Below are 230,686 nucleotides of genomic sequence, written 5' to 3' on the forward strand. Positions count from 1 at the left end.
GGGCAAAGGTAAAAGACGCCAGCGATTTTATTGCCGATGCAAATGTCAAATCATTTGCTATTGCTTTAGATGCTAAAGGCAAACTGGCTTGGAAAGACAACAACATCGATGGTGACCATATAGTAGAGGTGCTAACTGAACAGGTTTCACAATCGTATCTGGACTATCTGAAGGATTTAGGCATCTCCTATATTTTTGCCGGTAAAAACGAAGTAGATCTTGAGCTTGCTTTAAATAAGATCGCGGCTCGTTTCCCAATTAAAACACTGATGCTGGAAGGCGGAGGCAACCTGAACGGCGCTATGATAAAAGCCGGACTGGTAGATGAACTAAGTCTGTTGATACTGCCGCTGGCTGACGGTACAACCGCGACCAGCGTATTTGAAACGGGTGCTGTTACAGAAATGAAATTAAACAAGGTAAAAGAATTGGCAGGTGGCGTGATCTGGCTAAATTATAAAATCAAAAAGGCCAAATAAACACTTCTTATTTTATTTGAATGCCTTTTTGATCTCGTTTAAATAGTCTTCACGGTTTGATCTTGTAAAGCTGATATCCCGGCATCGGTTAAATAAAATGAATGCTTTAAGCGTTTCAATTATTTCTGATATCATTGCTTCGCTGAGTTCTACATCTTCAAAATGGAGGTTGTGTACTATCAGTACTTTTTGTTTTCTATCAGCCTTGGCATCCATCCTGGCAACAAAGGTATCGCCAACCAGTACGGGTAGCGAAAAATAGCCGTACTTGCGTTTAGGTGCAGGTACAAAGCACTCTATCTGGTAATCAAAATTGAAAAAATCCTTTAACCGGTGGCGGAATACGTTTAGGATATCAAATGGAGATAGTATAAAAGCCTCGCCCGATAGTTCAATATCCCGCTGCTGGGTAGGTAGCATGTAAAGCTGCGCGGTTTTAAGTCCTTCTACTTGTACACTTAATAATTCTCCTTCGGCTATCATTTTTACAAGCTCCTGTTTTACAAGATTGCCTTTTACCCGGCGTGCGCGCCAGGCTATTTCTTTTACAGATGAAATGCCTAAAGCGCCCAATGTACGCCTGATAACAAAACGGGCGTATTCATCGGGTGTTGGCGGGGTAAGGTCGGTATCAACAGGAGTGAGGTTCATCGGCAGATCGTACACCTTATGAAAAGCTTTGGTGCGGGTGATCATCAGTTTGCCTTCAAAATACAAACGTTCGAGAGCCATTTTAGATGGCCGCCAATCCCACCAACCTGTGCTTGCTTCGGGGCGGTCGTTTTCAAAATCACCTACCATTAGCGGGCCTTCGCGCTCTATACGGTCTAACACCTGGTTCATTAACCTGCTTTCGGCAGTGGTTTTAGGCTTTCCGTTTATTTCAAAGGCGTCTTTAACAGGCATGGAAAACCGAAACTCGTGCATGGGCATAAAGCCGGCATCGGAGGTGAAATATTCAAAGATCCGGCCTTCGTCGGTTAGTTCGCCTAACCATGCCGGTTCGTAATCTGGAATACGCGCAGCCATTACATGATGGTGCGCCCTTTCAACTACATAGTTGGTATCAAGTTGCACAAAACCAAGATGGTCTATCAACCGGTAAACCGCCTCGATCCCTGTGCCGAATTGTGCTTTTTTGCTCAATCCGGCTGCATTCAGAATAATTTTACGGGCTTCAGTAGGCGAAAGCTGTATAGGTTCCATATCGCCAAAGTAATAAATATCCGTTTAACTGAGGGCTATAGGAGTAATTCATTACCTAATACCTCGCCCAAAATATGTTCCCGGCTCCACTCGGATAACATTGTTAGAATAGGCCTCAGCGTATCGCCTTTAGGGCTTAGCGAATATTCAACCCTTGGTGGCACCTCGGGATAGGCCTTGCGTGTAACGATACCATCAGCTTCCAGTTCTTTTAATGTTCTGGATAATACTTTCAAAGCCATGCCGGGCATAGTTTTATTTAATTCACCAAAGCGTAAGGGGCCTTTCATTAGCAACCACAGCAGGGGTGGTTTCCACTTGCCGCCAATCACATCAATGGTTGCGGTTACCGGGCACTCATCAGCACTGTGATAATTTTTTAATTTATTTTCTGCCATAGCGCTCTAAATACGCAATTACTACTTTTTTGTCATTACTTGACAAAATGGTAACTACTTGACAAAAGTAAAGTATTGGGATAACTTCGTAAAAAATAACAGATAAAAATATGAAGATCATTATTATCGGTGCCTCTGGCACCATTGGTAAACATGTAGTAAAAGCGTTGGAAAACAACAACGAGATCATAAAAATTGGCTCAAAAAGTGGCGACTTCCAGGTAGACATTTCTAACCCTGAATCGATCAAAGAGCTATTTGAACAAACAGGCCCCTTCGACGCATTGATCAGCACCACAGGCGACGCGCATTTTGGCCCGTTGACTTCAATGACTGATGCAGATTTCCGTGTTGGCTTAAATAGTAAATTAATGGGGCAGGTTAACCTGGTACTCATTGGTCAGCAATATATCAACCCAAAAGGTTCATTCACCCTCACATCGGGAAGTTTAGCCGCAGATCCTGTTGTATACGGTGCATCGGTAAGCGCAATTAACGGTGCCCTGGATTCCTTTGTAAACGCTGCCGCTATTGAGTTGGAAAACGGTGTGCGCATTAACGCTGTAGGGCCGGGTGTAGTTGAAGAATCACCTGCGTATTTCCCGTATTTTCCAGGACATATCCCGGTATCAATGCACCGCGTTGCACAGGCTTATGTGAAAAGCGTACTTGGTGCTCAAACCGGTCAGGCATATAAAGTGGTTTAAACAATTGTAGCGCTTTGCTTCGTTTGGTTGAGTATTAGCTGACCGGAGGTTATATTTGCGCCGATGGAAATTTCAAAATTTGAAAAACTTACTGAACGAAGTAAGGGCTACAAAGCTTTTTTATATGATTGCGATGGCACACTGGCCGATAACATGGGGGCACACAAAGAAACGTATATAAAAGTAGCAGCGGATAAAGGCTATGTGATTGAAGGGGACATAATCGACGAGTTGGCAGGCTGGCCGGTAATAAACGTTATTGAAGAGATCAATAAAAAATACGGATCGAATTTTGATCCGCAGGAATTTAAAGATCTGAAATATAAACTATTTCTTGATGAATACATCGTCCACACACTACCGATAGCTCACGTGGTTGATCACCTTAAGGCGCATGTTGGAAAAGTACGCATTGGCGTGGTATCCGGCAGCGGCAGAGTAGCAGTTGAAAAAACGCTCGATGTGTTGGGCATAGCCCATTTAGTTGAGGTGATGGTTTGCGCTGGCGAAACTGAACGCGGCAAACCCTTTGCCGATCCATTTTTAAAAGCTGCCGAATTATTGGGTGTAGCCCCCGCCGATTGCCTGGTTTTTGAAGATGGTGAAGCCGGTACTATTGCCGCTACTGCGGCGGGTATGGATTGGGTGAGGATTGATCAATTGTAGATATAACGATTAAGCAGTTAAGACTTACGAAGTTTTCAAAACTTCGTAAGTCTGGCTATTTAGGTATGCAACTGGTAACTACGGATGCTGCTTATTACTTGCTCAGCATTCCCGTCTGCACCACCTTCTGTATCGATCCATCAGCATTAAAATGCAACTCATCAACACAAATTGAGCGTAGATTACCACGGCCAGTTAGCACATCGTTGTGGTAAAAGGCATACCATTTACCTTTATATTCCACTACCGAACCATGACTTGTATCGCAACCCGTTGGGTCGAGGTAAACACCGCCGTAAGTCCACGGGCCGAGGGGACTGCTGCTTGTGGCATAGTTTAGCCTGTTTGCTCCGTTTTTGTTTTCGGTATGGTTATCAGCGTAGGTTAGGTAATAAATGTTATTTCGTTTAAACACCCAGGTCGCTTCGTGAAAATCTTTGAGGCCTTCCATTGGTCGTAATGGTTCGGCTATTTCGGTCATGCTGGGTTTTAGTTTAGTGCCAACGCAACGGCCACCACCTCCATAGTAAAAATAGGCCTGGCCGTCTTCGTCAACAAATACGCACGGATCTATCATTGATCGACTGTCTTTACCCAGATCAAGGTAACCTTGTACCTTAAAATTAGCCGCCGGTTGTTTGCTTGTAGCTATGCCTACCTTCCAGGTAGTATCCCAGTTACTGCCGCTTGGGTGCGGAAAATAGAAGTAATATTTACCGTTTTTATAAGCACAATCCGGTGCCCACATAAAGCCGCCTTCTTTGCGTCCCCATGGCACCTGGCTGGCGTTCAGGATCTCGCCGTGATCTTTCCAGTGTACCATGTCATCGGTAGAGTACACGTGGTATTTATCCATCAGATCGCAGCCGCGGGGCGGGTCTACATCATGAGATGGGTAAACATACAAGCGACCGTCTTTCCATACATGGGCGGAGGGATCGGCAGTGTAAATGTCCCTTATAATTGGGTTTTGGGCGTAAGTTTCTGTTGAGAGAAACAGGATGGTTAGTAGATAGAAAAGCTTTGAAAATGTTTTTTTCATATTGTAGCCGTATTATTTGGTTTAGCTGCAAATAACATCCGGCTAATTAAAAAAACGTTAATAATCCCTTAATGCAGGAAATTGATCATTAAACAGGCTTTAAATTTTAATGTAGATCTTCTGTTTGTACATCCAGTAAAGTATCAGCCATAATAAAAACAATGTTAAAGCGCCGCTTATTAATGTGGCGTAAGCGATGCCGAAAAGCTGATCGTAGTGGCTACCGAGGTGTACATAGAGGTTATCAAGAATATATTGCCGAAGCCCGCCGTCGGACATTACATACGCTACGATAGAGTTCATGCCGATAACGCTCAGAAAGAAAAACGGTTTTCTGTACTGTTTCAGATCAACCAACCAGTAAAACAGCGCCAGAAAACCAAAACAGATGTCACCACTAAATAACACCCAGGCCGACGTCCAGATTCTTTTTACTATTGGATTGATGTTAGTGATTTGCAATAGAACGCCCAAAATGCTAAGGCAGATCGCTGCTATGATGAAGCATTTTAGCTTCTCGTTGGTTTTTCGTTCACCTTTTAAAACCCCACCTGCCAAAAGCCCGAGTATCATGGTACCCAGCGTAGGGATAAAACTTAGTGTAGCGTAACCTCCTTCGTTAAACAGAAAAGGTTTGCTTCGCGGAAATAGGTTCAGAAACCAGCGATCAAAGGCCCAGGCCAGGTTGGTATTTTTGTTCCAATGAGCAGCGAAACCATGCAGATTGTGTTCCCAGTTTGCACTTACGCCTGCAGATGCATAATCAAAGCCGGGGCCTGGTAAAGGATATAAGGCAAAGGCCAGCCAATAGCCAAACAGGATAGTGGCTAACGCGATAATTTGGATCCGTGGGTTGCAAAAGCCAAGCAATACAAGAAAAGTATAACCAAGGCCGATCTGTTGAAGTGTATCTTCGAAAGTAAAATAGGTTTGATCTTTTCCTATTGATCTTAAAAAGAAACCAAGAAATACCAGGATCAACGAACGAAATAAAGCATGGCGTAAAATAAAACCAGTTGTAGCACCTTTATTTTTCCGGGAGGCCAACGAAAACGGGAGCACCGAGCCAACCAAAAAACTAAAAGAGGGCTGGATCATATCGTGCAGACTGAGCCAGGTCCAGGGCACGTGCGATTGATTAAAAGCCAATAACTGCCAAAACTTGCTACCAGGCAATGCCTTCGATACACTCTCGAAAGATAGTACCTCCGCCATCATTAATAGCATCACAAAACCGCGATAAACATCTACCGAAGCAACCCTTGCGTTTGGGTTGGCAAGATTTAATGGCTGACTTAAATTATCGGCAGAAGGGATCGCGCTTTTTTCCATTAGTGTAAGAAATTCCTATTAAGATATTACTCTTTTGAGATACTTACAAATGGTATAAGTTTTTACGGCAGCTTCTGGGAGTTTATCAAAATATGTTTTAGGTAGAGACGCATAATTGCGTCTCCCGCATGCAATTCCGATGGAGGTATAGATTTTAAATCGGTTGCACACTGGAAAACGCAATTCTGCGTGTCTATAAACAGGCTTAAGCCTGTTTCAAATCATCATGATCCGTCCCTACAACTACATCATACCACTGTTCAATTTCCTTTTCAAAAGCGGCAGTTTTTTCACGGAAACGATGCAGGGTATCACTACCTAATGGCAGGTGTACCGGAGGGTTTTCAGACGTGGCCAGTTTAATGAAAGCCTGAGCCAGTTTTTCAGGATCGCCGGGTTGTTTGTAGTTTAGTTCGGTAGCCAGGTTACGCATGTTGCCAACGGTTTCGTGGTAATCGGCAATTTCGTTTGATGTGCGTGTAAGCGAAGTTTCATCAAGGAAATTGGTGCGGAAAAAGCCGGGAGCAACAACTGTAGCGTGGATACCAAGAGGCGCAAGTTCAAGAGCCATAGCCTCGGTAAGGCCTTCAACTGCGAATTTGGTAGATCCATAAACGCCCCAGCCAAAGTATGCAGCTAAACCACCAACTGACGATACGTTGATCACGTGGCCGCTACGCTCTTTGCGCATATAAGGCAAAATGGCACGGGTTACATTTAACAGGCCAAATACGTTGGTTTCATAATTGCGTTTCACCTCTTCGGCGGTGGCTTCTTCAACCGCTGATAGCAAACCATAACCGGCATTGTTCACCAATACGTCTATGCGGCCAAAATGTTCAACTGCTTTTGCAGCAGCTTCGTGTGATTGTTCTTCGCTGGTTACATCAAGCGCGACAACCAGGAGGTTGGGGCTATTATTAAATTCGGTAGTCAGTGCTTCAGGGTTTTTGCGAACGGTTGCTACCAGTTTATCACCGCTTGCTAAAACGGCTTTCGAAATTTCTAATCCAAAACCTCTGGAGGCCCCGGTTATAAACCATACTTTTTGAGTTTTCATTTTATTATGCTTTAAGTTTTTTGTTTTTGTTTACACCACAAAGTTGGCAACAAATACAGGGGGAGCTTATAGCAAAAGCAAAGAGCTTATTATGAAAATCAAAGAAGGTAGTATTTTTAAATGTAGAGACGCATCACATGCGTCTCTCACAGGACAAGCCACTTGCAAGGCACCGTTTTATTTGCATACGGGAGACGCATGTGATGCGTCTACATAAAATTCCTAAATTAATTGGCGTTTTGATAAGATCGCCTGAATTCCGCAGGTGTTAAACCGGTATTCTTCTTGAAAAACAGGCTGAAGTTTGGCTGCTCGGCAAAGCCTATGCTATAACCTATATCTTGTAAAGTCCAATCGGTTTGCACCAATAGGGCTTTGGTTTCCTCGAGCAGGCGGTTACGGATGTGGGTGCTCACATTTTGCCCGGTATGTTTTTTTAGTACGGCGTTAAGGTGGTTGGGATGTACCGATAGGTTTGCTGCAAACTCCTTGGCAGTTTTCATTTTTATGGGCGAGGTATAATTGATCCCCGATGTTTCCCTCTCCAATAAATGAAAAAACTGGTGGATGTAATGAAACTCATCGCTCACATTATCCGGTTTCGGATAGTTGGCTATCCGCATGCTTTCAACCATTAGCAGTTGCAGGTAAGCTTGTAAAGCATCATGTTTTAGCTGATTGTTTGATAGTTCCTCCTGATGCATCCGTTCAAAAAAGCTGTTCAATATTGGCAAGTCCGAGTTTTTTAAGCGGATCACACTCTTTTCCTTTTCGGTAAACAGCCCATACTTATCAATAGTGGCTTTTAATTGCGGATGGTTATTGATAAAATCGCGTTTAAAAAGCACATAATGACCGCCCGAAATATCTGATAGATTTTTCCAGGAAATGATATCGTTGGGATGGATGAACAGGATGGTTGGCTCTTCGATGTAATAGGTATTAAGGCCCATAGTAAAAACGCCAACACCTTCGGTTACCATTAAAACCTTATAAAAATCTCGGCGATTAGGAGAGAGGTAATTGCGGCACTCATGATGCTTGCGGTCAAAAACCTTGATACTCCACGCTTCAAAAGAATCGCGCAATACCGGGATCATATCCGGCAGATCGCGGAGGGTATCTATCGTTTTAACGTCGAGGGTGGGTTTCATGGCAGATAAGTTTATAACAAAGATATATCGAAACGGGATTTGATTTACCGATGGCGTTTTTTTTAATGATGGTATGATGACCCGTTTTATTGATCAGGCCAAATGCATTACCGCGTATAAAGCCACGGCAGATATGGCTATCCAAAGAGTTACACCCTGCAAAAGTGGTTTCACACCAACAGATGCCAATACTTTACGTGATAACCCTGCGCCAATTAAAAATAAGGTAAGTGTTAACCCGGTTTTGGCGATATTAACCACGTAGGGGCTGATCAGCTTAACTACAGGTACGTAGGTGTTTATGATCATGGCCAACACAAACAGACCGATAAAGTAGGGGATACTTACTTTTTTTGATTTGTTTTTAAAAATGAAAGTAGACATAAAAGCTACCGGGATGATCCACAAGGCACGCGCCAGTTTAACGGTTGTTGCCACTTCCAAAGCGTGCGCGCCATATTTACTGGCCGCCCCAACTACAGAGCTGGTATCATGTATAGCGATAGCACACCATAAACCGAATTGTGTTTGAGATAAATTGAAGTAATGACCAATAAGCGGGAATGCGAAAAGCGCAATAGAATTAAGAATAAACACACAGCCCAATGCTACGGAGATCTGCTTCTCTTCGGCCTTAATAACCGGTGATATTGCAGCGATGGCGCTCCCCCCGCAAATAGCCGTGCCTGATGCGATGAGGTAAGATGTTTTCTTTTCGATATTTAACCATTTGCCCATCAACGTACCAAACAAAAGCGTTCCGGTAATTGAGGCGATGGTAAATAGAACACCCTCTTTACCCGCCTGCAAGGCGCTATGAACATTCATCCCGAAGCCAAGCCCAACAACCGAAACCTGCAATAGTATATGCGTAGCCTTGTGGTTAAGATGCAAATAAGGGTGGCCAGAAAATTGCGCTACTATCAAACCTAACAACAAGGCCACAGCCGGGCTCATAAATGGCATCAGGCAAACCACCAGGCAAATAGCGAAAATTATTTTGCGGGCATCTTGATTAAGGTTTAGAAGCAACCCGCCGGTATTGGTTATTTGATGTTGAGTATTCATTTTTCCTTTGTTTTGATGATACAAAGGTGAATGAAATTACCATCGCGTTTTTATCATAAAACGCAATGTTCAATAACCAAAAGTAATGACTTGTTAGTAGTTTAAAGTCCCGAACACACCGTTATGGTAATCGATAATAGCCTGCTCTGTTTCTTGCGCGGTGTTCATTACAAAATTGTCTTTCGCTGCAACGGGTTCTTCAATAGGCTCTGCTGATAGAAAAAGGATCTGCGCATCTTCGCTGGCTACAACCGTAATATCCTCATTCTCTTTATCAAATATTACAAGGTTGTATTGAGTGATCGTTTCATCGTTTACAACAACCGTTCCGCGGATAATATAAAGTAATGTCCAATAGCCTGGTTTAGCCTTTAAATTTACCTGCTTACCATTGGCAATGGTGCCAACTATTGAGATCACTGGCGTGAAATTTTTTATCGGGCCGGTTTGGCCATCATAGTCGCCGCTGGCCAGTTTAAAATTAAGTCCTTCGCCTTGTAGTACGGCAGGTATTTGATCGGCAGTGGCGGCTTGGTAAAATGGCTCATCCCATTTTTTACTTGCAGGCGCGTTGATCCATAGTTGGATCAGTTCCATTACGCCGCCATCTTTTAATAGTTGTTCTGTTGGCCCTTCGCTGTGCATAATGCCTTTGCCTGCAAACATCCATTGCACACCGCCTGCTTTAATAATTTCATCGTTGCCTGCATTATCTTTATGGTAACCTTCGCCCTGTAACATAATGGTGTACGGACTAAAGCCACGGTGCGGGTGCGGATGGATCCGAAGCGTTTGCCCCGGTTCGATCACCTCTGGCCCCATATGGTGCAGCACAATAAACGGATTGGCAAATCGGAAATCTTTATGAGGCAAGGGCTGACGAACAGTTTCTTCGGCAGTGATCTTCTTTTCGCGACCGGCGAGGATATGGGTGATGGCTTTTTTCATGGTTAGATACTATGTGATATAAAAATAACGGAACGTTTTAAAGAATCAGAATGAAGTTGTCAAATTCGTATATTGATATCCATCATGTCATTGCGAGTAAGTAAAAGCCGAGGCATCTGAAGGATTATATGATATCAGGTGGGGCAGCCTGTCACCCTGAGTAAGGTTTATTTGCGCGCAAATAATAGCATTGCAGATGACATTTTTGCGTATCTGATTATCAATGCGTTATAGACTTGTCAATGGCAGCTTGTCGAAGGGTCGCGCGCAGAGGCCCCACCCACCATGCTTCGACAGGCTCAGCATGACACCCAATTTAAACTTGTTATGGGTAGGCACGAAGTAATCGCCAACTATACAAGGCGGATCTGCCTCCGTGCGATTGCGTCGTACCTCGCAATGACGATCAGTTTATTTACGCAACCGTCAACCTAACCAAATATTGTTTAAACTCATCTTCTAACAAAACTTCCATATCAAATCCAGCCTCCTGCACAATCGGTTCAAGCGTTTTTTCATCAACATAAAGCCAATTGAACCAATCTGTTTTTTGACCGCTGTATTGATACTGATATGAAAGTTCGCCGTAATACCCCTTTTCCGGAAGCCCACTTTCCTCATATAAATAAGCGATATCTGATGAGTCGAAAAGGATCTGTCCGCCGGGATTAAGCAGCGATTTAATGTGCTGAAGAAAAACCTTCAAATTTTCGAGCGTTCCTGTCAGGCCGATACCATTCATCAGCAATAACAGCGTATCGAACTTTTGCTCACTATATTTGAATATATCTCCTTTAACCACTTTTTGCACACCACGGGCCGTCATCACATCGCCAGCCATCGGTGAGATATCCAATGCAGTAACATCAAAGCCACGTTCCTGCAAAACCAATGCATGGCTGCCTGCACCGGCACCGATATCCAGTATAGTTCCACGGCATTCGTTCATGGCCAGCCACTCAATATCCGGCATATCATCCTCATCCCTGAAATAAATATCGATAGGCATTTCTTCCTTCGGGCCATATTGGTTATTGATCCACAGCTTATGGCTGGCTAATTGGTGGTAATGATCATGTATGGCCTGGCCAAGTATATCTTTCATGTGCCCAAAAGTATGAATTGAAAGTTTAATTTAGTGCCTTTGTTAAGTCGGTAGTCTTTAGTCATAAGTTCAAAGTCAAAAGTTTCATGCCTTTTTATTTCCCACTTTGAACTTATGACTGAAGACTATCGACTAAATTTTAAGAAAAAATGTGGTTAAGTTACCTGATATTGGCTATCGTTTTATTTGCTGGCGTTACCTATAGTATTGCAGCCCGCAAGCTTACCGTTATTGCCGCTTTAACAGGGGCGGCCGTTGCCTGCGCTGTTTTTGCGGGAGGTGGCTTTACGGGTTTGGCCACGATGACCGTATTTTTCATTTTAGGCTCGGCTGCTACTTCCTGGCAGCTTAAAACCAAACAAATAATTAATGCCGAAGAGAAGAGCAGCCGCACTGCCGGGCAGGTTTTGGCCAACGCGGGAACGGCAGGCATTTGCGGCGTATTGGTTTTGTTGCTTCCGCAGCATTCGGTTTTATTTCAGTTAATGATGGCGGCAAGTTTGGCTTCGGCAACGGCGGATACACTGTCATCGGAGTTGGGTATGGTTTACGGTCGCCGGTTTTTTAATATCATTACTTTTAAAGCTGATGTTAAGGGACTTGATGGCGTTGTTAGTATTGAAGGAACTTTGATAGGTTCGGCTGGAGCGGCAGTGATCGCACTCATTTATTTCATAGGGCATTGTTGGAGTGTTGATCTGCTTTGGATAGTTACAGCAGGTACTTTGGGCAATATCATCGATTCGGTTTTAGGCGCGGTATTGGAGCGTAAAGGTATCATCGGCAACAATATGGTCAACTTTTTAAACACCTTTGCCGCCGCGCTGTTTATGCTATTGTTTTATTTAATTTTTTAAAGAGATGCTTCCGTTAATTGTAGTTATAGTTCTGATTATCATTGGTTTTTATTTCTTTAGTAAGAAAAAGAAAACAGCTGTCCAGCCGTTGCTATCTATCGATTTCAAACAACAATTAAGTGCCCATATCCCTTACTACCAAAAACTTGATGAAGGGAATAAGATCATCTTTGAACAGAAAGTTGAAGCATTTTTAACCGGAATTACCATTGAAGGTGTAGGCACAACAGTTGATGATATTGATAGAATAATGATTGCCGCCAGCGCGGTGATCCCGATATTTGGTTTTAGCGATTGGAAATACCGTAACCTTACCAACGTAATTTTGTATCCCGACACCTTCGATGGCGAATTTCAGTTTGAAGGAGAGAACCGGAGTATTTTAGGCATGGTTGGAACTGGCTATATGAACGGACAGATGATCCTTTCGCGGGCCGCTCTGTTAAAAGGGTTCAGTAAATCGGCAGGGAAGGAGAATACCGCCATTCATGAGTTTGTACACCTGCTGGATAAAGCCGATGGCGCTACCGATGGCGTGCCGGAAAACCTCCTGGCGCATGAGTACGTATTGCCATGGATAAAAATGATCCACCAGGAGATCAACAAAATTGAGCATGGCAAATCGGATATCAACCCGTATGCCATTACCAACGAGGCCGAGTTTTTGGCCGTAGTGTCAGAATACTTTTTTCAAAAGCCCGATCAGCTTAAACATAAACATCCGGAATTGTATGAGATGCTGAGCCGTATTTTCTCACAGGATCCGGCTGAGAGTCTAAGTTAATATCATGGTTGAGTTGAACCCCTCTGGGGTTCTATTCCGTTTTTATTTGTTTTCTACAAAGCTTTATCCCTCTGGGGATATTTTACAAGGTGACTAAGAAAATCGAAAAAATCCCCAGAGGGGAAAAGCTTTGTAACACTAAAGCCAACAGAATTTTATTGCCCCAGAGGGCAAAACTTCAGCAAGAGATATATCGCAGGGATTTCTTTAATTGAAACCCAGGTCCAATTGCCCTAAAGGCTCGTGCTGAATTACGGCAGCGCTAATGTAATAAACCGGTGTTTCCTCATGGCGTGATGCAATAATAATATCTACCCCATCGGCACAGGCTTTAAACAAATCTTCTACCAATTGAGGATCGTTATTGTTTTTTGAGAGATGGGAGAGCAACAAGTGTGTCATGTGCGCAGGCTTGTGTGTGGTAAATAAGCTTAACGCCTGTTTATTTGATAAATGGCCTTTACCTCCACGAATGCGACGTTTTAAATGATATGGATAACCGCCATTATCCAACATATCATCATCGTAATTAGCCTCTAAAAACGCTGCATGGCACTGACTGAAATAACGGATCAGCTGATCGCATACTATCCCCAGATCGGTAAATACGCCCACTTTTACATCGTTACATTGTACTATAAAGCTGTGTGGCTCGGTAGCATCATGCATTTTGGGGAAGGAAGTGACTTCCAGCGCGCCGATATGAACAGTTTGAAACGCGCTCAAATGATGGACCTTAAAATAATCTGTGCCGCTTAAGTGTAGCAAAGTCCCCGGTGTTATGTACACCGGCAGGTTATACTTTTTCGCCAAAATTGGAATGCCGCGGATATGGTCCGAATGTTCGTGCGATACAAAAATGGCTTTAACCTTTTGCATAGATAAGCCCAGCCGGGCCATACGTTTTTCAGTTTCACGGCACGAGATGCCTACATCAACCAATACCGCCTCCTGATCGTTCCCCACGTAATAGCAATTGCCATTACTTCCCGAATTTAATGATGTAATGAATAGCCCCATTTAAATACAAAGTAAACAAATATTTAAAATCCTAACGATTTTAGCATTTAAAAAAGTGCTCATTTTTTTTGACGGTATAAAAACCTGCTTATATTTAGCCATGGATTCACCACAAACTTTACCCGTACTTGATGCTGAAGAATTACGTGTGCTTGGCACCCTGATGGAAAAAGCCAAAACCACGCCCGATTATTACCCCATGACGCTTAACAGCCTCGTAGCTGCCTGTAATCAAAAAACATCGCGCAAGCCGGTAGTTAATTATGATGATGATACGGTGATCAACGCCCTTAATTCATTAAAAAAACGTGGACTGATCTCTACTGCTACCGGTGGATCCATCCGGGCGGTAAAATATAAGCACAATTTCGCCATTGTTTACCCGGTTATCCCATCCGAAGTGGCGATTATTTGCTTGCTGATATTACGTGGTCCGCAAACTCCAGGTGAGCTGAATACCAACAGTGGGCGTATGTACGAGTTTGATTCGATAGAAGAAGTGCAGGAGGTGTTGGATAAACTGGCAGGCGAAGATGTGCCTTACCTGGTACAATTACCAAAGCGTCCCGGACAAAAAGAGGTACGTTATGCGCATTTATTGGGCGGCACACCTGAATATAATGAGGATGAACCGGAAGTTGAGGCTTCATCAGGTCGTTCATCATCAGCACTTGAAGCAAGGCTCGCCGTTGTTGAGCAGGAATTGGCCGGGTTGAAAGAGACGGTAGCTAAATTGATGCGGGAATTGGGAGTAGAGTAAGTTTTATGATCAGACGAAACCCCAATTTTCGGATTCTCGATGAAACAGATGCATTGATCCTGGGTAATGAATTTGAATATATTTATCTCGTAGATAAAAAGAAAAACACCAACCTAATTTTAGGAGTTACTTATGGCGACCCTGAATTTGGGTTGATCAGTAAGAACAACGATTGGTGTTTGGCTGGTGGGAGTTGGCTCTTTTTATGGCGAAAAGGCGGTAAAGTAATTGAAATAGAGGAATCCGATATCGCATGGGTTGTTAAGGCGCGACAAGTAACTGATACAGAAGTGGAGCTGCTAATAGATCCATGGTCTGAAAATGGCGCGATATGGTTATTAGATGTTATTTCCCTGCAAAGGAAAAAGATCCGAGATTTCAGAAAAGAAGATGCTTTTGAGGAGGATTTTGATTGGTAACAAACGGGAATCGAAATACCATGAACTCTCTGTCACAGTTCCTTAAAACATACTAACCTGCTCAACACCGCCACCTTGCGATGCCTGCTTATAAGCCCTGATCATTCCAATCAATTCCGCCCCATATAAAGTAGCCTTCTGCGGGCCAACACCTTTGATACCGCCAAGATTTTTTAGCGTATCCGGCAGTTTAGCGGCAATAGCTTCGATGGTTTGTTCGGATAATACCATGTTGGGCATTATCTTTTGATTAAGGGCGGCTTGTTCGCGCCAGCTTAACATCTGTTCATACAACTCCTCGTTTGCTTTAGCATTTAGTGCTTTAAGGTACGATTGCGCGTTAGTATTTGCTTTGTTTCTTGAAAGTTCGAGATAGTTTTCTGTGGAGAAAGGATGCTGTGCAAAGTATTCGAGCATGGCAATACGGTGCATTAACCAATTGATCAATTTATCCGCCTTGCCCGCTTTTTCTTTCGATTCGCCGATAATGCCCGGCAATTGCTTGTGCAGGTTTTCGACTGAGGTCTTCAATTTATCCAGAAAATAACCGGCTGCCTGCTGGCTGCGTTCGGCTTTCAATTGACGGTTAAATTTCTCGCCAACTTCAATGATCTCAGCGTCGAGGTTAGGAATCATTGCTTCAAAACCTTTGGCAATTACTTTTAGCGGATTGAAATTGAACAGACTACTTAGTAAAAATATCCTGTACAATTCTATATCCCGCTCCAATGTTTCGCGGTTTGGTTTGATAGCTTCTGCCTGCACGTTAAAACGGGTCACCGCCGGATCGCCAATAATATTATGAGCGGCAATAGGGTTGCGCATGATCATGCCCGCCAGGCTTCGGCAGCGACTTAAAGCCACATAAGCCTGCCCGTGCGCAAATGCCTCACTTACATCAATTATCGCCTTATCAAATGTTAATCCCTGGCTTTTATGAATGGTGATGGCCCAGGCCAGCTTTAAAGGATGCTGCGCGAAACTTCCTGCATTTGTCTCGCTCATTTCGCCTTCGGCCATCTGGTATTTAATGTTAGTCCACTCCACAGGTTCAACGGCCAATTCTTTATCAGTGCCGGTAGTAACAAATACGGTGTTGCCATCAATCCGGCTTACCGAACCTATTTTGCCGTTGTAATACAGCTTTTCGGCCGAGCCATCGTTTTTCACAAACATTACCTGTGCGCCGACTTTCAACTTTAGACTTGTCTCGGTAGGGTAGGCATCCTTTGGGAACTCGCCCCTGATGCTGGCTGTAAATTCAAACTCTGCACCGGATAGCGCTTCAAGATATTCGGCATTAATTTGTTGGGCAATATTGTTGTGCGTAGTGAGTGTTATGTAAGGGTCAGCAGCGGTTGGTTTAAAATCGGGCGTGTAGCGTTCGTTTAACAACTCCAGACTTTCCGGGCTGATGGCTTGGTTACGCACCTCGTTCAAAATATCAACAAAAGCCTGCTCTTTTTGTCGGTACACATGATCAAGCTCAATGCGTACAAAGGGCGCTTTTTGCATCACCTGGCTACTAAAAAAGTAAGGTGTAGCATAGTAAGGTCGCAATATTCCCCATTCATCATCACGGATAATAGGACTCAGCTGCGATAGGTCTCCGATTAATAAAAGCTGCGTACCACCAAAGGGGTAAGACGACTTTTTAATATTGCGAAGGATGAGGTCTAACTGGTCCAGCACATCGGGGCGCACCATACTGATCTCATCAATAATAAGCAACTCCAGCGCGATTAATAGTTCTTTTTTTTCGTCGTTATAACTTGCTTCGGGATGAGTGTTACCACCAGGCACCACCGGGCCAAAAGGAATCTGAAACAGCGAGTGAATAGTCATCCCACCCGCGTTAATGGCCGCTACGCCTGTAGGTGCCACTACCGCCAACTTCTTTTTGGAGGTTTGCCGTAGGTTTTGCAGAAAGGTGGTTTTACCGGTGCCGGCTTTACCTGTTAAAAAAACAACGGTATTAGTGCTCTCCAGGTAATCGGAAGCCAATTGCATGGCGGGGTTCAGTTCACTCATCTTAACTGCAATAATACAAGGATACGTTTAAAGTTTTGGCTTTGTTGAAAATCTCTGGTTTAGATGGCGTCACGAGGCGTTAACGGTATTTCGTAAAAACCCGATATTTCAAAAGCTCCGTATCTGAAAGCATATTGCAAATATTTGACCATTAATAGCTTAACAATTGGCCTGCTTTTGGTGTTATCTTTATACAAAACATAAACATCTAACATAAAAACACCCCGAAAAACATGTCGAAAAAAGTAGCCGAACAATTGGTTGATATGCTGCTGCAGGCAGGTATAAAGCGCGTTTACGCCATTACCGGCGATAGCTTGAACGAATTGAACGATGCCGTACGCCGCACTCCTGAACTTAAATGGATCCATGTACGCAACGAGGAAGCCGGAGCATTCGCAGCCTCGGCCGATGCGCAGATGAGTGGTTTAGCCTGTTGCGCGGGCAGTAGCGGCCCCGGTCATGTGCACTTAGTTAACGGTTTGTACGATGCCCACCGCTCGGGTGCACCCGTATTAGCCATTGCTTCAACCTGCGCTACCAAGGAGTTTGGCAGCAATTACTTCCAGGAAACCAACACCATTAAGCTTTTTGATGATTGCAGCTACTACAACCAGGTGGCAGCCACAGCTACACAAGTACCCCGGATGACGCAGGCTGCCATACAAACAGCTATCCAACGCAAAGGGGTAGGGGTTTTAGGTTTTCCGGGAGATGTAGCTGGTGAGGACGCCGTTGAAATTGAATCATCAGTAAATAACTTTTTTTGCAAGGCGAATATCACCCCGGTTCAGGAACAACTTCAACAACTGGCCGATCTGATTAATCGCCACAATAAAGTTTGCATTTTCGGCGGGATTGGTTGTGCCGATGCTCATGATGAAGTTGTAGAACTTGCCGCTTTATTAAAAGCTCCGGTCGGCTATTCTTTCCGCGGTAAAATGTTTTTGGAGTATGATAATCCTTACGAAGTTGGTATGACAGGTTTGCTCGGCTTACCAGCCGCCTACCATGCCATGCACGAGAGCGACCTGGTGATATTGCTTGGTACCGATTTTCCATACACGCAGTTTTATCCGCAGGATAAAAAAATAGTACAGATAGATATCAAACCCGAAAACTTGGGCAGAAGGGCAAAGCTACATATGGGCCTTTATGGCGATATCAAATCGACCGTGAAAGCGCTGCTGCCTCTCCTTATTGAAAAATCAGATCGTACTTTCCTCGATGCGCAACTGCACGTGCATGCCAAAGTAAAAGATCAGCAGGAAGCCTATATTAAAGATCTCGGAACGCACAATGCCATCCACCCCGAAGCACTGGCTTCGTTTATTGATAGGCACGCTTCGGAAGATGCTATTTTTACCTGCGATACCGGGATGTGTAACGTATGGGCTGCAAGGCATATAACAGCAAATGGTAAACGCTCGATGATCGGTTCCTTTGTTCACGGTTCAATGGCTAATGCAATGCCGCATGCTATCGGCGCGGCGCTGGCTTGCCCAGATAGGCAGGTTGTGGCCATGTGTGGCGATGGCGGGATCTCCATGCTATTGGGCGATCTGGCAACTATCAAACAATACAATCTTCCGATAAAAATTATTGTATTCAATAACCGCGCCCTTGGCATGGTGAAACTGGAAATGGAAGTAATGGGTCTGCCCGATTTTGAAGTAGATATGCAAAATCCAAATTTTACGCTTGTTGCCGAAGCGATGGGAATAAATGCCATTACTATTAACGATCCCGATTACCTTGAACAGGGCATCAGCGAGGCATTTGCCTACAACGGCCCGGTATTGGTAAATGTATTAACCGACGGCACCGCCCTGGCCATGCCACCACACATTGAACTTAAAATGGTGAAAGGCATGGCAGTATCCATGACTAAAATGATGCTGGGCGGTAAATTTGATGAGGTGCTGGCTACAGTTAAAGGAAACTATAAGCACTTGCCGGAGATTTTCGATTAGAGAGTTATTGAATAAGCAGATAAACCGATCGTCATTGCGAGTAACGAAGCAATCCCAATAAGCAGAGAAGCTATGGAAGTCCGCCTTGTAAAGTTGGGGATTGCTTCGTTACTCGCAATGACGGCTTTATGAGGGCGTGAAAAAGGCATTCGCATTCAATACCATAAATGCAATATATTTACAGTACGATTTATACCCCTCATGAAAAAAGTTGTACTGCTCGTTCTCTCGTTATTCCCGCTATTAGCAGCCGCTCAAAACTCCGATTCCACCTGGTTTGTAAATAACTTTACTAAGAAAGAAGTTAGCATCCCCATGCGTGATGGTGCTAAGCTTTTTACATCGGTTTATATCCCGAACGATAAGTCGGAAAAGCACCCTATACTCATTACCCGCACCCCATATTCGGTAGCGCCTTATGGTAAGGATTACCGCGCTTTCTGGCGCAATTTTACGATCAATTATTGCAAAGAAGGCTATATTATGGTTATCCAGGATATTCGCGGCCGTTGGATGAGTGAAGGCACGTTTGAGGTAGTACGTCCGTTCAATCCTAATAAAAAAACAAAAAAAGATATTGATGAAGCCAGTGATACCTACGATACTATTGATTGGCTGGTGAAAAACATCGACAATAATAATGGCAAGGTAGGGGTTACGGGCATTTCATTTCCGGGCTTTTATGCTACTATGGCTGCTTTGAGCGGTCACCCGGCCTTGAAAGCTGTTAGTCCGCAGGCCCCGGTTACGGATAGGTTTTTTGGGGATGACGACCACCACAACGGGGTGCTGTTTTTGATGGATGCTTTTGATTTTCATGCAGGCTTCGGCTTTAGTCAGCCGCGACCGGTGCCAACTACCAAACCGGCTAAAACATACAATATCCCCAATTACGATAATTACGCCTGGTACCTGAACATGGGCGCGTTGGCCAATTTCACCAAAGCTACCGGCGATAGTTTGAAGTTTTGGAGCGATATGATGAACCATCCCAACCTTGATGCCTGGTGGAAAGCACGCGATGCCCGCACCGGGATAAAAAACGTGAAACCCGCCATGCTGGTAGTTGGAGGGTTGTTTGATGCCGAAGATGGTTACGGTACCTGGAATACTTACCAGGCGCTGGTTAAGCAAAGTCCTTCAACCAAAAGCAATTTGGTTATCGGCCCATGGTACCATGGGCAGTGGGCCAGCCGGGATGGTACACATCTGGGTAATATTTACTTCGGTAGTAAAACTAACGATTGGTACACCAGCCACATCGAGATCCCTTTCTTTAATTACTACCTGAAGGGAAAAGGCAATATCGATACACTGAGCAAAGCCACCATATTTTTCTCGGGCGAGAACAAATGGAAAACATTTAAGCGATGGCCTCCGGCGGAAGTTACCGAAACCCCGGTTTACCTTGAGCCGAACGGCAAATTATCCTTCCAGGATATGCCGAGTTTCCAAGCCTCCATGGATACCTATATCAGCGATCCGGCCAAGCCCGTGCCTTATGCCGAAAAGGTGCACTATTATCGCACCCGCGAGTATATGACAGATGATCAGCGTTTCGCTTCACGCCGCACCGATGTGCTGAGTTACAGTACAGATACATTAACCAATGATCTGACCTTAGCCGGCCCTGTTATTGCCGACCTGCTGGTGAGTATTTCCAATACTGATGCCGATTTTGTGGTAAAGTTGATCGATGTATTCCCCGAAAACGCAGATACCGATCCGGTTACCAAATACCCGATGGGAGGTTACCAGATGTTGGTGCGTGCCGAAATTATGCGTGGACGCTATCGCAATAGTTTTTCCAACCCGGAGGCTTTTGTGCCAAACAAACCATCGCAGTTAAAATTTACATTGCCCGATGTTGCACATACCTTTAAAAAAGGCGACAAATTAATGATCCAGGTACAAAGCAGCTGGTTCCCGCTGGCCGATCGGAACCCGCAGCAGTTTATCGATATCTATCACGCCAAAGATGAAGACTTTGTGAAAGAAACCATCAATATTTATCACAATAGTTCGAAGATTATTTTGCCGGTGATAAAGTGAGCCTTTTGATGATGCCAGTTATTAGGTTTGCTATAAAAAGCAACTGGGCAAATAGCAGAGCGATTATGTTATAAACGAACAAGTATTCAGTTTGCCTTTGTTGTTCAAATTCGGATAAGGCGTAATACCTTCGCGGCGAACCTGATAAACCTATGAAGGTTGACATCTTAATAATAAAAATCAACAAAGTTAAAATGGTGATTGATACATGAAGCCAGTTTAACGATTTTAAGGGCAATAATTTATTAGCCGCTATATAAATCATCCAAAGAACGAGTAACACAACAGCGATAGCTCGAAATAACAATGAATATGCTATCACAAAATAGGTATCGTGTAAATTGATGTCTATTGATGTATCTGCTACAAATAGTGAAGCCGCAAAAAGCGGTAAGGCTATTAGGATCAGCAGATGCTGCGGATTAGTTTTTATATTGAAAAAGGAATAGGTTTTTGAAGCTTGCTGCATCTATCTATAATTTCAGGTGCTCGAGAATATTATTGTCCCTAAACTGAATGAAATTAATAGTTTCATCTGCCGGGTTATAATCAATACTCATCACAATATCGCCTATTTTATAATGATCAATTAAAAAAGGCTTGTCCAACAATAACGATTCGCCATGTTTGGTTTGTGTTGGTTCGCCAGTTTTCTCAAATACAGTTTCCCGACTATCGCTAAACAAAACATCAAATGGCAAAACGTAATCTTCGTTTGTTTTTGGATAGATGTTGATATGCGAAAAAACCGGGCGACCGGGTTCAAGTACAATTAACTCGTCCTCGTCAATCACGGCATCATCGTTGGTGAAACCCAATTCAAGGCCAAGCAAATCTGAACTGATATAATCACTCTCTAAAATATTGTATCGGGTGATATCAGTGAAAGTTTCGGCTAAGAATGCCTTGAAGGCATCATCATAAAGATACGAGCCGAATTTTGAACTGAAGTGTAGGTAGTTGAACATGTTAAGTAATTGCTGCTATTAAAGCTACAATAAATTTATTACACGCTTTGTTTATATATAACCTTGCCCAAAATTCCATATTTTTAAACCCGCAATGGAAGCAAAAAACAACAAGAAAACCATTTGGGCCTGGTGCATGTTTGATTGGGCCAATCAATCGTACAACCTCGTTATCACTTCAACTATATTTCCTGCTTATTTTGTCGAGGTTACAAAATTTAATGCGCACGGTAAGGATACCGTGACCTTTTTTGGGCATACTTTCGTTAACACCGTTTTATCAAATTATATCCTCGGGCTATCATACCTCATTGTGGCGGCTATATTGCCTATCCTCACTTCGATAGCCGATTACCGGGGCAACAAAAAATCGTACCTGCAACTGTTTACCTGGTTGGGTAGTTTGGCTTGTTTCGCGCTTTTCTTTTTTAAACCAGGTGTAGGGTTGGAGATACCGATGATCTGCTTCGGACTGGCCTCGATAGGTTATTGCGGTGGATTTGTATTTTACAACTCATACCTGCCTCAAATAGCCACCCCCGATCAGCAGGATGCCGTGAGTGCCAAAGGTTTTATTTATGGTTACGTTGGCAGTATAATAGTACAGGTTTTATGTTTTGTAGTGGTGCTGGCCCCGCAGTTATTCGGCATTACTGATGAATGGTTGCCCGCACGAATCTCATTTATCATGGTGTTTTTATGGTGGATAGGATTCTCTGTTATCCCGTTCAGGTTGTTGCCTAAAGGGCAGCCTAATGCAAGTTCGCATCAATACAATGTATTAACCGGTGGGTTTAAAGAGCTGGCAAAGGTTTATGGAAAAGTAAAAACCATGCCTTTGTTAAAGCGATTCCTGGCTTCATTCTTTTTTTACTCGGTAGGTGTGCAAACCATTATGCTGGTTGCCGGTAATTTTGCCGCTAAGGAATTGCATATGTCCGAAGAGTCGCTGATCTCGATAGTTTTGATTATCCAGGTAGTGGCAGTTCCGGGGGCGATACTTGCTTCTAAATCGTCGGAGAAATATGGCAATGTGCGTACATTAGTCTGGTTGGTGGCCGTATGGTCGGTGGTGTGTTTTTGTGCTTATTTAATTACCAATTCGGCTCAGTTTTATATAGCGGCAGTTGTTATTGGTATAGCGATGGGAGGGGTACAGTCGCTCTCGAGGTCAACCTATTCTAAATATTTACCCGAAAATATCCCGGATACCGCTTCATTCTTCAGTTTTTATGATGTTACCGAGAAGCTCTCGATTGTGGTGGGGTTGTTCTGTTTCGGGCTGGTTGAATCCCTTACCAGCGAAATGCGCAACTCTACTTTAGCGCTCGATGGTTTTTTTATACTCGGATTGATCATGATGATAGTGCTTGCAGTTGCCGAAAAACGCACGGCCAAACAAGCCAACGCGAAATCGGCTTAAACAATTTGTATCTCAACTTGTACTAAATACAGATAAAAGTATAAGTTATGATCCATACCGTAAACCACAGCGTAACCAACAATAACGGCAGCCAACAAAATATTATCATTGAGCCGGTGCTGCACCAATCGGCAAGTCATGAGCTGAACAGCACCGGTCTTTATAAACTTTACAAAGCCGGGGATAAAGGTGAAGCCATACTTTTTGAAATTCAGCCGATAGCCCCCGAGATCGGTGAAAGCGCACCTTTAGTTGATGACAAAAAGAATCCGGTTTACCTAGGGCAAATCAGCTTTAAAGGCGATAAACATTCAGAATGGCACTATTCGGAAGGTGGGTTATCGGTTGATGAACAGCAACAACTGGTAGATTTTATTCAAAATACAAATAATTGATTTTTGTTTTTTCCTGCTGACATAGGGCTGTCACCAGCCCGCGGTTTCTTTGTATTGTAAATCACAAACAAAAAATTACTGCAATGGAAAACAACATCAATCAACAACAAACCGTAGCGCCTGCCGCTTATGTGTATAGTCCAGATCAACTTTTGCAAAGCTGGCTTGGCCACCGCCGCATAACCCGCAGGCTTATTGAAGCTTTCCCGGAAGATAAATTATTCAGTTACTCAGTAGGAGGAATGCGCCCTTTTGCCGAGATGGTAAAAGAGATCATCAGCATGGGAGGCCCGGGCGTTCGCGGCGTAGTGACTAATAATTGGACACCAATTGCCGGCCTTGATCATCATACAGGTAAAATAGCAGCCTCAACCAAAGCCGAGCTACTGCAACTATGGGACGATGCCACCAATGAGATCATCACCTACTGGCCTCAAATTTCGTTAGAACGTTTCCAGGAAAATGTGTTGGCATTTGGTCAGTACGAAGGCGTGGCAAACTCTATTCTGCAATACATTATTGATAACGAGATCCATCATCGTGCCCAGGGATATGTTTACCTTCGCTCGTTAGGTATTGAGCCGCCTGCATTTTACGACAGGAGCTAAAAGCCTGAAAATTATTGAGCGTGTAAGAAGAAAAAGCCTTATCCGTGCTTTTTCTTCTTATTCATTTTAGCCTTGGTGCTGGCGCTAAAATTATAGTCTTTAGCGTTTGATGCTTTCTTTTCATGAAAAGCTTCGCCAACGCCAGCCGGTTTTTTATCTTCTTTGGTTTCTGACTTTTTAGGCTTTGATTCCGTTACTACAACCAGTTCTTCTGGCAGATCAGTAGTCGGGATTTTTTTGCCGATTGCCTGTTCGATCTTTTTCAAGGCACTCATTTCGATATCCGTAGCGAAGGTGATGGCCATAGTTTCGTCCGAATCTGAAAAATTGTTTTTGTTGATGCGAGCGATGAATTGTTCAATATCCTCAGGAATATCAAATTGGATGAGGAACGGGATCCCACTCAGGTCGATCTCATCCTTATTCTCATTAGTTACAATGAGGATACGGGCTGAATCATCAGCTTTAAAATCATCAATGTTTTTAAAACCTTTGGTATCAAAAAACTTAGGATTGAAATATGCTACACCAGTGCGCAGGCGGCTTTTAAGGCTTTGAAAAATCTTTTCGGCCGTGATTTGAGCGTTTACAAACACAACGGTTTTGGTAAACAACTCCTCATCGTACATAAATAAATTAAGCAGGTTAAGCTTAGTGCCAAAGTTGGGCACATTGTACAAAAGCTGCTCGTGGGTTTCTATAACCGTTTCGCTAAACTCATCAATCTCGATTAAGGCTGGTTGCCTCATAAAAGGATCGATCATTTTTTCGAGTTTGGCATGCAGCACTTCAGTAAAAACAAGGTGCTGGCCTTTGTCAATGCTGTTAGCCAGTTCAACCACAGGTAATTGCAAGCCTTTTGCTACTATCTGGTCAGCATTGTCAACCACCAGCAAATCTACTTTGTTTAGATTGAGCGCTAATTTAAGGTAAATCGCTCTGGCCCTGTCGGGAGTAGCTACTACTATATCCGCACCTTCGGCCAGGTCATCCATCTGGGCTTCGGTGCCCGGTGTTACGTATAACGGAACTATCCTGATGGATTGGTTTTTATTCAATTTATTAAACTGATCGATCACTTCAAACACCTGTTCTTTATCAGGTACCAGGATCAAAACCTTCGGCACACCTTCGGGGGCGTAATTAAAGCGATTTAAAACAGTTAAAACATAGGTAGTGGTTTTGCCGCTGCCTTCGGGGGCAACTATCAAAACATCCTGCCCGCCAATAATGCGGTTAATACATTTAAGCTGAACCTCGGTAGGGTTTGCAAAACCGGCTTCATTTACCGAACGAACCAGTTGCTTATTTAGCTTCAATTTATCAGACCACGCCATCAGAGGATATTATTAAATTTTAAAACGAGGGTGCAAAATTACCAATTAAATACCAATTAGACACTAATTTCCCTAATTGATACGAATGATACGAATTTGATTTGCTGGATGACTTAATAATTAGTGAATAAACCGATATAAAATTCGTGTAATTCGTCTTAAATCATATACACCCGATATGCGTTCGTGTACAATTTTATAACTGACGCCATTCGCTCTGCCCAAGCAATGAAAAAGCCGAACGTGGCTCGATATCCAGGTAACGATAAGTTACTTTTGATAGATATAAACCATCTGGTTTTGCAGGGATAATTATTTTAGGAGTTTGTTTATTAGCGATGTAATGTTCAAACTCATCTACACTCATCTGTCCGCGGCCAATTTCCAAAAGTCGGCCGACCGTGATCCTTATCATCCGGTTTAAAAAACGATTGGCGGTGATATTAAACCTCAACTTATAACCCTGTTCATCTATATATAACCCGGCCGACATTACATTACAGCGGGTGTTATCAACCCTATCGGGCATTTTACATAGGGCGCGGTAATCATTATATTTTGGCATGATGGATACCGCTTTAGCCATGGCATCCAGGTCAAGTTCCTGATCGGGGTAAAAGGAACTGAATTTACTCAGGAATGGGTCTTTATAGTTATGGATAAAATAATCGTAACTGCGTTTTACACCATCAAAGCGTGCATGTGGGTCGCCCTGCATCGGGATGATATCGAATACGGCAATATCATCGGGTAATACTTTGTTGAGACGGAACAGCAGATCGAAATCAGGTTCCTCGGCAATTTCGGTATGAAAAAAGAACTGGCTGGCATGCACGCCCGCATCGGTACGGCCGCAACCAACAATATTTACCTGGTATTTAAAAATGCGCGTTAGCGCGGTTTCAATAGCTTCCTGAACAGTTAGCGCGCTTGATAGCTTTTGCCAACCGGCATATCTTGTACCATGAAAACCGATATGAAAAAAGTAGCGCATAATGTATCCGGAGTGTAAACGCCAAAAATGCAGATTATTTTATAAAACAAAAGCCCGGCATAATTAAACACCAGGCTTTGTATATATAACAATTGTTTACGCTTTTTTAGGGGGCAGATCAAACGCGATAGCGTTGTGCTCAAAATGACCTTTGTGCGATCCATCACAAAATGGTTTGTTTTTTGAAAGCCCGCAACGGCAAATAGAAACTACAGTACGACCTTGTAAGTTGTATGCATTGCCCTGCATATCTACAATTTCAAAATCGCCTTCAATTTTTACCGAACCGTTATTATTAATGGTGAGTTTAGTTTTTTCCATGTATCAGATTTTGGGCGAAATTACAGATTGAAACCACGCCAAAATTGATTATTTGCTATTTAGAAGTGTTCCTGATTGGACAAAACCGGCGAGTGGGTTATACAAAGGATTGATCAAACGCAACCAGGATCTGTAAGAAAACATCCCTATCGAGTGCGATGGAAGCAGGAGGCTCTGGTTTTAATAACTTTTCGTTTTTGAATTTAACCGGGAACAGGGCAACAAAATCGGGCAGGTTGATCTGGTATTTCAGCACAGGATCGCGGTGGTAAATTTCCTCGAGCCTCATTTCGAACAAAGAAACGCTAATTGGGTCGGCATTCATTATTCAAAACTAATACATCTGTATTTTAAAGTATAGTAGAAATGGACACAAATGACATTTTTATGATCTGCAAAATTGGGCTGCCCGCAGCCTATAGCTTTACATTTGCTAAGCAGGCATCAAAGCCTGCACATCAAAAATACAAACTATGGAATACAGACAATTAGGAGCATCAGGCCTACGCGTGCCCGTATTAAGTTTTGGAACCGCGACCTTTGGCGGTGGTAACGAATTTTTTAAAGCTTGGGGCAACACCCAGGTTGACGAAGCCAAAAAGCTGATTAATATTTGCCTGGATGCAGGTGTTAATTTGTTCGATACAGCCAACGTTTACTCGCATGGCACTTCCGAAGAGATCCTGGGTAAAGCCCTCGAAGGCATCCGTAACCAGGTCCTGATCTCTACCAAAGCAACTTTTACCATGGGCGATGGTGTTAATGATTTTGGATCATCACGCTACCATCTTGTTAAATCGGCCGAAGAAAGTCTTAAACGCCTAAATACCGACCGCATTGATATTTACCACATGCACGGTTTTGATGCCAACACACCTGTTGAAGAAACCCTGCGCGCCCTTGATGACCTGGTTACCAGCGGCAAAGTGCGTTACATTGCCTGTTCAAACTTTTCGGGCTGGCATTTGATGAAATCATTATCGGTATCTGAAAGATATGGCTGGAGCCGTTACATAGCGCACCAGGCTTACTACTCTTTATTAAACCGTGAGTTTGAGTGGGAGCTGATGCCGTTGGGTATCGATCAAAAAGTAAGCACCATTGTTTGGAGTCCGCTTTCATCTGGTCAGCTGAGCGGTAAATTCAGAAGAGGACAACCTATTCCCGATAATTCGAGGACAGTGCAAGGCGGTAGCCACGGCCCGGCAACCAACTTTGATCATCTATATAACATCGTTGATGCACTTGATGAAGTTGCTGAAGAAACCGGCAAATCTGTAGCACAGGTAGCCCTTAACTGGCTGTTACAGCGCCCAACCATTGCCAATATCGTTATCGGTGCCCGAAATGAAGAGCAGTTAAAACAAAACCTTGGCGCAATAGGCTGGAATTTAACCACCGATCAGGTTAAAAAACTTGATGCCGCCAGCGAAGTTGACCCGATATATCCGTACTGGCACCAACGCCAAAACCTGAAATTGGTTCCTTTGCCTATACAATATTAATAATACTGGCAGCTAAGACTTACGAAGTTTTTAAAACTTCGTAAGTCTGGATTTAATCGCTTACCTTTTGAAGTTCCTGTCGTATCAATTTTTCTCTTCCTCCCCTTCAAATACGTAAAACTACGTATTCCTAATAGCTCTTTTAACGTACCATTACGCTTTCGGCATTGAATGCAGGGAACTACATTTGCCTTATAGGTAATGGATTATAAATTTTAACATTCAATATCTTATCACCACTAAACCACCCTTTCATGATCAAAAAGCAATACCTTAAAGAGATAGCCATAGCTTCAACCCAACAAAGGCACGGTAACTCCAACACCACAAAAGATGTAAATAAAATACAAAGCTGGCTTAACCTGTATGCAATTACGCACCCCTCGGCTGGCACTGCTACAGGTATTGATGGCGACTTTGGCCCGGCTACCGAAACCGCGGTTGAAAATTTCCAGATAGCTAAAAACCTGCCACAAACAGGCGTGGTTGACAATAATGTTTTCGCCAAGCTATGCGAGCCAATGGTAAACGCCTTTACAACCCCGGTTCAGGGTAATGGCTTACGTGAGCTTATTGTAAATACCGCATTACAACACCTAAGCAACGCGCCCTTCGAGTTGGTAATAAAAGGACAAAGCAATAGCGGCCCCTGGGTACGGGCTTACATGGATAATAACGAGGGCACGCCATGGTTTTGGTGTATGGGCTTTGTGCAAACTATTATTGATCAAGCTGCTTCGCAACTTGGTAAAGATTTCCGCACGCTAATGCCTTTAACTTACAGTTGCGATACAGTAGGCACCACCGGCATCAATAAAGGTCTGCTAACACGATATGCGCAGGTACGTACAAACCCCGGCATTGTAAAACCCGGCGATATTTTCCTGCTGCAAAAAACACCTAACGATTGGGTGCACACCGGCCTCATCACCGGCGTACATGGCGAGTTGTTTGAAACCGTAGAAGGCAACACCAATACCGATGGCAGCAGCAATGGAAACGGTGTTTATAAGCGTGTTCGTAACTTTCAAAGTTCCAAACTTGATGTGTTTTCGATACAGCCGTTGGTATAAAGATCTTCCCTGATGAGATACCCCCTTAAGCCCCGGTAAACCGGGGCTTTTTGTTTTTTAGGGATTATCAGGTGTTCTTAGTTTTTTTAAGTAACAGTTAAATTACAATTACACTTAAAAAAATCCACTGCATTTTTTCAACCCTTTATAAAACTTAGCTAATTTGCGGTCGCCCGCCAGGCTATCCTATAAACCAATTAACCTGTGCCTATCTATGGATAGAAGAAAATTTATTCAATCAACAGCTGTAGCCGGTACAAGCTTTTTGCTTGCACCTCAGTTATCAAACGCATCCGGTATTTTTAAAGGTTCGCCTAACGAGAAGGTGGTTTTGGGTATGATGGGTACCAACAGCCGCGGATTGTATCTTGCCCAAAGTTTTGCCAAAATACCTAATGTAGAGATCGGTTACATATGCGATGTTGATGCTAATGTGGTTGCTAAAACGATTGAAGCCATCTACAAACAAACCGGTAAAAAGCCACAAGGTATTACCGATATCCGCAAGATGCTGGAGATAAAAGATATCGACGCGGTGGTAGTAGCAGCACCCGATCATTGGCACGCGCCCGCCACTGTTATGGCCTGCCAGGCCGGTAAACATGTTTATGTAGAAAAACCTTGCGCCCATAACCCGTACGAAGGGGAACTGGCCATAGCCGCATCAAAAAAATATAACCGATTGGTGCAGATGGGTAGCCAGCGTCGCTCATTCTTAAACGTGCAGGCCATGGTAAAAGAATTGCACGATGGCGTTATCGGTCGTACTTATTATGCTAAAGGTTGGTACACCAACCATCGCGCAAGCATAGGTAAAGGCAAACAAGTACCAGTGCCCGCAAATTTAAATTACGAATTATGGCAAGGGCCGGCACCGCGCAAACCCTACCAGGATAACCTGATCCACTATAACTGGCATTGGTTCTGGAACTGGGGAACAGGCGAGGCGTTGAACAATGGAACCCACGAGCTGGACGTGGTCCGCTGGGGACTTGATGTTGACTATCCTAATAAAGTAGTATCAACCGGTGGCCGTTTTCATTTTGATGATGATTGGCAAACGCCGGATACGCAGAATATCCTTTTCAATTTCCCCAATAACACCGCAGCCGAATGGGAGAGCCGCAGCTGCAACGGTTATAATATTGAAGGACTGGGCAGGGGCGTAATATTTTATGGCGATAAAGGCACGCTGTTTTATGATGGCGGCAACGGTTATAAAGTTTATGATGGCGATAACAAGTTTGTAAAAGAAGTTAAAGACGATACCAAAGTTGACGCCACCAACAAAGTAAGCCCGACTGAAGCACTTGACGGTTTCCACATGAAAAACTTTGCTGATTCGGTTAGGGGGACGGATAAATTAAGCTGCCCTATAGAAACCGGCTTTAAATCGACCTTGCTGCCGCAACTGGGCAATATCTCGTACAGGGTTGATCGCGTACTGCACATCGATCCAAACAATGGCCATATTTTAAACGATGCTGAGGCGCAAAAGCTTTGGAGTAGGGAGTATGAAAAAGGGTGGGAGGTGAAGGTTTAATACTATAAAATAAGTTAAAACACCACGTCATTGCGAGGAACGAAGCAATCCCAAACTATACAGGGAAACTCGCAAGGTCGCTCTGCATGTCGGGGATTGCTTCGTTCCTCGCAATGACGTTTTTTAATTAACAAGCAACTATGAAAAAATTACTATACCCTGCAATCGCGATCTTAGCCTCGGCGGCGTTTATGCCCGCGCAGGCGCAAACTAAATTATTTGATGGTAAAACCCTTAACGGCTGGAAACGCCTTGCCGGTACTGCCGATTACAAAGTAGAAGATGGTGCCATTGTTGGGACTACCGTACTTAACTCGGGCAACACATTTTTAGTTACCGAAAAGGAATACGGCGATTTTATCCTGGAGCTGGATACCAAAATTGAAAGTGAACTTAGTAATTCGGGCGTACAAACCCGTAGCCATTATGACCCTGAAGGCAATAAAGGTAAAGGCAAAGTTTACGGTCGCCAGTTCGAAATTGACCCGTCAAGCCGCAAATGGGCCGGTGGTATTTATGATGAAGGTCGCCGCGACTGGCTTTACCCGCTGGATCTGAACCCAAAAGCGAAAGAAGCTTTTAAAGTTGGCGAATACAATCACATTAAAATAGAGTGCATCGGCAACGAAATGAAAACCTGGGTAAACGGCGTACCAACCGCCGATGTGGTTGACACGGTGGATAGCAAAGGTTTTATAGCATTACAGGTTCATGCCGTGAGCGAAGAAAAACAGGCCAACAAAAAGGTTTACTTCAAAAACCTGGTGTTAAAAACCACCAATTTAAAATCGACACCGTTCCCTAAAGATGTGTACGTAGTAAACCTGACACCCAATAGCATCACAGCGGCCGAAAAAGCTGCCGGATGGAAATTGCTGTATGATGGTAAAACCAATGCAGGCTGGAGAGGCGCAACGTTAAAAGGGTTCCCGGATAAAGGTTGGGAATATGCAAATGGCACAATGCACGTACTGCCTTCTGCCGGCCAGGAAGAGTCGGGTGGTGGCGATATCGTAACCAACGATAATTACGCGGCTTTCGATCTCTCGTTCGAGTTTAAGCTTACTCCGGGTGCTAACAGCGGTGTTAAATATTTTGTTACATTATCCGAAGTTACCAAAGGTTCGGCTATCGGTCTGGAATACCAGGTGCTTGACGATAAACTGCACCCCGATGCTAAATTAGGCCGTGATGGCGACCGCACACTTGCATCGCTGTATGATTTGATCAAAGCAAATAAACAAGACCGCTTTGTACACCCGATAGGTGCATGGAACATAGGCAGGGTAGTAGTTTACCCTAACAATCATGTTGAGCATTACCTGAATGGCATTAAAGTACTGGAATACGATCGTGGCTCACAAGCTTACCGCGACCTGGTAGCCATCAGCAAATACAAGATCTGGAAAAACTTTGGCGAAGCAGCTGAAGGTCACTTGTTGTTACAAGACCATGGTAATGAAGTGTTTTTCAGGAATATTAAGGTGAGGAATTTGAAGTAATCGAGTTAAACAAACTCACAAACCACGTCATTGCGAGGTACGAAACAATCGCACGGAAGCTGAGGGGCCATGTAAAGCTGCTCTGTAAAGTTCGCGATTGCTTCGTACCTCAATGACGTTTTTAAATCAGGTCAATTCCCAATTTATATCGATCTCCTCAACCTCACCGTAAACGGCACAGCAAAATGCTCATGGCAGCTACTCAATGCAAACTCCGCCGTTTTAACACCCATCAACTTAAAATCGGTTGATATGGTGGTAATACCATCCAGAATTATCTCTTTAAGCGCTGTTTCATTGTAGGATATTACCCCAACATCCTGCGCTACTTTTAAATCGGCAGCGATGACCTTTTTGATCAATTCAACAAGGTCGTCTTCGGTAAGGCTGATGTAAACGGTGTTTTTATGGATAGTTTCGGCGGCAAGGGTTTCTACTACATCATATTCAAAAGCATATTGCCTGCAAAAGTTTACAAAGCCTTTCATGATCTCTTTGGAGTGATAGGTTTTGCCCGGGAAGATCAACTTAAGCGTATGATATTTACTCAGGCTTTCCAGCATGCTTTTTAGGGCCTCGTAAACATCAGATGCAAAATCCTCATAGATGGCCGCGAATTTACCCGTAACGCCGGGAACCAGGTTATCCAGTAATATCAATTTATCTTTAGGGATGGTATTGATGATCTCATGCGCTTTAGTTTCGTTATCCAAAAAATGAGGGATCACAATATACTTGGCATAATCGGCCTGGATACCCTCGGCAATGATCTTCTTAAAAAAATAAAAATCGTTGTTATAGATATAAAAATCTATGGCCGCCTGCTCGCCGATGGTGGCTACAAAAGCATCGTAAATGATCTTTTTGTGAGCGCTTAACTTATTGAACAGCAGGAAGATCTTGAGCGGTTTCTGAAAATCGGTGTTCGAAATAAAGAACCCTTTTCCTGGAACGGAACTTACAATCCCCTTGTCTTTCAGTTCTTTATAAACACGTTCTATAGTGTTACGTGAAGTATCCAGTGCATAGCTCAAATCGTTGATAGATGGGAGCATATCATCTTTAACTATCTGGCCACTTTCGATGGCCCGGATAATGGCGTTGGAGAGTTGCAGGTACTTCGGGGTGATGGAGTACTCATCGATAGATAATATTTTCAGGTAGTTCTTCACATCACAAATGTAGTATTTGGCGGCACATTCTCATTGTGTAAAAAAGACAGATAGAGATAGTTAGCCTACGGTTTAGTATTATCTTGCTTTAACCAATTATCTGCTCCTCTCACCGGAGTTTAAACTCAATTAAACCCAAATGGCATTAAACCGTAACCAAACTAAAATTTGTTTTTTATTAGCTGCTTGCGCCGTCCTTTTTACTACGAATGTAAAAGCCCAGGATCTCTACGCGCAATACCGCCAAAGCTGGCTCAAAAAGGCCGAAGACTTTAAGCCCAAACTTACCGAAACTATCAAACAGCCCATCGGGCTGGTAAAAATGGAAAAGGATGCCTCAGCTTTTCAGGGTTGGAAAGCGGTTAAGGGCAATAGCATCGATTCGCTTTATAATAACTCATTTAAAAAACAAAGCGGTGTAATTGCCGACTTTGGCGAGCATTTAACGGGCTATTGCACTTTTACTATCAATACCTTAAAAGGTACTCAAGACGCACCAGTGCGACTGAAATTCACTTTCGGTGAAGTGCCAGCCGAACTTTCAGTACCGTTTGATCCTTATCCCGGCGGTTTGAGCCGGGCCTGGCTACAGGACGAGATATTTACCATAACTGAAATGCCGGCAACCATTACCATACCGCGTAGGTTGGCCTACCGTTATGTGAAGATCGAGTTGTTGGGAGCTTCATCATATTTCGATTTTCATATCACTAACATCCAATTTAAAGCAACAACATCGGTTACAAGCACACCGGATGGCTTGGCTACAGGCACATCACAAATGATCAATGATATTGACAGGATAGGGCTTACAACATTAAAAGAGTGCATGCAAACCGTGTATGAAGATGGGCCAAAACGAGATCGACGCCTATGGATAGGGGATCTCTATCTTGAATCGCTCGCCAACATGTACTCATTTAAAAATTACGATCTTACCCGTCGTTGCTTTTACCTATTGGCAGGTTTATCCGGCGATGACGGCATCCTGATTTCCAACGTTTTTGAAACACCCGAACCACATGCGCAGGTGGGTAACCGCCTGCTGGATTATTGTTTTCTGTATAACGTAGCTTTAAAAGAATACGTAGCTGCTACCAATGATAAGCAAACCGGTCTGGATTTATGGCCCGTAGCAAAAAAACAATTGGATATTGCCCGTAAATACGCCGGTGCGGATGGCATGATGGATTACGTAAAAGCAGGAAAAGAATGGTGGGTGTTTTTTGACTGGAAAGATGGCTTGGATAAACAAGGTCCGCTGCAAGGTTTAACTGTTTACACCCTCAACCAAACCTATGAGCTTGCAAAACTATTAGGTAAAGAAAGCGAAGTAGCGGATATCCCCGCGTTGGCCAAAAAACTAAAAGATGCGGCGCATAAAAACCTGTACAATAAAAAGCAAGGCCTGTTTGTAAGCGGTACTGATAAACAGATCTCATACGGTACACAAGCCTGGATGGTACTAAGCGGCATTGCCTCAAAAGCTGAAGCACAAAAAACATTAAAAGCGCTACCTAACGTAGCTAACGCGGTACATCCCGGAGCGCCCTACATGTTTCATTACTACGTTGCAGCGCTAATTGAAAGCGGACTGAAAGCCGAAGCTAAAGATGCCCTCCAAACCTATTGGGGCGGTATGGTTAAAAAAGGAGCTGACACATTCTGGGAGGTTTACGATCCGAATGACGAATTAAAATCACCCTATAACTTTTACCCGGTGAATAGCTACTGTCATGCGTGGAGCTGTACGCCGGTTTATTTTATCAGGAAGTATCCGGAGATTTTTCAAAACTGAACCGTGATTCGCTTGATTTTAGGATTTCTTGATGCATCGAAACATCAGACTCATCCTAAAATCAAGTGAATCATGGTTATGCCTTTTTCTTAAACGCGTAATACAAGTATCCCAGCGCCGGTAAAATAAACAAACTACCAACCAGCAACCCTATCCCCAAATCATCAATACTATTACTATTGGCGTGTTCTGTTAACAGCGACATCGAGCTTCCATCTTTAAAAATAACAAACCTCGGGAATCGGGAAAAACCTACCGATATCAATATCATACAAACCTGGAAGGCGGCCAAAAGCCTGATCCATTGCCTATTGCGCTTGTGTGATATAATTAAATAAAGCACTCCTAATGAAATAGTTGCAGCGATCACCGCAACTAAGCTTACCGGGTTACCGAAGATCCAGTTAGCCAAATGAACTTTCTCAATATCTGATGCTACGAATACCAATGCGCCACAAATTACTGCTGCTATGTTCATGATCTTTGCTTTACGGATGTAGCGTTTGATCTCGTCCACATCCTCTGTTTCGCCAACTATGTAAATTGCCGCAAGGAAGCCGCAAAGCGCCACGGTAAAAAAGCCTACTGATACCGAAAACCAGTTGAACCAGCTAAAAATATAGGCATGGGCAAAATCGGTAGCCTTAGGATTGATCTGGCCGGAAAGAGCACTCCCGGCTATTATTCCTAAAAACAACGGTGTAACAAAGCTTGAGTAAACAAAAATGTGGGTATAGAAAGCCTGCGTTTTTTCATCTTTCACCGCATCATAGTTGCGAAATGAAAAAGCCGTCCCTCGTGCTATAACGCCTAATAACATTACCAGCAATGGAATATGCAGATAAATGCACATCTCGCTATAGATTGTTGGAAAACCTACAAACAAGATCACCACAGTAATAATAAGCCACATGTGATTCGCCTCCCAAATGGGGCCAATGGCTTGGTACATGATCTTGCGGGTGCGGTGTTTATTATCTGTTGAGGTAAAAAGCTCGATAATGCCGGCACCAAAATCGGCCCCGCCCAGTAAAAAGTAGAGGGTGATGGCGGCAAAGAGAAATAGGATAACGATGTAAAGCATGATCTCAGAGTTTTAACGGTCGTACAATTCAGGCACCATTTGGATCTGCCTTTTTAGTAGAAATATAACGGCAATACTCAGCGTAAAATAAATGAAGCTGAACAGGTAAAACGAATATTGGATCCCCGGCATTGGCGTTACAGCTTCACTGGTACGCATTACACCTTGGATGATCCATGGCTGGCGACCAACTTCCGTTACCGTCCACCCGGCCTCGAGCGCTATAAAACCGAGCGGTGTTGCCCAGATAAACAGCTTGAGGAACCATGGTTTACTTAACATATCCTTCTTTTTCCATAATTCATAAAAGTAAACAAGGCCTATCAGCATCATTAGTACACCTATGCCCACCATAATTTGAAAAGCATAATGCGTAACGGCCACAGGAGGCTGGTTTTTCACCGGGATCTTATCTAAACCGTTTACAGGTGTTTTAAAATTATCGTGTACCAAAAAGCTAAGTAATCCGGGAATCTCGATGCCATAATTAACTTTTTTAGCTGCTGTGTCGGGGATACCGCCAATAACCAGCGGGGCATATTCCTGCGTGTGAAAATAGGCCTCCATGGCGGCCAGTTTTGCGGGTTGGCGTTTAGCGGCGTTTTTGGCAGAAAGATCGCCGCTCAATGGCTGAATAATTGCCGCTGCCGCGCCAAATATGATGGCTATTTTAAATGATTTTGTATGAAACTCGATGTTCTTTTTGCGGTAGATCATCAGCGCGTGGATGCCTGCTACCGCGAAACCTGTTGCCGAAAACGCCGCGATGATCATATGTAATGATTCGGAAAACCAGGCCGCGTTAAACATGGCTTTCACCGGATCGATATTGATGTATTGCCCATTTACAAAATCAAACCCAGAAGGGCTATTCATCCATGAATTGGCGGCTACTACAAGTATGCCCGATGCTACACCACTTACGCCAACGATGATCCCGGCCGTCCAGTGCACCCAATTATTGAGACGGTTCCAGCCGTAAAGAAACAAGCCCAAAGCTATTGCTTCGATAAAGAAAGCTACTCCTTCCAACGAAAATGGCATGCCAAATATTGGCCCGGCATGTTTCATAAAGCCCGGCCAAAGCAGGCCTAACTCAAAGGAAAGCATAGTGCCCGATACCGCACCCGTTGCAAAGAAAATAGCAACGCCCTTGCTCCAGGCCACGGTAATGTTTTTGTAAACCGGGTTTTGTGTTTTGATCCATTTAAAGTGTGATATGGCCATAAAAACCGGCATCACCATCCCAATGCAGGAGTATATGATATGAAACCCTAACGATAAGGCCATTTGGGATCTGGCCGCTAAAAAATCATCCATAGGAGTATACTTAAATAATGGCTGAAATTAAAGCATAATGTAACAAATTTGTAACTAATTGCTTATCGATATTGAATTTAAAATAAAATTTTATGTTGGATGTAATTGGATTAGTGGGGATTATTTAGTATCGACTTGTGTTTTGTTTTTTTGCGGGAAGACGTTGATATGCAAAGTGTTCTTTGTGGTAAGTTCCATAGTTTAGGCACGCAAAGGCGCTAAGACGCAAAGTATTTTTAAGTATGCAAAGTTTTTTGAATGATAAAGACGCTAAAACTTTGCGTCTTAGCGTCTTTGCGTGCTTTAAATCTGCAATGTTTAGTTCTTATTGACTCTTTGCGTATTTTGAATCTGCAATATGTAGATCTATGCCTTCTTAGCCGTTGATCCTCTGATGATCAGCTCAGGCTTGATACTAATAATCTTCGGTTTCACGGCAACATCGCTGTTAGCCACTTCCTGGAAAAACAGGTTGCCAATGGTATTGCCCATATAAACACTGAACTGATCGATAGTAGTGATGGATGGACTGGTGATCTGCGTAAAGGCTTCGTTCGAATATCCGCAGATACCCAATTCCGACGGAACCTTGATATTCATCGCGTTAGCAACCTCTAAAACACCCAAAGCCGAAAAATCGGATGTGGAAGCAAATATCGCATCGGGAGGCTGGGGGAGGTTGAGGAGTTTGCGGGTGGCTTCGGCGCCTAATTCTTTTGTCCAGGCGTTTTCAATTACCAGTTCATTGATGATAGGGATCTTGCGCTCGGCGAATGCTCGTAAGTAACCGTTTTTACGTTGGCGGAAAATGTTGAGGTTTTGAGGCCCTTCTAACAGGGCGATACGTTTGTAGCCGTTATCTATCATGTGTGATACCGCCTCGAAAGATGCCTGCTCGTTGTCGTTAATTACCTTCAGGGTTTCCAGCTCTTCGGCCACACGGTCAAACTGGATCAACTGGATGCCGTGGTCAATTACATTTTGCAAGTGCTGATAATCATAACTATCTGCTGCAACGGAGATCACAACGCAATCAACGTGTTGGTTAATAAGCGTATTAACGCATTGAATTTCCTTATCATGCACCTCGCCCGATTGGCAGATAATGAGGTTGTAGCCTTTTTGATAAGTAGTTTCTTCAATGCCCGCGATCACATTGCTGAAAAAGTTTTGATTAATGCGCGGCACCACCACACCAATGGTTTTTGAATGCCCTTTGCGCAGGTTGGAGGCCAGCGTGTTGCGCTTATAGTTTAGCTCATCAGCAGTTTTGATGATGAGCTCGCGGGTTTTTTCATTAACCTGGCTGCTGTTATTCAGCGCGCGCGATACAGACGACGCGGTTATGCCGAGTTTAGCGGCAATGTCATAAATGGTGGTGCGTTTAACTTTCTTCATTAGTAGGTGCAATTTGGAAAAAATATTTTACGCAATCGATTGAATTTTTTATTTATTTCTATATTTTCGTTGCGTTAAGTTACCAATTAATAAAAACAACCAAAATTCATACTAAGCTATGCTATTATTAGGGATCGACATAGGTACCTCGTCGGTAAAGGTGAGCGTTGTTGACGCCGCCACGCAAAAAGCCGTTGCTTCGGCACAATACCCGGACGAGGAATCGCCAATAAAAGCATTGCACCCCGGTTGGGCCGAGCAGTCGCCGTCTATGTGGTGGGAGCAGTTTCAAAAAGCTTTGGAGCGTTGCCATGCCAAAGGTGGTTACAACGCGCAGGACATATCGGCCGTAGGCATTGCATACCAAATGCACGGTTTGGTTTTGGTTGATAAAGACCAGAATGTATTACGCGATAGTATCATATGGTGCGATAGCCGCGCCGTTGAAATTGGCGATAAAGCATTCGAAGCCATAGGCGAGGAGCATTGTCTTTCGCATTTGCTTAACTCACCCGGCAACTTTACCGCGTCCAAGCTGGCATGGGTTAAAGAGAACGAGCCTGAAACCTATGCTAAAATAGATAAGATCATGCTGCCTGGAGATTATATTGCCATGAAACTAACCGGCGATATTACCACATCGGTATCAGCATTATCTGAAGGTGTTTTCTTTGATTTTAAAACCAATAGCATCTCTAAAGAGATAGTAGACTATTTTGGTTTTGATGAAAGCCTTTTCCCTGTTATTAACCCCGTATTTTCATCGCACGGAGCATTACAGGCATCAATCGCAGAAAAGTTAGGCTTAAAGGCAGGTATCCCAGTGGCCTATAAATCAGGTGATCAACCCAACAATGCCCTTTCACTAAATGTACTTAACCCTGGTGAGGTAGCGGCAACGGCCGGTACTTCGGGCGTGATCTATGGTGTGAGCGACCAGTTAGCTTATGATCAGCAATCGCGCATCAACACTTTCGCGCATGTTAACTATGCCGATGAGCAAAAGAGGCTCGGCGTGTTGTTATGTATTAATGGCACCGGCAGCTTGTACCGATGGGTGAAAAATACTTTTGGTACGGGATACAGCTACAACCAAATGAATGCCGAAGCCGAAAAAGCATCATTAGGCAGTGAAGGTTTACAAGTGTTGCCATTTGGCAATGGTGCAGAGCGTATGCTGAACAACAAACAAGTTGGCGCGCATTTCCAAAATATCGATTTAAACCTGCATACCCCGGCGCATATTTTCCGCGCGGTACAGGAGGGGATAGCATCATCATTTCGCTACGGGTTTGATATTATGCGTAGTAACGGCATGAATCCAACCGTTATCCGCGCAGGCAAAAGCAACCTGTTTTTGAGCGATCTGTTCACCCAAACCTTTGTTAATGCTACCGGAGTTCCAGTTGAACTTTATAATAATGATGGCAGCGTAGGTGCGGCGTTAGGAGCAGGCATAGGCGCTGGCATTTTCAAATCGCCAGCCGAAGCATTCAGCAACATCCAGGCTATAAAACTGATCGAACCAACAACAAATGGTTTTGAACCAGTTTACCAGGAATGGAAATCATTACTTGAGGCGAAGCTGAAAGCTTAAAGCAAAAGGCTGAAAGTGAAAAACTAAAACATTAACAACTACTAAATAAAACAATCACTAATTCACTAAATAAAATGAGCATAGTAACAGGCGAAAAAGAATTTTTTAAAGGAATAGGCCAGGTAAAATTTGAAGGCCTTGAATCAGATAACCCGCTGGCGTTTCGCTGGTATGATGCGGATAGGGTAGTAGCGGGTAAAACCATGAAAGATCATTTACGCTTTGCCTGTGCTTACTGGCATTCGTTCTGCGGTACAGGTGCCGATCCGTTTGGCGGCGCTACGCACGTTTTTCCATGGGATGAAAAAGCTGATGCCGTTGAGCGTGCTAAAGATAAAATGGATGCCGCATTCGAGTTCATCACCAAAATGAACATGCCATACTACTGTTTCCACGATGTTGACGTGGTTGACTATGGCAATGATGTAGTTGAGAACGAACGCCGTTTACAGGCTTTGGTTGATTATGCCAAACAAAAACAAGCTGCCAGTGGCGTAAAATTACTTTGGGGCACAGCCAACTTGTTCAGCCATAAACGCTACATGAATGGCGCATCAACCAATCCTGATTTTCATGTATTGGCGCATGCCGGTGCACAGGTTAAGGCTGCTTTAGATGCTACTATCGCTTTAGGTGGTGAAAACTACGTTTTCTGGGGTGGTCGCGAAGGTTATATGAGCCTGTTGAATACCAACATGAAACGCGAGCAGGAGCATTTGGCTAAATTTTTACATACCGCTAAAGATTACGCCCGCAAACAAGGCTTTAAAGGCACTTTCTTTATCGAACCAAAACCTTGCGAGCCAACCAAGCACCAGTATGATTATGATGCGGCCACCGTATTAGGCTTCCTGCAGAAATACGATCTGATCAACGATTTTAAACTGAACCTTGAGGTTAACCACGCTACATTGGCTGGTCATACCTTCCAGCATGAGCTACAGGTAGCAGCCGATTCAGGTTTATTAGGATCGATAGATGCCAACCGTGGCGATTACCAAAACGGCTGGGATACTGATCAGTTCCCTAACGATATTAACGAAATTACCGAGTGCATGCTGATCATCCTTGAGGCCGGCGGTTTCCAGGGTGGTGGCATTAACTTCGATGCCAAGATTCGTCGTAACTCTACCGATCCTGCTGATCTGTTCTACGCGCATGTTGGTGGTATCGACCTGTTTGCAAGGGCTTTGGTAACTGCTGATAACATCCTGCAAAAATCAGAATACAAAAAACTACGTGCCGATAGGTATGCCTCATTTGATGCCGGCACTGGAAAAGATTTCGAAAATGGTAATGTTTCTTTGGAAGATTTGCGTAACTATGCGATAGCTAACGGCGAACCTAAAGTGACAAGTGGTAAACAAGAATATATCGAAAACTTGATAAATCGATATATATAGTTTATAATTGTCAATCATACATATTAAACCAAAAGACAAACCAAAACAATGAACCTCAAAACCCTCTCGAATGGCGATTATGCTGTTTTCTTTATCTACTTTATAATTGTTGCCAGCTACGGCTTCTGGGTGTATAAGCGTAAACACAACGCCGATGCCACCTCAAAAGACTATTTTTTAGCCGAAGGATCGTTAACCTGGTGGGCTATTGGAGCATCACTTATCGCTTCAAACATCTCTGCCGAACAATTTATAGGTACAAGTGGGTCTGCGTTTAAAATGGGTTTAGCCATATCTACTTACGAGTGGATGGCCGCTATCACCCTTGTTATTGTGGCGGTTTTCTTTATCCCGGTATATCTTAAAAACAAGATCTTTACCATGCCGCAGTTCCTGCATCAGCGGTATAACGGAACTGTAGCTATGATCATGGCCATTTTTTGGCTTTTGCTGTACATCGTAGTTAACTTAATGTCAATCCTTTACCTTGGCGCGTTAGCTATTAGCGGTATATCTGGTCTGGATATTCACTTGTGTATCTGGTTGCTGGCTATATTCTCGGCAGTTATAACATTGGGTGGTATGAAGGTTATCGGCTATACCGACGTTATCCAGGTAGCGGTACTTATACTGGGTGGTTTAATGGCATCTTACCTTGCACTTACTTTGTTAAGCGAAAAAGAAGGCACCACAGGCTTATTAAACGGTTTCAAAATTCTGCACAGCGAAGCTACAGATCACTTCCACATGATCTTCAAAAAAGATAATCCAAATTACATGGATCTTCCGGGCTTATCTGTACTGATAGGTGGTATGTGGATCACCAATCTTAACTATTGGGGCTGTAACCAGTACATTACTCAAAGGGCTTTGGGCGCAAACCTTAAAACTGCACGTGGCGGTATCCTGTTTGCGGCTTTCCTTAAATTGCTGATGCCTGTTATTGTGGTGTTGCCTGGTATCGCTGCTTACCTGTTATATCAAAAAGGTATGTTCCACCAGGAAATGGCAAGCTCATCGGGTGTATTAGATCCTAATAAAGCTTATCCATCGTTGTTAAACTTGTTGCCTACAGGCTTAAAAGGTTTGTCATTTGCTGCGTTAACAGCTGCAATTGTTGCCTCATTGGCAGGTAAAGCAAACAGTATTGCTACCATCTTTACGTTAGATATTTATAAAAAAGCGATCAACCCAGAAGCTACAGATAAGAAACTGGTTAACCTTGGTAAAATTTCGGTACTTGTTGCCTTATTGTTAGGTATCATTTTATCCGAACTTATTGGTAAAGCGCTGATGGGCGAAGGTAAGCAAGGCTTCCAGTACATCCAGGAATACACAGGCTTCGTATCTCCGGGTATTTTTGCCATGTTTATCCTTGGTTTCTTCTGGAAAAAAGCAACTTCAAATGCTGCTCTATTTGCAACCATCGGTGGTTTCATTTTCTCATGTTTCTTTAAACTTTGTCCAAGGTTTATTGATCTGAGCTTCCTGTCGCCTTATGGTTTCTCTAAACTGGCTTTGCAGGACGATAAAGTGACCCAACTTTATGAGATCCCTTTCCTTGATCGTATGGGCTTTGTATTTATCATCTGCGTTATCGGTATGTACATCATATCAAAAATTGATCAGGCCAGGGGTATTACCACAAACGGTCTTGAAATTGATGGTTCGATGTTTAAAACTTCAAAAGGATTTTTAGCAGGTGCGTTGATTGTAACCGGTATTGTGGTTGCATTGTACTCTATTTTCTGGTAGCAGATAATAATCTCAGCATACAACGGCGATGGAATTTAAGTTCCATCGCCGTTTTTGTTTACGTAGAGTTTACTCACCCGATCTAAGCTTCGCTGGATCACCCTCTCTACGGCAAGCCGCAAAGAGGGTAGGGAAAATCAAAACCTTAAAACAGTTTTTGATCCCCTCTTTACGCGAAGCGTAGAGAGGGGTGGCGAGCACAGCGATGCCGGGGTGAGTAAATACACAGCCAGTTATAAAACGAAATCAGCTATTCACGCAAACGTTTTCGTGGATTGTTTGGCGCAGTTGCTTTAAACTTAGTGTTATGATATGTAATTTGCCCCTTCAACAAGCATAACCTATGTGCCGCGCACCACGGCACTGCACCAGTTAATAGCCCATGAAAAACTTTTTAGACCAGGATTTTTTACTCAATACCCCTACAGCTCAACGTCTGTATCATGAATATGCTGCTCATCAACCTATAATTGACTACCATTGCCACTTGCCTCCCGATCAGATTGCCGATGATATCAACTTTGAAAACATCACCCGCATTTGGCTTTATGGCGATCATTATAAATGGCGCGCCATGCGGGCAAACGGCGTTAATGAGACTTACATCACCGGTAGTAAAACCGACGAAGAGAAATTTATTAAATGGGCCGAAACCGTTCCTTACACGCTAAGAAACCCGCTTTACCATTGGACACACCTCGAGCTTCAACGCTATTTTGGCATCACCGAATTACTTAGCCCTGCATCGGCACAAAAAATATATGCTGAGTGTAATGAAAAGCTACGATCACCAGAGTTTAGCGTGCGCAACCTGGTTAAGAATAAAAATGTTGAAGTAGTTGGCACAACAGATGATCCATTAGATAATCTGACCTACCATCAAAAATTAAAGCAGGAAAACTACAGCGTAAAAGTATTACCTGCTTACCGCCCCGATAAAGCGATGAACGCCGATGACGTTGCCGGTTTGAATAAATACATTGATCAGTTGGAAGTGGTTACCAATGTTTCGATCTCCAATATTGATGAATATCTTTCAGCCTTAAAAGCAAGGCATGATTACTTCGCCGAAAACGGTTGTAAATTATCTGATCATGGCTTAGAGCAGATCTATGCCGAGGATTATACTGATGCTGAAATTGCAGCCATCTTCAATAAAATAAGAAATAACGATGTGTTGCTGCCTTTGGAGATCCTGAAATTCAAATCGGCCATGTTGTATCAATTTGCCATTTGGGATCACGAAAAAGGCTGGGTACAGCAGTTTCACCTCGGCGCTTTACGCAACAACAATGCGCGGGCATTGAGCAATTTAGGGCCTGACACCGGTTGGGATTCTATTGGCGATTTTACGCAGGGCAGGGCTTTATCCAAATTCTTCAACAGGTTGGATAGTTCTGATCAACTGACCAAAACCATTATTTACAACCTTAACCCAGCCGATAACGAACTTTTTGCAACCATGGTAGGTAATTACAACGATGGTTCTGTAGCGGGTAAAATGCAGTTTGGTTCGGCATGGTGGTTTCTGGATCAGAAGGATGGAATGATCAAGCAGATGAACGCCTTATCAAATATGGGCTTGTTGAGCCGTTTGGTAGGCATGCTTACCGATTCGCGAAGCTTTATGTCCTTCCCAAGACACGAGTATTTCCGCAGGCTTTTGTGTAACCTTTTGGGCGATGATATTGAAAACGGCGAACTGCCCAATGATATAGCCTGGACCGGTAAGATAGTGAGTGATATTTGCTATTTTAACGCCAAAAACTATTTCGATTTTTAAATGAGCAATATCAAAAACACCAGGAGAAGCATATTATCGTTTGGCGAATTATTACTACGAATGTGCCCTGATGGCGACGGCCAATGGCTAACCGAAAATAAGCTGCCATTTTTTATAGGGGGCGCGGAGCTAAACGTGGCTAACGCGCTTGCATTATGGGATTTACCGATCCGGTACTTTACCGCAGTGCCCGAAAATGAACTAACCCAGCAAATATTGAACTCGCTCGAAGCAAAAAATATTGATACTTCGGCCGTTTATAAACATGGCAACAGAATTGGCCTATACTATTTAACCCGTGGCAAGGATGTAAAGAACAATGCTATTGTTTACGATAGGGCAGGGTCGGCCTTTGCCGATCTGAAACCGGGTACTGTTAACTGGGATGCCGTTCTTGAAGGCGTAAGCTGGTTTCATTTTAGCGCGATATGCCCGGCTTTAAGTCAGCAAGCCGCTGATGTTTGCCTGGAAGTTTTACAGGCTGCAAGCCGTAAACAGATCACTATCTCGGTCGATTTGAATTATAGGCCTAAACTGTGGCAATATGGCAAAAAGCCCGCCGAGATCATGCCTCAATTAGTTCAGTATGCTGATATAATTATGGGTAACGTATGGGCCGAAGAAACTATGCTGGGCATTGAAGTAACACCCGAAATGCATGAATCCGGTCAGCAGAGTGTGTATTTAAAGGAATCTCTTTATTCGTCAGAACGGATAATGGATGAGTATCCGCGCTGTCGTGCCGTAGCCAATACCTTCCGTTTTGATGCTGGGAAAGGTATTGAATACTATACCGCGTTATACACCGGCAACCGCTTTTATCATTCGGCAACCTACACTACCGATACCGTGGTAGATAAAGTAGGCAGCGGCGATTGCTTTATGGCCGGCCTTATTTACGGCTTTTACAACAAACAAGATCCACAACAATTGCTTGATTTTGCAACCGCTGCCGCCTGGGGCAAGCTCTCTATTTTAGGCGACGCTACAACACAAACAGTTGATGAAGTTTATAACACTATGAAACAATGAGTAAAAAAGAAGTTGCATTAACCGCAATAATTGAGCAAGGCACCCTTCCTTTATTTTTTTATAAAGACCCGGAAGTGAGCCTGCAAATAACCCGTACGCTTTACAGGGCGGGCATCCGGGTATTTGAATACACCAATCGTGGCGCAGCAGCCCTCGAAAATTTTAAGATATTAAAGAAAGCATTGGCCGATGGAGAAATGCCAGGGTTAGAATTGGGCATTGGCACCATTAAAAGTGTTGAAGAGGCCGAAGCATTTATTGATGCCGGGGCCGATTTTATTGTATCGCCAATTGTTAACCCGGCTGTGGGTAAACTGGCTGCAGAAAAAGGCCTGTTATGGATCCCCGGCTGTATGACACCAACAGAGATCTATACCGCGCAGCAAAACGGTGCGGCTTTAATAAAAATATTCCCGGCCAATATTTTAGGGCCGGAGTTTGTATCCTCTATCCGCGATTTATTTGCCGGGCAATTGTTCATACCAACAGGTGGGGTTGATTTGAGCAGCGAAAGCATTAGCACTTGGTTTAAAGCAGGCGTTTGCGCGGTAGGCATGGGCAGCAAACTGATCAGCAAATCGGTATTGGAAAACCAACAGTACGACCAGCTGTACGCCGATACCGTAAAACTATTGGAGATAGTTAAAACCAGTAAATAGCCAATTAAACCAATTATAAATGAGAGAAGAAAAAGTTGGTAATTACAGGTGGGTAATTTGCTCGCTGGTGTTTTTTGCTACAACAGTCAACTATCTGGACAGGGCAGTGATCAGCCTGTTAAAATCCGATTTGACTAAGGAGTTTACGTGGACCGACGGTGATTACGCCAATATCGAGATAGCTTTTAAAATAGCATATTCCATTGGTTTGCTTGTGTCAGGAAGGATTATTGATAAAATAGGAACCAAACTCGGATATTTTTTATCAACCTTACTTTGGAGCATATCTGCGGTTTGCCATGCCTTTGTAGGCAGTACTTTTGGCTTCGCAGCCGTACGTTCTGCATTAGGCATAAGCGAAGCTGGTAACTTTCCGGCAGCCATCAAAACTGTTGCAGAGTGGTTCCCGAAAAAGGAACGTGCATTTGCAACCGGTATTTTTAACTCTGGTGCTAACATTGGCGCTATAGTTGCTCCTTTAACTGTGCCGTTTATAGCGGTAGCCTGGGGATGGCGTTGGGCGTTTATTATAACAGGCTCTATAGGTTTTATTTGGCTGGTGCTTTGGCAACTCATTTATCGTATTCCGTCAAAACATCCTAAAGTAACTAAAGCAGAGCTTGATTACATCAATAGCGACCATGATGCGCAGGCAGAAGCCGTGCAGCCTGTTGAGCAGAAAAAAATATCATGGGGTAAACTGCTTACCTTTAAGCAAACCTGGGCCTTTGTTATAGGCAAGTTTCTAACTGACCCTATCTGGTGGTTTTATCTATTCTGGTTACCCGATTTCCTGGAAAGCCAATACCATATCAAAGGAACAGCGATCGCTATCCCGGTAGCTTTGGTTTACACCATGTCTACCTTTGGTAGTATAGGCGGTGGATGGCTCCCTATGAATCTCATCAAAAACAACTGGCCGGTATTTAAAGCCCGTAAAACATCTATGTTTATTTACGCGTTGTTTGTGATCCCGATCATTTTCGCACAGATTTTGGGTGGCATCAATATGTGGCTGGCAGTAATCGTTATCGGCATTGCGGCATCAGCGCACCAGGCCTGGAGCGCTAATATTTTCACTACTGTATCTGATATGTTCCCTAAACGGTCGATTGGATCGGTAACCGGTATAGGGGGGATGTTTGGTTCGATAGGCGGCGTATTTCTGTCGCTTGCCGTGCAGAAAAACTTGTTTGTTCATTATCGTGCGTTGGGTAAAATAGAGATTGCCTATTACATTATGTTTTTTGTTTGTGGTAGTGCCTACATTCTGGCCTGGTTGATCATGCACGTACTTGTACCGAAAATGAAACCTGTTGTTTTGGATTAAGTCATTTGGTTGTATCACTGTTTCATTAAGTCATTAAGTCATTTTTGTTTGATGATTTTACAAACTATGCAATGACTTAATGACGCGAAGCCAATGACCCAATGACTAAAACAGAAAACGGATAGGCGAAAAGCCTATCCGTTTTCTGTTTTTACACCGCTTGAGCGGCGAGTTCATCTATCCAGCTTGAAAGATAAGGTTCAGTACCATCTATCCTGATCCATTCGCCGTCGCTGTCCTTTGCTATTACAAGGTGCAGCGTTTCATCTAACGATTTGAATTCATAAGCTTCGTTGTAGCCTGCTTGGTTTACCTGTTTTACTATTCCGTCTATTGTGCTGTCGGTACCGGTAAGGGTGGCTTCAGATTGTTGTTCCATAATTGTTTAGTTTATATAGGCAACAAGTTTTTGGTGTATTCTGTTTGCAAGCGGTTTGTGATCATGCTCATTTCCGTTGCATAAATGTTCAAGGCTGAAAATTTTTATACAGTAAAACTTTTAATATCTTGCTTACGTTCTGTTAACAATTATAAACCATGAACAGCAGGCACAGTAAAAAATACTTCCAGGTATCGCAGAGGGTATGGGGAACTAAACTCCTATTTGTAAACATTTATATGATAGCTAACCGTCCCGGCGCTGCAAAAGGCTGGGTATTGGTTGATACAGGCTTAAAAGGTTCGGCAGATAAAATTATTGCCATGGCCGAAGAACTTTTTGGCCTGGGTACACGTCCCGCCGCTATTGTACTTACCCATGGCCATGGCGACCATGCCGGTGGCCTTCAGGAGCTTTTGAAAGTATGGAATGTGCCCGTTTATGCTCATGCACTTGAATTGCCGTACTTAACCGGACTATCATCATATCCGCCTGCCGATCCGTCCTTAACAGATGGTTTGATGAGTGTTTTATCCGTATTTTTTCCTTTAGGTCCGCTAAATTTTGGTAGCAGGATCAAAGCCATTGATATGGAAGAGGGGATACCTGAATTGCCCGAATGGAAAATGATCCCTACGCCGGGTCATTCGCCCGGCCATATCTCTTTGTTTTTACCCGTAAATTCAACCCTGATAGCTGGTGACGCGTTTTCGACCACCAAAGCCGAGTCAGCCATCTACTCCTTTGGTTCATTAAAAAAATTAACAGGACCGCCAAGATATCTTACTATGGATTGGGAAGCCGCCGCCGAATCGGTGCGTACGCTTGCCGCGCTTCAACCACGCACGGTTGGTGCAGGCCATGGCCCGGTTATGCGTGGCCGTGAATTACACGATGAACTTCATGAACTTGCGGATCATTTTGAAGAAATGGCGGTACCATCCACCGGGCGTTATGTTGATAGCCCGGCAATAGCCGATGAAATGGGCGTGAAATATGTGCCCCCACGCGTAAGCAGCGGTTTACTGAAAGCTACAGTTGGTGTTGCAGCCGCTTTAACCGCGTTTTTTGTTATAAGAGGGCTGCAGAAATAATCTACAGCCCATTGCAATTTAAGTTACGATTTCTGAGCCGCCTCGATAGCTGCCGGTAACGATTTACTGATATCATTGCCGCCTATCTGTAGAAAACGAATGATCCCTTTAGGATCGATTACCATAGATGTAGGGTAGTTGGATACATGGTAAGCTTTACCTATTTCCGTTGTTTTCGGAATAAGTGCGTATTCGAAAGGATGGGCTTTCAAAAATGCTTTTATCGCCGCGCTGTCGTCACGCCCCATCGCAAGGAAAACAACCCCGGCATCGCTGTATTGCTTTTTAATATCATTCAGTTTAGGCATTTCTTCAATACAGGGAATACAAGTGGTGAACCAGAAGTTAAGCACTACAGTTTTTCCTTTTAACGCTGCCAACGACCATTTTTTACCAGTAATATCAGTCAATGAAAAATCAGGGGCTGGCTGGTTAAGCATTTTCTCGAGATTGGCCTTCTTTTCTGCCGCAGCTTTCAAAAACTCATCTGTCATGGGCGAAATGTGGATCTCGTCCGGGTGTTTGTCGTCGTGACTCATCATAAAACCACGGTTGCCCCAGGCTTTTTCTACGCTATCTAATTTATTAGCGGTCACAACTTTACCATCGGGCAAAATGTATTTGGCATTATCTGGCAGGCCTTGCGCCATAGCGCTTAGTATTAAACAATTGGATATGGCCAACATCAGGATTTTTTTCATGTCGATTTTTGATTTTGTTTACTGCAAAATTATCTCCGGTGCTTATACCCAATGTTAACGCCCTTAATTTTAGTGTTAACTAATGTTAACCCGGTTTAATTAACGGGCTGTTAGCCATATCTTTGTACTTATAGTGAAAAAGAGACTGGTATTTATTTTTATTGCGGCGGCGTTAACCGCGTTCGGGATCATCCTGTTCCAGGTGTATTGGGTGTACAACTCGTACAAAACAGGCGAACGCAATTTTAAAAACGCGGCCAACAACGCGTTAACACGAAGCATTGAAATGTACCAGGTACAACAAAATGAGTTACCTACCTCGCTTAAATACAAAGTACCAACTTTATCTTTTTTTATGAGAACGATCCCTAACCGGGATTCGATAGCGTTAGATACTCCCGGGGTGATCAAAAGGTTTAGCGCCGAGTTTTTAACTGTATCGGTAGATAAAAATAATTTACAGGTGGTAAGGGCTATGGTGGCGCGCCTGCTATCGCAGCAGTTACATAAACCACTTAATGTTGATACTTTAACACGCATTTTTAAGCGCGAGTTGCAAAAGGAAAACATCAAGGCTCCATTTAAATTGGTGATTCTGCGTAACCGGTTAACCACGCCAATGGGCGAGATCGCGGCTGCTGTTAACTTTTACAAATCGCCCATCGTAGTGAAAGCCGAAATAAATAGCCGCAATTTGTTATTAGCACAAAACATCGCGCCTGCATTAGTATCACTGTTGCTGGTCCTGCTCTCGGCTGGCAGCCTGTTTTATATGGGGATCATTATTAAACGGCAGATGCAACTGGACGGCATCAAAAATGATTTCATTAATAATATAACGCACGAATTACGCACGCCGATAACCATCCTCAAATCTTCAAATGAAGCACTTTCGCAATTTGGAGCCGCTGCTGATCCCGAAAGGCTGGAGCGTTACCTCAATATCAACGCAGCTGTTTTGGATACGCTTGAAGCCAATATTGACCGGGTACTGGAAATAACCGGCTATGAACAGGGCGCTAAACTGGCCAATCCTCAAAACGTAGATCTGCCCGAATTAATAAAGAAAGTAATAGCCCGTTTTAGCCTGTATAACCATGCTACGGTACAATTGAAATATGATCTGCAAAGCAACGAGTTGGTTTACCGACGCTTTTATTATTGATACCATATTGAGCAATCTGATTGATAATGCTATAAAATATGGCGGGGATAATGTAAATATCCAAATCGGGGTTGAGCCGTTATTCGCCGGATGGGCTTTATCCGTAACCGACGATGGCGTAGGGATATCAGCCAATCATTTACCTTATATATTTGATAAATTTTACCGCGTACAAGGCGGCGATGTACACGATGTAAAAGGCTATGGGCTTGGCTTGAGCTATGTTAAACAGTTGACTGAGGCTTTAAAAGGAACTATCAGCGTGCAAAGCAAAATAAACAAAGGCAGTACATTTACTATTCAATTCCCGCAATAATGGATAAGATAAAAGTTTTGCTGGTGGAAGATGAACCGGTGCTGGCCTCGATAGTAAGGGAATCGTTAGAAACGCGAGGCTTCGCTATCACTATTGCGGGGAATGGGGTTGAAGGCTGGGCAAGTTTCAATTTAAACAAACCCGATGTATGTGTGGTAGATGTAATGATGCCCCGAAAGGATGGTTTTTCGCTGGTACAGGATATCCGCCGTGTAGATGATCTGGTGCCCGTTATATTCCTTACCGCCCGCACCCAAACCGAAGATGTATTAAAAGGCTTTGAAATTGGTGCCGATGATTATATGAAGAAGCCTTTCAGCATGGAAGAGCTGATAGTGAGATTGAAAGCGCTCGTAAGAAGAAAAGGAGGCATGCGAATACCGGAAAATATCCAGGAAGAAATCAACATCGGCAAAAGCTTCTTCAATTATCAAAAGCTACAGTTTTATTGCGATGAAAATTCATGCAATTTATCACAGCGCGAAGCCGATCTGCTGCAATTGCTTATCCAGCATAAAAACCATCTCTTAGAAAGAAAAACGGCACTGATGAAGCTTTGGGGCGATGACAGCCCTTTTAATGCCCGCAGCATGGATGTATACATTACCCGGCTAAGAAAATTTATCAAAGGCGACCCTGCATTAGAAATTATTAACGTACGTGGGCATGGTTACAAGCTGTTGGAAAGTAAATAAGCATCTACAGTAACAAAAACTTACATTTGCCCCGTGGAAAACATGCAACCCAATCCGCAGGTATTAATTGATATTGTGCAAACCCGGATGCCGTACGGTAAATACAAAGGCACCATTATTGCCGATATCCCCATCAGTTATTTAGAGTGGATGGCCGGGAAAGGCTTTACCAAAGATAAAATGGGCATGTTGCTTTCAACTACATTCGAGATCAAGACAAATGGATTGAGCGAGATACTTTTTATGGTGAAGAAGCAGGTAGCTAAGGGCTCACAGCCCCCTAAAAGGGGAGCTTTTTAAGCATCTTTTTATTTTCCTCCCCCTTCAGGAGGCCCGGGGGCTCTATAGCCTGTTAAACCAGCCCTTTTTCCAAAACACAAAAACCTGTATAACCGCTATCAGTAACATAAATATGATAGCATAGATATAGCCATGATGCCAATAAAGTTCAGGCATATTATCTGGGATCAAGCGGCCTTTATCGTCCTGACGGGCAAAGTTCATCCCGTAAATACCGGCTATGAACGTGAGCGGGATGAAGATAACCGATATAATAGTAAGCACCTTCATGATCTCGTTCATACGGTTGCTTACCATAGATAGGTATAAGTCGATAATACTTGAAGTAACCTCCTTGTAGTTCTCTATCAGATCCATAGCCTGGATGCAATGGTCGTAGGCATCGCGTAAGTAAAGTTTTACTTCGGCAGTGATCAGCGGACTTTCTGACCGGATCATGTCATTGATCTTATCCCGCTCGGGCCAGCTGGCCCGCCTTACCACTATAAGCGTACGCTTCAATTGTTGGGCGTTAAACATGATGGTTTTATCGGCACTTAGGTAAAGTTTATCTTCAAGGGCATCCAAATGATCGCCAATCTCGGCCAATAAAACAAAGTAAGTGTCGATAATAGTATCGGTAAGCGCGTAGCACATATATCCCGGTCCGGCGGTGCGGATGGAGCCTTTTCCTGCTTTTAAGCGTGTTTTAACAGCTTCGAAACGTTCACTGTGATCTTCCTCAAAACTGATAATGATATTATCTTTTACAATAGCCGAAAACTGGCAATTGATGATCTCACCCTCGTTGTTTAACTGAACAATCCGGCTGGTGCAAAAAACGTAATCCTCGTACTCATCAAACTTTGGGCGCTGATGGGTATTGGCAATGTCTTCCAAAACCAACGAGTTGATGTTACAATGCTCGCCTATCTGTTCAATAAGCGCGGCATCGCCCAAACCGTTTATTTTGATCCAGTGGGTATGGTTATCACATTTGTTAAGCTGCTTTAAAACGGCTTTAATATCTTTGCCTTCGCAGGTTACCAGTTCGTCTTTATTATACGAGTAAACCGATATAATGGGCTTCAACGCATCTGGCGATACCCTGACCATACCCGGCCTGTCACCAACTTCGCCTGTACGCTTGTGTTTTTTGAAGCGTAACCGCTTCATATTTCCGTTCATCTACAAATAATTTATGGTTTGCGGCCCCTGGTTAAACAGCAGGTCGATAATGCTCAGGTTTTTCTTAAAGCCCTGGCGGTCTTCAAATACCTGGAAGTAAGGTTTCTGCTGCATTTCCGTTTCTTTTTTCGGATGAATAGAATGCCTAAAATCCTTCAGGTGGGGATAGTCGGCCTTGTACTCATCCGTAAATTTAACTTCTATTTTTATTTTGGTGAGCTTTAGCAGCAGGGATAAAAGCTCCTGGTTATAATCAAATAAAAACTCAAATTGTTTTTCGTAAAACGGCGCGAAATCGTTTTCATAATATTCAAAATAAGCCGAGCGACGGTAGCAAGCCTGCAGGCTTTGCCAATGCAAACGCTGCCACCTGAAATCGTAACTTATTTTTACATCTTTAACCGTAGTATGGTTCTTTGAGCCTTTTATTACCGGCACCACTAAGGCCAATACGCCATCGGGGGTATAGATATTAGCCCGGTTGCGGTAAGTTTGTTTAGGAAAATGCTCTTCTCTTTCTATCAGAATATCAGGCTTGTACGCGTTTAATTGCGTAAAATACTCCACCGGCGGAAGATAAAACATGGGTAACACAGCACCTTTTTCAATCATATATTTTATGTTTGTGTTCAAAATTGGTTAAAATAATGATAAAAAAGGGTCTTACTAAGTTAGGTATATTAATTTTATACCTTGTTTCGTTACTTCCCTTTTGGTTTTTATACATTTTATCCGATATCGCTTTCGTTATAATTTACTACATGGTGCATTACCGCCGCGATGTGGTACAGCAAAACCTCCGGAATGCCTTCCCCGAAAAATCAGATCAAGAGCGCCATGATATCGAACGAAAATATTACCGCTACCTTGCCGATTTGATGGTGGAAACCATTAAAATGATCACCGTATCTGAAAAGCAGATCCGAAAAAGGGTAGTAGCCAAAAATTCCGAACTGGTTTTTGAATATTTTGATAAGGGCAAAAGCATCATAGCTGTGGCAGGCCATTATTGTAACTGGGAAATGGCCGCACTCAATTTTAATTTTGTTACCGATAAACGGTTTATGATAGTTTATAAACCACTATCAAATGCCACGTTCAATGATTTTTTTATCGAGATCCGTTCGCGTTTTGGCGGACAGCCGGTGGCCATGAAGCAAACCCTGCGTAAAATGGTTGAGTATCGAAAGGAATTAACCGTAAGCGTACTGGTTGGTGATCAAACTCCGGTAATGCACGAGGTGAATTATTTTACCAACTTTTTAAACCAGCCAACAGCCGTATTTTTGGGCATTGAAAAAATTGCCAAAACAATTGACGCCGCTGTTGTTTTTTACGACATGAAACGCGTAAAAAGGGGATACTATGAATACACATTGATCCCGCTTACCGAAACACCAAAAGAAACTGCCGAACACGAAATAACAGACATGCACGTGCAATACCTTGAAAAGGTGATCAGGAGAGAGCCGCAATATTGGCTCTGGTCGCACAGGAGGTGGAAGTTTAAGCCGGAGGATTTACATAGATGACCCATACACCCAAAGTTGCTGTAGTTATTTTAAACTGGAACGGCCTAAAATATCTTAAACAATTTCTCCCTTCAGTTTTAGCATCTACCTGGCCTAACCTGGATATTGTGATGGGCGATAATGCGTCTTCCGATGAATCGGTTGCGTTTATGCGTGAAAACTATCCGTCGGTAAGGATCATCCAAAATGATAAAAACTATGGTTTTACAGGAGGCTACAACCGTGTATTGGCGCAGGTTGAGGCTGATTACTATATCCTGCTTAATTCGGATGTAGAGGTAACACCTAATTGGATCGAACCTGTTATCGAATTAATGGAAAGCGACAGCCTGATCGCGGCTGCTGCTCCTAAAATTCGTTCATACGCGCAAAAAGAATATTTTGAACATGCCGGTGCTGCCGGTGGGTTTATTGATAAGCATGGCTACCCATTTTGCCGTGGAAGGATTTTTTACGAACTGGAGAAAGATAACGGCCAATATGAAGAATCGGGAGAGGTATTCTGGGCTTCGGGCGCTTCATTGTTTATCAAAAAAGCTATCTGGGATGAATCAGGTGGCTTTGATGAAGGGTTCTTTGCCCATATGGAAGAGATCGACCTTTGCTGGCGATTGAAAAACATGGGCTATAAAGTGATGTACTGCGCGCAATCAACCATTTATCATGTTGGCGGCGGCACACTCAATGCTGAAAATCCTTTTAAAACTTACCTCAACTTCAGGAATAATCTGTTGCTTATTAAAAAGAACCTGCCATTTTGGAGGGCGTTCTACGTTATCAGTCTTCGTTTCATAATGGACCTGCTGGCCTTGCTACGCTTTTTAATGGAAGGAAAACGTAAAGATGCCTGGGCAGTGAGCCGTGCACACCAAAGCTTTGTTGTAAGCCTTTTTAAGAAGGCAAAAGGCGAAAGGGTAAAGCCGAAAGGTATTGCCGAGCCAAATACTAAAGGCATTTTCAGGGCCAGTATAGTTTGGGCTTTCTTTGTTAAAAAGAAAACCCGTTTTACTGATCTTGATCCTTCGGAGCTTTAGTTTGTTTTTTAGGCTTATCGTTTTCCGGTTTGGTTTCTGGCGATAGCGGGGCTTCTACTTTTATCGGCGGCATATCATCAGGCCAAACAATTTTTATATCTTTTGTGGCAGATGGGATGCCGATCCCTTCTTTACCGAACGCCTCGTGAATATTGACCAATACACGGCTTTTAAGCCCAAGCCAGGTATTGATATCCGCCGCCCAGAAAAATACCCTAAAATCAACTGAGCTTTCGCTAACGCCATTTACAAATACCGACGGTGCCGGTTCAGCCATAATACCCTCGTGGCTGCGCAACAGGTTTAACAGGATGTCTTTTACCTTTTCAATATCTGATCCATAGGCCGTGCTTACCAATAGTTCAACCCGGCGGTTGTTATTGCTTAACGTCCAGTTGATTACGTGGTGGGATATCAAATCGCCGTTGGGGATGATCACTTCAGCACCATCAGATGTGGCTATTTTACTGGCACGGATGCCGATATCCATTATGGTACCCGAACGGCTATCTACCTCAATAATATCACCTACCTGTATAGGCTTTTCAAAAGCAAGGATCAAGCCTGAAACCAGGTTGTTTACAATATTCTGCAAACCGAAACCGATACCAATACCAAACGCGGAAATTATAATGGTGATCTTATCAATAGGTACGCCTGAAGCGGCCACCGCTAAAAAGAAACCTAAAGCGATCACACCAATGCGGATAAGCAGGGTAGAGGTACGGTTCTTTTTCTTGGCTACATCAATATCATTGGCATGCTTGGCCGACACATCATAAAGGTAGCTTATGATTTTTGATGCGATAGAGGATAACCAAATCACCGCCACAAATATGATCACGCTTTGAAAGGTGAATTGCGTATTGGTACCGCCAATGCTTCGGCTTTTGGTAAGGAAATCTCCCAGGAAATCAAAAACAGTATCTTCAATGCTGAGGTTTTGGGTAAGCATCACCAGCCATAACAACGCGGCCAAAACACTTAGCACACTCCTGAATTTGTTTTGAAGTAATTTGTAATCAATGTATGATGTAAGGTTATTACTGTTTTTACCCGCCTCCAGCTGAAGAAATAACGCTTCCATCACCATATGTACAATGTAATACATAGCCAATGCCAGCCATAAGTTATATACTGTAGTTACCCCGATTATTTTAGCCAGACTTACCCGCCCAAAAACATTGCATAAAAACGATATAGCCTGCATAAATATGAAGGCTTTAAGTATAAGGCCTGTATATGGCAGGTAATCATCTTTAGCTTTACGCACTTTTTGTAAAAACATAAAGCTTATTACAGATGCCGCAAGCGACAGAACAAGAATAGTAACCCTATCAATATTGGTAACCTGGATATACAGGTTGCTGAAACTATAAACAAACGTAATAACAAAAATAGCTGCCATGTACCTGAACATGGTAGCGGGGCAAACTTTGTTGATCACGTAAAGTATAGCCAGCATCAACACTCCAAAAAATGTTTCGAGCACAACTACCGGCGGGTGATCGTAAAAATTAGGCAGTAAGGTAAACGTGATTATTAATGACGATGCGAAAGGATGGTTTACCACATAACTCGCCTGGCTCAAAACATCATCGGCCGATTCATTGTCGCGCAATATCCGGCGCCTACTGGCACGTACCCAGGCAAAAAAGGCAAACAATAAAACAAGGCCCGATATATGGATTAGCACATCGCGGCCTATAAAAAAGCTGAACAACTTAATGTTCATATCGGTGGTCGCTTTGGTGGCCGTACCGAAATCATTCCCCTCATCGGCCTCCATGGCCCAGATATTATTATACTCTTGTGAAATGGCCCGTTCGCTGAAATCCCTGATCTTTGAATCGATCTGATCTTTCATATCGAGCACAGAAATGTAAACCGCCGAAACACGGTTTTGCAGCAAACCAACTTTTACAGTCACCTTTTTATTGGTGGTATCCAGGCGATGGTATTTGCTATCGATAGCTATTTTTTGGATAAGATAAGTTGTAGCCAGGGAGCTATCGGCCGGGAGGATCTTCAGAACACTATCTTTAGATATGGCGTCGAGGTCATTTTGGTTTTGAACCAGTTTGGTGTTTATATCGGCCAGTTGTTCCTGCCAGATATCCAGTTGGTCGTCACTACGGGTAAGGATATCGCGAATGGTGTACAGATATCGCAGCGTGCTCGATTTATCGTTATCTATAAGCGATTTGATAAGCGTTATCCGCTTTTCGTACTGCGGTAGTTTGGTACTAATATCAACAGTATCCAGTTTTTTTGAAAGGTTTGCCTTGATCTGGTTAAATGCCGAAGTATAATATTCAACCTTTTGCAGCAGGTTATTTACAGATGTATCCGAACGTTTAAGCGAGCGCATCACCGAATCGCGGGCGAGGATGGCAGCCCGTAGCGAGTCGCGCACAGAATGTGTTTTTTTCTTTTTTGTTTGTGCCGATGAATCTATACTAAGCAACATCGAAAAAAACAACACGCTAAACGCGGCAACTCTGAATATTTTGTTCATCTGTAGATAAAGCTGAAAGCAACCAATTAACACCGTAACCGGCAAACCGTTTTTATTTTTTTGGATTTAGATTGATTTTTTTGATTTCACTGATTGACAGTCGGCCGTATATTTAATGAACGGGCATTAATGAAATTTTCTTATCGGTGTAATCAAGAAAATCAATGAAATCATAAAATAAAATGTTCGAGCGCCAAACGGTAACTATCCATCCCAAAACCAGCAATAACACCTTTGCAATTAGCCGCGATCATTGATTTATGCCTAAACTCCTCACGCTTATGCACGTTGGAGATATGCACCTCAATAACGGGTGTATTGATAGCGGCAATAGCATCGGCTATAGCAATGGAAGTATGGGTGTACGCGCCGGCATTCATCACAATACCATCATAACTAAAACCAATTTCATGCAGTTTATTTATAATTTCGCCTTCGATATTACTTTGGTAATAATCAATACTGATGTTGGCAAAACGGGCACGAAGGGTTTCAAGATAGGTTTCAAAACTGGCATCGCCATAGATTGACTTTTCGCGAACACCTAACAGGTTCAAATTGGGGCCGTTGATAATTTGTATCTTCATCAGTTCAAACTTAGCTATAAATCATCAAAAATAAATCAATTTGGATTGGCGTTCGGCAATAAAAGGTTTCCAGGCATATCTCAGGTTAGAGAAATCGATGTCGGCTAATTCGGTTGAGGCTTATAGCCGGGATATTGAAAAGCTGTTTCAGTTTGCTGAATCGCGCGAGATTAAATTAAAACCGCAGACCATCACCCTAAGCAACCTGCGCGATTTTATCACCTGGGTGGTTGAGATAGGTATGATTCCATCATCGCAGGCCCGTATCCTGTCTGGCATCAAAGCTTTTTTTAGGTACCTGTTGATGGAAGAACTGATCAGCATAGATCCCTCCGAACTGCTTGAAGCACCCAAGATAAGGCGTACACTGCCGGATACATTGAGCTTCCACGAGATCAATAAGATCATAGCAGCAATCGATCTATCCAAACCCGAAGGTCCGCGTAATAAAGCGATATTTGAAACCATGTACGGCTCTGGCCTCCGCGTATCTGAAGCCGTAGATCTGAAGCTGTCCAACCTGTACCTCGATATCGAATTTATTAAAGTAACCGGCAAGGGGAACAAAGAGCGCCTGGTGCCAATCGGTTCGGAGGCTATTAAAGCGCTGAAAATTTGGATCGAGCAATCGAGGGTACATACCCCGATAAAGAAGGGGGAAGAGGACTATGTTTTTTTAAACAGGCGTGGAGCGAGACTTACCCGGCAAATGATTTTTATTACGTTGAAAAGCCTTGCAGTTACTGTTGGCATTCAAAAAAAAATAAGTCCGCATACCTTAAGGCATTCTTTCGCTACACACCTGGTTGAAGGCGGAGCAGATCTGCGCGCCGTTCAGGAAATGTTGGGCCATGAAAGTATTACTACTACCGAGATCTACACGCATTTGGATAGAGAGTATTTGAAGAGTACGATAAGCCAGTTTCATCCAAGGAGTTAATACAATTACATCAATATGAAATTTACAGGGGATAAATACCTCGATTACTATATCCAAAAAACACGTACCGAGTTAATATGGTACCTAATTGGATCAGCGCTTGTGTTTCCGCTTATTGTTGCAGGCTTTTACTATAAAACAGATTCGGCTACGATGCTCATTGTAAATATTACTATAGTGCTGTTGTTTTTTGTGTTTCTTGTCCGATCATTGATTGTTTCCGCGGGCCGGTCGATCAATACAATTGTTAGCGATGTAGAAATTTCGGAAAAGATAATTTTAACTACTTATCCCTACAGATTCTTATTTTATAAAGTTGATGCCGCAGTATTTACCCTGACAAGAGATAGCTTAAAAATAGAGGAAACTAAATTCCCTTACAACGCATCTAATTTGCCCAAAACAAAAACATGGCGTTTAGAAACTGATGCGAGCGAAATATACGTTGTTTATGAATCCTTTCCAGATGAGCTGAAGGCCGAATTTATGATATTAAACACCTGATCATCCTATCCCTGCCGCTCATATCTTTGCGCAGTTCGATATTCTTAAAGTCCTTATCAGTAAGCAATTGAACAGTTTCCTTACCAAACCCTTCGTTGATCTCAAAAAACAATTGCCCTTCGGGATTTAAATTATCTAATGCAAACTCCGCTATCGCTCGGTAAAATAACAATGGATCATGCTCCGGCACAAACAAGGCTGTATGCGGTTCAAAATCAGTTACATTGGTATGCATCTGCTTTTTATCCTCCAATGTAACATATGGCGGGTTGCTCACGATGATATCAGATTTTGGAATTTGTATTTCGGATTTTATACTTAGGATATCAGCCTCAATAAAATTAACCTCTACATTATTCAATTCAGCGTTACCTTTGGCCGTTTCCAATGCTCCTTTCGAAATATCGATTGCAGATACATTAGCCTCAGACAAATTCTTTTTCAGGCTGATAGCGATACAACCACTACCGGTACCTATATCCAATATTTGCATCTTCAATTGATCACTGTCAACTGCAAACTGCCTATTGCCAACTGTCGAAAGTACCCATTCCACCAACTCCTCCGTTTCGGGGCGGGGGATAAGCACATAACGATTAACTTTAAATGGCAGGCCGTAAAATTCGGTTATGCCGAAAATATACTGGATCGGCTTGCCGGTTTTTAGTTCGGCTACAACATTATTCGCGCTTTCTGCCTGTTCTTCGCTCAATACTCTTTCAGGAAATGCCTTGATAGACGCGTTCGACATACCGGTAATTTCGGAAATAGCCAGCAGCGTAATAGCTTCAATCTCATTGGCATCGTACACGCCGTTTATCTGCTTACGGTAATCTTCAAAAACATCCTTAATAGTGATCATGCAACAAAGTAACATAAAAGCTACTTTTGCAGCATGGTTGAACATGAAAAATATATGCGCCGCTGTTTTGAGCTTGCCCAATTAGGTGCAGGTTATGTTAGTCCTAACCCAATGGTTGGCGCTGTAGTAGTGCATGAGGGTAAAATAATAGGCGAGGGATATCACCAAAAATATGGCCAGGCCCATGCCGAAGTAAACGCCATTGCCCAAGTTACCGAACGTTTTGATAACCATGCCGAGCTGCTTAAAAACTCAACCATATATGTTTCGTTAGAGCCCTGCGCGCATTACGGCAAAACACCGCCTTGTGCCGATCTGATCATTAAACACCAGATCCCTAAAGTAGTTGTTGGCTGTCGCGATCCGTTTGCGCAGGTTGATGGTAAAGGGATTGAAAAACTATTATACGCCGGCATTGAAGTGATAACAGGAGTTTTGGAAGATGAATGCCGCTGGCTCAATCGTCGTTTTTTTACCAAAGTGCAAAAACATCGCCCATATATTATATTGAAATGGGCGCAAACACAGGATGGCTTTTTTGCCCCTGCCGATGGTAGCCAGTTTTGGATCACCGGCGAAGAATCTCGCAAACTTGTACATAAATGGCGTAGCGAGGAAGATGCCTTACTGGTAGGTAAAAACACCGTACTGGCTGATAACCCTCAACTAAATACGCGTTACTGGGATGGCCCGTCACCAAAACGGGTAGTGATCGATCGTCGACTTGAGTTAGATAAAGGATTGAATATATTCGATAACTCGGCCGAAACGTTGATATTTAACGAGGTTAAATTTGATGTAGAGGGCAACAATAAATATATAGCGCTTGAAGATTTTGAGCGTTTTGTGCCTCAATACATTTTATACCAGTTATACTTGCAGGATATTCAATCAGTTATTATTGAGGGCGGGGCACATACCCTCAACTCATTTATCGAAGCCGGACTGTGGGATGAAGCCCGTGTATTTACGGGTGATAAAATTTTAACCACAGGTATAAAAGCACCGCAAATAACCGGTATAATTGCAACCCGGGAAGCTGTAGGCGCTGATAGCCTGCAATTGTTTTATAATAAACCTGCTGTATAAATGCTGTTCGTTTTTTTAAGTATCTGCTGTAGTGTAATCGTATCCATTTTGCTAAAACTGGCCAAACGATATCACATCGATGTTTACCAGGCCATAACCTGGAATTACTCGATGGCGATACTGCTTACCTGGATATTTTACAAACCCGAATTAGCCGCTTTGAAAACCGCGCCGGTGTATAGCTACACCGCTTTAGGCGTGCTGTTCCCTTCTTTATTTGTTATTATGGCAACATCGGTACGAAAGGCCGGTATTGTGCGAACAGACATTGCGCAGCGGCTCTCGCTGTTTATCCCGATACTTGCCGCGTTTTTAATATTTGGCGAAGCTACCGGCGCTGTAAAAGCGATAGGTATTGTGCTGGCCTTCATAGCCATCATTTGTTCTATACCATGGCAACAATCCGGTAGCAAAACCGAAAGTGGGGCATGGGGCTATTTGCTTATTGTGTTTTTAGGCTTCGGGGTTATTGATGTGTTGCTTAAACAGCTCACCAAGGTTAATAACGTACCTTTTACTACAGCTATATTTGCCATTTTTATCATCGCTTTTACGCTCACGTTTATCGGACTGATTTACCAGGTGGCTACAAAAAAAATGAAGTTTTCATGGCCTCATATCCTTATAGGTTGGATCTTGGGCGCGGCCAATTTCGGGAACATTCTATTTTACCTGAAAGCCCATAAAGCCTTGTCAAACAATCCCTCAACAGTGTTTTCATCCGTTAATATCGGTGTTATTATACTTGGTGCTTTAATAGGCATCCTTATTTTTAAAGAGAAACTAAGCTTACTTAATAAAATAGGCATCGGCGTAGCTGTACTGGCTATCGTTATTATTTATTTCCCGCAAACGCTGAGTTTTTTGCACCTGTAATTGTTTTTAATGCTTTTTGACGATACTTATAAAACTATAGAAAAACCTGCCGAAGGCATTTTTCGGGACCGTGGCAGCAAGTTTTTAGCTTACGCTTATCCCATCAATTCTGAAAACGATATTAAGGGAATTGTTGCCCAGCTGAAAGCCGAACATCCCAAAGCCAACCACCATTGCTGGGCCATGCGCTTAACTATCGACAGATCCGTTTTTAGGGTGAATGATGATGGCGAACCATCAGGTACGGCGGGAAGGCCTATTCTGAATACCCTGTTATCAAAAGATCTTACCAATATTCTGGTGGTGGTAGTGCGTTATTTTGGCGGAACATTGCTTGGCGTTCCCGGCTTAATTAATGCGTATAAAGTTGCTACCGAAGAAGCATTGAACCAGGCGGTTGTCATCAGCAAAACGGTTAATGATGTTTATACTGCATCCTTCGAGTATTTGCAGATGAACGATGTGATGCGGGTAATTAAAGAAGAAAATATTTTGATCCTCAACCAGCAGTTTGACAATGACTGCAGTATTCAGCTCTCCATCCGTAAAACACAGGTTGAGCAGGCGCTATTTAAACTGGGTAAAGTGAATGGTGTAAAAGTGAAATACGATTATAGTCTCTAACAGTAGCTTAACCTCTTTTTGCTTCGTTTTTATGCCGATTTAATTCCTCAATTGTAAGGTAATTGTTTTAATTTAGTCGGGTATGCAATCGTTCGAATTAGATAAAACCGACCTCCTCCGTATTAAAACGGCGCTCGAAGCCGATGATGCTGAGTTAGAGATTGTTCTGAAGGAATACCACGCCTCGGAGATTGCTATACTATTCGAAAAACTGCAGCAGGAAGAAAAGGAGAGGATCATCAATATCCTCCCCACCGACGTTGCATCCGAAGTTTTATCGGAAATGGACGAGGAGCATGGCCCCGCCGAACTGCTTGTAAACCTTGAGCCGGAGAAACGTACGGAGATTATTGAGGAGCTTGATTATGACGATGCTACCGATATTATCTCGCAACTTGACGAAGAAGATCAGCAGGAAATATTAGAAGATCTCGACCACGAAGATGCCAGCAGCATCCGCGCACTGATGACCTATGCCGAAGATACGGCAGGTGGTTTGATGAACTCGGAAATTATTAAGGTAAACATCAACCTTGATAAAAAAGACGCGTTGGATGAGATCATCCGCCAATCGGAAGAGATGGAGGAGTTTTATACCATTTGCGTGGTTGATAACAACGATATCCTGAAAGGTATCCTATCCATCAAAACTGTAATTAAAGCCCGTGCCGATGCAAAGATAAGCGACCTGGTAACTACCGATTTTGTATATGTAAAGGTTGATCTTGACCAGGAAGAGGTAGCCCGCCTTATTAAACAGTACAACCTCACCAGCATCCCTGTTGTGGATGATGATATGAAGCTACTCGGTCGCGTTACGGTAGATGATATCATCGACGTAATGGAGGAAGAGAACACGGAAGATATATTGAAGATTTCCGGTGTATCTGAAGATGAGGAACTGAGCGGTAACTGGGTGGAGGCTGTAAAAAGCCGTTTGCCCTGGTTAGTAATCAACCTTGGTACAGCATTCCTGGCCGCGTCAATCATCCGTAATTTTGATGCTACAGTTGCCAAGCTTTCCATTATATCTGCCTACATGACCATCATTGCAGGTATGGGTGGCAACGCAGCTACGCAAGCCCTTGCGGTAACGGTACGCCGTATCTCGTTAAGTGATTTGACCGATAAACAAGCTTATAACACTGTTTTAAAAGAGTTTCTGGTAGGCCTGATCAACGGTGCAGCCAATGGGCTTATCGTTTTCATAGTAGCCTTCTTTTACGATGCCAACCCGCTACTGGGTCTGGTACTCTTCTTAGCCATGACCGGCAACCTCATCATCGCCGGTTTAACAGGCGCTTCTATCCCTTTGATCCTGAAAAGGGTAGGGATCGACCCTGCCGTGGCCTCATCCATCATCATTACTACTTTCACCGATTGTATCGGGTTTTTATTGCCTTTGTGGTTGGCTACTAAGTTGTTGTTGAAGTAAGTTTCCGAAGATTTGATTGACACATTTGAGAGTTTGGGCACGCAAGGGCGCTAAGACGCGAAGGTTTCTGTGATCGATTGGTGAGTTTTAGCACGCAAAGGCGCTAAGACGCAAAGGTTTTGAAGTGTAAATAAGTTCAAGATTTTTAAGTGCGCAAAGAAACTAAGGCGCGGAGGTTTCTATGGCTGATTGGTGAGTTTTAGCACGCAAAGGCGCTAAGACGCGAAGGTTTTGAAGTGTAAATAGTTTAAGAATACAAAGACAAGATTTTTATGGATGAAAATGAAATCTCGAAAATAATAGTAAATGTGGCATATGAGATCCATACGCAACTTGGGCCTGGTTTATTGGAATCTGTATATGAAGAAATTTTATATTTTGAGTTGATAAACAAGGGCTTAAAGATAGAACGGCAAAAAGGAATTAGCGTACTTTGGAAAGATATAAAAATGGAAGTTGGATTCCGTGCAGATCTTATAGTTGAGAATAAGGTAATTATCGAGATAAAATCAGTTTCAGAAATATTATCAGTTCATTCAAAACAGGTATTAACTTATCTAAAACTATCCGGCTGCAAGCTTGGCTTGCTAATCAACTTCAACGATAAACTTATAAAATCAGGCATCACAAGAATCGTCAACAATCTATAGCGATTACAAGACTTTAGTTTCTCTGCATCCTTAAAAATCTCAAACCAACCACAAAAAACCTTCGTGTCTCAGCGCCTTTGCGTGCTAAAAATCCACCAGCTACAGAAGCCCTCGCGCCTTAGCTTCTTTGTATCCTTAAAAACCTCAAACCAATCACAAAAAACCTTCGCGTCTTAGCGCCTTTGCGTGCTAAAAATCCACCAGCTACAGAAGCCTCGCGCCTTAGCTTCTTTGCATGCTTAAAAATCTCAAACCAACCACAAAAAACTTTGCGTCTTAGCGCCTTTGCGTGCTAAAATTCCACCAACCATAGAAACCTTCGCGCCTTAGTTTCTTTGCGCACTTAAAACTCTCAAATCACCCACAAAAAGCCTTTGCGTCTTAGCGCCTTTGCGTGCCCAAAATCATCACCGAGCAAAACTAAAACCCGAACTCAGATAAAACGAAACCCCTTGCTTATTAACTCCTTCCACACATTAAACAATCAAAAATGTTATATTTATAAATAATCTTTGATATTTGCGTTTTCGCAATTACTAAATAACACTGTTGGGAAGAATTTAATCTGAAACTAATGACTGAAGTTAGACACGACTGGACCAAGGAAGAAATAGCCGAAATATACAATACACCATTACTTGACCTTGTTTACAAGGCCGCGACCATTCACCGCGAAAACAAGGATTACTCGGAAGTGCAAATCAGCTCGCTGATCTCGATCAAAACCGGTGGTTGCTCTGAAGATTGCGCGTATTGTCCGCAAGCTGCCCGTTACAATACAGGTGTTGATGTGCACGCCATGATGCCTAAAGACGAGGTGATCGCCGCTGCCGAAAAAGCAAAAGCCGGTGGTGCTTCACGTTTATGTATGGGTGCGGCTTGGAGAGAAGTTCGCGATAACCGCGACTTTGACAAGGTGATCGATATGGTAAAAGCCGTTAACGAACTGGATATGGAAGTTTGCTGTACCCTTGGTATGCTTACCGAAGCACAGGCACAGCGTTTGGCAGATGCAGGTTTATATGCTTATAACCACAATCTTGATACATCCGAAGAGGACTATAAACGTATTATTACCACCCGTACTTACGATGAACGTTTAAAAACCATCGAAAACGTACGTAAGGCTAAAATTACGGTATGCAGCGGTGGTATCATTGGCTTAGGTGAAACCGTTGCCGATAGGATCTCGATGCTTAAAACACTTTCAAGCTTGCCTAAACACCCGGAATCAGTGCCAATTAATGCGTTGGTGCCGGTAAAAGGAACCCCATTGGCCGATCAGGCCCGTGTGTCTGTTTGGGATATGGTACGCATGGTAGCAACTACCCGTATCATTATGCCTAAAACTGTTGTGCGTTTATCAGCAGGTCGTACCGAAATGACTACCGTTGAGCAAGCTTTCTGCTTTATGGCTGGTGCTAACTCCTTATTTGCCGGCGAGAAATTATTAACAACGCCAAACCCATCATTTGATACTGATATTGCTATGTTTGAATTGCTGGGTTTAACACCACGCAAGGCCTTTAAAAACGGCAGACCAAATAATACAGTGAAAGAAGAAGCTGAAGTAGCGGCTAATTAATTATCCGTTTTGATATTATGAACGAGGCTATCTTGAAAAGATAGCCTCGTTTTTTTATGATATTTCCTTTTGCAATCATGCCGATTTATTTAGGCGTCACACAAGGAAAGGTAACCCGCTTTGCTTAGCAAGGTTGCTTATAGCGTTAAAACAAGCTACCTATCACCAGTTTACTTATCCAAATCATCCCGATCTTCCGGATTCAAACTTCCTTTAATTGCCTTCAGTTCACCCTTATTCCCCTGCGCGTCATAATCACCGCAATAAATAAATCGCGCCCCGCCTATTGATTTTAACTTGCCGGAGTTTTCGCCAAAATCATCAAAACGATCATACCAGCCAACTCTAACACCGTCCACTGATTTCAACCTGCCCACATTATCAAAACCATCGAAATGGGTATAATAAGTAAATTGAGTACTGCCAATAGCTTTAATTTTGCCATCTAATTCCCGGCCGTCAAACTTGTCATATAAAACCACCGGCAAGCCGCCCACCGATTTAAGTTTTCCCTGTAAGCTTTGCATATCAAACCTATCATACCATTCAACAGCGATATCGTCTACGGCTTTCAGCTTCCCCTGGTTATCCATGTCAAATCGGTCATAATAGCTAAAACGGGTGTTGCCAATAGTTTTTAGCTTTCCCTGGTTATCCATATCAAACCTATCGTAATAAGTGATCTGGGTATTGCCGATGGATTTTACACGACCGATGTTATCAAAGCCATCAAATCGTGAAAGGGAAGTGATATGTCCGTCGCCAACTTCTAATGGGATACGGCCTTTAATAAAAAGATACAGTATAATATCGTCGTTAGTGATTTCACCACGTTTATTGCGATTATCTGAGCCGATCTGTGCCTGGCATAAAGTGCCAAAGCTTAAAAGAAAAGTGATTATCAGTAAAGGTTTAAATAACATGTTGTCTTAAAGTTTAGCAGGTTGTGATTGTATGATGTACCGGAAATAATAAAGTTTAATTCGGTTTACAACCACTTTAATATCCGGCTGATTAACAGCCAAATATTTTACAAAAAAAAGAGACGCATTGATAATGCGTCTCTTTCAAATTCTTTAACCAACAGCTATTAGTCGCGCATGTTGATGTACTGCAGCGGTTGACCAAAATCATCGGCACGGCATAGGCTGATCACTGCTTGCAGATCATCTATCTTTTTGCCTTGTACACGAACCTGATCATCCATGATAGACGCCTGTACCTTAAGACCACTGTCCTTTATTTTCTTAACTATTTTCTTAGCGGCCTCTTTATCGATACCCTCTTTAATTTTAACTTCCTTGCGGATCATGTTGCCCGATGCATATTGCTCTTTTCCAAAGTCCAGCGCTTTAGGATCGAGGTGTTGTTTTACCATACGGCTAATGATGCTATCCTGGATGGCTTTTAAACGCATATCATTTTCGGTAACTATGGTTATCGTGTTGGTCTTTTTATCCAGGTCAACAGTGCTTTTCGAATCGTTAAAATCGTAACGGTTCAGGATCTCTTTTTTTGCTGTATTGATAGCGTTATCAAGTGTTTGTCCGTCTATCTTGCTTACTATATCAAAAGTTGGCATAAGTAGTGTGTTGTTTATAAATGATTTGCAAAGCTAAGCTATTGTTAACATACAGCGCAATATTGCAACAATTTGTTTAACTTCTGCAATAAATTACAGTGAATAAAAACTCATCATTTACAAAGGAGTTAATATTAAGTTAACAAATAAATAAGCAGTTTTGTAATCATGTGGCCGGAAGGCAACAATACTTATGGATAAACAGGCTCCCTTAATTAACAGAGAAATTAGTTGGCTTTATTTTAATGATCGGGTTTTGCAGGAAGCTGCCGATCCAACAGTGCCCCTGATAGACAGGATCAGGTTCCTGGCTATATTTTCATCCAATCTTGATGAGTTTTACCGCGTAAGGGTAGCCACCTTAAGTCGCCTTGCGGCATTGAACGAAAAATCGAAGGAGATTTTAGGTTATAACCCAAAAAAGATCCTCAACCAGATAAAAAACATCGTAGTAAGGCAGGAACGTAAGTTCAATAACCTTTACGAGAACATTATTGTAAAGCAACTTGCCGAAGAAAAGATTTTTATATTAAACGATAAGCAGCTTAACGTAACCCGCGGCGCTTTCGTAAAGGATTACTTCAGGGAGAAGCTACTGGCTACGCTGGTGCCTATTATGCTTAACGACGCCTTGCCGTTACCCGAACTAAGGGACAGGGCGGTGTATTTTTTTGTTAAGCTGACCACCAAAAAGAAGGTTCGTTATGCTTTGATCGAGTTTCCGGATAACCTTTCGCGTTTTATTAAACTGCCCGATACCAACAACCTGAAATTCCTGATCCTGTTGGATGATATTATCAGGTACAGTTTAGAGGATATCTTTTTCATTTTTGAGCATGATAGTATTGAGGCTTATTCCATACAGCTTACCCGCGATGCCGAGCTTGATCTTGATAAAGAAGTAAGCGATAAGTTCATCGATTCGTTATCCAAAAGCTTACTGAAACGCAAAAAGGGTAAACCGATGCGTTTGCTGTATGATTCGGATATGCCGATGGATATGCTTAAATACCTGGTTAGCAAAATGGGCTTACATGGTGAAAGCTTGATCCCAGGTAACAGGTATCACAACTTTAAAAACTTCATTTCGTTCCCCAACGTTGGTGGACCGGAGTTGGAATACGGTAAATATCCGGCGTTGCCGGTAGCTGATCTTTCATTCGGCAAAAGTTTGATAGAGCTTATCGCCAAAAAAGATTACCTGGTGAGTACGCCATATCAATCGTACGATTACGTGATCCACTTTTTACGCGAGGCCGCTATCGATCCAAAAGTAAAAGAGATCAGCATTGCGGTTTATCGCCTTGCAGAGGATTCGCGGGTGGTTCATGCTTTGATCAACGCGGCTAAAAACGGTAAAAAGGTAAATTGCCTTGTAGAACTGCGCGCCCGTTTTGATGAGCAAAATAATATCCATTGGAGTAACCGCCTGGAAGAAGAAGGTGTAAATGTACTTTACGGTGTGCCGGGATACAAAGTACACTCTAAAATTTGCCTGGTAAGTCGTACCGAAAAAGGGAAGCTGGCCTATTATGCCTGTCTTTCAACCGGTAACTTTAACGAGAAAACGGCTCGTATTTACGCTGATCATACCTTACTTACTGCTAATAAAAAGATCACCGAAGATCTGGTGAACGTTTTCAAAGCGGTAAATAAAGGTTTGTTGCCTAAAGGCCTGAAAAGTCTTATCGTATCGCCAATTGATTCTCGCCCGGCTATTTATAAGCTGATCGATAACGAGATAAAAAACGCCAAAGCTGGCAAACAGGCCTACATGATATTGAAAATGAACAGCCTTGCCGATGAGGATATGATCAATAAGCTTTACCAGGCCAGCAATGCCGGGGTTAAGATCAAGATGATAATTAGAGGTATGTGCTGTTTAATAGCTGGCGTGAAGGGTTACAGTGAGAATATCGAGGTGATCAGTATAGTTGACAAATACCTTGAACATGCCCGTGTGCATGTTTACTGCAACGGCGGCGACGAGTTAATCTATCTTACTTCGGCAGATTTCATGACCCGGAACATTGATAACAGGGTAGAGGTTGGTTTCCCTATTTATGATCCGAAATTAAAGAAAGAGGTTAGGGACATTATTGATATCCAACTGGACGATAATACCAAAGCCCGCGAGATCAACAGCCAAAACACTAATAAATACCACAAATCAAACGCGCCCGAGAGTCACCGTGCGCAGATTGAAATATATAATTATCTAAAAAGTAAAAATAAATAACATTGAGATACGCCGCCATTGACATAGGTTCGAACGCCGTGAGGCTGTTAATTGCCGATATAATTGAGAACACGGGTTCTATTTCGTTTAAAAAAAATACATTGATCCGTGTACCGCTACGCCTTGGCGACGACGCTTTTATTCAGAAACATATCTCTGAAAAAAAAGCCGGCGAATTGCTGAAAGCCATGCAGGCCTTCCGCAACCTGATGGATGTGTACAAAGTTACCGATTACCTGGCCTACGCCACATCGGCCATGCGCGAAGCCGACAATGGCGACGAGTTGGTGAAAAACATTAAAGAACAGGCTAATATCAACCTCGAAATTGTGCATGGCTCGAAAGAAGCGAGCGTGATCTACGCCAGCCATATCGACCAGAATATCGACAAAAGCAAAAATTACCTTTATATAGATGTAGGCGGTGGCAGCACTGAGCTTTCACTATTCTCAGCAGGCGAGATGATCGTATCCCGCTCATTCAATATCGGTACTATCAGGATATTGGATAACCAGGACACAGAAGAGACATGGAACGATATGCGCGATTTTGTGCGTGATAATACCCGCAACTTCAAACAGCTATCGGGCATCGGCACCGGAGGCAACATCAATAAATTGTTCCGCTTATCCGAAGAAAAGGAAGGGATGCCATTAGCGTTCGCCAAACTAAGGCAGTTATACACTTACCTCAGCTCGTTCTCGTTAAAGGATCGTATCAACGTACTTGGCCTTAACCAGGATAGGGCGGATGTAATTATCCCCGCATGCGAAATTTACCTCACGGTAATGAAGAACGCCAACATCAAAAACATCTATGTGCCACGCGTAGGTATGGTTGATGGTATCATTCAAACTTTAATAGAAAAAAATCTTCAATAAACACGTTAAAATTATTTTAATAAATTGTTTAATAATTTAAAAAGTGTTTGTACATTTGTACTGCCCTCTCAAGGGCATGTTTTTCATAGGTAGATGTAGGGTCGGGTACAAGTTATTCGACCCTTTTTTGTGCCCCTAACTTTTGTGCGTTTGACATGTTGCTGAAGGAAAGATCCATGAAGAGAAAAATAATTGTTGCAATTACCGGTGCCAGCGGCTCAATTTATGCCAGTCTGCTTTTAAATAAATTGGTTCAGCTACGGGATCAGATAGCCGAAGTAGGTGTAGTAATGTCTGACAATGCCAAAGATGTTTGGCGCTTTGAGCTTGATAACGAGGAATACACCAAACTCCCGTTTAAATTTTACGATAAAAAAGATTTTATGGCTCCCTTTGCTTCAGGCTCGGCGAAGTTTGATACCATGATCATTGTGCCATGCTCTATGGGTACGCTCGGCCGTATTGCCGGGGGGATCTCTGATGATCTGATAACCCGCGCTGCCGATGTGATATTAAAAGAACGCCGAAAACTCATCCTCGTAGCCCGCGATACTCCGCTTAATCTGATCCATCTGCGTAATATGGCCACCGTTATAGAAGCTGGTGGCATTATTTGCCCGGCTATCCCATCTTACTACAGTAAACCTCAAACTATTGAAGAATTGGCCATGACGGTTGTAAACCGGGTTATTGATCTGGCGGGATTGGAAAATGAGAGTTATGAGTGGAAGGGGATGTAAGCTTTCCATTATTACTAAGAATCCTGTTTGGCAATATATAGAAGCCGTCATTGCGAGGTACGAAGCAATCCCCAATAGGCAGAGGGGTTAAGCAAATCCGCCCGGTACAGTCGGGGATTGCTTCGTACCTCGCAATGACGCGCGGGAAGATAACCGCTTTATTTAATAGTTGTTAAAATATAACGGTTCAAAAACTCTCGCTGTTTATCCCACAATCGTCACAAAATAATTAAAACCAAAGCCTCCCGTTTGCATTGCTTATATTAAACACAAAAACGTTTATCCATGAGCAACAATAAACAATTATTAAAAGGACAGGCCGCGCTGGTTACCGGTGCCGATAGCGGTATAGGCAAAGGCGTTGCACTCTCGTTAGCCGCGGCAGGGGCTAAACTGCTTGTTAATTATGCCCGTAACCACGATGCCGCTGAAGAAGTAGTTAAGCAAATACAAGATAATGGCGGTGAAGCCTTCGCTTTCCAGGCTGATGTAAGTCATGAAGAAGAGGTTAAACAGATGTTTGCCGCCATGTATGCCAAATATCAAACCATTGATATATTGGTAAACAACGCAGGTTTACAAAAAGACTCAAAATTTGTAGATATGTCGCTCGATGATTGGAACAAGGTGATCAGCGTTAACCTAACCGGTCAGTTTTTGTGCGCCCGCGAAGCTGCCCGTGAATTTATAAGGCGAGGCGTTGTTGAAAGCGGGAGCAAAGCTGCCGGAAAGATAATTTGCATGAGCAGTGTACACGAAGTTATACCCTGGGCAGGCCACGTAAACTACGCGGCAAGCAAAGGCGGCATTATGATGTTCATGAAAAGTATAGCACAAGAACTTGCGCCACATAAAATAAGGGTGAACGGCATCGGACCGGGTGCCATCCAAACACCTATTAATAAGGAGGCTTGGGATACGCCCGAAGCATTGGATAAACTCCTCACACTCATTCCATACAACCGCATTGGTCAGCCTGAGGATATCGGTAAACTGGCAGTTTGGCTGGCATCTGACGAGTCGGATTACATCACCGGTACAACTATTTTCTCTGATGGGGGCATGACTTTATATCCGGGCTTTGCAGACAATGGCTAAATGACATTTTTGTGACACCAAAATCGGTTTAGCAAAACCAAAACGCCATTTACATGGCGTTTTTTGTTTGGCATATTGTAAAATATACACTAAGGTCATTAACAAAATGAAAATTTTGAGGCTTTAAAACGCAATGATTATTAAATATTCATAAAAGTTCATTCAAATTTTAAATATTGATAAGTCAGGCGTATATTTGTTGCGGATTTAAAATTTAAACGAACATGAAAAAGATATTTTTAACAATAGCAACCGCAGCATTATTTACAGTTAACGCTTTCGCCGCCGATGGTGGTAAAAGAGATGGTGGTACCAACGTTTCTTACATTGCTTTACATGGCTTCACTGCCGATTTTGCTGATGCAACTGACGTAAGCTGGACTGTTACTAAAAACACTCAAAAAGCTACCTTCACTGTTGATGGCGTTCAAAAAACTGCTTTCTACAACTTACAAGGTGAGTTTTTAGGTACAACTCAACGTGTTGATAACAAAGCTATCCCTGCTAAAGCCCTTGCTCAAATCACTAAAGAGTACAAAGGTTACAAAGTAGGTGAAGTTATCGTTTACCAGGCTAACACTGATATCAACGATACTATCGACCCAACTTCATACTTTGTTGATTTGAAAAACGACAACCACGAAGTATTGGTAAGGATCACTCAACAAGCTAACATCGAGTTTTTCCAACAAGTGAAATAATCTCGTAAGAGAATAACATAAAAAAAGCCTTTCCTGATATCGGGAAAGGCTTTTTTTATGCTTAAAAATCACAGTTTTAATGTAACAAAACCCCTGTTATTAAAACAAAACAGTAGTTTTTGCCTTTAATTAAATATTAATTAATATTTAGATGATATGCCGAAAACTATAATTGTATCAAACAGGTTGCCAGTGAAAATTTCGAAGGTGGATGATGTTTACCATTCATCACCAAGCGAGGGGGGATTGGCCACCGGGTTGGGTTCAATATATAAACAAGGTGATAATGTATGGATCGGTTGGCCGGGAGTGGAGATTGCCGCACAGGAAGACCAGGATCAGATCACCGCCGAGTTAAAGGACTTAAGTTTATTACCCGTTTTTTTAGATCAGGAAGAGATCAACCAATATTACGAAGGCTTCAGCAATGAAGTACTGTGGCCTGTTTTTCACTATTATGCCTCAACATACGCTTCGTACAAACAATCAAATTGGGATTATTACAAAGCTGTAAATAAAAAATTCAGAGATATGATCCTTAGCGTTGCCGAACCTGGCGACGTGATCTGGATTCATGACTACCAGTTATTACTGTTACCTGCATTGGTACGGAACGAAATGCCGGATGTATCAATTGGCTTTTTTCTGCACATACCATTCCCTTCGCACGAAATGTTCAGGTTAATACCATGGCGATCTGAATTGTTGGAAGGCATTTTAGGTGCCGACCTGATTGGTTTTCATACATTCGATGATGTACGCCACTTTTTGGGCGCGGCTACGAGGTTGCTCCCGGTATCATCCAATGCAAACATCATTACCAATGGCGAACGATCTGTAGTTGTTGAATCATTCCCAATGGGTATCGACGAGAAGAAATATGCGTCGTTACCTTTGCAGGAAGAAGTGAAGCAACAGATCGAACTGATCAAAGAGAACTTCAAAAACAAAAAGCTGATCCTTTCGATAGATAGGCTCGATTACAGCAAAGGCATCCTTCAACGTTTGGAAGCTTTCGAATTATTGCTCGAGATCTGTCCTGAATGTAAGGAACAAATCACGCTTTACATGATCGTAGTGCCATCGCGCGATACCGTGCCTCAATATGCCCACCTGCGCGATGAGATAGATAAAAAAGTTGGCAAGATCAACGCGCTGTACCGCACAATGGATTGGAGCCCGATCCATTATTACTACCGTTCATTCCCGATAGAAACGCTGTCTGCGCTGTATTACTCGGCCGACGTTTGCCTCGTAACACCTATGCGCGATGGTATGAACCTGGTGAGTAAAGAGTATGTAGCCAGCCGGATAAATAACGATGGTGTGCTGATTATGAGTGAGATGGCTGGCTCATCTAAAGAACTGATAGACGCCATTATCGTAAACCCTAACAACACCGGTGAGGTTTGCCGTGCTATTTTGCAGGCCATCAACATGTCGCCCGAAGAGCAGCGCCGCCGCATGATCCCAATGCGCCAGCTTGTTGCTAAGTTCAATACATCGCACTGGGTGAAAATTTTTATGGACAGGCTAAAGGAAGTTAAACTGATGCAGCGTTCGCTACAAGCACGCCATGTAAGTAACACTACTGAGCAAAGCATTATTAACCGGTATATCAAAACCAAAAAGCGCATTATATTTTTAGATTATGATGGCACGCTGGTTAACTTTAAATCCAACATAGATCAGGCCAGTCCGGATAAAGAACTATACAACATCATTAATAAACTTGCCGAAGATCCTGCAAATCAATTGGTTTTAATCAGCGGCCGCAAGCACGAAAACCTTGATGAGTGGTTTAGCGGCAATGATATTTATCTGATAGCAGAACATGGCTCGTGGTTTAAACAACAGGGTACCTCGTGGCATAAAATAGGAGGGTTGAGCGATCAATGGAAGCATGATATCTACCCGATATTGGAAACTTATGTCGATCGTACTCCTGGCTCATTCATCGAAGAAAAAACATACTCATTAGTGTGGCATTACCGTAAAGCCCAGGCTGGCTTAGGCGAGTTGCGCGCCAACGAACTGATGAACAACCTGAAATACCTCGCAAGCGATAAAGGTTTACAATTACTGGCAGGGGATAAGGTGCTGGAAGTTAAGAATATGGATATCAACAAAGGCAAAGCTGCTTTAACCCTTACCGAGGGTAAGGACTATGATTTTGTGATAGCTTTTGGCGATGACTATACCGACGAGGATATTTTTAAAGCACTGCCCGAAAGCGCCATCACCATTAAGGTAGGCAGCAACCTTTCGGCAGCTAAGTTTTATCTCCGCAACCCGGCCGAGGTGAGAAAGTTACTCACCAGCTTTGCTAAATACACACCTGCTGAAGTAGAGATAGATAAGTAGTTGCTTTGTAGATTTTAGTAACGGTAGTTAAAAATCGTTAATGCCCGTGGTTTAGCCACGGGCATTTTTTATATTCGGGGAAATAATACTATCGCTGACCATGAAAAAATCCTGCCTGCTTGTTCTGATAGCGTTGCTTGCCTGTTTGATAAGCCATGCGCAATCTCCAACCTACAAAGTTTACACGGTAAAATTCGCCGAATCGGGCTATCCATTTAAAGTTGGCGATTGGGCTTTGAATGGCCCCAAAAATGAGCCGATCAAAATTGACTTTATGGTATGGCTCATCAAAGGCAGCAATGGCAAAAATATTTTAGTTGATGCCGGCTTTTTAGGTGATAGTGAGGATGCTAAAGATTTTAAACTAAAGAGTTACCAACGCCCGGATTCGGCACTTTTAAAACTTGGCATAAAGCCCGGCGACATCACAGATATCATTGTAAGTCATCCGCATTGGGATCATATTGATGGCTTGAGCCTTTTTCCTAAGGCAAAGATCTGGATGCAAAAACAGGATTATGAGTTTTTTGTAGGATCGGCATGGCAAAAGCCGGGCGAAGCCGGCGGCTATGCTAAACGTGATGTTGTAAACGTAGTGAATTTAAACCTGGCCGGAAGGCTTAAATTGGTTGATGGAGATAATAAAGAGATCATTAAAGGTATAAAAGTTTATACCGGTTCAAGGCATACTTACAACTCGCAATACGTACAGGTTAAAACCAGAACTAAAAGCATCATTCTTGCATCAGATAACATCTGGACGTATTATAGCCTGCAACATATGGTTCCCGCGTCTACAGGTGGCACACTCGATCCTAAAGGATATGTAAAAGCTATGCAGCGGATGAAAACGCTTGCCAGTGATGTTAAATACATTATTCCCGGACACGATGGTAAGCAACTGGAATTATTTCCGAAGGTTGCAGATGGTATTGTGGAAATAAGGTGAATGTTTAACTTGAATCCAGACTTACGAAGTTTTAAAAACATCGTAAGTCTAACATGCAATATCTCAGTGAAATTAAGCCCCTATAAAAATATTGGCCTATCCAATTTCATAGCTATCCTATAAGCTGCGTTCATCAACCCAACATGGCTGTAGGCCTGCGGAAAATTACCCCACTGGCTGCCATCGTTCTCATCAACATCCTCACTAAATAATTGTAAGTGATTTGAATATTGAAGCAGGTTACCAAACTCGCGCTGAGCATCATCCAGGCGGCCTACAGCTGCTAATGCCTCTACATACCAAAAAGCGCAGATGAGAAAAGTAGTTTTAGGTTTGCCAAAATCATCGGCATATAAATACCTGTAAAATAAACCGTTGGGTGTTCTTAACTCTTTCTCCAATGCAGCTAAATGATCTTTGGCTTTTTGCGAGTTTGGATCGAGATAGTTCATCATGATGAGCTGTAGTGTGCTGGCATCAAGGTTACTACTCCCGGCCGAATTGGTGTAAACTTTCCTAACCGGATCATAGCAACTTTCGATATGCGCCGCGGCCCGTTCTTTTAATGAAACTGCCTTATCAATCAATTCCTGGTTTTGAATGGTGCGCGCCATCTTTTCGGCAGCAGATGCACCGGCCCATTGAAACAGGTTGCTGTAACAGTGGATATTCGCCATGTTTCTGAACTCCCAGATACCAGCGTCTTTTTCATCGATGGTGTGTTCTATCTTATCTAATAGAAATTCAATCCAGTGTACCGAATCTTTTCTTTCAGAGAAAACAAAGCGATGATCGGTATAAAGTGGTAGGAGAGAGATCAACACCTGTCCGTAAATATCATTTTGGATATGTTCTGAAGCCTGATTACCTACGCGTACGGGCTGGTTGCCCATGTAGCCGGTTAAATCAGTCAGGATATTTTCAACGAGGTCTTTTTTACCGGTGATGCCATAAAGCGGCTGGTAACGTTCCATTTCGGAAAAGGTGATATCAGTAACGTAACTGAAATACTTTTCCATCTCTTCAAAATGACCGATGTGGTTAAGCGCGGTGATCACGTAGTAAGTATCGCGCAGCCAGCAATAACGATAATCCCAATTACGACCGCTTCCTGGCGATTCTGGCAAACTTGTTGTACTTGCCGCTATGATCGCCCCGGTATCTTCGTACTGATGGATTTTAAGAGCCAAAGCCGAACGGATCACGAAGGGCTGAAAATATGTAGCAATGGATGAATGCTTGATCCAGGTACGCCAGTATTGTACTGTCTCGGTGTAGAAACGTTCGGCAGTGCTGTTTAAAGCTGCTTCCAGCGGCTCGCCGTAGGTCATTACCAGGTATTTGGTTTCGTTGAGCACAAACGCCTGTTCATCAAAAATGTAACTGATGGGGATATTGGTTGTAAGGCGGATATTCTCTTCGCCGCCCTGGTATTGAATGTGGTTGCTGCCGCGATTAACGGTTAGCTTAACGGCACCGTATTCGGATACCGGTTCGCATTTGACAATTACCCGTGGTGAGCCTTCAATAGCCTCGATCTTCCTGATCAGCATTAAGGGCTTGTAATAACGCTGATGCTGGTAAAAACGTGGCGCAAAATCGGTTATTCGATATTTACCGCCGCTTTTGGGTGTTATTTCGGTAATTAAAACGTTGGTATTTTCGAGGTAATGCTGCTGCGATTCGTATTCGCCTTCGGGGCGGATAGAAAACTCGCCGCCTTTTTCCTGATCAAGCAAGCCACCGAAAATGAATGTACTATCAAAACGGGGCCAGCAGAGCCAATCAACGTTGGTGTTTTTATTTATATGCGCCAAAAAGGCACAGTTGCCAATAATGCCGGTATTATAGGTGTGTTTGCTCATTGGTAGCTTTGTGTTTATTTCCAAACTCAACAACACAGCCTTTGTAATGTTGGCGTAAATAATAGGATTATTTAAAGTTTGTTTGCATTTGTCAAACAATGTATAGTAACTTAGTCGTATTAATTCAACATAAAAATCTATCATTATGAGTTTAAGATTGGGCGATAAAGCGCCAAACTTCCAGGCAAAAACATCAGCAGGCGAAATTGACTTTTACGAATATTTAGGCGATAGCTGGGGCGTACTGTTTTCGCACCCAGGTGATTATACACCGGTTTGTACCACCGAGTTAGGCAGAACCGCCGCTTTAAAAAACGAGTTTGAAAAACGTAACGTTAAAGTATTGGCACTAAGCGTTGATTCGGTAGAATCGCACCATGGCTGGATCAATGATATTAATGAAACTCAAGGCGTTGAAGTAAACTTCCCGATCATTGCCGATGAAGACCGTAAAATTTCTGAAGCTTATGACATGATCCACCCAAATGCTTCGGTTAATGCTACCGTGCGTTCACTGTTTATTATCGGTCCGGATAAAGCTGTTAAGCTGATTATTACTTACCCTGCTTCAACCGGTCGTAATTTCCAGGAAATTTTACGTGTGATAGATTCATTGCAATTAACCGCAAATTACAGCGTAGCTACACCGGCAGATTGGAAGGAAGGAGAGGACGTAGTGGTAGTGCCAGCTATCAAAACTGAAGATATCCCGGCCAAATTTCCGAAAGGTTATACAGCGGTTAAACCCTATTTACGCATAACCCCTCAACCAAATAAATAATTTTATTTGGTTTATTTAATAATTTTATATATTTGGTAAAGACTGAATATCTAATTTTCCTGAACAATATAAACCTATTTTATTTTCAGTTTGGTTTTAGTCATCTTAAATTGAATTTTTTATTACGATTATTATAATTATGAAAACTGGAAAAGTAAAATGGTTTAACACACAAAAGGGCTATGGCTTTATTATTACCGAAGAGGGTAAGGACCTTTTTGTTCATTTCAAAGATGTACAAGGCGGCGTAAATGCCATAAAGGATAACGATAGCGTTACCTATGATGTGGAAGATGGAAGAAAAGGATTACAGGCTGTTAACGTTAAAAAGGCATAAAATTATTGGAAAAACTTACTTACTAAACCTCTGCTTCGCCAGGGGTTTTTTTGTGTCATCATTTTTTGTTTTCCGTATAAATCGCCTACATTAGCCAACCAATTTTACAATTTATGACCGATACTGCCGCTTCCAAAGCTTCGCGGAATGCCATCTTTTTAGTACTTGTAGCTTCATTAGGCTATTTTGTAGATATTTATGACCTTTTAGTTTTCTCAATAGTACGGATTCCCAGTCTCAAAGATATCGGCTTAAACGAACAACAAATTACAGACAAAGGTCAGCTTATTATAAGCATACAAATGCTTGGTTTGCTAATTGGTGGAGTTGTGTGGGGCATTATAGGCGATAAGCTTGGGCGTATTAAAGTGCTTTTTGGTTCGATATTACTTTACTCGTTAGCAAACTTTGCCAATGGATTTGTGCACGATGTTAATACTTATGCATTAGTTAGATTTATTGCAGGGCTTGGGTTGGCTGGTGAGTTGGGTGCCGGCATTACCCTGGTAAGCGAAACTTTAAGTAAGGAAAATCGGGGTTATGGAACAATGATGGTGGCTGTGATTGGCTTATTCGGTGCTACTGCAGCCTATGCTGTTGCAAAGTTTGGCTGGCGTAATGCCTATTTTGTTGGCGGTGGTTTAGGCATATTGCTTTTGTTGCTACGCGTGGGAACTTTCGAATCGGGTATGTTTAAAAACGTTGAGAACAGCAATGTATCTAAAGGTAACATGCTGATGCTTTTTACTAATTGGGAGCGGTTAAAAAAGTATATATTCTGTATTCTTATCGGCGCACCGTTATGGTACGTGGTTGGTGTACTGATCAGTTTTTCTGATAAATTTGGAGCAGCCTTGGGAGCCACTACCGTGATCAAACCGGGCGACGGGATATTTTACAGCTATATAGGTATTGCAATAGGCGATATTATTGCCGGATTATTGGCGCAATTTACCAAATCAAGAAAGCTGACCATGGCGGTTTTCCTGATAATATCACTGGTGAGTGTTCATTTTTACCTGAGCGATACAGGTATTACACCTGAGCGCTTTGCTGTATTAAGTTTCTTTATGGGGTGTACGGTAGGCTATTGGGCAACTTTTGTAACCATCGCCTCCGAGCAATTCGGTACCAATATTCGCTCTACAGTTACCACTACGGTACCAAATTTTGTACGCGGTTCGCTTATTCCGATAACTTTGGCATTTAACGCGTTTAAAGATAAATACGGATATATCCATGCCGGTTATATAATGATGGTGATACTTACCGTTGTGTCCCTGTTTGCTTTAAGCCAATTAAAAGAGACTTTTGGTAAGGATCTGGATTACCTGGAAATTAGCTAATGATAAGGGTGTTCAATTTTTGAAAAACAGGTGTTCAATTTTGTTCGATCTGTCGATAAGTAAAATATTCAATTCTGATTATCAGTAATTTACAGCTTTATCCTCAAAAGATTGAACAGCTAATTGATTGATTATCAATAACAAATCATTTTGGAGGTGTTCACACTTTAAAGAGTTGAACACCTCTATTTTTATAACACAGGCCGATACGCTACTTCCCCGGCAATCCTCAAAATTCACTACTTTTACAGCCTATGATCAGCAAAGAACAAATAGCCGAAGATTATAAACTGATACAGGACGAGATCTGCACAGCACTTGAGCAATTAGATGGCGTAGCCAAATTTGAGCAGGAACTATGGGAGCGTGAAGGTGGCGGCGGCGGCCGTACCCGTGTTATTCAAAATGGCAATATCCTCGAAAAAGGAGGCGTTAACTTTTCGGCAGTTCATGGTCATTTGCCCGATACCATGAAAAAAGCTTTGCAGGTTGAGCAGGATGATTTTTTTGCAACCGGCGTATCTATTGTGATCCATCCCAACCACCCGTTGGTGCCTATCATCCACATGAATATTCGCTATTTCGAAATGCCATCAACCATGGCTGGCGAAAGTAAACCGGTGCGCTGGTTTGGTGGAGGTATAGATTTAACACCCCATTATGTAATTGAAGATGATGCCCGTTTTTTTCATGGTGGATTAAAAGCCGTATGCGATCAATACTACGCCGATTTCCACCCACGTTTTAAAAAATGGGCCGACGATTATTTTTACATCAAGCACCGCAGCGAAACCCGCGGCATAGGCGGTATATTTTACGATAGGCTTACCGCTAACGACGATTTGAGCTGGGAGCAGATTTTTGAGTTTTCAAAATCAGTAGGCCGTTCATTCGCACCTCTATATACAGAACTCGTTAACCGTAACCGTCATAAAGAATTTACTGAAGCCCAACAGCTTTTTCAGTACCAGCGCCGCAGTCGTTATGCCGAGTTTAACCTGGTATATGATGCCGGTACCAAATTCGGCCTGGAAACCAATGGCCGTATCGAATCGATTTTAATGAGCCTGCCGCCAACGGCCAAATGGGTTTATGATTACCATCCGCAACCAGGCAGTGAAGAAGAAAAAACACTATCTTTATTGAAAAAAGGAATTAACTGGGCTTAGGTTAAAAGCCGAAGGCTTAAGGCCGAAAGCGAAAAGCTGGGAGACTAATGTAAAGTCTGCAAGCAAACATCATTGCCAATGAAAAAATCTATTATACCGATAATCTCTACGTTATTGTTATGCGCCTTTCGGTTTGATGGCAGTCCGCTAAAAGGCACATGGGAATATCGTGGCGGTATCATTAATGGTAAGCTTGATGGCGCGCCTAAAGAGTATAAACTACAGCGCACCTACAACGATGAGCATTACGAAGCTAAGGTATTAGAGGAAGGAGAGAAAGCCCTTACTTATGAAAAAGGTGATTACCGCCTCAATGCCGATACCTGCTTAGAAAAGCAAACCTATTGCATGCAGGAATCGAAACTGCTTAACAAAACCGTAAAATACAACTATATCATCAGCAACGATACCCTTAAACTGCTTTCTGTTTTACCAAACGGGAACAAGGTTGAGGACTATTGGGTTAAGCTGAAATAAACCTGACGAGTGTAACAAAATTTTGATATGGTATCTCCGAAAACCACCGTTTATTATCAGGAAAAGTGGCGGGTTGTCAACTATTTTTTTAACTTCGCAGGTCGTTGAAAAATCAATTTTAACACGCAATTATAAGAGAAGGTTCTACAAATAAATAAAAATGGCTGAAGGAACAGAAAACGATAATTCACACGCAGAAGACAGGATAATTTCGATAAATATTGATGAGGAAATGCGATCGGCCTACATTGATTATTCAATGTCGGTTATCGTTTCAAGGGCGCTGCCCGATGTCCGCGATGGACTTAAACCCGTACACAGGCGTGTATTATACGGCATGCTTGATCTGGGCCTTACCAACGGAAAACCCTACAAAAAATCAGCCCGTATAGTAGGTGAGGTAATGGGTAAATACCACCCTCACGGCGATAAATCGGTATATGATACCATGGTGCGTATGGCCCAGGAGTGGAGTTTGCGTTACTTACTGGTTGAAGGTCAGGGTAACTACGGATCTGTTGACGGTGATGAGCCAGCGGCAATGCGTTATACTGAGGCACGCTTGCAAAAGCTTGCCGAAGAGATGCTGGCCGATATCAACAAAGATACTATCGACTACCAGTTAAACTTCGACGACTCGTTACAGGAACCAACAGTACTGCCATCAAAATTCCCTAACCTACTGGTTAACGGTGCTTCAGGCATCGCGGTAGGTATGGCTACCAATATGGCGCCGCATAATCTTTCGGAAGTTATTGATGCTACTGTAGCATTGATCGACAACCGCCAGATTGAGGTTGCCGAGTTAATGAAATATGTGAAAGGCCCGGATTTTCCTACCGGAGGTATCATTTACGGTTACGACGGCCCGCGCGAAGCGCTGGAAACCGGTCGTGGTCGTGTAGTGATCCGTGCCCGTGCCGAAATTGAAACTTATAACGGCGAACGTGAGCGTATCATTGTGACGGAAATACCTTACCAGGTAAACAAAGCTTTAATGATCGAACGTACTGCCGAACTGGTTAACGAGAAGAAGATTGAAGGCATCTCGGCCATTCGTGACGAGTCGAGCAGGGAAGGTATCCGCGTTGTTTACGAAATAAAACGTGATGCCAATGCAGCTATCGTACTCAATAACTTATTTAAATACACTGCTTTACAAACTTCATTTAGCGTAAATAACATCGCGCTGGTTAATGGCCGCCCAATGTTGCTTAACCTGAAGGATCTGATCCATCACTTTGTTGAGCACCGCCATGAGGTAGTTGTACGCCGTACTAAATTCGAGCTTAACGAAGCCGAAAAACGCGCCCACATCCTCGAAGGTTTATTGATCGCTTTAGATCATTTAGATGAAGTTATCCGCCTGATCCGTGCTTCGCAAACTCCAGATGAGGCAAGGGAAGGATTGATGACAAGCTTTGGCTTAACCGATATCCAGGCACGCGCCATTCTTGATATGACCTTGCGTAGGTTAACAGGACTTGAGCGTGATAAGATCAAAGATGAATACGCAGCTTTAATGAAACTCATCGACCATTTAAAAAGCATCTTAAACGACGAAGGTTTAAGAATGCAGATCATCAAAGATGAGTTAACTGAGATCAAAGAAAAATATGGCGATGAGCGCCGAACCGAAATGGTTCACTCATCTGCCGAAATGCAGACTGAAGACTTTATTGAGGATGAGAACGTTGTAATCACCATCTCGCGCGAAGGTTACATCAAACGTACGCCACTTACCGAATATCGCCGTCAGGGCAGGGGTGGTAAAGGAGCTATCGGGAGTAATAGCCGCGATGCTGATTTTATCGAGCACTTGTTGATCGCCTCGAACCACAATTACATGTTGTTCTTTACCGAGTCGGGACAATGTTTCTGGCTCAGGGTATTTGAAATTCCGGAAGGCACACGTACTTCAAAAGGCCGTGCTATTCAGAATATTATCAACATCCCTAAAGAAGAAAAGATCAAGGCTTATATCAAACTGATCTCATTGAAAGATCAAAACTACCTTGAAAATAACTTCATTATCATGTGTACTAAAAAAGGTACCATCAAGAAAACTTCGCTCGAGGCTTACTCTCGTCCGCGTTCAAATGGTATCAACGCCATCAACATTAACGAAGGTGATTCACTGTTAGAAGCAAACTTAACCAGTGGTAGCAGCGAAATTGTAATGGCACTTAAATCAGGCCGCGCTATCCGCTTCAACGAATCTACCGTTAGGCCAATGGGACGTACGGCTACCGGCGTACGTGGTATTACGCTTGATGATGAAACGGATGAGGTAGTTGGTATGATCAGTATTGATGATGCTGAAACCACAGTATTGGTAGTATCAGAAAAAGGTTACGGTAAACGTACCGATATTGAAGACTACCGCGTTACCAACCGTGGCGGTAAAGGCGTAAAAACTTTAAATATTACTGAAAAAACCGGAAACCTTGTAGCCATAAAAGGTGTTACAGATAAGGAAGACCTGATGATCATCAATAAATCGGGCATTATTATCCGTATTGCAATTAGTGAGTTAAGGGTAATGGGCAGGGCCACACAAGGCGTAAGGCTCATCACGCTTAAAGGCGACGACGAAATTGCTTCAGTAGCCAAAATTGAGCATGAAGAAGTAGGCGAGGGCGATGTTGCCGCTGCTGAAGGCACTGAAGCAACAACCGGCGACGAAGCCGGCGAGAGCAATACGGCCGATGACAGCACAGAAACATCATCCGACGATACAACTGAATAAACTATGCACTACCGCAAAATCTTTTTAACAGTTTTAATATCATTTGTTACTACAACTTTCGCGTTTGCCCAAAAGGAAGCGCTGAAAGTTGTGGTTAACAACTTAGCCTTTTACAAACAAAAAGGCGATTTGAAATACCTTGCATCGGCTAAAAAATCAGCCGATAGTTTGATTATCACCAAATCGGATACTGCCGATATCGAGAAAAACCTGTACAGGGCCATCGTAAATTCGAGCATTTTATATGTCGATTCGCTGAATAAGTTAGGCATGCCTGCCGATCTGCTTCCGCAAACCTCTCAATTGGTTGATAAACTATCTGGCAAGGGTAAGATCTTCAGGTATCAATCCGAACTTGATTATTCTAAACGCTGCCTGGCCAATGTTTACATTCGTAAAGGTTTTGAGTTTGTAAATAACTCGGACTTTAATAATGCGAAAACATCGTTCGAAAACGCGAAGAAGTATGCGCCGGGCATGAACCAGATCAATACTTATATCGCTTTTGCAAACAATAAAGCCGGTAATTTACAGGACGCCGCTAAGTATTACAGTAATTTGCTTAAAACGGATAGCGCTAAAACGGAGTATATCGAAACGGCATCCAATATTTATAAAGCACTGGGCGACACTGCCAAAGCTTTGCAGATACTGCAAAAAGGGAGGAAGCTGTTACCTAACGACAGGTTTTTATTGTTAGATGAAGCCAATATCTACAATAACAAAAAGAACTATAAAGCGTTAGAGCCCCTGATCCCGCCATTGCTTGACATTAACGCTAATAACGCCGATATTGCATTCGTTGCAGCAGCCTGCTATGATCATTTAAATAAATTTGATTTGGCCGAATCGCTATATTTACGTGCAATTGAATTAGGCGGAACCGATTTCGATCCGGCTTTTAACCTTGGCTTGCTATACTTTAAACAAAGCGTAAGCAAAAAGGAGGGGAGCGACATCCAGGATTTAGGAAGGGCTATACAGTGGCTTGAGAAAGCTAACGAAATATCGCCAAATAACGTTAAGAGCCTGCAGGCATTACAACTGGCTTATCAAAAATCTGATAACCTGGACATGTTAGAAAGAGTAAACAATAAACTAAAACAGTTAACCAATCAATAACAAAGCATCATGAAAATCAAACTTTTGATGGCAGGCCTGTTAGGCTTAGTTTCAGCAACAGCGTTTGCACAAAAAGGCGAGCTTAATACAGCCAAAGAAGAATACGAAAAGTATTCGGGCTTAAGAGGCCAGGCCGCAATGGCTACTATGGCAAATAAAAGCCTAAGCACCGCAAAAGAATCTATCGACAAAGCATCTGTTAACGAAAAAACAGCAACAATGCCGCTTACTTTCGCTGTAAAAGGCTCTGTTTATTCAGCACTTGCAGTTCTGGATACCGTTCCAACCACTTCATTGCCTTTATTTACCACAGCTGACGAAGCTTTGAAAAAAGCGAAAGAGCTTGATACCAAAGGTGAAAACAAAAAAATGATTGATGAGGCTTATTTAAATTTAGCTCAATATCAGTTAACTAAAGGTGTTAAAGAGTACTCAGGCGGTAAATATGATCAGGCTTACAAAGCATTCGATTATTACCGTACTGTACTGCCTGAAGATACAAACGCAATTTATTACACAGGCTTAGCGGCTGCTAACAGCAAAAACTATCCTGCGGCGATAAGCAACTACACTAAGCTGCTTACAACCAAATATTCAAAAAATCAAACCACATATCTTGATCTTTCGTCATTATATCTTGCAAGTAAAGACACTGCTAACGCTTTAAAAACAGTTAGCGATGGTGTAGCAAAATATCCTTCAGATACCGAGTTGCGCAAACGCGAAATTGAAATTAGCCTGCAAACTGGTAAAGAAAAAGAGGTTACTGATAAAATTCAGGCCGCTTTAGCTAACGATCCTAAAAATAAAACGCTTTATTACTATGCAGGTTTAACTTATTCGCAAACAGGTGACGGTTATGCAAGTCAAATAAAAGCCGCAAAAGACCCGGCTGCTAAAGCAAAACTTCAGGCTTCAAAAGCTGAAGCTTACGGAAAAGCTGGCGAGATGTACAAAAAAGCACTGGAAATAGATCCTAACTATTTTGAAGCAAATTTAAACTTAGGCTATATCATCCTTAGCCCGGCTATTGATTTGTACAATGCTGCTAATAAACTGCCAGCAAACAAACAAAAAGAATATGATGCCGCTGTAGCTAAAGCAAAAGCTCAATTCGATTTGGCTAAACCATATTTGGTTAAAGCTGCTGAGCTTCAACCAAAATCATTAGATGCATTACAAAATTTAAGAACTTATTACCAAGGTGTAAGAGACGATGCGAATGCTGCTAAAATTAAAGCTCAAATTGATGCTTTACCAGCTAATCAATAAGCGATAAATAAGGGGGGCTTGCAAAAGCCCCTTCTTTTTAAAATACTATTTAACATAATGTTAATTATAGTAATTTAAATTAAGATTGAATAAGGACTCAAAACAGAGCCAATATCAGAATTATTGACACCATAACAGCAGAAAAATCTTTGTATTGTCAGCGTAATTTAATTTTAAAACGAAGAGCATGACAAGCACTTTAATCGGCACTGCAGTTGTAAAGACACAATCAAAAAACTACAAACTATGGATCTTAAATTAAAAAATAAAACCGCGCTGGTTACAGGTTCAACAGCCGGCATTGGTTATGCTATTGCGAAGTCATTAGCAAACGAAGGAGTTAATGTTTATATAAATGGCCGCAGTCAGACCAAGGTTGATGAAGTTGTGAAAAAACTCATCGCCGAAACCGGAAATGAAAATGTTAAAGGCATCGCTGCAGACTTTACAAATACTGCTCAGATAGCTGCTTTAATTGAGCAATTGCCCGAAGTTGATATTTTGATAAACAACGTTGGCATTTTTGAACCTAAAGAATTTTCGGCGATAAGTGATGAAGATTGGTTTAAATTTTATGAGGTTAACGTTTTAAGCGGTATCCGTTTATCACGTGCTTATTTTGATAAAATGATCAGCAAAAACTGGGGCCGCATTGTTTTCATTTCAAGCGAATCTGCTTACCAGATCCCAACAGAAATGATTCACTACGGGATGACAAAAACAGCCCAGATAGCAGTTGCCCGTGGCCTTGCTGAACTCACTACAAATACCGGAGTAACTGTTAATACCGTATTGCCAGGCCCAACAATGTCTGAAGGTGTTGGCGATTTTGTGCAAGCGTTGGCAGACGGTCAGGGATTAACCACGGCCGAGATTGAAAAGGATTTCTTTGCCAATGTTCGCGGAACATCGTTGTTGAAACGCTTTATCACAACTGATGAGATCGCTAATCTTGTTACTTATGTGGCCAGTCCATTATCGGCAGCTACCAATGGCGCTACTTTAAGGGCTGACGGTGGTGTAATTAAAACAGCATTCTAAGTCTGTTTTTAAAAAATAAAAAATCCCGTATCTGTTATTGATACGGGATTTTTTATTGATACAACTACATTAGTTTTTCTTAGTAGTATCTGTTTTCGCTGTGTCAGTTTTAGCAGAGTCGGCTGCCGCTGGTGCAGGTGCGCTTTGGCTTGTTGAATCCATTTTAGTGCTGTCAGATCCGTCGCCGGCTTTTTTTTCTGAACTGCAACCCGTTGCGATACCGCCAATTAACATCGCGACAACCGCGAAGCTCAAAATTTGCTTTTTCATAGTTATTTGTTTTATAGATTAATGATCAATTATTTGTGAACCATACTATAAACTCCTTTACCACCTTATTGTTTAACCAATATTTAAAAAGCACGTATTTTTTTTAACATTGCAAGTTTTGATCAACATATCAATACATAATTGCGCATTTTTTTCTGATATTTAGGCGCTATGGTACTATCCGAAGGATTATTGAAATGGGTTATGAGGATATATCCCCCTCTCCTTTTTCAACGGATTTGGGTTGTTAAATTTTTAAAAGGATATCGGGGAGTCGACGTGCGGATCAGAAAGAGTTTCCTCAACAAAAACTACAACAACAGCATATTTGGCGGTACACTTTTTTCAGCTGCCGATCCCTTCTATCCCCTACTCTTTCACCAAATTTTTACCGGCAAAGGATATAAATTAATGGTGTGGTCAAAATCGGCCTCAATACAATATGTTAAACCCGCCACAACTCATTTATCGTTCAGTATCAGGCTTACTGATAACGATATTGAACAAGCGGAACACATTTTAAATACTATCGGAAAATTTATAAGCACCTTCCCTATTGACATTTATAATAAAGATGGCGAAATATGCGTATCGTTGATGAACGAGGTATATGTACGAAACTTAAACTTTATTGATACTACTAATATATAGCTACTGATGACTGTGATCATGAACGACGAGGCTTTTGAGAAAAAAGGATTTAAAATTTCGACTGATAAGAACTTGCTGGATGTTGATGTTATTTACGATTTTTTGAATAATGATTCATATTGGGCAAAAGGCATTCCCCGCCAAAAAATGGCCCGCGCCATTGAAAACTCCATGTGTTTTGGAATTTTCCATAATGATAAGCAAGCCGGTTTTGCCCGTGTAGTTACTGATAATGCCACGTTTGCTTACATATGCGATGTGTTTGTTTTGCCTGCATATCGTGGCAAAAGTCTGTCAAAATGGCTGGTACAAACAATTATTAAACATCCGGACCTGAAAGGCTTAAGAAGATGGTCGTTAGCTACGGCTGATGCTCACAATTTATACAGTCAGTTCGGTTTTTCGCCAATTGCGAAACCTGAAAGCTGGATGGAAATATATACCCCCTATATTAAACCTCAATAAATTAACTACAAGGCTATGAACAGAACCAATGTAAGGAAACTGATATTTGAAGGTGAAAGCGTTACGCTCGACTTTAAAAAAACAATTACAAGCTGCGAAAAAATAGCCCGTACAATGGTGTCGTTCGCTAATAACAAAGGCGGCAAGTTATTGATAGGCGTAGCCGATGATGGTACGATAAAAGGCGTAAAATCTGAAGAAGAAGAAAAGTATATGATTGACCGTGCGGCGCATATATTTTCACGCCCGGCGCTCGAACCAACGTTTGAAGAGATCTATGTAGATGATAAAGTGGTGCTACTTGTAGATATCCCGGCAAGCGACCTTAAACCACACTACGCCCTTGCCGAAGATGGCAAGTGGTGGGCTTATGTGCGTGTAAAAGACAAGAGCGTACTGGCCAGTAAAATTGTGCTGGAGGTGCTAAAACGCTCGTCAAATGACCAGGGTGTTTTGATCGAATATTCCGACAATGAGCGTACACTGCTTGGGCACCTTGAAAAGGCCGGACGTGTTACGATGAAAGAGTGCGTTGAGCTTTTAAAAGTAGGCAGGCGAAGGGCGCAAAACCTGCTTGTGGACCTGATCCTATCAGGCATTGTTAAAATCAATACCACCGAAAAAGAAGAATATTATACCGCCTGCTGACTTTTGTTAGCAGGCAAATGGTTACTTTTGGCTCCCTGCATCAAAAGTAATGTTAACCAATTTAGCCAAATACAAACCTTTTTACCGCGAAAGTCTTAAACTTGCTTTTCCCGTAGTGTTATCTAATGTGGGGCACACGCTTGTGCAAACTTCGGATACTATTATTGTGGGGCACTTTGCTGGCACGTCTTCATTGGCCGCCGTAGCGCTGGTGAATAGTTTGTTTATGGTACCGTTGGTTGTGGGAATGGGCATCTCATACGGCTTAACCCCACTGGTAGCCCAAAACAACGGCCGAAACAATAAGCGCGAATGCGGTTTGCTCCTTTCAAACAGCTTGTTTTTGAATATGCTTAGCGGGATATTATTATTTGCGTTGATCTATTTCGGAACGATGTTGCTTATCGGCCACCTCGATCAATCACCGGCTGTAGTAACTGAAGCCAAGCCATATTTGTTACTATTGAGTTTATCGCTGATACCACTTTTAATTTTCAATACATTTAAACAGTTTGCCGAAGGTTTGGGCTTCACCAGGCAGGCCATGATGATATCTATTTGGGGTAACGTGATCAATATTTGCCTTGGGATAACGTTTGTAAAAGGCTTATTCGGTGTACATCCCATGGGGATTAAGGGTGTTGGTTACAGCACCTTGATAGATCGATGCGTAATGGCTATTGTGATGGCATTTTATGTTTTCAGATCGAAAAACTTTAAAGATTACCTGAAAGATTTTGCTATAAAAAACATCGATAGATTACGTGGCTTGCAGATCATGAAGATAGGTGCACCGGTAGCACTTCAGTACGTATTTGAGGTAAGCGCGTTTGGCGGGGCTGCTATTTTGGTTGGCACAATTGGTTTGGTTCAGCAGGCGGCACACCAGGTTTCTATTAGTTTAGCATCTATGACTTATATGGCTGCCAGCGGTATATCGGCGGCAGCGGCAATCAAGTCTGGCAATTATTTCGGAGCAAAAAAGCCAAAAGCGCTAAGGCTTTCGGCAATCGCTAACTATCATATCGTACTGGTATTTATGAGCCTTACAGCATTGATGTTTATGGCTTGTCGTGAGTTTTTACCTTGGATATACACTTCGGATAAAGCAGTAATAAGCATTGCAGTACAGATACTTATCATTGTTGCACTGTTTCAGTTATTTGACGGAGCACAGGTGGTTGGCCTTGGTGTATTGCGCGGAATGGGTGATGTTAATATCCCAACGCTTATAACTTTTCTTGCCTATTGGGTGCTGGGATTGCCCGTGGGTTACCTATTGGGAATCAAACTGCATTTGGGCATTAGCGGCGTTTGGTATGGATTAACATTAGGACTTGCCACAGCTTCTGTGTTACTATTTATCCGCTTTAACATCATTAGCAAAACCCGCAACTATACCGAAGTCCCGATAACAGCACAGGATTAAAAATACAGGTCGATAGCGGTTTTGAAAGTATTGCAGTGCGCCTCAACTATGTCCTTAATATCGGGCGAGTACCCTCCGCCCATACTCACTTGTACGGGGATGCCATTTTCGATGCATTGCTCAAAAACAAACCGGTCGCGGGCTTTACAGGCTTCCTTACTTAAAGCAAGTTTGCCAAGCTTATCGGTAGCTAAAATATCAACCCCGGAGAGATAAAAGATAAAATCGGGTTTGTGTTGCGCTATTAATTGAGGCAGCGTATTAACAAGGATTCCAAGAAACTCATCATCAGATACACCATCCTGTAAAGGAATGTCAAGATCTGACCGCTCCTTTCGATAAGGGAAATTATTGGCCCCGTGCATAGAAAAAGTAAATACCCGAGGTTCATTTTCAAATATTTGCGCGGTGCCGTTACCCTGGTGTACATCTAAATCTATTATTAATATAGATTTAGATAAGTTGTTATTTAGTAAATAGTTAGCAGCAATCGCCTGGTCATTCAGCAAGCAAAAACCTTCGCCCCAATTACTCCCTGCATGATGAGTTCCGCCCGCAACATTAAATGCCACGCCGCTCTCCGAAGCGAGTTTACAGCCATCTATGGTGCCTTGGGCTATCCGTATTTCTCGCTCAACTAACCGCGCAGATAGCGGGAAACCAGTACGACGTTGCTCTTTAGGCGATAAAGTCAAATCCCGCAGCTGATGCCAATATCCTATATCGTGTGTTTGCGTTATCACGCTTTCATCCGGCAAGCCGGGCGAAAACAAATTATCCTGGGTGATTACACCCTCATGCAATAATTGCCCCGGTATTAATTCATATTTGAGCATCGGAAAACGGTGACCTTCGGGCAATGGATGCGCGTATATGGGATCGTAGGCTATTTTAAGCATAGCAGGCGTTTATAACTCCTCCACGTTTTTCCTGATGGTTTCGCAAATGCTATCCAGCGGAAGATCATTCGCATCCCAACCAAAAGGATCTTCAATTTCTTCGGCCAGGATCTCGATGCTGGCAAATACAAACAGCACAAAACCTATAATTGGTACAATAAGATATTTAAGTTCGAAGGCCCAGGTAAAGGGCAAGGTCATGATGTAAGTGAAGATAAACTTCTTGATAAAAACGTTGTAAGAGAACGGGATAGGTGTTTTTTTGATCCGCTCACAAGCACCACAATTATCTGTAAAAGAGGTTATTTCGCTCGTTATGCTAAACAGCTGCTCCGGGCTTATTACCCCATTCCGGTTAAGCTTATAAATCTTTTCGATCATGACCGACGCTATCTGATTTGGCACATGTTTTTTAGGATCGATATTGATAAACTGCTGATCTTCGGCCACAAATTCATCCCGCAAATGATTTTTGAGCGAACGGGCATAGAATGGAATAGCAAATTTAAAAAAGGCCATATCCTGTTCATTAACAAGGTGCTTTAGTTTGATGGCGAAGTTGCGACTATTATTTACCAGGCTTCCCCAGATCTTGCGTCCTTCCCACCACCTATCATATGCAGAGTTGATGCGAAATGCCAATAACAATGAAAACACAAAACCGATTGTTTGGTGAATAAAGCTAACCTTCTTCAAAATAAAGGTATCGGGCAATTGCCAGAAGTCAATTAAAAGGTAGGTTACGATGCCAGCATAGGCACACACGGCAATTATAAGCGGAAAAAGTTCGCGCAAAGTATCAGCCCTGTTTATTTTAAAAATCGAAGAAAACCACTCTTTTGGATTGTAATACACCATGTTATAATAATTTATACAGCGGTTATTGAATTGTTTAGCAGCTGCGCTGTTTTGTAAACGTCTTGAAAAGTATTGTAAAGCGGCACGGGACTTAAGCGAATCACATCAGGCTCGCGCCAATCGCCAATTACGCCATTTTCGGCAAGGAAGTTAAAAGTAGCTTTCGCTTTTCGCTTACAAACAACCGAAAGCTGACAACCACGGGAAGCCGGATCGGCAGGTGTTATTATCTTAAAAATCTCTTCTCCGTTATTGAAATTTATCTCATTGATCAAAAACTCCAAATAGCCAGTCAGAAGCAAGCTTTTTTTGCGAAGTATATTCATGTCGCCCAAGGCGTCAAAAATCGTCATAGAGGCCTTAAATAGCGACAAGAGCAAAATTGGGGCTGTGCTTACCTGCCATCCATTAGCACCAATGGCCGGATCAAAGCCGGGAGCCATTAAAAATCGCTTATCTTGTCTATATCCCCACCAACCTGCAAAGCGGTTTAACTGCTTATCGGTAAAGTGTTTTTCATGCACGAAAATGCCGCTTACGCCCCCCGGACCAGAGTTCATGTATTTATACGAACACCAGCAGGCAAAATCAGCACCCCAATCATGAAGTTGCAAAGGTACGTTACCTGCGGCATGGGCAAGGTCAAAGCCTGCATAAGCACCCACGTTGTGTGCTGCATCAGCAATAGCCTTTAAATCGAAGAATTGGCCGGTGTAATAATTGATCCCTCCAAAGAGTACCAAGGCCAGTTCATTTTGGTTTTGTTGAATGCTGTTAACGATATCTTCAGTGCGTAAAGTTAGCTCGCCTTCACGGGGGAAGATCTCGATTATAGCATCTGCCGGGTCATAGCCGTGGTATTTAACCTGGCTTTCCATAGCGTACTGGTCTGACGGAAAAGCACCGCCCTCCATAATGACCTTATATCGTTTACTGTCTGGTTTATAAAAACTTACCATTAGTAAATGAAGATTCACTGTAAGTGAGTTCATTACGGCAACTTCATTTTCCTGAGCGCCAACTATTCTCGCTATTGATCCGGAAAGTGACTTATGATAATCCAACCACGGGTCATCGCCCTGAAACCAACCTTCAACGGCCAGGTTTTTCCAGTTGTCTAATTGATCGTTGATGTGTTGCTGCGCTGAAGTCGGCTGCAGGCCAAGTGAATTACCGCAGAGGTAAATCACATCTTCACCTTTATGCTGAGGAATGAGGAAACGACTCCGGAAATCTTTAAGCGGATCAACTTGATCCTGCTGTTTGGCAAATTCTAAATTATTTTGATAATTCATTGCCCCAATATTACAAATTCAAAAGCTTATTTATTGGGCTTGCTCACGTAAATATTGCCTTTTACGTAAAAGCGATAAGGTAAAATGGCATCTTCTTTTGCATAGGCAACACCAATACGTGGCCCGGCTACGATCTGATCATCCGGAAAGGTCAATCCTCTATCCTCAAGCCATATCGTATCACTTTGAAGACTAAAGCCGTTAATTTTTCGCGAAATGCCTAAAGCTTTGGCCACCGATCCAGGCCCTTTAGTAATAGTGGGTTTAAGCACCGGCATGTTACGCCGCACCTGCATAGCCTCAATACCATCAGTTGGCTGAATGGCCCTGATCAATATCGCCAGCGGGTTGCCTTCTACCGAGATCACGATATTGAACATCTCATGAATGCCGTAGCATAGGTAAACATAACCGATGCCGCCTTGCTTAAACATAACGCTTGTTCGCTGTGTGTTCCTGTTACCGTAAGCATGGGAAGCCCGATCAATAGCTCCGTTATAAGCCTCTGTTTCAACAATGTAACCTCCGGTAATTATATCGTCAATACAAGTAAATAAATACTTACCAATCAGGTCTTTACTGATCGCAACTACATCATCGCCTAAATAATAGCTCTCGGGTAGCTTCATTTTTTCAGGATTCCCTTTAATAGTTTATTGATCTCCTTTGCCTTGTCGAAAATCATAATGTGGGTGCCGCCCTTTATTATCGTTGCCCCATTTATTCGTTTATGATCAAAAACAAGATCCTTGTCGCCGGTAATGTGGTACAGGTTTGGCGGGATAACATCGTTTTTCCAATGCAGAATAGCGTACATAGCCCACTTCATAAATACGGGCGACGACTTTTTGAGCATATCACCAAATAACCAGGCGTCTTCGGCACTCATGTGCCCAAATACCGGCTTCACCAACCCTCCCATCGAATTAAACACTTTACCTGGGATGAGCTTGTAAATTGGCAATGCACGGAATACTTTAAAGTACCACGGCGCTTCGTTGCTTGTTTTAATGCTCGACACCAGTATCACTTTTTCTACCGGCATAAATTTAGCTATTTCAACCGCTATCACCCCTCCTAACGAGTTGCCTATTAATACCGAATTAGGTTTGATATTGTAATGATAAACAAGTCGTTGAGCATAAGTAGTTATAGTGTCACTCAAATCTGGTTCTATCCAATCTATAGGAATTACCTCGTGGTCATCACTTAAGCTGATGTTATTATAAACACGGGTATCGGCACCGAGACCGGCTATCAAATAGATCCTGCTCATTAAAAATTAACCAGTTTAACTATCTGCTCAAGGTACTGTGCATCAATTTCGTCAAACTGATCGAGGTGTTCGCTGTCAACATCAAGCACTGCCACAACTTCGTTGTTTTTAAACACCGGCACTACCACCTCCGAACGAGAAAGGGAACTACATGCTATGTGGCCGGGAAAAGCGTCAACATCAGGTACAACCAATGTTTTGGCTTGTTGCCATGCGGCACCACAAACGCCTTTGCCCAAACCAATACGCGTACAAGCTACCGGCCCTTGGAAAGGCCCTAACACCAGCTCATTGTTTTTAACCAGGTAAAAGCCAACCCAAAACCATTTAAACTGCTCTTTTAATGCCGCAGCCACATTGGCCAGATTAGCTACAAGATCAGGCTCACCATAAAGCAAAGCCTCTATTTGTGGGATCAGCGCTGTGTACTGTTCTTGTTTATCGGTTGATGTGGTTATTTTTAAATCCTCTGCCATAGTGCAAACTTAACAATGTAGTATCGAAAGTAAATAAGGCTAATATCATATTAAATTTTTTAATTCGCACTTATATGATCGTTAGCCTTACCGTAGTACGCTACCGCAAGTTGTTTATACCCTTTGCCCTGCTGGCTATGGCCATACACCGCCTGCCGATGATGTTGCAAAAGGGATGCAGCTTTTACAAACTTCTCGGCTCGGGCAAAAACGGCACTTTTGATCTGAACCCCGATTGGCAGCAATGGGCCTTGTTGGCTTGCTGGGAAACCGATGGGCATTTTGATCAATTTTACAAACGCTCATTTGTGCAATTATGGTGGAAGCTTTTATGTAAAGAACGCTGGACAATACTTTGCGAACCTTTACAAAGCCATGGCCAATGGAGCGGTAAAGAACCTTTTGGCAAGCCTGCACCTAAAGAGATCAACGGACCGGTAGCTGTGCTTACCAGGGCTACCATCAGGTTTAACCGCCTTAAAAACTTTTGGGCTAATGTTGGCGCTGTGGCCAATATGATGAACAACGCGCCTGGCTATATAACCTCATTCGGAATCGGTGAAGCGCCGGTTTACAGGCAGGCGACTTTTTCTGTTTGGAAAAGCATTGAAGATGTAAAAGCTTTTGCCTATAAAAGCCCCGAACATGCCGAAGTAATTAAAAAAACAAGAGATGAAAACTGGTACAGCGAAGAACTTTTTGCCCGTTTTAAGCCAATAGCCAGTTTCGGAACGTTAAACGGAACCGACCCATTGAATGGGCTTCTTAACAAATAAACTATTATGAGAATTATTGCCGAACTACCCCACCCCGATTTTAAAATATCCATCCTTAACATGAACAATAAATTTATTGTAAAGGCCGAACAGGGTTCGCTTGAGCAAAGCTATAAGATCCCTGAAATGGATCTGACAGATGGCGTTAACAGCGTTTTTGAGTTGTTGGATGAAGAGTTTTTGAAAAAAATAGCCGCTCGGTTTATTGAGATGAGAACCGATTATAAAGATGCCTATTTTAGATATAACTATTAAACTAATCCTAAAACAGGATTAGTTTAATAGTTGAATGTTAACTAACATTTAATAAATGGCCGGGTATTTTGAAGGGTTAGCTTCATTCATCATGGCATAAACTGTTTCGATCACGTCATCAACAGATGGCTTGCTGAAATAGTCGCCGTCCGATCCATATGGTGGTCTGTGTTCTTTGGCGGTTAACGTTTTAGGCTGAGCATCTAACGAATAATATCCGTTTTGGGCTTCGAGTATTTTCTGAAGAATATAGGCCGAACCCGCTCCTGGCAGATCTTCATCAACCACCAACAACTTACTGGTTTTCTTTAATGAAGCGCCACAAATATTCTCTGTATCAAAAGGATATAGCGTTTGCGGGTCGATGATCTCGATATCGATTCCCATTGAGGCAAGCTCTTCTGATGCCTCTTGAACGATACGTAAAGTAGAGCCGTAAGATACAATAGTAATATCAGCGCCTTCACGCAGAACCTCCGCTTTGCCAAGTGGCACGGTAAAATCACCCACATTGGCAGGTAATTTCTCTTTTAAACGGTAACCGTTAAGGCATTCAACAACCAGTGCTGGTTCATCCCCTCTTAACAAGGTATTGTACATACCTGCAGCTTGTGTCATATTGCGAGGAACGCAGATATGGAAGCCCCGCATCGAACCCAAAATAACACTCATTGGTGAACCTGAATGCCAGATGCCTTCCAAACGGTGGCCACGGGTGCGGATAATCAGAGGCGCTTTTTGGCCACCCATGGTACGGTAGCTTAAGCTGGCGATATCATCGCTAATGATGGTGATGGCATAGATCAGGTAATCCAAATATTGGATCTCGGCTATTGGGCGTAAGCCACGCATAGCCAGGCCCATACCCTGCCCTATAATGCTTGTTTCACGGATACCGGTATCGCTGATACGGATATCGCCGTATTTGGCCTGTAAGCCCGCAAACCCCTGGTTTACGTCGCCTATCATACCCAAATCCTCTCCAAAAGCTACAATGCTTTTATCGCGGGCAAAGTTGGCATCGAAGGCAGCATTTAGTACTTCCCTACCGTCCATTACCTTTGCATCTTCATTGTAGATGGCCGGTACAACCGGCACATACAAAGGCGATTGTGGAGTTCCGGTAAATAATTTTGAGTTGTAACGCTCTGTATTTTTATCCTTTTCGGTTTTTAACCAATCTGTTAAACGCTGGCGTTCAGGGTTACTTTCGTGTGTTGTTAAGCGTAGGGTTTTGCGGATAGCTGTAAATATCTCTCGTCGGCCTGCATCAAATGCTGATCGCAGGGTTGCCGAGGTGGCTAAAACAGCATCCTTTTTTGAGGGCACGGTTTCGGCAAACTGATCTATCAAATTAGCCGCTTCTTCAATTTCGGCTTTGAGTACTATAGCCAGTTCATTAGCTGCTTCGCGCTGGCATTCACGTACGTAACGCTTAGCCTCTCCTTCAAGTTCCTCCAACTCAATTTCGGTAGTGATGGCCGAGGCTATCATCCACTCGCGCATCTTAAGCAGGCAATCGTGCTCATCTTCCCAGGCAAGGCGCTCCTTGCTTTTATACCGTTCATGCGAGCCTGAGGTTGAGTGGCCTTGTGGCTGCGTCATTTCAGTAACGTGGATCAACACAGGCACGTGCTCTTCGCGGCAGATATTAATAGCACGTTCGTAAGTTTCGCAAAGGGCGATATAATCCCAGCCACGCACTTTAAATATTTCATAACCATTGCTGCCATTTTCGCGCTGAAAGCCTTTCAATACTTCCGAGATATCCTCTTTGGTGGTTTGCAGGCCTGCCGGTACCGAAATAGCATAAGCATCATCCCAAATAGAAAGCGCCATAGGCACTTGCAATACGCCGGCTGCGTTAAAAGTTTCAAAAAATGAACCCTCGGAAGTTGCGCCGTTACCTACGCTGCCAAAAGCAACCTCATTACCGTTAACAGAAAATTGCTTCAGGTAATCAAGCTCTTTATTTTGGCGATATAATTTAGAGGCATAAGCCAAACCCAATAAGCGAGGAATTTGCCCGGCTGTGGTAGAGATATCCGATGAACTATTCATCGTTTCGGCCTGGTTAACCCAGCTGCCATCGGTATTTACAAAACGGGTGGCATAATGACAGTTCATTTGCCTGCCGCCCGAAGCGGGATCTTTTTCGATATCGGGGTTAGCATATAGCTGAGCAAAAAACTCTTTTAGGTTGCTCATGCCGGTGGCGAACATAAAAGTTTGGTCGCGGTAATAACCCGCGCGCCAGTCGCCGGCACGAAAAGCTTTGGCCATAGCCAGCTGTGCAACCTCTTTTCCATCGCCAAAAATACCGAACTTTGCCTTGCCCGTTAGTACTTCGCGGCGACCGATCAAACTGGCCTGACGGCTCTCATAACCAATACGATAATCATCAATAACAATCTTCTTGAAATCATCAAAACTGAGCTCGGCAGCGGTAAATTTACTGGTAGCTCGTGTTGTAGTTTCAGGCATATAAAATTTTGTTTAGACGGTAAAAGTATAAAATTCTATTCTGTATTTGGCAAACTAACAGATAAAACCCGGAGTTTGAGTAATAGTTTTGTAATTACATTAAACCTTTTATATTTGTATTAATCAAATATAACATATGAAAAAGATATTAATGATTTGCGCGGTAATATTAGGTTTTGCCTTTACCGCCTCGGCACAAGATAGCGGTAAAGCTGAATTTAAATTCAATGAGGAAGTACACAGTTTTGGTAAAATACCACAAGGTACTCCTGTAACTACCGTATTTGAATTTACTAACGTAGGTAAAGAGCCACTTATTTTAACTGAGGTAAGGCCAACTTGCGGTTGTACCATTGCCGATTACACCAAAACCCCCGTAAAAGGCGGTGAGAAAGGTGTTATTAAAATCACTTATAACGCTGCAGCGGTAATGTCATTTAACAAAACAATCGTTGTAAAATCAAACGCTGTAACTCCGGAAAAATACCTGAGCATTACAGGTGAAGTTGTAGCGAAACCCGCGGCGAGCAAATAATTTACCAGGTGCCTGATATACTTCCCTATATCAATAGGGATTTATAATATATAAAAGACCCTAAACAGGGTCTTTTTTCGTTTACAAAGGTTTTACACAACCATATTTCATTTTTAGTAATTTTGCAGGATGCCAAAAATATCTGACAAAGGGCAACGGATGCCCGCATCACCGATACGTAAGCTAACACCTTACGCTGACAAAGCCAAGCAGGACGGGAAAAAGGTGTACCACCTCAATATCGGTCAGCCCGATATTGCTACACCCGATGGAATGCTTAATGCGATTAAAAATATCGATTTTAAAGTTTGGGCTTATACCCCAAGCGAGGGTACACTGAGCTACCGTACAAAACTTACCGAATATTATAACAAACTTGGTTATGGCATTACGCCCGACGATATCATTGTAACAACAGGCGGCTCGGAAGCGATTACCATAGCCATGATGGCCTGCCTTGATTCGGGCGATGAAGTGATCATTCCCGAACCGTTTTACGCTAACTACAACGGCTTTGCCAGCCAGGGCGATATAGTGGTTAAACCAATTTTATCTTACATAGATAATGGTTTTGCGCTCCCTCCTATCAGTGAGTTTGAAAAGCTGATCACCGAGAAAACCAAGGCCATAATTATCTGTAATCCCAATAATCCTACTGGTTATTTATACTCGAAAGGGGAAATGGATGCGTTAAAGGAACTGGTTTTGAAACACGATCTGTACCTTTTTTCGGATGAGGCTTACCGCGAATTTTGCTATGATGGTCGCAGCTTCATATCTCCAATGCATTTAGATGGTTTGGAAGAGAATGTTGTAGTGATGGATACTGTGAGTAAACGCTACAGTGCTTGCGGTGCCCGTTTAGGCTGCATGATCACCAAAAATAAAGAACTACGTACAACAGCGTTAAAATTTGCCCAGGCCCGCTTAAGCGCAGGTATGGTTGAACAAATTGCAGGCGAAGCTGCGGTTGATACCCCCGATAGCTACTTTGAAGCAGTAAATAAGGAATATACCAGTCGCCGTGATACACTTGTTGCAGCATTGAACAAAATGGAGGGCGTGTATTGCCCTAACCCGGGCGGCGCGTTTTACGTGGTAGCCAAGCTGCCTATTGATAATGCCGATAAATTTTGCCAATGGATGCTGGAAACATTTAGCCTGAACAACGAAACCGTAATGATGGCACCAGCTACAGGTTTTTACAGCACACCGGGTGCAGGCGCTAACGAGGTACGTATGGCTTACGTTTTAAATAATGATGACCTTGCCAAAGCTATGGCTTGCCTGGAAGAAGCGTTAAAAGTTTATCCGGGCCGTTCAGTTAGCAGCGAGCAGTTATCAGTTGGTAGTTTATAAATAAACACGTATATAGCAGGCGGTTACATAATATGTATGCCGTCTGCTATATACTGACAACAAAATCCGTATATTTGAACTCTTAACTGCAAACTGCCCACCGGGCATTGCGAACTCAAAAATGGGGTCGACCGGAATTGACAGGATGGAGATAAGTAAGTAAGCATGCAGCGCGTTGGGTGAATTAGCGCTTTAATCAGAACGCTCAAACTTTCAAATGGCGAAAATAACTACGCCTTAGCTGCCTAATTTAGAATTAGCATAGCTTTTGTCCCGCCGGTTTTCCGTTCTGTTGGATCGGCAATAGGGGCATCGAAAAACGGAACTGGTTTGCTTAAGGTGTGCATAGCGAACGAGATAAAGCACCTAAGGAAGACGGTATAGGTAAGCGACTGACCTTCCCCTTCCCTACAATTAAACAGAAGCTAAGCATGTAGAAAGCTTACCTTATACCATGTTTGGACGAGGGTTCGAATCCCTCCGGCTCCACTAAAACGGTATCAAACACCACTAAAACCCTTCAAACGCTACGTTTGAAGGGTTTTTTGTTGCATTTTGGTGTCATTTACTCACCGTTGAACGGCCATTTTGGTGAGCATTCTGGTGAGCACCGAATTTTAAAACAAGTGCTCACCAGAATTCTTGTAACTAATTGAATAGCAAGATGTTCAGCAAGTGAACATCTTGTGAGATTTATGCTGTAAAGATAAATTTGTTTAACTTTTTAACAGCTTTTTATGATCAAAAATGTGGCTGTTCTCTTTTATCTGAAAAAGAGAGCAAATTCAAAAGAAGAAAAAGTTCCGGTTTATATACGGATCACATGCGATGGACAACGCGCCGAATTAGCGACCGGTCAAAAAATTCAGGCAAAGCTCTGGAATCCCGCTGAAGAAAGAGCTAAAGGCAAAACGGAGGCAGTTTACAAATTGAACTCGGCCCTCAATGATGTGGAACTAAAGGTCAATGATACGATCCGCTACTTAAAGGACTGTGGTGAAGAGCTTACTGCGGAAAAAATTAAAAATCGCTTCCTGGGCAAAACAGAGAAGCCAGTTATGCTGGTTGATGTATTTAAGGAACATAACCGCAAGGTAGCCGCGTTAGTGAATGAGGAATTTGCTCCTGCTACCGTTACCCGGTACGAAACAACGCTAAAGCACACGCAGGACTTTATGCAATGGAAATACAAAATCAGCGATATCCGAGTCAAGCAGATTGATCACAGGTTTATCAGCGAATTCGAATTCTATCTCCGTTCGGTTCGTAAATGCAACAACAATTCAGCCTTAAAATATATCAAGAATTTTGGTAAGATTGTTCGCATCTGTTTGGCGAGTGGTTGGATTACTGTCAATCCGTTCCTTAACTACAAAATCAAAATTAAAAAAGTTGATCGGCCATTCCTGTCTAAAGAAGAGCTGGAAACCATGGCTTCTAAGACTTTTGTTAGTGCTCGTCTTGAGCAGGTCAGGGATATATTTTTATTCAGTTGTTATACTGGATTGGCTTATATCGATGTGCAAAAACTTAAGCGCTCTGAAATTGTCAAGGGCCACGACGGTGAGCAATGGATCTTTACAAGTCGCCAGAAAACTGATACCCCCTCACGTATTCCACTTATGCCTTATGCTCTGAGTGTAATTGAAAAATATCGGGATCATCCACAATGTGAAATTGAGGATAAGCTATTACCTATATTAAGCAACCAAAAAATGAATGCTTACTTAAAAGAGATAGCAGATTTGTGTAATGTAAATAAAGATCTGACTTTTCATATTGCCAGGCACACTTTCGCAACCACGGTCACCTTATTGAATGGTGTACCAATTGAAAGCGTTTCTAAAATGTTAGGCCACACTAATATCAAGACTACACAACACTATGCGAGGATTTTGGATTTGAAGGTTGGTGAAGATATGGGTGTACTCAGAAGAAAACTACAATCTCACTAAATATTCAAAAGCAAATATTGTATTAATTCGATAGATAAATATTTCATGAAAGAGTTGAAAGCTGGCGATCAAGAAATTGCTGAAAAAATATACCTGATAAGGGGGCACAAAATTATGTTGGACAAAGATTTAGCTGAGATGTATGGAGTGGAAACTAAAAGGCTAATTGAACAGGTCAATAGAAATGCCCTTAGATTTCCACCAGAATTTATGTTTCGTCTCACCAACGAAGAATTCGATGTTTTGAGGTCGCAATTTGCGACCTCAAAGAGAGGCGGCAGAAGGTACGCTCCTTACGTTTTCACAGAGCACGGTATACTCATGCTTTCAAGCGTGTTAAATAGCAAGCAGGCTATTACTGTTAATCTAGCGGCGTTACATATGAGCTTGAATATCCCTGGTTTAATTTCGTATTGTAACGATGTTGCGTTCGGCGTAGGTTCCAACGGTTTGATACCTTCCACAAAATCTTCGTAACCGAGACTTTGATGAAATGTGGTAAAAACGATCCGTTTTTCATCTACATAACGATCATATTTTGCCTTTAACTCGGCCCGGCTAATTCCTTCAATATCCCCATCAATGATGGACAGTGCTTTATTAATAGTATGATAGGTTTTTCCTGTTCCTGGAGGGCCACACAGGATCTGGTTAAGTGGCTGGCTCATTCTTATCTTTTGTTTAAGCTCATTTGTTTTGATTTCCTTGACGATCGTTCTGATCTGATCGCCGATCTCCTTATCAAAAAAGTCAAGGCGTTCGATTAAATTGGTAATGGTCTGTTCGCCATAAAAATTTACAGGCTCCTTTAAGCGTAAACTGTGGGCGTGAAACCAGCTAAACCATTCTAAACCATCGGGTAATACCTTACCGATCTTTTCCCTGAAGATCTTTTTGTGAATTTCGTCTTCAAAGTGAAGACAGATATTAATCTTATCGCGTTTACCCGGCAGCATCTCAAATTCATAATGGGCCAATTTAGTACCCAGCAGACCTGACGCATCACTGCCCCATACCCAATCACGTTGACCTTGTCTGCCCGATGTCCCCAATAATACCAGATGGGTTGGTGCCGGATCATCGGCCAGCGTCTGGGAAAGTTCCTCCATTACCCCAGTAAATGTCCTTTTCTTTATTTCGAGTATACGATATAAAATATCCTGAGCCAGGATCATATGATCATCGTCTGCGAAACATCTGGCAGTTTTAAGTCCGTTTACCAACGACAATAATTCCGTATCGTCGTGAATATATCCCTCGATAAAGTCGTGGACTACACGCAAGTAATGATCGTACTTCATTCCTGGCTCTGCAGGGGGCTCACCAGTAACCCGGCATAATATCTGGTAAAAAGAATCTTTATAGAATGTATACCTTGAAGGATCGTGGTAGGTTAATAAAGTTGCGGCGGTCCGCTCATCATGATGTGGCAAATGATTCGGTTGCTGGTCAACCTCTCTGTATAACCGCAACGCTGTTTCTGAGAACTGCTTGATGCGGGTACCCAGTGGAGCATCGTCATTGAAGAGATCCCGCAAGCATTGCTGGTACTCTTCCGTGCGAAGGCGGGCAAGTGTATTGATCACACCAATACCCGGACCGTAGATCAGGTTCATGAATTTGACAGACTTGACCTCCGTAAGCAGATCAGCCACATCAGGATTCGGACGTCCCTGAAACTCCTTTAATAGCTCCCACTTATAGATCTCATCAGAGATTCCTTCTTTTCTAAGAAGTTCTTTGTACTGTCGGATGATGTCAAAAAAAGGACTTTCTTTTTCCTCCTTTACGAATATCTCAAAGTCGAATTTTCGCAGATATTTATTGGTTTGATCCCCACCGTGGCGTGTCCAGTAGCTACCGCCACCGGCCAACTTTTGCGCAATACGCATGACTTCTTTTGGTGGATAACGCTTACCTGCATGTATGACATCAAATCGGGTAGATTTGTTAAGCTTTTTCTGATCTTTATCAAGCTCTTCAAAAGCTTGTAATATGTGATCTCGTGTGATTGATTCAGGATCAAAGGGCATTTAATTGAGTATAAGGTCTTCATAATGGAAAGCATGGCAAATTCCTCCATTCCTCTCACAAGGCATAAATCTAAATATTAGGTACTGATTTAATAAATAAAAAAATGATAAATCGATCGGTTACATACCATGGATAAGCATTTCTAAAATTAACGTGGAAATTCCGGACCCGTTGACAACCCATTCCGGAAATGAGTGCAGAGCTTCTGTTACCCTTTGACCATGCTATCATCTTGAAATAGATAGTTGAATTTAAAATTTATTTACACTACCCAGCGCTTCAATAAGCAGGGAACAGCGTTGGGCCATTACGTTTTTTAGCTGGCAGTTACTTCGAGTGATGGTGCTTTAACCACTTTTCAAGCGTTGCTAAATTATGGCCGGCGCGCAGGGAGGTCCTTCTGAAATTAAGCTTTTTATCATGAAGATATTGTAGGATATTCTTATCGATACCCTCAAAATCCTCACTGAACATTTTCTCGTCCGGTTTCAATTTCGGGATGTGATGAACCTTGGGCGTTAATAAAACTTCTGACTTTGTTATTTTTTGCATCAGCACGCTTCCGCTGATGATCCTTCCTTCACTTTCGTAATTCATATATTGACCCAGGAAGATATTTCCATCACAGGTACCAATGTGGATCTTAATGTTCAATTGCCTGAAAAAATCCGGATAGGTCCGGCAGTTGATGACCAGCACTTCCTCCCGAGACGTCAAAAAATCCGTTTTCCCAACGTAATCATGGTGCTCTGTATCTGACGTATTGTCGATGCTGACTGCCATATCGATCCCGGACATCTCCACAAATGTAAATAGCAGTTTAACCAGCGGCCAGGTTTTTGACACATCCTGAATGCCCTTGAACTTCTCATAGCCATAGAAATAAAACCAGAATTTTTCCCCAAGCAGTCTTGGACTATATAAGCGCGACAATAATCTGGCCTTATCTTCCAGCAATTGCTCGATATCTGCCAGCGGTTTGGACTTGCTTTTTCTCAGGCTCCCATCCTGATTTAAGAACCTCAATTGGAATTCTTTATCGTCCTTGTCTAGGGTATTTAGAAAATTGTCAAAAAGCTCGGGCAGATCGGCTCCGGGTATTTCCAGATACCGGAGATAGGCTGCAAGGTTCTCGGGTAAAGCGAAATTCAAAACCGTTTTGTTTTGGACGGTGAACCGGCGGTCACTTTTGTATTTCACCTTATCCCTTAAGAAAACAGGCTCAAAGTCGCCGATGAGCAAATGAAATAACAGCTGATCTTCAAATTTGATATTCCAAAACTTATTTTCAGATGTGGGTACGCTTAATTCCCGGGCGATGATATCTTTAGTAAACCTTTCGCGCACTAGGTCGTGCATGTGTTGAGCGATCGAGAGCAATAATTCCATTTGTGATACTATTTAGGCCTAAACCATTTCCGAAATATCGGGAAATAACTGGAAAAGCCGGAAATTAATACAAAATGGGAAAGGAAACGGGAAAAAATTGATACCAAAGCCAGTTTTTAGTTCATTTGGCTTAGGATACAAAACAACTTTTTGCGAATGTCTCAAATAATCAAAAATAAGGAATTGATCGTTAGGTTTTCTTATAAAAATGAATTTGCTTTTGCATTCTCGGGCGAGAACTACCGTATTACCCGCCTGAGCAAGCTTTCCGCCCTTTTATTTACACTGGCCAAAGGCCAAAATTGGGATGAATTTATAGAGGATGCCGCCCGGTTCGCTCCGAACAGCCGAAATGAAAGCCATCTCGATAAGATACAGGAATGTCCCCGCTCTTTGATCGAACAACATATATTATTAACCATTTAATTTTTTTAGTATGAAAGCGAACAAACAACCACAGGACGAGATCAACATGATCCTTGAAGAGACCGATTTCCTGGAAACAACTGATGTTTCTCAAGTACTTATCGGTACAGAAGTTAGGGCACGCGGTCAATATCCTTCACCGCAAATGGCTAAGGATTTTTACCTGCAGGAAGAAAATGCCTAAGCACTTCGAAACGCTGGACAGTTTCTTGTCAAGCGGTAGGTTTGGCAACGCCGAGCGTATCTTATATAACACAAATATTTTATACGCGGGTGTTGCCGAACTTATTGACGGCAGGATGGGAACGCAGGTGGGGCCGATGCTCCTTTTGCGTGACTCGCAATTTCAGATCATTTTAAGGGCAAAGATCGATCAAACGATAGCGGCATTGCAGCGTGGTGACCTGGTTGCGGCGAAGGCAATTCTGATCCGGATCAGGGAGAGTTATGAAAATGCCCTTAGCGCCGCTGCAGAAGAGCACGCCGAGTTATTGCCGATCAATATCACCGGCGGGAATAAGAATAGCCACGTCATTGCGGGTATCCTAGACGCCTCTATGAAAGCAGATGGCTTTTCTAAGGGCGTGCAGGTGTTAGCACCAACCGAAAAACAGTTAGAGATATTAAGGTTGTCCCTGACATTTTTGGATCAACAATTACCTGGTATAAGTAAAACTGTATTCCCGTTCGTTAAGACCTTCGCGATCGTGGAAAGCGAATTTGACAGCGCTTACAACAAGGAGACCCCGATGATGTTCATGATCAATTATAAGATCATCAATAACCCGATCATCACCGCGGAATTTTTACTTCATGAATCGCTCCACCAAAAATTGAACGATCTGCAATTGACGAACCACTTGGTCCCGGACGATTATGATGATATCCAAAGCGAAGCGGAAGGAGATGTTTTGATTCCTTGGGGCGGAAGTTCACCGCGCCCTTTCAGTATAGCCAGGGCGCTCGCGACACTGCACGTGTATCTGCACTTGCTTTTGTATTACGCAGTTGTATTAGACCTGCACCCCGAAGATGAATTTTCAGTATTTGTGGACCGGGCGAAAATGGCAGAGCGGTTTGTACGGATCTACAGGAGGACCTGCTTTTTATTTTCGGAATTCGACAAATGCGGAATTCAGGCGAAAGTGAAGCCTGATGCCATTTCTTTTTTGAACTGGATGGCGCAGGTAAAGCAAGCTATCGAAGCGTCACTATTGTTTGAAAGGGTCATGTCAGTTTATTCACCAATAACCTATCACTGATGGCTGCCTTCGATCAGGATCTGTTGATCCCGCCCTTTAATAAGCTTGGGCAGCTGAGCGGCAGCAGCCATATACCGTATTACACCGGTATCTTTGACGAATATGAATATTATTTGATCAAAGACGAAGTGGTGAATTTAGATTGGTTGAAGCAAGCAAACTTGAGCGAACCTATGTTAGAAGTGGGATCAGGAGAAGGGAGGATCTTAAGCGAGCTCGCCCAAATGAACTTAGCTTGCTTTGGTATTGAAACAAGTAAAGAAGCGATTCGCCGATTTAAGCAAAAGCAACACCTTGCCGAAAGGGAAATAATCGTTTATGAAGGCGATTTTTTTGACTTTAAATTCGACCGGAAATTTGGCTCGGTCATCATACCTAACCTTACGATACATCTCTTCAATGATGTGCCCACTTTAGAGCAACTTGCCAAAAAACTTTCCTCGATATTATTGCCGAGTGGCAAATTTGCGGTAAGTATTTTCTGCCCGGAAAGTATTCAAAAAATGAGCGTTAATTATAAAGGCCAAACATTTGTTGTGCCTTTCAATGATGATCTGGGCAAAGAAAGAATCATGTGGACGGGATTGAAATTTGAAGACCAGCATCGTACGATGATCCAAAACTGGTATACGCAAGTCAGTCCGTCCGAAGGTTTTTTGTCTGCCGACAAACAAAGATTTTGGCTGGAAGAAGAACTGCAAGTAATTTTTAAACCGTTCGGATTGGAATTGACGCATAAGTATGATGGCGCGATAACCGGCGGAGGAGCGGACGGGTTCGTCACAAATCACCTGATCTTTACATTGTCAAATAACTAAATTTAATATTTGCTAATATTCATTACCAGAGCTATTGATTCTGCTTATTGAACTTTAAAATTATGATGTTCGTGCCCTTGCCCATCGAACATGATTTACAATAGGCGGATTCTTAATATTAACGTCCTTAAGCCAAATCCGGAACTCTGACTCCATCGTCTCATGCGGATAATCGGAAAAAAACTTTTGCATCCGGGAATTATAAACAAGCTGCTTGTAATAAACTGAACTGTAATCATAGCCATCTGGATTATAAAAGGTAATGGACTTCAGATATTTATCCAATTCAGCACTTTTTATACCTCTTGACCAAACTACAAATTCTTGGGCTATCATAATGATATCCTGTTCCCGAGCCAAAAAAATCCGCGGCGGCTTCCTGTATATCACGGTTTGTTCCGTCGAAATGATCTTGGACAGGAAATTCGGAGGTTCTGGTTATTAACCATCTTATACAATGATTAACCCCATGCATCATGTTTGTAAGATAAATACCTACACTGAATTCTGGTCGCCCTCTCTCAATCAATTCCTCCCTGTAACGCTCCGTATCTCCTAACGTATGAAGTAAGTATGGAATAACGAAATCCTCGGAATACGAAAAAAACTTAACACCCCGATTATTTGGTAATTAAACAATATTATTTGAGATGCATATAAATTCCCTCCTGATGTGACAATGTCTTACCCTTTTTTTACATAAAGAATCAAACAGGCAAACGCTTCAAGTCATTAATAAAATGGTTCGAGAAAAAACAATCAACGAGACCCGAATCGAATTTCTTCAACTTCTCGAACCAATTTAATTTTCCTAAATGCCTGATAAAATGCGAATTGATTCCATCAAACGGTTCGAGATTAGTCCGATTGGGGCTACAAAGTGAAAAAGCTAAAGCCTCTTTGAGAAGTCAAAGAGGCTTTTTGCGTTAATCCGGTTATATTTAATGATGCTGTGATAATGATCCATAGTATACACATTATCATATCGGGCCACGTCTCATAATTCATTACGACACTGCAAAAAAATCATCAGGCATAGGTTGCGCTGTAACCAACAAACTTTCGGCTCCCCACACCCAGTCTGATCCATCTGCGGTTAAAACTAATGCCCCGGCTTCTCTTGCAATGAGGATACCGGCCAGCCAATTATAGGTATCTAAACCATATTGATAATAAATATCGATACGGCCCGCGGCTAATGAGCAAAGCATTAGGCCAAGCGGCCCGTAATTACGCACAGCTCCAAATTTATTCAGCAGTTTTTCTACAGATTTGCCAATTACCTGATTTAATCCATCAAATTTATTTTGGAATGGCGGATGATTAAATGTAGCCAGCATCAGGGTAAGATCAGTTTTCTTCGACGGACTTATCGTAGCGTTGTTCAGGTATGCACCTTTACCTTCAATTGCATAAAACATTTCATTGCCCAAGGGATTGTAAACCGCGGCAAAGTATGGTTTACCTTCGCGTACTAAAACCAAGTTAAATGCCCATCCCGGGAGATGTTGCAAATACTGAACCGCGCCATCCATCGAGTCAAACAGCCAGTATTCTGGTATTGGTAAACTTTGCTTCTGGCCGTTCATATCAAACTCATCTTCAATCCAGGGTATATTTGAATATTCTGCTGAGATGCTTTCCTTTAGCATGGTTATACTCTTTTTCTCAATTGCAGAAAATAAAGTTGAAAATGTTTCGGCATCCTGCGGAACCGCGTCTTTTTTAAAATCTGTTAAAAAAAGATCTCCAACTTGTTTTAATTGGCTTAAAATAAAAGCCACATTTATTGAGGTTTGCATATTTTATTTTGTTTATACAAAAGAAAAGTAAATGCAGATTCTAAAGTAGTCGTTAAAGGTGATTTAATAGTCCTCATCACGGTATTTTCGTCTGAACTGAAGTGGCGAGGTACCGGCAACCTTTTTAAATAACTTACCGAAATATACCGGCTCACTGTATCCCATTTCATAGCCGATTTCTTTGATGGAAAGATCGGTGAGAAACAACAGTCGTTTGGCGTTCAATACAGAAAATTCCTGAATATGATCTGAAACAGAAAGGCCGGTTAAAGCTTTTACGGTATCATTTAAATGAGCCATTGAAATAGATAACGAAAGTGCATATTGCGATGGCTGTTTCCATTGTTTATAATGCAGCGATAGTAATTCCGAAAATGATTGCTGAATAGCATATGGGCGGCTGTTACTGTTGCGTAAATCACTTACTGCAGGATTACTATTTATTATTATACTAAGGCAGGCCATTAATAAATGGAATAGCGTTTTTTTAGGATGTGGTTGTATTTGAACAGCTTCCATCAAATTAACTATAGATTGTACCTTACCAAATAAAACATCATCATTAGGTACAGGCTGTAATCTGTTAAAAACCTGGATTAAGGCATATTGCAGTTCTTTATCAACCAGTGCAGGGTCAAACTCAATAACCCAGCCATTGGGTTCATTGAAATCCAAAATATGATGAACCTGACCAGGTTGGATAAGCAGGATAGCGCCGTGAGCCAATGTAATATCTTCAAAATCCACCTTGAATTTTATATAACCATTTATCAATACAACAAGCATATAATGAAAATCCCTATGCGGTACGAAAACTTCATGTTCGTTCTTATCACGGCCATCTTTCATGTTTTGCACAATGATTCCTGCCTTTGCTAATGGGGATATGTCGTGTCGGCTTATCTGTAGATTACTGTTTTTCACAATACTAAAATACCCTATTAAATCGCGTTAAAAAAATACGTTGCAAAAATCAAGAGGTTAGGTTCAAGTCCTACTCCTGCTCTATCAACCCGAATCGGACTTTTTTAATACTTTAACCCGTTTTATTTTACTAAATGACTGATAAAAACCGCATTGAATCCATTAGACGGTTCGAGATTTTTCCTGTTCGGGCTACCGAATAGGGCAGACTTGTTAATTCAAGTTCTGTCCGATTTTTTTATCACCTAACTCACTGTTTATCAATCATATTAAATGCGCCGCTTAATTGACTTGGGCGGTTCGATAAGCGTTCCCGTCAAAACAGAGTTTTTCAGTGTAGATCGAACCGATAATCCGTTTCACTACATATTTTTAGTGCGCTGAAAACCTGTTTGTAACCTGTTGGGGTGAGCTGAACAAAGTGAAGTATCCCGGCAAGCCGTTTTGGTCTGACCAAAACATGGCTTGCTTATTTTGTATCCTTAAATAAAAAACGACACATCCTGTTTCACTTAAAGGCTTAAAATAGATTGCCAGCAATCATTTTTTATTAATAACAAGATGCGCTAATCCCGGATCGCTGAGGAGACGCTCCATTTCCAGTTCAATGATATCCTTAATATCTTGTTTGATCTGCAAATAATTCCGCTCCACAATTGCACTGCTAATCTTTCGCACATCCGGTAAAGACAAATAACTTTCAATCTCTTTTTTCAATCCTGCATGGTCATTCACGATCTCCCCATGAAACGCTTTCAATTCCACCTTGCAATCAGGATTATCCGCTACCATTCCAACAAACTCGCCGGAACTCAAAGCCGATATACGCGAAGCAGGAACAGCTGCCTCCAGTTGCCTGGAACGGCTAATGGATGTATCGCTGCTATTGATCGATAAACTTTCCCTATCCTGCATAATTCTACCGATCTTTTCCGATACATATTTCGCCGTGTCACCCGATACCTGTCCCACGGCCATATTGCCCACAATGTTCATGATCACATCCGCCTGTTCGCGCCCGTAATCCTTGCGCAGCTGGCTGGCGTCCTGTATACCCAGCGTAGTTGCGATTAAATTACTACGACCGGTAGCGATGGTAGGTATGATATCCGTCGTTAGTGTAGGGAACTCATCAAACACCAGACTGCATTTCAGCTGATCCTTTTGATTGATAATCTTTAAAAGCCGGTTGGTAAATAAGGATAATACCGCACCGTAGATCTGTATCTTCTGCGGATTATTCCCCATACAAACGATCTTAGGTGCTGCCGGGTTATTGATATCCAGTGTAAATTCATTACCTGATAACACATAGTACAACTGCGGCGAAGCGATGCGCGCCATCGTGATCTTCGCCGAAGCGATCTGCCCCTCCAACTGCTCCACTGCGTCCCGCTTGTAAGCACTGATAAAAGGATTGATCAGCACATCAATTTCCTTTTGTGTTCCCAGTAACGTAAACAGACTATCATAATCCGCCTGCATCAACTCGATGACATGCGGCAGCGTACAGAACTCACCATCCTTATACTTGCGCAAGTACCAGATAATTGCCGTTAAAAAGTTGATCGGCGACTCCACAAAGAAATCCCCTTGCCGCTTGATCCATTCCCGGTTCAGACCCAATAAAATCGTCCGCGCCGACTCTACTGCATCTGTCAGATCCAGCATCGCCGACGGGTCCAGCGGATTACAACGATGGCTGCGTGACAGGTCATCAAAGTTGATGGAGTAGAATTTTGGCTCTACTTTGTAATCACCCTTATATCTCAGCCAGGTATTATAAGCGATCACCGCCAGGTCAGGCATTTTAAAATCGTACACGAACATCGCAAAACCCTTACGGATGTGTTGGGTGATCACATGCCGGATGATGAAGTAACTCTTACCCGAACCTGGGCTACCTAACACGATCAATGCCCGAAATAGATTGATAAAATTGATCCAGCCATCCCGCACTTTTCCTTTCAGAACATACTTCATTGGCAAATTCACAGAAAACTCATTTTCCAGCAACCGCTCTTCTTGCGGAAAGGTCTCCTGGTCCCGGTTAAAAATATCTCCCTCCAGCTTATCCCGAATGATCCGTGACAACATTGTGCCACCACTCAGGATCAGCAAAAATCCCAGGCCCGTTACACCCATATATAGAAAAGCTATCGACTCCACACCAGCCGGAACCAGCAACAACAAATAGCTGATGAAATACAATACTAAGCCCAATACCACATACAATAATGCGCCTTTCAAATTCTGCTTTTCATCCTTCTTTCCCTTAACCCCGATCAACGCTATAGCGAGGAAACCTAAAGCAATCAGCTTCGGCTTCAGAAAGCTGCTGAATAAACCCGTTTTCACCACATTGCCCAACAGCCGGTCGGACAAGTTCGACACCCAGTGCCACTGGACAAATGCCCCATAACACACCACATAAAAATGCAGCAATAATATTCCTATACTGATCAGCCTGGTCATGTCCAGGATCTTGCGCATCGCCTGATCGTTTTCTCCCGTTTGCATATTTACCTTTCCCAACCCTCCCTGCTTCGGCTTTGCTCAGCACAAGCTCCAGCGGAGGCCTTTTCTAATCCATTCATCAATTATTTTTTCCCTCACCGGCATAAGTTACAGTGACAACCGCACCTTCTTTTTCTTTTTCTTCGTCCGCTTCAGCTCCCAATCCATTACCTCAGCTGTACCACCCGTATCCAGGAGAACCTCCGCGAATCCACTCCGGGAACCGATTAAACCATCCTGAACTGAAAAACTGCCGGCATTTTCACGCGATTGCCCCCGCGTTCCCTGCCCGTTTTGCGCCAGTTGCGCCCTTTGCCCGTTTTGTTTTTTTCCCTCATTAGCCCCCATGTATTGGCAGCGTTCCCGGATGGCATTGGCACTGTAAGCTTTACCCAAAACACTACCATTAAATACAATTTTATTGTAATGATCTACATAGGTTACCCCATACAAAACACCTTGCTCATTCCACCGCAGTACCATATCAATGCCCTTATTTTTAAGGGACGAAACCAAACCTTCCAAAGTTTTATCACCTTTTAAAAAATACAAGTCGATGGCATTTTTCAATCGTGCCCTTGATTGCGGATCATTCTTCGCCAACTTATTCGATTCAAATTTTTCTTCCAGATTTTTTAGTGTAGGCTTATCAAAAAACAAACTCGCCTTGACCGGAACCCCAACCTTATTGCTATCCGCATCCAGCACCCGGTAAACCAATCCGCCATGCTGAAAAACACGAGACTTTTCATCGCCACGATCAGCAGCGATATTATATTGTCGCAACACCGCATTCAGTTCTGCCAGCGACGCATATTTATAATTCACCAACACTTTAACCAGCACATTATTGATCGCCTGTTTTGTTGACGATTTACCATAGATCACACGCGTCGCATCCACCGGTTTCACCTGAAACACCTGCCGCTTTTGCCGCTTATCCGCAGCTACCAAACCGAACATTTTTTCGATCTCTACGGATGCCGGTTTAGATTTATTTTCACCCAGGTAATTCATTCGGATACCTTTGCCATCTGCCTTAATATTCGTTGTCACCAAATGCACATGCGGATGCCCGGCATCTTCATGTTTATAAAGCAAATAAGGCTGCCCGCCAAAGCCAATTTTATCCAAATAAATAGACGCAATCTCCCGCAAACGATCATCTGAAAGCTTTTCGGACGGGTCAAAATTGAGAGATATGTGGACACAATTTTTCTTAGCCCGCTGGTTCAGCTCTGTCAGCTTTTCAAAGCGCCGCAACTTCTGATGAAAGTTCAAATGTTCCGGCCCGACCGGATAATAACCGGCTTCCAAACAAGTCGCCACACCATGCTTAACCTTTTGCTCATTGTAATTCAGCACCGTCCGAAAATGACGGGACTGATGGATCACCGCAACCATTCGTCAGCAAGTGTTTTAAGCCTCAATTCGATAGCCGCAACCGCCGCGAAATAGCGCTCCTTGTCCTGCTCGAAACGAGCCAGCCAAACCTGCATTTGCGGTGCATGATCCAGCATATTTAATCGATGCACCGCCTGGTTGAAATTCACCCCGATGGCGTTCAACTCCCGTCGCAGCAAAGCCAATTCTTCCAATAGATCATCCAGGGATTTATTTCGCGTATAGACCGTAAACTTTCGCCCAAAGATCAATCGGCGCACCAATTCCGACAGCTTACGCACCGTCGAATTTTTCCATTGCTTGTCCAACTCCGAGTATTCATCACCCGTCAACCGTAACGTAATCCGGTGTTTACGCCCTGTGTTTTCTTCCGTCATCACATCATCTCCCACACAAAAAGTCTCTACAAACTCAATCCATAACACCCATAAGTCAAGCGCCCCGACTTCGGAGAAGGGCGCTCTTTTCCCATTGTTGTCAGACAATGGTACACCTTGCCGATTGCAAAACAGGCAATCTAAAGCATTTTCCCGCTGAGGCAAAAAACAATAATCGGCCTTCTACAAAAAACAACGCCTCCGGAAACTATACCAGATGCAAACCCGCCGATTTGCGCAACCGGGGTACCTCGCCCTTGCAGCGCAACCAGTCGTTCAAATCTTTATGCTGCTCATAAAGCCCGCTTTCGTCCACATACTTTTTGCCTTTGGCAAGCGCATAGTCCCGATAAGCTAAACCCGTCACATCCCTGTCCAGCCATAAATGCACCGCGTCATGCTGGTCCAAAAAAAGCAGCGCCCGGTCAAATAACCCAGCGCCATTTAACACCACCACATCCACCGAACGGGGATCAACATGAGGATTCAGCGTACGCCAGGAAAGGAGGTCCATAAAACCTTCAAAAACATGCACCGTGCCCTTGCCCGCCCCCAGGCAGGTAATGTCCTTTGGCGATGAACTCTGCTTGAAATTTTTGTTGCGGATCTCCCAGCCTCCCGCATCATTTTGAAAGCCGATACCATAGTACGAACGCCCACCAACTTCATACGACACCTCCTTGCAAAACTGGTCGGCAACCGACACCGGGATTGACCGCTCATGCAGGTATGCTTTGAGCGGATAGGCATAGATCGGACGGACCGATTGTACAAGCAATTTGTGTTTTTCGCGAGCGTTTTCATCCGGCTTGCCATCCTCAAAAGTATACAGCTGGTGAGGGGAAAAAGAAGTATTTAAACGCTCCAGCATTTCCGGGATTGAGCACCCGTAATAACGCAGCAAAAGATCCACCGGGTTGCCACCCGCAGCCAGCCCGAAATCGTACCATTCATTGCTGATCCGGTCAATATGAAAACTTGCCGTCCGCTCATTCCGCAGCGGTGATAAATACCACCAGTCCGTATCGTTCTTTTTGCGCGCCACCGGCTCACAGTCCAGCATACCCAGCAGGTAAGCCAGGTCCAGCTCCCTCACCCTTGAAAGTGTAAATAATTCATTCGTCATATCCATCGCACATTCCCTTTCCTCTCAACGAAACCAAAAGTAGGACACTCCAACCGCTTTTACCCAACCTCCCCAAATATTGGGTAGGATCATTTCCAAATGATTAACGACCTTCGACCCATCATTAATTATAAAAATTGAAATGCATATGGCAACGACAAATGTGCTGGGGACGTTCTACGAAACATTATTGTGTACGCCCGGAATGAATGAAATGGTGAAGATTGATGTCAAGGTCAGCCGTAAATTGGTACTCCTGCTTAACAGTGTGATCGAGGGGAGCTCCGCGAAGGAAGGCGAGGTGGCTTTAGAACTTTTAAAACTTGTTCCGCCTACAGAGGTAGGGGAATTAAAAGTGTTTGCCGATGAATGCCTCAACAAAGCCGGGCTTAAGGAATTAAGCGAAAAAATGAAAACGCTGATCGCCAGGTAACAAAAGGCCGGCTGCGGCCGGCTTTTCCATTTCAACAAGTTTTAAATAAAACCCTGAAATCGTACATGACCTGTAAGTTATGGCAATGAAAAAATCTATCGCAGGCCTAACATTTTAGCTTGCAAATTACTTACATGAACAGATAGCGATCTATGCAACAGAAGTCGATGAATCCGGGGTCAGGGATAATGAAGAATGCTTTTCAAAAAAATCGCACCCAAAGAAGGTTTATCCTCTTTCAAAAGACAAAGGTTTAGAAACGTTTAGAAAAGACAGAGTTGCACCATGCCTCCGATTTGCTGATCGATAGCTTTTAAAGTTTTCAGGATAATATCCTGTTTGTGATTTGTCGTATCGGTAGAACCTATTTTTCCCGTAAACATCACTTTCAATTTTGCCAGCGCATGCTTTAATGCCGTATCCCGTGAAGGAAAGTGCGGGTCGTAAACAGATAAAGCAGAACCACCGCCCTCACAACCATAAGAGTACCTAAGCGCATAAGACCAGGTACCATTAGGGCCACGGCCGATACGGATCTCACTGTACTCACCATAACGCTCGCTGTTGCCCAGTTTAACAACTTCATAATCTAAAAATTGCGGGCGTACAAACCAGCCGTTTTTATCAAAAGCAATATCTGTAAAACCGAACCCGAGCCCTTTACGGTAAGCATGAACATTCATCAGGATCGCCCGCAAACTGTCACCAAAACCGTTGAACCAGCTTAAAACAGCTATGTCCTTTTGTTCAATAGCTGTAAGAATTTCGGCGGCTAATTCCCGCTCGTAAGCAATGTAGCCGTTGTACTGCTTAACAGCGGTCCTGGAGCGAAGGGTTAATGCAAATTTTTCCATAACGAAGCAATTAAGTTTTTATGCCCCGCCAGCGCGGCACGGGCTGCTTGTCAAGGGCCGCGGCATCGCTGCGGTTCATATACCCTTGACAGACAGGACGGGTTCGCGCTACCTTTGCGTAAAACACTTCATTGCTGAGGGGAAATGCCGCTACCCGCTAAGCCGGTAAAAACGCACGGCGTCCGAGTTCCAGCGCAGCCAGCAAAGTCGCAGCCTTTGCCACCCCGATGCCCCTGAACCTACAGAAATCTTCCGCGGTCCTCGTCAGCAAACGCGCCGGGTCATCCCTGACCGACTCCATCACCTTTTCACAGAGGTCGAGTACCGATAGCTCGTGCGCACCTGTGCAAAGCAGGATCGCCAGCAACTCCGCATTGCTTAGCTTCCCCGCACCTAAAGCATGCAGTTTCTCACGAGGGCGGTCATACTCCGGCAAGGCCAATACCCCTACCGGATCCTGTACCACCTTCATTTCCGGCCGCTCAAAAAACCGTGCGCCGTCATCGGCGGTCATCCTTGATAAAACCATAGATAAAGCTTCCACGAAGAAAGCCAGGTCTTCTTCCCAGAGCTGAACCGTTTGCCGGTGAAACTTATCGGTATCATACTGCTCACTCGAAGTGATCAGCAAAAAATAACTATCGTTCACCGCTTTCTTTACATCAATAAAATAATGTTTTTTGCCGTGGCTAAAACTTTCGCTATCCACGTTAGGGTATTGGGTTCTATGTGCTGTTTCCATGGCCGTATCAGTTTAATTCTACCACAAAACTGGGGCATACAAAAATCAAAACCGACAAAACACTGTTATTTAAACGTTTATAAACGTTTCATGCGATACTATTTATGGGCAAAAGCAAAGAGACAGAACCAACGAAAACCTGCCGGGAATGCGGCCAGCCGTTAGGCGCAGGGCGCAGCGACAGGAAATTCTGCAACGACATTTGCCGCACGGCCTTTAATAACCGCCGCCGTTCGGAAAACGCAGTAGAAAGCATTACACCTGAAGAACCCGATGCAGAACAAAAGGCTTTGGACCGGGACATGGCCGCCATACAAAGGGTGTACAACATATTATTAAAAAACCGCATCAAACTGCATGATTTGTACATCTTGTTTGACAGGAGGGTTCCCCTTTCTGATTTCAACCGCTCAGGTATCAACCTCAATTATTTCACCAGCATTCACACAGACGATGTTTATGAAAAGCCGTTTAAGATGTGCTTTGATTACGGCTATCACATCGATGGACAAATCGTGTATATCACCTATCAGGGCAACGAAATTTTCATCAATTAAATACAATCGTTAAAGATAAAACAGCAACGGCTGGCGTTTTGGTCAGCGCAGGGACGGCTTCAGCCGCCTGCGCTGGCGGAGCGAAACCAAAAGGACAGTGGTTGTGTCTGCGGTGAAAGCTGGTGAACCGCAGCGGCGTGCGCGTCAGCGCGCAAAGCGCAGGCGAACGTGTTTTCACCGCAAGAAAACCGCACCACTCGCAAATTAATACATGCCTCCCGGCAGCGATCGGCTGGAAATCTATGCAGTAAACCACAACAGCATAAGCTGCACAGCAAGATAGGTAAGCTCATCTTTGACAAGGTCAAATGCGACCTGAAATAAGAGGCTGTCTCAAAGGTCGGGAATCATTCCGATAGCTGATCTTTTTCTTAAATAACCTTCAAGTTAATCCCTTCAAAAGTCAATATCCCATCCTGTATCGTTTTACCTATCGCTTCTGAAAGCTGCTGCCTGATCTCATCTGTTACCCTGGAGAACCCCAATAATTTTGCGATCAAAGGGATGGCTTCCAGCTCGGTGATCACGATGGCGTTTCCGACAACCTGCCTGATCGCCTCGTAAATTTCCTCGGGTGCCACCAATGCCATTTTTCGGTATGCCGCCGGTAATTTACTCCGGTCGCGTGCGATAACTGACTCCATTTCCGGTGCCCATAAAAAATCACCACGAACGGTCACCTTGTGTTCATTCTTTGCCCGCTCCAAAGCCTGTGTCAATGTATAGCGGATACGGGAGCCAACTTTGGCAATTCCCGCCGCATCAGCAATCCGTTTAGCCATCTCGTCAAAATGTACCGGGCTTTCTGTTTCAACTACTTCAGCTATCCAGTTTACAAGTTCTTCAAAAGTGTAAAGCTGGAACTCTGCACGGATATTTTCGATATGGATATCGGCTAACTTATATTCGGGTATCGGCAATGGTTCTCTCAACTCCTCCCTGCTTACCTCCTGCTGCCACGCTTCATTTTCCTTATCTATGGTCACGGTCACCTGCTCAGCCTCTTCAATCGCAGCTAACAACCTTGCCAGTTCCCGGGCCGGGTTGCGGTACCAGTCGACACTCCATACATGATAAAGCTTCCAGCCAAAAAGTTCCAGTACCTGCGAACGCAGGCGGTCCCGGTCTGTAGCCGACGCGGCACTGTCATAGGCTTTGCCATCGCATATCAGCCCCATGATGTAACGGCCTGGGTTTTCCGGGTCAACAATAGCCAGGTCAAGGTAGAATCCGGGCGAACCCACCTTGCTGCGAACAATATGCCCGGCTCTGGTGAGTTGTAGGGCAACTTCGTCTTCAAATGGTCTTAGCTCCCCTTGTATAACCTCATCGGGTTTATCAAATTTGGCATGCTGTGCAAAATACAGGAAGCTTTTCAGCGCTCTGATGCCGAAACGCGCCGACTCACCGACTTTGATATCTTCCGAGGTAATATTGGTGAATACTTCGCAACGCATTTTAGCACGGGTGATCAATACATTCAGCCTGCGCTCGCCCCCTTCGTTATTCAGCGGACCAAAATTCATAGGTACCTTACCATCTTCGGTACGACCATAGCCGATGCTGATCATGATCACATCCCGCTCGTCCCCCTGAACATTCTCCAGGTTCTTGATAAAAAATGGCTCCTCCGGCCTGCCATTAAAAAAAGTTTCGGTAGCAGGGCTGGCTTTACGCTCAATTTCGAGCGCTGCTTGTATCGCCTGGGCCTGGGCGGTGCTAAAAGCCACAACACCCAAACTCTGGGTTGAATATTTCGCAGCATGTTCGATAACTGCCCTGGCAACCGCCTGCGCCTCCAGCAAATTTGTCCTGGTCTTTCCCCGGTCATAAACAGCATGGGGCAAATGATGAAAGCGTAAACCCAGATCCTGCTTCGAGCCTGGGCTGGGGAAGATCACCAGCTTATCTTCATAAAATTCATGATTAGATAGCGTAATAAGCGACTCATGCCGGCTCCGGTAATGCCATTTCAGCATACGCGTGGGCGCACCTTGCCCATCACACATGCCTAAAATACTTTGCATATCCGCGGTTACATTTTCTTCTTCTTCAATATCGGTGTTCAGCTTATCAAAAAAACTGGTTGGAGGCAACTGGCGGGTATCCCCTACCACCACTAATTGTTTCCCACGGGCAATGGCGCCAATGGCATCCACCGGACGCACCTGACTGGCCTCATCAAATATCACGAGATCAAAATCGATCGCTCCTGGCGGCAGGAAATTGGCTATCGACATCGGGCTCATCATCCATACCGGTTTAATGGCCTGCATGGCCTTACCGGCCTCCTCTACCAGTTTACGTATAGGCATATGCCTTGCTTTCTTATTAAATTCGGTTTTCAGGATATTCACCTGCCCCCCTGCATTTCCTTTAGGTAATTCTTCCCAATGCTTAAGGGCAACTTTAGCGCGGTTATAGTATAGGTTCACCTGATCCAGCTTTTTAAATTTGGCGATAACCTCCTCATGGCTTGCCCGTTCAAACCTTGATATTTCAGCGCTTCCTCTGAAAGCCTCCCCGGCAAGGTACTCATACCATGTTTTTTGGAGACTGATCTTTAACAGGTCTTTGGCTTCTTCCCAGGCTACAGCCGCCTGCGCTAAAAATGCAAACCCATCCTTAGCCGCCTGTGCACACAGCTGGTTCCAATCTATGGCCAGTTGCAATTCTGAAAAATGTCCAATCCAATGCTCCCAGGCCTTTTCCTGATCAGTATATGCGGCTGGAAAACTGTTAATTTCCAAAGCTTTTAACGCCTGGCCATTCTGATCGTTAACCATTTTGCCTGCATTTTGTACCGCAGACAGGTAACCTGCGGCTACCGAAGGCGCTTCACCCTTCAATAAATATCCTAAGAGCATAGGATCTTTTATATCAGCAAGATAAGCTGCAGCAGCCTGTAATGAACGCCAGTCCGACCGCTGTTTCAGCCAGCGGCTGCCAAATACACCCGCTGAAAAACTATCATACTGCTGAATCGTGTTTTCCAACCTCCGCGCTTCAGAGATGACATCAACCAGTTTCAGCTTTTCACGGGCATCGTCAGGCAGGGTTATCTTAAGTAAAGCCGCCAACTGTTGCTTACTATTGCGATAACTGCTATTCAGGTTACGATACCATTTATCCCCGTAGGTAACGATATTACGCCTGATTTCCAGGATATCCTGCGTCCATGCTTCCGCTACGAATGTATCCCTATAATTCCGGTATAAGCTTTCCAGTTCTTCTACTGTTCCAATCAGTTCTTTAATATCCCCGGCTTTAGTTTGCCATGCAGGGTCATCGACTTTTAACCCGCTTAGGTCTGGCGCCTGCATGGCCCGGCTCAACAAGCTTTCGAGTTCAGGTAACGTTGTCTCGTTTACGGGCAGCGTAAAACCTGTTTTTTCATGAATATCTTTCAGTAGCAACAAATATTCGGATATGGAACGATGGGCGGCTTCCATCCGTTGAAGGATTGTTCCTTTATCGTGCGGTAATACCAGCATCAGGCTGCTACCGTAAAAAGCCAGGCTAACCGGCGTGCCAATATCTTTCACCCTTGCCTGAATACGGTCGGCCCACTCTTCAGCATGCCTCATTTTCTCCGCGTTCCAGCTACCGATGTTTTCAACCGGCAGGGTAACAAGGTTCCGGTTTATAGCCTTTTCGTCAATCTGGAGCAAAAAGCCTATTACCTGCTGTGCACTCAAACCGCTTCCTGCAAGCTCGTGATTGATCACCCTGCAATAATCATTCAGTTCGGCCCGGTAAATCTCAAGCATCTGTATTTCCAGTTCCAGCTTCGCCGTCTGTGGTTTTCCCAGTTCCATTACCCGCCTGATCTCCTGCAGCACATCGCGCTTATTGGTTTTATGGCTGTGCAGTTCCAGGCAGGCTATCCCCAGGTCAATATGATCCAAACGGCGTTTGACCACATCAAGCGCCGCCATCTTTTCGGCAACAAACAAGACTTTTTTCCCCTGCCCCACTGCATTGGCTATAATATTGGTGATGGTTTGCGATTTACCCGTTCCCGGCGGTCCCTGGATAACCAGGTTTCCGCCATCCTGTACCGCAAGCATGGCCATCAACTGCGAACTGTCGGCATCTACCACCCGGAATAATTCGTTGGCCTTGGTATCTGCGTCCAGGTCATGTTCGTCCTCCAGAACATCTTCATGGAAACCATTTTCCAGAAGGGCCGCTACATTGGGGTGAATTTCAGGTTTTATTGCATCGGGCCAATTGGCCGTATCCAGGTCATTGTAGATTAAAAATTTCCCAAAAGAGAAGAATCCCAGCTCCACTGCGTCGGTTTCAATCGACCAGCCGGTTTGTCTGGCGATATGAGACTTCACATCCTTGATATAATCGTTGAAAACAAACTCCTCTGCTTCCGGGATATCCGGGATGGTCAGGTTGAAGTCGCTCTTCATTTTTGCCTGCAGGGACAAGTTGGCGCCTATCTCACTCCCGGTGTATCTAAGCCGGAACCTTTCCTGCGCACTGGAACGTTCCAGACTTACAGGCACTAAAACCAACGGTGCAGAGCGCTGGGTTCCGGTATCAGCTTCATCGGACCAATGCAACATCCCCAATGCTAGGTATAAGAGGTTAACTCCCTGTTCCTCGATACTCGTACGGGCAAAATAATAGGTATTCAGCAAACGGCTTTGCAGTCTCTGCTCGTCCTCGTCTGTCTGCAATTTGGTGTCCTGGTACTTCGCTTCTCCTTCGGGAAAACCAGTTCCCTCTTTTAGCGCCAAAAAGGTCATTGCCTTCTGTTGCCTTACCAGGATATCGTAAATGAATTCTGCTTTTTCGTCGACAATATGTACACCTTTACCTTTTGTTATCCTGTAATTGAGTAGTGGGTTTCGAAGCCCCAGGTCCAGCAGTTCTTTTCTTGAAGACTCCAGCCGGGACTGTATAGTATCCTGCATAACTCAAAGCTACAAAAACCCTGCTGATTTCTGAACCGTATTGGATATGCCTTCAGCAAAATGATCATCCTGACTATTATTGTTCAAATAATAAAAGGCCGCCTGAAACAGGCGGCCTTCTTAAACGCCCTTTTAACAGAGCGGTGATTGGACAGGGGTAAAATAAGTTTTATGGTTGCTCCATAGTATATAGAGACTTAACCTCGTTATCGCTTAAAACCTTATTGTAAAGGTGCAGATCATCTATAGCACCAATAAAATAATTACCGCCGTAGTAGGCATTCGGACTGTTTGGGTCCGTAAAGTTATAAGCTGTTTTAGGCATTTCGTTACCTATTGACACCGGTGGCGGGTTGACCAAAGCGGTTGGGTCGCCGGTAACGTTAGCTGTTTTTACCAACACGCCGTTGATGTAAAATTTCGCCGTACCATTAGTAAAACTTACAACCAGGTGCGACCATTTATCAAGCTGGACGGAAGCACCACCATCATCCTGGTCATGGTCACCGGTTGTGGTCATTACGGTAAGGAAGGGCAGGTTACCGCCCTGTAATTGAAACTTATAACCGTTCCAGCGGTCGAGAGAGAAAATATAATTACCGTTACTGGCCTCGTGCGGTTTGATCCAGACACAAATGGTAAAACTTGCCGGGCGTAAGGCTGCCTGGTAAGGAACCTCGATATAGGCTCCCTTGTTGAAATCATAGGCACTATTGGCCGCACCATAACGGTCTGCGGTTAATACCGGTAAAGTTCCGCCATCGGCTGCCGGAACACCGTATGCCCCAACCCATCCTGTTTTCAGAACACCGTCGTTGCCGTTTCCGGAGATATCCTTAGCATTACCGTTAAATGTCCAGGAGGCGATCAGGTTTGCTGCCGAGATCGGCTGGATCAGGTTAACTTCAAATTGTACAGCTGCACGGCTCAGGTTGGCCAGCGCGTTATTAACCTGCTGTTGCGTAAAAGTGCCGGTCTTTACTTCAGTAGCCAGCTTAAGCGCCGTTTGAAGCGCTGCCTTTGCTCCCAGTGAATAATCGCCGGCCTGTTTACCCTCAACCGCTGCATTGTAAATTGCCGTCAGCGAATCTATCTTGCTGCTGAGTTTTGATTTATCGCTGTTGTAATCCGGCTTTTCGCTGTTCTTTTTGCAGGATGTGGCCATGCCCACCGCAAGGATGAGTACCAGGATACCGGCTATGGAATTTTTTATCTTTTTCATGTTGAAGAATTTAACAGGTGATCACTATTTACCCAGTTTAAAATTAGTTTGCCTTTCGCTTTCAGGAATCGGGAAAAACTGGTTAGCCGTATAACTAAAATTCGGTTTGTTTTTTAAAGCAGTGGAAGCATAAGCTGTTCCGTACCGGATAATATCAAAGAACCGGTGAAACTCAAGTGCCAGTTCCGAACGCCGTTCCCTGCGGATGGCATCCCTGAGCTGCGACTGATCGGTAGTCGTTACGTCCGGTAGTAAACCCGCAGGTACCGTTCCGAACCCGTTGAGCGAAGAATCATGCAGGTAGCTTTCACGGGCGCGTTTCCTGACTTTGTTCAATGGCACCAATGCAGCCGCACTACTGCCCGATTCGTTTAATGCCTCCGCCTCGGTCAGTAGAACCTCCGAAAAGCGGATAGCCTGGTAATTCAGGTTCCCGTCGCCACGCGTGCTTACCGGTACTTCCGATAAAGGCTGGGTATGTTTTTTACTTACATAGCCGGTTGTCGTCCATCCCGGGTCAAAAGCGCTGTCAAAATAAGGGTGACCGGCCCTGCCTATACTATAATCCAAACGCGGGTCAACAGCGCCGGTTGTTCCTGTCTCAAAGTTATCTACCAGGCTTTGGGTCGGCAAATAAAATCCATAGCCGTTAAGCGGCCGTGGGGCAAACCATGCATTCAGGTTATTACCCTGAAAAGGCACAAGGCCTGCGGTGTGCAACACAGAAAAAACTGCTTCCGGGTTATTCTTGGTAGCCGCCCTGAAATTATCGGCAAAAACAGGTAACAGGCTGTAAACGCCCAAGTCTTCCACAGCTTTTGCCGTAGAGGCAGCAAGCGCCCATTTCTTTTCAAACAGATAAGTTTTGGCCAATAACGCCAGCGCGGAACCTTTAGTAGCACGGCCAATATCGGCACCGGTACGGCTCGCCGGTAGCGCAGCAATTGCCGCTGTACAATCCTTTTCGATCTGCGCGTAAATTTGTGCCTGGGGCAATGCCGGGCTTTGCAGCTCCTCCGGTGTTTCCACTTTCAGGTGAAGCGGGATATCGCCATAAACAACCGTTAAATTAAAATAGTAATAAGCGCGCAGAAATTCGGCCTGCCCAACCACGTCATTTTTAACCGCGTCAGAAACGGCTTTATTGCTCGCCGGCAAACCATCTGTTACTACATTGCATTTAAAAACGCCATCATAATATCTTTTCCAGAGGCCTTCCACAGCAGAATTGGCAGGATTGATATTAAAATTCTGAATGCTCAGAAAATCGCCCTGGTCGCCATCACTACTGCCTTTAATGGCATCATCCGATGCAAGGTCGCCCAAAACCCAGAGCGTATTGGAAGATGGATCCGTAAAGGTAAGCGGCGCATAGGCCGCGTTCACACCAAGCTTAGCATTGGCATCATTGGTGAAAAAATTATCGCCCTGGTACTGACCCAGCACCGGCTGGTCGAGCGCCTTTTTACACCCGCTGGCCAATAATAAAGCGGCACTTAAATAGATATATATATGTTTCATCGCTATATATTTTCAGGTTAAAAATTAGCATTAATACCAAAGGTGATGGTTCGTGCCGATGGATAGGTTCCCCAGTCAATACCTACCGCGGTTACCGTATTGCCGTTATTGCTGTTATTGTACTGCTCCGGATCAAGGCCTGTATATTTGGTAAAGGTCAACAGGTTCTGGGCACTTGCGTAAACACGTACGGCAGATAAGCCCAGGCTGCTTAACGCGCCTTTGCTCAGGCGGTAGCCCAACTGCACGTTCTTTAGCTTCATGTACGAACCGCTTTCGAGGAAACGGGTAGATGGCATCTTATTGTTATTGCCGTCAGACCATGATAATAATGGGAATTTATTGGTTGATCCCTCCCCTGTCCAGCTTTGCGTGGCCGCACGTTCGGTGATGTTGAACGGACGGTAAAAGCCTTCAATATCGGTCAGTACCTGGTTATAGATCTTGTTACCATGAACGCCCTGGAAAAACAGGCTCAGGTCAAAGTCCCGGTAAGAAACATTCGCGGTAAGCCCGTAGGTAAATTTAGGTATCGGGCTCCCCACAAAGGTTTTATCTTTATCATCAATCACGCCGTCGCCGTTCACATCCTTATACATTACATCTCCCGGCCTGATGCCTGGCCCCTGATAAGCATGGGTAAATACCTGTTGCGCGTTCTGGAAGATCCCTTCCTGTTGCAGCAGATAAAATTCTCCGATCGGGTGGCCTACTGCCGTTAGCGTTCCGTAATAGTTGTTATCGATACGGCCTGCCGCTATAGGTGTGCCGTTTGCCAGCGCTGTTACTTTGTTGTTCACTGTTGCGAAGTTTCCGCTTACACTGAAGCTCCAGTTGGCATTTATTGTTTTTTTGTAGGTAAGCTCAAGTTCCAGGCCCTTGTTGCTTACATTACCCGCGTTTACAGCCGGGTTGCCGCCATTACCGGCGCTGCTTGGCAGGGGCAGGAACAATAACATATTGGATGTTTTTTTGATGTAATAGTCGGCGCCTAACAATAAAGCGTTATCAAAAAAGCCGATATCCAGACCAGCGTCCTGCTGTGTGCTTGATTCCCAGCGAATTTTAGGGTTACCTTTGGTGGTGATGCTGTAACCTTGATTGGTAACATCGCCAAAAGGATAATAAAACCCGTTGCCAAAGGTTGAGGTATATGGGTAAGTGCCGATGCTCGCGTTACCTAACTGGCCAATGCTTGCGCGCAGTTTCAGGGTTGATATTGGTTTGATCCCCTTCATAAAATCTTCCTGATCGATCCGCCAGCCCAAAGATCCGGAGGTGAAACTCTGGTAACGGTTAGAAGGGTCCAGTTGCGAGGAACCGTCCCTGCGGTAGCTGATGCTGGCCAGGTATTTATTATCATATTGATAGTGCAGGCTACCGAACAAGGAGAACAAAGCCATATGCGATTCTCCGCCGCCATTCAGCGCGGTTGACAAAGTACCGTTATCCAGATATTGAAAAGTTGGGGTTTGATTGATAAAACCTGTCCGGGAAGCCGAAATCCCCTGCTGGTCCTGCTTGATCAGTTCGGAGCCTGCCAGCACGTTAATGACGTTTTTGCCCAGTGTAAGATCATAAGTGGCCGTATTGGTCCAGTTATAATTGAGGTTGTTGTTATGGGATTGCGCGAGCGAGTTGGGCGAATTGAAAAAGCGGTCGATACCAAAAGTTTCAAAAAACTGCTTATAGTCGGTCAGGATCAGGTTCAAACCGATATCTGATTTAAGTTTCAGGCCCTTGACCGGGGTAATTTCCATAAAGGCATCGCCCAATACCGAGTAGTTATAATTGTTGTTGTTGCTATACTGCGCAAGCGCAACCGGGTTGATGCCGTCCCCTAAAAAGTTGCCGTTAACAGTGGCGCTTTGTTTAGGCAGGTCCACAAGCTGGCCATTCTCATTATAAACAGGCGTACCCGGCGTGCGGAACAAAGCGTACCTTACAATACTGGCTGCCGCACCGCTGTAGCCATCGCCGGATGTGCCCACCACCCTGGTTTTGGCATAGCTTAGGTTTACATTAGTTCCCAGCCTGAGGTATTTGGTAACATTGCTGTTTACGGCAGTGCGCAGGTTAAACCTGTTAAAGGATGAGTTTTTGATCAAACCATTCTGGCTGAAATAATTGGCAGATACAATATACTGCGAATTTTCATTCCCGCCATTGATGGACAGCGAACCGTTGCTTACCCGCGCCGGTTTCAGGATCTCCTTTAGCCAGTTCACATCGGATAAAGTCCGGGCGAGGCTATCAGAGATCTTCGCACGCCCATCATTGGCGGCGGCGGCATTGAATGCACTCACATATTGCGCGTTGTTAGCCATTTTGATCAGGTGCTGCGCGGTTTGCACGCCTGTATAAGCACTAACATTTAATTTGGCTTTGCCTGAGACACCTCTTTTCGTGGTAACCAGCACCACCCCGTTCGATGCCCTGGCGCCATAGATAGCTGCAGAGGAGGCGTCTTTAAGGATATTGATGCTTTCGATATCATTGGGCGAAATTTCGTTGATGCCCGTTGTGGTAGGAACCCCGTCAACAATATAAAGCGGATCGTTGTTATTGATCGTCCCCACACCACGGATCCGGATATTGATCCCGTCACCCGGGGCACCGGTGTTTTGTGTCACAGCCACACCTGCGGCCTTTCCCTGCAGGATCTGGTCGACACCGCCTACCGGTAAGCCGTTGATATCTTTATTACTTACCAGGGAAACCGCACCGGTCAGGTCTTTTTTGCGCTGCGTGGTATAGCCAACCACAACAACTTCATTTAAATTGCCGGCAGATTCCTTCAATATGATGGTGATTTGCGTTTTGCCCGCCACCGCAATTTCCTGCGTCTGGTAACCGATATAGGATACTACAAGCGTGGCGTTGTCCGGCACAGATAAACTAAAATTTCCGTTCACATCTGTCACAGCCTGGCCCTTGCCATTTTTAATACTGATGGTAGCACCTATCAGCGCCTGCCCCGCCGCATCAGTAACCTTGCCGGTTATCCTGGTATCGGCAATTACTACTCCGGATATTGGAAAGTTCAAGGCACTGATATGTCCGGATAAAGTATTGTTATGCTTTTTATCCGCTGTGGCACTGTTTGCCGGAGCATTGGCCAGGGCAACCAGTATCACAGCGAAGGCGAAACCGGAACCCGCCCCTGTCCCCTTGGGGCAGGGCCATTTCATGAAACAACTGTAAGTTTTTTTCATATACTTAATTACTAAGGTTTATTATTTAATACTTGCCCGGTTTTAGCCGGTTGTTTTTTTACTGATGAATTGTTCAGCTGCTCATTTCATAACTTTCCCTTTCGTCTCTTTAGGTTTTTCATTAGTTAACTGGCGGCGAAATCAAAGCCAATACATGCCCTGCCCGTGTATTACAGGTGCATGATGATGTTTAAAAAAATCAGGTCGCCGGCGTTATAAAGCCGGTATAGGGTCGGGCGGTGACGGGTGAGCCGGATCATATACAGCTACGCCCACTTTAGAGTCGGCACAACCATAATAAAGCAGCCACTTTTTCTTAAAGTACACCAGGCCTTCAATAAAAACAGTCCCGTTAACATACTGGCCGCTTTTTTCGAACGGCTCCATCGGTCTCAAAAACGGCACATCCAGACGGGCGATAGCTTTGGTTGGATCTGCATTGGAAAACATCACCTGGCCGGCGCAATAAGAATTGCCGTTAAAGCGTTTGTCGCCCCCTTCACCAGGGTGGTTTTTCCCGTTATAAAATAAAATGATGCCTTTAGGCGTCATGATGGCAGGCGGCCCGCATTCGGTCAGGTCACTATCAAAATAGCCTTTGCGGGGCGAGATCAGCTGTTTCAGTTCGCCTTTTTCGTCCACAACAGGGTTCCAGTCTTTCAGGTTGGTTGATGTTGCCGCAAATACATGCCGCTCTCCCCAATACATCCAGTATTTCCCGTTAATTTTGGCAATAACTTGTTTACCACCTTCCAGTTTGGTCAGGATCGATGCGGATTTATGCGGGATATTAAAAAACTTGCCGCCATAAGCTTTTCTGAAAATCGGCCCGTGTTTTACCCAGGTTATCAGATCTTTAGATGTTGCTACGCCTAAACGAGGCACTTTACGGTTCCATTGCGTATAAAACATCACATAAGTCCCATCCGCTGTAACCGCTACTCTCGGGTCTTCGCAGCCGCCCGGCCATTCAAACTCCTGCTGACTGTCTTTACCGGGAAACATTACAGGCTTGCTGTTACGTTTAAAAGCGAAACCGTCTTTACTTTCGGCGTAACCAATGCGGGATGTCCGGGTGCCTATTTCAACGCCGGTAAGGTCTTCCGAGCGATAAAGCACCACTATTTTACCATCTTTCACCGTAGCCGCGGGATTAAAGGTATAATTGGCTTCCCATTTAACTTTTTTGCGGAGCACCGGATCATAAAACGTGGCTAAAGTATCGGGCGAGATGATCGGGTTGATGTGCTGCGGACGCACAAAGCCACCGAAAGCCCATGCTGGAAGCTGCTGTTGCCCCGCGCGTTGAGCATACGAACAATTGAAAACCAACAGACAAGCGAACACGCCCATCAGCTTCATGAGTACTTTATTCATCAAATTATTTTTTGTTTTTAGATAATTGGTTATTGCTGATTTAGAAAACCGGTTTTGCAAATAATAAACAATAGTAATTAATAAAACCGGTTTTGCAAACTTAATTTGAAAATTTTTAATGCTTCGAGATTATCCCTGCTTAACCCGGTAAAGCCGATAGCCATACAAAAAGATCACCAGGTAGCATACAATTGGCAAATAATAAGCTTTGGCTACATCATGGTTCGCTATGGTACCCATGATCAACGGAAAAAACGCGCCACCAACCACGCCCATCGAAATAAACGAAGAAGCCTGCTGCGTATGCGCCCCGAGATTTTTCAAACCCAGACTAAATATGGTTGGAAACATGATGCTGAAGAAAAAATTGATCATCATTAAAGCGATGTATGAAGCCCAGCCCAGGCCCTGCGCTACAATCACACACATCAGAATATTGCATAACGCAAAAGCGGCCAGTAGTTTATTAGGCGCCATAAAGCGCATCAGGTAAGTACCCACAAAGCGGCCAGCCATCATCATCGCCATAAAAATGCTCATATACCTGCCTGCCGACAGGTCGCTGAATCCCAATACATCATGACCGTAGTTAATAAAGAACGCCCAGGTACCAGCCTGGGCCGCCACATTGAAAAACTGAGCTACAGCTGCCCATACGAAATGACTATGCTGATATAATTTCTTTGCCGGTGCGATGTCAATGTTCACGGCGCCGGCCTCGGTTTCTGCTACCACCGCATGCGGGTCATCAAGCGCCGGTACACGCAGCAAAGTGAAAGCTATGATCAGCAGGATGAGCACACCGCCAATACTTACGTACAACAGCTTAACAGTTGACAGATCGGCCGAATGGGATGCCGCGGAGCCAAACAGGAACCAAGAGGCAATAAACGGGCCTGCAGTAGCTCCGAGCGCATTAAAGGATTGCGCAAAATTTATTCGCCTGTCGCTGCTGCGCTGGTCACCGAGAGCCGCCGCAAAAGGGTGCGCTACGGTTTCCAGCGTAGCCATTCCGCAACCCATCACAAATAACGCTATCCTGAAAAAGCCGAACGAACCGGCATTGGCAGCAGGTACAAACAAAAGGGTACCTACAGCAAATAAAGAAAGACCAAGCAATACCCCAGGCTTATAGCCGAATTTTTTCAGGAAATAGCCTGCAGGAATGCTCATGACAAAATAAGCACCAAAAACCGAAAGCTGGATCAGCCCGGACTGGGATTTGGAGACATTTAAAGCGCCCTGGAAAAACTTGTTCAGCACATCGCTCATCGCGTGCAGAACACCCCACATCAGGAAAAGGGCGGTGACGAAAATAAAGTTGAGCACAAATTTCTTTTCGATAAAAGGTACTTTTTGCATCATATGGTTTTATTATAATTGGTTTTAAACGAGGCAGCCGCGCCTATCAGCGCAGCCTGCTCATCAAGCTGCGCCATTTTAATTTCGAGCGGGGCTAAATACTCCTGTAGCTGAGGCAAAAACAAGGGTCCTGCCTTTGCTATGTTTCCGCAAATGATCAAGACCTCTGGTTGATACATGGCGATAGGCCCCGACAGGAAATCAGCCATATTACGTGCATATTCGCCGAAGATATCGTGGAGTGCCGGGTCATCGTTTGCTAAGGAGGCCAGCTCTTTCACGCCTCCGTTTAGGGGCTTGCCTGTTAGTTCATCATAACGTTTTCTGAACCACCGGGTTGAAAAGTAATCATCGGCAAGGCTGTCTTTATAAGGATCGCTGCCAAGGTTGAGATCCCGGGTTATCCCGTTTTCACTAAAGGCCGACCCAAAGCCGGTACCCAGGGTTACCCCCATCACACGCCCATAGCCACTCCCCGCACCGGCAGTAACCTCCCCTGCGATAGTTGATTCAGCATCATTCCTGAAATGGATCTGTATACCTGCTAACTGAAGTTTATCTGCGAGGTACGTCCTGATATCCCTGCCATACAAGGCTTCATATTTATCCAGCCCCTTAATAAAGGATATCCCCTTAGGATAATCGAAAGGCCCCGGCATAGCCATACCCAAACCATCCGGCCCTGGTCCGGCATGCTGCCTTATTGAACTTTTCAGCGCGTCCGTCCAGGAATTTAAGATCACTTCGGCAGGGGCTTTACTGTCCACATCGGCCCGAACCAGCGTTTCGGGCAAAATCAGGGATTGTTGCAGGTCGCAAATTCCTACAGTAATGTGCGAACCTCCTATATCAGCAGTCAGGATATAGCCGGAAGTAAACACAGGGTTGTTTTTCATCATACTTTAAGGGTATTAACAGGCAAATTGAACAGCAAAACCGGTTTCTAATTTGCGCACCAATCAGCCTAAAAACTGCATGAGCACAGCTGAAATCAGCTTTAATCTTATAAAATTTGTATAATTGGTTTAAAATATCAGCATAAAACGGTTTTGGCGTACCAAAACATGTTTTTGATGATCTGTTTACAATGATAATTAATAAAACCGGTTTTGCAAATTGAAATGCGCACTTTTATTATTCGAACAACGCGCAAACCGGTTAAAAAAAACCAGGTGGGTAAGTTTTCTCTTTAAAAAAAGTTAAACAGATTATAACCGGTTTTGCATTTGTTTACTTACGTTTACCTTAAATACCGGCAAAATCAAAAAGAGGGTTCAATGAATAAGAAATTATCGATTATCGATATCGCCAACGAGCTGCATGTTGCCAAATCAACTGTTTCGTTCATTTTAAACGGGAAAGCTAAAGAAAAGCGCATCAGCGATGAGTTAACAGAAAAAGTACTGCAATTTGTAAAGGAAAAAGGCTACCAACCTAATCAGCTGGCTAAAAGCCTGAGCACCGGTAAAACCAAAATGATCTGCCTGATGGTGGAAAAGATCTCCGATTACTTCTTTTCCCATATCGCTTTTCACCTCGAGGCTTTGGCCTATAAAAACGGCTACAAGATCATTTATTGCAGTACTGAAAATGACCCCGAAAAAACAAGGGAACTAATCAGTTTACTGCGTGCCCGCCATGTCGATGGCTACATCATTACACCGCCGATAGGGATCGAACGGGAGATCAGGGCGCTGATCAGCGATGGCCTTCCGGTTGTGCTTTTCGACCGTTACCTGCCAAACATTCCTACAGATTATGTGGGCCTCGATAATTATAACGGCACGTATGACGCGGTAGGATTTTTAGTAGAAGGTTCCCGAAAAAAAATCGCCCTGGTTACCCTCTCCTCTGATCAAACACAAATGGCCGAACGCCAGTCAGGTTACCTCGCTGCCATGGAAGAACACGGGCTAAGCCCGCTTATACTAAAAGTATCCTTTGAAAACGATACGGAAACTACAGTAGCACAATGCGTGCAATTCATCAGGGAACATCCCGGGCTCGATGCTATCATATTCGCTACCAACTACCTGGCCCTAAGCGGCATCAAGGCGATCAGTGATCTGGGACTGAAGATCCCTGCCGATATTTCGCTGATCGCTTTTGACGATCATGACGTATTTAAAATCTACAACCCAACCATCAGCGCTATATCCCAGCCGCTTGATGAACTGGCCAAACAACTTTTCAAAACGTTGCTTGATAAACTAGAAAATAAAGTACGCCTAAAAGATGTAAGCAAGGTGATCATACAACCGGAGCTTATCTCAAGAGGCTCAACGCATCAACTTTAATGATGCATTTAATACCGGGCATTTTGGACTTCGATTTCCGTTGCATTGATTATCCTTAATTTTCAGTCAACTACAGGCTTGTAGCCGGTATAATGACTGCAAAACTTAACCGCAGGCAAAAGTTGAAGCCACAGAACCCACAGAAATCTTCCACAGTCCTCGTCAGTAAACGCTCCGGATCATCCCTGACAAATTTCATCACTTTTCGCACAGCTGAGTACCGGCAAATTCTTGCGCCGCCAATGCTAAGCAGGATAGCTGGCAATTCCGTATTGCTCAATTTCCCCGCACCTAAACCATGCTGTTTCTCACGCGGGCGGTCATGCTCCGGCAAGGCCAATACCCCTACCGGATCCTGTACCACCTTCATTTCCGCCGCTCAAAAAAACGCGCGCCGTCATCGGCGGTCATCCTTGATAAAACCATAGACAAAGCCTCCACGAAGAAAGCCAGGTCTTCTTCCCGGAGCTGAACCGTTTGCCGGTGAAACTTATCGGTATCGTACTGCTCACTCGAAGTGATCAGCAAAAAACAACTATCGTTCACCGCTTTCTTTACATCAATAAAATAATGTTTTTTGCCGTGGCTAAAACTTTTGCTATCCACGTTAGGGTATTGGGTTCCATGTGCTGTTTCCATGGCCGTATCGGTTAAATTCTACCACAAAACTGCTGCATCCAAAATCAAAACCGACAAAACAAAAGCAAGGAAACAGAACCAACGAAAACCTGCCGGGAATGCGGCCAGCCGTTAGGCACCGGGCGCAGCGACAGGAAATCCTGCAACGACATTTGCCGCACGGCCTTCAACAACCGCCGCTGTTCGGAAAACGCAGTAGAAAGCATTAAACCTGAAGAACCCGATGAAGAACAAAAGGCTTTGGACCGGGATACGGCCGCCATACAGAGGGTGTACAACATATTATAAAAAAAACGCATCAAACTGCATGATTTCAGGATGTGCTTTGATTACGTCTATCACATCGATGGACAAACCGTTTTTATCACCTATCAGGACAACTACATTTTCATCAATTAAATACAATCATTAAAGATAAAACAGCAACGGCTGGCGTTTTGGTCAGCGCAGGTACGGCTTCAGCCGCCTGCGCTGGCGGAGCGAAACCAAAAGGACAGTGGTTGCCTCTGCGGTGAAAGCTGGTGAACCGCAGCGGCGTGCGCGTCAGCGCGCAAAGCGAAGGTGAACCTGCTTCCATCGCAACCAAGCCGTACCGGTCACCTATACCCGCACATGCCCCAACAGGAAACACCCGGATATTGATGCAAAACATTACAACAGCATAACTGCTGTAAAATCGTTATTATTTCAACTGCATTTTTCTGATAGTGCCGGTATTTACATCGCTAAAATAAAGCGTGTTTTCATCTTTAGAAAGCGCCAGTTTCTCGGCAAAAATATCTGCTTCAGACCCAAAGCCATTCCTTCCGTCATGATATTTGGGGTTAGGGCCGGCCAAAAATTTATGTACTCCATCGGCAATACATTTTATTTGTCCGCTTTCGGCCAGGTAAATGGTTCGGCTATCTTTAGATGAGACTATACTGTAAATTTCATGCAGATCTAAATCTTTATAAATGCGGGTAAACACACCAGCCGAGCTTAGTGCATACAATTTGGTGTGATTAATGACCACATATTTTACTCCATTATAACCGGGATAAAAATCCAGGATATCAAAATCGCTTCTGTCCGGTTGTTCAATACCATTAACATTTAATGTTAATGGCGAACTACCAACGACATTTGTAACAGGATTAACGTAAAGTTTTTTGAGATAGGCTTTGGAGCTTATCGTGTTATTCGGATTTACCGTTTGATCTACTTCGCCTATCCAAAAAAAATTGCCTGAAGGATCGCGTTCTATGTCGGGAGATAAGGTTGCATTTGCAGCAGGTTTATCCGGCGTTAGAACTGTGCCGTCTGTTTTTACGATCCATATCATATTAGGGCCTTGCATAATATTCAGCGTTCCGTCTCTGGCAAGCCTTACGACGTAAGGATTATGAATAGTGGAACCGTCAGCTGCCGGAGGTATGCTTACCGTTGATACGGAATTATCAGATAGCTGTATTTTTCTTATTTTATCATTTATAACGTCAGCAACATACAAATACCCGTCTTCTGATAAATCTATCCCCAAAGGATAGTTAAACATGGCCTGGCTACCGGGTCCATCAGCGTAGCCAAAATGAAATGGCTGTCCGGCAACGGTTGTTATCCTCAATGTATTCGGGCTTGGGCCCGATGATAACGAAGCTAAATTTGATGCATTCTCGCCCCAATTTTCCTTAAGGGCTTTTGTTGTCTCCTTTTTACAGGAATTAAAAACAACTGCGCAGCTAACGCATAGTACAGCAAATGCAAGGCTTTTCATAACTGGTTTAAGTACTTGATTACCAGTAAATATAAAAAGCAACATGCATTAAATGGTCTTTTTCTTTAAATAGGATAGCAAATTGTGCCATATAAAAGAAAACTGACCCGATTATGTGCTACAGGATTTTTTTTGACAGATACCTGCTGCGTTTGGGTTGTATATCGCTACTTCAAATTTATTCGACAGCCTGCCAATGTTATGCCGCAAATGATCGCGGAGCTGGTCACAAATAAAAAATCCAGCGTAGAATGGATTGAACGAATGATTACTCCCCGGCCTTGCCAACTTCGTTGCGAGCTGTACTTTTAATCAAATACTATTTAATTAATGGATAAATCGCATATTTGAATATCTGAGACTTTACAAAGTCTCTTTGTGATAAGGTTTAGGAAAAAGTCCCGGCGGCGAGCGTTTAGGGGCTTTTATTTTAAAAGAGAACATGTCATTGGGTTCCCACCGGCGTTGGCCCGATCTGTTGGTGAACATTGCGATTAGGTTTGGAGATCGCCCTCTTTAACCGTTCGGTATATTTGGTAAAGAACCGCTGGGACGGTAGCCGAAAAGTTTTTTAAAAGCAACCGAAAAATGCGAAAGGCTTTCAAATCCCAGGTCGAGGTAAATTTCGGACACGCGTTTGTTTTCACTGGTCATCAGATAGTGCGCCTCCCGGAGACGCTTTTCCGTAAGCCAGCGGCTGGGAGTCTGGTGATAGATCGCCTCAAAGTCGCGCTTAAAGGCAGAAAGGCTGCGTCCCGTCATGAAGGCAAAGCGCTCCAGGCTGACGTTGAAGCGGAAATTACGGTTCATAAAAGCTTCCAGGTTGATCTTCTCGGGAGCTGCAAAATCAAAAAAGATGGCCGAAAGTTCGGGTTGTATATGCAACAGGATCAAAAGTAACTCCTCCCGTTTGACGTCAAAAAATGACCGGTCCATCTGTCCGCTTGGATCATAATAAGGTTGCAGGGAATCAATAAAAGCCGGGATGAGGTCATTGGCTGGCAGGCTTAAAAATGCGTGATCGGTTTGAAAATTTACCGTCGTCAGCTGATGTTTCGCCTGGAAGGCCCGCAAAAAAACTTCATCAAAAACAAAGATCACTTTTTCAGCATATCCCTCACCCTGTACATGGGTTTGCCGGCCAAGCCGGTTCTTGCGAACCAATCCGTATTGCCCCGCTGCCAGCGTATAGTACTGGTCACCGTAAAAGCCCTGCATCCCTCCTTCCACTAAGTAGAAAAATAAATGTTCGGCGATAAAGGCTTCCTTGGCTATCGGAGGGCCGATCAGCCTGGTCTTATTTACGGCAACTTTCATAGAAATTCAAAGTTAAGTTAAAAGTGCGCGGGTTTCCTTCACAACCTTTTCCCGGAAAACCGGATCGTGAACCAATGCCGAACCTTTCATAGGCACTCCTTTTTCACTGATATATTGCCCGGTCTTACCTGACGTATCCGTTAAAACGGCCACAATCACATCAGCCGATCTTTCCGGTGTGCTGGCATAGTGCGAGAATGGCGGCAGGATCGCCATCAATCTTCCGAACAGCCCATGTATCCAGGCAGGTGTACTGCCTGCACCAAGCCCGGTACCACGGGTAATGCCAGGTTCGATCGCATTAATGTGAAGACGCTTATGCTCCTGAGCTAAATATAGGGAGGCAGCAAGCAAACACTGTTTAGAAGTCGCATAGGCATCCATACCCGCTATTTTCGATCCTGGCTTCAGCCATTCCCCACGAGCGCTGGCTTCCGCGGAGATATAGCGCCCGCCCTTCAATCCCATTGCTTTCACGGGCTTGCGTTCCGGGTCTTCGATTGCCGAGACAATAAATACCACATTTGCGCCATTCGGTAAAGACGGCATCAATGCTTCGGTCAGTGCAAAGGGGCCTAAATGATTGGTCGCATAGGTCAGATCCCAACCCTGCATGCTCTGTAATGCCTTACCGGGCATAATTCCCGCATTATTGAGTAAACCAGCGATAGGTAAACCCAGCGCCACAATTTCCTGCGCTGCCTTGCGCACGCTGTCCATATCCGACAGATCGCAAACAACCGGCAAGGCCGTGCCACCATTGTTTTCGATCATCGCTTGTGTTTCCCTGAGCTTTTCAAAATTACGGCCAACCAGGATCAATTTGCCGTATCCCGCCATTTTTAAAGCCGTGGCCTTTCCGATACCCGATGTCGGCCCGGTGATGATATATGCTTTTTCCATAACACAAAACTCGGCCATATACCGATGCCGCAGGTTTACTGAAACGTCCAGATTTACTTTTCTCAAACGTTCAATTTACAAGGAACTTCGACAGCCTCCCAGTATCTGCGGCATCAGCACCTTCAGGCCAAACCCAAGGGCAGCTTACGATGCTTCGGAATAAGGATGGAAAAAACACCGCCTGCAATGGTCGAAAAGGCAATATTATAAAATGTCCAGGTCGCGTGCCACAAAGAAGCTGGGCACCAGCGGACGGAAGCCATATTTGCGAATCTTAGAACTATCTATAATTCCTTCAAAAGGGTCAGCCAGAGGCCCCTGTTCTCCGTCAAAAACCTCGGCAGCCTTTCCAACGGAGTCGGCTAATTCGAATAGTGAGATCGGCGCATCATCCACTATATTGAAGATCTCGCCATTCAACCCTTTCTGCTCTAATAGCATAAACAAACCCTGGGCTACATCCAGGTGATGGACCATATGCATTCTTGAACCGGGGTGTCGTTTCCAATTTTTCAATACGGGCATGATCTCCGCGATATGCGGGTCTTTATCACCATAAACAAAGCCCAAACGCAGCACACGCACATCCAGGTCCAGCTTGAGCAACTGCTGCTCGGCCGCTATTTTGCTGGCAGCATAAGCCCGCGGGTCATTGATATTTACGATATCGCTTTCTTTGGCCGGATGACCATATCCCGAACTATAAACATTGGAGGTGCTCACAAATACAAAGCGTTTGACTCCCACAGCCAAAGCCGCCTTTGCCAATTCGACGGTGCCGAAATGGTTTGTTTTAATAATCCCCTCGTTATCCGTAAATGTCCGGAATAAAGCTGCCAGATGGATCACAGCATCCATACCTTCCAATGCCGGCTGTAGGGTTGCCGGATCATAAAGATCGCCGACAATAACCCGGGCTCCCGGTAAAGCCTTATTTGCATCCCGTACTAATATGGTAACATCATAGCCCTTGGCTATCAGGCGGGGAACAAACCTGCTCCCGACCTTTCCTGTTGCTCCTGTAACTAAAATTTTCATAAAGCAAAGTTCCGGGAAAGCAGGAACCTTTATCGGTCATCATCAAACCAATAATTATGATTTTCAAACCTTCCGGAAGAAATTGGGTGTTGCACCCGTGAGCCGCTTAAAGTAGTTGTTAAAATAGGCCGGATATTCAAAGCCAAGAGCATAAGCAATATCGGCCACGCTCCAGTCTGTATGCTCCAGGAGGGCCTTCGCTTCTGCAATGATGCGCGCGGAAATATGCGCAGATGTCGGCTTACCGGTCACTTCTTTGAGGGCACGGTTGAGGTAATTGACATGTACAGCGAGGTGCTCTGCAAACTGTTGTGGATTTCTCAGCGCTAACGGGCCATCGCCACGCTCGACCGGGAATTGCCTTTCCAGCAGATCCAAAAAGAGGTGGGTAATACGCCCCGCCCCATTTCTAACCGTTGCGGTTTGCTGATCGGGCCGGATACGCAGCGCTTCGTGAATAACCAGCCCCACGCAGCTTTTGATCAATTCCGCTTTGTGCGGATAGTCCCCTTCATAAACCGCAAGCATTTTCCGGAAAATGCTACGCATGAATACCGTTTGTTCTTCATCCAGCGGGATAACCGGATCACCGCCAACATTGAAGAGCGGGGAATCCTGCATTTCCCTGCTGTTCATGAATGTCTCGGTAAAGGTACAAGCGTAGCCACTGGTGCGGCTGATCTTTTTGACCAGGGAATGTGGTATCCGGGGGTTTACAAAAAACAACACGTCGCCTTTCAACTCCAGGATACGGCCACCATAGTCAATGACCATTTCGCCGTTCATTAAACCCATCTTATAAAAGTCACGCCGGCCACTTCTGACCGGAGCATCCGTAGAAACGGGTAATTCGTGCACCTTAAAACCTTTCAGTTTAAGATCTTCCCAACGCAGTCCCGGTATATCAGTTTCCATTGTCCAAAACTAACAAAATCAAACCTCCTGCAAGCATGGATATTATTAACCGCTGTGAAATTGCAGACATTTGGGCGATTTATAAGTATACTTCAAATACTAAAAATTTAATCAACGCTTTATATTGCTTTGCACAAATCGGATCTTAAGCAGATTGGTTGTTCTCAACCTGACCGTTAAGATATTGCAGGATTGGTCAAATAAGGTCGCTAAAAATTCATTAGGAAAGTTTAAATAATCCGCTACAACAAACGAATTGCTTTTATCTGTATGATTAGCTAACTTGTTCAATGCATCCAACAAACCTTATCACAATAGGCAAGGGGTCTTGCCCGATATAATATCAAATATAATAATTATACTATTCAATCGGCATACCTTCAAACCTAGCCAACAGGGCCAGCAAATTTTCGGTACACCATAAATACCGTCTTACATTCAGTTTACCACATACATAAAGGAAAACCTATTCAAATAACACTTGGCTTGCCGTGTAATACGTTTTGCGTTTATCGATCTCCGCTTTTAGAATAGGCTCACCGGAAAGGGTAACGCTTTGCTTTGGCCGGTGCACCTGTAAAAAATCCCTTTCCTTTTCCGTGATCGTATCCGGGAACAATTGCAGGATATGCTGCTCCGCATCGCTCAATACCCCGACGATCGCCTTGCCCAGCACCTCCAGCTGTTCCGCCGGTATCTGGTTCGCTTTGGAAAAAGGCGATATCCGCGCCGCATACAGGATCTCATCTACATAAGCATTACCGATGCCCCCGACAACCTTTCCATCCGTCAGCACCGTTTTGATCGAACGCGCATTTTTAGCCAAAGCCGTAGCCAGGTAACCATCTGGCAAAGCCATCGCATCCGGTACTTTAACCGGTGCCGGGTCAAGCGTCAGGATCACCGCCTTTTGCCAGTCTGTTATCGCCAAACCCGTACCATCGCTGAACAGCAATTCTGCAATCGTAAAACGGTTCTCATTCGTCTTTTGGTACCAATGCGTACTCCCGTGCAACATCAGGTGAAGGCCCAGGACATGGCCGTTCCCGAATTTGAAATGCAGCTCTTTTCCAACACGGTCAATGTCTGTCATAGTCTGTCCTTCGAGCGCCTCCTGGAAAACCTCTTCGGGTTGCTTGAGCCTGCGGTCAATAAGCACATGGAATTGCGTTAAGGTCTTTCCCGCTAATTTTTCAACAAGATTCTTTCTAAAAATATTCAGATCAGGTATTTCAGGCATCTTTTCAATTGATTATTTGTATTCACTCTCCATCCTAAGGCCGATCTCCCCGATCACCGATTCCGGCAGGATCACGCCGGAAGATTGTATCCAGGTCCAGTCTTACGTATGCGCCATAGACGCCTTCCAGCGGCCATCGAAAAGGATATCATACCCTTCGTCCTGCATTACGACCTGGCAATCGACCGGCTGACCGGCATATTCCAGAGCAAACCGGGAAGAAGGATTTTTGAGTCCCATTGCTCAAATATACTATGCAAACTCCGCAAATAACACTTAATTTGCTTTTATGGAATTGGGGCACGTACAGGACCTCAGTGAGATCGACTTCAGCTTAGCGCCGGACAGCGCATCAACGCTCAGCGCTTTGCAAAGGCAGCAAACCACAGCACCGTTACAGGTCTACATCGGCGCACCCAAATGGGGCGAAAAAAGCTGGAAAGGCATCATTTACCCCAAAAAAGCTAACGATAAAGAACTCCTCATCCGCTACAGCCAAAACTTTAATACCGTAGAGTTCGGGCCGACCTTCTACAACATCTACAACGCAGCGCAGATCAGCAACTGGGCCACGCAGATCAGCAACCCGGACTTCAAATTCTGCCCGAAATTCCCGCAATTGATCACCCATATCAGCAGGCTGGGCAATGCGCGGGAAAATACTGACAAGTTTTATCACAGCCTGAAAGGCTTTGGCGACCACCTTGGCCCGCTATTGCTGCAACTCGGCGAAAACTTCTCCCCGAAAAGCTTCACGAACCTAAAAAACTACCTGGAAGGATTAGATCCCGCCATCAAAGTACACGTGGAGATCCGCAACAAAAACTGGTTTGTCGACCAGGAAGCCAGGAAAGATTTTTTCGAACTCCTGAAAAGCTTGCATGTAGGAACCGTGATCTCCGACACCGCCGGTCGCCGCGACTGCGTACACATGGAATTGACCACCCCCAATGCCATGATCCGCTTTGTAGGCAATAACCTGCATGAAAGTGATTACAGACGCATGGATGACTGGGTGGCCCGCATCACCACATGGCAGCAACTGGGCCTTCAAAAGCTTTGGTTCTTTATGCACCAGAACGACGAAAGGTATGTGCCACAGGCCTGCGCCTATTTTATTGAACAGTTAACGCTAAACCCGGCTTATCGCTTAGCCCGCCTCAATTCATAGCAGGTTAAACCAATGGCGCCTGGATCGTCAGGATCACGTGGGTATATTTCACAGGATCCAGTGAATCTGAATTATACCAGAATCGCACGATCTCCCCTTAGCCGGGCAGCTGTATTGCGGATAGCCTCTCCCTCGTTCAGGAAACCACCGCCTCTATAAACACGTGCCGGTAATGCGGGTAGGCCTGTTGTACCTGTTCCCGGAGCTGCCGGATGATCCCGGCGATCTCATCGGCCTGTAAAGCATTCTCGAAGATCACGTCGGCCTGTAACAGGACCTCTTCCGGGCCAAGGTACATGGAACGCTGCAAACCGGTCTTTACTACACCCGCCTGCTTTTCCATCAGCGCTTTCACCTCCGCCAGTTCATCTGCGTCCACGGTCTCGCCCATCAGCAGGCTCCGGCTCTCCCGGACAAGCAGCACCGCTACTGCCGTTAGCAGCAAACCGATCAGGATCGAAGCGATACCGTCGATCAGCGGGTCATCCAGCAGCTGGCTCAGCAGGATACCCGCAAAAGCAATGCTGATCCCGATCACGTCCGCCAAATCCTCGAACAACACGACGAAGCGCCATGCATAACCTGGCCATCGGCACCGCATTCGGCGCAGGCATCGGCCTGGCTTTAAGCGGTTCATCAAGAAACTGCATCCGCAGCCGGATCAACAACAATACAGGTCCTGTGCATGATCAAACGTACCGGACAGTTTAAAACCTGCCCGCCTTAATACCTTGGCAGCCGGGATATTCTGTCTATTCACCACCGCAGCTACCTCATCGATACCGTCCCTTTGCAAATGAGAGATAACCTTTGGTAATAAACGGGACATCAGCGACTGCCCCCTTGCGCTGCCTTTAAGGTAAAACTCCAGGAAAAACGGGTATTCAGCCAATTGGTAATGTTCCCTCGCCACCGCAGGCGGGATCACATCGATCACACCCAGCAAAGCCCCCGTCTTTTTCGAACGGATCAAATGGACCTGGTTCCGCCCCGAATGAAAATTCAGGATCGCCGCACTCAGCCAGTCCTGCGCCGCCGTCACCGAAGCCAGCTTCTTTTGCGGCAAAAACTTTAACGTATGTTCATCCGAAAGCAACTGGTAGATCTCCAGCGCAAGCTGTTCATAGTGCAGGATATCGTCCGGGCCTAAAGGGTCGATCCGGTGGGCATCATTTTCAATAACGGTCATATGCGGAAACGTAGCGTAATGTTCTTCGCGATCGCGTTGATCAGGCCATCCGTTATCCCTTCCACCGGCATTTCCGCCGCCCAATCCCGGCCAGACCTGACGATCCTGAGCGAATGCCCATCCAACGTCAGATCGATCACATTTGTTTCGCGCGAAACCGGCTCCGTATTCAAGATCCTGAAGCTGTGGTCTTTATTTTCAAAATGTAGGCGTAGCAATTGTCCCATAACCGGGGCTGAAATTAAATTAAAAAAGCAGAGGCCCAAACAGCCCTTAAATTCCCACCGTTCGCAGCAAAGCATTCATCTCGTTCTGATGACCAATGATCTGCCCGGCCACTTCCTCCTGCTCTTCCACAGGCAATACCACGCCGTCATAGATCCAGTGACCCTGTTCATCGACCAGGATCCGGCCGATCGCGTGGCCATGCACCAGGTCATACAACACATAGCCTTTCCCCTTATCCGGGAAGATACGCACCCATCTCCCGGCACCTGTTTGCACCGTTTTCGGGCTTTCATGGAACAATTGACTCTTCATGCAAACAAAGTTCAAAAATAAATTGTAAAAAGCTACTGGGCTTGCTAAAAATATTAGTATAATTTGTAAGCCAAGAATCATGACATCATGAATGCAGCAAAGAAGAACTGATCGCCAGACTACTCCGGGACAGGAGTCTCTTCATTACCCTCGAAGATGAAACCGGCACCACCAACCTCGTCGTCTTCCCCAAACTTTTCGACAAATACCGCAGGGAGATCCTCGACAACGACGCAGCGGATTACCTGCACAAGGGGCAGAATTTTAAATAAAATACCATCTTGCCAATCCCTATGATTGCATAAAAGTTGCTCAAAGACCTTTATAACCCGTATATATTTCTCCTTACCCCAATTTTAATTGGATATCCGGAAGGCTTGAAAACCTTAAAGACCTGATCCTTCTTTTTCACCCTCCTCTTCTTTTGAGCTAAACAAAAATAAAAATCAAAAAATTAGAATACATTCTGCCTGTCATATCTTATTTTTTTCGACAACTTCAAATTGCCAAAAAAATTTCAGTTGTTAGATCACTAATGCTTTTTTGCCAAACACTTACTGATAGGTTTATTTATTATCTTGTAAGTCAAAAGCACGTCGCCTTATCACCGGCCGTGTCTAAAATATTCGATCATATCTATTTTAGAAGAATAACTTAAACAACCATTATACAAAATAATGCGGCCTAAAATCCTGTTACATAATGACGCCAGCGTTTTTGCCGGGCAAATCTTTTTATGCATTCACCCTGGCGGAATAGCTACCAATGCAAAAATGATTAATGAATACTTTAAAATCAGGAGTCGGCAACCACCTTTAACCCCTGGTGCGGAAGGCTTATTCTTTGCTCAATTAGGTAAATTTTTTATGCTTTCGATCGCAAGGAAATCAGAACCTATGATGATCCTTGTGAATCATCAATTGGTTACATTGGAGGGATTCGAGACTTATATAATTTCAATCGAAGGCACGAAGGCCATAATTCAAGAATTACTTAAAGCGTTCAATGCCGCACAATTAAATTTCCATCATTTTATAGATGATTTCGAGGTTTCGGAAGTGGCAAGCCAGAACCCTAATTGCTGATACAAAGTCAAATTGAGCCCATAGCCAAGGTCCAGCGAATATATTGAAAAAAAATTAGTCCGGTCGAAGTAGATGGAGTTCTCATTTCAAAGTCCCTTCGGCTTAACCTAAAAAGCAAAAGTTATTTTTTAAATTTGGTATGATCCTGTCTTACGAATAAATAATCAGCTATATACAAAGAGTTAAAAGCTTTTTAACACCTTCAAATTGGGCGAGGTTGGATCCGGGCTCAATGGCCTTTGATAACTTTATCCAACTGGAGGAATTATTTCAATATCAGCTTTCTTATGGTATTGCGGGAATCGGTAAAATACAATGTACTTTCATCTTTTGATAAAGCCAGATTAAACGCCAAAACGCTGGCACCACTTCCAATCCCATCGTGTCCGTCACCGTTAGCGGTTCCAACGAGGCGATAGAGTTTATTTTCTGATATGCCAAAGATATTGCCACCTGAAGAAACGTACATGGTGTGGCTATCTTTATTGGTAATGATATCTGTTATAGGCGAGTCGAAGTAAAAGTTTGTAAAAAGCTGCTTGAGCAAGCCGGATGGTGTTAGCTTATAAATCTGGTTGTCATTAACAACCAGATATTTGATATTGTCATATCCAACGAATATGGTTGAAATGATGGGTGTGCCTGAATTCATATCTCCTGTGAACGCTGATGGCGGAAAGCTTTGAGCGTTTACCCCAACAGCACCAGAGGGCAAAAACTTTTCTACAAACCCCGTAAAAACATTGTTCTTGCCAATGTTGATACCGCAGGTCCAGTAAATATCATTAAAAGGATCCTTTGCTATCGATCCGTAAAAACCATTTCGGGGCCCTGTAGTCACCGTAGTTTTTCCTGCCGGTTTTACTATCCAAAACCTCGATTCAATATCAACAGTCTTGATAGCCAGGGTTCCATCTTTGCCTTGTTTTATAAAATATGGTCTCGTAAAATCTGAGCCATCTGTTGCTGTACTTATGTCCAGGGTCGTAACCACGCCATCGGTGGTTACTTTTCTGATTTTATTATTACCCGGGTCAGCTACTAATAAACTTCCATCCTGCGCCAATTCAATGCCCCAGGGCGAGTCGAATAACGCTTCCGGACCCTTCCCATCCATGTATCCCCGTTCCCCGTTATGTCCGGCTATCGTAACAACCTGCCGGGGGTGATAAGCTGTGTCGATGCTGGCAAGCCTGGCCTGGAAGCTGGCGTTTAAATCCAGATCTGTCGATTGAGAATTTTTAGGATCAATGCTGTCATTGCCTTTATTACAACTTGCGAATATTGACAGGAGTAAGCAGAGCAGTAGGGAGTAATGGATTCGGTTCATCGGTTAAGAATTGGTATAGGTGAAAGACGAATAAGAGCAGGTTTTAGCAGCACACCTGCCCTTTGTATTTAAAGTGAATTTCATCAGATTCGCTGATGATTTATTAATTCCGCAAGTTCATATATATCTGTTTTACGTTTGTTTTTCTGTGGATTTTTGCTTTTCAGATAATCCTGCCGGCGCTCCCATCCTGCTGACTGAACGGTTCCTTCTTCTCAAGTAAAACCAGATACCTGCTCCTATAGCCAAAGTTGCGGTCATAGCAGTTGGTATCCATAATCAGGCATCGTATTTTCGTGCAAATGGATTTCTCATAGTTGATGTTTCTAAAAAGAACATTTGAAAGTTTATTTAGTTGAGATTAATTTGAAATAGAAATTTCGCATATAGCAAAAGCCACTTGTTGTTCTTTAAAATGACGTTTTAAATTAAAGAGTAAGCATGACATAGACAGGAAGAGACTATCCTGCAGCCCGTTCGTCCCTGTACCTGAACATCGGCATCAGGTCACTTAACTCCACCTCCAATGCGAAAGCGATATCAACGAGGCTATCAAGGGTCGGATTTGCTTTTCCGAGTTCGAACTTTGCGATCTGGGAACGGTTGACATTGGAAACCGTGGCCAACTCATGCTGGCTCAGGTTTCTTTCTTCACGAATGGCCCTGAGCCGCTCGCTAAAGATTTTTTCAGCCAATATATTTCGCCCGTTCTTCACACAAACGAAATTGCGCCACAAAACTCACCTAATCGGACTCATATATGATACAATTTATTAAATTTGTATCATATATAGCTCAAATATGTTCCGCGATAAATCCGGTCATCGGACAAACATAACCGACGATACCCAGGATCAAAACTAATAAAAACAACAATGCAGGATACCGAGATACTATCCAGGCCATTCAATGAATTGCCGGTGAGCCAAAACCTGAAAGATGGCAGTGCGCTAATGGGGTTTACAACCATCCAGGATGTCCTCGATACCAAACCCGCAGACTTACTGGCACAAGAAAATTTTAATCACGTGTGGTTCGGGGAGCTGGTAGATTTTTTGACAGAGATAAAAATGTTGCACCTGTTGCAGCCTCCCCAGGGAAACAGTAAGGTTTAAGGAAATCCATGGCTTTCCCTAACATCCGGTTAATTTTTAATGCAGAAGACTGCGGGAGCTCATAATAAGCATTACTGATGCTTTCCGCAGAAATATGCTCCTGCCTTTTTGTTGTGAAAACAGTCGCAGCATGATCGAAGATCGCCGTTAAAGTCGTATTGCCGTACATCCCGCTCTCGTAAAAAACACGGATCAGGCAAGCCAGTTGTTTCACAGAAATGGCAAGCGGCACCTTTTGGACAACCATTTCAGCATTCTTCCCTGACGTAATTTCCAGCAATGCCGCATAGTCATTTAGCCAATCTTTGTACATCGTCGCGATATGCGGCCAATCCGGATCATAACACCGGCCACCGGCAGTATCAATGGCTGGTATTTCATTCCCCTGTTCGCAGAAATATACCGAAAAGGAAGAATTAGCCACACCCGACAAGCCCCTGATCGTCCTTTTCCGCAGATAAGCCAGGAACCGTATATGATTAAAATTATAGGAGATCAAAACCGAGATCAGGCATTCGGTGGTCATTAGATCCGCATGGTATCTCCTGCCGGCCAATTCATTGAGCAGCGCCTCCCGGTAAAATAAAGCGCTCAGCTTCAAAGGCTCTCCCGGAGAACTACAATAGAACGGCGACAAACATACACTAAGGCAATCCAAAAGGTCTTTATCGTTATTGAGAATAGAAAACCGGTCCTCAAACTCTTTATACTTCGCCCCCCACAACCGGCACCGATAGCCCAGGTATCTCGTTGTAATTAATAGCCCGCAGCTGATAAAGCTGCCGTAAAAAAGCAACAGGTGATCCATGAGCTTACAAAGCTCATTTAACGGATCCCGTAAAGGATCATCGGCATGCTCAGCGATCAGCCCGTTCAAAAATTTGAAATGATAATCAAAGTAACGAATTAACGACTCGTTAGGATGATCAGAAAAGGCCGCGACCGCCCATGCCTGCATGGCGCGATCACAGCCGTCTAAAACCACTTTGCTAAAATCCGGTAGCTTTGCTTTATGAGCAGCCACACTTACTCCATTCTTAGAAGCAAACACGGTTGTCAATATTTCAAGCTCGTTTTTCAGCATTTTGATTATCGGTTAAAAATGTGAGTGGTTGAAATACTTGAAGTACAAGTTGTAGTCGGATCGGTACCATTAGAATTTGTCGGAAGTCCAACAATAAAATTTGAACTCACATACAATTTTGTAGTTTTCGGTTCATTTAGTTTTAACTGCTTTGTTCTTTTCATAATTATTTATTTAATATTAATAAGTATTTGATAATTCAGTTAATAAATATGTAAATTGCATTTCAGGACGGGTAAACGACAATTACCACCATGAAATTTATTGCAAACACGACTTTTCGCGTTATTGTAAATCATGCTATCTGTTGGATCATATATATCTTTTATGAGTTATGTTTCTCAGTCTTTGTGTTCGAAATGGCTATGCCATTGTCCAATGTCTTATTCTTTTACACATGCAACATCGGTCTCTTTTACTGGCATTTTTACTCATTGGGTCGCTACGTTGGAGGCTATTCAATTCGTTATTTTCCAATAATCGGAATAGTAATAATTGAAATCATTATTTCCGTAGCAATCAAAATAGCAAGGGATTATTTCTACATGTTAAATACAGTTCCTCCAATGCAATTTCGTCAAAGTCTGAAAATTGCAGCTGGATTAGATTTTAACAGAACCATTCAATATCTTTATTTCTCTACTGTAATTTGGTCGGCAATAAATTTTGGCAGATTTCGTCGCCACACAACAGAGGCTATGCTTCGAAGCGCGCTTGCTGAAAAAGCCAAAATTGATTTAGATAATCAGTTCGCCCAAGCACAAAATGCCTTCCTAAAACAACAAATAAATCCCCACCTACTGTTCAATACCTTGAACACGATCTACAGCTCGGCTTACATACATTCTCCAGAAGACTCAAAACTTGTACTATTGCTTTCGGATATTATGCGCTTCAGCTATGAAGACGCAGACCCACAAGGCCGGGTCCCTTTAAAAAACGAGATAAAACAATTAAAAAACCTCATTGAGCTGAACTCATACCGGTTTCAGAAAACGGTGCAATTGGAATTGAATATCACAGGTGAGCCTGGAGAATTCCCGATCATACCATTGGTACTCATCACACTGACCGAAAACATGTTCAAGCATGGTGACCTGCGGCAAACGCCCCGCAAACTTGAAATAAGCATCAGCCCTGACGGCAGATTGCGATACTTCAGCATGAACGTTCCAAAACCGCAGGGCACCCATAAAAAAGGCACCAACATTGGCCTGAATAATACAAAACTGCGCCTCGATTACGCCTATCCCAATAATTACGACCTTCACATCACAGAGACAGATGAACTATTCAGCCTCGAACTCAACATTAACTTAGCCTATGAACGTGACCATCATTGACGACGAACCACCTGCGATCACTTTACTTTCTGCATACATTCAAAGAACAAAATTCATGGAACTGCATTCAACATTTACAGATCCCGTGGAAGCTTTAACTATTTATAACTCCCCTGCCCCACCCCGGCTGACCTTTCTTGATATTGAAATGCCGGGAATGAACGGCCTCGACTTCGCGCGGCTGATCACTTTGAAAACCCAGATCATCATCACCTCCTCCTTCCGGGACTACGGCCCAGAGGCCTTCGAGTTATCCGCCGTAGACTACCTCGTGAAACCATTCTCTTATGAGCGTTTTCTCGACGCCATTAAAAAGGTACCCGGCGACACAAAACCACCCGCCCCTGCCGGATTCTTTTTCGTGCGTACCGAGACCAAGGGCAAATATGTCCAGGTCATGATCGGGGACATTATCTTTTTCGAAAGCGATGACAACATCGTCCATATCACTACATCAGCTGATAGGATCACCGCCATGAACAAACTACCCGAGATCCAGAACTGGTTGCCCGCAAACCAATTTTCCCGGGTCCACCGTTCGTACGTTGTCAACCTCGCACAGGTGCAGGCAGTCGAAAAAGGACAGATCTATTTAAAGAACGGCAAAGTGGTCCCTATCGGAAGACAGTACAAGGAACCGTTTATGGCCGACCTGCAAAAGCTAACCATTAAGGGCCGTCCATAACAGAAACTTCAACAGAAGCCTGCTTTTTCGCCATGGTTACCACTAACTTTGACAAACAGTGCCATATAAATGTCTCATACCTGCGCTGTTCATTGACAAAGATCCTGTTCACCTGCATGTGGACGATATCGGCGATCAGCTTCATCCGTTCCCCATCCTTCAAAGACCCCGCTTTTTCATCAAGCTGTTTGATCGCGATGATCAGCGGATCATCACCGTAGCCCGGTCCGCTTTCGATCGATCTTAACAATGCCGGCCGTATTTCGCGATAGCGTTCATCCATCGACCGTTTCAGGTCTTTGCTCCCGCCATGCTCTTTAAAAAAAGCCCCTGCCGCCCAAGCGCATAGCCTGTTGATCTTATCATACCCACTTCCAAGAAAAGCCGAAACGATCCGGTAGCAATGGACTACCGGCCAGGTCAGATCGCCGTCATCCTTCATTTCCCCGCCGGTCAATTTAGCAGCGATCACCTCGCTTCCCCGGTAAAAAACCTCCTCCACTTCTTCGATCAGCTCCCCGTGATAACGCTCCAGCTCACGCACATAAGTATCGAAATAAAACCTCTGCACCAGTCCCGAAAGACCAATAGGATTAAGGAGCGATTGCAATTCAAATTGCAGGTCTTTTACAGCCGATGGATCCACCAGCAAACGGAGCCTTAAATGACTGCCCGTATCATCATAACGAACAAAGAACCATCGCCTGATCCGATCCTGATGCTCCCCGATCCAGGGCAGGACCACCTGCAACAAGAGCTGTTCCATACTCTGGAACGTTGCATATATTTTCAGGTAGATCCACTCCGATCCCGGGTGGAACTCCCGCACCGCCGACCGGGATGAAGGGATAACCTGCAAGCCCTGAAAAACCGCTTGCGGGTTCCGCAAAGACACCACGAACTGCGAATTGAAAGGATCAGCCCGATCCCAGCCGTCAACGGATCTTACCAGCGACTCCGTCAGCACAACACGACCCTGATCGCCTATGGCTTCTAAAAAGAACAGCGCCTCCTCATCCTTACCCAGGTCAAAGAACAATTGCTGGTCACCCCTGCCCATGGAGATCACCGAAGCGATACCGCGCTCCCTGCAGAACAAATGAAGCCTGCTGATCGACAAGGGACGACAGACCAAAGCCGCAACCTCCGCCTCATCCACATACCATCGGGCCAGGCTGATCACACAACGGCCGTATTCGATCCTGGGATAAAAATTGAGGCCGGGAAAAACCTTCTCCGGGTCAAAATCAAAATTGGCCCTGATCCCCTTAAATTGCAAGGCACACAGAAACCGGAACAGCGGCATTTCATTATGATGATAGTTGAACGCCGTAGGTAAACGCGGAATGATCCGCTTACCGGAAGGCCGGTGCACCAGCAAAACCTCTTCCCCCCTGACCAGGACATCCATATCCTTGGGTAAAATACCGCCTTCTCCCGGAAAGGCATTCAACGGGACCACGTGTTCGTAGACCTGCTTCCGCCTGTTGATATTATCGATCCCGCGGTGACTGACCTGCTCAATTTCCGCGAACAAAACACCCGGGTTAGCTTCACATTCCTGCCTGGCCGTTTCCCTGCAAAATACCTCAAAATCATCACTGAATACCGAGAACCTCCCCGTCAATGCATTGGCCGTCGCCCCGCCGATATTTTGGAACACCAGTTTTCCGCCCTGCAAGGAACAGAACACGCTCGTCGACGGCGGGAACGGTAGCGTATTCCCCGGCAGTTCAGCACAATCGGATGCAGTGATCACCACCGGCTCCCATTGCCCCCGTTTGGTATTTTGCAACCATAGTTTCGTCAGCAAACGGTGCACCGGCGTCCAGTTCAACTGCTCGTTTTTCGCAACCGAACCTTTGAACACCACACCCTTTAACAGGTCGTGTTCATCCGGCTGCTGCTCATTGTCAAATGCCACCCCGAGGTCCGGGTCAAGCGCTTCCAGAAGCGGCACACTGCGCTCCCCGAACTTCTGTTCAAAAGCCTCCCTGAACTTATCCACGTTGTTCTTCGGCGCAACCGGGGCCAGCAAATCGAGTATGTTCAAAGCCTCCAGGATATCCCTTTGCCATGCTGCCGGCAAGCCCGCCGCACCCTGCATTTCCGTACCCGCATAAAATGCCCTCCCCACATCATCCTGCGCCAAACCCAGATCCTTCCGGGCAGCAGCATCGAACAAACGCAGGCCCTCATCAAAAACCACCTTCCGCTGCCCGATCATAACCCGGTCAACCAAAAGAGACAAAGCATGTTCAGAAACAAGCACCTGCTCATCGATCAGCCTTGCAATGTGCTCCGCCCCCTCCTCCCTGGTGCAATCCGTTATTTCCACCAGGTAGCTAACCAGCTCAGCCAATGCCAAAGGTTTTTCGTCGAGGTAAGCCAATATCAGTTCATCCGCCGGGTCATACCGGAGCAGGTAAACCGGGAAAGACAATTTCCCCTTGCTATCCTCCTCGTAACGATAGTACCGCCAGCCCGAACTTAACCGGTACAGCGTCGGGTTAACGGCGATCAGCACCTTACCTGTGAGCGGTGAAGCCCGTAAAACGCCCAACTCCTTTTCCACCGATGGCAAAAGGTGCAGCGTGTAACCCTCCTTTTTCCCCTTCCCTCGATCAGCCCCCCAGTCCGCCAGACCAAAGGCAGCAAAAGCGCCGAAAGGCGTCCCCCTGAAACTCATCCGGTTGTAGAACTTCAGCGCCGTCAGGCGTTCCTTCGCGCTCAGCAGATCATACGCGAACCCTTTTTTCTCCAGCACTTCGAAGAAAGCCGCAGAAGCAAGCCATATCGCGTTCTTAAAAACATTGCTCTTCAGCACATCCCGCAGCTTACCCACCTCATAAGCCGAACTTTCGTAGTAAGGCCTCCTCACGAAAACCTTATCCAGAAATACAATATGCCCGGTATCTGCCATATTTTGTTTTTAAATCTTAACACACCCCGTTTACTCAACCCGCCCGCAAACCGGGCAGCGCTCCGGCGGATCGCTGATCAAAGCCTCCACCGCTCTCGTTAAATTCAGTAACTCATCGAAAAGGACCGCCACCTCATCCAGTCCCAGCAGGTCAATATTCCCTTCTGCGTCATTCGCCTTCACCACCGCGCCGAACACCTGCAACAGGCCCGCTTTCACCGCTTCCGGATCGTACAGCCGGAAAAACACCCGCAGTATTTGTTCCGGGCTTTGCAGGCCAGAATCCCTGAGCTGCACTACCAGCCCCATTTTTTAAATATCATAACCACCTCCATCACACTAAAAAGTGAAAGTTTAAAACGATCAGCTCCCATGACCACGAACCAGATCAATACCAGGAACAACAGCCAGAAAACCGAACCCAGTTTCGCCCGTAATATCTTTAGCGCATTACCTACCTGCTTGGACACATTCGATTCCGTGGTATCCAGCAGCTCGGCGATCTCCTTATGGCTCAACTGTTCCTTGCGGCTCAGTTCATAGATCTTGCGCATCTTCGGCGAAAAACCCTGCACCTGGCGGTCAATATATTCCATCAGCTGCTGCTCCCTGATCTTATGATCGGTCGGGGCATTCGTGTACCGCTCCACCGGATAATCATCCACGAACGAATCCCAGTAAGCGCTCCGCACATTTTCCTTCGCCCAGAAATTGAAGATCCCGTTCCTGACCGAGGTAAACAAATACCCCCTCGGGTTCACCTCAATGCTATAAGCGTTCCGCTTCACCCATAAATTCACAAACACATCCTGCACAATATCCCGGGCCACATCCTCGTCGCGAAGTTTTTTAAATGCATGCCGGAAAACCGGATCGAAATAGCGATGGTAAATCTCCGTGTAGGCCGAATGGTCGGATTGCTTAATCCGTGTACAAATCTCAGAATCTGACAATGAACTATAATTTACATGGGCCATCTATCCTCCGATCACGCTGACATCCGGGAAATTGTTTTAAGGTCGGTTTATTAAAGATCAGTTATTTAAGGTAACCAACAGGAAGATAACATCCGTTGCTGAACACAACAGGACATAACCCTTCCGCTACCACTGAAATTGCCAGTAGTTCGGTTAGCAAATGAGGAAGATTATGGCTATTTTTGAAACAAATCTATCCCCTGCAATACGTATTTCCATTTTTTTAGAAATACCTATTACCCTAAATAACATCCGGTAAGTAATCCAAAAGGATTACTCAGGGGGTTTGTGTACGTTCTTTATAACCGGCCGACAATGCGGATCAGTTAAAGCAGAAAAACAGAAAACAGCAGAAAAACCAAACAACCGGGCGGCTTTTGGCAGGCTTTGGTATTGGCTATCGTTTCTCGTTTTCATTTTTTATAATGTTTTAACGAGTTTCTTCACCAAATGCAATAAAGGTTTTAATACCAAACGGGCGAGCCTTACTGCATTTTGGACGATGGGACCGCCAAGTACCCAAACTTCAGTTTTTCAACTGAAGCTTTGCCCCCAAAATGACTTACGCAAGACTCGCCCGACCGATATATTATCACTAAGATAAAATATTTCAGTCATACGGGCGAACTCACGGTTCATCTCACGGGCAAACTTGGCGGTTTTTCGTGTGAGAGACTTCGTTTCGTAAGACATGAAATTCATGCCTCACCTTTTTGTCGCTTTTATTACAAAACAAATGTAAAAATAATAATCGAAAAACCAAATGATTTTTCGATCTAATAATTAAATCATTGGAACAAGCTTCTTCAACTGAGCATCTCGAATTTGGCGAGCAAGTAATACGATATTTAAACCATTTTGAAATTTCCTATTTAGATCTTGCAAGAGCAATTAAAATGGGTCCAAATGCCTTTAAAGAAATGATTGATGGTGAACGTGGAATCATGTTATCAACTATGATAAAAATCGCGAACTTTTTTGGAACAAAATATTATAAGTTGGCAAACCCAGATTTGCAATTTCCGTTGAAAAAAGATTTGCCAGGAGAAACAGAGGCACTCGTCGGAACGCGAAAAACAGATGATAAGCGTAAGAAATATAGTGATCACGGGCTAATAGAGGCTTTGGATGAACTCCTAAGCGGAAGTTTTTTGGAGGAGCCAAGAACATCTAAGCAAATACTAACACAGCTGCCGGAGGAAGTACAAATTGCTATTAATACTGAAGCCCGTAGGATAACAGATTTATTAAATCGGGAGCCTCGGTCTTTATTAGTGAGAAAATTCAGAGTTAAGGGATCGAGGGAATATTGGTATCAGCTTCTGGACATTGTAGGAAACAACGACAGTAATATCTTTTCCAATTAAGGGACTATGCGCTAAAAAAATATTAGATATAAGTCAGTTTCAAAAAAGGCTAAGAAACAGTCAAAACAATAGTTATAGGTACGAGCGGAAATGGCAATGGAATTAAATGATCGAATTTACATTAACAATTAAATTGCTAACGCAGAAACACCTAGTTTTAAATTGGCACTTCAATTCTAAGAAGAGGTTAAATCGAAAAAAGTAAACTTCCTTTAAGGAAAATTTTGTTAACATTCTGGCAAGTCTTATACCTGTCTTCTCAACCGATTCTCAACTGTAATTTGGACTAATACGGCATGATTTGACGCTTACGCAGACAGCTTGCTGGTTATTTCGTAACTTTCGTATAACAACTCAACGAGGTCCTTACTGGCCACTGGATAGTTTCTTATCGAGATTCTACATATAGAAACTGTATTTCAGTTGCATTTCCTCTGTTGGGCTTAAATACTTCAGAATTTCACCCACATTTCTTGCGCATTCAATAGTGATTGGAAATTTGCGATCAAACTGCGTATTATTCCAGTTCATTTTGGTAAGCGCAAGTATTTCGTCACATATCAGATTGGGTGATTCATCGTAAGATGCCAGTTTTATTTCCAAAGCACTTGGGATGTACATGCCTGGATAAGTTTCATAATAAGGCACTGATCCTCTTGTATATAAAATGTGATGTTGGTCGCTTAAATGAAGGTGGGTGCCTCGCATTGGAGGATAGCCACCAAACCGATAAAGCCGAATGTCTGATTGTTGAATAGATACCAAATCGACCTGATTAATATGAAAGTTTTTAGCGGCCTGCTTAAAACCATATATCTCGCCCTCATTAAAATTAGAAGTTTTGTGAAGTACCAAGCGTTTAGGAAATATTTTTATTGCATCATAATATTCTTTTAATGATTGAGTAAGTAAATTGAAAGCCTGCTCCTCTGACAAGTGAGGTGTTCGGTCATTCTTCTTTAATGTGATCTCCTCGCCCCTTAAAATTACGCCTTTACCGAGTTCGTTAAATATTTGTGCAATACTGGTTTGGGTTGTTGTTTTATCGCGGCTTTTAAAAAAACTGATCCCTGCATAGCAAGTGGTTTCGGCCGAATCTTTTCTGACCAATGCCCAAGGCGTTCCCGAAGCTTTATAGTACAATGCGGTGAAAAAGTTCCAGGCGATCGTTGCAGTATCCTGCATTTCTGACGTTGGTTTAGCGATCCTATCCCTTACGATCTGAATAGGTATATTATACTGCATTGCCGCTGCTTTTAAATACCGTCTGAAATTTTGCTCTTTAATCGAAATTTCTTCCTCGCTGAAATCAGAATCTTCATCATTATCAGGTTCATCCTCGTCATCAACAGGTGCAACTTCGCTGTCTTGTATGTATGTTATAAAATTTTCACCCAATGCACAAATGACAACATCCGGCTTTTTATTTTTAGTCAAAAATTTTATCTCCGTCAGATACAAACCGGCAATCTCCTTTATTCTTTCTTCAAGATTCGCTTTGGATTTAATAATGGCATCGAAATCACCATTATTAATCTTACGGATGTAGGTATCATCATAAACAACTTCGCTTTTAAACCCGATATCTTTGTTGAATCCACAAAAATTCATAAATAAAGTTGGGTGAGGGTTTTTACTCTCCTTTCCGGCAATGTGAGCTTTACAACTTTCTATCCATTCCAAAACTTTGTCCACACTTTCACCTTTACCTATTACTCCTATTGTTATTTTTTCCGGTCGGACATTAGATATATCGAACGGAGTATAGTTGTATATACCTTGCTTCGGGCAGATGTGCTGGTCGGTTCCAAATTGCAATGAGGGTTCTTCGATATATCTTAATTTCATTATTCAAAGAGAGAGTTATCTGATAATTCGTTATCTACCTGTAATTCGGCTTCCAAAGTTTTTCCTTTTTTTAAGGGGACTTTTGCCGGATTCCAAGTAGCCTCCTCTAATTTTGGAGAAATAGTTAACGGCTCGACAGGATGCAATTTCAAATAAGGGTATTCCCTTGTAAATAGATCTACATAGGTAAAATAATAGCTGAAAAATCTGAAGTAATTGCAAACGGCACCATTATTTTCCATGCGTTTGATACCGGCCATATAATCTGATTCAAAGCGACTTTCCTTGTATCCACCGGGATTGGTAAAACTCCAGGTAGGGTTAAGAACCAGGTACCAGTCTTCGCCGAGGTCAAGAAACGACCCTCTGAAAGCCAGATTTCTGTAGCAAATAATATGCTGTTCCTTTTTATTTATCATTTCAAAGATTACCGTTTTTGTGGCCTCTTTTTTACCTTTCCATTTAAGCCGCTTTTGGTTAGGCACTTTTTGGTTATTGGCGAAACGAAATATCCCCCTCGGTTCAAACCATTCAATTTGCTTTTGCTTGCAAAATACCATCATTGTATTTCTGAGCAAATGCTTGAAAATCCTTTTATAGTCATAATTGGTTTCGTAAAATTCCGCGCATTCAAAACGTTCTACATTGCCTTTTTCGATGATCTGTCGCATGGGTTCCGAAGGATCGGATAGGTCAATAAATGTAAAAATGCAATTTTCATAGGTCACCCATTCCGCCGAATAAACCGATTTCATCCTTAAAGCACTTTTTATAAGCTTGCCTTTTTTCATGCTTTTGATCGGCTTCCGCTCATTAGCAATCAGATAGCGGTTAACTTCCTCGATTATTTCGGCTTCGTTGGTGATATTCAATTCTGCTTTATAGAGATAAGTCGGAAAAGTGACCCGTAGCATATTTGGCAGAATCGCTTCAGACTCATTGCTCAAATACCCGCTTACAAATTTTTGCTGCCGGGTTTGAATCTGAACTTCTGAGAATTCATGTTCAAATATTTTCGCTATGGCATGTAACTTAGGTGTAGAGCTGATAGCATTGATTTTTTTTAGGAGATCGTCCTTATCCAAAACATGTTCATCGGTATGGAAAATAAAATCATTTGGGATAACATCCGATAATTTGGATTGGTTATACTTTTCCTTCTTATGCGTAATGATATAGATATAAAGCACCTCGAACTGTTCATTAAGCTTGTATTTTGCAAAAGTTTCTAAAGTGCCTTTAATTTTGTCGAAATCGGCTGTTGATGTAACCTGAAAGGCAACTCTGTTTTTAAAGTCCGCTAAATCAATAGCCGGGTAATTTTTCTTTTGAGTGGCGTTAAGGTTTTCCAGTTCCAAACCAAAAGTTTCGTTCAGCACAGGTATCAGGAAGCTTTCCGCGTGTATATTAATATGATATTGATTTGTGGCATTGAAGCCTTCAACTTCCAATACAAACCTGGCGGTATAAGTAGTTATTTTGTTAATGTGGTCGATTCTATTCATAAATTTATTTCGATCAACCTGGTTATTAATTGGGATAAAATAGTTTAATATCGCATGGGGTAATGCGCTACATTTATCTTGATAATGTTAGGCATACTCAAATATACAGTATTAATCCAATGCCATTGTGAAATGACTGTAAAAAACTATTATTTTTAGTATATTAAACTGAGCCTTATTTTATGAAATATGACGTATATGCGATCATGTCCTACGAAACATTTTTGTTAGGGCAATTTCAGATATCGACCAATGGCCTCTTTTACAGCGGCGGACGTTATTATATTTATTGTCCGGAAATTACCGAAAATACGTTGGCCACTGACGGGCAAAATATTCATGAATGGTTCCTCGATCATAAGATCATGGGAACTCAAATTTTGCTTACAAATAAATTGCCTGAAAATGCGGTTCAAATTGACGGGGAAATCGCCTCATCCAAGGCTCTTGAAGCCGGGTATTTGGTTACGCAATCTGATGTTGAATACGAGATTCAGTTGCTGATACCAAAGATGTACCCTGATTATGAAATTTTAAACACAAGGCCAATTTCAGTGTCATTTTTCGAGGATGTCTCGGGTGAAGGGTTTGATAACTTGAAGAACATTTTTAAAGAGGCTAAATTTCAAGTTCCCGTAAATTTTGTTAATGGCACCAAACCAGAGAAAAAACCCGAATCTCAACTAAACTTCATCCAAAACGTAATTACGGCGCACGATGCAAAACGTATACTTTCATCGGAATTAACTCTTGCTTGGGAAGAAGATGAAGATAAGTGGATGGACACAAGGCATAAAATATTGACTTCAAATCCTGACGATAGCCAACAATACAAATCAGAATCCTTACGAGCGAAGCAATTCCGCTGCCTGATTGATTGCAGTTCAGGATTTGCAGATAATATCCGCAACTATTTGACTATGTACGATCAAATCTGTCTTGTGGCACAATATACCAAAAATCAAGAACAGGCTTTTGAACAATTGGGTCTAAGTAAAGATGAGTTTTTAAAGCTGCATGAGTTAAATAAACTACAGGTGCTTTTTCCAAAATCAATTGAAAATTATGATCAAAGTTTACTTCAGGATTTATTAAGTATAAAAAAAAGTAACGTTCATCTTTCCCGGTCGGTTACGACGATGACTGTTTCCGAAATGAGGAGACGAAATCCGTTCCTATTCCCTGCAATATCCATCGAGGAAAAGCAGTTATTGCTATCTTCTGTCGATAAATCCATTCCATCTTTAACACAAAACCCGAAGTTAGCACAAGCCATACGTGAAACTATAACAGATACGGGTAACGGTTGGGTAAGATTCCCTAACATGATGAACCAGCAGGATTCGATTATATTGAGCAGTTTTGGTACCATGAACTTGGTGCGGCCAATGCTTGAAACTTATACCAACCGGGACTTTAAATTAGACTTTATGATGTCGGCGCCTGCTGTAGAATGGGCCGCGGGTACAGGTTCTATATTAATACCGTCCACGGTTCATGGCTATGATACCACAGCGGTGAGTTCGCTTATCGCCGATCTTTATTCAGGTACACCCAGTGAAGACTGGGTTATGCAGAAGCGGGATTATGCCAATTTTACAGCTGATAATATTTTAGCGATCAATGGATATCTGCCAGTAGTTGAACTTGCCACAACATTCAATTCAGTGGAAACGGCACGATTCAGAAAGTTGGTATTAGATATCTCAAAACATCAGGGAACATTAGAAGAAGTAGCTGAAACCGTTGAGGCTTATAACCATTTTGTGAAACAGTATGAAAAAAACAAGGATCATTTAAGCGCATGGAATATCAAGGGGTTCATTATCGGCTTATTAGGAAAGGCCACAGATATCCCAATGGCTTCTTGGTTAATGGGTCACGCGCTAAAATACGCGATTAAAATAAGTGGGAACAATCCCTCATTAATCAAAGTCATAGAAACTATTGAAGCTGGTTTGCAAGGAAGTGTCCCGGATGCCGTATTGTTAAGCAAAATGCGTGATAAGGTGAAAAAAAAACTTTAAGAACAAAAAGCCGCCCAGATGGACGACTTTTTATTCTTCATAAAATTTTGCTTCTGGTCGGTGCTTTCGCCGCAGCATTTTAATAACTTACAAAAGCTCTATGCAATACCCAGCTTCATAATAAAGCAATGAATATTTTCTTAGGCAACGACTAACGATAAATTTTAGCAGTGTAAATTAGATTTATAAGTGTCGCAAAAATCGCGCAAAAGTATCGCTTGTACGGCTGTAACGCTCACTATCCTGATCGAATCCTTTACCTTATCATAACCAAATTGTTCGATAAGCTCGCAAAAACTGGAATTAAAGCAAGATGACGATGTTGGTGTACTGCCGGTAAACGATATCTCAACTAATTTATTGATTTTATTGAAGGGGTAATCTGCATTGCCGGGCAAGCCCCGGATGTGCAGGCTAAATGACCATTTAAAGTTTATCCCAAGAAATCGGATTGTTTTAATTCATCTTCTGAATTAAAAGATTGCCTATACAAAATCATTGCTGTATAAAGTGTTCCCATCACTGTTTGTATGGGCCGGTATTGGACATCCAGAAGGTAATCAAAGCCAATCGTTTCTAAAAAAGCATTTGTTTCTTTTTCCAGTTCTGCAGCGGTAGCCGACTCAATTATTTTAACAAGCTTGCTTAAGCGGACGGGCATAATTTATATTTGATTTTGCTAAGATAAAATTTCCGAGCGTAATAGTATGAAAACCCTACTGTTTTGCTTTTGTCGGTGTTTTCATACCACCATTTTCATATTAACCGAACAATAAAGCCCCATATGATATGGGGCATCGCAATAATGTAATAAAAATTTTCATCGCCATTGAAAAGCTAACCGCTAACAAGCAATTTTAGCAATGCAAATTTGATTTATAAGCGTCAAAGTAATCGCGCAAAAGTTTTAAATGCGAAGATTAATATGGAGACTGGCTGCCCACACTTTTACCACTTCTTTTGATCAAAATTTTACCATTATTGAATGGCTTGTTAAAACTCCAGCTACTGTTTTTGAAAAACGTTGTGTCCCGGAATACAGGACCTGTTGAGACCGTATCGAACGGCATGAATTCAGAACCCTTTATCTCACTATTTCGCCAAACCGGGTAATACTGTTCTAACTCGGCAGCGTCAATACCATAGTCGGTGGACCAGTAGAAATGTTTAAATGAACAATGCTCATCAAACCGGGAGCTTTCAAACTCTGTATTAATCATACATGAATTATCAAAGTTACTGTCCATGAATGTCACATTTTTGAATTTTAGTCCATTTAATTGAGCGTAGCTGAACTTTACTCTGTTGAACACTACACTTTCCAGTTGCTGGTTCAAACTTTGCAAAATTACTTTCCTAACGCGTTCAATGTGAGTAATACTATTATCAGTTCCTGCCGAATCTCTCACAGTCCGGCTAATAGAATAATTTACTGAACCGAATACAACACCGCTAAAATCAAAATTTTCAATAACTTTTAATTTCCTAATGCAATTACTTAATGTTTCGATATTCCATATCAACCGGCGATTTAGGTTCTTGGTTGCCGAGTCGGAAGTATCTTGATTGGCAACTATAAACCAGTTACTTCCTGCTTCCTTTAGAAGTTCTCTATTTTGTTGGGCCAAAAAAACTAAAGTCGCTTTTGCGTCACGTCTTACTAATTCGGATTTAATGAGGCTCCTAACGGAATTTAGGGTATCTGACTCTGCCGCAATACCCAATAAACTGATAGTTCTAATCCGTATACTTTCTTCGACATCCGGCTCTACATATCCCAGCAATGCGATAATTGCCGCAAGCTTAGCGGTTTCAGTATGGGAGTTTGTAAATAATTCAACTTTTTTTATATAAGAATCTTCAAATTGTTGTTTTTGCAATAAATTGAGTTGATTACGTTGTGAATAAAAAGTAATAAACAATCCGGTTATGCCAATAAAAGCGGTTAAGAATGTCAACCAGACTTTTTGTTTTTCAAGTTTAATTTTTGATCTATGGCTTTCGACCTCATTTCTTGCAATTTGAACTTCAAGTCGTGCTTTCTCATTTCTCAATTGAGAATTTTCATCCTGATCTAAACTATCTTCGTTGGAAAACATATCGCTCTGTATTATAAATAGTAACGCAAACCGAAGATAAACAAAATGCATTATTAGCGCGATAAGTTAAGACGCAATTTTGCGTCCGATGCCAGTGAGAAGAAGCAAACGGCTAACAAGCAATTTTAGCAATGCAAATTTGATTTATAAGCGTCAAAGTAATCGCGCAAAAATTTTGCCTGTACGGCTGTAACGCCTACTATTTTGATTGAATCCTTTACCTTATCATAACCAAACTGTTCGATAAGCTCGCCAAATTAGATTATAAAAAAATAAATAGGTGTTCACCTGTAAAAGTTATCTCGAGAAAGAGGTAATCTGCATTGCCAAAGCAGCCCGATGCGTTGGCAATGTCGTGATTTATAAGACTTATTAATGGACGTCCGATTATTTTAATTCATCCTCTGCTTCAAAGGAGTGCCTATAAAAAATCATCGTTGTATAGAGTGTTCCCATTGCTGTTAGCAAAGGCCTGTATTCGACATTCATAACATTCTCAAAGCTGATTGTTTCTAAAAAAGCATTTGTATCTGTTTCCAGTTGCACGGCGGTATCCGATTCAATTATTTTAACAAGCTTTTGTATGCGATTGGGAATAATTTTACGGTTTAATTCTACTAAGATAAAAATCAAAAAAAATGATTAACGAAACACAAGTTTCCTTTTGCTTAAGCATTCAGCATCCACTATCGATGAGATTGAAGGTTCGCCAATCGAATCAACGATCTGACTAACGATGAAGCGCCTTATCTTGTACGCGAAAAGTTCGCGATGTTTGATTCTACCTCTACTCTGAAGCCGGGCAACACAAGGAGATTGCCTGGTAAACATGAAAAAATTAAACACAACTGTCAACAATATGTTACCGACCTGCGTCGATTCAGATCCCCCAATAGTATTAATTACAGAAAGGCAACTTTCAACAATGTGTTATCAAGCCTTGGTGTTCTTATAAGATAAACTTAAAAACCACATTTGGATTTAAGTGTAGTTATAACCTCTCCCGCCGAATATACTCGATCGTCCCCCCGCTATCTTCGCAAGTTTTATAAGTAAATTATTGGTTTTGTCACACTCGGCATTTTGGGGATTTAGGGTAAAAAACAATTTGCTTTTTTTGAAAAACTTATATAACTTTCATATTAATAGCCCATTACACCTACTTTCAACCTATCACCATGAAATCGATATCAATATCCATTTGCTTCATCATTTTTTTCATTTCTAATTGCTTTTTCGCAAAAACCTATGCGCAGGGGATTTACGAAGTTACTTACAATTTAAACTATAGCAACGGGATCACCGAATATAAAGCATTAATTTTCTATTATTCAAAAAACAGTACAAACAATGTAATGCGTTTTCGATTCTACTCGAAGGGAGAATGGAAGTTAGTAGAAGAAAAATTTCATATATCAGAATTTGAACTACATGGCAAAAACTATTGGGTTATTCATGGTGATCGAAGTACTAATGTCGACGACACTACGGTCACCTATCGTACTCACAATTTATTTTTAACCAAATCACCATCGGAAACTTATTATGTTCCAGATATAACCGTCACAAAAACTGCTAATGGCAACGTGTATGGAAAGGTAACATCATTTACCAAATTAAACAGGGATGATATATCTAATGCTTATCTTAACGACTACAAATGGAAATGGAATACACCAGACGATTCTTTTGCAGCGAGCCGAATACAGTTGATACTCGTTTCAAACACCAATGATTCACAACTTGGTGACGGCTTCAGAGTAAACCATAGAAAAGTTAAAGCGTTTTTTAAAGACATCGCCAAAGTTTGCGGAGTTCCCATCAATATCATTGAAATTACAGGAGAAAACTTTTCTCAACCAACTTTAAGGAAGTTAGTTTCTGATTTTTTACCTTCCGAAAATGACATTGTTATATTTTATTATTCCGGCCACGGTTTTCATGCGCGTATGGATAATGGTTCCTGGCCATCATTAGATCTTAGACAAGGCTTTGCTGATGGCTTGGCAGAAGAAAATTCAATGTCGTTGGCCAAAGATATTTATCAACCTTTATGTAATAAAAAAGCCAGACTTACTATGGTATTTGGAGAGTGTTGTAACATGTATGCAGGTGCATTGTTCCCTATAAAAGATAATACTTTACTTATGGCACCAAGTAACATGCTGAACCCGGCTGCCGTAAAAAAGATGTTCAATAAGACAGGTAATTTCCTGATTGCAGGCAGTGACGTTAATGAACCTTCTTATTACGGTTTGGGCTGGGGCGGTAGTTTCTGTAACAATTTCATAAGTGCTTTTTTACAAGCAACTGGCATTAGCAGTTCCTCAATGAGGTGGAAGGATATAATTTCCTCTGCAAGATTATCCACGATGAAAGACACAGAATCTGAGAAGAAAAAACAAGAACCTATTTATCACTATGAAGTTAATGATTAGAATTACGAATTTATGCGTTGTAATTTATTTTCTTTGTCCGCTTAACCTCGCGGCTCAAACTGTTCCTGTTGACTCAGCATATCAAAGATTTTCGAGCCATTTGGAAAAATTACTTGTTGGTCCTAAAATTAGAACTTGCGAAGTTTTCTATCTTTCCACAGGTCAATCAAAAATCCTTGAAAAGCAGAACGATAAAATCAATGGTTACCATTGTTTAGCTATCGAGAAATTTAATTTGGCGCGAACCAAACGGACAATACAAATTCTAACTGATACTACCAGTTTCATCTGTAGTAAGTTTAAGAAAAGCTGCGCGTTTGAACCTGAAATTTATTTACGATTTCGTGGAAAACGTCATAAAGAAATTCACGTGGTTATTTCAGTGTCATGTGAACAGGCTGCCATTGTAACCAAAGATTTTAAAACAGTTTTCAACTTAGGCGAATTATCAGTTAATGGAGTTACCAATTTAAAAACCTTGACTTCCAATCCTAATTTGAAACACTGAACACGTCCCAGCAACCTTTACTTTTATTCCAATCAATTGAATAATATTTATTTGCAACCAGCTTATAAACAACTGGTTTTCTATTTGCAGTCACAACTTTGATATAAAATTCAGTATCCATTCGCCAGCTATCGGGATGACTTATACTGCCAATGGATGAGACGATCCAATGCACATTATCGAATGAAACAGCATAATTTAGTTTAGAACTTGCCCTTATAAAAACCCTATTAGGAAGATAACCGGGCGTTTGGGCGCTATGCAACGGAGTTTTATGGACAGTATCCTGGCGGCTTGTCATTTCCAAATGAGGAATTACTATCGCTAACACTAACAGCATGATTGAATAAACGTTATTCATCTTCTTTGGGATTACCAGTCCGCCCTAATAAATAACCTGCAATAGTTCCAAGTAAGCCCGTAGCCGGTGCTATTTGGTTATTATTATAACCAGCAGTAATTAAATAAATTGTGCTTATTATAACCAATGTGATGATGATAAACTTCACGGCCCTATCTTGACTGATTCGATTGGTTTTTATAAGGTAAAGCTCGACGAAGATGACGAAAAGACCAAAAATCAAAATTGAAACGGACAACATAAATTCATATGAAGTCATAAAGCCCCATTGACTGTCCTTAATCATCTGCCCCGGAACAGGATTAACAAATTCCTCTTTGGCTGGTTCGGCAGCTTTTTCTGATGGTGATTGAGCGTAAAGCTGCCCGCTTACTATACTAAATAAAAGTGACAAGGAGTATTTAGCTTTCATACCTTAAAAATAATATATAAGATTTAATAAATCAAGGTGTTATACTTTTTTTATTGATAAATACTTTGAACAAAACATCTGATTTGGACCTAACATATTATCGCAGCGACCTAAACGAACTTTTCCAATACGCCCTAATTATTTTGCATTGGGATTTGTTTCAAATTGTTATTTGCACTCACTTTTTCAATATGTAAAAAACGGGCACACAGTAATCACCACGGCCAAAGTGCCCAAAGTATCGGACTTTGTGAAGGTTTTTTTCAAGAATATTACCAAACCACGATTAATTCTAAAATCAGGTACAACAGTAGTCGACTTTGCAAAAGGTGGACTCGAATGTTCCCGGATGAGCAGCCCTGCCGGTCCCTCACAATTAATAAACTTGGTAACATAACTGATTTCAATAAAGCCGAATTTCATTTGCTTCTCGTCGGTATTTTATCACCTTAGGCACTTTTCTGCTCGCTAATAATCTGCCCAATGTGCTCCTGCCTCAAATAAAAATCAATCCCCTTTTTCTTAAAACCGAGTGGTTTCAGTTGTTTCTGAAAACCTTCCTTAATAACCTTTTCTAATTTTACTTCTGCTGTAGTCTTCATTTAATAGGTTTAGCTGTTGATGGTTCGGGTACTTTTCACTTAAAAAATTCAATCTTGAAACCGGTTCCTTTGCCCTTTTAGGTTCGGATCGCGATAGTTCCCTGCAGTACTTCCACATGGCTCTTCACCAGCAACAGGCCCAGGCCTTTCCACTTCACTCGCTGGTAAACCTTGAACCGGCTGAGCATCCATACCAGGAAGTGAAAGAGGCAAACCGATTTCACTGATTTTACCATCTACACATCATCATTTTCTTTACGCTTTTGCATGTTTTTTCGATATCCGGAAAAATCACTTGGAAACCTTATTTGCTTGTTGTTCTGGGTCCTCGTTGTTACTTCGATTTAATTTTAACAATATCCGGTAGTTTCGTATTAAATTTCAGGATGCACTTGTCTCTTTAGCGTTGTGTTCCAGTTAGGATTTGCGGATAAAGCTGAACTTACCTACCCGTGGAAATTTCCGGGTTGCGCTATGCTTTTCGCCAATTCGAACACTGGGGCTTTGTTCAAAGAAACAAGTCACCTGTATATGAAATATTGTTGGCAGTGCGCAGCAATGAAGTATTCACGAGCCTCGCCTGTTTACCGTTCAGGCTTGTTGCACATCTGTCGGTATTTTGTATGTTTTGCCAGCGGTAGCGTAGGTGATCAGCGGTGGTATGGCTTTACCTTCGGGTGAGTCCAGCTTAGCGATGACCTTGAAGATAATGCAGTCCACATCGTTGATGGTCCCGCTGCTTTGCTTTTTACCGGCAAAGATGTCCTGGGCGTTATACAGTTTCAGCCATTCCGTTTTGTTGGCTTCAATGGCCTGTTTGATGATATTTAACGGAGGGGGCTCGGTGCAATTATTGGATTCGGAAGCTACTTTCGCGGCTGCGACGTTGATGTCCGCACCGGCTTTGATGCCCTGCTCGGCGGTTTTGGATCCGAAGTAGAAAGCGGAAATGGCGACAACCAGGGTACCGAGTGTTTTGGTGACGTCGGAGGCGATGGCGGATGATGGTATGGCGGCCAGTACGAGAGAGATCAGGACGTATAAAAGGATAGCGAGTATCGCAATGATGGCCCGTATGCTGCCATCAGGTAAGCCTAACGGAAATTTACCGTCTTTCGGCGTTGTGAACACAATGACAATGAGCGCGATGACAAGGATCGTACCTATGATAAAGACAAACCAGTTACCGGTGGTAAAGGTGCTCCTGTAGGTAGCGTTCAGCAGATTGGCACTGGCGTTGGTCAGGGAGTCCATGCGCGCTTTGAGGTTTTTGTAATCTGCTGCTATTTTCTTTTGGGCCTGCCACAATCTGGTGGTGTCCTTTACTAATATGTCTATACGTTTGTTGGCGGCGGCCAGTTGCTCGTCGGTCGCCTGTACCGCCGCCGAAGCTGCGGTCCGGCCGAGTATGAGTAATAACAGGAGGGCAATACGTAGGCTTGCCCGGATGTGGGTAATCGTCAATGCCGGGTTGGTTTTCATTGTTTTCGTTGGTGCTTGATGATGAATGGGAAAGTTCTGCTGGTAACCTGGGTTATTCCCCCCCTTTTTTGGTGGGTCTTCGGGCGGTTTTGGGACAAGCTGAAAGCTGGGCGCTTATGGTTCTTCATATTTTATTTCAGGTATTGGTCGTTTTTGTTCCGGGTTTAAAGAGGTCTATCACTTTCATTGCTGCGGTTAGTCCGAGCGGAATGATGGTAAGGTATCTGAGGAGGTCAGTGTAGGCTTCTTTCTGCGAGGTGAAAAGGAAAGCGAGTACGGTGATGATCAGCAGGGTCAGTGGCGTCCTGAGTTTGTTCCAGTTGCCGTTGTCCTTGATCTCCTGCTGGATTAGGTCGGCTTCGGATTTTCCGATCGCGGTCAGGATAAATTCCCGGAAACCGTTATTGAACAGCCGGAGCACACCATGACGGCGGATGATCAGGCCCTTGCTGATCAGTAACACAATGTTGTAGTCATCGTAGGGGTTGATCAGGCCGTCTTCTGCAAGGTCGTAAAGCAGGAACTTTTCTTCTTTCGTTAAGGATTGCCATATGTACATGTAGAAATAATGGGCGGTGATCCCAAGTTTAAGAGTCAGCGCGTCGCCGGTGATATGTGCGTCCTTGAGCGCTTTGTTGATGGTCCTGACGGGTGCACGCAGTTCGTTGAGCATCAGCCCTGCGCGCGTTTCATGCTGGAATGTTTTCCTCCAGTTCCGCAGATCGTTCAGGTCCGGTGAGTCGTTGACGAGCGGCTGGATGACGATGCGGAAATGGCCCAACAAGACATGCCAGCGCTCCAGTTCGTGTTCAGGATTGGTTCTGGTGCCTCCGGGGGCTTCACTTTCTTTTTGCTGGTTGATCGAATCAAGGAAGTTGACCGGGTGAACGGTGGAGATGATGATCACTTTAGCCGATTTTTTTTCGAGGATGCTTTCGAGCAGGTTGAGTTTGGTCCTATTCGAATTAGGGTTCTTGATATCATATTCGAACTGGTTGACGACAATAAGTTTATACTTGTCTTTCAGGAGTTCGGCGACCATGGTATCCCAGGCATCCTTGGCCTCCGTGTTATCCAGCTCGTTCGGGATCAGGAACATGTCGGCGACAAAGACGTTGCCGTCAGTCATTTGCTGCTCATCGAGGTTCAGGGAGGTATCGGCATAGCCTTTAAAACCGCCGTCAATGAGGGTTTTGACTTTCGTCAGTTTTCCCGAACCCGGTGCGCCGATCATAAATATCAGCTTATTCGTTACCTGGTCGTTAAGGATCGCTTCGTCGATGTTCTCCCAGCCCTGCTCTTTCGGAAGGTTTTGTGCGAACAACCTTCGGAGGATATGGTGGAACATATACCAGAACGTCACCAGGGTGATGATGAAAAGCAACCAGAATATCCAGGACTTGTAGCTGTTATAACTGAACAGGCCGGGCAGTTCGTACCGCAGGTCCCGGGATGACAGCTGACAATATGCGCCATTGCTCAGACGGTTCCTGCTCAGGCCTTTCCCTCCCTTAAAAATACTGGAGAAATACCAGGAATCGTCTTCAGGAAGCTGGCTTAGCCCGCTGATATCGGGCAGGAGGTCATCGTTGTTCATGGTCAACAACTGAAAAAGCCGGATGGCCAAACCGTTATTACGGTCCTCGTTGACGGTATCCTTGACTTCTTCCGGGAAGCGGACAGCGTCGATCCAGACATCGTCAAGATAAACGGCTTGCCGCTTCAGGCCGGCGCTGTCCGTGATGCCTTTGTCCGATAGCTGGGTAATAAAATGGCTTTGGCGGTAGCGGGTTAGGAGTTTGATATTGTAATTATCGATGGTGATGTAAAAGAAGAAAACCGAGACCCCGCTGGTAACCATCAGCCTGCTGAAGGTCATTAGGGAAAAACTGGCAGTGAAATCGCTTGCTGCCAGCCTGCTGACGAACCGGTATAATGACTTTTTTCGCGCGTAGACCTTGAATAAAGCATACAGGGCGGATCCCAGGATGATCTGGAACAGCGGTACTGTCCACAACTGCCCCATTGCGAAGGCGGTGATGTCGAAGATGAGGAGCACGGATACCATGGCATAAAGGCTGTAAACCTTCAGTTTCTTCCGGCTGTCCATTGATTTATGATAGCTTACGGCGTAAAGCGCATTCTGGAACATATAGGACAGGCTGGCAGCGGACAGGAATATAAAAAAATATTCAAAGAAGCTCAGGCCGAAGCCTGAGCAGGCAATGCAGGCGAGCACCACAAGTACATTACCGTAGAACGCGAGCTGATAATCATGCTGGAAGCGGTCGTCGGGGCCGATCCAGGAAACATCGAAATAATGTTTTTTATAATATGCCGGGCGGATCGATACGGCAAAGATCAGGATCAGTTCCAGGCCCAGGATGGCGAAAAAACCAAACATCATTGAAAAACAAAAGAAAAACTGGTTTTGCAGCAGCGTACGGCTGTACGCCGCATCCTCCATAATGACCAGCGTCAAGGGGAGCCCTTCCATTGGTGTCGCGAACATCTTGAAAGGTTTGCCGGAGTATTCCGTGGCGACGGCTGTATCCCGGTTGGCGTGGATGGCTGAGGACAGTACCTGCCTGTCTTCCGTTTCTTCGAGCAGGTTTTCGTTTAATTGCCGCGCCGGATCGGAATGATACAAAACCTTGCCGTCGGCATCGATGACTGCGAAGGCATAGCCCGGCGTCATCAGCGGGGACTTCAAACTCTGCAGGTCGAAAGACATCACGGTGAAAGTATTCTTTCTTCCCTGCAATGATCTCATCGCCATGACCGTGGTGAAGAGACCGGAAGTACGGGATATGACGGGCTCCAGCATAAAGGCATCCTCATAACCGAGGAGGTATGAACGGCCGGCTGCTAACTGTCTGATATAATTCCTATTGCGGTAATCTCCTCTTGGGACGGGGTTTCCGGCAGGGGTCCAGTTATGCTTTTCGTTACCCGAACTGTCCAGCTGGATGACCTGATGAATAAGGATGGAAGAGTCGTGCCCCAGACTTCGGTACAGGTCGGCCTGGACAGGCTGCGGGAAAGACCAGCTGTTAATACTGTCCGGGCTATTCTTTTGGTCTGCGTTGATGCACTGGTCCGCCAGTTTTAAGGCCGCATAGGTGCGCTTCATCTCCTTGCAGACATTTTGCTTGATCTTTCCGCCAATGGTTTCCGCGCCGAACCGGAACCCGTCCTGGCCCGGTATCAGGTGCATATTGTATTGCAAAAACGTGAATAGCAGGATCGATGTCAGCAACATTGGTACGGCAAGGATAAATATCCCGTCCACCGAGGTGAGCCGGTCCTGGCTGCCTATCTGGTAGATCTTGATCCATGGTACAGCCAGGATAACTGACACCGCAATTAAAAACAGGGCCAGTACCAGCGGCTCCGGCAGTTTGTTCCTTTGGGTGACATAATGGGCTTCAGTTAACAAGCCCGAAACGGTGAGCTCGCAACCGGGGGCGAAAGAGATCTGATGGCAGAACATTTTATAAGCGGTGCCGCTTAACGTGATCGGTTTTACGGGTGTGGCGCTAAATGGGCTCTTACCGGTCCGGAGCGAATCTCTGACTACCACGCTGACTCCGCTGGGGAAAGTCTGGTAGACCACCACGTCACCCTTGAAAACCAGGTATTCATCGAAAGCATCTTTACGCAGCAGCGGGCCAAACAATTGCTCCAGCGTATAACTGATCTCCAGGACTTCCGCCTTTTGTTTCAGGCGAATGGTAAGGCCGTTTTCATCCAGGCTGAACGATGGCCCTTCATTCAGGATAGTTTGTGCCTGGCTCCTGCCCGGGGTCGTTCTCTGCTCTTTTTCTGCCGCAGTGTGTTTGCTTGCCTGTGTATCGGTGCTGAGGGTATAATTATCCGTCGGGTAGTCTTTAATGTAGTCCCGCACCTGCTTATCATCGATTCTCCCCTTTCCGTCTGTTTTCACGGCCCTCATAAGGGTTTTCAGGAGCTCGAGGGAATTATCGGCCTTTTCCCTGGCGTTCTTTTCCAGGGTCTGCAGGGCGCGGAACTGCCGGGCCTGCAGACTGGCCGTGTTCGCCGGTACATACCACAGTAAATAGGCGGCACCCAGGGACATCAGGAAAAAAACGGTCGCGAAGACAAATCCTTGTTTTGGCGAATAGGAAAGGTCGAGCCTCATGCAAAGCGGTGTTCAGTTCAGTTATAAAAATGATTTGGTATGAACCAGGATGACCGGGCATCCTTTGAATCGGTGGGCGGTTCTCTATTTACTGACGGGACGGTTGCTGCCGAAACCGACAATGAAATTCAGCGCTGCCAGCAGGTTACCCCCTTTATTAACCGTGCCATCGAAATCACGGCCGATGCTGAAGGAGACTACCTGGTTTTTACCTACCTGGTAGTCGGTGTTCAGGGCGTAACGCCAGGAGGATTTAATGTCCGGGTTATCGGAAATGTCCCGGTACACGAGTTCGGCACCGAAGGTAAAGCGGTTGCCGGGTGCCCCGTACAATAACCGGCCGCCGAAGTCGAGGGTATGGTAATCGGGCTGGGCGGCTTTCGCGTTGACCTGCGCTGCGCTCAGGTCGGGATTATGCAGAAACCGTACGATCCCCAAAGCATCCAAACCGCGTTTTCCCTGGTATCCGGCTGTAAGCCATGCGCCGGCATTGGCAAGCTTGCCGTTCGCCTGGTTCAAAAAAGCATAGGAGAAGCCTCCTGCCAGGTCGATGACCAGGCCGGTGCGCGAAAAATCGAGCGATTCAACGATTGATTTAATACTGTCGAGATAGCCTTTGGCGTCATTCCTGGCTTCAGCGTCCGCCTGGCGTAAGGCCTTTTTCCGGGTTGCCGAGTCCAGATTGGTTTGGGCTTGGACTTCGTTTTGGTAATCGGTCCTCAGCTTAGTATACTTGCTGAGATAATTTGAAGTGGATTTTATCTTATCCAACGTATTGTCTTTGATCTTCCCTCTTTTGAGCGACAGTCTGAAACCCAGGCCGATTCGGGTATTTGTCACGTCAGCCACGCTGTCTTTTACGTTTTTGAAGGCGAATGAGGTAACGAAGGTTTGCCTGATGTTATTCCAGATATTCTTATCGTTCGTAAATTGCTCATAAGTAATATACTGTCCCCGGAATAACCAGGCGGGCGCGAAATCAACGGCGTAGGAATTCGGGATCGTCGACAGGTTATCCGTTGAACTCAGCAGGGAAACTGCGAACGCGGTCGGGTCCGAGGGCTTTTGGATGCTGGTCGGCGATATACCGATCAAATTAGCGCCAGGTGATGCCGGGGCTTTTAACACATTGATCTTCCAGCCATCTCCATCCGGATCGCCGTTGGCCCTGGAGTGTTGTGCCTGAATGCTGCCCGCAGCGGCCAGGCTGGCTGTAAACACAGCTATAAAGAGCGACTTTTTCATGCGCCTAAAAGATCTATTTGTCCACTGTAATCAACCACATCTCCCCGTTTAGACTGGTCCTCCTTCAACAATCGGAAATCGCTGGGTGCATCGGAACCGACAAGCTCGATCTGGACGCTGGTGCGGTGTTCATCCTCCTGGATAATTGCAACAGCAGGGAGTATAGAAAGATGTTTGCCTGCCAGATCTGCATTGGTTCCAAGCGGGATCTCGAAAGAGTTTTCATAATTGCCGTCCTCGTTAGCCTGTTCTGTGACTAAGGGAACGGCGTCGATTGAAACAGAGGTCTGGGCGAGCTGTCCGAACCCGACAGTTACTTTCAACATCACGATGTCAGCGGACCCGTTTAGCTGGTACGAGCCTTCTAATTCAGTATCTTTCATTTTCAATGTTTTTAATGGTGGCACAATAATTCCCGTTATCAGGTCATTTTTTCGTATTTATTATACAATATGAAATTATATTATGTGGTGTATAGAATAAATAGCAATTTCTTGTCATTTTCAAGGAATTTTATCATAACTTACTGATAACTAAACAATATTGCGACTATGAACAAGTACCCCAACCCTACCTGGCTTCATTATTTGTACACGTCAAAAAATAAGGGGTATGATGTGATCGGGGAGGATCCGGGAGGCATTGAGTCGATGATCCATAACCTGGGCAGCGCTGGTTTTGACTTGTTCTCTCATAACGCCCCGGTCGTTTACCTGAATGATTACCGGAGTAATGGTTATGTTTTCATGTCCAAAACGATCAGATCACTTTGCGGGTATGATGCGGACACTTTCGTTCGTGGAGGTATTGGCCACGCGATCAGCCTATTCCATCAGGACGACTTGCGGTTGTTCAATGAGCGGATCTTCCCTGACCGGCTCAAGTTCCTGCGGTCCGTACCGCCCGATGAGCATAAAAATTATTTATTCAGTTATAATTTCAGGATAAGGACGAAAGGCGGGCAATACATCAGTATTTTGCAGAAAAATACTTTTATACAATCGGACTTGCGGGGAAACCCGCTGATGAGCCTGGGCATAATCTACGACATATCTTCCTATGCAGACCCGGGAAAAGCGGTGCACACGATCGAAAGGTTCAGTATGGATTCGCCCCCGGGCAAGATCGAGACGCTGAGCCGGATGAATTACTACCTCGAAGAGCAAAGCAGTCAGTTTTCAAAAAGGGAAAAAGAGGTGCTGTTGTGGATGGCAGATGGCCTGACGAGCAAGGAAATCGCTGGCAAATTATTCCTGAGCGAACATACGGTGATCAACCACCGTCGGAATATGCAGGAAAAAACAAATACGCCTAACGCGATCAGCCTGGTGGCCTATTCTATTAAAATGAATTTAATCTGAAGATGCGCATGAAAACTGCCGTACGGTACCTGGAGGCTGAAGGTACGGTCATTGCTTACCGGGAGGAAAACCCGGACCGGGAAAAAACGGTATTTTTCCTGCATGGGAACTCTGGCTCCCGGCAAACCTGGGACGGGCAGATGGCATCCCCCCTGCTCTCGGATTTCAGGATGGTCGCCTTCGATCTGCCGGCTCACGGAAATTCGGGGGGGCCGGACACTGATGCCTTCGGTTATTCACTTGCCAGATTAGCTCGAATTATGTCTTCGGCGATCAATATGCTGGGGGGCGATGAGCCTTATTTTCTGGCAGGCCTGTCCCTCGGAAGCAATATTGCCTGCGAGAGCCTGGCTTTAGTTAAAGCCAGGGGATTGGTTATGATCAGCCCCTGCATTATTGGTGCGGATTACCCTGTTAACGTGCTGTTCAGGCCCGGGGCCGATCTCCGCGCGGTATTTGCGGATGATGCTGACGAGCGTCTTATCCATCAGACGCTGTTAAGTTGCGTGCATACGGGCACTCCCGAATTGCTCGCGGATTTACTGGCTGATTACCACAAAGTCAAGGGCAATTTCAGGAGCCGGCTGTATGAAAGCGTCCAGAAACAGCAATATGGCGACGAAATCAAAATGCTTCAGGAAAGCGGGATCCGCCCGCTTGTCCTCTTTGGGGAAGACGACCCTATCAGTAACATTGGATACCTGGATCCGCTGGAGCATAAGATGTGGAATGGAAAAATATATAAGTTAAAACAGGCAAGTCATTTTCTGCATCTTGATCAGCCTTCACTGGTCACCAAATTGCTTCATGACTATTTCGGTCAATACAAATGATTGATTGACTTTAAAAAACACGCTTTGGGACAATCTGATCTTTGATAAGATTGCAGGGAAAAACGCGTCGGATAGCAATTCGCCGGTTAGATACGCTGTTTGGGTCGCCTGATTTTTGTCCGGTTGCTCAGGTCCTGGTTTATAGCTTTCTTGATCCCTGAAACACCATATGGCTTTAGCAAGTTCATTTTCTTCAGGGGAGTCTGGGCCGACGGCCTGGAATGCTAATTTTTTATCGGACACCTTAAAATATATAATGCAGGTACCTTTTCCGTATCGAAGCCCTGTTTGATGGTATCAAAAATATTAATCTTACAAACGGAGGGCTTTTCGTTCCGCAAAGCGTGCGGAATTCGAATTTCCTTTTAGCATAAATATACGTTTTAGTTATTTTGAGCATAGTTGAGGAACCCAAGCTGTGCGTTATTCGAACCAGCTATCAAAGGGATTTGATTCGCTTATAGCCTGAATCTGAAGAAATGAAAGGATTTTTACAAAAACATCATAATCTGACATTGCTGAGTTATCCGAAATAACAAAATTACTAATAGATGAAAATAAAATTTATTCTACAGGTTCGTCATCATCTCCCAAAATGTAATTTTTCCTTTTATTACAAATGGCAATGAGCAATAATTTTTTCTTTTCCGTATTGGAGTGATTAATCTATTTTTTGCTCATTGAACTTATATTTGATACTAAGGTGCTCCAAAATTAATCCTGTTCACTTAGCGTAATTTGTACCATCATTTACATTACTTCTGCCATTTCTATGGTAACCATTTTCAACTTCCTTTCTACTTGCTCAGTCACATGCGGCGCGCAGGCAAAATTATTCTCCAAGCATTGTCCAACGATAGTTGCGGCAAATGTTTGTTCTTAGTTATAGTACTAGTTCCGTAAGATAATCCCGCAATGTAGATCAAAGCAAACGCCGGATGAATACGAAGAAAAAAGCCTTCTTCCACTGGCATCCCCATCATAGGCATGAACCAACCACCCCTATAAAGCGCCATTAAAAAGTTAATGCAAATCATATCCTTACTCTTAAGAAAATATTTTTTATCAATAAATTACATATTTTAATACAAACTAAAAAATACTTTACTATTTTTGTCGCCAAACTTAATAAACCGGATTTTATCACTTATGAAGAAAACCTTTATGTTCTTTGCTGTTGCGACAGCATTATGGTCGTGCAAACGACAATCAGACATCTCTCCCTCTAAAACAACTACGCCAGCCAAGACCGGCACAGTCAAAACAAGAGCTGTGGCAGACGGCGCATGGGACCTGTTAGGCTACGGCCTCGATGTAACAGGCGACCTGCTCAACCCATCAAGCGTATCGGACGCACCGATTTTCGACATGAAAAGATTTGATACCGATTACCACAGCAGGACCGATGTCGGCAACACCGGAAGTGGCGTAGACAGGTATTATTACGGAAGCACCGCCGCCGATTATTCAAGGGAGCTAAGCAATTCAAGATCATTCGACGCCAACGCAGGTAATGCCGCAAAAATTGAAGGTGCCCAGAAAGATGGCCCCAAATTCCTTTTCTCAGCCAGTTTCAGCAAAAGCAGCTCTGACGACAACAAAACGTCGTTCTCGAGTGCCTACTCTTATGCCAGCTATGAGGCCATTCACGCGGTAAAACGGATCAGGTTAACCCGCGACGCAACTATTCCATTGCTGATGAATTACCTTACCCCTGAATTTATCAATAACGTGGCCACTCAAAGTGCCGAACAACTTGTAGCCAGGTACGGCACCCACGTGATGCTGGATATCACTATCGGCGGATCTTTCAGGCTCGATTACAACGGCGCAAACTACAACCAGACCGATTACGCCAAAAAAACTTCTGAAACCAAAATCGGGCTTGGCATCAGCGTGCTCAAGGTAATTGGCGTAAACCTCAATTCGGATAAAACCTCGACTGAAATCACCCAGGCTACTGTCAATAACACGACCAGGCATTATACCGCGACCTATTATGGCGGCACCAACTCCGGACAAAGCATCTCTATCGACAAGGATGGCAATGCGAGCACCAACAGCAACATTGCAGGCTGGGAAGCAAGCGTTACCGATAAAAACTCCGCGTTGATCGATGTAGGATGGGCCGTATACCTCGACAATTTCATTGCCGACCCTGTTAAAAAAGCACAGGTAAGGGCCGTGATCGAGAAGCATATCAGCGACAGGCAGATCACCGTAGCCCCACAGCAGGTATATGATTTTTATACCAATACCAAGGGCAGGCACGCTTACAACCTGGACCCGAACATGTATGTTAAATATATCAACGACGGATGGCACCCGAACAGCCTGCCGTTCAAGGCCTTTTCAACGCCGTTTAACAATGCTGTCCCGATCTATCAAATGTACAATGGCCAACTCAACGACCGGATCCTGTGGCCTAACCCAAACCCCGGATGGGCCGGATATAACCAGGACGGTATTTTATTTTACGCCTATACCACGAATGTTGCCGGCACTGTACCGATCTACTCATTCAGGCATACTGAAATAGGGCTTGTGAAATTCAAACCGACCGTAGTAGCACAGGACCACTATTACAGCCCGAACTCCACTCCGTTTGATTCAAATTGGGTAAGCGACGGGGTTGCATTCTATGCTTTCCCTAACTAATTAATATTTATACAACAGTGTTTATTAAGTTTCGGGCGTGTTTCAGCAACGACGGCCCAATATAACGCCCCGGTAAAAATCACCGGGGCATTTTTTTACAATTCAGTCAATTCTTACGCAGCTCCCTCTATAAGCCGGTTCCTTTTACAGGATCCGTTGAAATCAACAATAGCTACCGCAACGCGATCTTACGAATGGCCCTCGCCTGGTAATCCGAGAAATAAAGTGTTCCCTCATCTTTTGAAAGCGCGATAGACAGCGCATGCACGTCAGCCCTCCTGCCCTGCCCATCTTTATTATCTCCCGATTGATCCGGGCCGGCGATCGTCGTCACTTTTCCATCGTCTATCCTCCGGATATAACCGCTGTCCGCTACATAAAAAGTCCTCGCATTCTTAGTAATGGCAAGGCCTGTGATCATCGAGAACCTGTCCAGTCCCAGATCCATGAACAAACGTTCCGATCTTCCCCCAGGCGTATATTGATAAATAAAAGGCCCATCAGAAAAATACTTTACTTTATTGTACCCGATACAAAACGCGCTGAAGGAACCATGCGGGTTGGATGGCGTACTGAGTTCATCAGTATTGAAATCGACTTCGTCAGTTCCCACACTCCCGTAAGGATTCTTTTGGTATTTGAAGGCGCTGAACCCATTATTGAACCAAAAGAAATCCTCATACGGATCTTTGAACAGGTTCCTGTTAGTTGCGTAAGTCGACGTAGAAACAAAGGCCGGCTGGCCCGGCTTAAAAATCCAGGTCTCGGGAAAATCACTGTTATCATTAATCGCCGTGATCACGTTGATCGTACCATCTTTGGCAACACCCACCGAAAAAGCACCATACATCTGCTCACCGCCTGGCGCGTCCGGCAACTTGATGCTGGTCACCGCTCCAGCCGGCGATAATTTCCTGATCACACCCCGGTTGCCGTCTGCAACATAAATGTTGCCATCATCAGCCAGTTGTATCCCGTCTGTATACAGAAAACGTACATTTTTTCCGCTACCATCAACCAGCGTAGGGCTACCGGAATACGGCCCTCCTGCGATAGTGGTGACCATGTAGGGACCAGCGATATTGCTTGCCAGGCTTAATGGAGAAGATGCCTTTTCAGTTTCCGGGACTGCTAGTTTATCCTTTTTGCAACCCGTCATTAGAATCAGTAAACATGCGGCCGGTAAGATGGTTAAATTGAATTTCATTTGTATAAGTCAGGTTTATTTGCATTGATCGAAATCTGAATGAAGATAAAATAACTTTAAAAGACAGGACAGGACTAACCCGAAGTTGTGCTGATATCGGGTAAAAGTGAAATGCTTTACACAATTAAGGTATAATGTCAATCATCACCAGTGCCGGAATAACTACACTTGGACCAAATTCCTGCACTTTTAATTCCCCGCAACCCGGTGCAACCGGAAAGGACATCATAGGGATATTTACAGTTTAGCGAATCAGATCAATTGATAATCACTGCTAATCGGTTTTTATTCGAAATACTTGATAAAACAGTCTTCGATTTAGCTATCTCGCTATAACTCGGTATGGTCTGCTTTGGCACCATATGCGGCGGTGTATCTTTTGCAGTAAAAAACTCATTCCCCGAATCACTCGTATTTTTCTCATCGAAAAGTCTTATTTTTACACCCTTTTCAATTTCGGATGGAAATTGTACCTTACGACATATTACTAGAACAGGAAAAAGAATTAACCAGGCAATTAGAAATTGTCATCAATTATAAAAAGACTTTTTATCCTGAAAGATCAAGCGAGGTTGAGGTCCAGAATCGCACTCCCCCGCTCCATGCAGAGCCTCCTAAAAAACGTAAAAGAAGGCATAGCAGAATGCCAAGCAAACTGTCAACCACAGCCGTAACAGAGTGTATAGCTATGATCAATAAAGGATCGAGGAAAGATATCGCCGGTAAATTGTTCGAACTTTACCCGAATTATTTTGACTATGAATGGGATGCCTTAGGGCTGGTCGTTAGTGTTTTGCAAAGATTACTTAATACCAACAAAATTGAGATAATAGAAAAGCTGGCTCCAATCCACGGCGGCAGTATCTACAAGTTGAAGACCAGCTAAAACAATGAAAGCCCACGTGCGGGCAAAACATCCTACGCTGGTAAAATTTAATTCCTGTACATCATATCATAGTTAACCGCATACCGCCCGGCTTTTCAGTGTTTGGTGATTTTTGTTTTTTTCGTTTTTATGGTGGCTGAAGAACTTGAGTTATGACACATTCAACCAATGTCCTTAAAAGGTTATGAATACGACAACTTGAAAAAGATCTATAAGATACGTTACTGATAAAGAAAGCCAAACAGCATTCCTTAAGCTATTTTTGGTCTGCACCCCGCATCGCCCTGCGGTTACGACATTTTTGAGTTTCGCAAAATCGCGGGGCAACGGGCTCCTTGCCCCATATTTTATTACCTGCACGTTTCGGATGGTTTTTAAAATGCTCGTTTCGTTCCAGAAAGTGCCTATCGATAGCAGCCTTGCATTCTTCTATATTGGCATAGTTGCTGTTATGTATAACTGCCCTGGCAAGCCCCGCGAAGACTGATTCGATTACATTTAAGAACTGGGTACAGGATGGTAACGGCATCGGCACGACCAACGGTTTGGCTTCTTTGTTATGCTCTTCGATAAAGTTGAGTAATATCTTTGACCTGTGCCAGCTTACATTGTCCCAACAAAGGTATATCCTTTTTTGATCCGAATATCGGGATATAAGTACTTCAACAAGTTTAATGGTTTCGAACGTATTTTTCTTTGTGGAATAGAAATGGATTACCTGATTAGTAGCTAATTCAAGTGCGGCTGTACATATTACAACGCCTTTGTGTTTCTGTTTATCCGGAATATGATAGGGCTCGTTTTCTTTTTTCAGCATCGTCCCCCCTTTGATTTTAACGCCTACCGGACCGTATTCATCAATAGAAAAGAATTTCTCATCTTTTCCTAATCCCCTCAGGACACGTTGTAATTTATTGATCTTTTCGCGAAACTTAGGGTCTTGACTGGTGAACATGTCCCTCGACTTTTTAAAACGGTAGCCGTTATGTTTGAGCGTATAAGAAATTTGCATCCACGAAATTTTCTCTGCGTAGACTTTTTCGTAGGTCTCCGTCAGCGCGGTTATTGTCCAACTGGTACGGTTTAACCCGTGCTCTGCAGGAGGTTCATGGAGCAATTTAATGACTTTCTCCGCCCGCGAATTCATACGTTTAATTACAGTAGGAAAAATCTTATGCTTAGGCAAATCGAAACCGCTGAAGCCTTTGGTCTGGTAGACGTTGATCCATTTTTTTGTGGTCTCAAAAGTAGCTTCTGTTTTATCAGTTATATTTTTATAGCGGGAGGTTTCGAGCGCCATTAAAAGGGTAGTAGAGATTTGCCATTTCCTCCGCTCGGCTGAATGTTTCCATTTTTTTAAAACTTTCAGGTCAGCCTCCGGGATGGACGGTATTATCGTAGGCTTTTCCGGATAGCCGTTTTCTTTGATCCATTTATAAAACAATTCGGTAAATGGCAGGTAAGTATATCCCTGGGGACATATCTCGCGATATTTTTTCCACACAGGCTTGGCCTTTACCCCAGGTTTTTCATTTGCCAATAAACGTGGTATGAGGCCAAGAAACTGAACATAAAGCCGGGTCCTCCGATGTTGTTTCGGCTCCGCAGGCATGAAAAAATTCATATCTTTCAGCTTTTCCGGATAGGTAGCCTTAATGAGTTTGAATTCGGTCATATAACGCCAGGAAGTAACGGTAGAAATGTTGAGTTTTTTTGCGATCCGGTAAGACGTCTCATCACCCCGTATGAATTGCCTGCGCATACGATTTATTTTCTTTTGAGGAATCTGGTGCCTTATCATAACATCAGGCTTCGATAATATTAATTTAACCTAACAGATGGACATTTGTTTTAGTCGATCGGATAGTGAAGCGGTAGGTATCCATTAATTGAGGTTTTTCGCTTTCAAAATCAGCGACCTTTAGGAATAAGAGTAAAACGTTTCCTCCGATTATCTGTAATAATCTATTTAATGATATGGCAGAAAATACCACTATTATTGTCAGCGCATTCTCCGGACTTGCAGGTGCGTTAATTACTCAGGCGTTAACCGGCTTGTTTGCATATTTAGGAGATAAGCGAAAATCCGATATTGAACTTACTAAAGAGTACAGGAACAAAAAGGTCGAGATAGCAGAAAACTATTACTATGTTACCGGCGAAACCATGTCCATCCTGAAGAAAAGTGTACAACTATGGAGAGGCCGAAACATACCGCGCAGTGAGGCGAGTTATAAATCGATGTCTGAAAGCTTAAAGGAAGCTGATATTCGCTTAAAGCAGATGAATATCGATAACTGGAGGCATAACTTAATAGGGCTTTATTTCGAAGTTACGTTATCTTATGACGAACTGATTGCTGCTAATAACAAATCGCATGAATTGTACTTGAAGGTGCTGGATATCGAAGACAAAATACGAAGTGTTAATGACGAAGACAAAGAGCGGTTATTTGGTCATTACAGCGTTGCTATATTTGATCTGTGCAGCCAATACGATGCAGTCTACGATATACTTGCTATGGATATGAATAAAATAAGGTTGGAATTACTAAGTACCTACAATGTATAGGTAAAGACGTTCAAGGGCATTGAATCCAATGCACCCGAATCTAAATTTATCGGTCTGAGATTATAACTTATATCATAGTCATGATCAATTATCAAATCTGGCGGATACGGGCATACTAAGTTTAATTTTACGCAGGTAGCTTAATATGTTCCGCGATAACTTCTATTAGCTGAGCATCTGCACAACAAATTAGTAAGATCCCTATACCTGACAATAAAAAACTCCTTGATAGAAAAATTATCATACAAATGATAGACATTGTTACTTTTTGCAAACACCACAGGTCAAACCTTGCTTAGCACAGCGTTTACAGTATTTGCAATTCTTACAAGCACGACAAGGACTTTCACCTTTACATGTAGCATACTTTATGCTTGAAGTTTTATCAGCGGGATTAAAGCTGGTTGTACTCATAAGAGTTCCCGCAGCCAGGGAGAGGATGACAAGGTATCGTTTCATAATAGTTTTAGGTTCTTTGTATAAACCTACTCACAATCAATGACATTTCAAAGCCAATCGAAATCTTTACGACTTAAATCCGGCTTCCATTTAGGTTTATAATCCTCATCCATATAAAAGGTTTGCCAATGGCTTACCCTTAATGCCTTATGACGCACAGTAACCGTAATATGAAGTTTCTCTTTGCCCATGCTTGTTAAAGTATGCCTCAATATGTTGCAAACGATCCCGACAAAGTGGTCTGTCAAAGGCTTGTTACCTTCAGGTGGGAAAAACACTTCGTTGTAATAATCGATATCAAACCGGCAAAGGTCTATAGATAAGCCCCGCCTGTTGTGAAACTCAAACAGGTATTTCAAATCGTGTGGTGTAATCTTGTTTTTAAGTTTTGGGTTGTCTTCAACCCATCGGATAAGGTTGCGCTGTGCTGCTTCATTGAATTTACCTATTGAATACGCTGTCATACCACATTAATCAAATAGCAAAATTGCTAAATTAATTAGCAAAAAGTCAAATAAAGATTTCAACCTTTCATTTGCTTTCATAGATTTGCGATATGAGAAAACAAGTATTAACTGTTACGCTGATAGTAATATCAGCAGCTTTAATTTCATGGGGATATAAAGGCCATAGAGCCGTTGCGACCATAGCACAAAAGCATTTGACCTCCAATACAGCTTATGTAGTTTCGGCGTATTTAAAAGGTGAAAGCATGGCCGAGGTAAGTACCTGGGCTGATGAACACCGCAATCCGACAACCGCAAAGTGGCACTTTTTAAACCTGCCTTTGGGGTTAAACCATCAGCAGTTTGTGGATTACGTCAATCAGCAAAGCAACGATAATGTTTATGGTGCCATCCTTAAAGAAGAAGCTATTCTAAAAGATAAAGCTTCGACATCTGACCAAAGAAACAGTGCGTTAAAATACCTTATACATTTAGTGGGTGACGCTCACCAACCAATGCACATCAGTCGTGCCGAAGATAAGGGCGGTAATACTATCCAAGTACGTTTTGATAATGCCGGCACAAACCTGCATAGCCTTTGGGATAGCAAGCTTATAGATCATGAGGGCTTAACCGAAGAACAAATAGCAAAGCAATATGATTGGGCCAATGAAACTCAAATAAAAAAATGGCAGGCTGATAGCCCAATAGAATGGCTATGGGAAAGTTATCAGATAAGCACAGAGCTGTACGCTGATATAAAAGCGGGTCAAACCATTGATGAAGCTTATTACAAGAAATACATTCAAACCATACACTTACGTATCGACCAGGCCGGTGTAAGGTTGGCCGGTGAGTTAAACAAGCTGTTTAATGATACTAAAGTTAAGGTTGCTCTATTACCACCTCCGTCAACATTAGAAATGCCTGTTCCGCCACCACCGATTAAACTTGAAGAAGCAAAAAACAGCATCTACAAAGTTGTTACTGTTACAGGAAAGGTGTATAGTTTTAAAGATATTAAAAGTATGATCTTAGTTAACTTGGGTGCTGCTTATCCAAATCAATTGTTAACTATCGCATTAAAAGGTGACGCTAAGCAATTAATCAATCAAATAAAAGATAAAACTATAACAGTACAGGGAAAGATCATTGACTACCAAGGCAGGCCAGAAATTGTCGTTACGGACGTCAACACTGTTACCATTGGCAAGTAGTAATCTCAAGATAGCGACAAGCCAGAACGCCAAGCTGATTAAGCCTGGCGTTTGTATTTTTAGCCGTTTCCTGTATGCCCACCTTCTTTGAGATGAGAAACCAATTGGTAGCCACCACCGCTCACTCCACCTCCTTCATCTGCGCCACGAAAGCCTCCACCACTGGAAGCGCCACCATCGCGAAAACCTCCACTCGAACCAGCACCACCTTCAAATAAACCACCGCTCACGCTTCCTCCTTTAAATGTTCGGACCCCATCACCACCATTAAAACTTGCTGCGTAGGCATGGCTTCCGCTGCCCCCATCTTTTAGGGACATTGCAATTAAATTAGTTTTAGCATTTACGCTGATCATTGCAAGCAGAAGTACTGCCATTAAACTTAAAGTTTTCATTTCGTTGGCTTGTGAAAATTATTGCCGGTTCGCAGGATCTTCGGCTCCCATAATATACCAACAGACAGTTGTTTGCTACAATGGTTTAACGATCGGCAATCCGCCAGCAGCTTCCTTTCCATTAAAATAAAAATAAAGGTCGCAGCCCGGTTCAGGCGGTATAGTACCCCCCCTTCCTGAATTATTGCTAACCCTTATTTCGGGACACTTGCATATTTCGTAGCGACCACGGAAAGCCTCGGATCATTCTTACCCAAGGCCTTCATGATCAAACCCTTCGTTGCATTTAACCTGTCCGCAGGCACCTCATATCTAACGGTATAGCCTGGGTTCTGGTTAAGGCATTCCACCACCCTTTTAATCTGGTTTAAAGCCTTTTCAGAACCTGCCACATTTAATTTCCGGTCAATTAACGTTTTACCCTCAATACCGTCAAACTTCACAAATTGCCTGCCCCGGGTTTTAGGGTTATCATACCGGAGCATCGGCGTCAGTTTATGCATGGTATCGAGACTTCCTGCACCGTGCGCGTGGTATTCGAAAGTATCAGCCTTTGCGAAAGATTTTTTTTCGAGCGTAGTTCCCAAACCACGGTTAACCGCAGAATCAAGGACTATGGTGGTCGACTCGTTATTAGGAGTAACCACCGTTTCAGGATGGGCAGCCCCTCCAGGCCCCGCACGATTGATCGATTTGGTCACATAACTCACTTCAATAGAACCTGAACCGGTTTTCCTGGCTGACCGGTATTCATTCTGTTCTTCGCTTCCCCTCGCCGATCTCCTGTTATAAAAAAACCATTTCTTTCCTGCATCGGCCACCGTAAAACAGGTATCATAACCATCCATCGTCGGCACGAGGTAAACCTCACTTTTACGTGGCTGGGCCTGAGTTTGTGGCTTTTTAGTTTTCTTTTGGGCATAGGTTAGCTGGACCCCCATTAACGTGATCACGGCCAATATCACGCCGAGGACACGCAGTTTAAAGCAGAAATTCATAGGATTGGACTTTAGTAGTTATGAAACCAAAGAAAAGGGATTCCTGAAAAATTAACTTTCGAGATCGTTACAGATACTTTCTTATTTGTTGCATCCAATCTTCATGAATAGGGAAATGAATTACTGAGGTATCTGAGGAGAGAAAGCAAAACCTCGTACATCTGCAAAGACTACCAAGCGTAACGATTTTCATTTTCAGGGTGGGATAAAGTGCCCCCTTTTTAGCAGGCCAACAGCCTAAATAGCTTAAAATAGTTCAATTCAAAGCAGGCTAAACGTTATTTTTTGCGTACTGCGTAGAACTTAATCACCTTTTCCACGCCACCCTTTTCCCACTGTTTTCGCGTACCAAAACCCTGTTCCTTTGCTTCAGGAATTCAATCCTTTAATAAAACATGCTATGGAACAAAGGGATCTCAAGGGAACAGCAACAATTGCCGCAGCGGTCAGCGATGATGGCAGCAACCCGGCAATAACGGAACATGGCTATGCCGTCTACCTCATTGACCAGGGCCTGCCATATTCGGTCAATACACCGTTCCTTGTCACAGGCCCCCCTGACGGATTCAATGACTGGCTTCTCCATCTATCGCTCCTGCCACAAAATTTCGATGCCCACATCAGGCCGGTCATCCAATTCCTTAAATCTTTAAATCTGCCTTTTGCCATTCCGACCAATACGAAACACCATATCGCCATCCTTAATGGTAATGCCGGCTTCCGTTTGACCGGTCAGGTCATTACCATCGGCGTTGACGCCGCCATCGATCTGCAAGGCATAGTCGCCCGATTAGCTGAGCTAACAGCAAATGCCACCGGTCCCACAATGCCTTGCGCTTACCACCTGACAGATATCATCGCCGTCAGTCATGGTTCATTAACCGACAACGGCATTACCGGAAAACTTCACACAGCGATCTTTTACGGCTCCGCTATTGCCGATCCTTTGATCGTGATGCTGAAATCAAAAGGCGAACACTGGCCATTCCAAAATTTCAGGCCACTCAATCCTTACAAGGGAAGCAGGCTGCTTAACAGGCAGTACATCCCCCTGGAGACCCTGAAAAAAGAACCCAAAGGGAACGTCATCAAGGTCATCCGGATCAACCACATTGTTAATATGCAATGGTGTGTACTGAAACAAGGCAGGCGTTACCAGAGCTTCGACCATTACGGACGGGACGCGAAAGACCGCTTGGCATGGCAGTACCAGGTCCACCGCCGATTGGAAAAAAGCGGAATCCTCCCCAAACCCATCGAACTTTTCGAACTGCATGGCGATACCTTTTTCGCCATGGAATACAAGGAATCCGTTACGCTTACCGAAAAGGCAGCGCAATCAGCGGAAGGGCATGCGTGGCGCGCCATCCCCGTCGATAGAAAAAGATGCATGATGGCATACCTCTCAGAGGTCGTCCGGATCCTGCACCTCCTCCATGCCGAAGGCATCGTACACCGGGATGTAACCCCATCGAACTTTATCGTGACCGACGCCGAACAGGTATTTGCCATAGACATTGAATTGTGTTACGACTTACGCAGCCCCGAACCTGATCCCCCTTTCACCTTAGGTACACCCGGCTTTATGTCCCCCGCGCAGGCAGCCGGTTCGCCCCCCTCGTTTGCCGATGACATCTATAGTTTCGGCGCGCTGATGATCTCCGTAATGACCGGTATTTTACCCAACCGGCTGAACCAGGCGGATAAAGATTCCCTTGCTGATAACCTCAAGTGGTTTATCGAATCTGTTACCATCACCTCACTGATCGTTACCTGCCTTGATGCAGATCCCGCATTAAGGCCAACATTGGACGATATCCAACATGTCCTGGAGCTTTACGATACCGTGCTGATGACCACGCAGGATGTACCATCTAATGTTCCTGCGATCAGCCCCCGTCTTGCCGCGAACCTGTTGACCGAAGGATTTAAAACACTCTCCTCCATGTCAGGCGGGGCCGGACATTCCGAATTATTAACAATCATTTTATTCAACAGGTATTTTCCCAGGGCGGGCGATGCGTTTACACCTGATGCAGTAACTACCTGGCTGGATTCCTGCCATATCAGCCATCTGCCCGGATACGACCTGAAGTTATTAGCCAGCGAATTATCCAGGCTGAAGGACCATACCGCTCTTTTACTTAGGCTGATGAGCAAAACGGAACCAGCGGTTGATGTTCCCCTTGATGACACCAACTCCTCATTTTCCAGGGGTTTAGCCGGGCGCGGCCTGAAACTGCTCGCTCTAATCGGGCAGAACCTGTTCCGGCAGGAGCCTGATGAACTTGCCGGGATCGTTAACCGTATCATCCGGCTTCAGGCTAAAGATGGTTCCTGGACAACCACAGCCACGATGGCAAATGCAAAGGGGTACCAGGTAACCGGTTTCTCCCACGGCGTCGCCGGGATCACCTACTTTTTACTGAGCTATTATGCAAAATTCCACTCAGCGGGCTCGTTTGAGTCCATCACCGCCGCACTGGACTGGCTCAAGAAACAGCGCAAGATGGAGGGTCATCAGTTGACCTGGACGGTCAGCACCGAAAACAATACCGTGGATCCCTGGCTCGAACATGGCTTCTCCGGGGTGGCCCTTGCCTTCATCAAGGCCTATGAAGTTCTCGGGGATAGGGAATACCAGGAAATCGCATCACAGGTACTCACCTACCACCCGGAATATATCACCAGTAATCACTGCTCCTTTGGTAACGGCCTCGCCGGTCTCGGTGAGGTTTATCTGGAAGCGTTCCGTGTGTTCGGTAATCGAATCTGGCTTGAACGGGCAGGCGCGATACAAGGCGCTTTACTGAATAGCTGTTACCGCGATAAGGAGCAATGTTACTGGCTTGATGGCACGCAACTCGAACCAAAGCCTGACTTCTGGTCCGGAAACGCAGGTATCCTGCATTTCCTCCTCCGGATTACCCGTCCCGATGAGATTCATTTTCCAAACCATTTAATTTCCTGACCATGAAAAAAGAACTGTTATACGAACTGATCACCGGAACCTTTGTACTGCTGTTCCTCTACACCGGACTGAGCAAGATCCTGGACTTTAAGAATTTTGAGGTCTCCATGTGGTTCCAACATATGCCCCGCTGGATAACCTTGCCCATGATCTATCTTTTACCTGCCTCCGAAATCATCGTGGCCATATTGCTGATCAGCGGTAAAAGCCGCATCGCAGGACTGTACCTGTTTCTCCTGATGATGGCCGGCTTCAGCCTGTATGTCGGTACGGCAATGCTACACCTTTTCCCAAAGGCACCATGCGCCTGCGGCGGTGTGATCAAATCCCTGGGCTGGGGGCCACATTTCATATTGAACTTATTATTCACCGGCCTGGCCTCACTTGCCCTGCGGCATTACCGGCATCAACGACGATCCACACGAAATCCAAAAGCCATCCAGGCTCAAAATATTTCTCGCGCGCGAAATCAGGTTAACACGGGTCCTGCGGTAAAACCCCTGAACATCACTAAATAACAGAAAACATGAAAAAGATGAGAATGGCCTTAATGGCCGTAGCAGCCCTTTCAGGCGTAGGCAGCGCTTTCGCATTCAGCCCTAAACCAAACGCGACCACCTACTATGCAAGGCAGACCAGCGGCAGCAGTTTCCACTGGACGCAAACCGTTCCGAACCCGAACACCGCAACCTGTTCGGCCCAGGCCAATGAGATCTGCCAGATCTCAACCAATGTTGCGCCAACTGACAACGTGGTTCCTGCCGGCCATACGCCGACAGGCCAGGTTTTCAAAAGCAAGTAACAAAAAAGAACCTGCCGGGTGATCCGGCAGGTTCTTTTTCATGCTCAAAGATAACTGTCGATCAGCTTCGACATCTCCTCTACCTCCAGCACCGGCTTAGGCCCGAGCTTGCCATCTTTGTCGATCAGGACAACCGTCGGGCAGCCCCGGACATCATATTCGCGAACCACATCAGCTGCGTATCCTTTCCCGCCCGTGTACAGGTTTACACTGAGTGCCGAGGTGTAGGCATTGGTCTTCAATGTTGCAAGCCATTGCCCGCGCTTTTTATCGACGGAAACCGTGATAAAAACAACGGGGCGGCCGGCATACTTCTTTTCGAGCATATGCATCCTCGGGGCCAGTTCCCTGCAGGCCCCGCAGCCCGTAAACCAGAAGTCAAGGATCACCAGTTTCCCCCGGAAGTCTTTCAAACTGACCAGCCTGTTCTTCCCGTCCGGGAGTGTAAAGGCCGGGGCCATCGCCCCTACCGTATTCGCCGCAAGGATCTTTTTCAATACAGTCCTGAGATCGCTGTTTTTAACATAGTCCAGGGCATTATTAATATCGGCGGTCCGCAGTTCCGGGTTCGTCCTTTTGATAATAAACAGGTTCGTCACCAAAAGTTCGCGGATCTCCCCTTTGAAATTTCGCGAGGCATACTGATAGAAGTCGTGTACCTGGAACTTCCTGTGCATAAGGATGCAGGAGTCGGCCAGGTAGTGCTGGTAAATATAGTCCACCGAATAACCCGATCTGGCGTTCCCAAGGGAGTCAGCAGCTAAAAAGGAAGGAAAGCTGTTCAAAGGCTTCCCATACTGTTGCAACGCGGTTTTGTAACGCTCTCCGGCTTCGGGTTTGCCCGCGGCCGCATAATTAAAGTACCCCAGTTTGATACAGGCTGCTGAAGCTTTTACGTTATCGCTCAGCAAAGCCCAGGCCTCAGGCCCGATCCGGGTTTTCATGCCATCCAGGTATTCCAATGAAGCAATAGCGGCCGAATCGGTATGCGCAAAGATCCGCGGCAAGGTCGAAGGCGTAAAACGCAAGCGGTTTCGTCGTAACGAACTGTCGCTGATACTCTGCAGTCTTTGCTGGGCCAGGAACCTCTGCGCTGAGGGGCCTGTAAAACGGAACTGTCCGTCTTGGATGACCATGGCCATATCGTCGCCCGGAAAGAGCAACAACTGCTCTAAAATCCTCATGGACGGACGGTGGAACTGCACCTGGATATACTGCGGGTATCCCCGTGCCGGGATAGCAAGCGTAAACTTTCCCTTGCGGCAAACAGCATTGAAGTCCCCGGCAATTTCATCAAGCCTGCCGGTGTAGCGGCGCACGGTGATTGTAAGGCTATCCCCCTCCCTGCTGAAATCCGTTGCTACGTCGATCCGGGTGGTCTTTTGCCGGGCAGATAGCTGGGCGGAACAACCCAGGAATGCCAGGACCAATAAAAGCAAATTTTTCATGATGTCCCTCATTATCGTGCATTCTGGGTCAATCCACCTAATTTAATCTCGATGTCAGGCATCGGAAAGGCATATCGCGGGTCGTTTGGCGGCAGCGTATAGGTGACACCTGCGACGGTGCGGTGCAAGGTCACTGCAAACCGCGGTTCCTTGTTCAGTCTCCGAAGATCTGTCCAGCCAAGACCGCGAAGCAGCAATTCCTTTTTACGTTCCTTCAGGACCAATAACAAAGCTTCATCCGGGCTTGCGGCGGCATAAGGAACGAAAGTCCCGGTCTTCCACCGGTTCTTCAAAAGGATATTCAGTGAGTTCATTGCCCCATCCGCGTCCCCTGCCCTTGCCAGGCATTCCGCTTTGATCAGCAGGATCTCATCTGTGGCCAGACCATCGTATTTTTGCCCCATGTAATCGTAGGAACCCACAAACCTCGGGTACTGCGGAAGCTTGTCCAGGATCGTAAAGAATTTGGATTTGCGGAGGTCATTCGGGTCATAGCTGTTGTAAAACGCAGGATCGATATACATGTCACGGCGGATGTTATAAACCGAGTAACCGATGAGGCAGGAATGATAAATATCCTCCGACAAAAAGCCTTTGTCAATGTTGGTTGTACCGGGACTGTTCAGCGTGTTATAGTCCGTCAACGTCGAAAACTTCGCGAGACAGGCATTCGCATACGTCAGCGCTGTGGGGTAATCCCCCATCGCCAGGTAAATGCGTGCCAGCAGGGCGTTGACCGCGATCTGCGAAGGTTTCACGGGTTTCGTTGCCCTTTCCGGCAGCGCGGGCTGCGCGGCCTTCAGATCGGAAAGGACCTGCGCATAAGAGTCGGCAACGCTTGCCCGGCCGGGACGTGTATTCAGATCAGAGGTCAGGCGAAGCGGGATTCCCGGTAAACCCGCGGCTTTGTCCTTGTCATAGGGCATGGCAAAGGTTTGAACAAGTCCGTAAAACGCCCAGGCCCGATAAAACAGCGCGGTGGCTTTGACCCGCTCATAATCAGCCCTCTCATTATCCGCAACCTGAATACCCGGGAGCGCATCCAGAACGACATTGGCATAGTAAACCATCTGGTACGGAAAATTCCAGTCGATGGACTGCGTGACCGAGGCGTCAAAAATATCCTTTGACCAGAGGTACGAGTTCCTTTCGGGCGCCGACAGGTCCGGTAACACCTCGTCCTGGACCAGAAAATCATCGGAAGCGATCTGTCCGAGGCCCGGATCCGGCTGGCTGTTGAACACATCTTCGTTCTGAAGCAGTCGCTGCAGGTCCGCTAACGTTTTTGGGATGTTCAGCGCCTGGTTGGGTTTGGCAGCCAGGAAATTGTCCTGTTTCCTGCAGCTGTTTGAAAATAAGCCCATGATGCACATGATGCACCCGAGCAATGGGGAGGTAATTGTTTTTCTCATGGTTAAAATCTGGAGTTAAAGCCAATGGAAAGGGTTCGTGGAAGCGGGTATGCACCCGAATACAGGTCGGGATCCAAATGATGTTTATTGGCGCGCCACAGGATCCCTGCATTGTTCAGGTAACTGAACACCTCCAGTCTTTTAAATACCGGATGATGCCCGGTAAATGGTTTGAAGGCATACGAGAGGCGGATATCCTGGAGCCGGATATGATCGCCTTTATCGACCAGCGCCTGCGAGTACTGGTAAAATGTCTGGCGGTCCGCGTTCGCGGGAGGCATCAGGATGGCAGGCACCGTTGTCCGCAGCTCGTCACCCGGGTTTTGCCAGCGGTCGGCATAATCCCTGTGGACACCACCGTAGGCGATCTGGTCGTAGGACAAGGCGGTCGATGTCCTGCGGAAATAATAGTTGAGCTTGAAGATCAGGTTGGCCGATAATGTCCAGTTTCCGTAGCTGAACGTATTCCTCAGTGAACCAAAGGTCGTTGGCCTTGCCGGGCCGTTATAGTAAAGGTCCGCGACGGTGGTCGCCGAGATGATCCTGTTGTAATCGGTACTGAGCGCACCTTCGAAGTAACCCTGCGGGTCGCCCGTTTCATGCGTCAGTGGCCCGGAGCGGAAACTGTAGATCCCATAGATCGGCTGACCCGCCAGTGGGGTGATCGTCCCACCGTTTCCATCGCCGGCGGCAAGATAAGTAATGACCGAACTCGGGCTGTCATAGACCTTTACCCGGTCGGTCACATAGGTCAACAGCAAATTTGTAGTCCACCTGAAATTATCTTTGACCATATTCCGGGAGTTAATCACCAGATCGAGGCCATGCCCGGTAGTCGTCGCCGTGTTGCCATAGAACGAGATGAACCCGGTCGAAGGCGGTAGCGGTGAGCTTCCGAACAGATCGATACCCTTCTTGAGGTAGTACTCGATACTTCCCGAAACAATATTGTTCTTCAGGCTAAAATCCACGCCAAAATTGGCAACACGTACTTTTTCCCAGCGCAGTTCGGGGTTTCCGGGACTATTGACAACATTATAGGGAACACCGGAGTAGTAGGAATTGCTTTGCTGTAAAAGCGTCGTCACTGCCGAGGCGGTCTTGTTCACATTCGCGTTGTAGCCATAGGTTGCCCTAAGCTTTATGTAGGAAAGCCAGCTGAGCTGATAAAAATGCTCCCTGCTCATGTCCCAGGCGAGACCGGCTGAATATAAAGGCACGGATTTGTGATTGGTCGCCACCCCGAAAAGGTTGGACCGGTCGATCCTGCCGCTGGCGGAAAACGTATAGCGGTCGAGATAAGTATAAGATGCATTTCCAAAATAGGACAGGTAATGATCGGTGAATTTTTCAAACCCGAGGCTATTGGGGACCTGCGCGTTCCCGCCGTTGGGGTTCAGCGTGAAATAGCTGAGGTAATCGACCTGGGCGAAGCTGGTTTGGGTTTCCCGATCAAAACCATAAACGGTGCCACTGCGGTTTTCAGTGATGGCAGCGTCGATCTCCGCGCCGGCAATGGCGTTGACCCGGTGTGAACTGCCGAGCGTCTGATCATAAGCAACCTGTGCCCTCGAGCGGTGGGAACTGAGCTTTCCTTCCGTCTGCTGGAGGACCCCTCCGACCGGGACAGGATATGTGAAGCCGCCGGCTGAAGCAGGCTGCGCATATTGGTTAATCAGGTTCCGGGTATAAAAAGTAGCCGTGCTGTAATAATTGTTGCCGCTGGTGAGCTGGTTTTCATATTGATATTTAAGTGATATATCGAGGCCGGGCAGCAGCCGGTATTGGACACCGGCGCTGATCCGGTTTTCAGCGGAACGGATCCGGTTGTCCGCATTATGTAATTCGTCCAGCGGCCGGTATAACCAATCGAGGTAGCCCGATTGTTGCGCGTCCCTGGCGAATCCATAGTTCAGCCCCTTAACGACAGACAGTGCATTTCCGGAAGCATCCGCGAAAGTTTCGTAAGGAAAGGCCGCAAAATACCGTCCCCCCGGCCTGATGTTATCCGCCGTGTTATTATTGGTGGCGTTTGTCTGGATATAGTTGATCCCCGCAGACAATTGCAGGTTTTTTACCGGGTAGAAATTATAATTGCCGTTCAGGGTGATCCGGTTGTTCGTGTTACCGGCAAGCTGGGTATTGTTGTGGTCCTCCCCGGCAGAAAAATAGTAGTCGCTTTTATCGCCCCCACCCCGAAAATTGAGGCTGTATTGTTGTAGTAAGCCTTGTTTGTAAAAATATTTATCCAGCCCGCGCCTGGTATCCTGGTTACCAAGCTCGCTGATCTGCGCGTTGACCGCTTCGGCTGACACCGTACCCGCGCGTTGGGCTGCCAGCAGGTCAACCACCGGGGATACGATCTGTAAAGGGTCACCGATCTGTGCATCATAAAACCCGGTTTTGAAAAGCCGTTGCTCGATCGCGATATAGTCCGGAGCATTGAGGTATGCCGGGTTATAAAACAGGTCCGGCTTCGCGGAAGCCGTAACATTTGCATTCAGTTCGATCGACATTTCCGCGTTCCGTTTTCCTTTTTTACTGTTCAGTACGATCACGCCGTTACCTGAGCGAACGCCCCAGATGCTGGCAGCAGCAGCATCTTTCAGGATCGTGATATTTTCAATGTCGTTTGGATTGATATTGCTGATATCCCCGTCAAAGGGGAACCCATCAAGCACGATCAGCGGCTGGCTGTTGGAGAAAAGCGTATTCGTTCCCCTGATGCTGATATCATTATTTCCCCTGGACGATCCGCTGGTATTGCGGTTAAACAGCAATCCGGGTGTGACGCCTTCAAGCCTGCTGACGATATCGGTGCCTGTCCTCCGGTTGACCAGCTCATTATTTAACTGGGCAAATGATCCCGTGGCGCGTTCTTTCGGCAGGTTCTGATAACCGGTTGATACGACCGCGACCTCTGCAATGGTTGCTGTTAGCGGCTTCAGGCGGATGCGTTGAAAGGGCATGCCTTCCTGCGCCGTGAAAACAAAGGGCTGGTAGCCGATAAACGAAACAGCTATCTGTTCTCCCGGCTCTGCCATGATCGTAAAATGCCCTTTTTCATCAGCATAGGCTACCACACTACGGGCCCTGATCTGAACCGTTGCCGAGTTCAGGCCCTTGCCTGCGGAATCAAGGACCTCGCCCGCGATCCTCACAGGGGGGGTGGACGTGACCGGTCGTTTCTTTGTGTCCTCAGGGATCTTGCGGCTGATTACCACGATCTTCTCCTGCATTTCATAATTGAGCGGCTGTGCGTCAAATATTTCTTTCAGTACCAATGAAAGTTCCTGTTGATGAACGGTGATGGTGACCGGTTTCGCGTAAGGTATGGCTCCCTCGGGTAGGACAAAATCAAAACCGGTTTGTGCACTGATTTTTTCCATCACGGAAAGCAGGGCGCTGTTTTTTTCGGTCAGCGTAACTTTTTGAATCAAAGTCCCGGCACTGACCTGCATGTTCAGGATCACCATTAAAATGGCCGCAAGCCGGAAGGCTTTCAGGACCAATGAGGTGCGGCGGTGCGGCCGTACCAGTTTTTCTTTATAAAATCTGTACATTCGTCACATAAGTTTGGCGGCGTTGTAACCGGGTGACTTTGAGCGGTTCCGGGAGCAGCGCGATGGGTTAATCATTTGAATTAATTAGGACGGCAGGCTTAAGCCAGGTCACCGGGTTACGTCCCGGTTCCTGGCTTATTAACTACTGATTCTTATTGAATGATTTTTACTTCCTCACAATTACCCTCCTTCCTTCGACTTTAAAGTGAACTATTTGAGTTGCTTCCAGGGCGGCCAGCACTTTGCTGATATATCTGGAGCGGGAAATTTTTCCGTTCAGGTGTTCATCCGGAACAGGCCCTTCGAAGCGGACCTCGACCCCGTACCACCGGGAAAGTTCGCGCATCACCTGTTCTACCGGGGTATTGGTAAAACGGAAATAGCCGTCCTTCCAGGCGACCGCATCTGCAGTATTCACAGGACGGATCAAAAAGTGACCGTTATCGTTCAAAGCCTGTTCACCCGGTTTGATGTCCCTTGCCTCCCCCTCCATTTTACTTCTGACCGTTACCCTTCCCACGACAAGTGTCGTCAGCCACAATGGGTCATCCCTGAAAGCGCGGACATTAAAATGGGTACCCAGTACCCTGACCTCCTGATCCCCACTATAGACGACAAAGGGGTGGTGTTTATCCCTTGCCACCTCAAAATAGGCCTCCCCGGTCAGGTTAACCCTCCTTTCTTTTTTTCCCTCAAAAGAGGTTGGATATGACAATGAACTGGAATTGTTCAGCCATACCCTTGTACCATCCGGGAGGCAGATCTGCCAGATCCCGCCCACAGGGGTTGAAATTGAATTTTGTCCGAATGCCTGGTCCCCTTTTTGGTGACCTTCTTCCTGGTAAATGACCTGGCCTGATGCGTTTTTGACGATACCGGTGTTACCCTGGGAAGTGAGCTTGCCGGTAGATGCTTTGGTAAGATTGATCTGCTCCCCGCCTGCGAGCGTAAGCACGGCACGGTTTCCGCCCGGAGGTATGTCCCTGCGGTTATTTCCGGCGATCCTGTCACTTTGATGAAAAACCACCTGGAGAATGAGGGAAACCGCAACCACGGCAACGGCAGCCGCCGCCATGAGAAAACCTCCTGAAAATTTTCCGCCCCTGTTTGCGGGCAGGTTTTGAAAAACCTCCGCGCGTAACTTCGCAATGACCTCATCTGGCGGTATCACCACTTCTTCACCGCTCTCCAGATACCAGGCTTCAAATACAGCTTTCTCTCTTTCGCCTAGTTTTCCCTCAACATATTTACGGGACCAGTCTTTGATTTCGTTTTTGTCCATATCCGCTAACCGGTGCGTCCCGGTTTACAAGACACGACAGCTAAGCCCGGTCATTTCCGAAAAAAAAATTTCAAATTTTCAGAAATGTGAAATTGATAAAGAAAAGATGATCAGCAATGCACGACATAAGGATTTGTACCTATAATATAATTTTGCTGAACGGTGTTATTTTCAAGAAATGGAGCGGCCACCTTCCTGTCGGAACATCAGAAATATCTTCCCGAACTGGCCTGGGAATCAAGATACTGATGCCATACCAATCATGAATCAGCAAAAGTTATTGGCTATAGTACCTCAGCAATTTATCTACAAATATTTCATAAAAAGCTCCCTTCCAAGCCGTCGGCATCTAACCGCACAGGGTCCGAAAATCCATCAGGAAACCCCCGGCCCAGTGAAACGGAGCTTGCTTATTGAACGACATTAAAATAGCGGCTTGCGCAACTACCCTTCCCTATCTTATTTGAGTCAATATGTCCCGGATCACTTCTGCCTGTTCAGCTGTCAGTGTAAATTCGAATACTCCGCCGGAATAATCAATCCGCAACCCAGTGATCTTGCTGTTTATCAGCCGTTGTTCCTTAATCGCAGGAAGCGGATAATGAATCCGGACATTACTTCCATGGACGCCCTCTTCAGTGGCTGATCGAATTGCTGTTTCGTTGAAAACAAACATTGAACTGTCGTTATCGATGACGAAAGTGAGTTTATCCCCCGGACTAAGTTCCACAATGTCGCTTAGTCCTGTCTGAAGTTTCACCGCGAGGACCCTCTTATTCTTTATCCTGACGCCGAACATAAACAATTGCTGCTGGTGCGCACCGCTGTCTAAAGGCACCGAAACGATCAGTTTTTCAGCGGTTTTCAAAACCGCATTCTCCGCGTCATAGACCTTAGCGGTGTCAACCTTTTCAATATCCTGGGCGTTTGACAATCCCGGGGTCAGGATAATCATCATTAGGGCTATGATGAGGGTTCTGATCAAAATTTTATATGTTGCTATTCCTGTTTGTTTCATAAACTTATTTATTTGCGGGAATATAGGTTTCCACATTATATGTAAAATCCACACCATTCGCAGATGCAGGGTCTATGCCATAATTATGCAATCGGATGGTCAGGCTTCCCGGATTCGCTCCCACATATCCAAAGTCCACCGGCGTTCCATCCTTTGCATTGGCTGGAATGATCACATTCTGCCCCGATATCCAATTATAAGGGTTGTTGCTTTGCGTATAATAGCCATCGCAGTAAGCATACAGCGCCGAGGTGAACGTCCGAGGCACATGTCCGGTGACAATCAGGTGCCCGTTGCCGTCAATATAGGCAGTCATCGAAAACGCTGCGTAGATCGGCGGCGTTGTATAGGAGGTCGATCGGTTATTGAAAGAAATATTTTGATCGAAAGTAAAGTTGACCCCGTCCATAGCAGTTGGCGCGATACCGTAATTGTAAAGCCTGACATTGAAGGTGCCCGCGTTCAACCGCATTTGCCCCAGGTCTACGGTTGTTCCTTTCAGCGAGTTCAGTTCCACATTCACGTTTTTGTCACCAAGGTAAATTTCCGCACCACCATTCTGACTATAGTACGCTCCGATAAAGCTGTAAAAAGTATTAGAGTACAAATCGTGTAAATTCCCGGTAACCAACAGGTGGTTATCTGCTGAGACCGAAATTGTTGGTTCGAATTTATCCGAAAGCGGCGGTGGCGTACCCGTACCTACCTTGAAGCTGTAATCCGTAAATCCTGTGAAACCCCAGTGATCGGTTGCCGAAACCCTGAAGTTAAAAGTACCGGTTGTCCCGGCAGGTGGAGTACCTGAAAGGTCACCGGTAATATCATTGAATGTCAGCCAGGATGGTGTTGCCGTGTGGGTAAGCGTATATTTCCCATAGCCAAGTGCCCCGTGAAGCTTTGTTTTGTACAGGACTCCGGCCTGGGCGTTCACCAGGTTTACCGGTGCCACAATAACAGTGGGGATTGGTTTTACGGTTAACACAAAATCCTGTGTAATGGTAGCAGCCGCGCCATCGGTTACCTTAACGCTAAGGGTTACCACGCCGCTTAAAGTCGGGGTTCCGGTGATCGTTCCGTCACTATTGAAAGTGAGCCCGGTCGGCATCGTTCCTGAAAGCCGGGTAAAAGTATAATTAGGCTGTCCGCCGGTGGCCGTTATCGTTGCTATACCCGGTACATTTTGAATGAACTGCCTGATACTGTTACGGTAAAAAGCGAGCGGCTTTGAGGGTAGCGTGTTACCCAGTAAGGTACTTCTGTCCCGGATCCCGTTCGCATAGGCCTGATTACCCAGATCCGTGGGGTGGATTCCGTCAGCAAGATAATCTATCGTAGCCGGGAACAGGTTTTCAAAATCAACAAAGCCGCAATAGGTTCTGCCCGGTCCCGTTCCGACTGCGCGCTGAACATCCCTGAAATCATTAGCTGTCGGTCCGGTGGCCGCAAGACCGTTATCGGCATAGGTTTCCGAATTACCGTCTTCGTAGAACTGGGGGCCAACGCTTTGGATATAAATTTTCGCGGAAGGTTTTAAGGTATGAAGTTTTTCAACAAGCCCTTTCAGTTCTGTATAATACTGGTTTAACGGCGTGGCGAATCCATAGTCATTCACGCCGATCTGGAACCAATAATTGCCAACATTGTAATTGGCCAGTTTTTGGGCGAATGTCCCTACAGGATCCGGGTCGGCACCGGTGCCAGTTTGTGGTTGCGTATCGGTATGGAGGATACGTCCGGCATAACCCTCGGAAAAAATATCTCCGGTAAAACCATACGCGGGATCCCGGGCTATCTTCATCATCCATACGTTATTTTGTGCATCAGATGAAATATTGAAACCTGATAATATAGAATCATGGATGAACAACACACTGTTTGAGGCCGCAGTCGTTGAAGGAGACACCGTGGTAGTCGTGCCTAAAAGGTAGACGGCCCGCAGGTAGTTGCCGCTACGGCGGATATGGGGGTCGACCAAGGTGCCGTTCACGGAATATGTTCCCTGGCCCGGCATCATCACCTCAACCGTCTTCGTGCCCGCAGGCAAGGCATCGGACACGTATTGAACAATCTTGGCCTGGTCGTTTCCTTCCACCTGGTAATACTTATACAAGCTGCCGTTGATAAAAACAGCGGGACCGGAAATATTACTGTCTTTATCGCCCGCGTACGGACTATAGGCAGAGGGGATTGTGGCCCCGCCGCCAACAGCTGACGGCGCGCCGTAAACACCGTCCTCGATCATACAGCTGGTGTAAACGGTAAACAGATCGTTTACGGGATCATTGAAATTATTAGGGTTGGTAACACGCTGAACAAGTATAGCGAGCCTGGCCGCTGATGCAGGTGCGGTGATCTTATAGGTTGAAGTATGTGCCGGATCTTTAACCAAAGATTGCGGCGGCCCAAGCTTATTGCCCGAAGCGTCGAAAAAAACATAGGTCGGGTTCGTGGTCAGGAGGCCTGATATCGTATAGGTTTTTCCTTCGGTTACTTTGATCGAACTGTTGATAGCGTTATAACCACTAACGATATTTCCAGCTGCGTCAAAATCAAAGCCACTCTTTACCGCAGCCATGGGGAAACGGTTTATGGCACGTTTATCATAGAAATCACGTACGTATTCTATGGCGATGCGGGTCGCATCGGTAGTAAAACGCATCCGCGCGTAGGCAGAATGTTGTAGATATTTTTTTCGGGCCGCGTTATATTGATCGCTCCAGCCATACCACTGTGTTTCCACGTTCCCGATCAGCGATGAAGCATCTGCGCGGTAACGCCTGAACGCCCCCGACATGCCAGCCTGCTGGAGGGTGAGGCACAGGTTCTTTTTAAATTCGCCCGTTGCCTGCGCAGACGAATTACCGCCGTTGAACATGACAGCGAATATATATTCCTTCTGGGGGTCAAGGTCACGGATAGACCAGCCGTAATCCGTAAAAGAACCTGACATGAGAAAAGTCTTGCGTGCAGCTATACCCAGATCGGATGTACGGATCAACTGGACCTCGATGGTTCCGCTCCCCCTGGCAGTAAACGTGAGGTTCCCCCTCATTTTGACCAAAGGTGAAGTAGAGCCAACGGTCGAAAAGTAGACAAAACGACCGGCATTCGCCGGTGCGTTCTGCGCCTGGTTAACGATCCCACTCGCATCAGGCGCGATGGTGTAGGTTATTCCCGACCCAACCGGCGCTTCCTGTTTCCATTCGTTATCCAGTATATCGGTATTGATAAAACTACCTAAAGCGTTCGCGGCCGTAGATTCCGCATAAGCCGGTCCAGGTACTGAGTTTGCGTTGAATGCGTGAACGATGGATATCGTATTATCCAGATCATTCGCAGCGATCAGATCAGCCTTACCATCACCGTCAAGGTCGTTTGCGGCTATCCCGAACGGCGAATTTCCAACGGTAAAATCGATCCTGCTGCCGAAAGTGCTCAACGAGACGGATCCGGAAGTTGAGTTATTCTTAAAGATGCTAACTACTTTATCATCATAGTTACCGGCCACGATATCCTGCTTGCCATCCCCATCAACGTCTGCAAGAGCGACCGAAACAGGTTGTTTAAGGGTCGTCAGGGTAGCGTCCTTGGAAAAGGATGTCGCCGTAAAGCTGGCACCACTGCCTGTCAGGGTGTTCCGATAAACGAAAACAGCGCTTTGGGTTGGTGCGAAAGATGTGACCACCAGGTCCGGCATCCCGCTTTGATCAATATCTGTGGCATAGATCGAGGTAGCCCCTACACCCGTCATCATATTATTGCTGACCTGGTAGGACGCTGCAGTAAAAGCACCGGACGTCACGTTCTTCAACAAAGAAATACTACGTGAGGCCAGGCTCCCCGCAATAATGTCCGGCTTTCCGTCACCGTTCAAATCCGCTACCTGGAGGGCGCTGGTTGGGCTGTTTAAGGCGATATCAACACGCGCTGTAAAATTCACATAGGTTGTTCCCGTAGAGGTAATGTTACGGATTACCGAGATATTATTCGAGTTCAGGTCATTCACAACAATATCAACCCTGCCGTCCCTGTCGACATCACCCATCGCAATGGCGCTGGCCGGCCCCGATAGCTGCCAGTCTAGCCGCCTGAACGATATGGAACGCGCCAGCGGGCTGGCGGTATAAGTAGAAAGATTCGTAAAAACGGATAAGGCGTTCGATCCCTGGTGGACCACAGCGATATCAGGCTTGCCATCACCGTTAAAATCAGCTACGGCCATGGCGAGCGGAACACCAACGGTTGCAAAATCAGTCCGGGAAAAAGATCCGGTAGTAATACTATAACCTGTCGCGCCGTTAATAAATACGGAAAGCGTGTTGTCCGTACTGTTGAGGCTGATGATATCCGGTTTTCCATCCACATCGATATCGGCCACTGCGGTGGCGACCGGGTTATTGCCCTGTTGCAGGTCCACGCTGGGATCCATATCCGAGGTACTAAAAGTGCTCAGCGGAGTAAATACCGGCGTAAACTGCGTTGCCGATAAGACGGAAAGTTTGGTTGTGGGGTTAGTTACCGAAATGCGCTGGTACCCTGCGCCAACCGGTACCGTTACTATAAGCTGCGTGGCCGAAAACGAAGTAACATTGGCCTTCACCGGCCCGAAAAACACCACGCAATCGGAGGCGAAATTGGTACCGGTGATGGTTACCGAAGCGCCCACGGTTGCCTTCGTCGGTGCAAACGAGGTAAGGGTAGGAACTTGCGCAAGGACATCATTGATACCAGTTAACATTAGTAATAATATAAAGAATGAATAACCTATTTTCATACTTTGTTGTGATAAGGTGAAAGTTAGAATTGAATAATTTTACTAATTATCTTAATGTATTTAGTTTTTGTTTTCCGTTTATCGCCGTAAAAAATATTTAGAGCGAATATTCAAGCAAAGTCCTATGGCCTGTTTCCAAGATAAACCGACTTATTATATTTAGTTGTGTTAATTCAATAATAAAACATAGTTAAATCAATTTTTAGAATCGTAATCTGTCTCTCCTCTCTTAAATTTAGCCATTCAAGCACTGGGCAGGATTAGCCTAAGCATCAAAACATGTTGCAATCTCGAAAATATGACACTCATGTATTATTGAATCCGCAATAGTTACAAGTCAATCGAAGAATATAGCGTTTGTTCAATTACTTAAATTACGTTGATCTTCATCCTTATGAAGATTATAACATTTATGCAGACACTTCTTTGAATTAACTATAGAGCGGAACATGGATAAATCAATCAAAGACAATCTTCTTAACTCTCTCTGCAAGTATTTTATCAAACAGTAAAGCAATGTTATTTTCCGAAAAAAAAGACTGTATTTTGCCTTCTGGTAATGTGGCTCGAAAATTAGGTGTATCGCAAGGAATAAAATCAGCCATTTTTTCGGAGAACCTTGATTCCTTCGGCACATACCAAAAACATTTATCGAAAATCACTTCAAGCTCCGCTATCTTGACGGTATATCCTCCTACTACGACTTTTTCTGAGTTTAAATTTTGAATTAAAGAAAACTGCCCTAGATCGAGTGAAACAGTATTTAAGGATCCTTCAAACAAAATCGACGCCACACCTTGGAAAACAAGGAAACTGAAATCGACAAAGCAGTTAATTCCATTTACCGGATTATTGGTTAATAAATTTATATTAACATAAGGTATAATTATAGTTTCCTTACTTAAAAACACTGATTTTGAATACGCCTCTGAGGTATTTATAAATTCTAATATTGGGTAACTTTCCATTATTTCTTCTTCTTTAAAACTATTTCGTTAAGAGATGTTGTTTGGCCGCCCAGTGGCGTTCCATCAGTTCGAAAATAGCCATTTGTTGACAATCCTGTTTTCTTGCTACCGGGGATAACTTCGAAGTTGCTTAAACCTTCAGCCTTACCTTCCCAAATACGTTTAAAAAATTTATTGCTCACCTGACCTCTGACTGTAATTGTTGAGCCTTCACCCAAAGATTCAGAAACAAAAGGCAAAAAATCAGCTTGAGGGTTGTTAACAACCATTCTGTTAACACTATTCTGTTTAAAGTATTTACTAAAATTGCCTATATCATCGGCAATACCAGTCTGTGCAGCTATATCAAAATTTATCCAACCATTCCCCAAGGCCGACCTGGCCCCTCCCATTAGATCAACGTTAATCTCAAACAATGTAGGAGATGCAGTCGGCATTTTAGGGAAAAACCGTTCGGTCAGCACCATTGAAGCAACGTTCTCCCAAGTATGGGGATCTTCAGATGTTTTTACAATGTCTTTTTTCAATTTCTCTGGCGAGGTGGATATTGACAATAGGTAATCCATTCCTGTAGAAAACATCTTTTTTGCATTATTGAATATCTTTTTAAAGCCAGCTCCTTTATTTGTTAGGTTATATATTGGATTTTCGTTGGATACCAGTTCCGATAAGTCAACAAGACCATTATAAGTATGAATTCCCACGTTGCCAACAAATTTACCAGGTATTTGACCTAGATTGTCTTCATTTCCATACTCGAATTGTTTAGCCTTAGCTTTTGAAAAATCTGCCTCCAGCCCGTCAAGATCACTAGCTTGAATCGGTGTATTACTTGCAAACTGATATGGCGTTAACTCAGGATATTTTGCTCTTATCGGATCCATGCTCAAAAACCTACCTAACCTCGGATCATAAATCCTCATCCCGTAGTCTTGTTGCGCTCCTTGGACATATGTTCCAGTGTTAGCATCTTTCTTAATGTCATTATCATTTTCCTTACCATTAAAGCCATACCGGTAAACACTTGGGCCGGATACTTGGTAAGTTCTACCTGGTTGTATCATTCCGAAAGGATAATAATCCTGTGCAGACACGATGTCCGCGGAGTAAGATTGTGACGCTGTATTTACAGGTATACGTTTGTCTGTTATCACAGACATCACGTTTCCAAGATGGTTGCCTAATTCAAAAAAGCGCAAACCAGCAAATCCGTTAGCATCATTGGCAGATGTTGCTGTCGCGCTGCCCATATTGATATCCGGCTTCCATATCCCCATGCGATCCAAACCATATAAGTCCTGTTCGCGCCAACTAACAATACCTCCAGAATTATCATAAACAGCAAGAGGATTGCCTTGGGTGTCCCTAATATAATATGTAATAACTGTTGTATTGGGTGCTACTGAGGTATTAGTCACAGATTTGCTTACACGATTACCTAAGGGGTCGTACGAGTATTTTACAGTTTGTGTACTCGTTTTATACTGTTGTAATTTTCCATTGGCCATCCATGTGATTCCACCAATAGAAGTCGTTAGATTTGATTGATCAAATATAAGGTTTCCAATTTCATCATATCTGAAATTGCCGCCAGCCTGATCGTCGATATCGGTGCCAAAAGCAGTAGGCAAAACTGTATCGTCAACATAGCTCAGCTTATTATTTATGAGCTTTCCATTAATATCTTTGCTGTAAACATATGATAAACGATCCATAGGCGTACTAGACGGACCATTGCGTTGCGCAGTAAGAATATTGCCGTTCCCGTCATAGGTCAAATCTTCCTGATAATCGGCAATCGAAGTCGCCGAGTTCCAGTTATTTACACTGATAGTCGTATGTTGTAAGGTTTTCTTTAAACGGCTTAACTGGTCGTACTGGTAAGTATAACCTACCGGGCTGCCGGGTGCAGCGCTATTAACACCAAATAAAGACATCGTACTGTTACTAATGTTGCCGTCATATAAGCTGTGACCGGCGAGATCGGAGCCACTATTGCTATATTTAATATCAAAAGCGTTGGCTACAGTTGCGCCAACCGGTTTATAATCTCCTGCAAAATAGGCGAGCGAATATGCATATGCATCCCCGGCTATTGTGGGATGGTTTCCGGTGCCTGTCTTATACCCATCCAGACCTATATCCTTGTTATCCAGAATACTTTGATTATTAACACCTTTAAGCCAACCCTGCAGGGTATATGCATAATCGAGCCCCTGTACTTTACGGTCAACATCACCAAATTCCACCCTTGCCAATGGCCCGTGTAAATAATAACTGTAAGCTGCATCAAGCCGCTTATTGTCAGCCAAAATTAAACTGCCTTGATATGGCCTGATCATGGCACTAGTACCACTCCAGGCCTCGGTAAGTCTGTTTTCCGCGTCGTATTTGTATTGATAGAAAAAGTTGTCGGGCTTGCTTCCTTGGTAACGTACAAAATTGACTTTTCCGCTAATTAGGTCATATTCATAATCCACCTGTTTAATATCCAAGCCGCTGATTAGCTGCCACAGTGAACTGACATTACCAGCGATATCGTAGTTGTAATACGTTGCATGTTGAACCGCACCAGTCTGGGTATCACGATAGGTCGCTGCAGATACCCTTTTACGCAAATTATTCTGGGTCAACGCCGAATTCGATGGAAGTCCAGTTGGCTTAACATCATAAAAAGTATTAACTATCTCCGAATTGCTACCCATAGTATTGAAATTACTGATCACGTCATCAGTTAGGTTGCCGGGGTCCCCGACGTTCACATTCTTCGCTAGCTTTTGACCAGTTTCGATTACCCTGCCTAATTTATCGAAAATCGTGTAACTAAAGTTTTTATTAACCAGCTGCTTCGCATTTTGTGAAAAATTCACGCGCCCCAACAGATCATACCAGAAGCTCGTTGTGCCACCATCAGGCGAACTCTGTTGTATAACATTGTTTAATGTGTTGTAAACATAGCTTGCTGCTAACACATGGTTAGGGTATACCCCATTACTTTTAGTTTCCTGCTGGCTGTTGGCTGCAACAGTCGTTTCGCCCCCCGCGGTAGGGATATTGAAGCGGTACCACTGGCCATCCGTATTTAAAGGCAAAAAACAGTTATTGTTCGCGTTGATCCAGATCTCGTTGAGGTTAAGCAGGCGGTTATAAAAGCGGACATGCTTCAACTGGGCAGTAGTGGTGGCAAGCTCGGCGGCGGCGGCTCCAGGCAATGCGGCTACCTTATAGCCATTCACATAAACGCTTATCTGTCCGGTCAGCAAGTTAAATGCCTGCACAACCACATGGTTCCAGGCCTGTAATGGAGGTATGGAAGTTAAGCCCGCGCTGTAATGGTTTACTTTACTAAAATTACCACCGAGTGGAGCGTAATAAATATCAGCATTCATAACGCTGGCTGTCATGCTTACCTGAAAACGATATTGCCCGTCGGTGGTTGTTTGTGAAAAACGTACGCCATCGTTCTGCGCATTATAAAACCAAAACTCTACGGCCGCGCTCTGCCCACTTCCAAGCGTACTGGCTAGCGCAGTTCGCTCGCCGGTTTCATTTGTCGTCGTAGGGCCGGTGTATCCCGTACCACAACCGGCGACGTCGTTGTTATCCCGCGCCTGTTGTACTTTGGCAATCTGGTCATCACTAAGCAGGCTTACGCCCTCGGGCGGTATGGTCCGGATCAGGTTTTCGGCCTGATCATAATAATATAAAGTGAAATGATAGTTTTGTTTCGGGGTGGTCAGGTCTACACCAGCCTGCGCGGAAGCACAGGTACTGATATAATTCGCCCTGAACAATTCTTTTTGAGTATTGATATAATCCTGATAGTCGTTCTGTGCATTGGCCGCTGCTGTGGAGATCTGGCTCTTCATCGGGCCAAGCAGATCAACCTTCACCCCTTTATACGGCGGGTTGTTGCACAAACTACCGGTTGGGGAGTTGTCATAACTTTGATAAGCGGAAAAGCTCAGGGCATAACCAAACTTTTGATTCATGAAGTTCGTTAGGATCTGCAGATAATTAGGGCTCGAAGTGGACAACCCTCCCGTAAACTGGCCATTGAGCTCAGCCTTTGCGTTGGCGTAAGCTGTCGGGGTGATGCATCCGCCAGGTTGCAAGAATATCGGCAGCATCACATCCTGCGGAAGTAGATAGTTGCAGGCCGCCGAAGCGTTTTGCAGGTTGGTGAGGTCCTCCTGCGAAAGGGTCATCGCATTACCATATTTATTTACCAGGTAATTGTAAAACGCGGTTCCGCCCGTACCACAGTTACAGCCCGTAAGGTTTTGATCGAGGAGGGCCTTGATCGCGGCACTACTGCTCCTGATAGCAGGAACGGTTAACGTAGGTTTCGTTGTATACGGTGCCGGACCATCCAGCAACCATGGGTTCAGTTTATCGGTGAATGCCGTTACTCCCGGTAACGAATTTTTGATTACCTGGCCAAAATCCTTCGGATTGGGAACGTTGCCCGGGTTAGCCGGATCCGGCTTATAGGTGCTGGCCCCGAAAGGGTGATCGAAATCACCGTTGGCGGCGCAGAAGTTGACCAAATTTTGTCGCAGGGTGTTGATCTGAGCAGTAGTAAAGCTCGATAGTCCCGGGGCCAGTGCCTTCATCCAGTTAAAGGCATGCCCTTCACAACTGGCAGCCAACTGGTCGGCAAGCAGGGAATTGGCTTGCTGGACATCCTTATTATAATCGGCATAACTATCTGTTTTGGATGCCTGGTCAAAACGGGATATTTTATGTAATAATGCTTCGGAGCATATGGTCGGTGGAACCCAATCAGGCGGGCATGCCACAGATCCATTTACACCGTCGGTTTCGGTAAAATAATACAAATTAGGGAGTTGAGCAGTACCATAGCGTTTCACAGGATCTATGCGTACAGCCTGATACACCGGACTGTTCCCATTATTGACGTCTTTATCATTCCACCAGAAATATGCCACGATATCCCTGTTCGGACAAGGTGTAACATTTGGCTTAAGAGAAATTTTCACTGTGAACGATTCATGATTCCCGTACACCGTAACCGCATAACTGAAATCATTGCTGGTATTCGGTCCATAGCCATTACCTGCCGGCCCATAGCCATCCTTCCACTCCCAGGGTTGTACCGTATCGCCGTCTACATAATTAGGTGTGCCGGGCGGCACATAAGGTGGCGGCGCAGTTCCAGTACAATTGACAGCCTTGATCTGTACCGCGTTCACCGGCACATCGTTACGCAAACAAAAAAATGCTTTGGAAGTGTTGGCGGGAAAAGTGACGCTCGTCGGCAGCCCAGTCGGATCGATCCCCTGCCCGTAATACAGATAAACATAGGTAGCTGTTTTGACATTCCCTCTACCGTAGTTGATAACAACCGGGCGCGAACCACTGCTGCAATTCGGCGCACCTGCCTCTCCCTCCGATTGAACCCGAATTGCAAAATCGCTGGCGTCAGCGCAGCTTGAAGCGGGCGATGGTGCCGTGTACTGGGTACCGACATCGCAAACCAGTTGGGAACAGGCAGTGACACTGCGTAATTTGTTATAATATGTTTTCTTTAGTTGCAGGTAATAAGAACGGTACGCGATCCAATTCCTGTCCGGCATGGTACACGATGTTGGGGAACAACTGTTCCAGCAAGCGTCGGTATTACAGCTTGCACTGCAATACAATACATAATCGATATAGCGCAGCAGGTTCTTCTCATTCCTCGAGCCACCTGTGGTGGTTGTTTGCTGCAAAACATTCGTACTGTAATGGTCCAGGTCGGCTTTCATCTGGTCGTGGTAATTCACGCCCAGTCCTCCGGCAGAAAAGAACGGGTCGATAGCCAGCAGCCAGGACGCGTCGGTAGCGCTGTACTGTAGTCCCGCAGCAGCGCCGGTTTTATCGGGAATACCCGGTATGTCCGTTGCTTTTATGGTCAGCTCGTTCAGTTTCGCGTCCCAGCTTTGATCCTGTAAGGTCTGGTTACAAAAAGTCAGTTTACAGGCCTCTGGGTGATACCCCAGAAACAGCGCCGCCCATTCGGGCTTGAAATACCGGACCAGGTCTGCCAGATTGATCGAAGCATCATTGGCAGATGTAACCTTACCGTCAATTTTGGTGAAGGTATGCAGTTGGTATACCGGGTCCTGGGTATTAGTGATCACCGGAAAAACCGTGCGCCAGCTTTTATAGATCACGTTGAGATCGGTTTCCAGCGGGGCGAAATTATTATCGAACAGCGCGTATTGGCCTCCCGGGAACAGGTCCTGCTCCATCGCTTTTTTTTCATCTTCGCAGGAAGCGTACAAACAATTCTTTTTATAATCCGCGCTATTGTATACCGCGTTAAGCTGATCCCACTTATTATCCACCCAGGTATGATAGGCGGTGGCATCCGCGGCCTTGTAATCGCTTAAGTGAATACCGGCAGCAAGCACCTGGTTGTCGAACATCTGCCTGAAACTGTCCTTTGTGCCCAAGATCTGCGATGCCGTATGGCAATCACTCAGCAAAGCGCCGAAGTCGATCTTGTTTAAATAATTATTCAGATAAAACCATTCGGTGTTCAGCAGGTCCAATTCCTGGCCTTTTTGCAGGAAGGTTACGAGGTATTTCTCCATTACACTACGGCTCATTACAAATTCGAATACGATATAGTATTCACCAATAGCGCTGAAATTTGCTGTAAAAGTATTACTGGCAATACCTGTATCAGTACAATTACCGATAAGGCCGTCGCCACCCGCATTGGGGATCTGCACGCCTATGGCAATAGGATTCGGGGGATCATTAGCAGTGGTCGGATAAAGATTAACCGTAGGGTTACACGAATTGACAATACGGATATTCAGATCAAAATAACAGTTACTGCAAATCGTCTTGGCAGCAGCACCGTAAGTATAAAGCAGTTTTTGAATATTATAATCAAATTTGGCAGTTCCTGTTACCGCGGCGAGGTACGTGGTGGTAGCGGTCAGCTTCAGGTTCGTGTAGTCGAACTTGAACTGGTCCGGTTTTAACAAGTGTACCGTCTGGTTGGTCAGCGTGCTGACAGAGGGCAGCGCGTCAAGGTTGGCGGGCGGGCTGCCGGCGAGGGCCGTGGCAATAGTTTTTCCGCTGGCATTAATATAACTGACGCTGGCCTGGCCATTAGGGTCGACCACCATATTCTTCAGGTAATGTTCGGCGTAGCCTACGTCATTGCCAAACAACTGGTCAAGCTCCCATTGCTGTGGCTTGCCATAAAAATAGCGGGTTACTTTGCCACCGGCTGTATTACCAGGTTGAAAGACCGGGCCGACCCCGCCTTGTAGTTTAATCCTTCCCGTGTTATCCGGTGTATATTGCGTGACGGCCAGAGGGTAACCTTCGGCATCCGGGATATATTTGCCGCTGTTGGACTGGAACGCGGCGTCATTATTAAAATCGTTTAGTGGCGAAAAATACCTGCTCGTACCCTGCCCCGTTGACATGGGTAAAGGATTGAAATCGCAGGACGCGCTTCCACTGCCTATTACATCGGTGTAACTATAAGCCGTACCTGCACCATTACGATTCAATGCCTGGAAATAATGCAGATAGGGCTTCAAAACGCCATTGTCTTTCACAGGCGCAGGAAGAATGGTCGCGGCGGCGCGCCCAAATGGGTCAAATACACTTTCCTGTACAACCGGCACTTTGGTAGAATTATCGATAGTGACCGTTTGCCGGCTCCGTGCTGACCCGTCAAAATAACTGATCACTTCTTTTTTCTTCCCCTCCTCTGCAAATACCGATGTGTACTGCCAGTTCATATTAGACTGATGCCAGTTATCCGTCGTTCCAAGCGCCAGGTATTTACCGGTTTTGTCCTTATAGGTCCAGTTCCCCAATTTGCGTATCCCGTCGGCCGTATACTGAACGGCCCTCACCCTGACAACGAGGTAGTCGTCGTTGTTGATCAGCGAAACATCGCAATTTTCAACCGCTGTACTTACCCGGCTCGCGTTATTTTTAAAAAGCGCAGCCACCTGGTCATCACTGACCCATGAAAGATTGTTCTTCGCGCCGCTGGCCACGTTCGCGTTCACATCGCCATCGTCCAGCGTTGTCCATTCCAGGTCATATTCCTGCGCCCCGCTCGAATGGTTCCAGCTGAGATGAAGCTGCGATGCCGTAATATCGCGCACGGGCGGGTTCACGCTGATGACTTCCAGTGGCAGGAATGTATCCGCCCGGTCTACCGTAATGGTCGCCCTTAATTCTACCATACCGGCAGAAGGCATGGGGGAGGTTGATAAGGGGAGCGGCCCTGCTTCGATGATCTCCACAGCTATTTTCCTTGCATTGAGAAAATTGTAGGAATCAATTGTTTTATAGCTCGTACCCTGAGTCTTGTCATAGCTAACCTGTAGTGTACGGGTATCAACGGTTGGTACCGTATTCGCTCCGAGATCAGCGTAGGCAGATATTTTGACTTTGACATAATACGAAAAATTGGAGGTGATCATCACGTTATCCTTGATCCGCAGCGATACAACGTCGGCCACTGAACGAAAGGAAACCCCGCTTTGTGTGATGCCGTCATCAACGCTGATCTTTTGGTATGGATTGGTGATCGTGAAGGGGCCGTTGACCGCAGCCGAGGCCGGCGGGTCCACAAATGCCATAGCGGCGGTCGTCGTCAATGACGCGATGATCATCAAAATAACATACCTGAGTTTGTAAAAGCTTCGTATCATGATCTGGTGAGCGGGCTGATAAGTTTATAATTTTTATATTTTTCCAGGAGCTCTATGCGTCCGTTACGGATAGCGATTACATCATGCCAGCCCGGGTATTTTTTGAGATCGGCTGCATTGCTCCAATTCAGGATTTCCATATCGATCACTGTACCTTTTTGCCGGTTGAGCGGCTCTGTTTTGGAGGCCAGCGTGGTATGAATATATTTTACTTTTCCGTCTGAACTATTATAGCCAATGGCGTATTCCCGGCAAACCGGATGTTTTTCATTCACCAGGCTAATTGTTGCCACCGGGCCTTTCTGGGTTTTCGAAATGGTATATTTTCCTCTTTTTGTCCAGGAATCGAGCATGGCGGCATCGGCAACAGGAGGAACATCGATTCTCTTCTGACGGGTCACAAAAACACTTTTGCGCTCATGGCTGATATAGACATAAAAACCGTCGGAATTGAATAGCTCTGTGGGCCCGTAGTGGTAATAGCAGTCCTCTCCATGTTTACAGAATTCGATTTCAGCGAAAACATTTCCTCCGGGTTTTCCAAGTTCGGTGATCCGTACGGAGCCCCTGTAGGTACAGTTATTGCCTATCTCGACAGATGTGGCAAGCTGATCAAGCTTTGCCTGCAGGGAGCTGTCCGGTTGCTGGGCGTAATGGTAAGGCGTGGCTACATTTCGCGCCCCGGGTTTCCCCTTCGGTGAACTTTCTGCGGCATGGGTTAACAGGCATGCAGTCAGCAGCAGAAACAATAGACCGTAACTTCTTATCATCATTTTATCTGTCAATACTTCGTTCATACTATATGCCGACTTTCTTTTGCGAGCGCCTCGCTTCCTTCAAGGTCATGATCCCGCGTTCCGTCTCCTTTTTAACCCTTAAGAGCAGGCCCTCGCTGTCATATTCATAAAAAGTAGCAAAGCCATTTTCATCCATTTCCGCCATCAGTCTCATAGTCGTTTCATCGTAAGCATAGGTTTTCAGCTGGGCATCGAAAGGATGTATCCTGATATCATCTACGGTCACAGTATTGCCCGTCACAGGCTTGATGCTGATATCAATAGGGGTACTATTCGGCTGGGAATTCGTAAGATCGATAGTTCCCTCCAGCATTTTCCAGCCCTCGACCACAGCCTTGCACGCAAGCGGGCAATCAACGGTGGTCCCGTTCATTTTAATGGTCAGGTTCAGTTTCACCGTCCGGTCCTCAGGTGCCGCGTCTTTTACCCATGCGCTGAAAACGTATTTACGGCCAGGACCGGTGATCGGCTCAAACCCGTTGGGGTATAATCCAAAGCTCGTGGACTTCATGAACTGGTGAATAGCGTCGGTAGCCAGGTAGGGACCGCGGGAGCCGTCGTTCGGATCGTATACGATCGTAGACATCGTCAGACCCTCGGCCGGAAGCAGTACGCTGTAATTGCCACTGTGCGCAAAGGTTTTACCGGCCAGTTTTTTGATGGTCCGCCCAGTAGCAGCCTCTGAAAAATCATTGATCCTAGGTGGGTCCAGGAAGTTTCCTTTACCTGGCGTAAAGTTGGCATCTTCAAAACTGTTCGCGTAGACTTCCCTGTTCCTGGCGTTCGCGGCAACCGCAGCTGGCAGCTGGCCATTAAAATCAAACTTCGCAGCGCTGAAACGTCCCAAAGCGTCCTCGCTTTCAGTTGGTTGCCCGTAATTATCATATTGTGTGACCGTAGCTGCATTGACCCACCTTGAATCATGGGTCGTCTTAGCCCAGGTCAGGGTTTCCAAGGGATTGAGAGAAGGGTTCCAAAACGGATAAAAAGCTTTGATAGCACCTGCATCTTTAACATTCACAACTTTATTATTACCATCAATAACGTTATTATACAGACGGTTTTGCTGGAATGCCATCGTCTCGAACGGCCTCCAATTTCCTGCAAAACCATAGACGTACGGGTTAATTGCAGTAACAGGAAGCGAACAAGGCGAGTATCCGGTAAGCTTGGCGTCGCTGTAAACGATGCTTGAGATGGCCGGGTTGGTACCATTTTGCAGATACATAGGCACCTCTTCCTTCCTGACCAGGCTGCTGGAACTCCAGATCATACGGATGCCTGTGCCCTGAGCACCGGCTGCCCTAAGTTCGTCAGCCGTATTCTGGTAGATCTCGATTCCTCCACCATCGTTAGAATCTGACGGAGGCATGTAATCTTTGAAAGTCATCTGGATATGAATAGTATGCGGCCCCTTGGTTGTGAATTTAACCGGGATTATATTCCAGCCCCAACGGTAGGTTGCATTATGTGAACTCTTGCTTGTCCAATCCTGCGAACAATCGAAGGCGAAAGACATGCTAATGCTGGAATCGAAGCCAACGAAATAGGTTTTATTCGGATCTTCGACATTGAAGGTGCCATATACACCCATCACATTGCTGTTTGAGCGGTTGATCAAGGTATGAAAATCATTATCTATAATACTGCTATTCGGCAGACGCCCATCAAACCAGATCGGTAAGCGCTCGCCATAATTACGCTGATCCGCATCTGAAAATGAATAATTGCTTCCAAAATCCCGGTTCATCAGGTAGCTACCGGTATTGTTGAATTGCCCTGCCGGGAGCGAATGACTTTGAATGGAGCCGCCGCCGGTTACCGTAAAATCATATGGCGTTTCATTTTTGATAGCGTGAATATCCGGTATCTCTGTCGACCAATTCTGGTCATAGGTATTGGCCGAAGCGTTGATGACCTTGTAGGCGGTCATGTCGGCATCGGCAAGCGCCAGCTTAGGTGTCCCGGGACCGGCGATAATGGGATTGTTCAGCATCACCATGCTGGTCAGCGAGGCGGCGAGCATGTTCCTGGCACCCGCGCGTACCACTTTAATATGGCCGGGCTGAAAGTTTTTCATCATTTCCCCATAGCGGTTGACCACGAATTTCCGATCAACATTCCCGATAATGCCTCCCGGCCCTGGGCCTGCGGTAATAATGACCTTTTCCTTGAGGATCCAATAAACGTCGTTGGTACTCCCGTCCATATCAATGAACTGGTCACCTTCCATTAGTACATCCTTCAGTGCGTCATTTAACTCTCCGCCACTGCCGGTACTGAGATTATCCAGCATGATATTGGAATGTTCATAAGCAGGCCCCATACCAGGATACCCCCAATATGCCGGGATATTTACAGAAAAGACATCCCTTTTAAACTCATTCTGCGTACGCGTGATCATAGGTTCTCCTGTCTTGCCGTCATAAGCGACATTCGTCGTTTCGATGGATGAACCGTTGTTCCTCTTAATTACGCTTTTGACAATACCATAATACTGTATCAGTTTTACCGCGCAGGCCGAACGGAAAAGCTTGTACTCCGTATTACCCGCCTCCGGGAAGTGCGGGATAGGAACCGGGAAGATCCCGATCTGAATCACATCTGTTCCGACATTGATCGACTTGCCTTCGTTTATCGTTTCCTGCTCCCGGAAATCGGTGAAGAATTCGATGTCCCTTCCCATGATCTGATCCTTACTTACGGATCCGTCCTGATTGACAACATCGACGAGATTCTTCAGCTTTAGCGGTCCTTCCTCCGGAGAGGTCGCATTATAGTTGTATATTTCTGATGAAACTTCCGTCCCGCCCTGGTTAAAAACAGTCACCGCTTTTGGCTTTCCATGCATATCATTGAGTTCGATGGAATAACCTTGTGAAAGTGCCAGATAGTCTTCGCTTTGCGATTCGACCATACTGAACTTTAAAGACGCGGGCTTTCGGTATTTTTGGATATCCAGGACTTTTACCTTTACCGGGAAATCTTTTGCCGTATAAAACTCATTAACGGTATAGCCCGTCAACGGCACGGCTGGAGCATTGGGGCTCTCGTCAATATCGCTGACCGTAACCTTACTGTACACCACTGAAGGCGCCGGAAAAAAAGATTCGCCGAAAGGCTGCTCTAGCGTGAAGAAATTGTCGATCCCGCCCCTGATCTGCTGAACATAATTCACCGGCTGCTTCAGCGGGTTCTCATCCGAACCGACTGCCGGTTCGTAACTGGCCACGCCGCTGCTGATCACCTGTTTGTCATCGAGTGTCGTGTAATCATAGGTTTGTCCGTAATTCCTGGAGGCGGAGCCGCCCATCTGGCTCCAGTTGTCATTAAGCAATATTTTCTTTACCCGTGCCCCTCCCCCATATTTGCGGCCATCGGGTTTAACGATACGTACAAAACTTTTAGTAAGTTCGACCTTTCTGGCATACCTGTTACCGTCGTCTTTTGCCTTGCTGTAAAAATTACCGGTAAGCTCGCTAAGGTTTGCAAACGCATCAATAATGGCCGAAACTGCGCTTCCCACACTTTCTGTAAGGCCTTCGTCCCCGATACGTTTATCAAAGCCCCGGTAGGCATAGCGCGGGTATTCCTCCTTCATCTTTTGCCAGGCGGCCAGCACGATCGGGTTTACGCCAGGTGAAACCTCCGTTCTGTCCTTCAGAAAAATCAGGGCGAAGTTACTATCATAGGAGACATGGTCAATTTCACCGTATGTCGATATGAAATCAGCATCCTGCCCCCTGCTCGGACTGTTAGTGGTACTGATATTGGTATAAAATTTTGAATAGATATAATTGGACCCATTCAGGTACTTCGTCTTAAAGTCTGCAGTAGCATCCGTCCGGTTTGTCGTGGCGGGTATCGGTATTCGGAAACCTTTGGCTTTATCCAGTTCGTTATCGCCCAAAATGGCACCGGCCCCATTGATCAGGTTGTCCACCTTGACCATGATCATTGCCTTTTTATCCTGAACATACGCGTAATCATCAGATTCATAGCTGACATTGATTTGCCCGCCGGTAGGAAGGGTTATTTGCTTGAGATGCCAGAGCGAAGCGGCCTGGGCTGCGCTCTCTTTAATTTTTTGCTTGTAATCGTCACTTACCAGATAATCCTGCCTGGTATATGGGAATTCGTCGCTTTTCAGGTTTACCACATTAGGGTCATCGTAATTTTTATAGACACCCCAGCGGTCAGTACTCATCACATCGTAACCGGTGTTCCCACCATTTACAGTTACGGAAGTTGTTTCCGGTCCTTTATATTCCGTATTATAGTTGAATGCATAAGGGAAAAAATGTCCTTTAGTAGTTCCCGCATATTCAAAATGGACAGCCTTCAGGGTGAGTTTTCCACGGGATACACCACCGCCGGCAACTGAATTTGGAGTATTCGGGCACAGGGAATAATCATAATCCATCTTGACAACCTTGATCGGCTTGGTCATATCTGCTTTAGAATAAAGGCGGATTTCACTGAGCTTCTTTTGCCTGACGGTAGCATCCTGTACACCCGCAAAGTCTTTCACCCCCAGGGCATCATCCCTATCCGAGGTCAGGAAATAAGCGATCTGTGTTTTTGATTCTACGGAGCTGATATACCAAAGCTCCTTTTCACCGTATACAACGCTCGCTTTGTCGTCGTCAGGATCGGCCAGCAGGCATTTATGCACCGTCGCGTTTTCATAAGGCGTACGCCAATGGAAATCTTTATTAAGCTTTGAATAATTAAACTTAATGGCAGTGCCCTGGTCATCATCCGAAATTCCGTTACCTGTTTTATCCAAGTAATCCGGAGACAGAACCGCAGAAAGCAGAAATGATGTCGCGTAAGACGGGATATTATCGCAATGATAATAGTCATCGATACCGCTTTTCGTCCCCAGGTCCGCCAGGGTTCTGCCAACAGGCATGGCTACCTGGTTCCGGTTGATCAGATCGTAAGCAGCCGGCGTTCTTTCCCTGGATACTACTGCGAAGGTGAAATCCTGCTGTTTAAGCTGGTAAACAGGCACACCGTAGACCATCCTTTTACCATCTCCTTCAGTTACGGTGATCTCCGATAAATGATCATTCTTACGGTAAGTATCAATACGATTGGCCTTTACGGGAACCGGCTGGTGCTTTGGAGGCGGCTGAAAACTTCCGTAGACATTGAAGGGATACTGGAGCAATGAGGTTTCCAAGCCCCACCGGGAAGCTTCTTTTGCAGTAAGGTAAGATATGGTTGTCTGTTGTGGTTCGTGGCTGTGTTTCGCTATTTTAGAAAGCGTGGCAGGGTCGTTGGCAAAACGGTTCTCCGCCTTGATCTGGTTCAATTGCACAGCTACGGTATTGGTCCGTTTAACCAGGGCAGCAGTTGCGTCATCCTCCTGGCTCTTCTCGCCGGTGACCTTAAAATAAGCATGTTGATCTTTCCCGCTCTTATAATTGACATCCTGAAAATCACCGCTCGCCGCGTAATCATTGTCACGCGTCCATTTCCGGCTGGTCGTACCGCCACTTTGTTTGAACAGGGTCGTTCCACCATGAAAAGTGTGACCGAAGCCTAGATCCACTCCTCCCGTCTGATTCGAGTTCTGATCCGAAGCCTCATTGTCGAAAAATATACCCGATCCCCCACGGTAAAGCTTGAACTGACCGCTTCCGGTCTGGCTCGTATAGGAAAACAAATCAGCAGTACTCACAGGTAACGCGAGGTTGGGTAACTCCGGGATGACCGGGTTTTCATTTTCCCTGATAAAGTCCATGACCCCGTTTCTGACATTCTTCCCCCGTTCGGCATACAGGAGGCCGAAAGCCTTATTGGTGTTCGACCGGGTAATGATGCGGCTCACGGATTTATAACCCGTAGCTCCGGCAGCAAGGAAATTCCCGAACTCCGCAGGTCCGATATCAAGGCTGTAGGATTCGAAACTGTTGCTGTACGGAATATTTATCTTAGGCAATACAGGCGGTGTGTTGTAGGTGATCGCGGTACCGCCAAACTGTAAATAACCGGGTATCACTGAATTTCCGAAACTCGCACCCAGCGTCATATTTTTGAGGCCGGAGCGGGTGTTGTAACCGAAACTTCCGCTAAACCCCGCGTTCGTCGTTATTTTACGGTCTACATCTTCGCGAATCCTGAAGTTGAGGTATGGAGAAACGTCAAAATCCACACCTTTAGACGTGCTGGATAAGATGCCTGCACCGAGGCCTGCGGTGAGTTGTCCTTCAGAATCGAAACTGTAATGAACACCGGCATTAGCACCGACTTCGGCACCAATACCCGTATAATTGTCGCTGAACACACCGACATTGAAAGCCAGTTCTCCCTTGACAGGGATGTGTTCCCCTGCAAATTCATCCTTTATCCTGGCGCGTCCTCCGACGGTAATTTTCGGTTTGGTATAATGATCGGTCACAATATCGTCGCCCGCAAGGTCGTCCGGAATACCCCGTAACTGCCTGTTGATGCTCCCCACGTTCAGGTTCCATCCCAGGCCTACCCAGCTGGCTTCATCATCAATACCTGTGCCGGACTGATAGTTCAAGTTGATCGGATAACCGCCCACGTCGAGTAAAGGAATGTTGTACTTAAAATCGCCGGTTTGCAGATCAACCATACCGGTCGTTCCGGCAGGTTGAAAAGTTGCGGTCTCTGGTTGCGCCGGACCTGAGGTGAGCGCCATACATGCGGCAGGCCAAAAACAATCAAAACTCCAGATTGTCAATAAAACGATTGCAATTCTGCGGGTCTTTTTTCTCTGATAGTTCATATCCTTAATCCTTTATTTTACCTCCGGATCGAACCGGTATGTTTTCCTGTTAATATATTTGTCCTCATAAATCATGGTATTCTGCGAAACCGAGACGCTGTCATTAAAAACCGCAACATATTCGAATGAAGTTTCCGAACCGCTGGCTATAAATTGTACGGCAACCGGATATATCTTCTGTTTTCCATTCAGCATGTAAAAACAACTGTCCATGTTTTTCAGGGGATCGATTCCGGATGTTTTCGTTACGATACCGGCCCCCCTGTTTTCAGGGATAAGCCTGATCCGGTAAGCTTCTCCGTGATGGTCAGCAAACCTTCCCAACTGTACACGCAAACCATTTTTCTGAATCTCCCGGTAAGTATTGCGCCCACTATTACATGCGGTAAAAACAGCCGCAACCGCTATCAACTCAATCAGTATCCGCAACCTCATCATAACTAAACCGAAGGTTCTTTAACCCGCCACCGGGCATTCTTATTTCCATAATATAAAACTGTCCTTTTTTAAAGGCTGAATTACCGGTAAGATCAATAATGACCTGGTTACGCCCATTCTGTATTTTAACAGCCGGTAACCCGCGGATTTTTTTGTCCTGGTCTTCTAAAGCGTAAACGCGGTATATCAACTTCTGCTCTTGGTAAGAATTGACCAGAGCGAATTTCACATAGCCCCTGGCTACATAATAATTACCACCCGCGAGGTCTTCTATGTCCCTGTAAATGTGGTCGTCCCTGACCGTTTTGGCCGTGTCCGCACAATCGACTTTAAACTGCCAGATTTCAGAGCGGTTAAGGATGGTCTGGTCCATGTAAGCAGTTACCTGCCAGGCATATTTCTTTTTGTTTTGGAGTTCCTTAGCTATGGGCGGATATGTCAGAACCGGTGATATCAGGTTCGCCTGGTCGATCAGCGGTAGATTATAATTCAACGCTTCTGTTGCGCTTTGCCCCTTTTTGATCTCGGTCAGCGTAAGCCGGTACCTGGCCCCGGGGATCGCCGGTACCAGCGGCTGCCAGGTAAGCACCGGCCGTTTGTCGCAGATCACGTCCTCATCATACGGATCAATCAGGTTAAGCTCTGAAAAAGGAGCCAGCGTATAGGAAAAACATTGTTCTAAAGGAGCGTTATCACTATGTTCGAAACTGATTTCGTAACAATATTCATAATCACCTTCCTGAAAAATACGGCTTCGGCTGGTCAGCTGTCCTAGGCGGTTATCTGAAAACTGTATCATTGCTCCGCGAGCGGCCGCAAGCGGAATAGGGTTACTCCCGGTAGGTAGCGAAAATCCAGGAGTGACGATTTTACATACGGTACCCGACTGGCGTTCAGTAACCGTGATGGTAAGCGTAACCCTTGCCGGCTGAACCTGGTTAATGATCCGGCAGTTAAGCAGGCCATTGAGGTTCCTCCCGTTGGTTTCAGGAACAAACTGTACATTGATCTGCGCGAAGGCAGGAGCACAACAGCCGAGTAGCAGGAAAAACATTATTTTTTTGATCATTGTTATATTTTGAAATGATATCTTAAACTAAGTTCCGCCCGGCACAGGGGATACAGATCCGGATAAAGCGACCTGATCATATTCTTTCGCAGGTCTACATAGGAATCAAGGTCGAAATGGCTGCCCGCAAATACCTGAAAGCCTTGCCTGATACCGCTTTGGCGCACAATTCCCGTGTTCTCCAGGTAAGTGATCCCCGAGGACATACCGATTTTCCCGAAAAGCGTATACTGGTAAGTGACATCGGAATTGAACAGGTCCCCGATCAGGTGATAGGACGCCAGCTCCTTGTTG

At 44.4% G+C, this 230,686-nt stretch carries 191 protein-coding genes, 1 other RNA gene and 1 pseudogene (2 of these 193 cut by a window edge); 90 read left to right on the forward strand and 103 right to left on the reverse strand.

Annotation, left to right across the window (positions count from 1 at the left end; all coding sequences use genetic code 11):
• Window positions 1–479, forward strand: partial view of a RibD family protein gene (locus AAFN85_RS12855; protein ID WP_347527736.1) — the 3' portion only. The gene continues 214 nt to the left of window position 1, outside the view; 479 of the gene's 693 nt are visible here — the last part of the coding sequence; the start codon falls outside the window, past its left edge; its stop codon occupies window positions 477–479.
• A gap of 12 nt (window positions 480–491) precedes the next feature.
• Here the strand turns inward: AAFN85_RS12855 and AAFN85_RS12860 are convergent, their stop codons facing one another.
• Together AAFN85_RS12860 and AAFN85_RS12865 are read right to left on the reverse strand one after the other, a co-directional pair.
• Complete coding sequence (locus tag AAFN85_RS12860) at window positions 492–1,685, reverse strand: crosslink repair DNA glycosylase YcaQ family protein (RefSeq protein ID WP_347527737.1); 1,194 nt, start codon at window positions 1,683–1,685, stop codon at window positions 492–494.
• A 35-nt stretch (window positions 1,686–1,720) separates the two neighbouring features.
• Window positions 1,721–2,083, reverse strand: coding sequence for a helix-turn-helix domain-containing protein (locus tag AAFN85_RS12865; RefSeq protein WP_347527738.1), 363 nt, complete (start codon window positions 2,081–2,083; stop codon window positions 1,721–1,723).
• A 110-nt stretch (window positions 2,084–2,193) separates the two neighbouring features.
• On the opposite strand from AAFN85_RS12865, the gene AAFN85_RS12870 reads away from it, so the two are divergent.
• Both AAFN85_RS12870 and AAFN85_RS12875 read left to right on the forward strand, forming a co-directional pair.
• The gene (locus AAFN85_RS12870; RefSeq protein WP_347527740.1) at window positions 2,194–2,790 is read left to right on the forward strand and encodes a short chain dehydrogenase; all 597 of its coding nucleotides are present in this window, start codon (window positions 2,194–2,196) and stop codon (window positions 2,788–2,790) included.
• A gap of 63 nt (window positions 2,791–2,853) precedes the next feature.
• Entirely contained in the window at window positions 2,854–3,456 is a 603-nt protein-coding gene (locus AAFN85_RS12875) for an HAD-IA family hydrolase (RefSeq protein ID WP_347527742.1), read from the forward strand.
• A gap of 94 nt (window positions 3,457–3,550) precedes the next feature.
• Here AAFN85_RS12875 and AAFN85_RS12880 read toward each other — a convergent pair whose 3' ends face one another.
• From AAFN85_RS12880 to AAFN85_RS12910, 7 genes are all read right to left on the reverse strand, one after another.
• On the reverse strand, window positions 3,551–4,498 hold the full coding sequence (locus tag AAFN85_RS12880) for a family 43 glycosylhydrolase (RefSeq protein WP_347527744.1): 948 nt from the start codon (window positions 4,496–4,498) through the stop codon (window positions 3,551–3,553).
• 99 nt (window positions 4,499–4,597) lie between these two features.
• Window positions 4,598–5,830 (reverse strand): hypothetical protein, encoded by a 1,233-nt coding sequence (locus AAFN85_RS12885; protein WP_347527745.1) that lies wholly within the window; start codon window positions 5,828–5,830, stop codon window positions 4,598–4,600.
• A 205-nt stretch (window positions 5,831–6,035) separates the two neighbouring features.
• On the reverse strand, window positions 6,036–6,890 hold the full coding sequence (locus AAFN85_RS12890) for an oxidoreductase (RefSeq protein WP_347527747.1): 855 nt from the start codon (window positions 6,888–6,890) through the stop codon (window positions 6,036–6,038).
• A 227-nt stretch (window positions 6,891–7,117) separates the two neighbouring features.
• Entirely contained in the window at window positions 7,118–8,044 is a 927-nt protein-coding gene (locus tag AAFN85_RS12895) for an AraC family transcriptional regulator (protein WP_347527748.1), read from the reverse strand.
• A 93-nt stretch (window positions 8,045–8,137) separates the two neighbouring features.
• Entirely contained in the window at window positions 8,138–9,112 is a 975-nt protein-coding gene (locus AAFN85_RS12900) for a putative sulfate exporter family transporter (RefSeq protein ID WP_347527749.1), read from the reverse strand.
• A 93-nt stretch (window positions 9,113–9,205) separates the two neighbouring features.
• The gene (locus AAFN85_RS12905) at window positions 9,206–10,060 is read right to left on the reverse strand and encodes a pirin family protein (protein ID WP_347527750.1); all 855 of its coding nucleotides are present in this window, start codon (window positions 10,058–10,060) and stop codon (window positions 9,206–9,208) included.
• 415 nt (window positions 10,061–10,475) lie between these two features.
• On the reverse strand, window positions 10,476–11,165 hold the full coding sequence (locus tag AAFN85_RS12910) for a class I SAM-dependent methyltransferase (protein ID WP_347527751.1): 690 nt from the start codon (window positions 11,163–11,165) through the stop codon (window positions 10,476–10,478).
• Window positions 11,166–11,314: 149 nt separating this feature from the next.
• On the opposite strand from AAFN85_RS12910, the gene AAFN85_RS12915 reads away from it, so the two are divergent.
• Both AAFN85_RS12915 and AAFN85_RS12920 read left to right on the forward strand, forming a co-directional pair.
• Window positions 11,315–12,022, forward strand: a complete 708-nt coding sequence (locus AAFN85_RS12915) for a DUF92 domain-containing protein (protein ID WP_347527752.1) — start codon at window positions 11,315–11,317, stop codon at window positions 12,020–12,022.
• A gap of 4 nt (window positions 12,023–12,026) precedes the next feature.
• Window positions 12,027–12,806, forward strand: coding sequence for a M90 family metallopeptidase (locus AAFN85_RS12920; RefSeq protein WP_347527753.1), 780 nt, complete (start codon window positions 12,027–12,029; stop codon window positions 12,804–12,806).
• 207 nt (window positions 12,807–13,013) lie between these two features.
• Here AAFN85_RS12920 and AAFN85_RS12925 read toward each other — a convergent pair whose 3' ends face one another.
• The gene (locus AAFN85_RS12925; RefSeq protein ID WP_347527754.1) at window positions 13,014–13,826 is read right to left on the reverse strand and encodes an MBL fold metallo-hydrolase; all 813 of its coding nucleotides are present in this window, start codon (window positions 13,824–13,826) and stop codon (window positions 13,014–13,016) included.
• Between the two features lie 100 nt (window positions 13,827–13,926).
• On the opposite strand from AAFN85_RS12925, the gene AAFN85_RS12930 reads away from it, so the two are divergent.
• Together AAFN85_RS12930 and AAFN85_RS12935 are read left to right on the forward strand one after the other, a co-directional pair.
• The gene (locus AAFN85_RS12930; RefSeq protein ID WP_347527755.1) at window positions 13,927–14,586 is read left to right on the forward strand and encodes a YceH family protein; all 660 of its coding nucleotides are present in this window, start codon (window positions 13,927–13,929) and stop codon (window positions 14,584–14,586) included.
• A gap of 5 nt (window positions 14,587–14,591) precedes the next feature.
• Window positions 14,592–15,005 (forward strand): hypothetical protein, encoded by a 414-nt coding sequence (locus AAFN85_RS12935; RefSeq protein ID WP_347527756.1) that lies wholly within the window; start codon window positions 14,592–14,594, stop codon window positions 15,003–15,005.
• Between the two features lie 42 nt (window positions 15,006–15,047).
• Here AAFN85_RS12935 and AAFN85_RS12940 read toward each other — a convergent pair whose 3' ends face one another.
• Window positions 15,048–17,036 (reverse strand): HRDC domain-containing protein, encoded by a 1,989-nt coding sequence (locus tag AAFN85_RS12940; RefSeq protein WP_347527757.1) that lies wholly within the window; start codon window positions 17,034–17,036, stop codon window positions 15,048–15,050.
• Window positions 17,037–17,269: 233 nt separating this feature from the next.
• Here AAFN85_RS12940 and AAFN85_RS12945 point away from each other — a divergent pair, with 233 nt between their 5' ends.
• Window positions 17,270–19,009, forward strand: a complete 1,740-nt coding sequence (locus tag AAFN85_RS12945; RefSeq protein WP_347527758.1) for a thiamine pyrophosphate-dependent enzyme — start codon at window positions 17,270–17,272, stop codon at window positions 19,007–19,009.
• 201 nt (window positions 19,010–19,210) lie between these two features.
• Window positions 19,211–21,061, forward strand: a complete 1,851-nt coding sequence (locus tag AAFN85_RS12950) for a CocE/NonD family hydrolase (RefSeq protein WP_347527760.1) — start codon at window positions 19,211–19,213, stop codon at window positions 21,059–21,061.
• A 473-nt stretch (window positions 21,062–21,534) separates the two neighbouring features.
• On the opposite strand, the gene AAFN85_RS12955 is transcribed toward AAFN85_RS12950, so the two are convergent.
• Window positions 21,535–22,029 carry a hypothetical protein gene (locus AAFN85_RS12955; protein WP_347527761.1) on the reverse strand — a complete coding sequence of 165 codons (495 nt, stop codon included), beginning with the start codon at window positions 22,027–22,029 and terminating at the stop codon, window positions 21,535–21,537.
• Between the two features lie 94 nt (window positions 22,030–22,123).
• Between AAFN85_RS12955 and AAFN85_RS12960 the strand changes: the two genes are divergently transcribed.
• The 3 genes from AAFN85_RS12960 to AAFN85_RS12970 all read left to right on the forward strand — a co-directional run bounded on the left by AAFN85_RS12960 (window position 22,124) and on the right by AAFN85_RS12970 (window position 24,455).
• Window positions 22,124–23,452 carry an MFS transporter gene (locus AAFN85_RS12960; RefSeq protein ID WP_347527762.1) on the forward strand — a complete coding sequence of 443 codons (1,329 nt, stop codon included), beginning with the start codon at window positions 22,124–22,126 and terminating at the stop codon, window positions 23,450–23,452.
• Between the two features lie 47 nt (window positions 23,453–23,499).
• Window positions 23,500–23,847, forward strand: a complete 348-nt coding sequence (locus AAFN85_RS12965) for a hypothetical protein (RefSeq protein WP_347527763.1) — start codon at window positions 23,500–23,502, stop codon at window positions 23,845–23,847.
• 83 nt (window positions 23,848–23,930) lie between these two features.
• Entirely contained in the window at window positions 23,931–24,455 is a 525-nt protein-coding gene (locus AAFN85_RS12970) for a DinB family protein (RefSeq protein ID WP_347527764.1), read from the forward strand.
• A gap of 38 nt (window positions 24,456–24,493) precedes the next feature.
• On the opposite strand, the gene AAFN85_RS12975 is transcribed toward AAFN85_RS12970, so the two are convergent.
• The 4 genes from AAFN85_RS12975 to AAFN85_RS12990 form a co-directional block, all read right to left on the reverse strand.
• On the reverse strand, window positions 24,494–25,792 hold the full coding sequence (locus tag AAFN85_RS12975; RefSeq protein ID WP_347527765.1) for a DEAD/DEAH box helicase: 1,299 nt from the start codon (window positions 25,790–25,792) through the stop codon (window positions 24,494–24,496).
• Between the two features lie 196 nt (window positions 25,793–25,988).
• Entirely contained in the window at window positions 25,989–26,786 is a 798-nt protein-coding gene (locus AAFN85_RS12980) for a tRNA pseudouridine synthase A (RefSeq protein ID WP_347527767.1), read from the reverse strand.
• Between the two features lie 96 nt (window positions 26,787–26,882).
• Window positions 26,883–27,107 (reverse strand): CDGSH iron-sulfur domain-containing protein, encoded by a 225-nt coding sequence (locus tag AAFN85_RS12985; RefSeq protein ID WP_347527769.1) that lies wholly within the window; start codon window positions 27,105–27,107, stop codon window positions 26,883–26,885.
• Between the two features lie 97 nt (window positions 27,108–27,204).
• Entirely contained in the window at window positions 27,205–27,432 is a 228-nt protein-coding gene (locus tag AAFN85_RS12990) for a hypothetical protein (RefSeq protein ID WP_347527770.1), read from the reverse strand.
• 148 nt (window positions 27,433–27,580) lie between these two features.
• Between AAFN85_RS12990 and AAFN85_RS12995 the strand changes: the two genes are divergently transcribed.
• The 4 genes from AAFN85_RS12995 (at window position 27,581) to AAFN85_RS13010 (ending at window position 32,730) form a co-directional block, all read left to right on the forward strand.
• Window positions 27,581–28,612, forward strand: coding sequence for an aldo/keto reductase (locus AAFN85_RS12995; RefSeq protein ID WP_347527771.1), 1,032 nt, complete (start codon window positions 27,581–27,583; stop codon window positions 28,610–28,612).
• Between the two features lie 254 nt (window positions 28,613–28,866).
• Window positions 28,867–29,685: a peptidoglycan-binding domain-containing protein gene (locus tag AAFN85_RS13000; RefSeq protein WP_347527772.1), complete on the forward strand. Its 819-nt coding sequence runs from the start codon at window positions 28,867–28,869 to the stop codon at window positions 29,683–29,685.
• 214 nt (window positions 29,686–29,899) lie between these two features.
• Window positions 29,900–31,228 carry a Gfo/Idh/MocA family oxidoreductase gene (locus AAFN85_RS13005; RefSeq protein ID WP_347527773.1) on the forward strand — a complete coding sequence of 443 codons (1,329 nt, stop codon included), beginning with the start codon at window positions 29,900–29,902 and terminating at the stop codon, window positions 31,226–31,228.
• 140 nt (window positions 31,229–31,368) lie between these two features.
• Window positions 31,369–32,730, forward strand: coding sequence for a DUF1080 domain-containing protein (locus tag AAFN85_RS13010; RefSeq protein ID WP_347527774.1), 1,362 nt, complete (start codon window positions 31,369–31,371; stop codon window positions 32,728–32,730).
• 143 nt (window positions 32,731–32,873) lie between these two features.
• Here AAFN85_RS13010 and AAFN85_RS13015 read toward each other — a convergent pair whose 3' ends face one another.
• Window positions 32,874–33,902 carry a GntR family transcriptional regulator gene (locus AAFN85_RS13015; RefSeq protein WP_347527776.1) on the reverse strand — a complete coding sequence of 343 codons (1,029 nt, stop codon included), beginning with the start codon at window positions 33,900–33,902 and terminating at the stop codon, window positions 32,874–32,876.
• Between the two features lie 139 nt (window positions 33,903–34,041).
• Between AAFN85_RS13015 and AAFN85_RS13020 the strand changes: the two genes are divergently transcribed.
• Window positions 34,042–35,700 carry a glycoside hydrolase gene (locus AAFN85_RS13020; protein WP_347527778.1) on the forward strand — a complete coding sequence of 553 codons (1,659 nt, stop codon included), beginning with the start codon at window positions 34,042–34,044 and terminating at the stop codon, window positions 35,698–35,700.
• 76 nt (window positions 35,701–35,776) lie between these two features.
• On the opposite strand, the gene AAFN85_RS13025 is transcribed toward AAFN85_RS13020, so the two are convergent.
• From AAFN85_RS13025 to AAFN85_RS13035, 3 genes are all read right to left on the reverse strand, one after another.
• On the reverse strand, window positions 35,777–36,784 hold the full coding sequence (locus tag AAFN85_RS13025) for a cytochrome d ubiquinol oxidase subunit II (RefSeq protein WP_347527779.1): 1,008 nt from the start codon (window positions 36,782–36,784) through the stop codon (window positions 35,777–35,779).
• A 12-nt stretch (window positions 36,785–36,796) separates the two neighbouring features.
• Window positions 36,797–38,104: a cytochrome ubiquinol oxidase subunit I gene (locus AAFN85_RS13030; RefSeq protein ID WP_347527780.1), complete on the reverse strand. Its 1,308-nt coding sequence runs from the start codon at window positions 38,102–38,104 to the stop codon at window positions 36,797–36,799.
• 366 nt (window positions 38,105–38,470) lie between these two features.
• Entirely contained in the window at window positions 38,471–39,502 is a 1,032-nt protein-coding gene (locus tag AAFN85_RS13035; protein WP_347527781.1) for a LacI family DNA-binding transcriptional regulator, read from the reverse strand.
• A gap of 118 nt (window positions 39,503–39,620) precedes the next feature.
• Here AAFN85_RS13035 and AAFN85_RS13040 point away from each other — a divergent pair, with 118 nt between their 5' ends.
• The 7 genes from AAFN85_RS13040 (at window position 39,621) to AAFN85_RS13070 (ending at window position 49,061) form a co-directional block, all read left to right on the forward strand.
• Window positions 39,621–41,099, forward strand: coding sequence for an FGGY family carbohydrate kinase (locus AAFN85_RS13040; RefSeq protein ID WP_347527783.1), 1,479 nt, complete (start codon window positions 39,621–39,623; stop codon window positions 41,097–41,099).
• A 74-nt stretch (window positions 41,100–41,173) separates the two neighbouring features.
• The gene (gene xylA, locus AAFN85_RS13045) at window positions 41,174–42,502 is read left to right on the forward strand and encodes a xylose isomerase (RefSeq protein WP_347527785.1); all 1,329 of its coding nucleotides are present in this window, start codon (window positions 41,174–41,176) and stop codon (window positions 42,500–42,502) included.
• A gap of 48 nt (window positions 42,503–42,550) precedes the next feature.
• Window positions 42,551–44,257, forward strand: coding sequence for a sodium/sugar symporter (locus AAFN85_RS13050; RefSeq protein ID WP_347527786.1), 1,707 nt, complete (start codon window positions 42,551–42,553; stop codon window positions 44,255–44,257).
• A 382-nt stretch (window positions 44,258–44,639) separates the two neighbouring features.
• Window positions 44,640–46,040, forward strand: coding sequence for a glucuronate isomerase (gene uxaC / locus AAFN85_RS13055; RefSeq protein ID WP_347527787.1), 1,401 nt, complete (start codon window positions 44,640–44,642; stop codon window positions 46,038–46,040).
• A complete protein-coding gene (locus AAFN85_RS13060) occupies window positions 46,041–47,072 on the forward strand; it encodes a sugar kinase (RefSeq protein WP_347527788.1) in 1,032 nt (343 codons plus the stop codon).
• A complete protein-coding gene (locus AAFN85_RS13065) occupies window positions 47,069–47,731 on the forward strand; it encodes a bifunctional 4-hydroxy-2-oxoglutarate aldolase/2-dehydro-3-deoxy-phosphogluconate aldolase (RefSeq protein WP_347527789.1) in 663 nt (220 codons plus the stop codon). The genes AAFN85_RS13060 and AAFN85_RS13065 overlap by 4 nt, the downstream gene beginning before the upstream one ends.
• A 19-nt stretch (window positions 47,732–47,750) precedes the next feature.
• Complete coding sequence (locus tag AAFN85_RS13070; protein WP_347527790.1) at window positions 47,751–49,061, forward strand: MFS transporter; 1,311 nt, start codon at window positions 47,751–47,753, stop codon at window positions 49,059–49,061.
• Window positions 49,062–49,212: 151 nt separating this feature from the next.
• Here AAFN85_RS13070 and AAFN85_RS13075 read toward each other — a convergent pair whose 3' ends face one another.
• Window positions 49,213–49,440 carry a hypothetical protein gene (locus tag AAFN85_RS13075; protein WP_347527792.1) on the reverse strand — a complete coding sequence of 76 codons (228 nt, stop codon included), beginning with the start codon at window positions 49,438–49,440 and terminating at the stop codon, window positions 49,213–49,215.
• A 158-nt stretch (window positions 49,441–49,598) separates the two neighbouring features.
• Between AAFN85_RS13075 and AAFN85_RS13080 the strand changes: the two genes are divergently transcribed.
• A complete protein-coding gene (locus AAFN85_RS13080; RefSeq protein WP_347527794.1) occupies window positions 49,599–50,534 on the forward strand; it encodes an MBL fold metallo-hydrolase in 936 nt (311 codons plus the stop codon).
• Between the two features lie 23 nt (window positions 50,535–50,557).
• Here the strand turns inward: AAFN85_RS13080 and AAFN85_RS13085 are convergent, their stop codons facing one another.
• Window positions 50,558–51,235, reverse strand: coding sequence for a TlpA disulfide reductase family protein (locus tag AAFN85_RS13085; RefSeq protein ID WP_347527796.1), 678 nt, complete (start codon window positions 51,233–51,235; stop codon window positions 50,558–50,560).
• 133 nt (window positions 51,236–51,368) lie between these two features.
• Here AAFN85_RS13085 and AAFN85_RS13090 point away from each other — a divergent pair, with 133 nt between their 5' ends.
• Genes AAFN85_RS13090 through AAFN85_RS13105 form a run of 4 tightly spaced genes read left to right on the forward strand, consistent with a single transcriptional unit; the run spans window position 51,369 to window position 53,711 of the window.
• Entirely contained in the window at window positions 51,369–52,400 is a 1,032-nt protein-coding gene (locus tag AAFN85_RS13090; protein ID WP_347527798.1) for a histidine kinase dimerization/phospho-acceptor domain-containing protein, read from the forward strand.
• 7 nt (window positions 52,401–52,407) lie between these two features.
• Complete coding sequence (locus AAFN85_RS13095) at window positions 52,408–52,716, forward strand: sensor histidine kinase (RefSeq protein WP_347527800.1); 309 nt, start codon at window positions 52,408–52,410, stop codon at window positions 52,714–52,716.
• Complete coding sequence (locus AAFN85_RS13100) at window positions 52,716–53,411, forward strand: response regulator transcription factor (protein ID WP_347527801.1); 696 nt, start codon at window positions 52,716–52,718, stop codon at window positions 53,409–53,411. Before AAFN85_RS13095 ends, AAFN85_RS13100 begins: the two co-directional genes overlap by 1 nt.
• 42 nt (window positions 53,412–53,453) lie before the next feature.
• The gene (locus tag AAFN85_RS13105; protein ID WP_347528080.1) at window positions 53,454–53,711 is read left to right on the forward strand and encodes a DUF3820 family protein; all 258 of its coding nucleotides are present in this window, start codon (window positions 53,454–53,456) and stop codon (window positions 53,709–53,711) included.
• A 42-nt stretch (window positions 53,712–53,753) separates the two neighbouring features.
• Here AAFN85_RS13105 and corA read toward each other — a convergent pair whose 3' ends face one another.
• Complete coding sequence (gene corA, locus AAFN85_RS13110) at window positions 53,754–54,878, reverse strand: magnesium/cobalt transporter CorA (RefSeq protein WP_347527802.1); 1,125 nt, start codon at window positions 54,876–54,878, stop codon at window positions 53,754–53,756.
• Complete coding sequence (locus AAFN85_RS13115) at window positions 54,879–55,511, reverse strand: WbqC family protein (protein ID WP_347527803.1); 633 nt, start codon at window positions 55,509–55,511, stop codon at window positions 54,879–54,881. It lies immediately after the preceding gene.
• 14 nt (window positions 55,512–55,525) lie between these two features.
• Here AAFN85_RS13115 and AAFN85_RS13120 point away from each other — a divergent pair, with 14 nt between their 5' ends.
• Together AAFN85_RS13120 and AAFN85_RS13125 are read left to right on the forward strand one after the other, a co-directional pair.
• On the forward strand, window positions 55,526–56,410 hold the full coding sequence (locus tag AAFN85_RS13120) for a lysophospholipid acyltransferase family protein (RefSeq protein WP_347527804.1): 885 nt from the start codon (window positions 55,526–55,528) through the stop codon (window positions 56,408–56,410).
• Complete coding sequence (locus AAFN85_RS13125; RefSeq protein ID WP_347527805.1) at window positions 56,407–57,444, forward strand: glycosyltransferase family 2 protein; 1,038 nt, start codon at window positions 56,407–56,409, stop codon at window positions 57,442–57,444. The genes AAFN85_RS13120 and AAFN85_RS13125 overlap by 4 nt, the downstream gene beginning before the upstream one ends.
• On the opposite strand, the gene AAFN85_RS13130 is transcribed toward AAFN85_RS13125, so the two are convergent.
• Complete coding sequence (locus AAFN85_RS13130) at window positions 57,416–59,962, reverse strand: mechanosensitive ion channel domain-containing protein (RefSeq protein ID WP_347527806.1); 2,547 nt, start codon at window positions 59,960–59,962, stop codon at window positions 57,416–57,418. The two genes, AAFN85_RS13125 and AAFN85_RS13130, sit on opposite strands and share 29 nt — an antisense overlap.
• Window positions 59,963–60,132: 170 nt before the next feature.
• Window positions 60,133–60,549: a type II 3-dehydroquinate dehydratase gene (gene aroQ, locus AAFN85_RS13135; protein WP_347527808.1), complete on the reverse strand. Its 417-nt coding sequence runs from the start codon at window positions 60,547–60,549 to the stop codon at window positions 60,133–60,135.
• Between the two features lie 40 nt (window positions 60,550–60,589).
• On the opposite strand from aroQ, the gene xerD reads away from it, so the two are divergent.
• A complete protein-coding gene (xerD, locus tag AAFN85_RS13140) occupies window positions 60,590–61,489 on the forward strand; it encodes a site-specific tyrosine recombinase XerD (RefSeq protein ID WP_347527809.1) in 900 nt (299 codons plus the stop codon).
• A 15-nt stretch (window positions 61,490–61,504) separates the two neighbouring features.
• Window positions 61,505–61,993 (forward strand): hypothetical protein, encoded by a 489-nt coding sequence (locus tag AAFN85_RS13145; RefSeq protein ID WP_347527810.1) that lies wholly within the window; start codon window positions 61,505–61,507, stop codon window positions 61,991–61,993.
• On the opposite strand, the gene prmC is transcribed toward AAFN85_RS13145, so the two are convergent.
• Complete coding sequence (gene prmC, locus AAFN85_RS13150; protein WP_347527812.1) at window positions 61,974–62,855, reverse strand: peptide chain release factor N(5)-glutamine methyltransferase; 882 nt, start codon at window positions 62,853–62,855, stop codon at window positions 61,974–61,976. The genes AAFN85_RS13145 and prmC overlap by 20 nt on opposite strands.
• Window positions 62,856–62,888: 33 nt before the next feature.
• Between prmC and ribD the strand changes: the two genes are divergently transcribed.
• The 6 genes from ribD to bioB all read left to right on the forward strand — a co-directional run bounded on the left by ribD (window position 62,889) and on the right by bioB (window position 69,114).
• The gene (gene ribD, locus AAFN85_RS13155; RefSeq protein WP_347527814.1) at window positions 62,889–63,944 is read left to right on the forward strand and encodes a bifunctional diaminohydroxyphosphoribosylaminopyrimidine deaminase/5-amino-6-(5-phosphoribosylamino)uracil reductase RibD; all 1,056 of its coding nucleotides are present in this window, start codon (window positions 62,889–62,891) and stop codon (window positions 63,942–63,944) included.
• The gene (locus tag AAFN85_RS13160) at window positions 63,945–64,820 is read left to right on the forward strand and encodes a DMT family transporter (protein ID WP_347527816.1); all 876 of its coding nucleotides are present in this window, start codon (window positions 63,945–63,947) and stop codon (window positions 64,818–64,820) included. It begins immediately after the preceding gene.
• Between the two features lie 9 nt (window positions 64,821–64,829).
• Window positions 64,830–65,444 carry a YigZ family protein gene (locus tag AAFN85_RS13165; RefSeq protein WP_347527817.1) on the forward strand — a complete coding sequence of 205 codons (615 nt, stop codon included), beginning with the start codon at window positions 64,830–64,832 and terminating at the stop codon, window positions 65,442–65,444.
• 82 nt (window positions 65,445–65,526) lie between these two features.
• Entirely contained in the window at window positions 65,527–66,879 is a 1,353-nt protein-coding gene (mgtE, locus tag AAFN85_RS13170; protein ID WP_347527818.1) for a magnesium transporter, read from the forward strand.
• Between the two features lie 272 nt (window positions 66,880–67,151).
• Window positions 67,152–67,529 (forward strand): GxxExxY protein, encoded by a 378-nt coding sequence (locus AAFN85_RS13175; RefSeq protein WP_347527819.1) that lies wholly within the window; start codon window positions 67,152–67,154, stop codon window positions 67,527–67,529.
• A 574-nt stretch (window positions 67,530–68,103) separates the two neighbouring features.
• Entirely contained in the window at window positions 68,104–69,114 is a 1,011-nt protein-coding gene (gene bioB / locus AAFN85_RS13180) for a biotin synthase BioB (protein ID WP_347527820.1), read from the forward strand.
• A gap of 170 nt (window positions 69,115–69,284) precedes the next feature.
• Here the strand turns inward: bioB and AAFN85_RS13185 are convergent, their stop codons facing one another.
• Entirely contained in the window at window positions 69,285–70,037 is a 753-nt protein-coding gene (locus AAFN85_RS13185; protein ID WP_347527822.1) for a hypothetical protein, read from the reverse strand.
• A gap of 167 nt (window positions 70,038–70,204) precedes the next feature.
• The gene (locus tag AAFN85_RS13190; protein WP_347527823.1) at window positions 70,205–70,696 is read right to left on the reverse strand and encodes a YajQ family cyclic di-GMP-binding protein; all 492 of its coding nucleotides are present in this window, start codon (window positions 70,694–70,696) and stop codon (window positions 70,205–70,207) included.
• Window positions 70,697–70,889: 193 nt separating this feature from the next.
• Here AAFN85_RS13190 and ppk1 point away from each other — a divergent pair, with 193 nt between their 5' ends.
• The 7 genes from ppk1 to AAFN85_RS13225 all read left to right on the forward strand — a co-directional run bounded on the left by ppk1 (window position 70,890) and on the right by AAFN85_RS13225 (window position 79,668).
• Window positions 70,890–72,935 (forward strand): polyphosphate kinase 1, encoded by a 2,046-nt coding sequence (gene ppk1 / locus AAFN85_RS13195; protein WP_347527825.1) that lies wholly within the window; start codon window positions 70,890–70,892, stop codon window positions 72,933–72,935.
• A 2-nt stretch (window positions 72,936–72,937) separates the two neighbouring features.
• Complete coding sequence (locus AAFN85_RS13200; RefSeq protein ID WP_347527826.1) at window positions 72,938–73,816, forward strand: exopolyphosphatase; 879 nt, start codon at window positions 72,938–72,940, stop codon at window positions 73,814–73,816.
• A 176-nt stretch (window positions 73,817–73,992) separates the two neighbouring features.
• Window positions 73,993–74,556: a UbiX family flavin prenyltransferase gene (locus tag AAFN85_RS13205; RefSeq protein WP_347527827.1), complete on the forward strand. Its 564-nt coding sequence runs from the start codon at window positions 73,993–73,995 to the stop codon at window positions 74,554–74,556.
• Between the two features lie 285 nt (window positions 74,557–74,841).
• Complete coding sequence (locus tag AAFN85_RS13210; RefSeq protein ID WP_347527828.1) at window positions 74,842–75,654, forward strand: SDR family oxidoreductase; 813 nt, start codon at window positions 74,842–74,844, stop codon at window positions 75,652–75,654.
• A 224-nt stretch (window positions 75,655–75,878) separates the two neighbouring features.
• Entirely contained in the window at window positions 75,879–76,355 is a 477-nt protein-coding gene (locus AAFN85_RS13215) for a hypothetical protein (RefSeq protein WP_347527829.1), read from the forward strand.
• 156 nt (window positions 76,356–76,511) lie between these two features.
• Entirely contained in the window at window positions 76,512–78,719 is a 2,208-nt protein-coding gene (locus tag AAFN85_RS13220) for a bifunctional alpha,alpha-trehalose-phosphate synthase (UDP-forming)/trehalose-phosphatase (RefSeq protein WP_347527831.1), read from the forward strand.
• A gap of 100 nt (window positions 78,720–78,819) precedes the next feature.
• Entirely contained in the window at window positions 78,820–79,668 is an 849-nt protein-coding gene (locus AAFN85_RS13225) for an N-acyl homoserine lactonase family protein (protein ID WP_347527832.1), read from the forward strand.
• A gap of 80 nt (window positions 79,669–79,748) precedes the next feature.
• Here AAFN85_RS13225 and AAFN85_RS13230 read toward each other — a convergent pair whose 3' ends face one another.
• Window positions 79,749–81,533: a glycoside hydrolase family 15 protein gene (locus AAFN85_RS13230; protein WP_347527834.1), complete on the reverse strand. Its 1,785-nt coding sequence runs from the start codon at window positions 81,531–81,533 to the stop codon at window positions 79,749–79,751.
• Window positions 81,534–81,678: 145 nt separating this feature from the next.
• Here AAFN85_RS13230 and AAFN85_RS13235 point away from each other — a divergent pair, with 145 nt between their 5' ends.
• The 9 genes from AAFN85_RS13235 (at window position 81,679) to AAFN85_RS13275 (ending at window position 91,827) form a co-directional block, all read left to right on the forward strand.
• On the forward strand, window positions 81,679–82,314 hold the full coding sequence (locus tag AAFN85_RS13235) for a peroxiredoxin (protein WP_347527835.1): 636 nt from the start codon (window positions 81,679–81,681) through the stop codon (window positions 82,312–82,314).
• Window positions 82,315–82,453: 139 nt separating this feature from the next.
• Entirely contained in the window at window positions 82,454–82,651 is a 198-nt protein-coding gene (locus AAFN85_RS13240) for a cold-shock protein (RefSeq protein WP_347527836.1), read from the forward strand.
• Between the two features lie 113 nt (window positions 82,652–82,764).
• Window positions 82,765–83,997, forward strand: a complete 1,233-nt coding sequence (locus tag AAFN85_RS13245) for an MFS transporter (RefSeq protein WP_347527838.1) — start codon at window positions 82,765–82,767, stop codon at window positions 83,995–83,997.
• A gap of 254 nt (window positions 83,998–84,251) precedes the next feature.
• Window positions 84,252–85,166: an oxygen-dependent coproporphyrinogen oxidase gene (hemF, locus tag AAFN85_RS13250; protein ID WP_347527840.1), complete on the forward strand. Its 915-nt coding sequence runs from the start codon at window positions 84,252–84,254 to the stop codon at window positions 85,164–85,166.
• A gap of 78 nt (window positions 85,167–85,244) precedes the next feature.
• The gene (locus AAFN85_RS13255) at window positions 85,245–85,643 is read left to right on the forward strand and encodes a hypothetical protein (RefSeq protein WP_347527842.1); all 399 of its coding nucleotides are present in this window, start codon (window positions 85,245–85,247) and stop codon (window positions 85,641–85,643) included.
• 160 nt (window positions 85,644–85,803) lie between these two features.
• Window positions 85,804–88,392, forward strand: a complete 2,589-nt coding sequence (gene gyrA, locus AAFN85_RS13260; RefSeq protein WP_347527844.1) for a DNA gyrase subunit A — start codon at window positions 85,804–85,806, stop codon at window positions 88,390–88,392.
• A 3-nt stretch (window positions 88,393–88,395) separates the two neighbouring features.
• Window positions 88,396–89,514: a hypothetical protein gene (locus AAFN85_RS13265; protein ID WP_347527845.1), complete on the forward strand. Its 1,119-nt coding sequence runs from the start codon at window positions 88,396–88,398 to the stop codon at window positions 89,512–89,514.
• Between the two features lie 9 nt (window positions 89,515–89,523).
• A complete protein-coding gene (locus AAFN85_RS13270) occupies window positions 89,524–90,786 on the forward strand; it encodes a hypothetical protein (RefSeq protein ID WP_347527847.1) in 1,263 nt (420 codons plus the stop codon).
• A 246-nt stretch (window positions 90,787–91,032) separates the two neighbouring features.
• On the forward strand, window positions 91,033–91,827 hold the full coding sequence (locus AAFN85_RS13275) for an SDR family oxidoreductase (RefSeq protein ID WP_347527848.1): 795 nt from the start codon (window positions 91,033–91,035) through the stop codon (window positions 91,825–91,827).
• A gap of 69 nt (window positions 91,828–91,896) precedes the next feature.
• Here AAFN85_RS13275 and AAFN85_RS13280 read toward each other — a convergent pair whose 3' ends face one another.
• A complete protein-coding gene (locus AAFN85_RS13280) occupies window positions 91,897–92,097 on the reverse strand; it encodes a hypothetical protein (protein WP_347527849.1) in 201 nt (66 codons plus the stop codon).
• Between the two features lie 204 nt (window positions 92,098–92,301).
• Between AAFN85_RS13280 and AAFN85_RS13285 the strand changes: the two genes are divergently transcribed.
• Genes AAFN85_RS13285 through AAFN85_RS13300 form a run of 4 tightly spaced genes read left to right on the forward strand, consistent with a single transcriptional unit; the run spans window position 92,302 to window position 95,290 of the window.
• Window positions 92,302–92,748: a DUF4442 domain-containing protein gene (locus AAFN85_RS13285; protein ID WP_347527850.1), complete on the forward strand. Its 447-nt coding sequence runs from the start codon at window positions 92,302–92,304 to the stop codon at window positions 92,746–92,748.
• A 6-nt stretch (window positions 92,749–92,754) separates the two neighbouring features.
• Window positions 92,755–93,213 (forward strand): GNAT family N-acetyltransferase, encoded by a 459-nt coding sequence (locus AAFN85_RS13290; protein ID WP_347527852.1) that lies wholly within the window; start codon window positions 92,755–92,757, stop codon window positions 93,211–93,213.
• A gap of 15 nt (window positions 93,214–93,228) precedes the next feature.
• Window positions 93,229–93,861 (forward strand): ATP-binding protein, encoded by a 633-nt coding sequence (locus AAFN85_RS13295; protein ID WP_347527853.1) that lies wholly within the window; start codon window positions 93,229–93,231, stop codon window positions 93,859–93,861.
• Between the two features lie 49 nt (window positions 93,862–93,910).
• On the forward strand, window positions 93,911–95,290 hold the full coding sequence (locus AAFN85_RS13300) for an MATE family efflux transporter (RefSeq protein ID WP_347527854.1): 1,380 nt from the start codon (window positions 93,911–93,913) through the stop codon (window positions 95,288–95,290).
• Here the strand turns inward: AAFN85_RS13300 and AAFN85_RS13305 are convergent.
• The 6 genes from AAFN85_RS13305 to AAFN85_RS13330 are packed head-to-tail and all read right to left on the reverse strand — an operon-like array spanning window position 95,287 to window position 100,094.
• The gene (locus AAFN85_RS13305) at window positions 95,287–96,189 is read right to left on the reverse strand and encodes a histone deacetylase (RefSeq protein ID WP_347527855.1); all 903 of its coding nucleotides are present in this window, start codon (window positions 96,187–96,189) and stop codon (window positions 95,287–95,289) included. The two genes, AAFN85_RS13300 and AAFN85_RS13305, sit on opposite strands and share 4 nt — an antisense overlap.
• A 9-nt stretch (window positions 96,190–96,198) precedes the next feature.
• Window positions 96,199–97,047, reverse strand: coding sequence for a bestrophin family ion channel (locus tag AAFN85_RS13310; RefSeq protein WP_347527857.1), 849 nt, complete (start codon window positions 97,045–97,047; stop codon window positions 96,199–96,201).
• A gap of 11 nt (window positions 97,048–97,058) precedes the next feature.
• Window positions 97,059–98,342, reverse strand: coding sequence for a kynureninase (kynU, locus tag AAFN85_RS13315; RefSeq protein WP_347527858.1), 1,284 nt, complete (start codon window positions 98,340–98,342; stop codon window positions 97,059–97,061).
• Window positions 98,343–98,368: 26 nt separating this feature from the next.
• Entirely contained in the window at window positions 98,369–98,971 is a 603-nt protein-coding gene (locus AAFN85_RS13320) for a DNA-3-methyladenine glycosylase (protein WP_347527859.1), read from the reverse strand.
• Window positions 98,968–99,618: an alpha/beta hydrolase gene (locus tag AAFN85_RS13325; protein ID WP_347527860.1), complete on the reverse strand. Its 651-nt coding sequence runs from the start codon at window positions 99,616–99,618 to the stop codon at window positions 98,968–98,970. The genes AAFN85_RS13320 and AAFN85_RS13325 overlap by 4 nt, the downstream gene beginning before the upstream one ends.
• Window positions 99,618–100,094, reverse strand: a complete 477-nt coding sequence (locus tag AAFN85_RS13330) for a GAF domain-containing protein (RefSeq protein ID WP_347527862.1) — start codon at window positions 100,092–100,094, stop codon at window positions 99,618–99,620. Before AAFN85_RS13330 ends, AAFN85_RS13325 begins: the two co-directional genes overlap by 1 nt.
• 74 nt (window positions 100,095–100,168) lie before the next feature.
• On the opposite strand from AAFN85_RS13330, the gene AAFN85_RS13335 reads away from it, so the two are divergent.
• Both AAFN85_RS13335 and AAFN85_RS13340 read left to right on the forward strand, forming a co-directional pair.
• Window positions 100,169–100,870, forward strand: coding sequence for a DUF3291 domain-containing protein (locus AAFN85_RS13335; RefSeq protein ID WP_347527864.1), 702 nt, complete (start codon window positions 100,169–100,171; stop codon window positions 100,868–100,870).
• A gap of 6 nt (window positions 100,871–100,876) precedes the next feature.
• Window positions 100,877–101,125 (forward strand): hypothetical protein, encoded by a 249-nt coding sequence (locus AAFN85_RS13340; protein ID WP_347527865.1) that lies wholly within the window; start codon window positions 100,877–100,879, stop codon window positions 101,123–101,125.
• A gap of 48 nt (window positions 101,126–101,173) precedes the next feature.
• On the opposite strand, the gene AAFN85_RS13345 is transcribed toward AAFN85_RS13340, so the two are convergent.
• Window positions 101,174–103,609, reverse strand: a complete 2,436-nt coding sequence (locus tag AAFN85_RS13345; RefSeq protein WP_347527866.1) for a thiamine pyrophosphate-dependent enzyme — start codon at window positions 103,607–103,609, stop codon at window positions 101,174–101,176.
• Window positions 103,610–103,745: 136 nt separating this feature from the next.
• Between AAFN85_RS13345 and AAFN85_RS13350 the strand changes: the two genes are divergently transcribed.
• The 5 genes and pseudogenes from AAFN85_RS13350 to AAFN85_RS13370 form a co-directional block, all read left to right on the forward strand.
• Complete coding sequence (locus AAFN85_RS13350; protein ID WP_347527867.1) at window positions 103,746–104,144, forward strand: DUF1573 domain-containing protein; 399 nt, start codon at window positions 103,746–103,748, stop codon at window positions 104,142–104,144.
• A 129-nt stretch (window positions 104,145–104,273) separates the two neighbouring features.
• Window positions 104,274–105,503, forward strand: coding sequence for a pyridoxal phosphate-dependent aminotransferase (locus AAFN85_RS13355; RefSeq protein ID WP_347527868.1), 1,230 nt, complete (start codon window positions 104,274–104,276; stop codon window positions 105,501–105,503).
• Window positions 105,504–105,626: 123 nt separating this feature from the next.
• Window positions 105,627–105,995: a transfer-messenger RNA gene (gene ssrA / locus AAFN85_RS13360) on the forward strand.
• Window positions 105,996–106,240: 245 nt separating this feature from the next.
• Window positions 106,241–107,458, forward strand: a complete 1,218-nt coding sequence (locus AAFN85_RS13365; RefSeq protein ID WP_347527869.1) for a site-specific integrase — start codon at window positions 106,241–106,243, stop codon at window positions 107,456–107,458.
• Window positions 107,459–107,596: 138 nt separating this feature from the next.
• Window positions 107,597–107,734 (forward strand): annotated as a pseudogene (locus AAFN85_RS13370) (ORF6N domain-containing protein); the annotation flags it as partial.
• A 17-nt stretch (window positions 107,735–107,751) separates the two neighbouring features.
• Here AAFN85_RS13370 and AAFN85_RS13375 read toward each other — a convergent pair.
• Window positions 107,752–109,491: a hypothetical protein gene (locus tag AAFN85_RS13375; RefSeq protein ID WP_347527870.1), complete on the reverse strand. Its 1,740-nt coding sequence runs from the start codon at window positions 109,489–109,491 to the stop codon at window positions 107,752–107,754.
• 328 nt (window positions 109,492–109,819) lie between these two features.
• Complete coding sequence (locus AAFN85_RS13380) at window positions 109,820–110,881, reverse strand: hypothetical protein (RefSeq protein WP_347527872.1); 1,062 nt, start codon at window positions 110,879–110,881, stop codon at window positions 109,820–109,822.
• A 156-nt stretch (window positions 110,882–111,037) separates the two neighbouring features.
• On the opposite strand from AAFN85_RS13380, the gene AAFN85_RS13385 reads away from it, so the two are divergent.
• From AAFN85_RS13385 to AAFN85_RS13400, 4 genes are read left to right on the forward strand one after another with little or no spacing between them, the layout of a single operon-like run.
• Window positions 111,038–111,307, forward strand: a complete 270-nt coding sequence (locus AAFN85_RS13385; RefSeq protein ID WP_347527873.1) for a hypothetical protein — start codon at window positions 111,038–111,040, stop codon at window positions 111,305–111,307.
• A gap of 10 nt (window positions 111,308–111,317) precedes the next feature.
• Entirely contained in the window at window positions 111,318–111,491 is a 174-nt protein-coding gene (locus AAFN85_RS13390) for a hypothetical protein (protein WP_347527874.1), read from the forward strand.
• Window positions 111,484–112,569 (forward strand): hypothetical protein, encoded by a 1,086-nt coding sequence (locus AAFN85_RS13395; RefSeq protein WP_347527875.1) that lies wholly within the window; start codon window positions 111,484–111,486, stop codon window positions 112,567–112,569. The genes AAFN85_RS13390 and AAFN85_RS13395 overlap by 8 nt, the downstream gene beginning before the upstream one ends.
• On the forward strand, window positions 112,569–113,387 hold the full coding sequence (locus tag AAFN85_RS13400) for a methyltransferase domain-containing protein (RefSeq protein WP_347527876.1): 819 nt from the start codon (window positions 112,569–112,571) through the stop codon (window positions 113,385–113,387). Before AAFN85_RS13395 ends, AAFN85_RS13400 begins: the two co-directional genes overlap by 1 nt.
• Before the next feature lie 1,007 nt (window positions 113,388–114,394).
• Here AAFN85_RS13400 and AAFN85_RS13405 read toward each other — a convergent pair.
• From AAFN85_RS13405 to AAFN85_RS13430, 6 genes are all read right to left on the reverse strand, one after another.
• Window positions 114,395–115,189, reverse strand: a complete 795-nt coding sequence (locus AAFN85_RS13405) for an inositol monophosphatase family protein (protein ID WP_347527878.1) — start codon at window positions 115,187–115,189, stop codon at window positions 114,395–114,397.
• Window positions 115,190–115,252: 63 nt separating this feature from the next.
• Entirely contained in the window at window positions 115,253–116,113 is an 861-nt protein-coding gene (locus tag AAFN85_RS13410) for a helix-turn-helix transcriptional regulator (protein ID WP_347527879.1), read from the reverse strand.
• A 540-nt stretch (window positions 116,114–116,653) separates the two neighbouring features.
• Window positions 116,654–118,633: a conjugal transfer protein MobC gene (gene mobC, locus AAFN85_RS13415; RefSeq protein WP_347527880.1), complete on the reverse strand. Its 1,980-nt coding sequence runs from the start codon at window positions 118,631–118,633 to the stop codon at window positions 116,654–116,656.
• 105 nt (window positions 118,634–118,738) lie between these two features.
• Window positions 118,739–120,034: a relaxase/mobilization nuclease domain-containing protein gene (locus AAFN85_RS13420; protein WP_347527881.1), complete on the reverse strand. Its 1,296-nt coding sequence runs from the start codon at window positions 120,032–120,034 to the stop codon at window positions 118,739–118,741.
• Window positions 120,022–120,576, reverse strand: a complete 555-nt coding sequence (locus AAFN85_RS13425) for a plasmid mobilization relaxosome protein MobC (protein WP_347527882.1) — start codon at window positions 120,574–120,576, stop codon at window positions 120,022–120,024. The genes AAFN85_RS13420 and AAFN85_RS13425 overlap by 13 nt, the downstream gene beginning before the upstream one ends.
• A 43-nt stretch (window positions 120,577–120,619) precedes the next feature.
• Complete coding sequence (locus AAFN85_RS13430) at window positions 120,620–121,543, reverse strand: toprim domain-containing protein (RefSeq protein WP_347527884.1); 924 nt, start codon at window positions 121,541–121,543, stop codon at window positions 120,620–120,622.
• 142 nt (window positions 121,544–121,685) lie between these two features.
• Here AAFN85_RS13430 and AAFN85_RS13435 point away from each other — a divergent pair, with 142 nt between their 5' ends.
• On the forward strand, window positions 121,686–121,970 hold the full coding sequence (locus AAFN85_RS13435) for a hypothetical protein (protein ID WP_347527885.1): 285 nt from the start codon (window positions 121,686–121,688) through the stop codon (window positions 121,968–121,970).
• 263 nt (window positions 121,971–122,233) lie between these two features.
• Here the strand turns inward: AAFN85_RS13435 and AAFN85_RS13440 are convergent, their stop codons facing one another.
• Together AAFN85_RS13440 and AAFN85_RS13445 are read right to left on the reverse strand one after the other, a co-directional pair.
• Window positions 122,234–122,824: a hypothetical protein gene (locus tag AAFN85_RS13440; protein ID WP_347527886.1), complete on the reverse strand. Its 591-nt coding sequence runs from the start codon at window positions 122,822–122,824 to the stop codon at window positions 122,234–122,236.
• A gap of 157 nt (window positions 122,825–122,981) precedes the next feature.
• A complete protein-coding gene (locus AAFN85_RS13445; protein WP_347527887.1) occupies window positions 122,982–123,566 on the reverse strand; it encodes a UPF0758 domain-containing protein in 585 nt (194 codons plus the stop codon).
• A gap of 104 nt (window positions 123,567–123,670) precedes the next feature.
• Here AAFN85_RS13445 and AAFN85_RS13450 point away from each other — a divergent pair, with 104 nt between their 5' ends.
• Window positions 123,671–124,123 carry a hypothetical protein gene (locus AAFN85_RS13450; protein ID WP_347527888.1) on the forward strand — a complete coding sequence of 151 codons (453 nt, stop codon included), beginning with the start codon at window positions 123,671–123,673 and terminating at the stop codon, window positions 124,121–124,123.
• A gap of 371 nt (window positions 124,124–124,494) precedes the next feature.
• Here AAFN85_RS13450 and AAFN85_RS13455 read toward each other — a convergent pair whose 3' ends face one another.
• From AAFN85_RS13455 to AAFN85_RS13485, 7 genes are all read right to left on the reverse strand, one after another.
• A complete protein-coding gene (locus AAFN85_RS13455) occupies window positions 124,495–129,054 on the reverse strand; it encodes a DUF3320 domain-containing protein (protein WP_347527889.1) in 4,560 nt (1,519 codons plus the stop codon).
• Between the two features lie 169 nt (window positions 129,055–129,223).
• Window positions 129,224–130,276 carry a LamG domain-containing protein gene (locus AAFN85_RS13460; RefSeq protein ID WP_347527890.1) on the reverse strand — a complete coding sequence of 351 codons (1,053 nt, stop codon included), beginning with the start codon at window positions 130,274–130,276 and terminating at the stop codon, window positions 129,224–129,226.
• A 24-nt stretch (window positions 130,277–130,300) separates the two neighbouring features.
• A complete protein-coding gene (locus AAFN85_RS13465; protein ID WP_347527891.1) occupies window positions 130,301–131,797 on the reverse strand; it encodes a RagB/SusD family nutrient uptake outer membrane protein in 1,497 nt (498 codons plus the stop codon).
• Window positions 131,798–131,814: 17 nt separating this feature from the next.
• Window positions 131,815–135,012, reverse strand: a complete 3,198-nt coding sequence (locus AAFN85_RS13470; RefSeq protein WP_347527893.1) for a TonB-dependent receptor — start codon at window positions 135,010–135,012, stop codon at window positions 131,815–131,817.
• Window positions 135,013–135,225: 213 nt separating this feature from the next.
• The gene (locus tag AAFN85_RS13475) at window positions 135,226–136,389 is read right to left on the reverse strand and encodes a glycoside hydrolase family 130 protein (RefSeq protein WP_347527895.1); all 1,164 of its coding nucleotides are present in this window, start codon (window positions 136,387–136,389) and stop codon (window positions 135,226–135,228) included.
• A 129-nt stretch (window positions 136,390–136,518) separates the two neighbouring features.
• Window positions 136,519–137,754 (reverse strand): L-fucose:H+ symporter permease, encoded by a 1,236-nt coding sequence (fucP, locus tag AAFN85_RS13480; protein WP_347527896.1) that lies wholly within the window; start codon window positions 137,752–137,754, stop codon window positions 136,519–136,521.
• Complete coding sequence (locus AAFN85_RS13485) at window positions 137,751–138,650, reverse strand: ROK family protein (protein WP_347527897.1); 900 nt, start codon at window positions 138,648–138,650, stop codon at window positions 137,751–137,753. Before AAFN85_RS13485 ends, fucP begins: the two co-directional genes overlap by 4 nt.
• A 378-nt stretch (window positions 138,651–139,028) precedes the next feature.
• On the opposite strand from AAFN85_RS13485, the gene AAFN85_RS13490 reads away from it, so the two are divergent.
• A complete protein-coding gene (locus AAFN85_RS13490; protein ID WP_347527899.1) occupies window positions 139,029–140,048 on the forward strand; it encodes a LacI family DNA-binding transcriptional regulator in 1,020 nt (339 codons plus the stop codon).
• 70 nt (window positions 140,049–140,118) lie between these two features.
• On the opposite strand, the gene AAFN85_RS13495 is transcribed toward AAFN85_RS13490, so the two are convergent.
• The 8 genes from AAFN85_RS13495 to AAFN85_RS13530 form a co-directional block, all read right to left on the reverse strand.
• Window positions 140,119–140,418, reverse strand: coding sequence for a UPF0758 domain-containing protein (locus AAFN85_RS13495; RefSeq protein WP_347527900.1), 300 nt, complete (start codon window positions 140,416–140,418; stop codon window positions 140,119–140,121).
• The gene (locus AAFN85_RS13500; protein WP_347527901.1) at window positions 140,415–140,687 is read right to left on the reverse strand and encodes a DUF3276 family protein; all 273 of its coding nucleotides are present in this window, start codon (window positions 140,685–140,687) and stop codon (window positions 140,415–140,417) included. Before AAFN85_RS13500 ends, AAFN85_RS13495 begins: the two co-directional genes overlap by 4 nt.
• A 682-nt stretch (window positions 140,688–141,369) precedes the next feature.
• Window positions 141,370–142,443, reverse strand: coding sequence for a hypothetical protein (locus AAFN85_RS13505; protein ID WP_347527902.1), 1,074 nt, complete (start codon window positions 142,441–142,443; stop codon window positions 141,370–141,372).
• Window positions 142,444–142,959: 516 nt separating this feature from the next.
• On the reverse strand, window positions 142,960–143,760 hold the full coding sequence (locus AAFN85_RS13510; RefSeq protein ID WP_347527903.1) for an AraC family transcriptional regulator: 801 nt from the start codon (window positions 143,758–143,760) through the stop codon (window positions 142,960–142,962).
• A gap of 12 nt (window positions 143,761–143,772) precedes the next feature.
• A complete protein-coding gene (locus AAFN85_RS13515; RefSeq protein WP_347527904.1) occupies window positions 143,773–144,663 on the reverse strand; it encodes an SDR family NAD(P)-dependent oxidoreductase in 891 nt (296 codons plus the stop codon).
• 204 nt (window positions 144,664–144,867) lie between these two features.
• Window positions 144,868–145,701: an NAD(P)-dependent oxidoreductase gene (locus tag AAFN85_RS13520; protein ID WP_347527906.1), complete on the reverse strand. Its 834-nt coding sequence runs from the start codon at window positions 145,699–145,701 to the stop codon at window positions 144,868–144,870.
• Window positions 145,702–145,764: 63 nt separating this feature from the next.
• Window positions 145,765–146,616 (reverse strand): helix-turn-helix domain-containing protein, encoded by an 852-nt coding sequence (locus tag AAFN85_RS13525; protein WP_347527907.1) that lies wholly within the window; start codon window positions 146,614–146,616, stop codon window positions 145,765–145,767.
• Window positions 146,617–147,082: 466 nt separating this feature from the next.
• A complete protein-coding gene (locus AAFN85_RS13530) occupies window positions 147,083–147,856 on the reverse strand; it encodes a DNA-formamidopyrimidine glycosylase family protein (protein WP_347527908.1) in 774 nt (257 codons plus the stop codon).
• 289 nt (window positions 147,857–148,145) lie between these two features.
• Here AAFN85_RS13530 and AAFN85_RS13535 point away from each other — a divergent pair, with 289 nt between their 5' ends.
• Entirely contained in the window at window positions 148,146–149,027 is an 882-nt protein-coding gene (locus AAFN85_RS13535; RefSeq protein WP_347527909.1) for a DUF72 domain-containing protein, read from the forward strand.
• A gap of 136 nt (window positions 149,028–149,163) precedes the next feature.
• Here AAFN85_RS13535 and AAFN85_RS13540 read toward each other — a convergent pair whose 3' ends face one another.
• The 3 genes from AAFN85_RS13540 to AAFN85_RS13550 all read right to left on the reverse strand — a co-directional run bounded on the left by AAFN85_RS13540 (window position 149,164) and on the right by AAFN85_RS13550 (window position 150,756).
• On the reverse strand, window positions 149,164–149,664 hold the full coding sequence (locus tag AAFN85_RS13540; protein WP_347527910.1) for a hypothetical protein: 501 nt from the start codon (window positions 149,662–149,664) through the stop codon (window positions 149,164–149,166).
• 24 nt (window positions 149,665–149,688) lie between these two features.
• On the reverse strand, window positions 149,689–150,300 hold the full coding sequence (locus AAFN85_RS13545; protein WP_347527911.1) for a GNAT family N-acetyltransferase: 612 nt from the start codon (window positions 150,298–150,300) through the stop codon (window positions 149,689–149,691).
• Between the two features lie 189 nt (window positions 150,301–150,489).
• The gene (locus AAFN85_RS13550; protein WP_347527913.1) at window positions 150,490–150,756 is read right to left on the reverse strand and encodes a hypothetical protein; all 267 of its coding nucleotides are present in this window, start codon (window positions 150,754–150,756) and stop codon (window positions 150,490–150,492) included.
• A 677-nt stretch (window positions 150,757–151,433) separates the two neighbouring features.
• On the opposite strand from AAFN85_RS13550, the gene AAFN85_RS13555 reads away from it, so the two are divergent.
• Complete coding sequence (locus AAFN85_RS13555; RefSeq protein WP_347527915.1) at window positions 151,434–151,841, forward strand: hypothetical protein; 408 nt, start codon at window positions 151,434–151,436, stop codon at window positions 151,839–151,841.
• A 265-nt stretch (window positions 151,842–152,106) separates the two neighbouring features.
• On the opposite strand, the gene AAFN85_RS13560 is transcribed toward AAFN85_RS13555, so the two are convergent.
• The 3 genes from AAFN85_RS13560 to AAFN85_RS13570 form a co-directional block, all read right to left on the reverse strand.
• Complete coding sequence (locus AAFN85_RS13560) at window positions 152,107–153,171, reverse strand: hypothetical protein (protein ID WP_347527916.1); 1,065 nt, start codon at window positions 153,169–153,171, stop codon at window positions 152,107–152,109.
• A 461-nt stretch (window positions 153,172–153,632) separates the two neighbouring features.
• The gene (locus AAFN85_RS13565) at window positions 153,633–153,866 is read right to left on the reverse strand and encodes a helix-turn-helix transcriptional regulator (protein ID WP_347527917.1); all 234 of its coding nucleotides are present in this window, start codon (window positions 153,864–153,866) and stop codon (window positions 153,633–153,635) included.
• A gap of 325 nt (window positions 153,867–154,191) precedes the next feature.
• Window positions 154,192–155,370: a hypothetical protein gene (locus AAFN85_RS13570; RefSeq protein ID WP_347527918.1), complete on the reverse strand. Its 1,179-nt coding sequence runs from the start codon at window positions 155,368–155,370 to the stop codon at window positions 154,192–154,194.
• A gap of 254 nt (window positions 155,371–155,624) precedes the next feature.
• Between AAFN85_RS13570 and AAFN85_RS13575 the strand changes: the two genes are divergently transcribed.
• Together AAFN85_RS13575 and AAFN85_RS13580 are read left to right on the forward strand one after the other, a co-directional pair.
• Complete coding sequence (locus AAFN85_RS13575; RefSeq protein WP_347527919.1) at window positions 155,625–156,713, forward strand: histidine kinase; 1,089 nt, start codon at window positions 155,625–155,627, stop codon at window positions 156,711–156,713.
• Window positions 156,694–157,398 (forward strand): LytTR family DNA-binding domain-containing protein, encoded by a 705-nt coding sequence (locus AAFN85_RS13580; RefSeq protein ID WP_347527921.1) that lies wholly within the window; start codon window positions 156,694–156,696, stop codon window positions 157,396–157,398. The genes AAFN85_RS13575 and AAFN85_RS13580 overlap by 20 nt, the downstream gene beginning before the upstream one ends.
• On the opposite strand, the gene AAFN85_RS13585 is transcribed toward AAFN85_RS13580, so the two are convergent.
• From AAFN85_RS13585 to AAFN85_RS13595, 3 genes are read right to left on the reverse strand one after another with little or no spacing between them, the layout of a single operon-like run.
• A complete protein-coding gene (locus AAFN85_RS13585; RefSeq protein ID WP_347527923.1) occupies window positions 157,382–160,321 on the reverse strand; it encodes a thiopeptide-type bacteriocin biosynthesis protein in 2,940 nt (979 codons plus the stop codon). The genes AAFN85_RS13580 and AAFN85_RS13585 overlap by 17 nt on opposite strands.
• Before the next feature lie 30 nt (window positions 160,322–160,351).
• The gene (locus AAFN85_RS13590; protein WP_347527925.1) at window positions 160,352–160,630 is read right to left on the reverse strand and encodes a hypothetical protein; all 279 of its coding nucleotides are present in this window, start codon (window positions 160,628–160,630) and stop codon (window positions 160,352–160,354) included.
• Window positions 160,618–161,274 carry an RNA polymerase sigma-70 factor gene (locus AAFN85_RS13595; RefSeq protein WP_347527927.1) on the reverse strand — a complete coding sequence of 219 codons (657 nt, stop codon included), beginning with the start codon at window positions 161,272–161,274 and terminating at the stop codon, window positions 160,618–160,620. Before AAFN85_RS13595 ends, AAFN85_RS13590 begins: the two co-directional genes overlap by 13 nt.
• Window positions 161,275–162,089: 815 nt before the next feature.
• Between AAFN85_RS13595 and AAFN85_RS13600 the strand changes: the two genes are divergently transcribed.
• Window positions 162,090–162,665: a hypothetical protein gene (locus AAFN85_RS13600; protein WP_347527928.1), complete on the forward strand. Its 576-nt coding sequence runs from the start codon at window positions 162,090–162,092 to the stop codon at window positions 162,663–162,665.
• 399 nt (window positions 162,666–163,064) lie between these two features.
• On the opposite strand, the gene AAFN85_RS13605 is transcribed toward AAFN85_RS13600, so the two are convergent.
• Window positions 163,065–164,513: a hypothetical protein gene (locus tag AAFN85_RS13605; protein WP_347527930.1), complete on the reverse strand. Its 1,449-nt coding sequence runs from the start codon at window positions 164,511–164,513 to the stop codon at window positions 163,065–163,067.
• The gene (locus AAFN85_RS13610) at window positions 164,513–166,018 is read right to left on the reverse strand and encodes an SMEK domain-containing protein (RefSeq protein ID WP_347527931.1); all 1,506 of its coding nucleotides are present in this window, start codon (window positions 166,016–166,018) and stop codon (window positions 164,513–164,515) included. The genes AAFN85_RS13605 and AAFN85_RS13610 overlap by 1 nt, the downstream gene beginning before the upstream one ends.
• A 182-nt stretch (window positions 166,019–166,200) precedes the next feature.
• Between AAFN85_RS13610 and AAFN85_RS13615 the strand changes: the two genes are divergently transcribed.
• The gene (locus AAFN85_RS13615) at window positions 166,201–168,045 is read left to right on the forward strand and encodes a hypothetical protein (protein ID WP_347527933.1); all 1,845 of its coding nucleotides are present in this window, start codon (window positions 166,201–166,203) and stop codon (window positions 168,043–168,045) included.
• Between the two features lie 433 nt (window positions 168,046–168,478).
• Here the strand turns inward: AAFN85_RS13615 and AAFN85_RS13620 are convergent, their stop codons facing one another.
• The 3 genes from AAFN85_RS13620 to AAFN85_RS13630 all read right to left on the reverse strand — a co-directional run bounded on the left by AAFN85_RS13620 (window position 168,479) and on the right by AAFN85_RS13630 (window position 170,777).
• A complete protein-coding gene (locus AAFN85_RS13620; protein ID WP_347527934.1) occupies window positions 168,479–168,706 on the reverse strand; it encodes a hypothetical protein in 228 nt (75 codons plus the stop codon).
• A 259-nt stretch (window positions 168,707–168,965) separates the two neighbouring features.
• Window positions 168,966–170,144 (reverse strand): hypothetical protein, encoded by a 1,179-nt coding sequence (locus AAFN85_RS13625; protein ID WP_347527935.1) that lies wholly within the window; start codon window positions 170,142–170,144, stop codon window positions 168,966–168,968.
• Between the two features lie 387 nt (window positions 170,145–170,531).
• Window positions 170,532–170,777 carry a hypothetical protein gene (locus AAFN85_RS13630; protein WP_347527936.1) on the reverse strand — a complete coding sequence of 82 codons (246 nt, stop codon included), beginning with the start codon at window positions 170,775–170,777 and terminating at the stop codon, window positions 170,532–170,534.
• Between the two features lie 545 nt (window positions 170,778–171,322).
• Between AAFN85_RS13630 and AAFN85_RS13635 the strand changes: the two genes are divergently transcribed.
• Window positions 171,323–172,582 carry a hypothetical protein gene (locus AAFN85_RS13635; protein ID WP_347527937.1) on the forward strand — a complete coding sequence of 420 codons (1,260 nt, stop codon included), beginning with the start codon at window positions 171,323–171,325 and terminating at the stop codon, window positions 172,580–172,582.
• Entirely contained in the window at window positions 172,566–173,090 is a 525-nt protein-coding gene (locus AAFN85_RS13640) for a hypothetical protein (RefSeq protein ID WP_347527939.1), read from the forward strand. Before AAFN85_RS13635 ends, AAFN85_RS13640 begins: the two co-directional genes overlap by 17 nt.
• Here AAFN85_RS13640 and AAFN85_RS13645 read toward each other — a convergent pair.
• The 8 genes from AAFN85_RS13645 to AAFN85_RS13680 all read right to left on the reverse strand — a co-directional run bounded on the left by AAFN85_RS13645 (window position 173,074) and on the right by AAFN85_RS13680 (window position 181,737).
• Complete coding sequence (locus tag AAFN85_RS13645; RefSeq protein WP_347527940.1) at window positions 173,074–173,451, reverse strand: hypothetical protein; 378 nt, start codon at window positions 173,449–173,451, stop codon at window positions 173,074–173,076. The genes AAFN85_RS13640 and AAFN85_RS13645 overlap by 17 nt on opposite strands.
• Window positions 173,444–173,863 (reverse strand): hypothetical protein, encoded by a 420-nt coding sequence (locus AAFN85_RS13650; protein ID WP_347527941.1) that lies wholly within the window; start codon window positions 173,861–173,863, stop codon window positions 173,444–173,446. The genes AAFN85_RS13645 and AAFN85_RS13650 overlap by 8 nt, the downstream gene beginning before the upstream one ends.
• A gap of 449 nt (window positions 173,864–174,312) precedes the next feature.
• Window positions 174,313–174,465 carry a DUF4304 domain-containing protein gene (locus AAFN85_RS13655; protein WP_347527942.1) on the reverse strand — a complete coding sequence of 51 codons (153 nt, stop codon included), beginning with the start codon at window positions 174,463–174,465 and terminating at the stop codon, window positions 174,313–174,315.
• A 77-nt stretch (window positions 174,466–174,542) separates the two neighbouring features.
• Entirely contained in the window at window positions 174,543–174,701 is a 159-nt protein-coding gene (locus AAFN85_RS13660; protein WP_347527943.1) for a hypothetical protein, read from the reverse strand.
• A gap of 355 nt (window positions 174,702–175,056) precedes the next feature.
• The gene (locus AAFN85_RS13665; RefSeq protein WP_347527945.1) at window positions 175,057–175,947 is read right to left on the reverse strand and encodes a hypothetical protein; all 891 of its coding nucleotides are present in this window, start codon (window positions 175,945–175,947) and stop codon (window positions 175,057–175,059) included.
• A 136-nt stretch (window positions 175,948–176,083) separates the two neighbouring features.
• The gene (locus AAFN85_RS13670) at window positions 176,084–180,109 is read right to left on the reverse strand and encodes a cache domain-containing protein (RefSeq protein ID WP_347527946.1); all 4,026 of its coding nucleotides are present in this window, start codon (window positions 180,107–180,109) and stop codon (window positions 176,084–176,086) included.
• A gap of 84 nt (window positions 180,110–180,193) precedes the next feature.
• Entirely contained in the window at window positions 180,194–181,354 is a 1,161-nt protein-coding gene (locus AAFN85_RS13675; protein WP_347527947.1) for a hypothetical protein, read from the reverse strand.
• Window positions 181,351–181,737, reverse strand: coding sequence for a hypothetical protein (locus AAFN85_RS13680; RefSeq protein ID WP_347527949.1), 387 nt, complete (start codon window positions 181,735–181,737; stop codon window positions 181,351–181,353). The genes AAFN85_RS13675 and AAFN85_RS13680 overlap by 4 nt, the downstream gene beginning before the upstream one ends.
• Before the next feature lie 168 nt (window positions 181,738–181,905).
• Between AAFN85_RS13680 and AAFN85_RS13685 the strand changes: the two genes are divergently transcribed.
• From AAFN85_RS13685 to AAFN85_RS13695, 3 genes are all read left to right on the forward strand, one after another.
• Complete coding sequence (locus AAFN85_RS13685) at window positions 181,906–182,715, forward strand: LuxR C-terminal-related transcriptional regulator (RefSeq protein ID WP_347527951.1); 810 nt, start codon at window positions 181,906–181,908, stop codon at window positions 182,713–182,715.
• 8 nt (window positions 182,716–182,723) lie between these two features.
• A complete protein-coding gene (locus AAFN85_RS13690; protein WP_347527952.1) occupies window positions 182,724–183,548 on the forward strand; it encodes an alpha/beta hydrolase in 825 nt (274 codons plus the stop codon).
• Between the two features lie 1,149 nt (window positions 183,549–184,697).
• Window positions 184,698–186,206 carry an MAC/perforin domain-containing protein gene (locus tag AAFN85_RS13695; protein ID WP_347527953.1) on the forward strand — a complete coding sequence of 503 codons (1,509 nt, stop codon included), beginning with the start codon at window positions 184,698–184,700 and terminating at the stop codon, window positions 186,204–186,206.
• Window positions 186,207–186,378: 172 nt separating this feature from the next.
• Here AAFN85_RS13695 and AAFN85_RS13700 read toward each other — a convergent pair whose 3' ends face one another.
• Window positions 186,379–187,413 carry a hypothetical protein gene (locus AAFN85_RS13700; RefSeq protein ID WP_347527954.1) on the reverse strand — a complete coding sequence of 345 codons (1,035 nt, stop codon included), beginning with the start codon at window positions 187,411–187,413 and terminating at the stop codon, window positions 186,379–186,381.
• A gap of 460 nt (window positions 187,414–187,873) precedes the next feature.
• Here AAFN85_RS13700 and AAFN85_RS13705 point away from each other — a divergent pair, with 460 nt between their 5' ends.
• Window positions 187,874–188,299: a hypothetical protein gene (locus AAFN85_RS13705; protein ID WP_347527956.1), complete on the forward strand. Its 426-nt coding sequence runs from the start codon at window positions 187,874–187,876 to the stop codon at window positions 188,297–188,299.
• Window positions 188,300–188,555: 256 nt separating this feature from the next.
• Here AAFN85_RS13705 and AAFN85_RS13710 read toward each other — a convergent pair whose 3' ends face one another.
• On the reverse strand, window positions 188,556–190,061 hold the full coding sequence (locus tag AAFN85_RS13710) for an IS630 family transposase (RefSeq protein WP_347527957.1): 1,506 nt from the start codon (window positions 190,059–190,061) through the stop codon (window positions 188,556–188,558).
• A gap of 215 nt (window positions 190,062–190,276) precedes the next feature.
• On the opposite strand from AAFN85_RS13710, the gene AAFN85_RS13715 reads away from it, so the two are divergent.
• Window positions 190,277–190,870, forward strand: coding sequence for a hypothetical protein (locus AAFN85_RS13715; protein WP_347527959.1), 594 nt, complete (start codon window positions 190,277–190,279; stop codon window positions 190,868–190,870).
• A 506-nt stretch (window positions 190,871–191,376) separates the two neighbouring features.
• On the opposite strand, the gene AAFN85_RS13720 is transcribed toward AAFN85_RS13715, so the two are convergent.
• Window positions 191,377–191,793 (reverse strand): hypothetical protein, encoded by a 417-nt coding sequence (locus AAFN85_RS13720; RefSeq protein WP_347527960.1) that lies wholly within the window; start codon window positions 191,791–191,793, stop codon window positions 191,377–191,379.
• Between the two features lie 92 nt (window positions 191,794–191,885).
• Here AAFN85_RS13720 and AAFN85_RS13725 point away from each other — a divergent pair, with 92 nt between their 5' ends.
• Window positions 191,886–192,992 carry a S1/P1 nuclease gene (locus AAFN85_RS13725; RefSeq protein ID WP_347527961.1) on the forward strand — a complete coding sequence of 369 codons (1,107 nt, stop codon included), beginning with the start codon at window positions 191,886–191,888 and terminating at the stop codon, window positions 192,990–192,992.
• Between the two features lie 59 nt (window positions 192,993–193,051).
• Here the strand turns inward: AAFN85_RS13725 and AAFN85_RS13730 are convergent, their stop codons facing one another.
• Both AAFN85_RS13730 and AAFN85_RS13735 read right to left on the reverse strand, forming a co-directional pair.
• Entirely contained in the window at window positions 193,052–193,387 is a 336-nt protein-coding gene (locus AAFN85_RS13730) for a hypothetical protein (RefSeq protein WP_347527962.1), read from the reverse strand.
• Window positions 193,388–193,581: 194 nt separating this feature from the next.
• The gene (locus AAFN85_RS13735) at window positions 193,582–194,385 is read right to left on the reverse strand and encodes a hypothetical protein (RefSeq protein ID WP_347527963.1); all 804 of its coding nucleotides are present in this window, start codon (window positions 194,383–194,385) and stop codon (window positions 193,582–193,584) included.
• 400 nt (window positions 194,386–194,785) lie between these two features.
• Between AAFN85_RS13735 and AAFN85_RS13740 the strand changes: the two genes are divergently transcribed.
• Genes AAFN85_RS13740 through AAFN85_RS13750 form a run of 3 tightly spaced genes read left to right on the forward strand, consistent with a single transcriptional unit; the run spans window position 194,786 to window position 198,158 of the window.
• Window positions 194,786–197,356: a lanthionine synthetase LanC family protein gene (locus tag AAFN85_RS13740; RefSeq protein WP_347527964.1), complete on the forward strand. Its 2,571-nt coding sequence runs from the start codon at window positions 194,786–194,788 to the stop codon at window positions 197,354–197,356.
• Between the two features lie 2 nt (window positions 197,357–197,358).
• Entirely contained in the window at window positions 197,359–197,874 is a 516-nt protein-coding gene (locus AAFN85_RS13745) for a MauE/DoxX family redox-associated membrane protein (RefSeq protein WP_347527965.1), read from the forward strand.
• Window positions 197,875–197,882: 8 nt separating this feature from the next.
• The gene (locus AAFN85_RS13750) at window positions 197,883–198,158 is read left to right on the forward strand and encodes a DUF6520 family protein (protein WP_347527967.1); all 276 of its coding nucleotides are present in this window, start codon (window positions 197,883–197,885) and stop codon (window positions 198,156–198,158) included.
• A 44-nt stretch (window positions 198,159–198,202) separates the two neighbouring features.
• On the opposite strand, the gene AAFN85_RS13755 is transcribed toward AAFN85_RS13750, so the two are convergent.
• From AAFN85_RS13755 to AAFN85_RS13815, 13 genes are all read right to left on the reverse strand, one after another.
• On the reverse strand, window positions 198,203–199,606 hold the full coding sequence (locus AAFN85_RS13755; protein ID WP_347527968.1) for a TlpA disulfide reductase family protein: 1,404 nt from the start codon (window positions 199,604–199,606) through the stop codon (window positions 198,203–198,205).
• An 11-nt stretch (window positions 199,607–199,617) separates the two neighbouring features.
• Window positions 199,618–201,018 (reverse strand): RagB/SusD family nutrient uptake outer membrane protein, encoded by a 1,401-nt coding sequence (locus tag AAFN85_RS13760; RefSeq protein WP_347527969.1) that lies wholly within the window; start codon window positions 201,016–201,018, stop codon window positions 199,618–199,620.
• A gap of 2 nt (window positions 201,019–201,020) precedes the next feature.
• Window positions 201,021–204,581, reverse strand: coding sequence for a SusC/RagA family TonB-linked outer membrane protein (locus AAFN85_RS13765; protein ID WP_347527971.1), 3,561 nt, complete (start codon window positions 204,579–204,581; stop codon window positions 201,021–201,023).
• 166 nt (window positions 204,582–204,747) lie between these two features.
• Complete coding sequence (locus AAFN85_RS13770) at window positions 204,748–205,863, reverse strand: FecR domain-containing protein (RefSeq protein ID WP_347527972.1); 1,116 nt, start codon at window positions 205,861–205,863, stop codon at window positions 204,748–204,750.
• A 454-nt stretch (window positions 205,864–206,317) separates the two neighbouring features.
• The gene (locus AAFN85_RS13775) at window positions 206,318–206,881 is read right to left on the reverse strand and encodes a hypothetical protein (RefSeq protein ID WP_347527973.1); all 564 of its coding nucleotides are present in this window, start codon (window positions 206,879–206,881) and stop codon (window positions 206,318–206,320) included.
• A gap of 4 nt (window positions 206,882–206,885) precedes the next feature.
• Window positions 206,886–211,655: an FG-GAP-like repeat-containing protein gene (locus AAFN85_RS13780; RefSeq protein WP_347527975.1), complete on the reverse strand. Its 4,770-nt coding sequence runs from the start codon at window positions 211,653–211,655 to the stop codon at window positions 206,886–206,888.
• 458 nt (window positions 211,656–212,113) lie between these two features.
• On the reverse strand, window positions 212,114–212,623 hold the full coding sequence (locus AAFN85_RS13785) for a hypothetical protein (RefSeq protein ID WP_347527977.1): 510 nt from the start codon (window positions 212,621–212,623) through the stop codon (window positions 212,114–212,116).
• Window positions 212,623–221,325, reverse strand: a complete 8,703-nt coding sequence (locus AAFN85_RS13790; RefSeq protein WP_347527978.1) for an RHS repeat-associated core domain-containing protein — start codon at window positions 221,323–221,325, stop codon at window positions 212,623–212,625. The genes AAFN85_RS13785 and AAFN85_RS13790 overlap by 1 nt, the downstream gene beginning before the upstream one ends.
• A complete protein-coding gene (locus tag AAFN85_RS13795) occupies window positions 221,322–222,122 on the reverse strand; it encodes a hypothetical protein (protein ID WP_347527979.1) in 801 nt (266 codons plus the stop codon). The genes AAFN85_RS13790 and AAFN85_RS13795 overlap by 4 nt, the downstream gene beginning before the upstream one ends.
• Before the next feature lies 1 nt (window position 222,123).
• Entirely contained in the window at window positions 222,124–228,885 is a 6,762-nt protein-coding gene (locus AAFN85_RS13800) for a hypothetical protein (RefSeq protein ID WP_347527980.1), read from the reverse strand.
• 12 nt (window positions 228,886–228,897) lie between these two features.
• The gene (locus tag AAFN85_RS13805; protein ID WP_347527982.1) at window positions 228,898–229,323 is read right to left on the reverse strand and encodes a hypothetical protein; all 426 of its coding nucleotides are present in this window, start codon (window positions 229,321–229,323) and stop codon (window positions 228,898–228,900) included.
• Window positions 229,298–230,392, reverse strand: a complete 1,095-nt coding sequence (locus AAFN85_RS13810) for a DUF928 domain-containing protein (protein ID WP_347527983.1) — start codon at window positions 230,390–230,392, stop codon at window positions 229,298–229,300. The genes AAFN85_RS13805 and AAFN85_RS13810 overlap by 26 nt, the downstream gene beginning before the upstream one ends.
• Window positions 230,393–230,394: 2 nt before the next feature.
• Window positions 230,395–230,686: the 3' portion of a hypothetical protein gene (locus tag AAFN85_RS13815; protein WP_347527984.1), read on the reverse strand. It continues 2,648 nt past the right edge of the window; the window shows 292 of its 2,940 coding nt (coding positions 2,649–2,940); the start codon falls outside the window, past its right edge — the gene reads right to left on this strand; it ends in the stop codon at window positions 230,395–230,397.

The organism is Mucilaginibacter sp. CAU 1740, assembly GCF_039839285.1.
Taxonomy (GTDB): domain Bacteria; phylum Bacteroidota; class Bacteroidia; order Sphingobacteriales; family Sphingobacteriaceae; genus Mucilaginibacter.

Bases quoted from the DNA above. Each gene is read 5' to 3' on its own strand.
- AAFN85_RS12860 (WP_347527737.1), bottom strand. From the start codon at position 1,685: ATGGAACCTATACAGCTTTCGCCTACTGAAGCCCGTAAAATTATTCTG.
- AAFN85_RS12865 (WP_347527738.1), bottom strand. From the start codon at position 2,083: ATGGCAGAAAATAAATTAAAAAATTATCACAGTGCTGATGAGTGCCCG.
- AAFN85_RS12870 (WP_347527740.1), top strand. From the start codon at position 2,194: ATGAAGATCATTATTATCGGTGCCTCTGGCACCATTGGTAAACATGTA.
- AAFN85_RS12875 (WP_347527742.1), top strand. From the start codon at position 2,854: ATGGAAATTTCAAAATTTGAAAAACTTACTGAACGAAGTAAGGGCTAC.
- AAFN85_RS12880 (WP_347527744.1), bottom strand. From the start codon at position 4,498: ATGAAAAAAACATTTTCAAAGCTTTTCTATCTACTAACCATCCTGTTT.
- AAFN85_RS12885 (WP_347527745.1), bottom strand. From the start codon at position 5,830: ATGGAAAAAAGCGCGATCCCTTCTGCCGATAATTTAAGTCAGCCATTA.
- AAFN85_RS12890 (WP_347527747.1), bottom strand. From the start codon at position 6,890: ATGAAAACTCAAAAAGTATGGTTTATAACCGGGGCCTCCAGAGGTTTT.
- AAFN85_RS12895 (WP_347527748.1), bottom strand. From the start codon at position 8,044: ATGAAACCCACCCTCGACGTTAAAACGATAGATACCCTCCGCGATCTG.
- AAFN85_RS12900 (WP_347527749.1), bottom strand. From the start codon at position 9,112: ATGAATACTCAACATCAAATAACCAATACCGGCGGGTTGCTTCTAAAC.
- AAFN85_RS12905 (WP_347527750.1), bottom strand. From the start codon at position 10,060: ATGAAAAAAGCCATCACCCATATCCTCGCCGGTCGCGAAAAGAAGATC.
- AAFN85_RS12910 (WP_347527751.1), bottom strand. From the start codon at position 11,165: ATGAAAGATATACTTGGCCAGGCCATACATGATCATTACCACCAATTA.
- AAFN85_RS12915 (WP_347527752.1), top strand. From the start codon at position 11,315: ATGTGGTTAAGTTACCTGATATTGGCTATCGTTTTATTTGCTGGCGTT.
- AAFN85_RS12920 (WP_347527753.1), top strand. From the start codon at position 12,027: ATGCTTCCGTTAATTGTAGTTATAGTTCTGATTATCATTGGTTTTTAT.
- AAFN85_RS12925 (WP_347527754.1), bottom strand. From the start codon at position 13,826: ATGGGGCTATTCATTACATCATTAAATTCGGGAAGTAATGGCAATTGC.
- AAFN85_RS12930 (WP_347527755.1), top strand. From the start codon at position 13,927: ATGGATTCACCACAAACTTTACCCGTACTTGATGCTGAAGAATTACGT.
- AAFN85_RS12935 (WP_347527756.1), top strand. From the start codon at position 14,592: ATGATCAGACGAAACCCCAATTTTCGGATTCTCGATGAAACAGATGCA.
- AAFN85_RS12940 (WP_347527757.1), bottom strand. From the start codon at position 17,036: ATGAGTGAACTGAACCCCGCCATGCAATTGGCTTCCGATTACCTGGAG.
- AAFN85_RS12945 (WP_347527758.1), top strand. From the start codon at position 17,270: ATGTCGAAAAAAGTAGCCGAACAATTGGTTGATATGCTGCTGCAGGCA.
- AAFN85_RS12950 (WP_347527760.1), top strand. From the start codon at position 19,211: ATGAAAAAAGTTGTACTGCTCGTTCTCTCGTTATTCCCGCTATTAGCA.
- AAFN85_RS12955 (WP_347527761.1), bottom strand. From the start codon at position 22,029: ATGTTCAACTACCTACACTTCAGTTCAAAATTCGGCTCGTATCTTTAT.
- AAFN85_RS12960 (WP_347527762.1), top strand. From the start codon at position 22,124: ATGGAAGCAAAAAACAACAAGAAAACCATTTGGGCCTGGTGCATGTTT.
- AAFN85_RS12965 (WP_347527763.1), top strand. From the start codon at position 23,500: ATGATCCATACCGTAAACCACAGCGTAACCAACAATAACGGCAGCCAA.
- AAFN85_RS12970 (WP_347527764.1), top strand. From the start codon at position 23,931: ATGGAAAACAACATCAATCAACAACAAACCGTAGCGCCTGCCGCTTAT.
- AAFN85_RS12975 (WP_347527765.1), bottom strand. From the start codon at position 25,792: ATGGCGTGGTCTGATAAATTGAAGCTAAATAAGCAACTGGTTCGTTCG.
- AAFN85_RS12980 (WP_347527767.1), bottom strand. From the start codon at position 26,786: ATGCGCTACTTTTTTCATATCGGTTTTCATGGTACAAGATATGCCGGT.
- AAFN85_RS12985 (WP_347527769.1), bottom strand. From the start codon at position 27,107: ATGGAAAAAACTAAACTCACCATTAATAATAACGGTTCGGTAAAAATT.
- AAFN85_RS12990 (WP_347527770.1), bottom strand. From the start codon at position 27,432: ATGAATGCCGACCCAATTAGCGTTTCTTTGTTCGAAATGAGGCTCGAG.
- AAFN85_RS12995 (WP_347527771.1), top strand. From the start codon at position 27,581: ATGGAATACAGACAATTAGGAGCATCAGGCCTACGCGTGCCCGTATTA.
- AAFN85_RS13000 (WP_347527772.1), top strand. From the start codon at position 28,867: ATGATCAAAAAGCAATACCTTAAAGAGATAGCCATAGCTTCAACCCAA.
- AAFN85_RS13005 (WP_347527773.1), top strand. From the start codon at position 29,900: ATGGATAGAAGAAAATTTATTCAATCAACAGCTGTAGCCGGTACAAGC.
- AAFN85_RS13010 (WP_347527774.1), top strand. From the start codon at position 31,369: ATGAAAAAATTACTATACCCTGCAATCGCGATCTTAGCCTCGGCGGCG.
- AAFN85_RS13020 (WP_347527778.1), top strand. From the start codon at position 34,042: ATGGCATTAAACCGTAACCAAACTAAAATTTGTTTTTTATTAGCTGCT.
- AAFN85_RS13025 (WP_347527779.1), bottom strand. From the start codon at position 36,784: ATGCTTTACATCGTTATCCTATTTCTCTTTGCCGCCATCACCCTCTAC.
- AAFN85_RS13030 (WP_347527780.1), bottom strand. From the start codon at position 38,104: ATGGATGATTTTTTAGCGGCCAGATCCCAAATGGCCTTATCGTTAGGG.
- AAFN85_RS13035 (WP_347527781.1), bottom strand. From the start codon at position 39,502: ATGAAGAAAGTTAAACGCACCACCATTTATGACATTGCCGCTAAACTC.
- AAFN85_RS13040 (WP_347527783.1), top strand. From the start codon at position 39,621: ATGCTATTATTAGGGATCGACATAGGTACCTCGTCGGTAAAGGTGAGC.
- xylA (WP_347527785.1), top strand. From the start codon at position 41,174: ATGAGCATAGTAACAGGCGAAAAAGAATTTTTTAAAGGAATAGGCCAG.
- AAFN85_RS13050 (WP_347527786.1), top strand. From the start codon at position 42,551: ATGAACCTCAAAACCCTCTCGAATGGCGATTATGCTGTTTTCTTTATC.
- uxaC (WP_347527787.1), top strand. From the start codon at position 44,640: ATGAAAAACTTTTTAGACCAGGATTTTTTACTCAATACCCCTACAGCT.
- AAFN85_RS13060 (WP_347527788.1), top strand. From the start codon at position 46,041: ATGAGCAATATCAAAAACACCAGGAGAAGCATATTATCGTTTGGCGAA.
- AAFN85_RS13065 (WP_347527789.1), top strand. From the start codon at position 47,069: ATGAGTAAAAAAGAAGTTGCATTAACCGCAATAATTGAGCAAGGCACC.
- AAFN85_RS13070 (WP_347527790.1), top strand. From the start codon at position 47,751: ATGAGAGAAGAAAAAGTTGGTAATTACAGGTGGGTAATTTGCTCGCTG.
- AAFN85_RS13075 (WP_347527792.1), bottom strand. From the start codon at position 49,440: ATGGAACAACAATCTGAAGCCACCCTTACCGGTACCGACAGCACAATA.
- AAFN85_RS13080 (WP_347527794.1), top strand. From the start codon at position 49,599: ATGAACAGCAGGCACAGTAAAAAATACTTCCAGGTATCGCAGAGGGTA.
- AAFN85_RS13085 (WP_347527796.1), bottom strand. From the start codon at position 51,235: ATGAAAAAAATCCTGATGTTGGCCATATCCAATTGTTTAATACTAAGC.
- AAFN85_RS13100 (WP_347527801.1), top strand. From the start codon at position 52,716: ATGGATAAGATAAAAGTTTTGCTGGTGGAAGATGAACCGGTGCTGGCC.
- AAFN85_RS13105 (WP_347528080.1), top strand. From the start codon at position 53,454: ATGCAACCCAATCCGCAGGTATTAATTGATATTGTGCAAACCCGGATG.
- corA (WP_347527802.1), bottom strand. From the start codon at position 54,878: ATGAACGGAAATATGAAGCGGTTACGCTTCAAAAAACACAAGCGTACA.
- AAFN85_RS13120 (WP_347527804.1), top strand. From the start codon at position 55,526: ATGATAAAAAAGGGTCTTACTAAGTTAGGTATATTAATTTTATACCTT.
- AAFN85_RS13125 (WP_347527805.1), top strand. From the start codon at position 56,407: ATGACCCATACACCCAAAGTTGCTGTAGTTATTTTAAACTGGAACGGC.
- AAFN85_RS13130 (WP_347527806.1), bottom strand. From the start codon at position 59,962: ATGAACAAAATATTCAGAGTTGCCGCGTTTAGCGTGTTGTTTTTTTCG.
- aroQ (WP_347527808.1), bottom strand. From the start codon at position 60,549: ATGAAGATACAAATTATCAACGGCCCCAATTTGAACCTGTTAGGTGTT.
- AAFN85_RS13145 (WP_347527810.1), top strand. From the start codon at position 61,505: ATGAAATTTACAGGGGATAAATACCTCGATTACTATATCCAAAAAACA.
- prmC (WP_347527812.1), bottom strand. From the start codon at position 62,855: ATGATCACTATTAAGGATGTTTTTGAAGATTACCGTAAGCAGATAAAC.
- ribD (WP_347527814.1), top strand. From the start codon at position 62,889: ATGGTTGAACATGAAAAATATATGCGCCGCTGTTTTGAGCTTGCCCAA.
- AAFN85_RS13160 (WP_347527816.1), top strand. From the start codon at position 63,945: ATGCTGTTCGTTTTTTTAAGTATCTGCTGTAGTGTAATCGTATCCATT.
- AAFN85_RS13165 (WP_347527817.1), top strand. From the start codon at position 64,830: ATGCTTTTTGACGATACTTATAAAACTATAGAAAAACCTGCCGAAGGC.
- mgtE (WP_347527818.1), top strand. From the start codon at position 65,527: ATGCAATCGTTCGAATTAGATAAAACCGACCTCCTCCGTATTAAAACG.
- AAFN85_RS13175 (WP_347527819.1), top strand. From the start codon at position 67,152: ATGGATGAAAATGAAATCTCGAAAATAATAGTAAATGTGGCATATGAG.
- bioB (WP_347527820.1), top strand. From the start codon at position 68,104: ATGACTGAAGTTAGACACGACTGGACCAAGGAAGAAATAGCCGAAATA.
- AAFN85_RS13185 (WP_347527822.1), bottom strand. From the start codon at position 70,037: ATGTTATTTAAACCTTTACTGATAATCACTTTTCTTTTAAGCTTTGGC.
- AAFN85_RS13190 (WP_347527823.1), bottom strand. From the start codon at position 70,696: ATGCCAACTTTTGATATAGTAAGCAAGATAGACGGACAAACACTTGAT.
- ppk1 (WP_347527825.1), top strand. From the start codon at position 70,890: ATGGATAAACAGGCTCCCTTAATTAACAGAGAAATTAGTTGGCTTTAT.
- AAFN85_RS13205 (WP_347527827.1), top strand. From the start codon at position 73,993: ATGAAGAGAAAAATAATTGTTGCAATTACCGGTGCCAGCGGCTCAATT.
- AAFN85_RS13210 (WP_347527828.1), top strand. From the start codon at position 74,842: ATGAGCAACAATAAACAATTATTAAAAGGACAGGCCGCGCTGGTTACC.
- AAFN85_RS13215 (WP_347527829.1), top strand. From the start codon at position 75,879: ATGAAAAAGATATTTTTAACAATAGCAACCGCAGCATTATTTACAGTT.
- AAFN85_RS13220 (WP_347527831.1), top strand. From the start codon at position 76,512: ATGCCGAAAACTATAATTGTATCAAACAGGTTGCCAGTGAAAATTTCG.
- AAFN85_RS13225 (WP_347527832.1), top strand. From the start codon at position 78,820: ATGAAAAAATCCTGCCTGCTTGTTCTGATAGCGTTGCTTGCCTGTTTG.
- AAFN85_RS13230 (WP_347527834.1), bottom strand. From the start codon at position 81,533: ATGAGCAAACACACCTATAATACCGGCATTATTGGCAACTGTGCCTTT.
- AAFN85_RS13235 (WP_347527835.1), top strand. From the start codon at position 81,679: ATGAGTTTAAGATTGGGCGATAAAGCGCCAAACTTCCAGGCAAAAACA.
- AAFN85_RS13240 (WP_347527836.1), top strand. From the start codon at position 82,454: ATGAAAACTGGAAAAGTAAAATGGTTTAACACACAAAAGGGCTATGGC.
- AAFN85_RS13245 (WP_347527838.1), top strand. From the start codon at position 82,765: ATGACCGATACTGCCGCTTCCAAAGCTTCGCGGAATGCCATCTTTTTA.
- hemF (WP_347527840.1), top strand. From the start codon at position 84,252: ATGATCAGCAAAGAACAAATAGCCGAAGATTATAAACTGATACAGGAC.
- AAFN85_RS13255 (WP_347527842.1), top strand. From the start codon at position 85,245: ATGAAAAAATCTATTATACCGATAATCTCTACGTTATTGTTATGCGCC.
- gyrA (WP_347527844.1), top strand. From the start codon at position 85,804: ATGGCTGAAGGAACAGAAAACGATAATTCACACGCAGAAGACAGGATA.
- AAFN85_RS13265 (WP_347527845.1), top strand. From the start codon at position 88,396: ATGCACTACCGCAAAATCTTTTTAACAGTTTTAATATCATTTGTTACT.
- AAFN85_RS13270 (WP_347527847.1), top strand. From the start codon at position 89,524: ATGAAAATCAAACTTTTGATGGCAGGCCTGTTAGGCTTAGTTTCAGCA.
- AAFN85_RS13275 (WP_347527848.1), top strand. From the start codon at position 91,033: ATGGATCTTAAATTAAAAAATAAAACCGCGCTGGTTACAGGTTCAACA.
- AAFN85_RS13280 (WP_347527849.1), bottom strand. From the start codon at position 92,097: ATGAAAAAGCAAATTTTGAGCTTCGCGGTTGTCGCGATGTTAATTGGC.
- AAFN85_RS13285 (WP_347527850.1), top strand. From the start codon at position 92,302: ATGAGGATATATCCCCCTCTCCTTTTTCAACGGATTTGGGTTGTTAAA.
- AAFN85_RS13290 (WP_347527852.1), top strand. From the start codon at position 92,755: ATGACTGTGATCATGAACGACGAGGCTTTTGAGAAAAAAGGATTTAAA.
- AAFN85_RS13295 (WP_347527853.1), top strand. From the start codon at position 93,229: ATGAACAGAACCAATGTAAGGAAACTGATATTTGAAGGTGAAAGCGTT.
- AAFN85_RS13300 (WP_347527854.1), top strand. From the start codon at position 93,911: ATGTTAACCAATTTAGCCAAATACAAACCTTTTTACCGCGAAAGTCTT.
- AAFN85_RS13305 (WP_347527855.1), bottom strand. From the start codon at position 96,189: ATGCTTAAAATAGCCTACGATCCCATATACGCGCATCCATTGCCCGAA.
- AAFN85_RS13310 (WP_347527857.1), bottom strand. From the start codon at position 97,047: ATGGTGTATTACAATCCAAAAGAGTGGTTTTCTTCGATTTTTAAAATA.
- kynU (WP_347527858.1), bottom strand. From the start codon at position 98,342: ATGAATTATCAAAATAATTTAGAATTTGCCAAACAGCAGGATCAAGTT.
- AAFN85_RS13320 (WP_347527859.1), bottom strand. From the start codon at position 98,971: ATGAAGCTACCCGAGAGCTATTATTTAGGCGATGATGTAGTTGCGATC.
- AAFN85_RS13325 (WP_347527860.1), bottom strand. From the start codon at position 99,618: ATGAGCAGGATCTATTTGATAGCCGGTCTCGGTGCCGATACCCGTGTT.
- AAFN85_RS13330 (WP_347527862.1), bottom strand. From the start codon at position 100,094: ATGGCAGAGGATTTAAAAATAACCACATCAACCGATAAACAAGAACAG.
- AAFN85_RS13335 (WP_347527864.1), top strand. From the start codon at position 100,169: ATGATCGTTAGCCTTACCGTAGTACGCTACCGCAAGTTGTTTATACCC.
- AAFN85_RS13340 (WP_347527865.1), top strand. From the start codon at position 100,877: ATGAGAATTATTGCCGAACTACCCCACCCCGATTTTAAAATATCCATC.
- AAFN85_RS13345 (WP_347527866.1), bottom strand. From the start codon at position 103,609: ATGCCTGAAACTACAACACGAGCTACCAGTAAATTTACCGCTGCCGAG.
- AAFN85_RS13350 (WP_347527867.1), top strand. From the start codon at position 103,746: ATGAAAAAGATATTAATGATTTGCGCGGTAATATTAGGTTTTGCCTTT.
- AAFN85_RS13355 (WP_347527868.1), top strand. From the start codon at position 104,274: ATGCCAAAAATATCTGACAAAGGGCAACGGATGCCCGCATCACCGATA.
- AAFN85_RS13365 (WP_347527869.1), top strand. From the start codon at position 106,241: ATGATCAAAAATGTGGCTGTTCTCTTTTATCTGAAAAAGAGAGCAAAT.
- AAFN85_RS13375 (WP_347527870.1), bottom strand. From the start codon at position 109,491: ATGCCCTTTGATCCTGAATCAATCACACGAGATCACATATTACAAGCT.
- AAFN85_RS13380 (WP_347527872.1), bottom strand. From the start codon at position 110,881: ATGGAATTATTGCTCTCGATCGCTCAACACATGCACGACCTAGTGCGC.
- AAFN85_RS13385 (WP_347527873.1), top strand. From the start codon at position 111,038: ATGTCTCAAATAATCAAAAATAAGGAATTGATCGTTAGGTTTTCTTAT.
- AAFN85_RS13390 (WP_347527874.1), top strand. From the start codon at position 111,318: ATGAAAGCGAACAAACAACCACAGGACGAGATCAACATGATCCTTGAA.
- AAFN85_RS13395 (WP_347527875.1), top strand. From the start codon at position 111,484: ATGCCTAAGCACTTCGAAACGCTGGACAGTTTCTTGTCAAGCGGTAGG.
- AAFN85_RS13400 (WP_347527876.1), top strand. From the start codon at position 112,569: ATGGCTGCCTTCGATCAGGATCTGTTGATCCCGCCCTTTAATAAGCTT.
- AAFN85_RS13405 (WP_347527878.1), bottom strand. From the start codon at position 115,189: ATGCAAACCTCAATAAATGTGGCTTTTATTTTAAGCCAATTAAAACAA.
- mobC (WP_347527880.1), bottom strand. From the start codon at position 118,633: ATGCAAACGGGAGAAAACGATCAGGCGATGCGCAAGATCCTGGACATG.
- AAFN85_RS13420 (WP_347527881.1), bottom strand. From the start codon at position 120,034: ATGGTTGCGGTGATCCATCAGTCCCGTCATTTTCGGACGGTGCTGAAT.
- AAFN85_RS13430 (WP_347527884.1), bottom strand. From the start codon at position 121,543: ATGGATATGACGAATGAATTATTTACACTTTCAAGGGTGAGGGAGCTG.
- AAFN85_RS13435 (WP_347527885.1), top strand. From the start codon at position 121,686: ATGGCAACGACAAATGTGCTGGGGACGTTCTACGAAACATTATTGTGT.
- AAFN85_RS13440 (WP_347527886.1), bottom strand. From the start codon at position 122,824: ATGGAAAAATTTGCATTAACCCTTCGCTCCAGGACCGCTGTTAAGCAG.
- AAFN85_RS13445 (WP_347527887.1), bottom strand. From the start codon at position 123,566: ATGGAAACAGCACATAGAACCCAATACCCTAACGTGGATAGCGAAAGT.
- AAFN85_RS13450 (WP_347527888.1), top strand. From the start codon at position 123,671: ATGGGCAAAAGCAAAGAGACAGAACCAACGAAAACCTGCCGGGAATGC.
- AAFN85_RS13455 (WP_347527889.1), bottom strand. From the start codon at position 129,054: ATGCAGGATACTATACAGTCCCGGCTGGAGTCTTCAAGAAAAGAACTG.
- AAFN85_RS13460 (WP_347527890.1), bottom strand. From the start codon at position 130,276: ATGAAAAAGATAAAAAATTCCATAGCCGGTATCCTGGTACTCATCCTT.
- AAFN85_RS13465 (WP_347527891.1), bottom strand. From the start codon at position 131,797: ATGAAACATATATATATCTATTTAAGTGCCGCTTTATTATTGGCCAGC.
- AAFN85_RS13470 (WP_347527893.1), bottom strand. From the start codon at position 135,012: ATGAAAAAAACTTACAGTTGTTTCATGAAATGGCCCTGCCCCAAGGGG.
- AAFN85_RS13475 (WP_347527895.1), bottom strand. From the start codon at position 136,389: ATGAATAAAGTACTCATGAAGCTGATGGGCGTGTTCGCTTGTCTGTTG.
- fucP (WP_347527896.1), bottom strand. From the start codon at position 137,754: ATGATGCAAAAAGTACCTTTTATCGAAAAGAAATTTGTGCTCAACTTT.
- AAFN85_RS13485 (WP_347527897.1), bottom strand. From the start codon at position 138,650: ATGATGAAAAACAACCCTGTGTTTACTTCCGGCTATATCCTGACTGCT.
- AAFN85_RS13490 (WP_347527899.1), top strand. From the start codon at position 139,029: ATGAATAAGAAATTATCGATTATCGATATCGCCAACGAGCTGCATGTT.
- AAFN85_RS13495 (WP_347527900.1), bottom strand. From the start codon at position 140,418: ATGAAGGTGGTACAGGATCCGGTAGGGGTATTGGCCTTGCCGGAGCAT.
- AAFN85_RS13500 (WP_347527901.1), bottom strand. From the start codon at position 140,687: ATGGAAACAGCACATGGAACCCAATACCCTAACGTGGATAGCAAAAGT.
- AAFN85_RS13505 (WP_347527902.1), bottom strand. From the start codon at position 142,443: ATGAAAAGCCTTGCATTTGCTGTACTATGCGTTAGCTGCGCAGTTGTT.
- AAFN85_RS13510 (WP_347527903.1), bottom strand. From the start codon at position 143,760: ATGAAAGTTGCCGTAAATAAGACCAGGCTGATCGGCCCTCCGATAGCC.
- AAFN85_RS13515 (WP_347527904.1), bottom strand. From the start codon at position 144,663: ATGGAAAAAGCATATATCATCACCGGGCCGACATCGGGTATCGGAAAG.
- AAFN85_RS13520 (WP_347527906.1), bottom strand. From the start codon at position 145,701: ATGAAAATTTTAGTTACAGGAGCAACAGGAAAGGTCGGGAGCAGGTTT.
- AAFN85_RS13525 (WP_347527907.1), bottom strand. From the start codon at position 146,616: ATGGAAACTGATATACCGGGACTGCGTTGGGAAGATCTTAAACTGAAA.
- AAFN85_RS13530 (WP_347527908.1), bottom strand. From the start codon at position 147,856: ATGCCTGAAATACCTGATCTGAATATTTTTAGAAAGAATCTTGTTGAA.
- AAFN85_RS13535 (WP_347527909.1), top strand. From the start codon at position 148,146: ATGGAATTGGGGCACGTACAGGACCTCAGTGAGATCGACTTCAGCTTA.
- AAFN85_RS13540 (WP_347527910.1), bottom strand. From the start codon at position 149,664: ATGAACCGCTTAAAGCCAGGCCGATGCCTGCGCCGAATGCGGTGCCGA.
- AAFN85_RS13550 (WP_347527913.1), bottom strand. From the start codon at position 150,756: ATGAAGAGTCAATTGTTCCATGAAAGCCCGAAAACGGTGCAAACAGGT.
- AAFN85_RS13555 (WP_347527915.1), top strand. From the start codon at position 151,434: ATGCGGCCTAAAATCCTGTTACATAATGACGCCAGCGTTTTTGCCGGG.
- AAFN85_RS13560 (WP_347527916.1), bottom strand. From the start codon at position 153,171: ATGAACCGAATCCATTACTCCCTACTGCTCTGCTTACTCCTGTCAATA.
- AAFN85_RS13570 (WP_347527918.1), bottom strand. From the start codon at position 155,370: ATGCTGAAAAACGAGCTTGAAATATTGACAACCGTGTTTGCTTCTAAG.
- AAFN85_RS13575 (WP_347527919.1), top strand. From the start codon at position 155,625: ATGAAATTTATTGCAAACACGACTTTTCGCGTTATTGTAAATCATGCT.
- AAFN85_RS13580 (WP_347527921.1), top strand. From the start codon at position 156,694: ATGAACGTGACCATCATTGACGACGAACCACCTGCGATCACTTTACTT.
- AAFN85_RS13585 (WP_347527923.1), bottom strand. From the start codon at position 160,321: ATGGCAGATACCGGGCATATTGTATTTCTGGATAAGGTTTTCGTGAGG.
- AAFN85_RS13590 (WP_347527925.1), bottom strand. From the start codon at position 160,630: ATGGGGCTGGTAGTGCAGCTCAGGGATTCTGGCCTGCAAAGCCCGGAA.
- AAFN85_RS13605 (WP_347527930.1), bottom strand. From the start codon at position 164,513: ATGAAATTAAGATATATCGAAGAACCCTCATTGCAATTTGGAACCGAC.
- AAFN85_RS13610 (WP_347527931.1), bottom strand. From the start codon at position 166,018: ATGAATAGAATCGACCACATTAACAAAATAACTACTTATACCGCCAGG.
- AAFN85_RS13615 (WP_347527933.1), top strand. From the start codon at position 166,201: ATGAAATATGACGTATATGCGATCATGTCCTACGAAACATTTTTGTTA.
- AAFN85_RS13620 (WP_347527934.1), bottom strand. From the start codon at position 168,706: ATGCCCGTCCGCTTAAGCAAGCTTGTTAAAATAATTGAGTCGGCTACC.
- AAFN85_RS13625 (WP_347527935.1), bottom strand. From the start codon at position 170,144: ATGTTTTCCAACGAAGATAGTTTAGATCAGGATGAAAATTCTCAATTG.
- AAFN85_RS13635 (WP_347527937.1), top strand. From the start codon at position 171,323: ATGAAATCGATATCAATATCCATTTGCTTCATCATTTTTTTCATTTCT.
- AAFN85_RS13640 (WP_347527939.1), top strand. From the start codon at position 172,566: ATGAAGTTAATGATTAGAATTACGAATTTATGCGTTGTAATTTATTTT.
- AAFN85_RS13645 (WP_347527940.1), bottom strand. From the start codon at position 173,451: ATGAATAACGTTTATTCAATCATGCTGTTAGTGTTAGCGATAGTAATT.
- AAFN85_RS13650 (WP_347527941.1), bottom strand. From the start codon at position 173,863: ATGAAAGCTAAATACTCCTTGTCACTTTTATTTAGTATAGTAAGCGGG.
- AAFN85_RS13655 (WP_347527942.1), bottom strand. From the start codon at position 174,465: ATGAAGACTACAGCAGAAGTAAAATTAGAAAAGGTTATTAAGGAAGGT.
- AAFN85_RS13660 (WP_347527943.1), bottom strand. From the start codon at position 174,701: ATGGTAAAATCAGTGAAATCGGTTTGCCTCTTTCACTTCCTGGTATGG.
- AAFN85_RS13665 (WP_347527945.1), bottom strand. From the start codon at position 175,947: ATGAAAACCAACCCGGCATTGACGATTACCCACATCCGGGCAAGCCTA.
- AAFN85_RS13670 (WP_347527946.1), bottom strand. From the start codon at position 180,109: ATGAGGCTCGACCTTTCCTATTCGCCAAAACAAGGATTTGTCTTCGCG.
- AAFN85_RS13675 (WP_347527947.1), bottom strand. From the start codon at position 181,354: ATGAAAAAGTCGCTCTTTATAGCTGTGTTTACAGCCAGCCTGGCCGCT.
- AAFN85_RS13680 (WP_347527949.1), bottom strand. From the start codon at position 181,737: ATGAAAGATACTGAATTAGAAGGCTCGTACCAGCTAAACGGGTCCGCT.
- AAFN85_RS13685 (WP_347527951.1), top strand. From the start codon at position 181,906: ATGAACAAGTACCCCAACCCTACCTGGCTTCATTATTTGTACACGTCA.
- AAFN85_RS13690 (WP_347527952.1), top strand. From the start codon at position 182,724: ATGAAAACTGCCGTACGGTACCTGGAGGCTGAAGGTACGGTCATTGCT.
- AAFN85_RS13695 (WP_347527953.1), top strand. From the start codon at position 184,698: ATGAAGAAAACCTTTATGTTCTTTGCTGTTGCGACAGCATTATGGTCG.
- AAFN85_RS13700 (WP_347527954.1), bottom strand. From the start codon at position 187,413: ATGAAATTCAATTTAACCATCTTACCGGCCGCATGTTTACTGATTCTA.
- AAFN85_RS13705 (WP_347527956.1), top strand. From the start codon at position 187,874: ATGGAAATTGTACCTTACGACATATTACTAGAACAGGAAAAAGAATTA.
- AAFN85_RS13710 (WP_347527957.1), bottom strand. From the start codon at position 190,061: ATGCGCAGGCAATTCATACGGGGTGATGAGACGTCTTACCGGATCGCA.
- AAFN85_RS13715 (WP_347527959.1), top strand. From the start codon at position 190,277: ATGGCAGAAAATACCACTATTATTGTCAGCGCATTCTCCGGACTTGCA.
- AAFN85_RS13720 (WP_347527960.1), bottom strand. From the start codon at position 191,793: ATGACAGCGTATTCAATAGGTAAATTCAATGAAGCAGCACAGCGCAAC.
- AAFN85_RS13725 (WP_347527961.1), top strand. From the start codon at position 191,886: ATGAGAAAACAAGTATTAACTGTTACGCTGATAGTAATATCAGCAGCT.
- AAFN85_RS13730 (WP_347527962.1), bottom strand. From the start codon at position 193,387: ATGAAAACTTTAAGTTTAATGGCAGTACTTCTGCTTGCAATGATCAGC.
- AAFN85_RS13735 (WP_347527963.1), bottom strand. From the start codon at position 194,385: ATGAATTTCTGCTTTAAACTGCGTGTCCTCGGCGTGATATTGGCCGTG.
- AAFN85_RS13740 (WP_347527964.1), top strand. From the start codon at position 194,786: ATGGAACAAAGGGATCTCAAGGGAACAGCAACAATTGCCGCAGCGGTC.
- AAFN85_RS13745 (WP_347527965.1), top strand. From the start codon at position 197,359: ATGAAAAAAGAACTGTTATACGAACTGATCACCGGAACCTTTGTACTG.
- AAFN85_RS13750 (WP_347527967.1), top strand. From the start codon at position 197,883: ATGAAAAAGATGAGAATGGCCTTAATGGCCGTAGCAGCCCTTTCAGGC.
- AAFN85_RS13755 (WP_347527968.1), bottom strand. From the start codon at position 199,606: ATGAAAAATTTGCTTTTATTGGTCCTGGCATTCCTGGGTTGTTCCGCC.
- AAFN85_RS13760 (WP_347527969.1), bottom strand. From the start codon at position 201,018: ATGAGAAAAACAATTACCTCCCCATTGCTCGGGTGCATCATGTGCATC.
- AAFN85_RS13765 (WP_347527971.1), bottom strand. From the start codon at position 204,581: ATGTACAGATTTTATAAAGAAAAACTGGTACGGCCGCACCGCCGCACC.
- AAFN85_RS13770 (WP_347527972.1), bottom strand. From the start codon at position 205,863: ATGGACAAAAACGAAATCAAAGACTGGTCCCGTAAATATGTTGAGGGA.
- AAFN85_RS13775 (WP_347527973.1), bottom strand. From the start codon at position 206,881: ATGAAACAAACAGGAATAGCAACATATAAAATTTTGATCAGAACCCTC.
- AAFN85_RS13780 (WP_347527975.1), bottom strand. From the start codon at position 211,655: ATGAAAATAGGTTATTCATTCTTTATATTATTACTAATGTTAACTGGT.
- AAFN85_RS13785 (WP_347527977.1), bottom strand. From the start codon at position 212,623: ATGGAAAGTTACCCAATATTAGAATTTATAAATACCTCAGAGGCGTAT.
- AAFN85_RS13790 (WP_347527978.1), bottom strand. From the start codon at position 221,325: ATGATACGAAGCTTTTACAAACTCAGGTATGTTATTTTGATGATCATC.
- AAFN85_RS13795 (WP_347527979.1), bottom strand. From the start codon at position 222,122: ATGAACGAAGTATTGACAGATAAAATGATGATAAGAAGTTACGGTCTA.
- AAFN85_RS13800 (WP_347527980.1), bottom strand. From the start codon at position 228,885: ATGAACTATCAGAGAAAAAAGACCCGCAGAATTGCAATCGTTTTATTG.
- AAFN85_RS13805 (WP_347527982.1), bottom strand. From the start codon at position 229,323: ATGATGAGGTTGCGGATACTGATTGAGTTGATAGCGGTTGCGGCTGTT.
- AAFN85_RS13810 (WP_347527983.1), bottom strand. From the start codon at position 230,392: ATGATCAAAAAAATAATGTTTTTCCTGCTACTCGGCTGTTGTGCTCCT.